The sequence below is a fragment of the Tamaricihabitans halophyticus genome, from assembly GCF_004340875.1.
Classification (GTDB): domain Bacteria; phylum Actinomycetota; class Actinomycetes; order Mycobacteriales; family Pseudonocardiaceae; genus Tamaricihabitans; species Tamaricihabitans halophyticus.
Genome location: NZ_SLXQ01000001.1, coordinates 1,144,107 through 1,371,621 on the forward strand (window position 1 = coordinate 1,144,107; position 227,515 = coordinate 1,371,621).

The following is a 227,515-nucleotide window of genomic DNA, read 5'->3' on the forward strand; positions in this document are numbered from 1 at the left end:
GTCGAACTTGGGCGGGATCGGCGGGATGGGCAAGGCCGTCGTTTCCCGCGCGGTTGTCGCTGGCTGGGTTGTCGTGGGATGGGTTGTCGTGGGATGGCCAGCGGCGACTGGTTGGGCCAGCAGCAACCCCGCCAGAACGAGCACGGCAAGCCGGATCGCGGTGCGCAGCATGGTGATCCTCCGACTCAGGACACTTGGTGACGTCCGGCAGCCTGCCAGCGCAATATGTCCATCACCCAGGGGAGGTATGGCCGATGAGTTAATCGCGCATGATCAACGGGCGGCGCCGACCGGCCGTTCCGTGCGGAGTTCTGGTTCCGGGGCACCGTGCACCGCGATGACCCGCAGTTGCTTCACCTTGCGCCCGGAAAGCGGCGTGAGCAGTTCGGTGAACCGGCGGATCACGACCAGGGTGAACACCGCCAGTGCGGCGGCCGCGAGGTAGGTGAGCGCGGTCAGCCAAACCCCGTCGGCCATGGCCTGTACTCCGTCGCGCTGCCGCCACAGCAGCGTGATTCCGGCCAGTAGGCCGCTCGCTGCCCAGGCCGCCCACCAGTAGTACACCATCCGGCTCGGGCGGGGTCGCTGCGTTGCCGGACGGCGCAGCGCGGCGTGCTCGATCTCGGCGATGATCGGCCCGGCGAGCACCAGGTTCACCCCGGGCACCAGCAGGCCGACCACGACCTGCCAGGTTGGTCGCGCGGGCTTGGTTTCGGCGTGCTCGGTTGCGGCCGCGCGCATCGCGAAAAGCCAGGTCATCCCGACCACCAGGACGAAAACCCAGATCGCGATGTTCAACAGCGCGGCAATCAGCACGGTCGTGTCGGAGGCAATCACCGTGGTGTTGGACAGCGCGCCGCCGCGACTCTGCACCAGCAGGATGTATCGCCAGATCTCCGCGGCGGCGCCGAACAGCGCAAGCAGCGCGTACAGCAGCAGCGCGGTGGTCGCGGGCGCAGCGAGCATCCTGGCGCGCGCTCGCGGCGATACGGTGCCGGTCGCGGTGCCCGGCACCGAGGTCGGCCAGCGCCAGGTCAGGTTCGGAAAGCCCCAGCGCGGGATGGCCGGATATGCCGGTGGTCCCTGGTACGGCTGGTGGTTCCGCGTGGACTCACTCTGCTGCCGGCGTGGCAACAGAGGCGGCGTGGCCACCCAGTGCACCCGTGACCGCACCGGTCCGGCCGGCTTGGGCGCGGTCCGGGCAGCTGGGTGTCCCGGACCGGCCGACCCGTTCGCTGGCCCACCGTTTGGCCACGGTGCCACCGGTTGGGGTGCCGCCGGTTGGGGTCCCGTCTGATGGGGTCCCGGTTGTGGAGGGCCCGGTTGATGAGGGCCGGGTTGTGGAGGACCGGGTTGATACGGGCCGGTGTGATGGGGGCCCGTCGGGTAAGGCCCGGTCGCGGGTACCTGCGCGGGTGGCCGCCCCGCCGGCCACGCCCATGGCCCGGGCGCGGAGCGTTGCTGCTGCGGCCACTGCGGGTGCACGGTCAGAGGACCTCGGCCGCACTTCCGGCACGTTCGCCGATGAGCTGCTTGCCCTCGGCATGCCAGGACCGCATCCCGCCGGAAACGTTGATCGCTTCCCAACCGTTCGCGTTCAGGAACGCGGCGGCCCGCGAGGAACGTCCACCGCTGCGGCACACCAGGTAGAGCGCATCGGCTTCGGGCAGATCACCGAGCCGGTCGGGTAGCTCGCCAAGCGGGATATGCACGGCGCCGGGGGCATGCCCAGCGTCCCATTCGTCCTGCTCACGGACATCAATCAGGGTTGCCTCGGGCGGGAGCTCGGCAACCGACACGTTTGGTACCTGCTGTGGATCCACACGACGATGCTGCCATGCCGGCCCGTTACCTCACCATGAAGCCAGCCGTAACCAGCCGCCACTAACCGCAAGAATCCGTAAGAACGCGGTCACGGAGCGGCGTCGTCGATGATGTCGGCGAGCGTGGCGGTTGCTCTGATCAGGGCGACGGCCCGTTTCCCGATCGCCGCCAACCGACGGTTGAGCACGACCAACGGCTCGTCGACGGCACCGAGCTCGCTGATCGCGGCGAGCGCGTTTCGGACGTCCGGAATCCGGTAACCAGCTGCGCGCAGGGCGACCGCGATCCGCGCCGCGCGGATGTCGTCGAGGTGGTATCGCCGGGCCGTGCCCGCACGGGTCGCGATCCGTTCCGGCCGCAGCAGCCCAGCGTCCTCCCAGAACCGGAGGGTGGACGGCCGCAGGCCGAGCGCGCCGGACAGCTCGGTGATCGTCATCGCGTCGGTTTCCCTCGGCCCGTCTTCGATACTCGCTTCCGTTTGGATGGCCTGTAAGGCTGCCCGTGCGGCAAGCGCCTGGGCACGCTCCTGGTTCAGCTGGGCTGGCAGATCGCAGACCAGGGCAGCGGCCTCCGCGAGGGCCAACCGCCGGATCGTGGTCATCGTGTCGCGGGCAGCGACTGGACCTACCGCGTAGCTGAGGTCGCGGTAGGCGTGCAGGTCACGGACATGTTCTTCAGCGAACTGGCGGTATCCGTTTGCCGCTCGGACCGCCCGCCCGAGGACACCGAGCCGTTCCAGGTCACGGATCTGCTGGGCCGAGTAGCCAGTTGCACTGGCCACCGCCGCGACGGTCATGCCGGGTGCCGCCGGCTCATCCATCGACAAACCCTCCACAAGCACTTCAACCGCACACTTGAACTATGAGTATGGACCAGATGCTGACAACGATCCGTGCCCTCGACGGTGTGTTCGAGCTCGCGCCCACCGAAGGAAGCGAGTTTCCCGAGGTCGCTTGGGGTGACCACTTCTTCTACTACGCCAAGGACAACCAGCTGCCGCAGCGCGAGCAGCCGTACGCCACGATCATCACGAAGAACTACCTCGACGACAGCGGAAGTGGCCTGGACCAGCCAGACCGTTGGCGACTCAACATCCACGTCGGGCGGACGGCCTACACCGAGCTGATCGGCACCGAACCGGCGGTACCGGCCGAGGGCACCGTCGACTACGCCGCGGTCGACACCGTGCTGCCCCATCCGCTCTACGCCAGGCAGGGCTGGATCGCGATCGTCAACCCTGGCGAGCGGACCTGGGAGCTAGCCGTAACCCAGGTCGGCGAAGCGCATGAGGCGGCCCGAAGGCGTGCGACCAAACGGCGGCCAACCGAGTAGCCACGACCAACCGAGTAGCTGGCGAGATCGGCGAGGAACGACTACCTCCGGTGCTTTCCACTGCCGAGCCGGAGGCGTTCCTCGCCCTTACCGAATTTGGCCACATCGCGGTCCTGGATGAAACCAAGCGGGTCCGGCGCGTGCATCCGCAGGATCACCCGGTTCACATCGTCCGGAATCCGGCGCGCGGTCGCCTTGCTGACCAGAACCGTCACCAGGAACGCCACCGGCACGGTGACCAGTGCCGGCTGCTCCACAAGTGGTGGCGCCCAGTTCCCGGTGTAACCGCTGACGATATCCGTCACGAAGGCGGCAAGCACCAGACCGCCACCGATGATCATCCCTGCCGCCGCGCCGATACCGGTCAGCTTCCGCCACCAAATCCCCAACACCAGCACCGGGCAGAACGTCGAGGCGGCAAGCGCGAACGTCATCCCCACGCTCAGCGAGATGTCGCCGGGTCGCAGCCAGATCGCCAGCACCAACGGCACGATCCCGGCGATCACCGTGGCGATCCGGAAATCACGCACCCTGCCGCGCAGCACGTCGGTGGACAGCACGCCGGACAAGCTGACCAGCAACCCCGATGAGGTGGACAGGAACGCGGCGAACGCACCAGCCGCGGTCACCGCGCCAAGGATCTGTCCACCTATCCCCGGCAGCATCGCATCCGGCAGCAACAACACGGCGGCGTCCGTCTCCCCGGTGACAAGCAGTTCCGGCGTGTACAACCGGGAAAGCGCACCGAGTAACACCGGGAACAGATAGAACAGGCCGAGTAGCAGCAGCACATGCATCGTGGTGCGGCGCGCGGACTTCCCACTCGGGTTGGTGTAGAACCGCACCAGCACATGCGGCAAACCCATGGTGCCGAGGAAAGTCGCCAGAATCAGCGAGTACGTCGTGAACATCTGCGGGGCACCGCCATCCCCCGCGCGCAACCATTCGGAGTTGTACACCGGCGAGCCGGCGACGACCGGTACCGGATCGCCCGCGTCGAACCGAATCGACGTACCTTCGGGGAAATCCTGCTCGCCCCGCAGATACATGTGCGTAGGGCCGTCCGCCGGTTCCGCATCGCTGACCGAACCGTCCACCCATACCCACGCCGGCTCGCCAAAGTCGAGGGTGACCGGGGTGGTGATATCGACCGTGGTGTCCTTGCTGAACGTGGGCGAGGTCGGCTGGCTCAACGAATCCCGTGGCACTGTCGAATCCCCGCCGCCAAGGAACACCGCGCAGAGCACGAAGGTCGGCACGGCGATCGCGAAGAGCTTGAGCCAGTACTGGAACGCCTGCACCACGGTGATCGCGCGCATTCCGCCACCGAAGACATTGATCACCACGACCAGCGTGACCAGCACCGCGCCGATCCACGCTGGCGCCGGCATGATCGCCATCAGCGCCAGGCCCGCACCCTGCAACTGCGGCAAGAGGTACAGCGTCCCGATAACCAGCACGAACCCGGTGGCAACCCGGCGCAGGCCCCGCGAGGAGAGTCGAGCCTCGACGAAATCCGGCAGCGAGTACGCGCCGGAGCGACGCAGCGGCGCGGCCACGAACAGCATCAGCGCCAGATAACCGGCGGTGAACCCGATCGGGTACCACAGGGCGTCCGCACCGTCTTTCAGGATCAGGCCGGTAACACCGAGAAACGACGCGCCGGAAAGATACTCGCCGGACACCGCGGCGGCATTGCGCCTTGACCGCACGGTCCGCCGCGCGACCAGGAAATCCTGGGTCGTACTCGCCAGCCGCGAGCTTCTATGTCCAATGTAGAACGTAGCGAGCCCGACAGCCAGAATGCCGCCAATCGCCCACGCGTTCAGTACCGGACCCACACCCTTAGTTCTCCACCATGTCCACGAAATCTCGTTCGTGCCGTTCCGCCCTGCGGTTGTACCAGAGCCCGACACTTACCAGCAGAGGAAAGGGTAGAACGCCGAGCAGCAGCCATGGCACGGGCACACCAACAACCTTCGCCTGGGTGATGGCCGGCGCCAGATAGAACACCAGGGGTAGCGCGCCAAGCAGCACGATCACCAGTGCGGCGAACGCGAGTGCGAGCCGCAACTGGATGCGCACCAGGTCCTTGATCAGCCATTCCCCGAAGGTGGTCTGCTGTTCGAGCTCGCTGACCGTGCGCAACGCGGTGACCGGGGCCCTCGGGTCGGCGAGCACCACCCGTTTGCGCCGGGGCGGTTTACGGGACTCGGCTTGCCCGTCCCGGTTGTCCTGCTCCGCGCGCACCCCCTTGCCCGCGGTATGCGCCCGCGAGCCAGATGTCTTGGCGCCCAGCTGATACGGATCAACCTGGTCCGGGTTGGCCTTGCGCCGGCCAGCCCTGCGCCGCCCCTTTCGCTTGTCCTGCCTGGCGGTATCGGTCGCCGGTTGGTTGGCTGGCGACTGTTGCGGGGTGTTGCCGAACTGATCAGCGTCGCTCGCCGGCCATCGTGGCTGCTTGCCCTGCTCGTCGCGGCGCCCCGGCTGGCCTCCGCTTGCCGAGCTCATCCGCCGTAGCCGTTCCTCGACGAGCCGGTGAGGCGATCCTTGAGTTCCCTGGTGTGCCGCCGGCTGACCGGCAGTTCCTTATGCTCCGGGCCGACGATCACGGTATAGCCGGAGGCACCCATCCGCAGCTCGCTGATCAGCTGCACGGCCACCAGGTAGGACCGGTGGATGCGCACGAACCCCGCCGGCGACCAGCGCTCCTCCAACTGTGCGAGCGGGATGCGAACCAGGTGACTGTTGCCGTCCGTGGTGAACAATCGCGCGTAATCGCCCTGGGCTTCTACCCACTGCACGTTTGCCCGCTGGATCAGCTTGGTGGTGCCGGCCAGCTCGACCGGGATCACTTCCTCCTCGCTCGCCTCGGCCGGCGATGGCCGTTCCGGGGCTGGCTGCGAGCTGTCCAGCCGCTCGATAACCCGCTCCACGGCCGTGTTCAGCCGCCGTTGTTCACAAGGCTTGAGCAGGTAATCCACCGCACCGAGCTCGAAGGCGTCGACCGCTTGGTCGTTGTGCCCGGTGACGAACACCAGCGCGGGCGCGGGCTGCATCGCGGCGATCACCCTGGCCATCTCGATCCCGGAGAGCCCCGGCATGCGCAGATCGGCGAACACCGCGTCCACCGGTGGCAGCCCACGCTCCTTGCGGTCCCGCAGGATCGGATCGCTGCCGCCGAGTACCCGCAGCGCTTCCGAGGCGTCGACCGCTTTGAAGATCGTGCGGACGTGCGGGTTGTTGTCCAGGCGCTCGTACAAAATCTCCATGCCTGGGAGCTCGTCGTCTACCGCGAGGACGACAAGCTGCCTGGTGTTGTCATGGGTACTCACTGTGACATGCATCCTGCCTATCGCCGGACCAACTGTCTAGTCACCCAGGCGGACGCAGCCCCGGTCACAGACCGAAACGGGACCAGGCGGCGCGCTGTTCAAGTGCCGTTATCGCCGCGCCCAACCGCTCACCGGCAAATGTACCCATACCGCCGCCCGGCGCGAAGCCGAGCTTGGCGAGCAGCGGTCGCTTGGGTTCGGCGGTAACCACTTCGGCCTCCGGGAAACGGGTGGCGACCACCTCGCGCAGCGTGCCGAGCCCATCGAGCAGACCAAGCTCGAGCGCCCTTGCGCCGGTCCACACTTCCCCGGTGAACAGCTGCTCGTCGGCGGCAAGCTGATCGCCCCGGCGCTCCCGCACCCAGTCCACGAACACCTCGTGCACCTGTGACTGCATCCCTTCCAGCCAGGCCACGTCCTCGGCCTTCTCCGGCTGGAACGGATCGAGCCGGTGCTTGTGCTCACCCGCGGTGTAGACCCTGCGCTCCACGCCGAGCCGGTCGATCAGCCCGCTCAGCCCGAAGCTCGAGCTGATCACCCCGATCGAACCGACCATCGAACTGCGATGCGCGTAGATCTCGTCGGCCGCACATGCCAGGTAGTACCCGCCGGAGGCGGCCAGGTCCTCGCAGAACGCGAGCACCGGCACCTGGCGTTTGCCGGCCAGCTGCCGGATGCGTTCGGCGATCATCGCGGACTGGGTTGCCGCCCCGCCCGGCGAGTTGATCGACAGCGCCACGGCAACCAGCCGGTCCCGGTCGAAGGCCGAGGTCAGCGCGGTTTCCACGGCGGCGAGGTTGACCACACCGCGCGCCAGTGGAGACTGCGTCGGGGTGATCATGCCGTGCAGTTTGACCACGGCGACCACCGGAGCGTTGCCGCCCCGGTCACCGATCTTCGGCAGGCGGGCGGTGAGCTTCTCGGTAACGTTCATGTTCGGTAACCCTAAATGCGCGGGACATGTCCGAGCGGGGACGGGCGTGCGCGGGCGCGCCAGTCGGCTGCTGGCCGTCCTGGCCGGCGGGCGGGGTTGCGCGCTGCGCGGTCGACACCGGCTGCCGCGCTCTCGGTGGTTGCGCGGGCTGGCCCGGTTGCCCTTGCGGAGTTGATTGCGCTGGCTGAGCCGATTGCGCTGGTTGTTCGGGGCTGGCCGGATCCACGTCCGCATCGGTTTTGGACTGCTCGTCCTCCACGTAGCCGGGCAGCTTTGGGCGCACCCCGCGCGCCCATTTCGGCACCCGCATGGTGACCTTCATGCCCGCGTCCGGCGCGGTTTCCACGGTCAGCGCGTACTCGTCGCCGAACACCGAGCGCATCCGCTGGTTGATATTGCCGATCCCGACATGCGCGCCGGTCTTGTGGGAATCCCGCAGATCGGCGAACAGCCGGTCCGGATCCATCCCGATCCCGTCGTCCTCCACGATGATCAGCGCCTCGTTGCCGTTGTCCTGCGCGATCACGCTGACCGTGCCGCCGTTCGGCCGGCCGGCGATCCCGTGCCTTACCGCGTTTTCCACCAACGGCTGAACCACAAGGAAGGGCACCACGACGGAGAGCACTTCCGGGGCGATCTTCAACCGCACCCCGAGTTTTCCGCTGAACCGCGCGGTTTCGATGGTCAGGTACCTGTCGATATTGCGCAGCTCGTCGGAGAGCGTGGTGAACATTCCGGAGCTGCGGAACGAGTACCTGGTGAAGTCGGCGAACTCCTGCAGCAGATCCCGTGCGTGCTCCGGATCGGTGCGGATCGTCCAGGAGATCGTGTTCAGCGCGTTGTACAGGAAGTGTGGGGAAATCTGCGCCCGCAGCGCCTTGATCTCGGCCTGGGCAAGCTGCTGTTTCGATTTGTCCAGCCTGGCCAGCTCGAGCTGGATGCAGACGAACCGTACCGCGCCGTCCACGATCTTGGTGATCTTGCGTTTCGCGTTCCCGCCGGCGACCACCACCAGCACGCCTTCGGTCAGCCCGTCCACGATCAGCGGCGTGATCACGGCGATCCGCATGGGGCAGGTCCCCCGGTGGTGGCAGGGCAGATCCTCGTGCTGCACCACTTCCCTGCGGTCGTTGTCGATCGCCTCGCTGATCGCGTCCTGCAGGTCCATGTAGTGCTCGTTGGCCTCGCCGTCCCAGGAAAGCAGCGTGCCCTGGGCGTCGGTGATCCCGACGGCCACGCATTTCAGCATGTCAAGCAGGTGCTGGCTGGCCCGATCGGCGCCGTCCAGGGTCAGCCCGTCCCGCAGGTCGGGCATGGCCATGGACATCCGCTGCAGCGCCTCGAGTACCGCTTCGTCGACACGGTTCGCCGAGCGCCGGGCGCGCTGCAACGCCCACACCAGTAGAACCACCACGACCAGCAGGATCGCGATGGCTCCGCCGAGGAGCACACGCTCGGTCACCACACCATGCTCCGTCCTCGCTACCCCAACCCGCAAGCGCGGGATGGCGATCATTTCACCCTGCGACCAGTATCCCGTACCCGGTTCACCGCCTGCGAAGATCCACTGTGGACCTAGCTGAGGCTATTTGATCAGCCGGGAAAGCCGCCGGTCAGCAAGGGGTTTACCACCGGTCTGGCAGGTCGCGCAGTACTGGAAGGCCTTATCCGCGAAGGAAACCTCACGCACCGTGTCAGCACATACCGGACAGGGCAGGCCGGTGCGCGCGTGCACCCGCAGCCCGGAGCGCTTCTCGCCCTTCAAGCGAGCCGCGTCCTGGCCAACCGATCGCCGCACCGCGTCGGTCAGGATCTCGTGCAGCGCCTCGTGCAGGCGATCCACCGCCTCCTCAGCCAGCTTGCCAGCGACCGCGAAGGGCGAGAGCCGGGCAAGGTGCAGCACCTCGTCGGAGTACGCATTGCCCACGCCGGCTAGCACCGACTGGTCGGTGAGCAGCCATTTCAGCCGTTCCGTGCGACCCTGCAGCAGTACGCCCAAGCCGGCCCTGTCCACCGTCAGCGCATCAGGGCCGAGCCTGGCGATGCTGGCCACCTCGGTTGGATCGTGCACCAGCCACACCGCGAGACCCTTCTTGGTGCCCGCCTCGGTGAGGTCGAAGCCAGGACCTTCCCCCGGTGGGCCGAGATGCATCCGCAGCGCGAGCGGACCGCGCCCCTGTTTGGGCGGCGCCGCCGCGAGGGTGTCCGACCAGCGCAGCCATCCTGCTCTGGCCAGATGCACGATGAAGTGCAGGTCCGCGCAAACCAGGTCCAGATGCTTGCCATGCCGCGAAACAGCGGTCACCTCACGACCGTGCAACTCTGTCCACTGCGGACTGTAGGTCTTCAGCACGCTGAGCGAGGCGATATCCACCCTGGCCACCGTCCGGCCGATCGCGTGCGTGCGCAGGTGATGCGCGAGCGCTTCGACTTCTGGGAGTTCCGGCACTCGTCCAGTGTGCCCCGTTCAGCCAGGTCAATCTACTGGTTGCAGCGGACCCTCGAAATCAGGCAGCGAATGCTTCTCGATACTGCGTGCGATCCGGCTCATCTCGCCACGCACGTAGAACAGCCCGCGCACGGTGCCGACCCAGCGCTCCGCCGGCAGTTCGCCGCTGTCCCCCTCGGTTTCCGCGACGACCGTCCACGGCCGCCGCCATGCCCAGCGCAGCGGGAAGAACAGCACCAGCAGTAACAGGCCCCAGAACACCCAGGCCGGCACTTGCACACCGCCGGGGGTCCACAGCAACAACACCACGCCAAGCAGCACGATCAGACAGAGCATGAACACGCCGGGCGTGTACCGCGCGGCGAGATCGTGCTCGAAATCGTTGGCGGTAACCGGCTCGGCCCACTCCATCTGGCCACGTACATTCCACTCACGACCGTCCGCACCCGTTACGGCCCGGTTCATCAACGCCTCCAGTCACCGCGTTTTCGCCTCACCGAGTGCACAACCCGCCTGCGCGGACGGCCACTGCGCGTGCCCCGCAACGGTACCGTGCCGGCCACGCCGCATGCGAGCGTGGATTTACCGTGGCAAGCAGTCAACCGGTGGATACCACTCCCATGGCTGGCCCGGGTACCACGGTGGAGGGAGACACGGCGGACGAGGCGGCGGGTTTATTACCGTCGGTGATGTTGGCGTCGTTGGCGTGGTCGTCGCTGGCGGCTCGCTGGTGCTCGGCGGCTCGCTACTGGGTGGCTCGATACTGGGAAAGTCAGTACTGGGCAGCTCACTGCTGGGTACCTCGGAGCTGGGTAGTTCTGAACTGGGTAGTTCCGGGCTCGGTTCGGACAATGTGCTGGACAACGTTGATCTGCTCGACTCGACCGAATCATCCAATGGCGTATCGAGTCGCGCATCCGGCCGCTCGCCCTGCCCATCGGGTTCGGCCGGCGCCTGCTGCGCACCCGAAGGCACTGGCGGCCGCGCCGATTCCGATTGCTCCCGCTCGGCCGACGACCCGGATGGCTCCGGCGGTTCGGCAGGCGGTGGCGAAATCGGCCGAGTCTCCGTCGGCGGCCGCACGGCGTCACCAGAAGGTGGCCCTGGCGTCGTGGTGACCACGGTGAGCCGATCGGTCGGACTGCCCGGTAGCTGAAACGCGGTGTTCGAGCCGTCGTCGGTAAACGGAACCGCGCTGAGCCCCACGGCACCAACCACCGCGCCCGAGGCCAGCGCCATCCCGACCTTCATCCTGGCGCCGGCGAACGCGCCATGCACGAGCGCACCAAAACCGGACGAAGCGCCCGCCTGCTGCACCGCGAGCGCACCCAACGCGGCCGGCACCAGCAGCGCGCCCGCATGCGCGCGCAGCGCGAAACACACATCGCGCAGCTCGTCATGGCTGCTCTGGCAGGTGACACAGCTCGCGAGATGCTCCCGCACCCTGCGTTCCTCCCCGCCACGCAACGTTCCCGCCGTATAAGCGCCCAGCTTGGCCACGGTGGACCGGCAGTCGTGCGGACCAGCGTGCCGCGAAAGGTGCGCCTGCAGGTACGCGGCCCGCAAACCCTGCCGCGCCCGCCTGGCCAACGCTGCCGTCGCATTCACCGAAAGGCCGAACCGGGAGGCGACCACGGCCGGGCGCTCGCCCTCCACCTCCACATGCCACAACACGCTGCGCCAACGTTCCGGCAAGCTGGTGAACGCGGTAGTGATCAGCTTCTGCTCGGCACTGCGACCGGACGTATCGCCGCCGACACCGACCCGTCTGCTCAACTCGTCATCGGTGACCGGCACATCCCTGCGCTGCAACCACCACTCCGCGGCCACCCGCCGCGCGACCGTCAACAGATAGGCGCGGACATGTTCCGTCGGACCCGAACCCCTGCGCAAGGCCTGTAGCACCCGAAAGAACGTTTCCGCGGTGAGATCCTCAGCCTCGGCCCGGTCCGTGGTCAGACTGCCCGCGAACCGCCGCACCGCGTCCGCGTGCTGCGCGAACAACTCGCCGTACGCGGCATCGTGACCAGCCCGGATCCTGCGCAATAAGGCGGTGTCGTCGCCGGCGGCACGCTGTCGACCGAGCAACCTGCGCCCAAGGTGGCCAGCACGTCCCCCATGGTCGTCCACCCCAGGCACCTCCACATTCGACCCGTAGTCCAGCCGAGCCACGCCGTCCCACCCTGCGTCAAGCGGATGAACTGCACGTTTCGCGCGGCTTGCGAGACCGAGTCACACCCTACGGAGCCCCGTGCCAGCTCGTCACCCCAACGGTATAGACTTCCCCGCAAGACGCCAATCCACGATTGGGTTGTGCGTGCGGACGTAGCGCAGCTGGTAGCGCATCACCTTGCCAAGGTGAGGGTCGCGGGTTCGAGTCCCGTCGTCCGCTCCGAGATCGATGACGTGTGCTCACGGGGTGCGTTCGCCCTATCTCTCCGCAATGAGATTGGGGGAGTGACTCCCCCAAACCCCCTACGGCGCGAATCGTCGCGTTCGCGACATGGTCACCTTACGTCATGTACCGGGCTCGCTCGCCGCTTCGCGGCTCGCATTGTGCGGAGGCGTGTTTGTTGCGTTGGCGATGTGGTCGCCTTGCGTCGTGTGCGGGGCTTGCTCGCCGCTTTGCGGCTTGCTTCGTGCAGGTGCGTGCGGGTTTGTGGCGGCGGGACTAGTTGGGGTTTAGGGCGGGGTAGATCTGCCAGGCGCTCAGGGGGGTGTCCTGGCTGATGCCGAAGCCGTTGCCGACCGCGCGCATGGGGACGGGAAGGTCCTCGCCCTGCTGCTCGCCGGTACCCAGGTCAAAGACCCGGCCGGCCCCGTCAGCCGCCGCGCCGTAGACGTGGGTATCGGTGGCACCGGTGACCGTGCCATCCGGGCCAAGGGCTTTGCGGACCTTGTCCAGCGGCACCTGAGCCCCCGTGCTCGGATCCAGACCAAACGGGGCGTACGGCTTACCGTCGCGCTCCGCGAGCCCGCAAACGGCCAGCCGATCGCCCTGGCCCACACAGCCGCCACCAACCGGGCGCACCTCGCGCACCTCGCCGGTCCCGATATCCACCACCACGCTGAACGACTCCGCCGAGGCGAACACCGCGGTCTGCTGGTTCGCATACACCAGGCGCGTTTCACTGGTCGACCAATCGTGGTTACCCACAGTGCGCGGGAGCGTCCAGCGCGGCTCCCCCGTCTCCGCGTCCAACGCCGCATACCGCGCGTTCGGTACCGCACGCTTGCCGAGCACCACCTCATCGGTTGCCCCGGCCGCGCCGAAATCGGGTTCCCGCCAGATCGTTTCGCCAGTCGTCGAATCCAGCATCACCGAGGCGTAGGAAACCTCCGCGACCGCGTCGTACACCCGAACCGCGACACCCGCCGAGCTCGCCGCCACCACCAGCGAGGCCGCGGCCGTGGCATCCTTCGGCACATTCCCGTCCAGCTCGCCCTGCCACCAGGGCTCGCCAGTCGAACCGCGCAGCGCGGCCACCCCGACCTTGTTCTTCGGATCCGACCAGCCGGTAAACACCACAGGCTCGTTGCGGCCAAGCAGCACCGGACTGGAACCAGGCACCGGTGGCGCGAAACCGTCCACCCCGCGCCGCTCCTCGAGTTCACTCGACCGCCACAAACCGCGGCCGTTACGGCCATCTACCGCGCGAACCCCGTCAATATCCGAGCTGAACACCACATCGCCGACCACATCGGCCCTGCCCGTACCGCGCAACGTGGGGTACTCGGTGAACCGCACCGGGTCCTGCGCGAGCGTCCACTGTGCACGAAAGTCTGTCTGCTGGGCCGCGACGGTGTCCTGCTCGGGCGCGGAACAACCGGCGACGATGAGCAACGAAGCCACCGCCGCGCACGTAGCTGCCGGTTTACCGAGCATCTTTCCCCCGTGGGAGCGACTTTCCATCCGTTTGCCGCACAGTACCCCTGGCGCCACTCGTGCCGAACGGCGACTAGTGGTAAGTAGAGGTATGGGCGAGGACCGGTTGCGCACGACCTGGGAAAAACTGGGCGAAACCGACCCGCTGTGGGCGGTGCTCTCACATCCGCAGCGTCGCGGTGGCCGGTGGCAGCCCGAAGAGTTCTTCGCGCACGGCCAAGACACGATAAAGCGGACGGTCGCCGCGCTGGCCGAACGCGGACTGCGGCTCGGCCAGCGCGTACTCGACTTCGGCTGCGGCGTCGGCCGGTTGAGCAACGCACTCACCGCCTACGCCGAGGAAGTCACCGGCGTGGACATCGCCGAATCCATGATCGAACTCGCGAAGGAGTACAACCAGCACGGTGACCGGATACGCTTCGTGCACTATCCCGGCGGCGCCCTCCCCTTCCCGGACGCCAGCTTCGACAGCGCGATCAGTTTGCTTGTGCTGCAACACGCACCACCGGAAACCCAGCTTGCCGCACTACTCGAACTACGCAGGGTTGTTCGACCAGGCGGCGTGATCCTCGTGCAGATCCCCGGCCTGCCAAGCTCACCAGCCGAACTATCCGAAGACGCCTATATCGCGCGGCTGAGTCCCAAGCTGGTGCCCGAACAACTCGAGACCGGGCAGTCCCAGCTGCTACGCATCGCGGTCACCAACGACGGCGAGCACTCGTGGCGGACCGGCCACCGGATCCGGCTGGGCAACCACTGGATGGCCAACGACCGGATGTTGATCGAGGACGATGGTCGAGCCGATCTGCCAACCGCACTGGCCGGCGGGACAACGGCGGAGGTGGAGCTGCTGGTGACCGCGCCAGTCGAACCAGGTGACTATCAACTCGAACTCGATCTGGTGCGCGAGGACGTCTGCTGGTTCGCGAACAAAGGCTCCCCAACGCTGCGCTTACCCGTTCGAGTGACGGAACAATCCGCTCGCTCGCCTGCACCGGCGCCACCACCGCCTGAGCCGGCCGTCGCGGATGAGTCCGGAATCGAGATGCACGGGCTGCGCACCGAGCTCGTCCGCGAACTGTTCAACCACTGTGACTGCCACGTCGTTGATGCCGTACCGGACCGGCTGGCCGGCGAAGAATGGGACAGCTACACCTACTACGTGCGGCGCGGACATGCCCGGCTGTAGTGACCGCCACCTCCATTTAGGACCGGAAGAGCACGGTTTTCAGTGCCCCGGCCAGATCGGTCGCCGTGCCATCGTCCACCGAACGCCATGCGACGAACCGGTCCGGCCGCACCAGCGTGGCACCCGCAGGCGACAGCCCGTAGGCGGTACGCCAATCACCGTCCGGCAACAGTACGGCAGTAAGCGGAACCCCGAGCTGTTCCGCCGCCGACTCGGCGGCGCGCTGCCACGCCGGATTAGCGGTCAGCAACACGAACCCCTTGCCGAAATGGTCCATTGTGGAGACATCTTCGGTCAACCAGACATGCGGCGCCCGCGAACCTGGCCGGCCGAACGACGTGGCCGGATCCTCGACCAGCGCGCCATCCTCAGTAGAATCCGGGACCACCGCACCCGCCGCGCAACGGTAACCGAACAGTGTCCACTCGGCAGGCAGGATCTCGTCCTCCGTGCCATCGGCCAGTTCCGGCTTCGAGCGAGCGATCATATTGGCGTACTGCTGACCGGCGATCAGCTCGCCATACGGCCGACGCTCGGTATCGTGACTGTCCAGTAATCCGGCGCCGGCCCAACCAGCGACCACCCCGGCAAGTTTCCACGCAAGATGGAAACCGTCCAGGATCGCGGTATTACCGCCCTGCCCACCGTGCGGCGGCATCGTTTGCGCGGCGTCGCCAACCAGGTGAACCCGCCCCTCGCTCAGCCGATCCGCGACCCGATGCGCCAACCCAGTGGAAGCTCTGGACAGAATCCGGACGGGAAGGTCCGGAATCCCTACCGCTAGCCGGATCTGCTCGACACAATCATCGTCCGAAAAGGACTCGAAGCGTTCGGCGGAGGCCACCTCGTGCCCGAACATCACCGCGTACCGCCCGGGGTCGTCGGTGGATACGAACGCCCCGCCGCCACCGTCCATCTCCGGGTTCTGCAGGTAGAACAGCGCGAACTCGCGCCCTTCAAGCAGGTCACCGAGCTCGGCTTCGAATACCACGCTGTGCGAATGGTTGAGCTCGCCACGGCCATGTGTGCCGATGCCCAGACTTTCCCTGATGGCGCCCCGCCAACCATCCGCGGCGACCAGGTAATCCGCCCGCACCGTGCGCTGGGCGCCATCCGCCTGGCGAAGCACCGCCGTCACCCCGTCGGCGTCCTGCGTCACCGACTCCACCAGCGTCTCGAATCGCACCTCCACACCCAGTTCGCGAGCCCGGCCAAGGAGGATCGGCTCGGCGCGTTCCTGGCTAGCCATGGCCATCCGCTCACGGGTGAGATGACTGAAATCCGGCCACTTCTCACCAAGAATCTCGTGGAAGCGACGGCCGGCGACGCTTTCCGCGATCACGATCGGCATACCGAGGTCAACGTCATAGCCGGCGTCCCGCACCTGGTCCGCAACACCCGCGATGCGTAGCGCCTCCATCGTGTGCCAGGACTGCCCACGCGCCTTCGGTTGGTTCGACGTCCCCGGATGCCGTTCCACCAGCAACGCCGGCACGCCGTGCAGGCCGAGAAACATCGCCGTGGCCGCCCCGGCCAACCCAGCGCCGACGATCAACACCGGCACTCGCTCATCGATTCGCATAACAACCCCTTAACCCAGGTAGATCCCGTTTCGAACACCGTTCTACTCGCGAACAGTGTTCGTGTCAAGAACAGTGTTCGTCATGAGGTACAGTGTTCGGGTGAGCTCGGAGCCGGTTCCGCCCCCGCCGTGGCGGCGCAGCGCAAACAAATCCGCTCGCCCGCACCTCAGCGTGGCCACGATCGTGGCTGCCGCGTTGCGCGTGATGGACGCGGAAGGGCTGGATGCGGTGAGCATGCGAAGGGTCGCGCAGGACCTGGGCACCGGCGCCGCCTCGCTATACGCGCATGTGCGGAACAAGCAGGAGCTGCACGAGTTGATCCTGGAGGAGGTGTTCCGCGGCCTGGAGGTGCCGACGCCCGATCCGCGGCGCTGGCAGGAACAGCTCAAGGAACTGATCGGCCAGACCACGCGAATCATGCTGGCGCGGCCGGGCACGGCACAGATCTCGTTGCAGACGATGATTCCGATGCGACCGGGCACGCTGGCCGCGATGGATGCGACGCTGGGCATCTTGCGCTGCGCGGGCATCCCAGATCAGATCGCCGACTACGCGGCCGATGCCCTCGCCCTCTACGGCACGGCCTACGCCTACGAAGCCAGCCTGTGGCCGAGCAGCGAAGCGGGGCAGGCCGAAGCTCGGCGACGGATCACTGAGATCGAGGAGTATCTGAGCACACTGCCCGCGGATCGCTTCCCGCATCTGCTGGCGATGATGCGGCGCCCGTTCCACGAGGAAAACGGGTCGGAACGCTTCGAGTTCGCGCTGGATATCTTCATCGCTGGGCTAGCGAAATACGCCGACCCCGGGCTGACCGAATAGCTACATATCGGCAATATGCACGGATCGCGGTTGCCCGATTACGCCTTATTACGATCTGAGCAAGCTATCTCACGTTTCGCCCATTTGCCGTAACGATCCACAAGATCGTTTCGAGATTCAGGCGTCCGCCGTTTCCCAACTCGCGACGAATCGGGAGTAGTGATGCCAGCTTCTGCGCGCGCTGAGCATCCGCACCGGGACCCTGCGGCGATCTTCACGGCATTCGCCTGGGCCGCGTTCGCCTGTGGAATGGTCGGCGCGGTAGGGGCACCACTGCTTTCCCTGTGGATCTGGCCGGTGATCGTCGCCGGGCTGGGGATCGTGCTGGGGATCATCGCCGCGTTCGGCGCCGAACGGGTCCTTGCGCTGCTCAGCGTGGGTCTGTGCGTGGTTGGCATCGTGTTCAGCATTCTGATCCGTAGCTCCGCACCGTTCAATGCGGTCACGATGAGTGCGGAACTGAACGAACGGCTCACCCAGGCCGCCGCCGACGAGGGTTTTACCGTGACCTATGAGTTGATCACTGACGTTCCGCGGATCACGGCGGTGAGTTACCGGGACGCGGACGGCGAGGTCCAGCAGCGCGACAATGTGTCCGCGCCGTGGTCCGTTTCGCTGCACACCAATGATTTCACGAACACCCAGTTCGGACTCATTGGTGATGTCCGGGAGAATGCGGAAATCACCTGCCGAGTGTTGCTTGAGGACAGGCTTATTACGGAGCGCACCGGTACCGGTTCTGCCCGCTGCGCGGCGTGAAGATCAGATATGGCCCATCGCCTGTAGCAAAGTGGACAGCATCGGCTCGACCGGGCTCGTTCGCCCTTCTTCGAACGCGATGACCTCGGTTTCGGGTACGCCAGCGGTTTCCGCGAGATGGGTGCGGGACCAGCCTTTCTCGGTGCGAGCCACCTCGATGAGCCGGCCACAGTCCTCGGCGTCGATCCGCGCCTGATCGGCATCGGCCGCGCTGTTCCCAGCGAACTCGTCCAGATTCTGCGACATCAGTTACCTTCTTTGGTCAGCGTCGTCGCCGCCACGCTACCAAGCGCGGCGGTCATATGGCCGTTCTCCGCCTAACCGCAATCTTGAGGAATCTTGCGGTCACGGGGACGTCACGCCTTCCGGTTTGCCAACCAAGTTGGCTGACATCCGCTGCTGCGGCGGCAGGATTCGGCAGCCCCATGGCATCGCGGGCAGTTCGGCGAAGGCGGGGTGAGTGGCGGCCAGCGGGCGCCCTTCGACAAGCGGCATATCGAGGTAGAGGCGGTCGACGGTGTAGCCGATGCCGTCAGATGTGGCGTCCAGCTCGGCGGTCGGCCAGGCCGGATCGCGCCGCAGCGCGCGGGCCGCGGCGGCGGTGGTCGGATCGGTGAGCAGCAGCGCCCAGAACTCGTCATCGGCCATGGCCGCGATCTCACCGCGCCGTGCCGCCGTGGCGTCGGCGAGCAGCATCGCAGCGAGGTGTCGCACCACACCGTTGGGCACGGCGTTGATCGTGGAGCACAGCCAGCGGGCCTCACCGGCGACAAGCTCGGCAAGGTACTGGCCGGTGTCCCGATCAGTGCTCACCGCGCCGTCGATCAGCTCGATGCGAGCCAGTGTGTGCGGCGGCGCCCGCCGGGTGCGGCCGTGGGCTCGACCGCTACGCACCAGCGATTCGAAGTGATCCAACTTGAGCGCACCCGGCCCGCCGCGCAGCACCGAGGCGCGTTCACCGGTTTCGAAGGCAATAACGTCCTCGTGGTCGAGGCCGTGGTCGGCCAGCAGCGCGGCAAAGTCGGCGATGCGTTGCGCGCCAAGCTGGTGATGGTCCAATCCGGACACGCCTTCGAAGGTGTGGCTCAGCGGTAGATGTCCGACGTCATGCAGCAGGGCCGCCGCCCTGGCGGTGTGGTCGTTCGGGGCGAAATGCGCGGTCAACGCCAGCAGGCCAAGCGAGTGTTCCAGCCGCGTGTAGGACTGGGTTGTGGCGATCGATGCCGCGCCAGCGTGGGCGATGAGCCCGAGCCGCCGCACCCACCACGACCGCAACAGCTCCTGTTCGAGACTGCTCAGCTCGACGTCCACTCGCCACAACGGATCTCGATACAGCCCGCCGGCGCCCAACACGTCGGCAACCGCCGGCGCAACGTCTTCCGATGGAGAAACCACGAGTCGGACAGTAACCCGCCCTTCGAGGCTCCGAAGAACGCCGGGATCAAACAGTGATCGGGCCGTCGTGAACCCCGGTGTTACTGCACGCCGAGACCGATTGGGCAGCTCACGCCGGTGCCGCCGATGCCGCAGTAGCCGTTCGGCACCTTGTGCAAGTACTGCTGGTGGTAGTCCTCGGCGTAGAAGAACTCGCCAAGTTCGGTGATCTCGGTGGTGATCTCGCCGTGCCCGGCGTCGCGCAGCCGCGCCGCGTAGGTATCCCGCGCCGACTCCGCGGCGGCACGCTGTGCCTCGTCGGTCACGTACACAGCGGACCGGTACTGCGAGCCAACATCGTTACCCTGCCGCATTCCCTGCGTCGGGTCGTGTCCTTCCCAGAACACCCGCAACAACTCCGCATAGGACACTTTCGCGGGGTCGAACACCACGAGCACCACCTCGGCGTGCCCGGTTCGCCCGGTGCATACTTCCTCGTACGTCGGATTCGGCGTGAACCCACCCGCGTAGCCGACCGCCGTGGAATAGACCTCGGGCAGCTGCCAGAACAACCGTTCGGCACCCCAGAAACAGCCCATGCCGAACACGGCGCGCGCGCTACCTTCCGGAAACGGCGGCACGATCCGCCGGTCGGAGTGCACCGCGTGCCACTGCGGCACCGCCACCGGTTCCGCACGCCCCGGCAGCGCCTGCTCGGCAGCAACCATCGTGGTCTTGTCTCGCCCGAACGCCGAAATAAACGCCATACCACCACTCTACGACCGCGCGCGCCCGCTGCCCACGATCCGAACGTCACCGAGGCACGAGCAACACCCATACCGGTCCAGGGGCGAGTGGCAACGCCTCGCCGGAGTCCGTCGTGAACCGGGTGGCATCCACCGGCCTCGCCCGCTCCCAGCGGGCCGGATAGCGCTTGCCGTCCCGCAGCACCACCGCCGCCCCGGACCCCACCGTGGTCGCCACCGGCGAAGTGCTCGCCGCCCCGTCCCGGCGAACCAGCCCGGTGCGCACCGGCACCCGTTGCACGATCACGTTCGCCGCGCGCGCCTGTGCCTGCCCGTTGCGGTTAATCGACCAGTGCCCCGCATCCGGCAACCAGCGAAACGCGTAGCGCGCCGCCGGATAGTCGACCGCATCCGTAGCCACCTCACGTCCCCCTTCCGGCGCGGAACCTCGCTGCCAAGCCGGCGAGTCACCCTTCCGTTCGGGTAACGAACCGGGGCGCAGGAACAAGTTATGCGGAGCTGGCCTGCCTGCCGCGCGGAAGTACGCGCCAGGTGACTGGCTCGGCCCGGCGAGCACCAACGACGAACTCCGGAGCAGCCCCGCGAGTTCCGGCGCTGCCCCGGAATAGGCGAACACCGGCCGGTCGTATCCGGCGAACAGCTGCACGTCGGTTTCCCGTGCGCTGCGCACCGGACCGACGACATTCGGCAGCTCGCCGGTGAACACCGCGGCAAGGCGGGTCAGCCCACCCTCGACCGGTTCCACATACACGGTGTCGGCGGCAGCCAGACCACGCTGCGGCATGGCTTCACCAACGTTGTCGATCTTGACGAGCAGCGCGCCGGTTAGTTCCGGCAAAACCGGCTCAGGTGCGGGCAGCTCACCACCGGGCGGCGACTCCTCATTCGAGGGCAGCAGCCATACCGCGAGCAACACGACGACCCCGGCGAGGACCGCCGCGACGACCGCGTCCCACTTGCGCAGCTGCACACCTTGCTAACGCCGTAGGCGATCCCCTGGTTGCGCCGCGACGCGCTCGGGAGGCAACTATCCGGTTACCATGCTGCGCTGCCAGGCGGTGAAGCCGCCGGCCAACGGTCGTGCCGAGTAGCCGAAGTCGCGAAGTAGCCGCACCGCTTTCGGGGAAACCACGCAGTACGGCCCCTGGCAGTAGGCGATCACCTTGCCGCCCGTCGGCAGTTCGGCTAGCCGATCCGCCAGCTGCTCGAACGGTACCGAGACCGCGCCGGGCACATGCCCGTCCGCGTAGTCCGCCGCGGAGCGCACATCCAGCAGCAGGGTCCCCGGATCGTCCAGCCGGCGCTTCAACTCGGCCACACTGACCGGCCAGAGTTCGGCCGGATCACCGAGGTGCGCGGCCACCGCATCGCGTAGGTCCGCCAGCCGCCCTTCGGCGAATTCCTCGAACACGCCAAGGAATCGCGAGATCTCCGGATCGGCCAACCGGTAGTACATCCGGGTGCCGTCCCTGCGCACCGCGACCAGATTCGCCGCGCGCAACTGCTGCAACTGCGCCGAGGTGTTCTTCAGCCCGACCCCAGCACGCCCTGCCAGCTCCTCCACGGTCTGTTCCCGCTGCTCGAGCAGATGAAGCAGGCGCAACCGGGCCGGGTTGCTCAACGCCTTGCCCATTCGCGCCAGCTGCGCGTAGATCGGCTGCTCGGTGAACGCACCCATCAGCCGAGCGCCACATCGCCGCGCAGGAACTGGATGTAGCGCTCCGCGCTGCGCTCAACCACGTGGTTGGCGCCCGACCGCAGCACCGGATCCCACCAGCCCGCATAGATCCGGTCGAACCGGTACGGCCGCAGCGCCCGCACGACCTGTCGCACCTCGCGTTCCGGCAACGGAAGTCGGTTCGGCGCGCTCCACATGAAGGTCACCCGATCCTCCCCGGGGGTGACCAGCAACGTATCGCCGACAAGCAGCACGCCTTGCCCGTCCGCGCCGTCCGCCCAGTGCAGTGCGGCGCTGCCGGGGAAATGCCCGCCGCACTGCACGAGCGTCACGCCGGGCACGACCTCGGCGACGCCGGACCAGGTACGTACCGAGGGGTCCGGCCGGTTCAACCAGTGCGCGTCCGCCTCGGGCAGCAGGATTGGCGCGTCGAAGGCGTGGCTGTAGTCCACGATGGCGCCATACATATGCGGGTGGCTGGCGCTGACCGTATGCACCCCACCGAGCGCGCGCAGTTCTTCGAGCACCTTGTCGTCGAGGTAGCCGGGCGGATCCCAGAGCACATTGCCCTGCGGGGTGCACACCAGCATGCCGCGCTGACCAACGCCGAGCGGCTCGGTCAGCCCGATGCCGAACAGGCCGGGCTCCACCTGCCGCACCTCGGTCCGATAGCCGGCTTCGGCCAGCTCCGCCATGGTGGTCCAGCGCTGCCCGGTTGGCGGCACCCACTGCCGCTCATCCGTACACAGCACACAGCTGGACGGCGGCGTTTCGGCCGCGGCGTAATGGTTGCCACAGGTCGGGCAGATCCATACCGGTGTGTCTTTGGATTGACCAGACATACGCCCCCTCCTTGAGCCTGGTTGACACCAATATTCCAATGGACTTTAGAACTTTAGTTTATGGCGGCGTGCGCGCTTTGTCACAGCAGATCGGTCGAGAATCCGAAAAATCTCCGGACCAAATGCCACAAGGTGATACGGCGCGGTTGGCGTATCAAGCACCATGGAGCGCGTGCGGGGAATGGGTCGAAGGGCAGCTGTGGCCGGCACGCTGCTCCTGCTGGTGGGTATCGCGGCGGGTGGCTATGCGGCCTGGGGTGATGGTTCGGACCCGATTCTGGCCGAGTACCACGTCACCGAACCTGATCTGGACCCGCGCCGCCCCGAGCCGATCACGCCACCAGATCCGCTGGTCACCCCGCAGGGGAAGGTCGTACAGGACGAAACCGGCCGGCCGCCGGTGTTTCTGGACGGCGGGGCGCTCACCGAAGCCGAACTTCGCCTGCTGGTGCGCGCCGGCACCGCCCAGATCCAGACGATCATCACCCGCGACCATGGCCTGACCAGAGCGGTCTGGCGATTCACGGTGCGCGACAGCAGCTCACCGGAGCGGGTCCGGGACCTGCTCGACGAGCATTACGACAAGGGCGGCTATCACCCGAGCTCGACCCAGGAAGGCGGAGTCCTGGTCCGGCATATCGCTGATCCCGCTGATCAGCGCGGTGTCTCCGCCTACCGCGCGCACTACGTACGCGGACGCGATGTGCTCAGGGTGGAGTCCTACGGCCGGCAGGGTTCCACCGTTGGCGAGGCCTTCTACCAGCTTCTGCGCGCCCAGACCAAGCAGTTCCCCGCGGATCGCTGATGGCCCCTCCGGCGACCGAAACGGTTCCCCGGCTTCGCCCGGTAGCGCAAGAACCCGCGGTGACGTTGCTGCGCGCGGCGGCCGCGGTGCTGCTCTGTTATGCATATCTGATCGGGCTGTGGATAACTGAGCACGATCGCTACCTCGGCCTGGTCGATGTCCTGCGGCGCTGGGTGAACCAGCCTTTCGGGTTGGGCGAGGATTTCGGCGGCTTCGCGAGCATGCTGCTGCTCGCCGTCTCGGGCTACCTCGCGGCGCACTCAACCGGCGCTCGGCTCGCCAGGTTGCTCGCCCCGGTACCGATCGCCGCGCTGCTGGCGGCTGGCCTGCTGGCGCTCGGCGCGCCGGTGTGGACCCAGCCGGACGCGGGCGCGAGCCCCGTTGCCGAACTGGTCGGCGCGGGCCTGCTGGTGGGGCCGCTGATCCCGGAACTGACCGCGCTGCTGCCGCTTGGCTCGCTGGTGCTGCTGGCCTGCGCCGGAACTCTCGCGGCCGCCGCGACGAACTGGTTGCCGCGCCGGTTGCGCTGGCTGTCTCCACTACTGCAACTGGCCATCGCCGCAGCCCTGGTCGTGGCCGGCGCGGCGGTCGATGCACTCAGCGCGGTCGCGCTACTCGCCTCCTGGTACCCCATGGTGATCGTCGGCCAGGTCATCTACCTGAACCGCGGCCGGGCGTTGCCGGCATGGCTTGCCGTGCTGTACGCCGGCGGCTGTTGGGCGCTGATCGCGGTCGCTGAACCACTGCTGCCACCGCTGACCGGCTGGTGGTACCCGGTTGCCGCGGCCTTCGCCGGACTACTTGTCGCCGTCACGGTGCTGATGCAGGGTCGCACCGTGGCAAGCTTCGCGGCCAATCCGGCTATCCGCTGGGCCAGCACCCGCGTATGGCAGCTGGCGCTGCTGATCGGACCGGTCGGCTGGCCACTGCTCAACGGGCTGGACGCGGCCGGGCTACCCCTTCCGCTGAATATCGCGCTTGCCACAGCTGGTCTCGTCATCGCGGCCGAGTTGCTGTACTGGTTGTTGTACTTCGCGTGGTTGACGGTTGGACGGCGGTGGGAGCCGGCATGAGCGAAGCTTGCGAGCGAATCGTGGATGTCGTGCGCCAAAGGGATTGGGCACTGTCTCGCGGGAGCGAGGCGATCGCATGAGTACCCGGTCTGAGCTGACCACCGACGCCGACCAAACAACGACCGCGCCGATACCGGTGATCCGCCCTTCGCCCGTCCCACGTGTGCAAACCGGTCCTGCGAAAGCTCCAACAAAACGCGGCCGAGCAGCGCGCGAGCGGGTGGAGCGCGGCAGTCACTATATGCACGGCCTGGACCTGATGCGGGTGATCTGCTCGATCGCCGTGGTCTACAACCACATCGCGAACTGGGCCCGGTTGAACGACGAGGGCTTCCTGGTCTCCGCCGCCGTGGAGGGCGGCATCATCGGACCGCTGCATCTGAACGCGCTGGCCGGCTTTGTCGGCGTCGGCGCGTTCCTACTGATCAGCGGCGTGGTGGTAACCCACGTGGCGTTCGCCGAAGGGCCAGGGCAGTTCCTCGCCCGACGTGGAGTGCGGCTGCTGCCCGCCCTCTGGGTGGCGGTGTTGTTCGCCTGGGTGCTGGTGACAACTGGACTGCTCAGCGCGGCGGGGGATCCGGACGCGAACGATCTGTGGAAAAACGCGCTGCTGCTGAACTTCAGCCTGGCGGATTCGGCATCGGTGCTCGGCGTGACCTGGACGCTGGTCATCCAGGTGGTGTTCTGGACGTTCCTCGCCCTGTGTATCCCGCTGCTACGCCGCTGGCCGTGGCTGCCGCCAGCGATCGCGGCTTGCGGTATCTCGCTGCTGCTCTCCTATACGCACACCATTACCGGCACCGGCATGCACCAGTTGCGCATGATCGCGACGTTCCTGCCCGTCGCCTTCATCGGGCTGCTGGTGTCACTGGTCCGCAAGCGCAAGCTCAGCCCACTCGCCGGCATCGCGCTCGGCGCCGTGTTTTTCTGGCTCGGCGTGCGCGCGGTGCTGACCTGGGAGGACACCCCGAACGGGGAAGGCTATGCGCGCACCCTGCTGCTGCTGGTGTTGGTGCTGCTGCTGTGCAGCAAGGCCAACGGTCGGATCGCCCGCGCGCGCTGGGTCAAGGTGTTCGCCAGCCGCACCTACGTGATTTACCTGCTACACGTGCCGCTGGCGTTTCCGGTGCTCACGCTGCTCACTCCGGTGCTCGGATTCGGCTTTGCGGTACTGGTGGCGCTATTGTCCATCGCGGTGGGTACGGAATTGACGTACCGCTTTGTGGAGAAGCCGGCCGCGGACGCCTATCGTCGCTGGGAACAGCGGCGAAAATTGGCGAAAAGCAAGCGTCGTGCCGGCATGGGCGGGCACAATGGGCCTACTGTGGCGCCATCGGCTGGGGACAGTCACCCACCCGGAACGCCAGGGCACCCGCCAACCGAACATCCTCCAAACGGAAAGCCTGGAGCATCGCGATGAGCTGGCAGGAGCAGCTGCGCCAGTTGGACACCGAACTGGCACACGGCCGGATCAGCGCGGATGATCACCGCAAGCAGCGGGATGAACTACTCGCGGAGGCCTCGGCGAGCGCGCCGGCCAAGAACCGGCCGGCGTCCGTGGATGAGCGGCTGCGCTGGCGCAGTTCGAATCCCGGCGCGCAACCCCGCGCCGACAGCACTACTGGCCACACACAGCCGGCGAGCGGCCAGCCTGGCGCACCGGACTGGCCGGCCGATGCCCCCACTGATTGGCCGGAAACCGCGGCTACTGACTGGCCAACGGAGTCCGCGCCGGCACGCACGTCGAAGGTTCCGCAGGCGCTGCTGCAGCCGCCGATCGCGGACCCGTACGCCGATCCGCCGACTCGCCCGCATGTCCCTACGCCGGGAGACAAGCTGGCGGAACCAGTCAGTCCCAGTCAGCCCAGTCCCGGTCAGCCCAGTCCCAGCCAACCCAGCCCAGGACCGCCAGCACAGCCGGGTGGTGGGCTGCCTCCGCTGGCCGGTCCGGCACCGGTTCCCATGCCATCGGCGGCCGGCAAGCCACTCGCCGACGATGCGGAGCTAACGCGCAAACCGCGCGTCGACCGGCGCGGTCGGCTGCTCTATGGCGGAGTGGCCGCCGGGCTGGTGCTCGCCCTGGTCGCGGTCGGGATCTGGCTTTCCGGCGACCCAGCGGAACCGACCGCCGCAAACGATCAAGTGGCGGCGAACCAGCAGCAGGCCCCCGGCCCGGCGAACGAGCTTGACAGTTTGATGCCGGCACTGCCTGGCGTGGCCAACGAGAACAACTCCTCCGTCACCGTCGAAAAAGGACGACAACTCGGGCTCTACACCAAAGAGGAAGCGACCATCCTCGAGGAGAACAACGTGTCCGGGGTGACCTATCGGGGGTCGGCGAACGAGGGGATCGGCTACGCGATCCTGGTCGCGGAGAACGAGGACGACGCGGGCGCCAAGCAGACCACGCAGGCCCTGCACGACGAGCTGGTCCGAACCGGGTTCGAGCCAGGACCGGAGGTTCCCCGGGAGCCCGACCTGCGGGTGCTGAAGCGGCTCAGCGAGCAGTCCAATACCTACCGGGTGGTCTACCAGTCCGGGGACTACACGGTCCGGATGGGTCTGGCCCAGATGCCCGCGGCGCAGGAATCGGCGCTCGCTACGGAGTTCGAGCAGATGATAGGCACGGTGCTGGAAAAGTTCCCGACCCGGCAATGACACTATGAGTGTCATGCACCTGGGTTGCACCATTACTCGCGAGGCCGAGCTCCCGCGTGCGCGGGTGCTCGCGGACAGCTACCTGCGCGCGCATCCGGATCACGAGTTCGTAATCGCCGTGCTGGACGCGCCACGGGGCACCCCCGAGCGCACTGCGGGCGGCGTGCGGATTCTCGGGCCCGGCGAGTTCGGCGTGGACACCGACACGTATCTGCGGCTGGCTACCGGCTACCGGCCGGCCGAGCTTACGTCCGCGGTAAAGCCGTTGTTGCTACGTCACCTGCGCGGCGAGGCTGAGCTGGTCTGCTACCTGGATCAGCGGATGTGGGTTGCCGCCGCCCTGCCCGAGTTGCCCGAGCTGACCGCCCGGCACGGGATCGTGGTCACCCCATACTTCACCCGGCGGCTTCCCGCCGACTACGCCGAGTTCGACGAGGCCGCGTTGGTTGGTTCGGGACAGTTGAGCCCGGCACTGGTCGCGGTCGGCGCGGGCGGTGACGAGTTGCTTGCCGCCTGGGCGCTGGCGGCAACGCGATTCACGTTGACCGCGCCGGATTCCCCACAGTGGCCGGAGCAAACCTGGTTTGACCGCTACCTGCCGAGTTACGGTGCGCATGTCTGGCTGGACGAGTCGGTGCATATCGCGTGCTGGAACGCCGCGCAGCGCGCGGAAAGCGAACCGCGACTGGTGAATTTCCTTGGCTACGACCCGGATTCGCCGTACCTGCTTTCCACCTACTGCCAGCGGCGACCGTCCGCGTTGCTCTCCGAGCTACCGGCGCTGCATGCGGTGGCCGATGCTTACGGCACGGCGCTGCGCGCTGCCGGCCGGCCGGTCGAGTCCGCTCCGTCCTGGTTGGATGAACTGCCCGATGGCACGCCGCTGGATCCGGTGTTGCGCAACCTGTTCCGGGTCACCTGGCAGCGCTACACCGAGACGATTGAGCGGGACCGGAACTGGCCGGATGTACCGCCACCGGCGCATGCTTTCGCCAATGGTGGCGCGGATTTCCGCGAATGGCTTGCCAGTCCCGCGGAGCATGCCCAGTCGCGTGCCGGGTTGAACCGCTGGGCGATGGTGCTCTACGAGTCCAGGGTGGACCTTCAACTGGCCTTCGCGTTGCCGACCACGAGGGACGCCGAGAGTTTCCGGGAGTGGTGCCGGAACAACGCCGTCGCCGATGGGCTGCTCGCCGAGTGGGCGGCGCCGAGTGAGCCCGAGGCGCCGCGTAGTCCGGATACCGCCTTCGGGGTCAACCTGCTCGGGCATCTCACCGCCGAACTCGGTGTCGGTGAGCTCGGCCGCACGCTGCATACCGCGATCACCCGCGCCGAGCTACCGAGCGCGAGCGTCGTGGAAGATCAGCTGATCGCCAACCGTGCTGGGCACCAGGTGCCGGCCGATGCGGGTGCGCCGCGCTTCGGGGTCACCGTGGTCGCGGTGAACGCTGATCTGACCGAGAAGGTCGCCGACCAGTACCCGGAGGCGCTGCGTGACAGGTACGTGATCGGCGTGTGGTCCTGGGAACTGGACGAGTTCCCCGAGTCCATGCACCACGCCTTCGATCTGGTCGACGAGGTCTGGACCATCAGCGAGTTCTGCCGGCAGGCGATCGCGAAACACACCGACAAGCCGGTGCGGGTGTTCCCCATCCCGGTTCGTGCGTCCACTGTCGACGATCAGCGGCGCGAGCCGGGAAAACCACCGCGATTCCTGTTCGCTTTCGACTACAACAGCATCGCCGAGCGCAAGAACCCATGGGCGGTCATCGAGGCGTTTCAGCGGGCGTTTCCCGAGGGCGAACCGGCCGAGCTGGTACTCAAGACGATCAACGCCGATCGGGCCGTCGCCGAGGCGGAACGGTTGCGGGCGCTGGCGCATGCGGACCCCAGGATCACTCTTTTGGAGCAGTACCTGGACACCGCCGAGTTGGCCGAGCTGTACGCGGGCGCGGATTGTTACATCTCACTGCACCGCAGTGAGGGTTTCGGGTTCACCGTGGCCGAGGCGATCGCGCACGGCCTGCCGGTGATCTGCACGGACTACTCGGGGACCAGCGAGTTCGTGCCGAGCGACGCCGCGTGGTTGATTGGCCACACGATGGTTGAGGTCGGCCCCGGGCTGGCGCCCTACCCCGCGCGGGCCAGGTGGGCCGAACCCGATGTGACCGCCGCGGCCGAGGCGCTGCGCGCGGTGGCGGCCGATCCTGCTGCCGCGGCGGATCGTGGTCGGATCGCCAGGGAAACGGTGCTGCGGGCGCGGTCCATGGACGCCGCGGCCGACTGGGTGGCTGAGCAGCTGACCAGGGCACATGCCGACTGGTTGGCCAACGGCGGGCCGGCGGCCGCTACCCAGGAGGAGGCCGAGGAGCCAGCGACTTCGGGCGAGTTGGATGAGCCACTTGCCCGGCTACGGGCGGCGCGGGAGGCACTGCGGTGGCGCGCCGAAGCGGACACTCCTTCGCGGATCCCCGGCGCACCGTTGTTGCGCAAAGCGGTACTACGTGCGCTCGATCACTATGACGCACACAATCGGCGCGTGCTCAATTCCGTGCTGGATGGCGTAGAAAGCGCGTTTACCCAGGTCGTTGCGCAGGTCGCGGAGTTGCAGGCACGATTGGATGAAAATGCGCCCGGGAGTCGTTCTGACACGCAACGCTAATCCGGGTGCCGCCGATAACCCGATCGTGGGGCGGGAATAAGTTACGACTTAGCACGCGATAACCACTATGGCCGTGATTGCGTGCAAAATGTGCATAACTCGCCCGATTGGTGCACAGCTCAGCGTGTTCCGGGCAGGACATAGCTCACCGGTATTGCGAAGATGGGTACGGCTACGGACCCGAAAGGGGGTGCCAGGGTGACCTGGCAGGAGGAACTGCGGAAGCTGGATGAAGAGCTAGCCGCAGGGCGAATCGCGGCGGACGACTACCGAGTCCGACGGGATCAGGTGCTCTCCTCCGCGGTGGCGCCCGGCGAGCAGGGGCAACAGCCCGCGGAGCCCGGCGGTCAACCGCACCCCAACCAGCCGCCCCAGGGACAACCACCCCAAGGACAACCACCCCAAGGACAACCACCCCAAGGACAACCACCGCAGGGACAGCCGCCACACGGCGGGCAGCCACCGTTCGGGCAGCAGGGCCAGCCGGCGCCTGGTCAGCCGGCCGCGCAGCCCCCGCAGGCCGGACAAGCTCCACAGGGAGGCGCAGCGCCGGATTCGACGCAGATCATCTCGGCGATCCCTGCCGCCGAGACGTCAGGACAACAACCACCTGGTCAGCAGCCACCGGCGGGTCCACCTCAGCAGGGCAATGACGCTGCCGAGCGGACCCAGGCGGTTCCACCGGGTTGGCAGCGCGGCGGGGCCGAACCGGAGCGCACCCAGGCGGTGCAGCCAGGTCAGCAGCCACTACCGCCGTACGGCCAGCAGCCGGGTTCCCCGCCGGCCGGATTCCCAGCGCCGGGCGCTCCTTCTGGTGGATTTCCCGCGCAGCAGGGGCATCCGGGGCCCGGCTCGCCACCGAGCGGCTTTCCCACGCAGGGACAACAGGGCTACGGCGGTCCGCAGGGTTACCCTGGGCAGGGGTACAGCCAGCCCGAACACCAGGCGCCGTGGCATACCGAGGACGATGATTCTCCGCCGTGGGGCGGCGATATCCCGCTGATGTCACCAGGGTCCACTTCAGATTGGGTGAAGCAGGGGCCCGAGGTTTTTGACGAGGATTCGCGGCCGAAAAAGGGCAAGACGATCTTCGCGATTTCCGGCGCCGTGGTACTGCTCGCGGTGGCGGGGCTGGCCGTGTGGTTCTTCGTGTTGCAGGGTGACGGCGGCGAAGGCGGCGGCGGTGGGGGCGGCGGGCAGGCTTCGCCGAGCCAGAGCCAGGAACAGCCGGTGCCGTTGAACGAGGTGCTGCCCGATCCACCCGGCCAGGCCGATTCGGATAACGGCACGCTGAAACCACAGGACGCGCGCCAGTCGGGCCGGATCAACCAGGAAGAGGTCGCGGCGCTCGAAGAGGCCGGGGTCAAGGAGATCCAGTTCAAGGGATCCACCGACGGCGACTTCACCTACCAGGCGATGGCGTTCGAAACCGCGGACAAGCAGGCTGCGGACAAGTTGGCGCAGTCGCTGTATGAGACGGCGAAGAAGTCCGGGATGGTCGATGGCTCCAAGGGTGAGCGGTTGCCGCAAGAGGTTGAGGTAACGCAGCAGAGCCAGTTCCCGAAGAGCGGCGCGTACCAGCTGGTCTACGCCGCGGACGACCGGGTGATCCGGGTGCTCGTTGAGCAGGAACCGATCGGCGATGACGACAAGGAACTGATCGGCAAGTTCCAGACCTACACGATTTCCGCAGCGGAGAACGTCGCGAAGTAACGCTGGCCGTCCGTGGGCCGCGCCGCACGCGGTCCACGGGTGGCAAGGCGCGCGGCGATCCGCGCGGCGGGATAATCTTGGGCGATGGATTACGCGGACGGTGCCGAAGCCGATGTGCTCCGGATCCTGGCCGAGCCGGGCGATTCGCGTGCTGGCGCCGCCCGGCTACACGAGGCCAGTTGGGACGGCCCGGCGTTGGCGTATCACTTCGCGCCGCAGCGCGCCGCGTTGCTCGCCCCGCTGAACATCACGGCCGGTCTACGGGTACTCGATGTCGGCTGCGGCAGCGGCCCGCTGACCAGGGCGCTCGGCGACCTTGGCGCGCAGGTCGTCGGCGTCGAGGGCGTCCCGGCGCGGGCCAAAGCGGCCGAGTTGCGCTGTCGCGGCTTGGACAACGTGCGCATCGAACAGGGCGCACTGCCGGAAGCGCTGCGTACGATCGCGCCACCCGTAGCGGCAAAGCCCGGCAAGTCCGCGAAACCTGTCGCCCCCACCCCGTACAGTAAAAAACAAGGGGACCCCCTTCGTACGAATGGCACGTTCGATCTGGCGCTGTTGTGCGGGGTGTTGGAGTACAGCGCGACTTACGGGGTTGGCCCGCGCGAGTTGCTGGCCGAGGTCGCGGCTTCCCTTACCGAGCACGGGGTTCTCGCGCTTGCCGTGGAAAACCAGCTTGGTCTTGGTTACCTGCTCGGCCGCCCGGAAGATCACCACGGCGGCCCGTGGCTTGGCCCGGTCGACTACCCGGGTCGCAGCACCCGAACCTGGACAAGGCACACACTGTCCACAATGCTCACTGATGCTGGGCTTGGCGCCCAGCGGTGGCTATTGCCTTACCCGGATTACAAGCTGCCGAGGGCAATCCTGGATGCTGCCCTGCTCGATTGGCCCGATGGGCCGGAAATCGCCGACAAGTTGGTTCGCGATCCGTTGCTCGGCGCCTTCGGGGATACGCACGCCACGGTGCCCACCCGCCAGGCGCATCGGCTCGCCCTAGCCGAGGGTTTCGGCGCCGCGATCGCCCCGGCGTTTCTGGTACTCGCCGCCCGCGACGAGGATGCGCTGCGCGCGGCCAGTTCCGCGGCACTCGGCTGGTTGGTCACGGACGCCCGGCGCGCCCGCTGGCGGCGCCGCCGCGAGCTACGAATCGATGCCGGCGAAGCCAACCTGCATACCGTACGCGGCGAGGAAAGCACCGATGGCTGGCTCAGCCAGCGGCATATCGCGCGGGAGCCGGTACTGCCCGGCGAGAGCCTGGACGCCGCCCTGCTGGCGGCACTACGCGAACCCGATCTGGACGCCGCGCGGGAACTGCTCAGCAGCTGGCGAACACACTGCACGGCCGACGCGCGGGAGCTACGCGGCAGCGACCTGCGCCACCCCTACCTGCCCGGCGACGCGCACGTGCCCGTGTTGCCAGCCGACTGCCTCGATGTGCACCCAGGCAACCTGATCCGGCAACCAGACGGCGGGCTGGTAAGGATCGACCGGGAGTGGCATGCCGGCACCGGCGTCGATGCCGAGCTGGTGCTGCTGCGCGGCCTCTGGGATTTCGCCCGAGAAATGCACGCTGCCGGCGAACCACACCCCTGGCACGCCGAACTCACTCCGCGCCAGCTGGTGCACGAGCTTGCCGGGCTTGCTGGGCTGTCCGACCAGCGCTGGCTGGAACTGGTGGACGCGGAAGCCGCGCTGCAGAAACTCGTGCTCGGCAAGCCACGCGCGCGAGCCGCCGCGCAACTGCGGGACAACGCTGCCCAAGCCGGTCGGCCACGGCAGTGGGATCTGCTCGGTGGCGTCGATGAGCTCGTCCACGCGGCCCGCGCGGCGGAGACCGAACTGCGGACCGAACGGGACCGGCAGCGCGAAACCATCGCCCAGTTGACCGAAGCGCTGACCAACGAGCGAGAACATGCCGAGCAGCTGAACGCCGAACTCGGCCGCCGTAACGCCGAGGCAACCAAACTGCTCGCTGAACGGGACACCGAGAACGAGCGGCTACGCGGTCGGATAGCCGAACTGGACACCCGGCTCGGCCTAGCGCTCGGCGAGTTGACGGATTTCCAGCAGGAACGTGCCGCCGAGGATGCCGAGCTCGAACGGGCGAGCAAGCAGCTGGACGACGCGGATAACCGGTTGCGGAACAGCAAGTCCGCGTTGCAGACCGCGCACCGGCAACTGGCGCTCGCCCGCCGGATTCCCGGTCTGCGCCGGCTGATCAACCGGCGCGCGGGCGATGAGCTCTTCTACGGAATCTCGCTACCAGACAAACCGATCCACTGTGGACGCGGCCAGCTGATCGAGCTTTCCGGTTGGGTCGTACACGCCACGGCCCGGGTCCGCGCGGTCACGATCCTGGTCGCCGGTAAGCGGAGTGCCGCGAACCTCGGTGGGCTCCGGCCGGATGTGGCCGCGAATCTCGCCGAAGACGGACTGCACGCGCAACAGGACTGCGGTGTCTACGCGATGGTCCCGCTGCCGGCGCGGAGCAGCCCGGGCAAGCTCGACCTCGGTCTTGAGGTGGAGCTGTACGGCGGGCGGCGGATCCGGCGCGAGCTGGGCTCGGTCGAAGTGCTGCCCGAGGCGGCGCTGCGCCCGCTCAGCGTGCGGTGGCCGGGCAGCGGCCAGCGGGTGGCGGTCTGCATGGCCACATACAACCCGGATCGGACCTATCTGGCCGAGCAGCTGGATTCGCTGCGCGGGCAAACCCACGACAACTGGGTGTGCATCCTCTGCGACGACGGTTCGAACCCGGCTGGCCGGCGCAACCTCGCCGAGCTGACCGCAGGCGACGACCGGTTCATCCTGGTGGAAAGCAACGAGAATGTCGGTTTCTACCGGAACTTCGAGCGCGCCCTGGAACGGGTACCCGCGGACGCCGACGCCATTGCACTGTCCGATCAGGACGACGTGTGGGATAGCGGGAAGCTGGCAAGGTTGCTCGAGGAGTTCGAGGACCCCGCCGTACAACTGGTCTATTCGGATATGCGGTTGATCAACGAGCACGGCACGGTGCTCAGCGAATCGGCCTGGCCACCGGAGCGCAACCAGTACCACGATCTGGTTTCGATGTTGCTGTTGAACACGGTGACCGGCGCGTCCAGCATGGTTCGACCAGGCCTGGTGCGCGAGCGGGTACTGCCGTTCCCGCCGGATAACGAGGCGACTTACCACGACCAGTGGATCGCCGCGACCGCGCTGGCCGCAGGAAAGATCGCGTTCGTCGCCCAGCCGCAGTACTCCTACCGCCAGCACGGGTCCAATGTGACCGGTTGGCAGTTGCCCCAGCTGGATCGCGGATTGCCCAGCATCCGAACGCTGTTGGCACTGGCCATCGGAGTTGGCGGGCAGCGCTGGCTACATGGGCTCAGCAAGGCCAAACGTGGCGAGCTGGACCATATCGCGGGATACGAACTGCGCCGGATCGTGCAGTTCGCCAGCCTGCTGCACGCCCGCAATTCCGACAAGCTGGCGCCAGAGCTGGCCAGCGAGCTACGCAAACTCCGCGTCGCGGACCGAAAACTCGCGCCGCTGGTTGAGTTGGCACTGCGCGCGAAACGAGCCGGGCGCGGCTACACGGCGGGCGCCGAGAAGCGCCTGCTCGCCTCGGTCATCCGCAACCGCGCCCGCTAACCTCGCAAGATCCCTAAAGAATGCGGTTATAGGAGCTCGCGGGCGAGTTCGCCGATGATGCGCACGCCGGGCTCGATCGCCGCGAACGGGGTCGCCGCGAACCCGATCCGAATAGGACTGCCCTGCGGCGGGTCGCCGAGGTAGCAGATATCCCCTCGCTCGATCAGCACATCCCGCTCGTCAGCCAGCTCGATCAGCCGCTGGGCGGACAACTCCGGCGGCCCCATCAGCCACAGGCTCACCCCGCCCGGCGGCAACGGTCCCGGCGTCCACGGCAGGTGTTCCCGCGCCGCGCTACAGGCCAAGGTCCACTTGCGCAGCAACCGGTTCCGGTACCGCCGCAGCGCCCGCCGGTACTCCCCCGAGGAGATCAACAACGCCAGCGCCCGCTGTAGCTGCCCCGCTGGATGCCGGTGCTCGTAGCGCCGTACCGTGCGCAGTTCCCGGATCAGCTCAGCCGGCCCCGCCAGATAGCCAAGCCGCAGCCCAGGCGAGAGGAACTTGGAGAAGGTCCCGGCGTAGACCACATCTCCCGCGGTATCCAATGCCTTCAACGCCGGGGTGGGACTGCCCTGATACCGGAACTCGCTGTCGTAATCGTCCTCAACCAGAATCGTGCCGGCCTCGGCCGCTAACCGCACCAACTCCCTGCGCCGGCCAATATGCAGCGTCGCGTTGGTTGGATGCTGGTGACTCGGCGTGAGATAGAGCAGATCCACGCCGCGCAGCGAATCCGGCGGCCGTAGCCCCGCCGAATCCACCGGGTAACCATGGACCCGCGCGCCGGCCCGCAGGAAGATATGCCGCGCGTCCAGATAGCCAGGGTCCTCCACCCCGACCAGCTGGCCAGGGCGCAGCAACGTGCGGGCGAGCAGATCCAGACCCTGCTGCGAACCGACGGTCACCAGCACTTCCTCCGGCGTGGCGGCGATGCCCCGCGCCGGCAACAGGTGCTTGCACACCATGTCCACCAGCATCGGGTCATCCGAGCCAACGCTGTCCTGCAGGCTGGCGTACCGATGTGGGTAGGTCAGCGCCTCGCTGAGACAGCGCGACCATGCCCGTACCGGAAAGGCCGCCACATCCACCTGACCTGCGGGAAACGGGTAACGGTAGCGGTGCCAGTCCGGTCGCTTGTCCAGATGCGGCAACCCGGCGTCCGGATAACTGCGAATCCGGCTCGTCCAGTCCACGCCCGGCGCGCTCGGCAGCGAGCTCCGCTGCCGGACGGTATGCGCGCGCATCTCCCGGTTCACGAACAGCCCGCTGCGCTGCTGGCTTTCCACGTAGCCCTCGGCGATCAGCTCCTGATACGCCAGGTTGATCGTGTTCCGCGAGACACCAAGTTCCTTGGCCAGCTCCCGCGAGCTGGGCAGGGGCTGCTCCGGTGGGTAGAACCCGACGGCGATGCCGTGCTCAACGGCATTACGCACCTGCCGGTAAAGCGGCTCCCCGGACTCCCGGTCGATCTCCACCAGCGTTCGTGGCATACCCACCTCCCTGGACCTGTCAATTTCACCAGAACTGGCACTACCCATGGGGCCAGATGCTTGCCATTGTCGAAAGCACAGCCCGTTTCCGAAGGAGGCGAAGCATGGACAGCGCGGCACTGCGGAGCAATGCGCGGAAGTACCTTGGACCGCATTTCACCACCAAGAACGCGTGGTGGTCGGATGATTTGCCGGTCTTCGTGCGCGGCTCGGGTTGCTACCTCTACGACAGTGACGGCAATCGACTGCTGGACGGGCTGGCCGGATTGTTCAGTGTGAACATCGGGCACGGCCGCACCGATATCGTCGCCGCCGCCAGCAAGCAGATGGAGCTGCTCCCGTATGCGACGAACTGGGGCACCGCGCATGCCCCCGCGATCGAGGCGGCAACGCTGCTCGCCGAGCTCACCCCCGGTGAGCTGAACACCACGTTCTTCGTCAACTCCGGTTCGGAAGCGATCGAGACCGCGGTCAAGTTCGCCAGGCAGTACCACCGCAGCCAGGGCCAGCCCGAGCGGTACAAGGTGATCAGCCGCGAGTCCGCCTACCACGGCACCACGTTCGGCGCGCTGTCCGTGAACGGCGTCGCCAAACTGCGCGAGCCATTCGAGCCACTGTTGCAGGGTTTCCGGCATGTGCAGAACACGCTTGGCTACACCGGCGACTGCGGGCCGGCCGCCGAGCTGGACTGTGTCCGGGCCATCGAGCAGGCCATCCTCGAGGAGGGGCCGGAACTGGTCGCCGCCGTGGTCGCGGAACCAGTGCAGAACGCCGGCGGGGTGCTCGTACCACCGGACGGTTACTGGCGCGAACTGCGCCGGATCTGCGACAAGTACGGGATCCTGCTCGTCGCCGATGAAGTGATCAACGGATTCGGGCGGCTGGGTCGTTGGTTCGGCAGCGAGCTGGTCGGCGGTGAACCGGACATGATGACCGTGGCCAAGGGCATCACCTCCAGCTACAGCCCGCTCGGTGGACTGGTCGTCCGGGAATCGCTGGTCGGAGAGCTGTTCGAGTCGCCGCAGGCCGGTACGTTCACCCACGGGGCAACCTGGGGTGGCCACCCGGTGTCCACCGCGACGGCGGTAGCCAACCTCACCGCGCTGCGCGACGAGAAGGTTGTGGACAACGCCGCGACCATGGGACGGCGGTTGCAGGAAGGCCTGGCCCAGCTGGCCCAGTCGCATCGTTGTGTCCTCGAAGTGCGCGGTACCGGGATGCTCTACGCGGTGGAGCTGACCGCGAACTCGGCCAGCGGCCGGGAGCTGACCGCCGACGAGTCCAAGCGGGTGCTGCAAGAGGTGCTGCCGGCCGCATACCGGCGGACCGGGGTAATGCTGCGCGCGGACGACCGGCGGGGCACGAACATCTCCATCTCGCCGCCGCTGGTGCTGGACGAGGAGGCGCTGACCCACCTGCTCGACGGGGTGGACGGGATGCTCGCCGATATCGAAGCGGCCATCCCCGCCTAGGATCCCGCTAACCTTAAAGAACGCTGTTACGGAGCGCGACCAGGAGTTATTCGTCGGTATAGACGCCGAACTCGTCCAGTAGCGCTTCGTCGGTGCGCAGGTTGTCCCTGCTCCGCGCGCCAGCGCGGACCGCGACCGCGTTCGCCAGCGCCTGTACCAGCGCGGTGAACGCGGTCAGCGAGCGCAGGATGCCGGTGCCGGCCGTCTCGACGCGCAAGGTCACTTCGGCGTGGCTGGAAAGCGGCGAGGCCGCGCTATCCGTCAGCGCCACCGTGTGCAGCCCCCTGCGCTGCGCGTGCGCGAGTACCCGCACGGTATCCGCGGTGTAGCGGTGGATCGAGGCGGCGACCAGCACATCGCCCTCGGCGAGATCACGCAGCTCGTCGACCAGCGCGGCGCGCTGCGTGCCGAGCTGGTACACCTTGGGCCGCACCAACCGCAGCAGATAACTCAGCAGGTAGGCCACCGAGTGGCATTTCCGCAGCCCGATCACGTGCACATTGGGCGCGTCGGCAAGCAACCCGACCACTCGTTCCCAGTCCTGCTCGGCCAGCCGACCAAAGGTTCGCGCGAGGTTACGCTGATCGCATTCCACGGTCTCGGCGAGTAGATCGGTGGAGTCGCCGTGCTGGCGCGCCTGCTCGAACCTGCGCACCAGCTGCGCCTGTTCGGCCAACTGTGCCCGGCACAACTCAACGAGCGCCGGATAACCGGAAAGGCCGACCGAGGTGGCAAAGCGCACCAGCGACGATTCGTGCACCTCCGCCAGCCGAGCCGTCTCCGCGATGCTGCGAAACGCGGTGCCCTCCGGATCCGTCAGGATCAGCTGGGCAATGCGCCGCCGACCGGCCGCGAGCTGCGGCAGCTTCTCCCTTAATCGCTCGCACAGCTCGTCGTAGTTCCGCGGCGCGGTTGGTTCCGCACCAGCCATTCTGGGCCCCTCTCCGCGCCAACCAGATCAGTCGCAGAGCGGCATTGTATGCGGCCGCGACAAGAACACCTGCCAAGAACTCGCTCTAACGGACCATCGACGCAACTAAACTTGCATTGATACGATTGACTGCAAATCAAAGTGCGTGAGAGGTGGGTAATGGTCCAACAGTCCGCGACACTGGCCATCAACGAACAGTTACGAGAACGCCGCGCGGCAGGCAAGCGCGTGCTCCACCTCGCCTTTGGCGAGGCTGGACTACCGGTGTTGCCGGAAGTCGCGGATGTGCTGGCCAGGTCGGTTGATCGGAACTCCTACGAGCCAGTCACCGGCGCGTTGGACGCCCGCAGGGCCGGCGCGGGCTACTTCACCCGCCGCGGCCTGCCCACCGAGGCGGATCAGCTGATCCTGGCGCCCGGTAGCAAGCCGCTGTTGTTCGCGCTGCTCGCGGCGCTGGACGGCGATCTGGTGCTGCCGAAGCCTGCGTGGGTGAGCTACGCGGCGCAGGCCGCGCTGGTCGGTAAGCGGGTGCACGGGGTACCGATCGCTGCGCAGGCCGGCGGTCTGCCCGATCCGGACGCGCTTGCCGAAACACTGCGCGCCGCGCAGGCGGAGGGGGCACGCCCCGGCGTGCTCTTGCTGACCACACCGGACAATCCAACCGGCACTATCGCGCCGCCGGAACTGGTGCGCCAGGTTTGCCAGATAGCTGAGCAGTACGGCCTGGCTGTTGTCTCCGATGAGATCTACCGCGATCTCGCGCACGAGGGACACGAGGTACACAGCCCGGCGCTGGAACTGCCCGAACGCACCATCGTGACCGCGGGGCTGAGCAAGGGGATGGCGCTCGGCGGCTACCGGATTGGCTTCGCCCGGCTGCCCGATTCGCCGTTTGGCCAAGCGTTGCGGGACAAACTGGTTGGTATCGCCAGTGAAGTATGGTCCTGCCTGCCCGGTCCAATGCAGACGGTCGCGGAGTACGTACTGTCCGAGCCGGAGCCGGTCCGGGCGCATATCGCGGCGAGCGTGCGGCTGCACCAGCAGGTGGTGCGGGCCTGCTACGCCGAGTTCGTCGCCGTCGGCGCGAGCTGCCGGCCGCCGCAGGGTGGGTTCTACCTGTATCCGGATCTGAGCGCTGGCCAGACGTCCGGGGCGGAGGCGCTGGCTGGGCGACTGCTGGACGAGCACGATATCGGTGTGCTCGCCGGTACCGCGTTCGGCGACGACCCGTCAGCGGCACGCTTCCGGGTAGCGACCAGCCTGTGCTATGGGGAAACCGAGGAGCAGCGCTGGACCGCGCTACGCAGCGACGATCCGGTTGCGCTGCCCTGGATTGCCGAGTCCATCGACCAACTGCGTACCGCGCTACGCAAGCTCTGACCAGAGAGGTCCACTGTGGTCGAGCTACTTCGCTGACCACAGTGGACCTCCCGGTGCGCCGGTTACCGATCAGGTCTTACCAACCGGTGACCACCCCGAGCAGGTAGACGTGCCCTCAATGCAGACCTTGACCTGGACGTCCTTGTTCTCCGAGAAGCTCAGATCGTAGGTCTCCGTGTAGTGGTTGGTGAAGGTGGACGTGCCACTACCCGCCACTTTCAGATACGCCTTGGCGCGCTTCTTGTCCGGGGTGCTGTCCTTGACGACCAGCTCCTCGCCTTTCGCGCGGAACAGCACTTCGTAGAAGTCCTGCTTATCGGATACGCGGTAGGTTCCCGCGCCCACGCTGATACCGCCCTTGTCGCCGTCGTTGGGGTTGTCCCACTTGTACGGTTCCCAAGCCGCGGCACCTTGCGCCACCCCGGAACCTGCGGCGAAGAACGCGGCGCTGACCCCCAGTGCCGACAGCGCCGCGGCCGTCCTCCGCATCCCCTTCCGGTTACCTGTCATGATCAACTAACCCCCTTTGCCTTCTTCGGCGTGCACTTGGCATTCGGCGAATCGGACGTGCAGGCTTGCAACATGACCCGCTGCCCCTCGTCGTGGGACAGGTCGATGTTCCGCCGCGTGCCGTCACCGTTGCCGTAGTAGACCGCGGGATCGCCGCCGCCGACCCACACCTTGACGATCGCGGACCGGTCATTGTCGTGATAGTCCCAGATCGACAGTTTCTCGCCGTAGGCAAGGAACTGCCCCATGATGTACTCGTCGGTGCCGTTCTTACGGGCGTGCTCGTAGATAGACACGCCCCCCTTGTCATTCGGGTCTTCCCAGGACGCGTAGGTCGAGTGCCAGCTGGCCTTAGCGGCCGGCTCGGCAACCGCCGTTCCACCAAACGCGCCAAGGCTCACGGCCGCGATCGCGGCGGCAAGCACGGACTTTCGGACACCAGAACGCACAACATCCCCCAAGAGCCGGACTGAAACCGAACGGTCAAGATCGGCCCGGCGATACGACCCCGACCAGTTGACGACCACGAGATTGCCGGGGACCGCTTTCATCTCACTTACGCAAGCCTGTCATCCTCGCGAACTTAAGATCTAAAGATCTTTAGAACTTTAGTTCTTTAGTTCTCTAGTCCACGAGTTCTTTAGACCATGGGTTCTTTAGGTCGCGCGAGCTGGCGGAAGTGCGCAGTCGACCAGCACCGAGTTCAGCACGTCCGGGTAGGCACGCGCGTTCGCGGTATACAGCGGCACCGATCCGACGATCTCCCGCGCCCAGCCCGCCTCGGTCTCACTCGCGCAGATCACGACGTCTGCCTCGCGCAGTGCCTGCACCCCGCGTCGCCGCAGCATGCCGGCCTGCGCGCCGATCTCCCGCCGGCGCTTCGGCTCTTCGCATTCCGCGAATCGACGTTCAAGTTCCTCATGCGCCAGATCGTCCACATCGAACACCCGAGCGGCCGTCGGCTGCCGGTTCGCCGCAAGAGCCAACTGGTCGTAGGCTTTCGCGCCAAATGTCACCACCACGTCGTAGCAGCCGGCGCGCTCTTTACCCCACGATTCCACGTCATCCACATGGGACACAACCTCGGTGCCCGAACCGCGCAGCGCGGCCGCACCGGCACCATCCACGGCAAGCAGGGTTACCGCCGCAGCCGGCTCAGCCGCGCGCCAAGCACTGATCGCGGCATGCAATCGGCCATCCCTCGGCGCTCGCTCGGCCAGCAGTAGCACCGAGTATGGCGCGGCGGCATCGCGCAACCAGTGCAGTCGATGCGGGTACTTCGGCGCGCCAACCGCCGGCGTCCGACGCGCGAGGTCATCAGCCCACCTCCGGCGAAACACCTTGCGGTTGATCGCGGACAACCGCTCCGCCGTGGAGGTCGAACTCGTGCCATGCCGCACGTGCACCACGCGCGAAGCCGGCTGTAGCCATACCTGCCAACCACGCTCGCGCAACGTGAACTGCAGATCAGCGTCCTCGTAATAGGCGATGTGGTAGTCCGCGCAGAACCCGCCGACCGCGTAGAAAGCACTGCGCCGCAGCAGCAAGCAGGCGGCAGACGCGTAGTCGACCACCCGTGGGTACAGCGCTTCGGCCGATCGCTCGCCATCACCCCAGCCCCGGCTGAACCCGTCGCCGCCGATCATGCTGCCGGCTTCCTGCAGCCGGCCGTCCGGAAAGGCCATCGCGGGCGCGACGGCCGCGGCCCTCGGGTTCGCCCGCAACAGCGCGAGCAGCGGTTCCAGCCAGCCCGGTGTTACCTCAACGTCGGCATTGAGCAGGCAGATGAACTCGCCCTTTGCCCGCTGGATGCCCAGCTCACAACCGGCACCGAAGCCGAGGTTGGAGCCCATTCGCAACACGGTCGCATCGGAAAGGTTGTTGGCCAACCATTCCCCGGAACCATCCGGTGATGCACTGTCCACAACGATCACTTCGTACGCGACCTTGGTGTGCTTGGCCACGATCGCCAAGCAGCTCGCCGCCAGTTCCCCTCGGCCATGTGTCACCAGTACGAAGCTGACGGTGCATGCGGTCATCAGCGACCGAGCCTTCCGTAGATGCCGCGCAGCGGCGTCGTCCAGCGATACAGCTTGGTGTTCCGCAACGCTTCCAGCTCCGCACGGCACTCCGCGAGTTCGGCAACGGTGGCGTTATGCCGATCGGCGAGCGCACCGTGCAGCTCGCGTTCCAGTTCGAGCTCCGCGCGCAGCTCCCGCGAGCCACCCCCGCCGGATTCCACCAGTTGCTCCACCAACGTCTGGCGCTCGGCATGCAACCGCTGCCGCAGCCGATCGTGCGCCGCACGCAGGGCCGCGTTCTCCGCCGCGAGTGCCGCGTTCCGGCGTTCGGTGCCGTTATCCCTCGATTCCGCATGCCCGGCGATCGCGTCGAACTCGGCGGCGAGCGAACCGACAGCCGAGGCCAGCCACACCGGTTCGGCGTGCCGGCTGAACACGGTTGGCAGTTCGGCAAGGCTCGCGGCGAACTGTTCCGGAGCGCCGAACTCCCGGACCGCGGCGGTCTGCGTACCCGTGACATCGCAGAAGGCCCAGTCCACGCCGAATGCGGTGGCCACTGCCGCACCGTGCTCGTCGGTGGGCAACGCGGCTCGGGCGCCCGCGATGATCGCGAGCCGGTCTTCGAGTACGAGTTCAGCGGGCGCCGGATACCAACCGGGCGGCGGTGCGGTAGTCCGGCCATCCGGCAACAGCACGATGTGCTCAACGCCGAGGCGCTTCGCCGTGTGGTTGGCCGCTGTCGCCATCCGGTCCAGGTCGGGCAACAACGCGCCGGCGAGCTGCACGACGAGATAGGCGCCCTCCTCGGGAAGCACACCCAGTTGCCGCAGCGCGGCCTGCCGCTGGGCCAGTACCGCGGAATCCACCAGGTGCTCAGCGAGCAAACCGGGATGTGGGACCACATTGGCCGATACGCCGTGCTCGGCGAGCAGTTCGGCCGACCGGGCATCCCTTGTGGACACTAACGGCTGGGTGCGCAACAGCCCGGCAAGCTCCGACGGGACTGGATCAGTGACCCGCACCGCAGGGGCGAGTAACGCGTGCTGCCGTAGGCCCGCCGAGTAAAACCGGCTGGCGCTGCTCGGCCCGTAGCTCAGCGCGCTACCAAGCGGGAAGGCCGGGTTGTACACGCTCAGTCGGTATTCCTGCCCGACCCGGGTCAGCCGCTGGTCGTGGTAGTCACCGAGTGGTTCCACCACCAAGCCACCATCGGTACACAGTGGACGATCCCAGCCGGCCGGCGCGAGATGGCCGATCCGCCAGCCGGGTAACCGGGCGGCGAGCTCGGTGTCGAATATCCGAGCGAACAGCTGGTCACCGAGTCCGGGCAGGTCTGCGCTGCCCCACAACGCGAGGGCGGGTTCGGCTGGCACGGCACCGAGCCTACCCAGGAAGCGGTGCACCGCGCGGCATGTATCCCCAACCGCTGGTCTGACCCACACGGGTGAAGCTCATCGACGCCCGGGCGCGGCGGCTCGTTTCGGTGTGCCAGTGCGCGCACGATCGGTCTCGCTACGAATGGAGGTAGCCATGTGGTTGCAGGTCAGCATCGTCGCTGTCCTCGCGGTGTTCTTCGTTGCGCGGCTGATAATCGTGCTAGGTGACCGCCCAACCATCCGCGAGCCGCAGCGCCAGAACGATCCGTCGCTGGTCCGCCCGCCGAGGGTTGATTCGCCTCCCCACCAGTAATTCAGGAGCGCACGGGCGCCTTGAGCCGGACGCGCGCCCCGGACAGCGCGCTGGTGCCGCTCAACCCGTCCACCCTGGTCTCCTCGACGAGGTCATTGATACTGACGCCGGGCTGGGTCGCCGCGACCCGCAGTCGGGTACCCGCGCGGCCGTGTCCCCAACCGTGCGGCAGGCTGACCACGCCCGGCATGATCGTCTCGGTTATCTCCACCGGGACCGATACGGTGCCCACCGTTGAGGACAGCTCAACGAGGTCACCGTCGGCAAGGCCGGGCGCATCAGCCGGGTTGATCAGCAGGGTGCAGCGCGGTTTGCCCTTCACCAGGCGTGGACTGTTGTGCAGCCAGGAATTGGCACTGCGCAGCTGCCGCCGCCCGATCAGCACCAGGTCCGGGGTCTGCGGTGTGGCCATCCGGGCACGCAGCCGGGCAAGGTCGGCCAGATACTCAGCGGGCGCGAGGTGCACCCGGCGGTCCGCCGTCGCCAGCCGATCGGGCAGCCGGGGTTGCAGTGGACCAAGGTCGATCCCGTGCGGCTGATCGCGCACTTCGCGTAGCGAGAGCCGGTATGGCCCGGTGCGCAAGCCCAGGTCAACCATGCGTTCCGGGGAAGCGAACCGCTCCATCGCGCCGCCGAGCGCGCGCCGGAACGCCGCGCTGCGTGGGCCGCGTAGCCGAAGCATCAGGCCGAGCAGGATCTGCCAGTCGTGGCGCTGGTCGGGCCCTGGCTGGAACACCGGCGCGTGGTACTTGGCGGTGTTCCGCACGTTGGTGTGACTGAGCGCCGCATTGAAATAGCTGCGTTCCAGCGGGCTCACCGGCGGCAGCAGCACATGGGCGAACCGGGTCGTCTCGTTGAGGTAACCGTCGATGGACACCATGAAGTCGAGCCCCGCGAGCGCCTTCTCCAGCCGCGGACCGTTCGGGCTGGACAACACCGGGTTGCCCGCGGAGGTGAGCAGTGCCCTGACCTGACCGGTACCCGGGGTGTCGATCTCCTCGGCGAGCGCGGCGACGGGACTTTCCCCGCCGAATTCCGGATAGCCGCTGACCCTGGTGTGCCAGCTGGCGAAGCTGCCGGCATGCCCAATCCGCTTGGTCAGCGGGATCGCGTCCAGTGCTGGGGTGGTGAACATTGCCCCGCCCGGCTCATCCAGATGTCCGGTCAGCACGTTCACCACGTTGACCAGCCAGGCGGCCAGCCCACCGAATTCCTGAGTGCAGATGCCGATCCGGCCATACAGCACGGCACGCGGGGTGTGGGCGAGTTGCCTGGCCAGCTCGCGGGTGACCGGGGCGGCTATGCCGGTGCTCGCGGCGGTGACCTCCGGTGGGAAATCCAGCGCGGCCGTGCGCAGCTCCGCGGTCCCGGTCAGGTGGTCGGCCAGCCGGCCGGGACGCACCAGATCCTCGGCGAACAGGGTGTGCACGATGGAAAGCAGGAGCAATGCATCGGTGCCTGGGCGGATGAAGTGGTGCTCGTCCGCCCGCTGGGCGGTCTCGGTACGGCGCGGGTCGACAACGACGACCTTGCCGCCCCTCGCCCGGATGGCTTTCAGCCGGGCGCGCATATTCGGCGCGGTCATCAGACTGCCGTTGGAGACCTCGGGGTTACCGCCGAGGCAGACGAACAGATCGGTGCGATCCACGTCCGGGATGGGAAACAGCAGCTGGTGGCCGAACATCAGCAGGCCGGCGAGCATATGCGGCAGCTGGTCCACCGAGGTTGCCGAGTACAGATTGCGGGTGCCCAAGCTGCGCAGGAACATCTGCCCGTAGATCAGCAGACCGAGGTTATGCACGGACGGGTTGCCCTGGTAGACACCGAGCGCGTCCTTACCGTGGTTCTTGCGGGCCGCACGCAAACCGCTTGCCGCGACGTTCAGCGCGGTGTCCCAGTCGGTTTCCCGCCAGTGCTCGCCTCGGCGAATCATCGGCCGACGAATCCGGTCCGGGTCGTGGTGCAGATCCGCGAGCGCGGTCCCTTTCGGGCACAGATAACCGCGGCTGAGCGGGTCGTGTTCATCACCGCGAATATCGGTGACCAAGTCTTCTTCAGTAGTCACCGTGAGACCACAGCTCGCTTCGCACAACACGCAGGTCTGGTTATGCACCGGCATGGTTGCCACCACCTTTGGTCGCGATCCATACCAACGGTATGTATCTAACGCGGCGAAGGCAAGGTGCTTGTGCCCCGGTCGTCGAGCGGTCAGGCCTCAGGCAACTGCGGCCAGACCTGTTCGGCCAGCGCGATCGCTACCTTGCACGGGTTCTGACCCGCGCCCGGCAATGCGGTGCGGACGATGGCAAGCTCCGACGTGTCCTCCTCGCCCAGCGTGAACTGACCACGCTCGGCGTACACCGCGCAGGTGCCCACCGTCGAGGCTTTGGTCTCCACCACGGTGCTGGGTAGGCCGGCGATCTCCCGGTTCGTGCCCTGCTGTGCGGCGCCAACGCTGAACTCGACGGTGGCCGTCGGGTTGTCCCCGCCAGGTTCGCCCCATCGGCAGCGGCGTTCGGCCGGATACACCTGGCTGGGTTCGGCCGAGACGTCGAGCTGGTCGGTCACCTGTTTGCCGGAAAGCATCGAGCAGGCGGACAGGGAAGCGAGCGAGCCGGGCGGTAGATCCCAGCTTTGCGCTTGATCCGCCTGCGTCGCATGGAAAATGCCGGTCGCGGCGGTATCGGCTACCCCGCACAGCTGGTCTTTGGCGATCTTGCCGCTTGGCGCGGTCGTCTCGACGTCGACCGTGATGTTGTCCGCGAACACCACGTGGTTCAGGCAGCTCGTATCACTGGTTTCGGTGCGCAGTACCTTGCTTCCCCTGCCGAGATCGCCGACTTCGGTTTGCTCGCCGGACAACGAATCCGCCCGCTGCAGTAACCCGAAGGCAACTTCGATGTTGGTGTCCTCGACCAGCACCGCGAGGGCGCACTCGTCGAAGGACGGCCTGGGCAGCTCTTGGGTTTCCCCGTGCGCGGCAAAGACATTGCCACCGAGCAGGCTGCACGGATCGAGGGCGCGGAACTGGCCGAAGGCCTCCGCGGCGTTGAGCGGCTCGGCTCGCGTCGTCTGCTCGCCGGCGGTGCCCTCGTCGGATTCGGTCGCGCAGGCGCCGAGCGCCAACAGTGCGATAGCGGCGAGCGCCGCGCCGGTCCGACGAAGCACCGTGGAATCCCTGCCCGCCATATCCACCCTCCTCGGGTTGCCTCGGGCAGGAGACTAGCGCACCTTCACCTGCGTTCAACGGCGCGCAAAAAGAGCGGGCACCTCATTCACGCATGAGGAAACCCGCTCTGTTTGGTAAGTCTTATCCGAGAAACGCAGGGTGCGAGGGGACCGCGCACCCTGCTACCAGGACCACTCGTCTGGTGGCACCCGCTACCTACCGGCTCGAACGACAGCTACGTCACTTGGACGCGTGCTGGCGCTCCCCCCGGTGCGGAGCGTACCCACGGCCGACGTCGTGAGCCCGGTTTAGATCGGACGTGAACAACGAAATCGACTTGATCAGCTTACGCACGATCCTCACCTCACTTCATCCGCACCTAACGAGAATCCCCATCCTGACAGGGGTCTCGCCCCGTACATCGCTACACGGCTTCGCGGTGTTCCAGCGTTACGCCAATGTGGACCGTGTTCTATGTCACGACCATTCGGGTGGCGGATAACGGAAGCAGCGGTGGCTAGCCACCGCCCTTCGGCAACTGCGACTCGAAGATCTTGGCGTACTGCTCGACGAGCTCGTCCTGCTGCTCGCCACTGTCAGCGCCGGTGACGATAACGTCGACCCGCGAGGAATCCGTAATCGTCAACGCAACCACCGAACTTGAGCCACCTATCGCCTGAAACTTCACACCCTCATGATTGCCCACCGTCGTCGGCACCGGCTCGTCATCAGCATTCGGGATCTCAGCAACACCCACGTCATCCCAGTAGGCCACACCAACGAGGTACCCGCCACCGGCCTGTTTCGTCCTCCAGCGACAGTTCGGCCGCTCCGACACATCACCATCCGCCGGCTGGCCTGCCTTCAAACCAAGTTGATCAAGCTCTCCCTCAGACAACAGTGAGCAATAATCAAGCTCCGCCAACTGATCACTACCGGAGTTGGACTCCGACGGCGCCGGCGTAGTCGACGAACCCGGCCCCTGCGTCGCCGTATCGCCCGCACTCGCCTGACCCGGCGTCTGCTCCGCACAACCAGCCAAGCCCAAAGCAGCGACCACCAACATCGGTAGCCACAGTCGGCTGCAACGAACCCTGCTCATCTGCGGCTAGACCTCCTGGTCACCAAGGCCCTGGGCGTTGTCACTATCCGAACTCTGATAGTTCTCCATCGCCTTCTTGATCGCCTCCCGCGCCTGCGGAATCACCTTCTCACGAAACTCCTGGATGTTCGGCAGGAACGACTGCTCCGTGCCGATCGCCGTCTCTTGCATAAACGGCTTGATCACCTTCGCCACCGGCGTATCCCCGATCGGCGGCTCCCCGGTGATCAAGTAGACATCCTGAAGCGCCTCATCCAACCCCGCTTCTATCCGGTCGAGGGCGTTGATCAGCGCCTGGCCGCCGGTCTCATTGACCGCGAACTTGCCCTCCGCAGCATCCCGAGCGAAGCTCTGCGTGCTCGAGACGATGTCGTTGATGTTCTGCATGGCCTCGGCCTTGTCTCCCGACTCGGCCGCGCCACCAGTGCCTGGCGTCGTCATCGCCCCTCCCCAGTCGGTCAACTCAGTGTATTCAGAACATCTCAATGAGTAATGTTCGCAGGCTGCTACACCCGGTCGTCGATGGGGAGCCTTTGACGGCACGGTCAACGCACGCTCACTCGCGTGGGCTAGACGCGGGAGCGGCAGACAATGTGAATGAGACACAAAAAAGCAGGGCGCGAATTCTCGCACCCTGCGCAATTTTTTGCTTTCGAATCGAAAGTTAACGCCTAATGGCTAGACGGGGAACTTCGTTCGAATCGTCGTCGGGAACCGGTCAGCAACGCGAGTTGCGAGCGCTAGCGCGCTCCGCACGATACGGAGCGAACCCGCGAGCCACATCGTGTGCCCGGTTCAAGTCGCGTGTGAACCCGTTGATGGCGCGAATCATCTTCCGCACGGCCAGTTCTCTCTTTCTCCCGCAGCTGGTCGAGATCCTCATTGTTTGGATCTCACTACCTATATCGCCGGGGCACCCCGGAATGTTCCAGGTCAGCGCGGTCATCCGCGTCACACTCGAATGCGCAGTTGATCTAGAAAAACGTGTGCGCGGTCACCAGGTTCCGGCGAGGAATGCCCGCCATTGCCCGACCGAAAAGGACAGTGCACCGCCGGCTGGGTTCTTTGCATCGCGTACCGCGATCGCCGCATCCGCACGGGCGACCTCGACGCAATTCCCGTTGTGCCCATCCCCGTCGCTGTAGCTGCTTCGCCGCCAGCAAAGACTCGGCTGGGGGACGGTGCGCATCGCGATTCGCCTCTTCCGGCTCGGCTCAGGTCTCGGCGATCACCCGCTCGATCAGCGTGATCGACTCCCGCTCACCCAGGGCGATACCGGCCAGGTGATCGAATAACAGCCTAGCAGTCGAAACCTCACTGGCGTCCTCTATCTCGGTGGAGCCGAAGCCGTACTCCACGTAGGCAATATCGGGTTCCTCCGGCTCGGTATAGCTCAGCAAGCTAAACGAACCCGCCCGGCCGGAATGTGCGCCACGGGATACCGGTAATACCTGTACCCGAACGGTGGGCAACCCGGCACAGGCAATGACATGGCGTAGCTGCGCGCGTTGCTCTTCAGGCGACAGCACCGGTCGCCAGAGCGCGGTTTCATCGATGATCGCGTGCATCCGGAGTACCGGCTCCTCGGTTAGCCGCCGCTGTCGACGCCTCCTGATCTCGACAGCTTTGTCGAGCTCGCTTCCGCGCATAGCCGTACTCGAATGCGCGAAGTTCGTTCGGATATATGACTCGGTCTGAAACAGCCCAGGGATATAGCCGAGCTGGAACTCGTGCAGCTCGCTTGCCTCGGCTTCCAGACTGACGAATCCCTTGTCGCTCACGCCATAAGCGCGCCACCAGCCCTTCGTCCTGGCTCGGTCGAACATCCGGGCGTATTCCGGCCAGTCGTTGGTGACCACGCCGTAGATATCGAGCAGGAGTTCGAACTCGGCGTAAACCGGCACCTGCCCCGCCTCGATCCGGCTGATCTTGGAGGTGGCGCAGCGCAGCCGCTCGGCCACCTCCCACTGGCCAAGGCCGGCCCTGTCCCGTAGCCGTCGCAACGTGCGCCCCAGTTGCCGCGCCCGGAAGTTCGGCTTCTTCATCTCGCCCACCCGGAAACACCCCTCGAAATTGCGCGCACACGGATCGTAGAGCGCAAACCCGACAGTCAGAAATTGCGACAGCCGGGCGTGCGACTCGCTCGAATCCGACTGGCGATTTCCGCGGCCACCCTCCGCCGATGCTGAAACCCCCGCTACACAAAGGCGTCTGGTGCACCGTCGCGCAGCACCGGCACGTGGTCATGGAGACCAGGCACGGCGAGCACGGCGAGACCTACTCGGTCACCGCCTGCGGCTGGCTGGTGCAAGCGAGCGCGATCGATTTCCGCCTTGCCGACCCACCGCTGTGCCTGCCCTGCCACGTGCTCGCGCAACGCGGATGGGTGAGTGACCCGTCGGAGTAAGACCGCGCCAAGCGACTATAGGAATGTGAGCGAACCACGGGTGCGGCCTGATCCGGCGTTCGCGCTGCTGGAGATCTACGCGGAGGCGTTGCCACAGGTGTACGGCTACCTGCGAGCCAGGTGCGGTAACACCGTGCTCGCCGAGGACCTGACCTCGGCGACGTTCCTCGGCGCGGTCGATACGGCGCGGCGCGGTGCGGTCGCGGTCAGCGTCAGCTGGCTGATCGGCATCGCGCGGCACAAACTCGCGGACCACTGGCGCTCGGTTGAACGCGAGGAGCGTGGCCTGCGGCTGGTGTACCAGGCACGGGAGGAAACAGCGGCCGCGCCGAGCGAGCAGCTGGAAGTGCTGGTGGCCCGGCAGGTGCTCGCCGAGCTGGGCGCGCATCACCGGGCCGCACTGACGCTGCGCTATCTGGACGGTCTGCCGGTACCCGAGGTCGCCGCGCATCTGGACCGGACCGTACATGCCACCGAGGCACTGCTGGTCCGGGCAAGGGCGGCGTTTCGCAAGGCATACCAACGACGAGGAGGGCAGGATGACTGATCCGTTCGACGCCCTCTACGCGGGCATTGAGCCGCGTGAGCCGAACCCGGAGTTCGCCGCCGAACTGCGTGCGCAACTGGAGCGCGCGATCCTGGCACCGGAAGGAGACACCATGACCACGACGCAGGGCACGATAGGAGCGCAGACTCACTCGATCTCGGCATACCTGGCCGTTACCGACGCACGCGCCGCGCTGGAGTTCTATACAGCCGTATTCGACGCCACCCGAAGGGGCGAGCCGATCGTGATGCCGGACGGGGTGGTTGGGCACGCGGAGGTCGCGATCGGCGATTCGGTACTGATGCTCGCCGAGGAGTTCGCGGAGATCGGACATACCGTGGCGCCATCGGGCGGCGCGATGCTTCGGGTTGAGGTATCCGATGTGGATGAAGCGTTGGCGCGGGCGGTGTCCCGAGGGGCGAGCGTGGACCGGCCAGCTGAGGACGGCGGGCATGGCCGGGTAGCCAACATCCGCGATCCGTTCGGACAGCGTTGGATGCTGGCGCAGGCAGCCGCACGCACCGATGTCTAGGAGCCACAATTCGGAGCGAATTCTCGGCATGATCTAACTTTTCGCAATAGCAGAAATATCCACTGAAATTATTGCGTCATACGAAATTAGCTCGTAACTTGCCAGCAACGCAGGTGCCCCCGAGCATCCAGCCGGCGCCGGCAAAGGAGCTGATCATGCGTTCGTCGGTATCGCCGGCACCCGCCAGATTTACCGATCTGGGCATCCGGATCGCGGGCGTGTGCACCGTGCTGGCGGTCTTCGAACTCACCGCGCGCACGGGTTTGCTGCCGCGCGCATGGTTTCCACCGATCAGCGAGATGTATCTGGAACTCGGCAAGCTGGCCTTCGGCTGGCCGCTGTGGGTGGAAATCGGGCGCACGCTCAGTGGCTGGGCCCTCGGCATCGGCCTGGCGGCGGTACTGGCCATTCCACTCGGGATCGCGCTCGGCACGAACAATCTCGCTTACCGGCTGAGCAAAGCCGTCATCGAGTTCCTGCGCCCGGTGCCATCCGTGGCACTCATTCCACTCGCCGTGCTGGTCTACGGCACCGGCCTGGAGATGAAGACCTTCCTGATTGCCTTCGCCACCTTCTGGCCGATCCTGCTGCAAACCATCTACGGCGTGCAGGGCGTCGACCCGGTGGCGATGGACACCGCTCGCTGCTACGGACTTCCGCAGTCGGCCAGGTTCACGCAGATCATCGCACCGAGCGCAGCACCGTTCATCGCCACGGGACTGCGGATCGCCTCGGCAATCGCACTGGTACTTGCCATCACCGCCGAGTTGGTGGTCGGCGCACCCGGTCTCGGGCAGGCGATCATCGTGGCCCAGTCCGGCGCAAATGCCACCAGGATGTATGCGCTGATCATCGTTGCCGGCCTGCTCGGCTGGGCGCTGAACTCCTGCTTCCAGTTCGTCGAACGGCGACTGCTGCGCTGGCATCCCGCGCAGCGTGGAGAGGAAGGCAGATGACCCGGCGGATCGGCTATCTACTGTTACCGGCGATCCTGCCGATCGCGGTGCTACTCGGCTACGGCATCTGGTCGATTCCGGCACAGAACTTCTACTTCCCCCCACTACCCGAGATCATTGGCTTCTTCCGGGACATCTGGCTGTTCGACCGGATCGGCAGCGATCTGGTGCCCAGTCTCGCGCGGATGCTCAGCGCCTATGCCATATCCATCGGGCTCGGCGTGCCGATTGGCCTCGCACTTGGCTTCTCCCGGCTGCTGCGAACCGCATGCGAGCCAGTCGTCGAGTTCCTGCGGGCGCTGCCGGCACCGGCGCTGATCCCGTTCGCACTGCTCATCTTCGGCGCGGGCAACGGGTCCAAGCTGTTCGTGATCGTGCTCGGCGCGATCTGGCCGATCCTGCTGAACTCATTGGACGGGGCGCGCGGTGTAGACCGCACCCAGCTCGACATGGCGCGGTCGTACCAGGTACCTCGGTTGGCCAGGCTACGTCACATCGTCCTGCCCGCCGCCAGCCCGCGCATCTTCGCCGGAATGCGCACCAGCCTGGCGATCGCGCTCATCCTGATGGTGGTTTCCGAGATGGTCGCGAGCAGTCACGGTCTCGGCTACTTCGTGCTTCAGGCACAGCGTTCCTTCGCGATCCCGGAGATGTGGACCGGCATCATCTTGCTTGGCATTCTTGGCTTCCTGCTGAACGCGATCTTCCTGCGAATCGAGAACCGGGTGCTTTTCTGGCACCGCGCCGTTACCCGCAAGCGCCCCACGAAAGCCCGCTCGGAGGCAACCGATGCTTGACGTGTCCCAACTTCGCAAGGTCTACGGGCCAGATCCGAACGCGCCGCCTGCCGTCGCCGATCTGAGCTTCACCGTTGCCGAACAAGAGTTCGTCTGCATTCTCGGCTCGTCCGGTTGCGGTAAATCCACGATGCTCCGTTGTCTGTCTGGGCTGGACTCGCCAACAGCGGGCGAGGTCCGGTTGCGCGACCGCCGAGTCACCAAACCGCCGGAAGAGATGGCTTTCGTATTCCAGGACTACAGCCGTTCCCTGCTCCCGTGGATGAAGGTCCGGCGGAATGTGTCATTTCCGCTGCGATACAAAGGAGTCGGTAACCGCGCGGCAGATGATGCTACCGAGGAAGCACTGGACGCCGTGGGCCTTGCTGGCAAAGGTGATCTCTATCCCTGGCAGCTCTCTGGCGGCATGCAACAACGGGTCGCGATCGCCCGCGCGCTGGCGTACAAGCCTCGCGTGCTACTGATGGATGAGCCGTTCGCCTCCGTGGACGCACAAACCCGTACTGGCTTAGAGGATCTGCTCCTCGATGTCTGGCAACGCTACGAGATAACCGTGCTGTTCGTGACCCACGACATCGATGAGGCCATCTACCTGGCGGATCGTGTGCTGGTGTTACGTGCCCCCGCACAGATCCGACACAGCACGACGGTGCCGCTGGCTCGGCCACGGGACCAGCTGACGACCAAACAGCAACCCGAGTTCGGCCAGCTGCGCGCTGAGCTGTTCAACGCGCTGGACGCACAACCGGCACCTGCCTAACGGGAGCATCGATGGGTTTACCGCACAGAATCGGTGCCGTGCTGTTCGCGCTGGCAATGTTGTGCGCTGGATGCACGGACTACGGTGGTGATCTTTCCGGTGGTGCCGCGCGCTCCGGCGGCGATGGGAATACCGTCACGGTTTCCGAGACGGCAGGCATGCCCTCGGCGTTCCTTGGCTACGGCGTGCGGCGCGGCTTCTTCGCCGATGAGGGAATCGATCTGCGGGTGGACGCCTCGACCGGCGGCGCCACGGTAGTTCCCGCGCTGCTCAGCGAGGATATCGATATCGCGGGTTCCAATGTGGTGAGTGCGATGATCGCGATGGGCCGCCGGATGCCGGTGCAGATGGTGGCTGCCGGAACGAGCGCCGCGCAGCGGTCCGAACAGGACTTCTCCACGCTGATGGTGCCCGCACACAGCCAGATCAACCGGGCGGAAGATCTCGCAGGCACGCGGATCGGGGTGAACTCACTGCAGAACATCAACGATGTAGTGGTCTACTCCGCGCTGCGCGACCGGGGAGTGAACATTGAGACCGTCGAGTTCGTGGAGATGCCACTGCCAGATCTGCCCGCCGCGATCGAGCGGGGCGATGTGGACGCCGGCCTGCTGATCGAACCGTTCGGCACCATCGGCCGCAACCAGGGGCTCCGTGAGGTGCTGCGCCCGTACACCGAGCTGCGACCGGGCTTGCAGATCGGGACGTACCTGATGACCAGTGATCGCGTGGCCGATGATCCCGAACTTGTACGTGCCTTTCAGCGGGGTGTGCAGCGCACCGCCGATGCGATCCGAGACGACCCCGACGCGTTCCGGGCCGAGCTACCGGAACTCAGTAGCCTGGACGCGGAGCTGGCCGAGCAGGCGCCGCTGCCGGAGTGGCGCGGGCGCACGGACCGCGCATCAATCGAGCTCATCCACCGCGCGATGCGTGAGTTCGGGCTCACCGAGGCGGAACTCGACTACCCGGAGGCAGTGCTTCGCTGACGGTCGTTGACCGCTGACTCACAGCTGAGCGCGGAGGGATTCCTGGATCTGCTCCTGGGCTCGCAGTAACGGCGGCACCAGTACGTCCGCGATCTCGTCGCCCGGCATCCGGCCGGTTGGCACCACCACCGCGATCGAAGCCAGGGGCGCATCGGTGAGATCCCGCAGGGCGGTCGCAACGGCACTGACTCCGGCCTCGCCCTCGCCACGGTTCACCGCGTAGCCACACTCCCTGATCTCGGCCAGCTCGGCTTCCAGTACCGCCCAGTCGGCCACCGACGAGTTGGTACGAGCTTCCAGTTCCCCATCCGCATATCGCCGCGCGAGCTCGCTGGATGGCAGTGCCGCGAGAATCGCCTTGCCCGCAGCCGTGCAGTTCGCGGGCAGCACCACGCCGGTCCGGTTACCCACCCGAACCGATCGGGGGCTTTCCACGCAATCGACGAACCGGACGTTGCGACCTTCCAGTAGCGATAGGCTCGCGGTCTCCTGCGTCCATTCGCGCAACTGTTCCAGCATCGGGTGCGCCACGCGGCGGATATCAATCCGGCCGATCGCCGCCAGCCCAATCTCGTTGAGTACCGGGCCGGGGCGATACGCCCCGTTGGGTTTGTCCTGCAAAACGAATCCCCTGGCGCGCAGGGAATGCAGCAGCCGATGCGCGGTGGACGGCGCTACCGCGAGTAGCTCTGCGGCGTCGGAGACGCGCAGCGCCTGTCGCTCGCCGATCAGCTCCAATAGGCGCAGCGCGTTGTCCACTGAGCTGGCGCCGCCTGGTCGTGGCCGGAAGTTCGGCATGATCGGATACTACGCGCCTAGACGACGTCCAGCCGTAACTCGCCGATCCTGCTGATCGTGGTGTGCAATCGGTCTCCGGAGTTGATCGGTCCCACTCCGGGCGGCGCCCCGGTGAAGATCAGATCGCCGGGCAGCAAGGTCATCATCCGCGAAGCATAGGAGATGATCTCCGGCACCGCCGTGATCAGCGTCGATGTGTGCACCCGCTGCCGCTGCTCGCCGTTGGCGGTCAGCTGGATATCGAGATCACCTGGGTCGGTCAGTTCGTCCGCGGTGACCAGCCACGGTCCGGTCGGCGAGAACGTGTCGTAGCTCTTTCGCCTGGAACGGTCAGCCGCGCCGCGCACCGTGATATCCAGCCCGATGGTGTAGCCGAACACATGCGAAAGCGCATCCTCGGTAGGAATATCCTTGCCGCCCTTGCCAAGCACGATGACCAGTTCGGACTCGTGATGAATCTCCTGACCGGCCGCTACCACTTCGGGCGGTAGTCGAATCGGTTCCGCCGGACCGGAGATCGAGGATGGGGCTTTGAGAAACACATCAAAGTTCATCATCCACGAGGTGACCTCGCCGAGCGTGCGCTCCTGCACCTCGTGCATCTCGTGCACATGCTCGGCATAGTTACTCGCGCAGGCGAGCACCTTGCTCGGGTTGAGCACCGGAGCCCGCAAGCGAGCGGTAGCTACCTGTTGTGGCGCACCTGCCGCACTTGCCGCTGCCAGTTCAGCACGCAGCTTCGGATACTCCTGGCAGAGCAACCGCCACCAGCCAGCCGTCAACGGGTCCGGATCGTGCGGCCACGGCAGCTGGTGGCTCAGCGGCACGATACCCGCCTCGGTCACCGCACCGAGCTGGTTGTCGTCGTACAGTGCCAGTCTCATTCGCGCTCCGTCCCAAAGACCCCGGTAACGTTCTGCGGTGCGGTAAGGGTTTCCTCGCGATACACGCCGAGCGCCCGGAGTACTGGCGCATCGCTGAGGCTGAACAGATCAGCTTCGCCGGTACCGTGATGCTCCACCGCGGACCAGGACGGCACGACGAACATATCGCCCGCTTCCCAGTCGAAGCGTTTACCGTCGATCACGCTGCTGCCCTTGCCGCCGAACACCACATACACGGTGTTCCCGGTACGCCGCACCGGAAGCGTCGATCCGACGCCCAGCCGATGTGCTCCACAAGCGAGGGTCGGCAGCACACTCGCGCCCGAGTCGGGATTGGTGAATTCCAGGCTGACCATCGGAGCGCCGGTCTCCGCACGGAGCCGAGCCAGTTCGGCACTGGTTTCCGACCACCGGTACACCAGTAGCGGAGAGGGCTCCTGATCCAGCGCCTCGTCTACCCGACCGGCGGTGAACTTTGTGGTACGGGCGGCATGCGCTATTTCGGACTTGTTTCGCGGCACGTCTACCGGCTGGTTCAGTTCGGGATGCGGCTCGAAGAAAATGGCATCCAGGGCCTGGATCATGGGCAGATCCAAACCGTCGAACCACAGCATATTGCCGTCCGTCGTACTGGTGTGATCATGCCAGCACCAGCCTGGGGTGAGGATGAGATCGCCTGGATACATATCGCAGGCATCGCCATCTACGGTGGTCCACACCCCGGAACCTTCGAGCACGAACCGGATCGCACCTGGCGTATGCCGGTGCGCTGGCGCGGATTCCCTTGGCCCCAAGCACTGCAGCGCACCCCACAGGGTTCCAGCCGCATAGGGCAGCCCCTGCAAGCCTGGGTTGGCTAACGAAAGCACCCTTCGCTCACCGCCACGCTCGACCGGAACCAGTTCAATCGCACGTTCCGCCAGCGGCCGCATCGCATCCGCCCGCCATAGCCAGGGGATCGCTTTCGGGCGCGGGGTTGGGGTGAGCAACTGCGAGGTAATCGTCCACAATGGCTGAAGATCAGCCGCGGCAATGTCCGCGTATAGTCTGTCCAGCTGCGGGGTTGCCTCTTCCACAGTCATAGCGGCGTGTTCTCCTATCCGGTTAGTGCGCGGTTAGCTCACCAGGTGGAATCCCGACACCGAATCTGCGTACGCTTTCCAGCAGCGAAACTCGTCGCATGTACTCCCGCGCCCGATCCGGGTCAGCCGCGATCGCGCGCATCTGCTCGTGGGTCGCCCTGCGACGCGTTTCGTCCCGTTCCTTGAGCCGCTGGGTGTTGCGCTCGGTGTCCGCCTGCACGTACTCGACGGCGACCTGGCGCCGGATCCTGGCAAAGGTATCGAGTTCCTCGTCCAGATCACCGTCGCCCGAACGGATACGTACGATCCGGCTTGCCACATCGACCGCATCGTGGATCCCGCTGTTGAGCCCGACTCCGCCGATCGGGCTATTGATATGCGCGGCGTCACCAACCAGTGCGACGTTACCGGCTCGGAAGGTGGCCGCGACTCGCTGGTGCACATTGTACAGCTGACTGTCTACAATAGAGTACTCACGAGGGTGCGGTGCCAGCCGCTGGAACTGTTCCTGCAACGTCGTCTCGGCCATCGCGTAGCTCGCCGAATGCTCAGCTGGCACTGGCCAGACCGCCCGCCAGGATTCCACGGTGCGCAGGATGAATACCCACTGCTCGGGGTCAGCCACATAGTTCACGTGAGCCAAGCCGGGAATCCGCTCTTGCAGGTCGACGTTCGTGCTCGCGATCAGGAAGCGCTCCGGATAGGTGTAACCGTCAAAGTCGATACCCAGTGCGCCACGCACCGTGCTCGCCGCACCATCCGCGGCAATCACCTGCGTACCGCGTAGTTCGGTGTCGCCTTCGACCGTGCGCAGCAGTACGGTGACGCCAGTCGCGTCCGGTCGCACGTCGCGTACTTCCGCACCGAACTCGAGCCGAGCGAGGCCGTCCCCAGTCAGGCGCGCGTACAGCATCCGCACCAGATGCTGTTGGTTGAGCTGCAACCGATACGGGTACGGCGTTTCATCGGCTAGCAGTGTGAAGTCGAACTCGGCGATCAGGCCGGCCGCGCGATCCCGGAAGTGATAGGTCGGCACGATCAGGCCCTCGGCCCGCATCTGCGCGATCAGATCCAGCTCTTCCAGCAGTTCCAGGGTGGCGGCGTGGAACGTCGAGGCGCGCCAGTCGGTTTTCGGCACCGGCTCGGCCTCTACCAAGATCACCGGGACACCGGCCTTGGCCAGCCAGGCCGTCGCGACCATGCCGACCGGACCGCCGCCAACCACGATCACCGGAGCGTCTCCGTTCGCACCAGCTGTCATAGCAATCAAGCTGCCACATATTCCACCAGCAAGAAACAGTGGTGATGATGTTTCCGCTATGCCGAAATTTGTGTCTGTTCAAAGATGCGGACTCATGCGGGCTTCACGTGTTAACTTCGGCAACCGGGACTGCTCGCTGGACAACTTCTGGGGTGACCGATGCGTAGGGTAAGTCGGCTAGGGACCGTTCTCGGCGTATGCACCGCGCTGCTCGGTGGCGCGGTCACCGCGGGAGCGAACGCACAGCCAGGCCAGGAGCAACCCGAACTACAACAGGCGCTGGACAAGGTCGTGGCCGGCGGTGTTCCCGGCAGTTACGCCACGGTCGACGGCATGGACGAGTGGTCCGGCGCCAGTGGAGTCGGGGATCTGCGCACGGGCACACAGCCAGACGCCGAGGGCCAGTTCCGGGTAGCCAGCGTGACCAAAACGGTGGTCGCGACGACCGTCCTGCAGCTGGCCGCCGAAGGCGAGTTCGACCTGGACGACAAGATCGCCAACTACCTGCCCGGCCTCCTGCCCTACGACGACCAGCCGATCACCATCCGGCAACTGCTCCAGCACACCAGTGGCGTGCCGCGTGACATCGTGCACTGGGAGGTACCTGCCGACCTCGACACCAAACGGTTCGAGCACTTCGAACCCGAAGAACTCGTCAAGCTGGCCACCGATGACCAGCCGCTGCTCTTTCCGCCCGGTGAAGGTTGGTCGTACTCCAACATCGGCTACACGACATTGGGCCTGCTGGTGGAAGAAGTCACCGGCCATCCACTTGCCGCCGAGCTGACCAAACGTATCTTCGCGCCACTCGGCCTGCGCGACACGTTCTTCGCTGACCAGTTCCCGTTCGTACCGCGCCCGGCGGCACGCGGTTATGAGCAGGTCTACGAGGGCAAGCCGCGAACCGACGTCACCACCTACCGCCATTCCCGGCTGTGGGCCTCCGGGAACATCGTCAGTACGGCCGATGATCTGAACACCTTCTTTGCCGCACTGCTCGGCGGAAAGCTGTTGCCGGAAGCACAGTTGACCGAGATGAAGGCGACCGTGCCGGTCAGCGATGATCCGGGCGCATTCGAGTACGGGCTCGGCCTGATGAAGCTGCCGAGTTCCTGCGAAGGTGACGGTTGGTGGGGCCACGCCGGTGACACCGCCGGGTACCACACCATGAGCATGCACACCGAGGACGCCAGCCGACAGGTCAGCACGGGCATGAACCAGGACATCAGTGCTCCGATGGAGGCTTCGCAAGCCATCCTGCAGGACGTGCTTCCCGCCGCGCTGTGCGAGAACCCGGCGCAGGCACGCGAGCAGGACGCGCCTTACTCGGTGCCCACGCTGCCGTACCTCGGCCCGAACCACTCGGTCAACTAACCGACCTACGGAAGGATCACGGCTCATCCTGTGGGGTGAGTCGAACTAGCCGCCAGTGCGATGTGCGCTTAACTGTGTAGTTAATAAACTGCCTCCCAGTCATTTCGACACTTGACTGGGAGACCTCAATGGCAGGCAGGTTGGCCAAAGCGGCCACCATAGCTGCGGCACTGACGTGCTCGCTCGCCCTCACGGCGTGCGATGCCTTCGCCGCATGGGAAGAAAACGCGGACCAGGACGGTCAGCGGTGGACAGCTCCGGCTGACGTTGCGCCGCCGGAGCTGTCCTGGACGGACTGCCAGGACGGCGTGCAGTGCACCACGATGACGGTGCCGGTGGACTGGCAGGAGCCGGACGGCCCGGACACGAAGGTGAATGTGGTTCGCCTACCAGCCAGCGCCCCGGAGCGGCGGGCGGGATCCGTGGTACTGCACTTTGGCGCGGGCCACGGTACGTCGAATGTGCTCGGTCAGCTGCCAGCGTCGATCGAATCGCTCACCAAGCGGTTCGATGTGGTTGTCTTCGACACCAGGGGGCTCGGGAAGGAGGACAACGGCACGCTGATCGAGTGCGCCGAACCGCCAGCCTCCGTATACGGGCTGGTTCCGGAACTCTCCGAGCAGAGCTGGCAGGACCAGATCGACCAGAACACGGCCTACAACGACAGTTGCCGGAAAGCCGCCGGCGAGGCCTTCGACGGGCTGACCTCCTGGCAGGTCGCGCACGACCTGGAGGCGCTGCGCGCCGGTCTCGGCGAGGAGAAGTTGCGGTATATCGGCAATTCCTACGGAACCGTGTTCGGTCAGGCTTACGCCGAGCTGTTTCCGGAGCAAATAGGACAGATGTATCTGGACGGGGTTGCCGACCATACCCAGCCGGATCTGGAGAAATGGCTGGGCAACTACGCGCGGACGCACGAGAACCAGCTGGCCAGGTTCGACGAATGGTGCGCCGAGAGCGAGAACTGCACACTGCGCGGCGACGAGATCGGCGAAGTGTGGCAGGAGCTGATGGCCGAAGCAGAACAGTCGCCGCTACCCGCACCCGGTGCGGGCGAAGGAAAAACGGTATCGCTCGGCCAGCTCTATGTTGGCGCACTGCGCGGGATGTCGTTGCCGCCCACATGGCCGCTACTGGCGCAGGCATTGGAGCAGGCACGATCCGGGGACGCGGGCGCGTTTCTGACTGATCCGCTTGCCGAGCCATCGCCGGAGCAGGTGAACGGGATTCAGCAATCGCTGCAGTGCCGCGAGTTCGTGCCCAACCAGCCAAGCTACGGCGAGTTCGAACAAATGGAGGAGCGGCTACGCGAGATCGCCCCACGGTTCGGCTGGCTGTCCGCGCGGATGGAAGTTGGTCGGTGCCTAGGGATCCCGGACGACCCGGCGTACCCGCCACACCCGCTGCAGGCCGAGGACGCACCGCCGGTGTTGGTTGGGATCGGGGAGACGGATAACAACACACCGAATCTGGGCGGGCAGCACGTGGCCGAGCAGCTGCCTGGCGCACGCGAACTCTGGCACGGCGACGGGCATGCGGCATACCTGCACGGCAACAGCTGCCTAGGCGAGCGGGTGGAAACCTACCTGCTGGATGGCACACTGCCGCCGGCCGGCACGACCTGCGAAGCCGAACTGCTTCCCTAGGAGCACACATAGAACGGCGCGAACCGGCAAGCAACCGGTTCGCGCCGTTTCCATCCGTATTCAGTTGGTCTATTCAGTTGGCCCCGCTAGCTCAGTCCAGCTGCTTACGCCGCTTCGTCAGGTATAGCGCCGCACCGCCGGCACCCAGTAGCGCGAGGCCGCCGCCGATAAAGCCGGCCGCGCCGAAACCGGTCTGTGCCAGTCCGGTCTCCTCCACGCCGCCTTGCGCGCAGACCACGCCGGCGTCCAGTGTCAGGTCCTTCGCGTTGTCCGCGTTCAGCTCGACGTCACCCGTCACCTGTGTGTACGGATCGGCGTCCGAGTCGTTCTCCCTGTTGTTGGTGGCAAGCGCCGTGGTGAACCCGCTGGGAGCACATTCCGTCTCGGCGTTGTCCAGGGTGAAGCCGACCCGGTAACAACCGGCGGCCAGCTCGTCGAACAGGTAGTAGCCGTCGCCATTCTGGCCGGCGGCGGTGGTCGTCTCGGCGAGCTTGTTGTCCGAGCAGTCGTAGAGCACCGCGGTGACGCCATTGATGCCCGGCTCGTCGGCGTCCTGCGTGCCGTCCCCGTTGCGGTCCAGCCAGACATAGTCACCGACCGCGTGATTGCTTCCGCCGTCGTCAGGCGCGGAAACGTAACCCGCGTCCACGGCGAGATCCTCCGGGTTGTCCGGGCCAAGCTGGACCTCCTCGGACAGTCCGCTGTCCACATTGGCGTCTGAGTCGGCGGCAACGTCGTCGCCGGCCGCCATCTCGGTCAACCCTTCGGTCGGGAACTCGACCTGATAGCAACCTTCGCCAAGCTCGTCGAAGAGGTAGTAGCCGTTACCATCCGAATTGGCCGGCTCCTGCCCTTCGGGTGCCTGACCAGTCACCGTGGTCGCCAGCTCCTGACCGTCGCAGTCGCGCAGCGTCACGGCAACGTCGTTGCGGCCTGCCTCGCCCTGGTCCTGGATGCCGTTCGAGTTCGCATCCGTCCACACGTAGTCACCGATCAGGTAGTCGCCTTCCGGCGCGGTTCCGGTGAACTGCGCGGTCGACTGACCGGAAACCGGTTCGGCCGCGGTCTCGGTGAAGTCCGCGAAGATCTGGCAGTTCTCGCCAGCCGAGTTCCACTGAATGGTGTCCCGCATAGGCGGGTTCCCGCTCGCGGTAACCGAGACCTCGCCTTCGGAGTCCCTTGTGGTGCACAGTTGCGCGGTCCCCTCACTGCTTGCTTCCGCGCCGGCGACGGTGAGCTTGTTTCCGTCCAGTGTGGAACCACTGTCGTCGCTAGGGCAGACCTCCAATGAGTCCTCGTCCGCGCCTTCGAGGCCAATGGTCAGCGGTGTGGCGATGTTCGTGGTGATCTCGAACGCGGCCTGCTCCCCTGCGCTGACCGTACCGTCTGGCCCCTGCACATCGACCGTGTACTCGTCCGCGCCGAGATACGGGTCCACGTCCTTCGCGAAGTCCGGGCATGTTCGCTGATCGCCGGACAGCTGGATCTCCCCATTTTCCAGGTATTCCACCACGCCGTTGGTCGGTTCCTCGCCCTCGACGAAGCCCTTCTCCTGGCCATCGGCGGCACACCAGACGTCCAGGTTGATCCCGGCGCGTCCTTCCGGCGTGCTGTCGTCCCCGTTCAGGATCACGAACGCGACCCGCTGCTCACCCTGCTCGTCGAGCTTGGGGTTGGTCTGCACGCCATCGAAGGTCTTCTGACCGCACTCGTTCACGCCCCAGTCGGTGCAGTACATCCACTCCGCGACCGGTTCCCCGTCATCGCCCTGCTGCACTCCGCAGAGCGGGACATGGCCCCAGTTTTCCGCATCCGGTCCATTGAATGGATTCACCTTGCCGGTATTGGTCGTGAGCATCACGGTCTTGCCAGCTTCGTAATCGGCCACGTAGTCGTACGCGCCCTCTTCCCCTGGAATCGTCTGCTCGTCACCGACGCAGTCGGTGACGGTAAGCGCTTCGGCAGCATCCGCCTCGGGCGCTGCCTGCGTTGCTCCAACCCCGACAACGGTCAACATCGCCATGGCGAACACCGCCACCAGCGACGCGACCGCCCGGGTGAACGGGCGATTTCTGGACGTCAAAACTGCACCTTATTTCGTATCCAGGCGGCCGCGAACCGAACAGCCAGAACACTGTCAAGGACGCAAGCCACACATACTTTCGGCAGCCCACGCTTAGTGCGTTCGGACCAACCGGGTACTCCGGGAGGCGTTATATCACGCAAAACCCGCCGAACTAGCCAATCCGCTATTCGCGCGCAAACCGAACAAGGAATCGACTATCACGAAAATGTTGATTTCTTTCGTATCCTTCCCCCGAACCGGGGATAGCACGACGAGAAACGACTACACCCAATCGAGTGCACGACTGTTCTCCCCACTGTGGGGGAGTGCCCGGCGGCAACTACGGCGGGCACGCTCCGCGCGGCGCGTTGACGGGCGAGTTCCCTGGCCAAAGCCACTCCGCGTATGCCTCGGCGCCAATCGAGGAGCGGTCGCTTACCCCGGCGAGTGAACGTCGCTAGCCATCGTTTCCATTTTTCGGAAACGATCAGAAAAATTGTCTTACCAGCTAACTCGATCGAGCCTTTAGAGAACCGCGATCTTTAGGGATCTTGCGGTTGCCAGGCAAGGTCGCGCAGTACCAGATCAGCATGGCGAGCGGTGACCGCGATTCGCTCCGCGTTCGCTTGATCCGAGCCGTAGGCCCGCTCTTCCGCCTGTGCGCGGGTCCGGCCGTACCGTTCGTGCCGCGCGATCAACCAGTCCATTCTGGTCTGCTCGTCCGGCTCGAGAAACCAGGTTTCGTCCAGCAGCCCGCGTACCTCGTGCCACGGTTCGTCGTCGAGTAGCAGGTAATTGCCTTCGGTGAGCACCAGCGGCACCTCGGGTGACACCGGAACGGCGCAGGCGACCGGTTCCTCGATCTCCCGGCGAAACTCCGGGGCATAGACGGTTTCGCCTGCGATCGGCTCGCGTAGCCGGCGCAGCAGCGCGAGGTAGCCATGCGCGTCGAAGGTGTCCGGTGCACCCTTGCGAGCAGCCCTGCCCAGCCGCTCCAGCTCGCGCTGTGCCAGGTGAAACCCGTCCATGCCAACGCAAATGGCCTTGTCGCCGAGCGCTTCGGTCAACCGGGTCGCCACGGTGGATTTCCCGGAAGCCGGCGCGCCGCAGATCCCGAGCAGCCGGCGCCTGCCCTGCGCGGCAAGCGTTTCCGCGCGGGCAAGGAGCTCATCGAAGTTCATTCCCGCACCTCGGTGAACCAGGACCTCGCTCCGCTGTGCCCAACCCGGATCGACGCGACCCGATTCGCCTCAACCAGCACCGCGGGCAACTCGCCAGCACCTGGCACCCGGCCGAGTTTGGCGATCGCGAAGGCGAGCGCGCCGTGCCATACATCGCCAGCACCCAGGGTGTCGCGCACCGGCACCACCGGTACCGGCACCTCGCCTTTGCGGCCGCCGGCCCACCACCGGACCGGTCGCGCACCGCTGGTGCGCAGTACGACCGGCACACCGTCCGTTTCGCCCGCGAAACTCGCCGAACAGGCGCAGACATCCACGAGGGGCAGCAGCTCCTCGAACACCGGCCGCCAGCTACCCGCATCCACGATCACCGGGATGCCCCGCGCGCGGGCCGCGCCCGCCACCGCGAGCGCCAGTTCCGGATGATGCCCATCGACAAGTACCGCCCTCGCCTCGCCCAACTCCGGCGCTGGCTCGTCGAGGTCGATACCCGCTGCGTTATGCGAGATCACCACCCGCTCGCCGTCCGATTCGCGCACCGCGACCGCACTGACCGGCGGCGGATCCACCCGCTCTGGCGTGAAATCGACCAACTCGACGCCGTGTGCGGTCAGGTCATCGCGAGCAAGGATGGCGAGCGGATGCGTGCCGAGCGCGGTCAGCAGCCGGGCCTCGCCGCCGAGCGCCGCGACCGTCACCGCGGCATTGCTCGCCGGGCCGCCCGCGGCCATTTCCACCGCACTGGACTGGGATTTCTCCCCAGCATCGGGTAACTCGGGCACTCGCTGGATCAGGTCCACAGTGCACAACCCGGCAAGTAGTACCGCCGTCATTGGTCCAGTCCGGCCGTTACCGCGTGCTGTGCCTCGGTGATCGCGCCATCCTCGCCCATCACCAGTGCACCGGTGAGCAGCCCAACCACCTGGTTCATCGAATGCTCCGCCGGCGCGGCAACGGCTACCCTGCGGCCAAGCCGATGCACGTGGATGCGGTCGGCGATCTCGAAGACATGCGGCATGTTGTGGCTGATCAGCACCACGGGCAGGCCACGGTCGCGGATCCGGCCGATCAGTTCGAGCACCTTCGCGGACTCGGCCACACCGAGCGCGGCGGTCGGCTCGTCCATGATCACGACCTTGGTGCCGAACGCCGCCGCCCTGGCCACCGCGACGCCCTGCCGCTGGCCGCCGGAGAGCGTTTCGACCCGTTGCTGGATCGAGGTGATGCCGATGCCCAGCTCGTCGAATACCCGCTGGGCCTCCGCCCGCATCCGCTTACTGTCCAGTTTGCGGAACAGGAATCCGCTGATTCCCGGATTCCGTCGTTCCCTGCCGAGGAACAGGTTGGTCGCGATGTCCTGTGCGGGCGCCAGCGCGAGATCCTGGTAGACGGTTTCGATACCGGCCTTGCGGGCATCCAGCGGACCGTGAAAGCGCACCCGCTTGCCGTCCAACCACACCTCGCCGGCATCCGGCAGGACCGCGCCGGAGAGCGTTTTGATCAGGGTGGACTTGCCTGCGCCGTTATCGCCGACGACCGCGAGGACCTCGCCGGGGTACAGATCGAAATCGGCGCCGTCCATTGCCGTGACACTGCCGTAGCGTTTCACCAACCCGCGTGCGCGCAGGATGGTGCCGTTCTGCTCGCTCACTGTTTCCTCCTGGACAGCCGATCGAGTGCGACCGCGGCGATGACCAGCGTGCCGGTGGCGACGTCCTGGTACAGGTCGTCGATACCGGCCTGGGTCAGCCCGGATCGCAGGGTTGCCACGATCAACGCTCCGATCATGGTGCCCAGCACGCTGCCGCGTCCACCAAACAGGCTTGTGCCGCCGAGCACTACCGCGGTGATGGCGTCCAGATTGCCGATCTGGTACGCGTTCGGGTCCGCGTTCGGCACCCTGCCGAGTGCCTGCCATGCCGCGATTCCATAGATCACCCCGGCGACGATGTACACCGAGAGCAGCGTGCGGCGCACCGAGATACCGGATAGCCGCGCGGCTTCCGGGTCGTTGCCGACCGCGTAGACATGCTTGCCCCAGGCGGTTTTGGCCAGCGCGTAGGCCAAGCCGAGCACCATGATCAGCGCGATCGTCATCCCGTTGGTGACCGGGATACCGCCGAACAGGTAGCGCTGGGTGGACAGCCAGCGCAACACCCCATCGGTGGTCGGGATGCTCTGTCCATCGGAGTAGATCCGCGCCACCGCGGTGACGATGGTGAACATGCCAAGGGTGACGATGAACGGAGGCAGCCGGATCGCGGTGATCAGCGCGCCGTTCAGCGCGGCGATCGCGGAGGTCAGCGCGATTCCGAGCAGCAGCGCCACCCAGCCAGGCATCCCGCCGACGGCAAGATCCGCCATCACCAGCGTGGCGAGCACCGCGATCGAGGCGCAGGAGAGGTCAATCCCCGCGGTCAGGATGATCAGCGTCTGACCGAGCGCGATCGTGCCGATCACCAGAGACTGCGCCACCACCAGGGACAGGTTGTCCAGCTCAAGGAAGGTGTCGGTAGTCAGCGAGAAGATCAGGATCGCGGCGAGCAGGGCGAGCGCAGGGCCAACCGCGGGCGTGCGCAGGATGTACTCACCGAGCTGTGCGCGCGTGTACTTCTTCGAGTTGTCCGCAGTATTCGTGGTCACGAGTCACCCCAACAGTTCCGCATTCCCCATTCGGTGTTCTGGCTCGGTACGCCGGGCACCGGGTTGTCGGTGATCACGACCGATCCGGTGTTCTCGAACCCGCTGATTTTCTTGCCGGAGCGGGCATGTTCGACGGCCGCGTCCACGCCGAGGCGGGCCATCTTGGCCGGGAACTGCATCACGGTCGCGTCCACATCGCCCTTTTGCACATCGCCGACGCCCTGGCAGCCACCATCGATCGAGCCGACAAGCGGGTCGAGGCCGCGCGGTCGCAACGCCGCGTTGGCGCCGCGCGCGGTCGGTTCGTTCATCGTGTAGACGGCGTTGACGTCGCTCGCCCGCTGTAACAGGTTCTCCGCCGACTCCTGCGCCATGTTCTGGTCGCCGTTCGCGGAATCCTCGCCGAGGATCTGGCTGTCGCCGGCCTTCAGGCCGATCCCCTCGAGGAATCCCTGCCGTCGCTGGGTGTCCACGCTGCTGCCCGGCGTGCCGTTGAGCAGCAGCACCTGCGGATCGGTTTCGCCAAGCGCCGCCTTGATGTACTGGCCCTGCTTGCGACCGGCCTCCACGTTGTCGGTCGCGATCGTGCCGTCCACGGCTTCTTCCGGTTCGGTGGCGGTGTCCAGCGCGAGCACCATGATGCCCTTGTTGCGTGCTTGCTCGATCGCACTGAGCACGCCGGTTGAACTGTTCGGCGTGATCAGGATCGTGGTCGCGCCCTGCTGCACCAGGTTCTCGATCGCGGTGACCTGGCCGGCGTTGTCGCCGTCGAACCGGCCAGCGAGCGCGGAGAACTCGACGTCCTGCTCGGCTGCTTGCTTTCGGGCCGCTTCACGCAGTTGTACGAAGTAGGGGTTGGTATCGGTCTTGGTGACCAGCCCGACCTTGGCCTTGCCCTCCTCGGCGACGTTCGTGCCACCCCAGTAGCGCTCGCTCGTACAGCCGGCCAGCAATAATGCGCCCGCCGCTGCGATGGCCAGCAATCGTAAGGGACCCCATCGTCCCATGGTGCCTCCCGCTCGCGATGAATACACGGTGTGTGAGCGGGAACGTACGACCGGGTAAAGTCTTTTGACAAGCGTTTGCGCAAACGCTTGCAGGAATGGCAGCGGTGAGCGAGGGAGATTCGATGGTCACGATGCAGGACGTCGCCAAACTTGCCGGCGTCTCCATCACGACCGTCTCGCACGTAGTGAACAGCACCCGACAGGTCGCGCCAGCGACACGGGAGCGGGTGCTCGCGGCGATTGAGGAAACAGGTTACACCGGGGACGCGATCGCAAGATCACTCGTCACCGGTGGCACTCGCTCGCTTGGGGTGGCGATCTCGGTGGTCACCAATCCGTACTTCGCCGAGCTGATGCAGGCGATCGAGCGTGAGGCCACGGCCTCGGGCTACACGCTGCTGTTGATGGACACGCACGATGAGGCCGAGGTCGAGCAGTCCGCGGTGCGCATGCTGCGCTCACGCCGAGTGGACGGGTTGTTGCTGACCCCGACGCCGACCGCGCCGCGCTCAGTGCTGCCGGAGTTGCGGCAGATCGGCGTGCCGACGGTGCTTGTGGATCGGTTGCCCGGGTTCCGCGGGGTGGACCAGGTTGGGCCGGAAAACGTGCAGGCGACTTCGACCTTGGTGCAGCATCTTGGCGAGCTCGGGCATGAGCGGATCGGGTTGATCAGCGGGCGGTCCGGGCTCACCACGTCGGAGGAGCGGGTGCTCGGCTACCGGCTCGGGGTCGGGCGGGTTGGTCTGCCATGGGATCCCGCGCTGGTGTCCTCCGGCGAGTCGTCCGCGGAGCCAGCCAGTACCGCGTTGCATCAGTTGCTCGCGCTCGACCGGCCGCCGACGGCGGTGATCGCGGGGAACAACGTGATGATGTCCGGGGTGCTGCGATCCGCTCGGGCGCACGGGCTGCGGATTCCGCAGGATCTCGCCGTGGCCGGCTACGACGAGGTCGACTGGGCGGATCTGGTGGACCCGCCGTTGACCACCATGGCCCAGCCCGTCGCGGAGATCGGCACAGAGGCGGTACGCATGCTGCTCAGCCGGATCGCCGAGCCCGGTCGCGAGGATCGCACCGTGCGCCTGCCGCCCCGGATGATTCACCGGCAATCCTGCGGCTGCGCGCCCGAGTGACCCCACCCCGCCAACCGCGCTCTTTAAGGTTAGCGAGGTCAGCGGCCGCCGCCGATGGTGAGCACGGCGCCGGTCACGTACGAGGCGGCGGGGGAGAGCAGCCAGCTGACGCCGGCGGCGATCTCCTCGGGCAATCCCGCCCGCCCCAACGGGATCAGCGGAGCGAGCCGGTCGACCCGGCCTGGCTCACCCGAGGCGGCGTGCAGCTCGGTCGCTACCGCGCCCGGCGCCACACAGTTCACCCGAATGCCCTCCGGGCCGGTCTCCTGCGCCAGCCCGACGGTCATCGCCTCCACCGCGGCCTTACTTCCCGCATAGTGCACCCACTCACCCGCTGAACCCCGTTGTGCCGCGGTGGACGAGATGTTCACGATCACCCCACCCGATCCACCGTTGCTTGTGGACATTCGGCGGACAGCTTCCTTGGCACACATAAAAGTTCCCAGCACGTTCACTTCGAGCGTGCGGCGGACGTCAGCCGCGGACCACTCGACGACCTTGCCGATCATGCCGCCGGTGATCCCCGCGTTGTTCACCAGACCGGCCAGTGGGCCCAGCTCCTCGGCCGCGGCGAACATCGCCAGCACCTCGTCCTCATTGGACACATCGGCGCGGAAGGGAGCGGCGCGACCACCCGCTGCCTCGATCTCCGCGACCACGTCCTGCGCGCGGTCCGCCGAACCCGAGTAGTTGACAAGTACCGCGAACTCGCCGGCGGCCGCCCGCGCGATCGCCGCGCCAATGCCCCGACTGCCGCCAGTCACAATCAGTGTTCCAGCCATCGGCCAATCATGCCCGATGGCTGTCCGGCGTCACGGTTGCAGATCAAGCTGGGCCAGATCGGAGCCATCCATCGCGAACGGCACCGAAGCGTGCTCGTGCACGATCAACCACTGATCGTCGACCCGGACGAAACCGAGCGTCAGCCGGAACCACAGACTGGTCTGCTTCCCGCGCTGCACCCCGTACATCCGATCAAGGCTGTACGCGAACCCGGTATCGGCGCCCGCGTGCACGGTCAGCCGGGTCACCTCGTAACCAACCTGGCCATCCCAGGTGTCCAGCCAGCCGGTCAATCCAGGCACATCCGCGCGACCGGTGGACAGCGGGGGAGCCAGTGCGTAGTTGACCATCTCCGGCGCTTCCATCGCGACCAGGGCGTGCGCATCCTTGTTCCGCAGGGCCGCCGCCCGCTCCTCGATCCGTGCGCTAATCGCTGCCGCCGCCTCGCTCACGCCGATTGCCATCGCGATCATCCCCTTCTGGTCATCAATTCAGTCAGTTCCGCATTCCGTTCCGACGCCTCGAACCGAGAAAAATCATCGGGGTTCGCGAGTATCGTGCAGACCGTGAGCACACCAACGATCGACGATTCGTTCATGGTGCGGGTCGAGCCGCTGCGCAAGGAGTTGACCGCGCACTGCTACCGGATGGTCGGCTCGGTGCACGAGGCGGAAGACCTCGTCCAGGAGACCTACCTGAACGCTTGGCGCGGGTTCGGCAAGTTCGAGAATCGCTCGTCCCTGCGCACCTGGCTGTACCAGATCGCGACCAACACCTGCCTGAGTGCACTGCGCGGCAAGCACCGGCGGCCACTACCGACCGGCCTCGGCCAACCGAGCAGCGATCCGCACGGGGAGCTACCCACCCGTGACGACCTGCACTGGCTGGAACCGCTGCCGGACAGCATGGTCTGGGGCAACGTGGATCCGGACCCCGCGGATGAAGCGATCATCAGAGACAGCGTCCGCCTCGCCTTCGTCGCCGCGCTGCAACACCTCACCCCGCAACAGCGGGCCGTGGTCCTGCTCTGCGATGTGCTTTCCTGGCGAGCCAAGGAAGCCGCGGCTGCCCTCGGTGTCTCCGTGGCGGCGGTGAACAGCAGCCTGCAGCGTGCCCGCGCGCAACTCAGCAAACAGCGCGCGGCCGAGGACACGGACCAGTCTGCGCAGCACGATCGGCAACTGCTCGACAAGTACGTCGCCGCTTTCGAAGATTACGATGTGGACAAGCTGGTCACGCTGTTGACCGACGAAACCATCTGGGAGATGCCGCCGTTCACCGGCTGGTTTCAAGGCGCCGAGGCGATCGGGGCGCTGGTCCGCGAGCAGTGCCCGGCCAAACGTGCCGGGGATATGCGCATCCTGCGGACGTCTGGCAACGGACAGCCAGTCCTCGCCGTCTACCTACGTGACGCCGATGACGAGTACCGACCGTTCCAGTTACACCAGTTGACCCTTGGTGCGGCCAAGGTCGCGCATGTGGTGTGCTATTTCGACACCAGCTTGTTCGCGACCTTCGGGCTACCCGAAACGCTGTAGGTGTTCACCAGGCACGGTCCACATCGGCGTGTTGCCGGATCCAGGTGTGCATCACGATCCCGGCAGCAACCCCGGCGTTGATCGACCGTGTGGAACCGAACTGCGCGATGGACACCACTTGCGTAGCTGCCTCGCTTGCCTCCGCGCTGAGCCCCGGTCCCTCCTGCCCGAAAAGCAGCACGCAGCGCTCCGGTAACCGTGCCGTTTCCACCCGCTGCGCTCCGGGGGTGTTGTCCACCGCCACGATCGGCAATTCTTCCGCCGCGGCGAACTCGACGAAATCCAGTACCGATGGGTGGTGCCGCAGATGCTGATAGCGATCGGTCACCATCGCGCCACGCCGGTTCCACCTCCGCCGGCCGACAATATGTACCGCGGCGGCCGCGAACGCGTTGGCTGTGCGCACCACGGTGCCGATGTTGTGGTCATGCTGGAAATTCTCGATCGCCACGTGGAATCCGTGCCGCCGGTTGTCCAGATCCGCGACTACCGCATCCCGCCGCCAGTAGCGGTAGTAGTCGACGACATTGCGCCGATCACCTTCGGCGAGTAGTTCCGGATCGTAACGCGGGTCATCCGGCCACGGTCCATCCCACGGGCCGACCCCGACCGCGCCATTGCTCACCCATTCGGTCGGACCGGACTCGCTGATACCGGGTTCGTCATCGGTGTGCACGGCACAAGACTGTCACCCGGCTGGGCGGAGCATGCCATCGCCCGGCTCGTTCGCGCCGGCCCTGCGCTGCCGCCACCGCAGATAGGCGCCGACATAGGAAAACGCGAGGATCGCGAAAGCAAGTACCGCCACCAGCGGAAGCAACCGATCGGGGAAGAGCACCCCGTAGATGTAGTACTCGTTGAACCCGCCGGGCAGATCGCCGAGCCCCTGCAGTTGCCGGAAGTAGTTCTCCACCGAGGTCAATGGGCACGGCAACGGAAAGGTAACGACAAGCACGCCCCAAAGCGCGAAGAACATATGCACGAAGATCGATTTCGGCCACCGCCAGGCGAGAAAACCGCCGAGGCCGATATAGGCGAGTGCAATAAAATGGATGGCAGCGGTCAGTGTGGCGAGCGTTTGTGCCATTGTCCGCACCTCCCGTTACACCACTCCCCAACGTCCACTTTACTTAACACAGCTAATCGCTGCCCAGCGATATTCCCCCGCACAGCAAAAAGCGCCGCACGCGAGGAGTACTCCTGACGTACGGCGCTTCGCGCTACCGCTGTTCAGCCCTGTGGCGGGAACTGCTGTCCCGGCTGCTGCGGCGGCTGGCCCTGGGGTGGCTGGCCCTGGGGTGGCTGGCCCTGCGGCGGCTGACCCTGGGGCGGCGGCGGGGCGTAACCGGGCTGCTGCGGTTGCTGCATGGGCTGTTGGGGTTGCTGCGGCTGCTGCATCGGCTGCTGCGGCTGGGCCGGCTGCTGGCCATACATCGGCTGCCCGGGTGCCTGCTGCGGCTGTGCCGGCGGCATCTGCGGCTGGGGCGGCTGCTGCGCGAACTGTTGTTGCGGCTGCTGGGCGAACTGCTGCGGCTGCTGGTTGTTCAGCGAGTCGAACGCGCCCTTCAGCGTCGGCGCCGCGCGTACCCGAGGATCGTCTACCTCGTAGTACTCCGCCTTCACGTAGCTGCCCTTGAACATGCTGGACGGGAAGGTGTCGAAGCGGGTGTTGAACGCCTTCACATTGCCGTTGTAGAAGCGCCGGCCGGCGGCGATCCGGTCTTCCGTCTCGGCCATCTGCTCCTGCAGGTAACGGAAATCCTGGTTCGCCTTCAGCTGCGGGTAGCTCTCCGCCACCGACATGAAGTTGGTCAGCGCGCCGTTCAGGTTCTGTTCGGCCTGACTCTGCGCGAGCGGTCCCGCGCCATGCCTGGCGACGGCGTTCGCCCGCGCCTGCACCACCTGATTCAGCGTGTTCTGTTCGAACTGCGCCGATGCCTTGACGACCTCGATCAGGTTGCCGATCAGATCGTGCCGACGCTGTAGTTCAACGTCGATCTGCCGCCAGGACTCCTGCACGGTGTTGTGCTGCGTTGCGAACTTGTTCTTCATCGAGATCGCGGCGATCACCAGAACGATGATCAGCGCGACGACGACGCCGAGCGCGATGAGTACTGCTTCCACGCGGGGAAGGCTACCCTGCCCGCGTAGCTCCCGCGTGAAATATGTCGAAACCGTGCCTCGACGGCACTAGGCCAACCCGAGATCGGCGAGGTTGAGCAACCCGCGGTAGGTGAGTCCGCGCTGCTCAATGGCCTCCCGCGCGCCGGTGTCCCGATCCACCACGGTGGCGACCCCGACCACCTCGGCCCCTGCCGCGCGGAGCGCATCCACCGCGGTCAACACGCTGCTCCCGGTGGTGGAGGTGTCCTCGACCGCGAGCACCCGCTGGCCGCTTACCTCACTGCCCTCGATCTGCCGCTGCATGCCGTGTTCCTTGGTGGACTTTCGCACCACGAAGGCGTCCAACACGACCCCGTCGGCGGCCGCGGAATGCAACATCGCGCAGGCAACCGGATCAGCACCGAGGGTTAGCCCGCCAGCCGCGACAAAGTCCCAGTCCGAGGTCAGCTGGCGCAGCAGCCGACCGATCAGCGGGGCTGCCGCATGGTGCAGGGTGGCCCGCCGCAGGTCCACGTAGTAGTCAGCGTCCACTCCCGACGCCAACCGCACCTTGCCGTGTACCACGGCGATTTCACTGATCAACCTGGCCAGTTCGGCACGGCCAGCCATATCCACGACTCCGCTTCGCACAGGTCAGGAGCATCGCATACGGCCGCGCGCGCGGACACCGCGGCACGCGCTACGGCAGCGGGACGTATCGCAGCGGTGTATGCGGCAGGCCGGCCGGCACCTGCCAGCCGTTGTTGTACACGAAGCTGGGTACCCGGTCGGCCAGCTCACAGAGGAAGTTCGCCATGGTGAGCACGTCGCCGGGCCCGGAGAGCCAGCCGTTGCGCCAACCGATCAGGTTCGGCCCGTCGAAGCGCCAGCCGATCTCGGCCGCTCGCGGGTCAGTGAGCAGCCACTCCATGGTGCGCGGATGCAGCACGTCGTAGGCGAACCGAGGGATATCGCAGCCGATCTGGAAGGTCTGGTTGAACTGCACGCTCTCCAGTTGCAGATCCCGCACGCCGAAGACTTCCGCCGCGCTGGAAAGCAGGCCCGCGCGGGCGACCTGTAAACGCGGCACCGCGGCGGGCAGCTGGACCACACCGGCCTGCACCGTGCCGCCGGGGTTGCCGCGCATGGACGTCCTGGTGCGCGGCCCCGAGCCGTACTGCACCACATCCGCCGGGTAGTAGTACCCGAGCTCGCTGACCAGCACCGGCCGGTCCTGGTAGGTCGCGGTCAGCACATGCCGCAGTTCGCGCATCGTGCCGCGGGTGAACGGGGTGCCGTCGAAGTAGTTGAGCAGCGTGTCCGGCACGTTGTCCCGGTAGCTCCAGCCGTTGCTCGCGCACCAGCTGCCCAGCTGGTGCCGGACGCGTGCGATCCGCCGGTTGCGGCGGCTTCGGGCGATCGCACCGCCGGCCGTGGCGGCAAGCCGGACCAGCTGGATGCCTAGGCGGATGAACGGTGCGGCCACGAATCAGTTCTTACCAGCGGGGCAGGCAAATCGGCTAATTCGGGTGCCGGGTATCAGTCCCTCGCGAAGGCGGAGGCGCCGGCGAGCCGGCGCAGCAGCGCACGGGGCAGCAGCCGGATTCCCGCCACGATCAGCCGGTACTGGGTGCTCGGCACCGAGATCACCTTGCCTCGACGCAGGTCAGCAAGGCCCTGGTCGACGACCTGGTTGACGTCCAACCAGAGGAACTTGGGGCCGGTCTTGCTGATACCCGCGCGCTGGTGGAATTCGGTATGGGTGAATCCGGGGCAGACCACGCAGGCGCGCACGCCGGTACCCGCGAGCTGCACGGCCAGCCCCTCGGTGAACGCGGTGACCCAGGCTTTGCCCGCGGTGTAGGTGGCACCCGCGTCCGGCAGGAACCCGGCGACGCTGGACACGTTCAGTACCGCGCCGCGATCACGTGCCCGCATGCCGGGCAGTGCCGCCCTGGTCAGTTGCAGCACGCTGGTGACGTTCACATCCAGCTGCGCCTGTAGCCGGGTGACGTCGTTTTCCAGCATTCCGCCGCCGAGCCCGATGCCGGCGTTGTTGATCAGCAGGTCGACCTCGGTATCCGCGAGCTGGGCAGCCAGCCGGTCCCGATCGGCTGGCACGGTGAGGTCGGCGGGGAGCACGTCAGCGCGCACGCCAAACCGGCCGCGCAGTTCCTCGGCTAGCTCGGCCAGCCGGTCAGCGGCGCGGGCAACGAGAATCAGGTCGTACTGCTCGGCCGCGAGCCGGCGAGCGAAAGCGGCACCGATCCCTGCGGTGGCACCCGTGATGAATGCGGTCGGCATGCTCGGCACATTACCGATGTGTCAGACGGCGCAGCCGCGCGGGAACGGCCGCGGACGCTGTACCGCAGCACGCTCCATGACCGCGTTCTTCAGGGCTAGCGCGGCTACTGGGCGTCGCTCTCCGGCACCGCGCGGGCGTGCCGGCCGCGCTCGACGAAGCCGCCCGTGTCCGGGTCCACCACGTCGGCCAGCTCGCCGAGATCGCGCAGCAGGCGCTCCAAACGGGACGGTCCAACGTTCGGCGGCACGCAGGCGAGCACCCACTCGCCTTCCAGCCAGGCCACGCTGACGTCGCCGCCGAGTTCGTCGGCCGCCTCCACGAGTTGCTGGCTGATCAGTGGCTGCGCATCGGCCACGTTGTCGGTGAACGCGTAGCGCTGACCGACCGGCCCAAGCAGCTCGGGCATCTCGTCCCGCTGGAACGGCACGCTGGCCAACCAGAGCTCAAGCAACGTGCGGTGCACGACCTTGCACCGCACCGCGGCTATTACCCCGTGTATCCGTCCATCGCTTTCGATATCGAAAACATAAAGCTGACGTCGCCCACTCGTGGTAAACGTTGAGCCGGCAACTACGTCGCGTGCAATCTGTGCGTCGTAGTACCCGATCGCGCCGCCATCCCATTGGGTGGCGAGCACTCGATCGATCTCGGTCAGCTGCCAGCCGCGCAGGTTCGCCCAGCGCGCCCGCTCCCGGTTCCGCGAGCCCTCCCGCGCCCGATCCACCGCGAGCAGCACTAATCCGGCGACCGCGGCAACGGCGGCGATGATGAACCAAACCCACGCAGGTATACCCACAAAGCGCAGCCTAGTAGGCCGGCTGCGATGATTTCTGCCCCCCAACGGGCGTTTCGCCACCCCTCTTTATTTCGATCTTCCGTTCGACGGAGCTTGTGTTCGTACCAAAGCTCCGTCGAACACCGATCGGGTAGGGTGGTCTCACCCGCCTGGGCGATCCCGGTTCTGCTCAGGCGCGATGCACGGTCAGCGCGGCTGTGGTGTCGCCAGCCACGTCGACCCGGACGGTGTCGCCATCGCGGACCCCACCAGACAGCAGCTCCTTGGCAAGCTGATCACCGATCGCCGACTGCACCAGCCTGCGCAGTGGCCGCGCACCGTATACCGGGTCGAAACCGTTCAGCGCCAACCATTCGCGCGCTCCTGGGGTGACGTCCAGGGTGAGCCTGCGCTCGCCAAGCCGTTCGGCAAGTTTGGCCACCTGAATATCCACAATGGATACCAGTTCGTTGGTGGAAAGGGCGTGGAATACCACCACATCGTCCAGCCGGTTCAGGAACTCCGGCTTGAAGTGCTGGCGAACCACGCGCAATACCGCGTCGTTGCGCTGCTGCTCATCCAGCGCGGCATCAGCGATCGACTGGGAACCGAGGTTCGAGGTAAGCACCAGGATGGTGTTCCGGAAATCGACGGTACGCCCCTGGCCATCGGTCAGCCGCCCGTCGTCGAGCACCTGCAACAGTACGTCGAATACGTCCGGGTGAGCCTTTTCCACCTCATCGAGCAGCACCACCGAATACGGCCGGCGGCGCACCGATTCGGTCAGCTGCCCGCCCTGGTCGTAGCCGACATATCCGGGCGGTGCCCCGACCAACCGGGCCACGCTGTGCTTTTCGCTGTACTCGGACATATCGATGCGGATCATCGCGCGCTCGTCGTCGAACAGGAACGCGGCAAGCGATTTGGCCAGCTCGGTCTTGCCGACCCCGGTCGGACCGAGGAACAGGAAGGAACCGGTTGGCCGATCCGGATCGGCTACCCCGGTCCGCGCCCGGCGTACCGCGTCGGAAACCACGCGAACGGCCTCTGCCTGGCCGATGACCCGTTCGCCAAGCTCCTCTTCCATCCGCAGCAGCTTGCCGGTCTCGCCCTCCAGCAGCCGGCCGGCGGGAATACCGGTCCATGCCGCGACCACATCGGCCACATCGTCCGCGCCGACTTCCTCTTTGAGCATTACCTGCTCGTGCTCGGTGGACTCGGTTGCCGACTCCAGTTCCTTTTCTAGCGCGGGAATCCGCCCGTAGCGCAGTTCTGCCGCGCGCCCGAGGTCGCCATCGCGTTCCGCTCGGTCGGACTCACCACGAACCTGTTCCAGTTGCTCCTTGAGGTCGCGGATCTTGTCGATCGAGCCCTTCTCGTTCTGCCAGCGCGCGGTGAGCGCGGAAAGTTCCTCGCGCTTCTCGGCGAGTTCGGCACGGAGCGCCGCACGCCGTTTCCTTGACTCATCGTCTTCTTCTTTGGACAGCGCCATCTCCTCGATCTCGAGGCGGCGCACGGCGCGCTCCACTTCGTCCACTTCGACCGGTCGGGAGTCAATCTCCATGCGCAGTCGGGATGCCGCTTCGTCGACAAGGTCGATCGCCTTGTCCGGCAGGAAACGCGCGCTGATGTACCTGTCGGACAGGCTGGCCGCGGCGACCAGTGCGGAGTCGGTGATCCGCACCCCGTGGTGCACCTCGTAGCGCTCCTTGAGTCCGCGCAGGATGCCGACGGTATCGCCGACCGAAGGTTCACCGACGAGCACCTGCTGGAAGCGCCGCTCCAGCGCGGGATCCTTCTCGATGCGCTGGCGATACTCGTCCAATGTGGTCGCACCGACCATGCGCAACTCGCCTCGGGCGAGCATCGGCTTGATCATGTTCCCGGCATCCATCGCGCCTTCGCCGGTAGCGCCGGCGCCAACGATGGTGTGTAGCTCGTCGATGAAGGTGATCACCTGACCGTCCGAATCGGTGATCTCCTTGAGGACGGCCTTGAGCCGTTCCTCGAACTCGCCGCGATACTTCGCGCCGGCGACCATCGAACCGAGGTCCAGCGAGACCACGCGTTTGTTGCGTAGTGACTCGGGCACGTCACCGGCAACGATGCGCTGCGCGAGGCCTTCGGCGATAGCGGTCTTGCCAACGCCCGGTTCGCCAATCAGCACCGGGTTGTTCTTGGTGCGCCGGGAAAGTACCTGCACGACCCGGCGGATCTCGCTGTCCCTGCCGATCACCGGGTCGAGTTCGCCGGACCGTGCCTGCTGCGTGAGATCGACGCCGTACTTCTCCAGCGCCTGGTAGGTGTCCTCCGGATCGGGGCTGCTCACCCGCGCGGAGCCACGCACCTTGACGAAGGCTTCGCGTAGCGCCTCCGCGGTGGCGCCGTGCTTACGCAACAGGTCGGCAACCGCGCCGCCCTCGGCGGCAAGCCCGACCAGCACGTGTTCGGCCGCGACGTACTCATCGCCCATCTCGGTGGCCAGCCGCTGCGCGTGGGTCAGCGAGCGCACCGCGTCGGCGGAGAACTGCGGGGCGGAGACGGTGGCGCCGGTGGCCGAGGGCAAGGTCTGGGCGAGTGGCTCGAGTTCGCCGCGCACCTTTTCCGGGTCGGCGCCGACGGCGGAGAGCAACGGCGCCGTGATGCCGTCACTTTGTGCGAGAAGCGCACCGAGCAGGTGGGCAGGAGCGACATCCGGGTTGCCGTTCATGGTTGCCGCCTGCAAGGCGGACGAGATTGCCTGCTGCGTCTTGGTTGTCGGGTTGAAAGCGTCCATTCCCATCCTCGCGTCGTACGTGCCTACAGCCTCTCGCACTGGCCGTCTGCATGTACAACGTCAGGAAAGTTGAGTTAGTTCCACTCAAGTTATCGAACACGTTCCGTGATCGCGTTCTTTAAGGATCTTGCCATCCCTTAGTGCAGTCACGGCGCGCCCGGAACAGTTTCCCAGGCTCACGCCGGCCCGTCAGAGCCTCGCCAACGAGCCGGCCGAGGAGAAACGACGCGAGGGGGCCGGGCCGGCTGCGCCTACCGAACCGCGTTCTTTAAGGATCTTGCGGTGACACTGCGTGACAGCATTCTTTAAGGTTAGCGCGATCCGGACACGCTCCGCGACCGCGTTCTTTAAGGTTAGCGAGGTTCAGGGATACTGCCGGGTGGTTTCGGGTTCCAGGTCCAGCGTGCTGCGTAGCGGGGTCTCCTTGATGAACAGCACCGAGACCAGTGTGACCACGGCGATGATCGCGGCGATCCCGAAGATCTTGCCGGTCGCGTCGCCGTAGGCCGCCCGCACGATCTCGCGGATCGGGCCAGGCACCGCGTCCAGGTTCATCGTGCCGCCACCACCGTTGAGCGCATTGCCAGCCGGCAGGCCGCGGTCGGCGAGCGTACTGGTGATGTACTCGCTGACCTTGGTCGCCAGCACCGCGCCGAGCACCGACACCCCTGCCGAACCACCGAGCGTGCGGAAGAACGTGACCACGGCCGTCGAGGAGCCCATATCCTGCATCGGGATGGTGTTCTGCACGACAAGCACGAGGTTCTGCATCAGTGCGCCAACGCCGATCCCCATCAGCGCCAGGTAGCAGCCCATCAGCGTCAGATTCGTGCCGGCATCCACCGTGCTGAGCAGCGTCAAGCCGATCACCAGCACGATCGAACCGCCGACCAGGAACGGCTTGGTCCTACCGGTACGCGAGATGATCTGCCCCGCGATGGTCGAGGACAGGAACAGACCAAGCACCATCGGGATGGTCATCAGACCCGCGTGCGTCGGTGAATACCCGCGCGCGATCTGGTAGTACTGCCCGAGGAACACCGCACCGCCGAACATCGCGGTGCCGACCGCCATGGTGCCAAGCACCGCCAGCGTGAAGGTCCGGTTGGTGAACAGCCGCAGCGGCACAACCGGCTCGCTGGCCCGCGACTCAACGAACAGCGCGAAGCCAAGCAGCACCACCGCGCCACCAACGAACAGCGCGCTCGGCAGGGACGCCCAAGCGAAGTCCTTGCCCGCCAGCGAGGTCCAGATCAACAGCAGCGCCACGCCCCCGACGATCAACGTCGCGCCCAGCCAGTCGATCTTCACCTTGCGCTTGAGCAGTGGCAACTTCAATGTCCGGCCAAGCACGATGAACGCGAGCACCGCGATCGGCGCGGTCACCCAGAAGCACCAGCGCCAGCCGAGCGGCGAGTCCACGATGAGACCACCGAGCAGCGGCCCGGACACCGTGGCGACCGCGAAGGTGGCGCCGATGTACCCGCTGTACTTACCCCGCTCCCTCGGGGAGATCATCGCGGCCAGCACGACCTGCACCAGCGCCTGCATACCGCCCATCCCCACGCCTTGCAGCGCACGACAGGCGATCAGCTCGGGCATCGAGCTGGCAAAGCCGCCGAGCACCGAACCGGCCACGAAGATGACGATGGCCAGCTGGTAGAGCAGTTTCTTGCTGAACAGGTCGGAAAGTTTGCCCCAGATTGGCGTCGTCGCCGTCGAGGTGAGTAGCATCGCCGTGACGACCCAGGTGAACTGGCTCTGCGTGCCGTCCAGATCCGCGAGGATCGTCGGCAGCGCGTTCGACACGATCGTCGAAGACAGGATCGCTACCAGCAGCGCGAGTAACAGGCCGGAGAATGCCTCCATGACCTGCCGATGGGTCATCGATTGCGGCTCGGCTCCCGCCTCGCTCGCATGCTTGGCACGACGCCGCGCGTCGCGCGTCTCAGTTACCGCGGACGTCACTGACCTCCATCCACTCCTGCGGTCACGGGGGAGCGCCCCGCATCGACCGCGGCCCGCAAATCCTTGTTCACCGCGCCGAGCTCACCGATCAGCTCCGTCACGCGCTCGTCGTCCCAGTCGGCCAGGGCGTGCTGTAGCAGCTCGGCGTGCAGCTCCTTCCAACGCATCAGCGCCTGCTCGCCGGCAGCCGAGGCGCGCACCAGCGCGGCCCTGCCGTCTTCCGGTGCGGGTCGGCGTTCCACCAGGCCAGCGTCGATCAGCTGACCCAACTGCCTGCTGATCACCGACAGGTCCACCATGCGCCGGTTGGCCAGCTCGGACGGCCGGCACTCGCCGCACCGATGCAACTCGCCGAGCAGGCTGATCGTGGCCGGATGCAGCTCACTTTCGCCCTGCCACCACTGCGCGAACCAGGCATGCTGCAACTGCGCGGCCAGCCGGAGCTGCCGAAACAGCTCCACACACGACTCGTAGCTTGGGCGCATGGCCCACACACCTTCCGCGGATCGCCCGCCAAATAGTTGATTGCTGACTACAACTATACGCCTTTAGTTGCCTACGGCAACCAAGTACCAGAGTTATCCACATCACTCGATCGGGTAGTTGCTAAGAAAGTTGCGTCCCCAGCACGCAGCCCGACCAGCCAGTAAACGAATGTGACAACTTTTTCGGGAAAGGCTTGCGCTCACCACCTACATACGCTGCACTTTTCAGCCATGTCAGCGCTGTTAGCCTCTGCCCCGACCGAGGCATCGTCGATCACGAACCTCGCCGCTTCGGGCGGCGTCCTCGCGCAAAGCGACGGCGCCGAGTCCGGCATCCTGAAATCCATCGAAGACGGCATCAACACCGTCTTCGACCCAATCACCACGGCGGTCTCGGAGTTCGTCTTCTACGAGATCAACATCTTTGGTGCGCAGTTCCCGTGGATCGTAGCCTGGCTGATCCTCGGCGCCACGGTGTTCACCATCTATTTCGGATTTATCCAGTTCCGGAACATCCGACTCGCACTCCAACTCGTTCGCGGCAAATACACCAAGGGCGATGAACCAGGCGAGATCAGCCATTTCCAGGCACTGAGTTCTGCCCTGTCCGGCACGGTCGGAATGGGCAACGTCGCCGGTGTCGGTGTCGCCGTCACGATCGGTGGCGCGGGCGCCACATTCTGGATGATCGTCGCCGGTCTGCTCGGTATGTGCACCAAGTTCGTGGAGTGCACGCTGGGTGTGAAGTACCGCGAGGTACACGAGGACGGCACCGTTTCCGGCGGCCCGATGCACTACCTGCGCAAGGGCGTCGCAGAACGTCTTGGTGGCAGCAAGGGGCGGATCATCGGAACGGGACTGGCGGTCGGCTCCGCACTGATGCTGCTGCTGTTCGCCTTCGCTGGCGGCAACATGCTCCAGGCGAACCAGACCTTCGCCCAGCTGCGGGATGTCACCGGCGGTGACGACGGTTTCCTCGGCAACGACGGCGCGGCACTGATCTTCGGAATCATCCTCGCGCTGGTCGTCGGCGCGGTGATTATCGGTGGCATCAAGTCGATCGGCAAGGTGACCAGCAGGCTGGTGCCCGCCATGACGATCATCTATGTCGCTGCCTCGCTGATCGTCATCCTGACGAACATCGTCGACGTACCGGCGGCCTTCGAGGCAATCGTGCGTGGCGCGTTCGCGCCGGAAAGCGTGGCTGGTGGGGCCATCGGTGCGATGATCGTCGGCTTCCAGCGCGCGGCTTTCTCCAACGAAGCTGGCCTCGGTTCCGCCCCGATCGCGCACTCCGCAGTAAAGACCAAGCATCCCGCGACCGAGGGCCTGGTTGCACTGCTCGAACCGTTCGTGGACACGGTGGTCATTTGCACGATGACCGCGCTGACCATCGTGATCGCCAACCCGGCGTTCTGGGTGGAGGCACAGGAAACGGTGCAGGCCGGCGGCGAGGTGCCGGATGGCGTAACGGTGACCTCGGAGGCTTACGGCACCGTACTGCCCGGCTTCCCGTATGTGCTGACGGTCGCCGTGGTGCTCTTCGCAGTGTCCACGATCATCACCTGGGGCTACTACGGGCAGAAGTCCTGGACGTTCCTATTCGGTAAGAGCAGGCGAGCGGAGCGCACCTACCAGGTCGTTTACGTGCTGCTCACGGTCTGCGGCACGGTGCTGACACTGGGCGCGGTGCTCGACTTCGCGGACGCGATGGTGTTCATGAGCGCGCTGTTCAATATCGCGGGGCTCTACATACTCGCACCGGTCGTCAAACGTGAGGTCAAAGCGTGGAAGGCCAAGGTACGCAGCGGCGAGATCAAGAAACTGAATAAAGCCGACAAAATAAGCAGATAGCAGACGAACTGTTCTGGTGTTCGGCCCCGTACTGGCCCAGTTCCGGTGCGGGGCCGAGCTGTTTCCAGGTCAGGCGATCACTTCACCCGGCTGCGCGCCGTCGTCCGGCCGCAACAGCCGGACCAGCTCATCGTCCGCACCGATCGCGCCGAGCAGCAGGAACTCGCTGGTGAACCCGGCGATCCGCTTCTTGCCCAGGTTCACCGCGCAGACCACCAGCCGGTCCAGCAGCTCCGCTTCGGTGTAGTTGGTGACCTGTGCGCTGGTCCAGCGCTTGCCGAACTCGCCGAAGTCGACGGCGATCTGCCACGCGGGCTTACGCGCCTTCGGGAAGGGCCGCACCTCTACGATCCGGCCGACCCGCAGATCAACCGCGAAGAACGCGTCGGGATTGTCTGGCTTCTGTTCCGGCTGCATCCGCGCATGTTAAACCGCAAGGCCCCTACGGAACGCGGTCACCGGGAGCGCGGCTCGAGGCCGGTGTTGAACTTGCCGAGCAGCCGGCCGAACTCGCTGGCATCCGCGGTGGACCAGCTGGTGAAGGTATCCCGCAGCCGTTGGCTACGGCGCGCGCGGACCGCGGTGAGCCGTTCCCTGCCGGCCTCGGTCAGTTGCACCAGGCGCGCCCTGCCGTCGGTAGGGTCGATCACCCGCTCGATAAGCGACAATTCCTCAAGTCGGGCGATCTGCCGGCTGACGGTGGATTTGTCCAGTCCGGACTTGTCCACAACCTCGGCCGCCCGCACCGGCTCGATATCGCTCAGCCGAACCAGCAGCGCGTAGGCGGCCGAATCCAGCTCGGGGTGCACTTCGGCGGCGATACTCAGGGAGAAGCTGCGCGCCCGTGCGAACAACACGGACAGCTCCCGCTCAATGGCGGTCGCGGCTTCCTCCCTTGCCGCGTGGTCAGCCTCGGCTTCCGGCTGCGGCTCGTCCTGCTCGACCACGACCGTCCTCTCGTCACCTAATGTAGTCGCACGCCACACTCTAGAGCCCAAACTCACCCATTTGTCGCATTCGGCCCTATTCAGGGTAGCGTTGCCCACCCAGTGCTGTTCCTGGGGCGGACAAGCGCCGATTTTATGGCTACTCTCAGGCTGTCGGGGGCCGGTGTCGCCCAGGACAGACCTACCGAAGAGCGGAAAGACCATGGAGTTCGTGCCCCGACCATGACTGCACCACACGCCATCAGCCCGTTCCCGCAGCCAGCCACGCACCGTGAGGCTCCGCCCGCGGTAGTCGCGATGGTTCGCACGATCCGTAACTCCTGGGCACAGGTCGAGCCACAAACCGAGGACGTCGCGCGGTTCTTCTACGGCATGCTGTTCAGCCTCGCGCCGGAGGCGCGCGAGCTCTTCCCGGCGAATATGCAGGTACAGCGCAGCCGGCTGATGCGGGCCATCGTGCACGTCGTGCAGATGGTCGACCGGCCGGACGATCTGGTGCCGTTCCTGCATCAGCTCGGCAGGGATCACCGCAAGTTCGGCGTGGTGGCCAGGCATTACGAGGCGGTGGGCACCTCGCTGCTCGCGGCGCTGAAGGCACACCTCGGCGAGGACTGGACGCCGAAGGTGGAACGCGCCTGGGCCGAGGCCTACACGATCATGGCGCGGACCATGCAGGAGGCGGCCGCGGCCGATGACGGTCCTGCCTGGTTCCCGGCCACCGTGCTAGAACACCACCGGCTGTCCTGGGACCTGGCAATCGTTCGCGTGCAGCCGGACTACCCGTTGCCGTATCAACCCGGGCAGTACATCAGTGTCGAGGTGCCCCAGCGCCCGCGTTTCTGGCGCTACCTTTCACCGGCCAATGCGCCACGCGAGGACGGCGCGCTCGAGTTCCACGTGCACGCGGTCGAGGGCGGTTGGGTCAGCCGCGCCATCGTCAGCCATACCCAGGAGGGCGATGAGTGGCGGCTCGGGTCACCCCTCGGTCGGCTTACCGCGAGCCGTACCGATGAGCAGAACGTGCTGATGATCGGCGGCGGCACCGGGATCGCACCGCTGCGCGCGATCCTGGATGACTGGTCGCACTGGGGAGAAAACCCGCATGTGCAGCTGTTCTACGGTGCGCGTAACGCGGATGATCTTTACGCGCTCGACGAATTGCGCCAGCTCGCCACGACCAATCCGTGGTTGACCGTGGTTCCGGTCGCCGAGGAAGGCGCCGATGCGGCTGGCGTGGAGCGTGGCACGCTCGCCGATGCGGTCACCCGGCACGGCGACTGGGCCGATCGCCGGGTGCTTGTTTGCGGCTCACCGACGATGATCCGCGCAACCGTGTCCAAGATGCTGGTCGCTGGCACCCCGCTGGACCGCATCTACTACGACCCGTTCACGTTGGACTAGAACCCGCGAGCGGCGGGAACGCGGTGCCTGGATCAGGGCCACCGCGGCGAGCACGATGGCGATGCCGAGGACTTCCGACCAGCCGAGTTTCGTGCCGAGGACCAGGTAATCGAGGATGGCCGCTACCGCGGGGACGCAGTAGAACAAACTGGCCACTTTGGTCACCGCGCCGCGCCGGACCAGCAGGTACAGCAGTGCGGTTGCGCCGACCGACACGATCACCACCATCCAGCCGAGTGCGAGATAGAAGCTGCCGTTTTCCGGCAGTTCCAGCTGCCCTGCACCGAGCAACCCGAACGCGACCGTGCTGACCGTGGTCTGCACGGCAAGCGAGGACCAGATCCCCACGCCCTTGTTGGTGCTCTGCACCAGCGTGCCCACGGTGATCAGCAGCAGCGCGCCGAAGGCGAAGGCTACGCCGAGCGCGGTGGCGTGTCCGTCCAGACTGGAACTCACCGCGAGCAACAGCCCGCCGAAGCCGAGCAGCAGCCCGAGCCACAACCGGGCATCCCGGCCCTGCCGGCTGAGTAGCGCGGTGAGAATCGGTTGGCTGCCAACAATGAGCACCGCGATCCCGGCCGGCAGCTCGGCCCAGATCGCGAGGAAGAACAAACCCTGATAGCCAACCTGGAGGAACAGCCCGGCAAGGAGCAGCCGAACCCATTGCCGGCGGCCGCGGGGGAGCGCATCGCGCACGGCCAGCCAGACCAGCCAGGAGATCAGGGCGGCACCAAGCGCGCGCAACCAGAGGAAGTTCGCGACGTTCGTGTGCCGCAACCCGAATTCGACGGCGAGCGCTCCGCTCGACCACATGACCACGAAGGTGTAAGGAACTGGCGAGAATCCGGGAGTACGCACGAGGTACATACAACCGCCGCATCCCAAAACGGAAAAATGCCGTTTCGCGATGGACTATGCTGCGCGGTTATGGGCGTGGAGATCCGCCACCTACGGACCTTTCTGGTCGCCGTCGAGGAGCGCAGCATCAGCCGCGCCGCGGAGCGGTTGCGGCTGGCCCAGCCGGCCGTGTCCAGAACGCTCGCCCAGCTCGAACGCGAGGTCGGTGCCGAGCTGCTGGTCCGCTCCGCGCAGGGTGTGGTGACCACGACGGCGGGCGCACGGTTCCGGGTCAAGGCGGCGGCCGCGGTGCTTTCCTTCGATGACGCGGTACACAGTCCGATGGCGCGGCTGCGGCCGTTGCGGGTCGGGCACCATTGGGCGGCGCTCGGCCAGCACACCACGCGGCTACTGCGCACCTGGCGGGAGCGGTTTCCCGACGTGCCGCTCGAACTGCGCCGGCTGGACGATGCGTTCGGCGCGCTGGCCACCGGCGAGGTGGATATCGTGGTGAGCAGGGGACAGCGGCCCGGACCGGCATACCACCACGAGCTGTTGTGGCACGAGCGAAGGATGGCGGCGTTGCCCGCGCACCACCAGTTGGCGGACCGAGACGAGTTGCGGATCACCGAGCTGGCCGAGGAAACCGTGCTGGTGAACACCGCTTACGGCACGACGAACCCGGAGTTGTGGCCGGCGGATACCGGACCACACGCGACGATCACCGTGGCCAATACCGACGACTGGCAGACCAATATCGCCGCCGGTTTGGGAATCGGCGTCACGCCGGAGTCAACGTCCTATATGTACTCGCACACGGAGATCACCTATATCCCGCTCACCGACGTGGCGCCGGTGGCCACCTACCTGGCCTGGGCACCGAACGCGCAGCACCCCGCACTCGCGGACTTCCGCCACACCGTGAACCACATTCTTTAGGGATCTTGCGGTTGTGTTGAAGCGGCGCTTGGCGCAGAAATAGATCCGCGCGACTTGACCTTGACACTGGTGTCAGTACTTACCGTGGCGGAGATGAACGGGGCAGTCGTGCACATAGGGGAGTTGTCCGAGCGCACCGGGGTCAGCCGGCGCTCGCTGCGCTACTACGAACAACGAGGTCTGCTGCGGGCCCAACGCACCGACGCGGGATGGCGAACCTACGACGCCGATGCCGTCACCAGGGTCCGCAATGTACGGAGCCTGCTGGATGCGGGGATGACCGTCGAGGACATCCAACAGCTGGCGCCCTGCCTCGCCGAGGATGACCACGCCACCTGTGTGGACACCGGCGCGGCGATCACGACGCACCAGGCGCGGCTACAGGTGCTCGACAGTCAGATCGCCCAGCTTCAGCTGTATCGGACCAAGTTGCTGGGGCGGATAGCGCGGCTGCGGGCGACCGCTGCCAAGCAGGAACAGTCAACGGAGGTACGGTGAAATTCGGGGTTTCCACATTCGTCACTGACGAGGGTATCCGGCCGGACGCGCTGGCAAAGGCGTTGGAGGAACGTGGGTTCGACTCGCTGTTCCTGGCTGAGCACTCGCATATCCCACTGGGTACAACAACTCCGGACGGGTCCACACTGGACCGCCAGTTCTACCGGACGCTGGACCCGTTCATCGCGTTGACCGCAGCCGCCTCGGCCACCGAGAACCTGCTACTCGGCACGGGGGTCACGCTGCTCGTGCAACGCGACGTCATCCATACCGCCAAAGAGGTAGCCAGCCTCGACCTGCTCTCGCACGGCCGGGCCGTCCTGACCGTGGGGGCCGGCTGGAACCGTACGGAAATGCGCAACCATGGGGTGGATCCGGCTACCCGTGGACGTAAGTTGGACGAGCAGCTCGCGGCGCTGAAAACGATCTGGACCAAGTCCGAGGCCACATTCACCGGCGAACACGTCAACTTCGGCCCGATGTTCCAATGGCCGAAACCAGTGCAACAACCACACCCGCCGATCTACATTGGCGGGCACAGCCCGGCTGCTCGGCGACGGGTTGCCGAGCATGGCGACGGCTGGTTCCCGGTGGTGGCAACCGTGGCGGATGTTCGGGAGATGCGCGCCGCGCTGATCGCTAGGGACCGCGCGGACGTCGTGCTCAACGTGCCGGCCGAGGAGAATCAGCCAGCGCTGCTGGCCGAGTTCGCCGAAGCTGGTGCCGATCGAGCCACGTTCGACATCCCCACCGAATCGGAATCAGCCACCCTCCGCCGGCTCGACGCCCTCGCCGCACTGGTGCACGCCCAGACTCGCTAACCTTAAAGAACGCGGTCACACGCAGTCACCGCAAGATCCATAAAGAACGCGGCTAGCGGGAGCGGCGTGGCGGTTTCCAGACGACCAGCGCGGTCTGCCGGCGCGCGGGTACCAGGTCATTGCGATACGAGGCGTGCACCGCCGCGGCTGCCTGCTCGGCAGCGGCATAGGCGGCGGCAAGCTCCTCGGTCAGCTCGGCAACCCGCCCGGACAGCGCCTCGACCTGGTTCTCCAACTCGATGATGCGCTTGATCCCCGCCAGGTTCACACCATCCTCTTGGGACAGTCGTTGTACTTCGCGGAGCAACGCGATATCCCGCATCGAATACCGTCGCCCGCCCCCCGCGGTCCGGCCGGGGGATACCAAGCCGAGCCGGTCGTAACTGCGCAGGGTCTGTGCGTGTAAGCCGGACAGCTCGGCGGCCACCGAGATCACGAACATCGGGGTGTCTTCATCCGCCCCATGCGGAAACGGCACTCCGCCAACCGGTTTGTTCATGATCTACCTCGGCCCTCCAGCATCGCGGTGAGATCCGGCCGCGGGTCGTGCTCGGCCGTAGCCTCCGCATACTTCTCCAGCGCCGACTTACCCGCGCCGTCCAGGTTCGCCGGTACGGCTACCTGCAGCGTCACGAGCAAATCACCAACCTTGCCGTCCCGCTTCTCGATGCCCTTACCGCGCACCCGAAGCACTCGCCCACTACTGGTCCCCGGCGCCACCCGCACGGACACCGCCGAATCCAGTGTCGGCACTCGTAGTGTGGTACCAAGTGCCAGCTCAGGGAAAGTCACCGGCACGGTGATCGTCAGATCATTACCCGACCGGCCGAATACCGCATGCGGGCTCACCTGCACCCGCACATACAGATCACCCGCGTGCGCCCCGCCGCGACCTGGCTCGCCCTGCTCGGCGAGCCGAATCCGCTGGTCGTCCTCCACCCCAGGCGGAATCCGCACGGTCAGGGTGCGCGTCCGGGTACTCGTCCCACTGCCGGAACACTCCGGGCAGGGATGCTCCACGATCTGACCGTTACCCCGGCAATCCCGGCACGGCTCGGAAAACGCGAAGGCACCCTGGCTGCGGCTCACCAGACCCGCGCCACCGCAGGTGCCACAGGTCTTCGGCGACGTTCCCGGTTTCGCCCCCGAACCGGCACACACATCGCAGCGCGTTGGGCTGGACAACCGCAGCGGCACGGTTGCCCCGCGCACCGCCTCGGTGAACTCGATCCGGACCTCGGTCTCCACATCCGCGCCACGCTGCCCTCGCTGCGCGGTGGCACCCGCGCCAGCGGCACCGCCGCGCCGACCGAACAAACCACCGAGGATATCCCCGAGACCGCCCATCCCGCCGCCACTTGCCTGGCCGGCGTTCTGGCCGAACAGATCACCGAAGTCAAACCCGCCGGTGCCGCCACCCGCGCCGCCAGCGCCACCGGGGAACCCGAAACCGCCGCCACCGCGCGGGAAGCCACCGCCGGCGAACATCCGGCGTGCCTCGTCGTACTGCTTGCGCTTTTCCGCGTCGGAGAGCACGCCGTAGGCCTCGGAGACGGCCTTGAACTTCTTCTCCGCACGCTCGTTACCCGGGTTGGCATCGGGATGGTTCTCCCTGGCCAACTTCCGGTAAGCCTTCTTGATATCCGAATCCGAGGCGTCGGAGGAGACGCCCAATTCACGGTAGAAGTCCTTCTCGATCCAGTCCCGCGCGCTCATCGGACGTCCCCTCCTTTCTGCCTCGTATTACTGGTTACTTTCCATGCCCGGCGTCGGTATCGGGCCCGTGGTGTCGTCGGCGAGAACCTCGACCGCCTCGGGAACCGGTTCCGGCTCGGCTGCCGGCTCGTGATCGGTGACCGCGACCATTGCGTTGCGCAATACCTTGTCACCGATCCGATACCCCTTGCGCAGCACCGTGGTCACCGTCGGACCATCCACTTCGGAGGAAGTGGCGTGCTGCACCGCTTCGTGCACCGCGGGGTCGAACTCATCGCCTTCGGCACCGTAGGAGGCCAAGCCCTCCTTTTCCAGCGCCGCAACAAGTTTGTCCGCGATTGCCTTGAACGGGCCGGTCAGATCGCCGTGCGCCTCGGCCCGCTCCAGATCGTCGAGCAGTGGCAACAGCTCGCCGGCCAGCGAGGCCTTGGCGCCCTCGATCACCGAATCCCGGTCGCGGTCAACCCGCTTGCGGTAGTTGGCGAACTCGGCCTGCACCCGCTTCACATCCGCGGTGCGCTCCGCCAGTTCCTGCTTCAGTGCGGTGAGTTCGGTGTCCGGCGAACCGGCCGTATCGGCGGCTTCGTCAACCGAACCAGCCGAACCAGCCGGACTGGCCGATTCGTCGGCGGCTGGCGCGCCCGGTTCACCAGGCGCGGCGGCCGGCGGCTCGACGGTCTCTTCCTTGACCTCTTCCCGCACCTGGCCCGACTCCGGGTCGATCCGGCGCCGATCCTTGACGACGATCGGCTCCTCGGGCTGGGTTTCGTCTTTCGGCTGCGGCGGCTGCGGCGTCACTTCTTGTCCTTGCCATCCTCGTCGACGATCTCCGCGTCCACCACGTCCTCGGCCTTGGCGTCCCCGCCGGCCGCGGAAGCGCCTTCAGCGTCCGGACCAGCAGCCCCGGCGCCTTCGGCGCCAGCAGCGGCGGCACCGGTGTTGGCGTAGAGCGCGGAGCCCATCTCCTGGGAGATCGTGGTGAGGTTCTCCATGGCGCTCTTGATCTTCTCGGTGTCGTCGCCCTTCAGCGCTTCCTTGGCCTCGTCGAGCGCCGAGTTCACCTTGGTCTTGGTCTCCTCGGGCACCTTCTCGTCGTTGTCCTTGACGAACTTCTCCGTCTGGTAGACGAGCGACTCGGCCTGGTTGCGAACCTCGGCCTCCTCGCGGCGCTGCTTGTCCTCTTCGGCGTGCGCCTCGGCGTCCTTGACCATCTGGTCGATGTCCTCCTTCGGCAGCGCGGAGCCACCGGTGATGGTCATCGACTGTTCCTTGTTGGTGCCAAGGTCCTTCGCGGTCACGTGCACGATGCCGTTGGCGTCGATGTCGAAGGTGACCTCAATCTGCGGGACGCCGCGCGGTGCCGGCGGGATATCGGTGAGGTCGAAAGTGCCGAGCTTCTTGTTGTACGCGGCGATTTCCCGCTCACCCTGGAAGACCTGGATGCCGACCGTGGTCTGGCCATCGCCCGCGGTGGAAAAGATCTCGCTGCGCTTGGTCGGGATCGTGGTGTTGCGCTCGATGAGCTTGGTGAACACGCCACCCTTGGTCTCGATACCGAGCGAGAGCGGGGTGACATCCAGCAGCAGGACGTCCTTGACCTCGCCCTTGAGCACACCGGCCTGCAGCGCCGCGCCGACCGCGACGACCTCGTCCGGGTTCACGCCCTTGTTCGGCTCCTTGCCCCCGGTCAGCTCCTTGACCAGCTCGGTGACCGCGGGCATCCGGGTGGATCCGCCGACGAGCACCACGTGGTCGATCTCGCTGACCGAGATGCTGGCGTCCCTGATCACGTTGTTGAACGGCTGCCTGGTGCGGTCGAGCAGATCCGAGGTGATCCGCTGGAACTCGGCACGCGAAAGCGTCTCGTCCAGGAACATCGGGTTCTTGTCCGCGTCCACCGTGATGTACGGCAGGTTGATGTTCGCGCTGGACGAGCTGGACAGCTCGATCTTGGCCTTCTCCGCGGCTTCCTTGATCCGCTGCAGGGCCATCTTGTCCTTGGTCAGGTCGATGCCGTTGGTGGACTTGAACTTGTCCACCAGCCACTGCACGATCCGCTCGTCCCAGTCATCACCGCCGAGGTGGTTGTCGCCGCTGGTGGCCCGTACCTCGACGACGCCCTCACCGATCTCGAGCAGCGAGACATCGAAGGTACCGCCACCGAGGTCGAAGACCAGGATGGTCTGCTCTTTCTCGCCCTTGTCCAGGCCGTAGGCCAGCGCGGCCGCGGTGGGCTCGTTGACGATGCGCAGCACGTTGAGGCCGGCGATCTGCCCGGCTTCCTTGGTGGCCTGCCGCTGGGCGTCCTCGAAGTAGGCGGGCACGGTGACAACCGCGTCGGCCACCTCTTCACCGAGGTAGGCCTCGGCATCGCGCTTGAGCTTCATCAGCACGCGGGCGCTGATCTCCTGCGCCGTGTACTTCTTGTCGTCGATCTCGGTGTTCCAGTCGGTGCCGATATGCCGTTTGACCGACCGGATGGTGCGGTCGACGTTGGTCACCGCCTGGTTCTTCGCTGGCTGCCCGGTCAGCACCTCACCGTTCTTCGCGAAGGCGACGACGGATGGGGTGGTGCGGGCACCCTCGGAGTTGGCGATCACCGTCGGCTCGCCACCTTCGAGTACGGAAACCACCGAGTTGGTGGTTCCTAGGTCGATACCGACCGCTCGCGCCATTGGATTTCCCTCCTGGATCTGTCAGTTCTCGTGCGCAACCCATAGGGTTGAGTAGAGCTCGCGCAAGTTCTAGTTTGGCGAACCCAGCCCCGTCAACCCGGGGTTGAGCATTACACACTCAAGCTTTCTGCCAGCATAACGCCTGTGCAGGCAAAATGGTTCCCGGTCTGCTCGTGCCTACCGGCCGAGAGTGCGCACCGTCACGTCTCCGCTGCTCGCCTCGAGGTCAAGCACGTGCGACGCGGAGTCATCGCTGGCGACGCCGATCTCCTGGGTGCCGTTCGTCTCGGTGGTGACCCGATAACGCCCATCGGGCACGCCGACCTCGACGTCGCCACTGCTCGCCGATGCGGTGACGGACTGCGGGCTGGCCAGGTTCAGCGTGATATCCCCCGAACTGGCCTGCACCTCGGCACGATTGCCCAGTTGGTCACCTCGGATATTGCCCGAGTTGGCCTCGGCAAACACCGGACCGGTGAGGTCGACCAGCGTGATATTCCCCGAACTGGCCTTCGTGCGCACCTCGCCGGCGGCTCGGCGGACCTCGATGTTCCCGGAGTTCGCCTGCACGTCCACCCCGCCGACCTCGGTCAGGGTGACATTGCCCGAGCTCGCCTTGCCGGTGACCAGCACATCGCGCGGGACCTCGACCTGGTAGCTGACGTCGCAGCCCCAGCCGCAGCCGTTCAGCACCAGGTTGTCGCCATCCAGCTCGTAGGCCTCGTCCGGCTCGCCCCAGCGATACCGGAAGGACTGGTGCACCTTCGTCTGCTGGGTATCGGTGGCCCGAATCGTCACGTCCCCAGACTGATTGTCGATCTCCACGCTGCGCACTCGCTCGGCGATGTTGTTCTCCGCCTCGGCGGTGTCCGTACCCACCCAGCCGAACGCCACCGCGGCGCCCACCCCGATCAGCGCCACGCCAGCCACTGCCATCAACGGTCGCACCATTGCTCAGTCCATTCTCCGCAAACCCGCTCGTCCGACCCCCGCTATGCCAGAAACGCTACGGCGTGCGCGGCGGAGCTACATCGGGGACAGCCCCCGGCTTTCTCCTCAGGGTTGCCCCAGGGGCGCGCAGGAAACCCACCGACCGCGCGTCAGGGGCGCGGGATGTTGCGCAGGTTGCTACGGGCCAGCTCGATCATCTTGCCGACACCGCCGTTGAGCACCGTCTTACTCGCGGCGAGCGCGAACCCGCGCACCATCTCGCCGGTGATCCTGGGCGGGATGGACAGCGCGTTCGGGTCGGTCACCAGCTCGACCAGGCCAGGCCCAGGCTGCTGGAAGGCGGCCGACAACGCGTCGGCCACCGCGGCCGGCTCGGTGACCCTGCTCGCCGGCACCCCGCAGGCCCGCGCGATCGCGGACAGGTCCACCTCGGCGTGGTCGGTGCCGTAGGCGGGCAAACCATCGACCAGCATCTCCAGCTTGACCATCCCGAGGCTGGCGTTGTTGAACACGACCACCTTCACCGGCAGCTTCAGCGCGGCCAGCGTCAGCAGGTCGCCGAGCAACATGGTCAGCCCGCCGTCGCCGGAGATGGAGACCACCTGCCGGTCCGGCGCGGCGAGCTGCGCACCGATCGCATGCGGCAACGCGTTCGCCATGCTGCCGTGCCGGAACGACCCGATAACCCGCCGGTTTCCGTTCGGTGTCAGGTAGCGCGCCGCCCAGACATTGCCCATCCCGGTGTCCACTGTGAACACAGCATCATCGGCGGCGACCTCGTCGAGAATGGCCGCGGCGTACTCCGGGTGGATCGGCCGGTGCTCGGTCACGTTGTCCCGGTAGGCGTCCACCACCCGCTCCAGCCTTCTGGCGTGCTCCTGCAGCATCCGGTCAAGGAACTGCCGGTCGCCGCGCGAGCGCAGTAGCGGAAGTACCGCGTTGATGGTCTCCCGGACGTCGCCATGTACCGCGAGATCCAGCGGGGTCCGCCGACCAAGATGCGCGGTGCTGTGGTCTACCTGGATGGTGTGTGCCTGGGGCAGGAAATTGTCGTAGGGGAAATCCGTACCGAGCAGCACCACACGGTCGGCGGCATGCATCGCGTCATGGCAGGCGCCGTACCCGAGCAGCCCGCTCATCCCCACGTCATACGGGTTGTCGTACTGGATCCACTCCTTGCCGCCGAGCGAATGCCCGACGGGCGCGGCCAACTTCTCGGCGAGCGCCATCACCTCGTCATGTGCGCCCGCACAGCCCGCGCCGGCGAACAGCATCACCCGTTCGCTCGAGTTCAGCAGCTCGGCGAGTTCGGCGATGGTCTGCTCGGTCGGCCGCACCGGCGCGGGAGATACCGGCCGACCCCAGCGCTGCGCACCCTGCGCGGCCTTACGTTCGGCGATATCACCCGGAATGGTCAGTACCGCGACCCCGCGCTGCCCCACCGCGGCCTGCATGGCGATCCGCGCGAGCCTTGGCAGTTGTTCCTCATCGGTGACCAGCTCGCTGTAGTGGCTGCATTCGCTGAACAGCTCGGCCGGATGGGTTTCCTGGAAGAAGCCGGTGCCAATCTGCGCGGAGGGGATATGCGAAGCGAGCGCGAGTACCGGGGCGCCGCTGCGGTGCGCGTCGTAAAGGCCGTTGATCAGGTGCAGGTTGCCGGGGCCGCAGCTTCCCGCGCAGACCGCGAGCCGGCCGGTCACCTGGGCTTCGGCCGCCGCGGCGAACGCGGCGGTCTCCTCGTGCCGTACGTGCACCCATTCGATATCCGCGCTGCGCCGCACCGCGTCCACGATCGGGTTGAGGCTGTCCCCAACGATCCCGTAGATCCGGCGCACGCCGGCCGCTGCCAGCATGCTCACCAGCTGTTCCGCCGCGGTAGCCATGGGTCGGTCCTCCCTCGACCGGCTTGGCTAACCGAGGACTGGGCTAGCCGATGAAGCGTCGGGCCGTTTTCACTACTGCCGCCACGATCCCCTGGTAGCGCGGACCCAGCAACCTGGGGAGCGCATCGATGACCCGCGCGTCCGCGCCGATCAGGATGCGTGCGCGGTTCCGGCGTACCCCGTCCAGAATGGTGCGTGCCGCGCGTTCCGGGGTGGTCCGCGCGATTCGCTGGAAACCCCGGTCGGCGGCGGCGCGGTCGGGCAGGTCGTCGCCGGCGATCCGCGCGTCCCTGGCGATGTTGGTGCGGATGCCGCCAGGGTGCACGCAGCTGACGCCCACCCGATGACCAGCGATCAACATCTCCTGGCGCAGCGCCTCGGTGAACCCGCGCACGCCGAATTTCGCCGCGTTGTAGGCGCTCTGCGTGGGCACCCCGATGAAGCCGAACACGCTGGAGATGTTCACCAGATGGGCGTCGCCGTTGGCGATCAGCTGGGGCAGGAAGGCCTTGGTGCCGTGCACCACGCCCCAGAAGTTGACGCCCATCAGCCAGTCCATATCGTCCATGGACATCTGGGTGACCTCGGCGCCCAACGCCACGCCGGCGTTGTTCACCACCAGCCGCACTCCGCCGAACTCCCGATCAACCTGCTCGGCATGGGCGAAAACCGCGTCCCGATCGGCAACATCGAGTTTATAACCAGTGGCCGCCGCACCGAGCTGCCGGCAGCGCTCGACGGTGCCCGCCACCCGCGATTCGTCCACATCAGACAATGCGAGGCGGGCGCCGTGGCTGGCCAGTCCGAGTGCCAAGGCCTGGCCAATGCCGGAGCCAGCGCCGGTGACAACCGCCGTCTTACCGGAAAAATCACGCATCAGCCGCAACTCCTGGGTGCCAGTTCTTGGTACTTGAAGTATCTGTTACTCGCGGTATCATTTCTACCCGCGACGGCAGGAAGGAACAACCCAATGGCCAAGTTGTCCCGCGCGTTCGGTCTACTGCTCGCCGGCACCGGTGCGGCGCATTTCGCCGCACCACAGGCGTTCGAGTCGATATCCAAAACGGCGTTCCCCGAAGACACCACTACCTGGGTGTACCGGAACGGGGCAACCGAGGTGGCACTCGGACTCGCGCTGACCTCGCGGCGAACCCGCAAGCTGGGCACGATCGGACTGCTCGGCTATACGGCGTGGCTGGGCGGCAGGTTCATGACCGCGCAGCGGTAGGTAAACCGATGCCAGTGGTTCGCGATTTCATCGACTCCGCGCGGATCAGCGCGGCAGCCCGGGACGTGGACGGCTATCTCGATGTGCTGCCGCCGGATGACGAACTTGCTCCGGCCGCGCGACAACCACGTACGCCCGCGCAGTTCGCCATGCGCAACCGCGTTGTCGCGGCCATCTACCAGCGCTGGTGGCGCCCTGCGGGTGGACTGTTGTGCGGCCTGCCCGCGCCGCGCGGCGAAGGGGAACAGCGGCTGGCCAACGAAATGCTCGGCCTGCCAGGCGAGCGGCTGGTGCTGGACGTCGCATGTGGACCTGGGAACTTCACCCGTGGCTTCGCCGAGGCGTTGACCGGGGATGGCTACGCGATTGGCGTGGACGCCTCCCGGCCGATGCTTTCCCGCGCGGTCCGCGACAACGACACCGAGCGCGCCGGTTACTTGCACGCGGATGCCCGCGATCTGCCGTTCGCGGACGGCACGTTCCCTTCGGTGTGCTGCTTCGCCGCGCTGTATCTGGTGCCGGAGCCGTTCACGGTGCTCGCCGAGCTCGTCCGGGTGCTCGCGCCGGATGGCCGGCTCGCGCTGATGACCAGTTGCCTTTCCGAGCAACCGGTGGTCAGCGAGATGCAACTGCTCGCGGGTAAGGCGATCGGCGTACGGATGTTCGGCCGAAACGAGATCAGCGCCGCGCTTCGCGAGCACGGGCTCGTCGACATCCGCCGCCGGTTCGCCGGCGCCGCGCAGTACGTCAGCGCCCGAAAACCCCCGCAAGATCCTTAAAGAACGCGGTCGCTAGTCGCGGTACACCGAGATCAGCGGGCTGTACTGCGGCAATGAACCGCTACGGCCGACGGCCAACAGACCGCCGCCGGGTTGCACGGTAGCCGAGCTCAGCGCACCGTTCGCGGGTGCACCCACGTCCTGCCAACCGCCGTCGGTCGACCGCCACACGCTGTCCCCGATCACCCATAGCTGCCGGTCGACCCAGCTGAGCTCCTCGATCCCGCCGGTCCGCGTCGGCGCGGACACGTGCTCCCAGGACGTTCCGTCCGAACGCAGCAGTACCGGTTTGACCGGCTGGCCGTCCTCATAGGACCGCACGGATCCGCCGATCCATGCCTCACCAGTGGTCAGCCCGACCACACTGTCCAGCTCGAGCCAGGACCCCGAGGGCACCTCGATCTCCGGCAGGCTCTGCCGCTGCCAGTCCTGACCGTTCCAGCGCAGCGCCACACCCTGGCCGCCCGCACCGGACTGGGTGCCGACCGCCCATGCGCTGTTCTCGTCGGTGCCGTCCACCGCGTCCAGCGACCAGCTACCCTCGACCTCCGGCAGCGGCGCGTCAGACCAGCTGGCGCCATCCCAGAACTGCGCCATCCCGGTTGCTTGTCCCTCGCCGTTCGGCGCATAGCCGCCGACCGCCCAGGCCGCGTCCGATTGGGTGGCGTTGATATCCGAGACGTGCAGCCGGTGATCAGCCGGTGCCGCCGCGAACTCGACCTCGTGCCATTGCGTACCGTCCCACCGCGCCGACTGCCCCTCGCCGTACTTGATCTTCTGGCCGACGGCCCATGCGTCTTCCCCGGAAACCACCGAGGAGCCGGCGATCTGGCCGATATCCGGCATCGCCACTTCGGTCCAGCCATCCGGTCCACGCTGATACGCCTGGCTCCGGAAGTCCGGCGATCCGGGAACCGGATGCCAGCTGCCGAACGCCCAGACGGCACCACTCCCATAATCCACCGACTCCAGCACGGAGTTGGTCTCCGGCCGAGGCGGAACCGGTTCGTCCTGCCAGCTGCCCTGTGCACCGGCCAGTCCGGCCGTGCTGATCAGTAGGCCCGCGGTCACCGCACTGGCAACGCTCAAACGCCGCACGAAATACCCCCAAGGTCTCGTTGGTTTCGCCATGCTCACGCGGCCGTCGCGGATCTGGTTGCCTCGGCGAATCAGCCGAGTTCGGCGAGACAATCCACCGCGATCGCGCCACCGGCACCAACCACCAGTGGGTTCACATCCAGCGAGACGAGGTCGTCGGCGAGATCGTGCGCCAGCCAGGAAAGCCGGGCCAGCGCATCCGCCACCGCGTCCAGATCGACCGGTTGGCCACCGCGCACCCCATCGAACAGGGCGGCACCGCGAAGGGAGCACAGCAGGTCGGTAGCGGTCCGCGCGTCGATCGGGGCGACCGCAACCTTGCTGTCCGCAAGCAGTTCGGCCAGCACCCCGCCAAAACCGGCGAGCACCACTGGTCCGAAGGCAGGATCGCGCTGGATCCCGAGAATCAGCTCGGTTCCCGGCTCGGCCATCCGCTGCACCAGCAGCTCACCCGAGGGCTCGGCCCGCAGCACCTGCTCGGCCGCCGCCCATACCTCCGCCGCCGTGGTCAAGCCGAGACGCACCCCGCCGATATCGCTCTTGTGCGGCACCTTGCTGGACCGCAGCTTCACCGCAACCGGACCGGCAAGCTCGGCCGCGGCGGCAACCGCCGCATCCGGGCCGGCAACCACGCGATACTCGGCACGGGGGATGCCGTACGCGGCGATCAGCTGGCTTGCCGTGTACTCATCAAGCACCCGCTGACCGGCCGCGCGCGCCGAGGCGACCACCGCCCGCGCCGCCGCACTGTCCACATCGGTGGGACGGCAGGGCGTACTCACCGGCGGCCGTCGCCCGTATTCCACCAGCGCACCGAGCGCGGCCGCAGCGCGGCCGGGGTCCGAATAGCACGGGATGCCACGCTCGGCGAGCAGTTCGGCCGGCCGGCCGTTGCCGCCGGTCCACACCACGACAAAGGGCCGGTCGGTAGCCTGATACGCCTCCTCGATCGCGTCCACGAGCTGTTCCGCGCCACGGTCGGCGTTGCCGAGCAGCACCGCGATCAGGTCGGTGTCCGGGTGCGTTACCGCGATCCGCAGGCTGCGCCGCAACATCGGCGGGTCGCTGATCAGCGTCGCGGTGAGATCGATCGGGTTGCGCGCGGAACCGAACGGCGGGATCACCTCGGCCATCGCCTGCTGCCACTGCTCGTCCCATACCGGCACGTCAATACCGTGCGCTGCTGCCGCATCCGCCATCAACACGCCTGCCCCACCGGATAGCGAAAGCGTGCTCAACCGGTTGCCGCGCGCCCTTCGCCCTGCCGCGAACAGCCGCGCGGCGTCCAACAGTGGATCCATTCCGGACAGCCGAACGATGCCGAACTGCCGCGCGGCGCCGTCGAAAACCGTATCCGCGCCAGCCAGCGAAGCGGTATGCGATTGGGCGGCCCGTGCGCCAGCGGCGGAGGAGCCAACCTTCACCGCGAGAATTGGTTTGTCCAGCTCGTTGGCCCTGCGGGCGACCTCGAGCAACCGCCGACCGTCCGTGACACCCTCCAAATAGGCCAGTAGCACCTTGGTGTCCGCTGTGTCCAGCAACGCGTCCAGTACCTCGGCAACGGAAAGGTCGGCTTCGTTACCGGTATTGAGGTAGTGCGTGAAACCGATACCGGTGCGCTGTGCCGCGCTGAAGATGAACGAACCGAAAGCCCCGCTCTGGCTGACAAAACCGATCGGTCCAGACCGTAGCCGCATGTCCTCGTCCAGCGCGGAGGTGAACGTCGGCACGGCCCGCTCGGCCACACTGATCGCGCCGAGACAGTTCGGTCCGAGTACCCGTACGCCGGTTTCCCGCACCACCGCTTGTAGTTCGGCCTGTAGCTCGGCGCCTTTCGCGCTCGCCTCGGCGAAGCCGGCTGCGGCCACGATCGCGACGGAAACGCCGTGACGCTGGCAGTCGCGCAGGCATTCGGCCACCTCGGCGGCCGGCAGCATCACCATCGCGAGGTCGATCTCGGCTGGCGCATCGGCCAAACTCGGGTAGGCGGGCAAACCCTGCACGGTCTCCCGCCCTCGATTGATCGGCAGAATCCGCCCGGTGTAACCGAACCGCCGCAGGTAATCCACCGGCCGACCGGATAGTTTGACCGGATCGTTCGAGGCACCGACGATCGCGATCGACTTCGGGTGCAGCAATTTCGCTACGAGATCTGCCCGCGAATGCTCGTCGCTCATCAGCACGGCCGCCCAGCGAGACCACCTGTCAGCACGGATCCTCCTGCGGATTCGGGAGCCTGACCGAAATCGACGGTACCGGCGGGTTCGGTGACGTGGCTAACACCAATCGGATAGCCAATTCATTCGACAAACCGACATAATCATCCGCAGCTACTACGGATGGAGATATGGAGCTACGACATCTGCGGGCTTTCGTGGCGGTGGCCGAGGAGCTGAGCTTCAGCCGGGCAGCAGCTCGGTTGAACATCTCCCAACCGCCGCTGTCCCAACAGATCAAGCGGCTGGAACGAGAAATCGGCGTGCCACTGCTCAGCCGCACTACCCGATCGGTCTCGCTCACCGCAGCCGGAGAAGTCTTCCTGCATGAGGTGCGCGCCGCGCTTGCCGGGCTACAGGACGCGACCAAGGCTGCGCACCGTGCGGCCGCCGGCCAGCTGGGCACGGTGCGCCTCGGCTTCTCCGGGCCAACCTCGTATCAGGCCCTGCTGACCATCGCCCGCACCTTCCGGGAACACCGGCCGGACGTTCGGCTGGAGATCGTCGGCCCGCTCTACGGCGGCGAGCTGGTTACCAAACTGATCGCGCGGGAGACCGATGCCGGGCTGCTCCGGCTGCCGGTGGCCGCGCCGGGAACGCGGGTTCGCGAACTTGCCCGGCATCCGCTCGTGGCGGCGCTGCCCGCGGAGCATCCACTGGCTGGCCGGAAGAGCATTGGCCTCAGCGAGCTACGCGACGAGGTGTGGATCAGCTATCCGGCTGGGCGCGGCTCAGTGGTCAACCAGACCGTGCGCGATGCCTGCCTCGCCGAGGGCTTCGCCTTTCAGCGCAAGCAGGAAGCGCCCGATACCCATACGATCCTGTCCCTGGTGGGCGCAGGGATGGGCGTGGGCATGGTGCCGAACTCGGCGGAACACCTCGAGGTGCCGAACGTGACGCTGGTGGCACTGGACGGCGGCCCCTACGTGCCACTTGGCCTGGCCTGGCGGGACGAACCACCCGCGCCGGCACTCGCCGCGCTGCTCGGGCTGCTGGATGAGGTCATCGAACGTATGCCGGCGGACAGCTAGATCTGCGCCGGGTCGGTGGCCCGTACTAGGTTCAGTGCCATGGATCTGCGTGAGCTTTACCGTCAATGGCTACCCGGCGCATGGAACGCCGACCCGGTCCAGATACCGGACCTCATCGCCGAGCTGTTCGCGCCGGATGCGCTGGGACACTGGCCGAGCAGGGAGATCAACGGCGCCGACGGCATCGCCGAGGCCGTCGTGCAGGCGGTGACCATGTTCGACGACGTGCACGTCGAGCTGGTGATGGGACCGATCGCGGACGGCGACCTGGTCGCCGCGCAGTGGTACTTCAACGCGACGTATCGCGGCGATTTCCCCGGGGCGACGGCTGCGGCCGGCACCAGGATCAGCTACCGCGGTGCGGATATCCTCCGCGCGGAGGGGGACCGGTTCGTGGAGTACTGGCCACACGGCGATGACCTGTCCTTCATGAAGCAGCTCGGGGTCACCGAACTGGGCACGTCGTGACGCCGCGAACTGAAGCTCGCTCGGGACACTAGGGTGGGGCCTGCCCAGCAGCACCCGGACGAGTAGAGCCGGACGAGTAGAGGGAGTGCCCATGCCGCAGCCACCGAACCCGTACGACTTCCTGCCCGCCCTGCCGAGCTTCCAGGTGACCAGCGCCGACCTGACCGACGGTCAGCAGCTCGGCAACGCCCAGGTCTCCGGGATCATGGGCGCCGGCGGCTCGGATGTGTCGCCGCAGTTGAGCTGGTCCGGGTTCCCCGCGGAGACGAAGAGCTTCGCCGTCACCTGTTTCGACCCGGACGCGCCGACCGCGAGCGGTTTCTGGCACTGGGCGGTACTGGACATCCCGGCGAGCGTCACCGAGCTGGCCGCCGACGCGGGCGGCGAGGACGGCGCGAAGTTGCCGGCCGGCGCGATCACCCTGCCGAACGACGCGGGCGCGCGCAGGTACATCGGCGCCGCGCCGCCGGCTGGGCACGGCCCGCACCGCTACATGTTCGTGGTGCACGCGGTCGATGTGGAGCAGCTCGGCATCACCGACGGCACGCCGGCCTTCCTCGGCTTCAACCTGTTCAGCCACGGGATCGCACGCGCCACGATCACCGGCCTTTACCAGCAGTAAACCGCCAGCCGGGCCGTATCGGGCGGCTCACACGAATCATCGGGAACGCCACGATGCTTCGGCACGTCGGAGCATCGTGCGCTTTTCGAACAAAACAGCCAAAATGGTCATGGTCTCCGGTGCCGTTATCGCCCTCGCCGGCTGCGGCACGGACACCGCATCCTCGTCGTCCTCGTCCGGTCCGCCGAGCATCCCGGATGAATGGGTGCAGATCATGGACGACCAGCTCAACGCGGCGGATCGAGTCGGGAGTGTCCCGGTAATCGACCGCGACGCCGGCTGCGAGCTGTTCGACCCGCCGGAAGTTGGCGACGGAACCCCGGAGCCCCGCGGTTCCGGGGTCAGCACCTTCGGCAGCGACGGCGAGCGCTACATCTGCCAGTTCGGCAGCCCGCCAATCACCTTTGTCATCGGCCGTACCGAGTCGGCGGAAAGCCTCGCGGACACCACGCTCAGCGTGGATGACGAGGACGTGACCGAACACGAGGTGGCCGGTACGCGGTTCGTGGTGCTTGACCACACCTACCCGAACGGCCGGGTCGAGCAGACCGCGCAGCTGGTCGACGAGCAACGCAATGTGTTCGTCTCCGCGGAGATCGAGACCAAACCGGGCAACCAGCTGCCGGACGACTGGGACACCGCGGATACCGCAGGGGTGCTCGCGGACATCCTGCGCAGCTGAACCGGATCGGGAACTTGCCCCTGCGATGTAGCGTCAAAGCACCATGCGCTTTTCGAACATGGCAACCAGAGTCGTCGCGACGACCTTCGTCGTCGTGGGCCTTGCCGCCTGCGGTTCGGAGCCAACAACCGGGCCACCACATATCCCGGACGAGTGGGTGCAGATCCTGGATGAGCAACTGGCCGAAGCCGATCAGGTGGGCGAGATTCCGATGATCGACGGCTATGCCGGTTGCGAGCTGTTCGACCCGCCCGAAGTCGGCAGCGGTACGCCGAAGCCGTCCGGCGCCGGGGTCAGCACCTTTGGCGAGGACGGCGAGCGCTATATCTGCGAGTTCAGTGAGCCGCCGATCACCTTCGTCATCGGCCGCACCGCATCCGCGGAAGGTTTCACCGAGACCACGTTGAGCTCGGACAACCCCCAGGTGGAGATGCACGAGGTTGCCGGGGTGTCGATCCCGGTACATGTCGAGACTTACCCGAACGGTCGCCAGGAACAGATGGCGCAGATCATCGACAAACAGCGCAAGGTATTCGTATCCGCGGACATGGAAACCAAGCCGAGCGACGTGCTACCGAAGGGCTGGGACACCGCGGACACCGCGCGGATGCTTGCCGATTTTGTCCGTAGTGGGGATTGACCGCCAACCGTTTCTGCGCCAAGTTACTTGCTATGCGCACATCCCGGTCTGCGATCGCGCCCCGACTACTGAGTGCCGTCGCCGCACTGGCCCTGACCGTTGGGCTGGCCGGCACGGCGACCGCCGATGAGTCCACTGTGGAGCCGCCGCGGACGGGCTTCGAGGAATCCGGCGGTGAACGCTGGACCAGCCTGGACGAGGAGGCGGCCTTCCTCGCGGAGATTGCCGCCGATCGGCCGAACGTCGCGGTTGACCAGGTCGGCGCGAGCGTACAGGGTCGCCCGCTACAGCTAGTACGCATCAACGAGGCCAAGAAGCCACGCAACACCGTGCTGCTTGTCTGTTCGCAGCACGGTGATGAGCCAGCCGGCCGCGAAGCCTGCCTGTCCACCATCCGGAACCTCGCCTACCCGCAGGACGGGCCAACTTTCCCGCGCGGCACCGAAGTGCTGGTGCTGCCAAACGCGAACCCGGACGGACACGCCGCGAACACCAGGGAAAATGCCGACGGCACGGATATCAACCGGGACCACCTCGCGCTGGGGACCCCGGAGGCCCGCGCGATTGCCGAAGTGATTCGCGACGATCGCCCGGATATCGTGCAAGACCTGCACGAATTCGGTCCACGACCGCCGTACTACGTCAAGGATTTCCTCTCCCTGTGGCCGCGTAATCTGAACACCCATGATGCGGTGTACGAGGAGTCCGTGCGGCTGAACGACGACTACGTCCGCCCAGCTGTGGAAGCGGCCGGCTTCAGCACCGGGATCTACGGCATCACCACCGACCCGGAAACCGGTGAGCCGATCGAGCAGATCGCCGGCGATGGCCAGGAACGAATCCTGCGGAACACCACGGGAATCAAGAACTCGGTCGGTCTGCTCAGCGAAACCCGAACGGATTCGGTTACCGGCGAACCGCCAGCACAGAACAACCAGAACCGGGTCAACGCGCACCTCGCGGAGCTCACCGGCACCATGCGGCTGGTCGAGGAACGCGGTATGCAGCTGGCCAAGGCAACGATGACCGCGCGGACAGCCGGCTACGGCAGCAAGGCGCCGATCTACCTCGGCGGTGCGGACAACGAGGAGCCCACACCGGAACAGATCATTGACCCTGCGCCCTGCGGCTACCGGTTGACCGGCGAGCAGTACGACTCGGTCACGGAGAAGCTAGCGTTGCACGGCGTGCGTAGTTGGCCGATCGGGCAGGACCGCTACGTACCGCTGCGCCAGGAGATGCGCGCCCTGGTCCCGCTACTGCTTGACGAGCGCGCGGCGGAACACCTCACCACCGGCACCCCGGTCGCCTGCCGCTAGTCCGGAACGCCAAGTCCGTTCAGGACGATCGCTAGGCCGCGCCGGAACTCGGTGTCCGGCGTGAGCCTACTGGCGATCCGCGCGGTTTCGCGTAACTGTGGGAACTCGTCGCGGGGCAGCGCGGCAAGCGCGGCCGTGCCCGCCCCATCGAGGGCGCTGAGGTGTTCGGACTGGATCGCGCCGACGAGGTAGTTCACGATGGTGCGCTGGGCGATCACCCGCGCGTTGCCGCTGAACCCCGCATCGGCGAGCACGCCGAGCATTGTCTCGATCCACGCCACCGACCGCGCGGAAGCCTGCCGGTGTCGCAGCAGCAGCGGCACCGCCTCGGGATGCGCCTTGGCCGCGGTGCGCACCCGGCCAACCAGTAGGGCGATCTGCTCGTCCCAGGAACGATTCGCGGGCACTTTGACGTCGACTGGCGCCCACACATAGTCCACGATGAGCCGTTCCAGATCATCGCGGTCGGCGAGGTACCGGTAGAGCGCCATGGTGCTCATGTTCAGTTCGCGTGCGACGGTGCGCATCGACAGCGCGGTATAGCCATCCCGGTCAAGGACGGCGATCGCGGCGGCGGCGATGGTGTCCGTAGTCAGCGAACGTGGTCGAGGCATCGAGATAAGTGTACGGTGTAATTCTAACGTCGTAGGTGTACGGCGCACGCTTATATCGCCGAGCAGACCAGGTGGTGGCCACCATGCCAGAGGACCGTCTTGCCGACTGGATTCGCGCCAATGGGCATTCGATCGCGGCACTCGAGCTGGCCGCGCCGCTGGACGATCTGGCCCCGCTGGCGGAGCTGATCGGATCGGCCAGGGTGGTCGGCCTCGGCGAGAGCGCACACCACGTGCGGGAGTTCTACCAGCTGCGGCACCGGATACTGCGGTTTCTCGTGGAACGATGCGGGTTCACCGTGCTCGCGATGGAAGCACCGTTCACCGAAAGCGGGTTGCTGGACGACTGGCTCGACGGCGGCAGCGGGGACGTCGCGGCTCTCGCCTCGGCCGCAGTGCCCGCCTTCAGTCTCGGCGAGGTACCCGAGCTACACGAGGCGCTGCGCTGGTTGCGAGAACACAACAAGCGCCCCGACAGCACGCGGATTCGTTATCTCGGGGCCGATCTGCCTGGCTCGGTTGGCTCCCCGCTGCCGGCGCTGACGGCCATCCAGCCAGTACTGGCAGTCATCGATCCGGAAGCGCTACCCATCCTGGCGCGCGCCACCGAGATCGTGTCGCGGTTCCACGATCCCGCGCCGATGAAGGTCCTCTTTGGCTACTCGACCATCGACCAGGCCGAGCGCGATGCGTTGACCGCCGCGCTTGCCGAACTGGTGGCCCGGCTGCACCGGCTGCGGAATCGGGAGTATGCCAAGGGCCGAGCGGACGAACATATGCTCGCCACCTATCAGCTGCGCGGTGCCTGGCTGATCGATCAGCTACACCGCGAGATGGCGGTAACCGGCATCGAGACCGCCTCGACCTTCCGCGATATCTATATCGCCGAGTCGATCCGGCGCCTACTTGACCGGGACCCCAGCACGCGAATCGTGTTGACCGCGCACAACTGGCATCTGATGAAAGCGCCGGAACCCTTCGAGGCCGACGAGTTGTACCCCGCCGGCTATCATCTCGCGGCCGAGCTCGGCGCCGACTACCGCGCCATCGGGCTGACCGCACGCCAGGGACGCACCGGGATCGTGGCCGACGATATCACCGGGGAGACCGGTTTCCCGTTCAAGGAAGCACCACTTCCGCCGCCGGAGAGTGGGGCTACGGCGGCGGGCAAAGCCATCGAGTCGGCGTTTCCCGATTCCGGGCTGGCGAGGATCGTTGACCTGCACGCGGCTGCCGAGGTCGGCGATGCCAAGGAGTACAGCCGGATGCGGACGGCGAACTACTTCTTCGATCAGTCCGCCTTCGCCTGCTTCGACGCGCTCTGCTGCGTTACCGAGACCACGGGCACCGAGCCGACGCGGTCGAGCTAGTTCGCCGCCCGACTCATGATGTCCGCGACGACTTCGTCCTTCGCGTCCGCGTACAGCTGAGTGTACTGCCAGGTCCTGGCCGCCAGCTCGCGTTTCGTTGCCGCATACCGCTCCCGGTCGGCACTGTTGGCCCGTAGGTGATCCCGAAAGGCCAGCATCCGCGCGGGTTCTGGCGAATCGGCCGAGAAGATGTGCAGGTTGACGTCGGTATCCGGTCCCTTGCAGAGCCGGTGCTCGTACCAGTCCGGTTCGCGGATCGTGAGCCGGTAGCCGGCGGCCTGCAACGCGGGGACGTAGTCCTGCTCGGCCGCGGAGTCGGGGACCGTGAGCAGGATGTCGAGAATCGGTTTGGCGCACAGCCCTGGCACCGAGGTCGATCCCACGTGTTCCAGCCGCACGACCTGGTCACCGAGTGCTGCTCTGATCCGCGCGGCCTCGCGGTCGTAGCTGGCCGGCCATGCCGGATCGTAGTCGACAAGGTTGATCGTCGAGTTCAGTTCGGGCGGCTCGCCGATGTAGATCTCGCGCAACTGGTCCCCGCGTTCGGACACGCCGTCTCCTTTCCTGTTGGACACTCAGGTAACCGCAAGATCCTTAAAGAACGCGGTTCTCGGGGGCGCCTCAGCAGCCCGACCCTGCAAGACAGCAGTCCAACGTAACACGTCAGCGAACCGTGATCTGGCCGCTCCCGGCGGCGAGCTCGAGCGACCGCCGCGCCCGTTCACTCGTATCGACCTCGATCGACGTGGCACCAGAGTCCACAGTGGCCTCCACTTGGTACGGGCCGCGCGGTACGTCGAGGTCGATATCTCCGCTCTGCACGTTCGCCCGCACCTGCCGCGGATCGGTTAACGCCAACCGCACCGAGCCGCTGGTCGTGCTGGCCGTGAACGCCGCACCGGCCAAGCGTTCTCCGCGTACATCACCGGATTCGGTTTGCGCGTCGATATCGCCGACGACGTCGGTGAGCCGGATCGAGCCCGCGGTAGCCCGGACGGAAACCGGACCGTCCGCACCGTCCACGGTGACATCCCCCGCCGCGGACTCGACCCGTACCGGGCCGTCAACCCGCTCCGCCCGCACGCTGCCCGCCTCCGTCGTGAGCCGCACTTCGCCCGGTTCGGTGAGCGAGATATCGCCGGAGTGCACCGAACCGGTCACCGCGGTCCCCTTCGGCACCGTGACCTCATAGCTCAGCCAGCAATCGGAAAGTGGGCAGCGGCCAAGCGTGAGCGTGCCGCCCCGCACGGCATGCGTCACGCCCGGCCGCTGCTCGTCATAGCGCACAACCCGCTCGACCCGTGCGGTATCCCCGATGCGCACCGTGACATCCCCCGCTACCCCGTCCAGCCGTAGCGTGCTGATCGGCTCCTCGATCGTCGTCTCATCGTTGAACGAGGAGAGCACGCCGGCCCCTGCGCAGCCGCTGAGCAGCAGCTCCAACGCGCCGAGGCCGAGTACGCCAATCGCAACCAGCCGCATAGCGAAACCCTAGAACGTCCGCGATCCGCGAGACACCGGAGCCAGCCCCCGCAATCACGGTAGGGCTAACCCCACCTGTCGGGTTCGCCGAGACCGCGATCTTTAGGCATCTTGCGGTCGGGCGGCGGCTACGGGCGAGTATTGCCGATCGGTGAAATCTGCGCCGTTGACCAGCTCGCCAGCCGCATTCGACGATCGGAGGCAAGATGCAGTCGTCAATGCGGACGGGGAGTGATCGCGGTGAAGGCCGTCCGGCTAGCCGGTTACGACAGCCGCCCAACGGTCGAGGATGTACCAGAGCCGGGGATCGGCGCTCCGCTGGATGTGCTCGTGGAGATCGGTGGCGCCGGGCTGTGTCGCACCGACCTGCACATCGTGGAGGGCCAGTGGGCGGAGAAATCCGGGGTATCGCTGCCTTACACGATCGGCCACGAGAACGCGGGCTGGGTGCGCGCGGTCGGCTCGGCGGTCAGCAATGTCGCCCCCGGCGACCCGGTGATCCTGCATCCACTGGTGACCTGCGGGCTGTGCCGCGCCTGCCGCGCGGGGGATGACGTGCACTGCGCGAACTCGGCGTTTCCCGGTATCGATACCGACGGTGGGATGGCCGAACTGCTGCGCACCAACGCGCGTTCGGTGGTGCGGCTGGACGATGGGCTACACCCCGCGGATGTCGCCGCGCTCGCCGATGCCGGGCTGACCGCCTATCACGCGGTCCGCAAGGCGGTGCCGCTGCTCTACCCCGGCACTCAGGTCGTGGTGATCGGCGCGGGCGGGCTCGGGCATATCGGGGTGCAGTGTCTCGCCGCGCTGGTGCCCGCCGAGATCATCGTGGTCGATCGCGCGCCCGAAGCACTCGAACTGGCCAGGAGCTACGGCGCCACACATACCGTGGTCGCGGACGGCACGCAGGTAGCCGCGGTGCGGGAGCTGACCCACGGCGCGGGTGCGCATGTCGTACTCGACTTCGTCGGCGAGCACGGTACCGAGGCCGAAGGTGTGGCGATGTTGCGGCGCGCCGGTTCGTACTTCGTAATCGGCTACGGCGGCGCGGTCAATATTCCCACGATCGACATCATCTCCAGTGAGATCAACGTGATCGGCAACCTGGTCGGCAGCTACAACGACCTCGCCGAGCTGATGACCCTTGCCGCGCAGGACAAGGTTTCCCTGCACACCAAGACCTATCCACTGACCTCGGTCAACGAGGCAATGGACGATTTGGACTCCGGTCGGCTACGTGGTCGCGGCATTCTCGTGCCGTAGTTCCCGCTCCCACCACATATTGCGAGGTTCCCGATGTACGAATCCGACGGCGTGCAGTACTTCATCGTCGATGACCATATCCACTTCTGGGACGGCACTCCGGCGAATCAGGCAAACCGGTACGGCGAGGGGTTCATCAACTGCTTCTACGACTATCACCGCAATCTGAGCCCGGAGTCCGAGCGCTGGACGCTCGAGCAGTTCTGGAAGCAGAGCGAGCAACAGATCCTGCACGACCTGTTCGAGGTCGGCTACGTGGACAAGGCGATCTTCCAGCCCACCTACCTCACCGACTTCTTCGTCAACGGTTTCAACACCACCGAACAGGACGGGGTGCTCGCCGAGAAGTACCCGGACAAGTTCATCGTGAACGGGTCGTGGGATCCGCGTGATGGCGAAGCCGGGCTGGAAAACCTCGAAGCGCTTGCCGAACGCTGGGACCTGCGCGGCGTGAAGCTCTACACCGCGGAATGGAAGGGACAGTCGAAAGGCTGGAAGCTCACCGACGACTGGTCCTACCGGTACCTGCAGAAATGCCAGGACCTTGGCATCCGGAACATCCATGTACACAAGGGCCCGACGATCTATCCGCTGAACAAGGACGCCTTCGACGTAGCCGATGTGGACGATGTGGCCAGCGCCTTCCCTGACCTTTGCTTCATCGTCGAACACTGTGGACTGCCCCGACTCGAGGACTTCTGCTGGATCGCCACGCAGGAACCGAACGTCTACGGTGGACTCGCCGTAGCGTTGCCGTTCATCCACACCCGACCACGGTATTTCGCGCAGGTGATCGGCGAGTTGCTGTACTGGTTGGACGACAGCCGCATCCTGTTCGCCAGCGATTACGCCATCTGGACGCCGCGCTGGTTGATCGAACGGTTCGTCGACTTCCAGATCCCGGAAGACATGCAATCCGAGTACGGCACGATCAGTACCGACGCGAAGCGCAATATTCTCGGGCTGAACGCGGCGCGGCTCTACGATATCGAGGTTCCGGCCGAATGCCGGGCGCCGAGGGCGGCGGCGCTGGCATGACAACGACGACCGCACCTTCCCTGCACAAGTCCGTGCTCAGTGCACTGGACACGGTTCGCGACCCGGAACTGGACGAACCGATCACCGAACTTGGCTTCGTGCAGACGATCCGGCTGCATACCAGGGGTGTCGAGGTGACCCTGCGGTTGCCCACCTATTTCTGTGCGCCGAATTTTGCGTACCTGATGGTCGCCGATGCCTACGACGCGGTTGCCGCGCTACCTGGCGTCGCCGAGGCCAGCATTCAGCTGGTTGATCACTTCGCCTCGGCCGAGATCAACGCAGGGGTGGCGCAGCAGGCCGGCTTCGGCGGGACGTTTCCCGCGCAGACCGACGCTGAGCTCACCGAGCTGCGACAGATCTTCCGGCGTAAGGCCTATCTGGCCGCACTGGATCGGTTGTGCACCGCGCTGCGCGGCCGCGGCTATGAGATTTCCGAGATCGCCGAACTACGGCTGGGTGAGTTACCGGGTGGCACGCAACGGGACAGCCTGCTGCGGCGCAGAAGGGAGCTGGGAATGTCGGCGCTGGCGCATGATTGGCTGCTGCTTGACGAGGAAGGCACCCGGATAACCAGTACCGAGGCGCCGCTGCGACTGCGGTTCGCGCGAGCGGTACGGGTGAGTATCGAGGGTAATGCCGGATTCTGCCGGGGCCTGCTGCACACCCGGTATCCCAACGGGGAGTATTCGAAAGTCGAACCTTCGGCACGGTGAGTGTTTCCCCGGCAATGTCGGTTCTCCACGGGCACGAGCGCACGTATTGTGGAAGGCGCATGTGACTGGGGACACTTGCCGGGAGGTGCGTCGTGACGGAGGAGCCGAGTGGGTTGATCGGTTCGGCACAGCGCGCCCTGCAGGTGCTCGAGGTAGTCGCCTCGGCGGGGGACGGGATCGCCGCGAAAGCGGTGGCGCGGCGCGCTGGATTCAAGCTGTCCACCACGTATCACCTGCTGAACACCTTGGTGCACGAGGGTTACCTGATCCGGCTTGGGCACGGTAGGGGTTTCGGGCTCGGGTACAAGGTCGGCGGGCTTTACCAGCAGCTGTGCGCCGAGCTGGACGTGGCTCCCAGATTGCAGAGCGAACTGGCCGCGCTGCACCGCAGGGCCGGCGCCGCCGCTTACTACACGGTGTTCCGGGATACCGAGATTGTGGTGGCCGCGGTCGCCGATTCCCCGGAGCATCCGCGCGCCGAGCCGCTGAACTTCGGCTTTCATGAGGCGGCGCACGCGACGGCCTTCGGCAAGGTGATGCTCGCCGCGCTGCCGCCGCGAGCGCGTAAGGACTATCTGGTTGGCGCCGGTCTGCCCAGGCTGACCGGGCGCACGACCGTACGCGCGCCCGAACTTGACGACGAGCTGGAGCACGTGACGAAGGCGGGCGTGGCGCTGGAAATCGAGGAGTTCCAGCGCGAACTGGCCTGCGTCAGCGCGCCGGTGTTGGACGCGAACGACGAGGTGGCCGGCGCCGTGGCCTTCTCCGTGCCAGTGCAGGACTTCGCCAGCCAGCGGTGGCGGCTGGAGCAGACGGCGAGGGCGGGCGCCGCGCGCTTCTCCCGGCTACTGCGGACCCCCGCCACCCCCGGTGACTGCGTGTGACCACGTTCCTTAAGGTACCGCGGTTCGCTAGAGCATCTTGATGGCCTGCATCGGGCAGCCGTCGATGGCCTGTTCCACCGCGTCCCGCTCGGACTCCGGTGGCTCGGGTACGAACTGCGTGTAGCCGTCGTCGTCGATCCAGAACACTTCCGGCGCGGTCAATGCGCACAGACCGTGGCTTTCACAACGGTCGAAGTCGATGTCGATCTTCATCGGCGCCTCCTCAAGGTCAGTTCGGGGTACCCGTACGGTATGCCCAAACACGCCCGCCGCGCGAGGCGTTCAGCGCGGCTTCAGCAGGTACTCCACCACCGGCCGCAGCTCCGCGGCAGTCGGCGGCTCGTCATCGATCAACCCCTGCATCAGCAGCCCGTCGATGCCCGCGAGAAACACCCGGAAGGCCACCTCGTCGTCATGCCGGACCATCGAGGTGAGCACGTCCAACCAGCGGCGCGCGGCCGGTCGCAGCTCCGGCCGGCGAGCGGCCAGCAGGTACAGCTCGTACTCGGCCATCGTGCGACCACGTTGTGGCCCGAGCGCTTCGGCGAGCAGCCCGGACACCTCGTCGGCCGCGCTCGGCCCGCCCTCGCCGGCACGCCGCAGCCCCTCCCTGGAGCGGGCGCGGTCGATCATCCAGTAGACCTCGGTCGCCATGTCCTGCGCGCAGCTGATCAGCGTGGCGATCAGCAGGTCGTCCAGGTTGGCGAAGTGATACGTGGTGGAGGCGGTGGGAATATCCGCCTCCTGGGCCACCGTGCGGTGCGATACGCCGGCCACACCATCGCGTTCCACCACCCGCAACGTGGCGTTGATGATCTCGGTACGGCGGCGCTCGCCGCGCGCCTTGCGCCCGTCAACCCGTTTCAGCGCAGCCTCCCTAGCCTGTTTCGGTTCGCCGCTCAGTGCGCCGTACGGCCCATCTCCAGTAGTACGACACCGGCGATCACCAGCACCAGCCCGGCGATCATGGCCAGGTTGATGCCCTCACCGAAGAACACCACACCGATGATCGCCACCAGCGCGACGCCCGCGGCCGCCCAGATCGCATAGGCCACGCCCATCGGAATACCCATCGTCAGCACCCTGGCCAGCGTGGTGAACGCGATGCCGTAACCGACGATGACGAACACCGTTGGCCACAGCTTGGAGAAGTTCTCCGAAAGCTTCAGTGAGGTGGTCCCGAGCACCTCACCGCAGATGGCCACCGCCAGTAACAAGTACGCGCCCATTGAACCCCACCAATCGACAACCCAGCCCAGCGCAACGCAAAACTACCTGGACGATCGTCCCATAAAATGGCGAGGTATGCACCACATCCGGGGGACTTAGGGCGTGCTTATGGACTACTGATCGGTAAGCACAAGTACGCTCCCGGACACCGTTCCCGGATTGCACGCCTGAGACCGAAGGGCCCGAGCATGGTCGCTCTGCAGCTAACCCTTGGCGTACTGAGCCTCGCGCTCACCGCCGTCGCCGTCGCAATGGTGACGCGGACTGTCCAGCGGATGGTGCGCTCGATCAAACTCGGGCAGCCAGACACCAGCCGAGGTAAGCCGCCAGGCGCTCGGCTGGCCAATATGTTCCGGGAGATCTTCGGGCACACCAAGATGCTCAAGCTCACCCATGTGGGCATCGCGCACTGGCTGGTGATGATCGGTTTCCTCGGCCTCGCGCTGAGCGTGCTCGAGGCCTACTTCGAGGTCTTCTCGCCGACCTTCCACCTGCCGCTGATCGGCACCTGGTCGCTGTACAACCTGCTGGTCGAGTTCCTCGGGTGGGCCACCATCATCGCCGGCCTGGTGCTGATCGTGATCCGGCAGCTGAACCATCCACGCCGGGCCGACCGCCAGTCCCGGTTCGCTGGTTCGAACTTCTGGCAGGCCTACTTCGTCGAAGCGGTCGTGGTACTGGAAGGCGTCGGCATCGTCGGATTGCGTGCCTTCAAGCAGTCCACCGACCTGCTCGATGTGCCGGTCTGGGCCGCTCCGGTGACGCACCTGCTCGGCGGCGCGCTGCCGGCCAGCGAGGCGGGCATCGTGATCTTCGCCTTCTTCAAGGTGCTCAGCGCGATGGTCTGGGTGATCGTGCTGGCGCGGAACATCAATATGGGTGTCGCCTGGCACCGATTCACCGCGTTCCCGAACATCTTCTTCAAGCGCGAGGTCGGCGCGGCCCCCGCACTCGGCGCGGTGCCGCCGATGATGAGCGGCGGCAAGGAGCTGGACTTCGAGGAGGCCGATCCGGACAAGGACGTCTTCGGCGTTGGCCAGGTGGAGGACTTCAGCTGGAAGGGCTGGCTGGATTTCACCACCTGCACCGAATGCGGTCGCTGCCAGTCGCAGTGTCCCGCGTGGAACACCGGTAAGCCACTCTCCCCGAAGCTGCTCATCACCCAGCTGCGCGAGCATGCCTACACCAAGGCGCCGTACCTGCTCGCCGGCGGGAAACGGGATATGGCCGGCGATGAGGTCGGCCTGACCGCCGCCGAGGGCGGCGACCCGCACGCGAACATCGATGTGCTCGCGCTTGCCGAGTCCGAGCGCCCGCTGATCGGCGATGCCGAATCGGGTGGGGTTATTGATCCCGAAGTGCTCTGGTCCTGCACCAGCTGCGGTGCCTGCGTCGAACAGTGCCCCGTGGACATCGAGCATGTGGACCATATCGTCAACATGCGCCGCTACCAGGTGCTCATCGAGTCGAACTTCCCAACCGAGCTTGGCGGGATGTTCAAGAACCTGGAGAACAAGGGCAATCCGTGGGGCCAGAACGCGAAGGACCGTCTGCAGTGGACTGAGGAGCTGGACTTCGAGGTTCCGGTTTTCGACGGCGAACTCGGCGAGGACGTGGAGTACCTGTTCTGGGTTGGCTGCGCGGGCGCCTTCGAGGACCGCGCGAAGAAGACCACCAAGGCCGTCGCGGAACTGCTGCAGATCGCCGGCGTCAAGTACACGGTGCTGGGCCCGGAGGAAACCTGCACCGGCGATCCGGCACGGCGTGCCGGCAACGAGTTCATCTTCCAGATGCTCGCGCAGCAGAACGTCGAGGTACTGAACAGCGTCTTCGAGGGACGCGAGCCAAACAAGCGCAAGATCGTGGCGACCTGTGCGCATTGCTTCAACTCGCTGGCCAACGAGTACCCGCAGCTGGGCGGGCAGTACGAGGTGGTGCACCACACCCAGTTGCTGAACCGGCTGGTGCGGGAGAAGCTGCTGGTCCCGGTGGCCCCGATTGCCGAGGACGTCACCTATCACGACCCGTGCTACCTGGGTCGGCACAACCAGGTATACGAACCGCCGCGCGAGCTGATCGGCGCGACCGGGGCGAGTTTCCGGGAGATGCCCCGGCATGCGGATCGCTCGATGTGCTGTGGCGCGGGTGGCGCGCGGATGTGGATGGAAGAGCGCATCGGTAAGCGGATCAATGTGGATCGGGTGGACGAGGCGCTGGGCACCGCGCCGTCCAAGATCGCCACCGGTTGCCCGTTCTGCCGGGTGATGCTCACCGACGGGGTAACGCAGCGGGAGAACGAGGGCCAGGCGGACGGTGTTGGCGTGGTCGACGTGTCCCAGTTGCTGCTGGATGCGGTCAAGCGCGGCAAGTCCTGATCGGCGTGCGGGTGGTCCAGGTACCAGTCGGCGCGACGGTGTTTCGCTGGCTTGGGTTGGCCGGCGTACTGCTGGTCACCCTGTCCACTTTGGCCGATGGGGCGGACCAGTTCGGGGTGCGCACGGACGCCGTGCTGGGCTGGTTGACCGAAGGCGCTGCGGCGCCGCTGGCCGTCGCGGTCTCCGGGATGGGCTTGGTCGTGCTCGCCTGGCTGCGGCTGGCCCGTTTTCTCGCTGAGCTGTCCGCGGGCTGGCTGCGCGGGACGCTTGCCTTGTGGGGCGCGCCGTTACTGGTCGCGCCGCCGCTGTTCAGCGGGGACGTACACAGCTATCTGGCACAGGGCGAGGTTGCCGCGCGCGGGTTGAACCCGGCCACGGTCAGCCCGCTGGACGGGCTCGGCGCGGCGCACGAGCTGACCGGCAACGTGAGCTCGTACTGGCAGGACACCGCTTCGCCGTATGGCCCGGTGTTCGGCACGATCCAGCGGCTGATCGCGGAGCTCACCGATGGCTCGGTGCTCAGCGGGGTGCTCGCGCATCGCGTGGTCGCGGTCGCCGGACTGGTGTTGATCGTATGGGCAGTGCCGAAACTTGCCGCGCGCGCCGGGGTTTCGGTTCCCGGCGCGCTCTGGCTCGGCGTGCTGAACCCGTTGGTGCTGTGGCATTTCATCGCCGGTATCCACAATGACGCGTTGATGCTTGGCCTGGCGCTGGCCGGGGTCGCGCTGGCGCTTTCCGGAATTGGCGAGCGAATCGCGCCGCTGCCGCTGTGCGGGGGAGTGGTGCTGATCGCGCTGGCGGTGAACGTGAAGCTGCCGGCCGCGGTTGGCCTCGCGGTGGTCGGGGTGGCGCTTGCCCGGCACTTCGGCGCGACATTCGGACGGTTCGTGTTGGCGGGGCTGGCGATGTGTGCCAGCCTGGCGCTGATCACGCTGGCCGTCGCGTTCAGCAGCGGGCTGGGCTTCCACCTGTTCACCCAACTTTCCGTCTCCGGCGAGGTGAACAGCTGGATGGCGCCGACGAACTGGGTGGGTTTCCTTGTCGGCGCGATCGGCATGCTGTTCGGCGCGAACATCACCCAGCCGGCGATCGAGGTTGGCAAGCTGATCGGGATGGTTGTCGCCGTGGCGGGGATCGGCAAGGTGCTTGTCGACCAGCTACGCGGGCGGTACGCATCGGTCACGTCGTTGGGCGCGCTGCTGGCGGTCGTCGTGGTGTTCGGTCCGGTGGTGCAACCCTGGTACATCCTGTGGGCGGCCGTGCCGCTCGCCGCCTGCCTTGCTCCTGGCAAATGGCGGAACACGGTGATCGGTGTAGTCGCGGTGTTCTCGGTGATCCTGCCGCCGCTTGGCGGTAACTTCGCCGACAAGATCGGCGAGTTGGTGCTGGGGTATGCGGTGGCGATTGCCGTGCTGGCCGTCGCCACCGTCCTTTCCCGGCCGCGCAAGGTGGCTGTCTAGTCGACCGTCTCGAAGGCACTCATCATCGCCATGTCCTCATGCTCCAGGTTGTGGCAGTGCATCATGTACTTTCCGGTAAATCCGGAAAAGCGGATCGCCACTTCCACGTAGTCGGTTGGCGGGATGTCCACTGTGTCCTTCCAGCCCGCGTCGTAGGGCCCCGGTGCCCGGCCATTCCGGCTGATCACCTGGAACGGCGACAGGTGGATGTGCACGGGATGGTGTAGGTCGCTGTAGAAGCGCCACACCTCCAGCTCACCGAGTTTGGGCTCGGCGTCGATCCGGTTCGGGTCGAAGGCTTTCCCGTTGATCGTCCAGCCAGCGTGATTGCCCACCCGCCCCCGCGTAAAGGACCACTCCCGATGCACCTTCGCGGCCGCCGCGTCGTACGGTTCGATCTCGACAAGCCGCTCTGGAATCGTGGAGTCGTCCGCGGCCTTGCGGGCTACCACGAAGCGCATTACCTCGGCCGTCGAACCGTTGCCCAGTTCGTTACGCAGCACGATCTCGGTACCGACCGGGTATCTGGAGAAGTCCACAATGACTTCGCTGCGCTCGGCCGGCGCGAGGTCGATCCGGTCGTGCCGCAGCGGCTGCGCAAGGAATCCCACGTCTGAAGCGATCTGCACGAAACCGTCCCCGCCGGACGGATTCGGATCCAGGGACAGCCGGTAACGACGGGCATTTGACGCGTTCAGCAAGCGGAAGCGGTACCGGGCGGCGTCGACTTCCAGCTCCGGCCATGGCGCGCCGTTGACCACCACCACATCGCCGGCGACTCCTTCCATGTACTCCTCGCGCACGCCGGGAACATGCCGCAGGGTTGGATCGACCGCGGGGTAGCGAAACGCGCCGTCGGCTTCGAACGCGCGATCGCAGATCATCAGCGGGATATCCCTGTCCCCGTGTGGCAGCGACAATCCAGCCTCGACGTCGTCGTGGATCAGATGAAATCCGGCTAGCCCGCGCCACACCTGCGGACCGGTGAAGTCCATCCGGTGGTCGTGGTACCAGAGCGTGGCCGCGGCTTGGCGCATCGGATACTCGTAGGTCCGGCTGCCGCGCGTAATATCGCCGAGCATGCCGTCGCCGTGCCCAGCGAAATCGCCGGGGTTTCCGTCCTTGGGGAACACCAGATCGGTCGGATAACCGTCGTGTTCGGCAGGGGTGTGTCCGCCGTGCAGATGCACCACGGTCGGCACTGGCAGCTCGTTTCGGTGCGTGACCACGGTTTTCCGGCCCGAGGTGGACCGGATCGTCGGGCCGGGAAACTCACCGTCGTAGCCAAAGACCGGCGTTTTGTATCCGGGCACGATCTCCACATCGGCCACTCGCTGGGTGATCTCGTAATAATCCGTAGTGGCGTCCGACCGTGCCGGTTTGGCTACCCTCGGGATCGGCAACGGCACACGAAATCTTTGGGGTAGCTGAAGTTCGCTGGCTAACAGGTCCGCGGTCTGCCCGGACCCCGCGCCACGACCACAGCCCGCTAGCGCGAAAGCCGCCCCGGCACCCGCGGCGGCCCCGAGAAAACGGCGGCGAGACATAGTCATCGACGTGCCTCCCGTCGGCCACGGGCAGCCGCCGGACGGCAAACCCACCAGACGAGAAAGCAGCTCAGCAACGCGATGAAGACGCCGAGCGGAATATGCACCGCCAGCTGCCGGCTGTAGCCCATGCCAAGCTGCATTGCGATCGAAAACCACTGCACGATGCTGGCCAGCAAGGGGAACACGCTGCCACCACCGGGAAACCAGTAGGCGATCGCGATGATCCCTTGCACGAACATGACACTGATCACGGCATGCGCAACCGATTCGTGCACCCGCAGATAGTTGAAGTTGCCAGAAAGGTAACCGCCGGCGAGCACCGGCTGCGCCAGGACGGCGACACTGTTCGCCACCACGACAACGCGCAGCGACCACAGCGAAACACGCGGCCGCCGCACCGGTTTGGCGACGGGTTCGGTACTCGTCATGATCGAGACTTTATATGCAGACTGTCTACATATACATAAGGGAGAACCCTGAGATAACCCTTGTCCAGTCCGGTAAGAGACCAGGAGCCGCGAGAGCAGGAGTAGCCTGTCTAGGCATGAACACCGACGCGATCCGAGGCCATCTGGATGGCCTGCTGCTCGCGGTACTGGAAAGCGGTCCCCTGCACGGCTACGGGATCATCGAGGCGCTGCAGGTACGTAGCGGCGGAGCCCTGGATCTGCCGACGGGCACGGTGTATCCAGCACTGCGCCGGCTGGAGCGCGCTGGCTGGATCGCCGGCCACTGGGACACCGTGCGCGGGCGACGCAGGCGCAGCTACATGCTGACCAAGGCGGGCAACCGTGCACTGGAAACCGAACGCGCGGAGTGGATCCGCTTCAGCGGGGTTGTGGGCAGCGTTCTTGGCGGCACATCATGACGGCGCAGCGGACGGTAGCGACGATCCAGGCACGGTTGACCGGGCCGCGCCGGTTGCGCACCGAGCTGCTTCAAGAAGTCGCGGATGGGCTCGAGGACGCGACCGAGGCGTACCAGGAGGCTGGGTTGAACGCGGCGGATGCCGAGCGTCGCGCGGTCGCTGAGTTCGGCGATCCCCGGAAGGTTGCCGACCAGTTGCAGGAGGAGATCGCGGCCCGGCATGGCCGGCGCAGCGCGCTGTTCATCGCGCTGTGTTTTCCGGTGTTGATCCTGGCGTGGGACCTGCTCTGGATGACCGGCCTTGTTCCGCCGACACCACAACCGGCGCCGGCTGTACTGCTCAACAATCTGCTGACCTGGATCGCGGTCACGACTACCTGCGGCGCGCTGGTCGGGTTCTTACTGCTCTACTTCGGCCCGCGAGTCGGCGTCGCCGGCATTCCGGTGACCAGGGCAATCGGAGTACTCGGTTGGCTGGGTACCGGCTCCACGGTGCTCGCGTGTTGCGCGATGCAGTTCACCCAGCCCAATTACGCGGATCGGATGTTGAACGTGCCGGTCCTTTCCGTGATGGTATTGAGTCTGGTGCTCGTCGTCGGGGTGGCGACCGCCGCGCAGCGTTGCTGTGCCCTGGCCACCGCCCCCTAGCGCGCCGCGAGGTCAGCTCGCCCGGCTGGAGCGGATCAATGGTGCCAGGCTGTGCCACCGACATTGTGGATCATTCGCTGGAGAACCTTCAGCGTGGTCAGATACTCCTCATCGGAGATGCCCGCATGACGCTCGGCCCACAACCGATCTTGCAACCTGGCCGCCTCGTCGTAAAGCTGACTGCCGTCAACCGTGCCGCGAAGGCGGCCCTGCGAGTCTTCAATGAGCCAGCCACGCCGCACGGTCGTATCGATCTCTGGCTCGATTTCCGCACCGATGTCTAGGTAGCCGCGCAGCACCGCGGCCACTTCCTTGCGGGTCTTGCCCTGCGCGCTTGGCACGACCTGGTGGAGTACCCACCACTGCGGTTGCGTGAGGCCGAACTCTTCTTGTAATGCGGCGCGAATGCGGGTCACGACCGCATCGCTTGCCGCCCAGCTCCAGTAGCCGATCGGCTGATTGATCAGTTCAGTGTCGCTGTGCGAGTACTCCATTGCCGTGCCCTCACTGTCGATTCGTCGATGTGCGAGCACGAACTTAGAACCTAGATCTTACTTGAGGTCAACGGTTCGCCGGAACGGTTGACCCGCATCACACGCCAGCAGCCCGCGGGTGGTCAGCGGCGTGTGTCGGCGCGCCAGAAGTTCTGGTACGCGCGGGATGGGGTCGGGCCACGCTGGCCCTGGTAGCGCGAACCGGCTTGGGCCGAGCCGTATGGGTGCTCGGCCGCGCTGGTCAGCCGGAAGAGGCAGAGCTGGCCGATCTTCATGCCCGGCCACAGGGTTATCGGCAGGTTCGCGACGTTGGACAGTTCGAGGGTGATGTGCCCGGTGAAGCCCGGGTCGATGAACCCTGCGGTGGAATGGGTGAGCAGGCCGAGCCGGCCGAGCGAGGACTTGCCTTCCAGGCGGCCGGCGAGGTCGTCGGGTAGCCGGACGAGTTCGAAGGTGGACCCGAGCACGAATTCGCCGGGGTGCAGTACGAAGGGATCGTCCCCGGTCTGCTCGACCAGTGAGGTCAGCTCGTCCTGCTGCTGCGCAGGGTCGATATGGGTGTACTTGGTGTTGTCGAACACGCGGAAGTAGCGGTCCAGCCGGACGTCGATACTCGATGGTTGGAGCAGCGCGGGCTCGAAGGGGTCGAGTTCCAGCCGGCCGGCATCGAGTTCCTTGCGCAGGTCACGGTCACTGAGCAGCACCGGTTCAGCCTAGCTGGCCGGGGTGGGTGCGCTATGCGGCACGGTCGGCCGATTGCACCCGCGCGGTGTAGGTGCGGTCCGGATTGAACCGATTGCCCAGCTGTTCGACGTACTGGCGCCTGGTGAGGCTGCCGAACCGTTCCTGGAGGCGGGTGGCGCCGGGCAACCAGCGGCGGGTGGTCTCGGTGACGAAGGTGGTGGCGGCGAGGCCGAGCACGGTCGCCTGGACGAGCGGGTCGTTCGGGAGGCCAAGGAAGTCGGCGTGCCGTTTACCGAGGGTGAGCCGGCTGATCGCGCCGTGCAGCCGGACCGAGGCCTGGCCAACCACGCCAGCGAGTGGGCCAAAGCGGCTACCGGCGGCTTCGTGGGTTTTCAGGAGCGCGGTGGCCAACCGCCGGGAATCCTCGTCCGGGCTGAACTCGGTGGCGTCGAGTAGCCACAGCAGTCGCCAGCAGTCCTTTTCGGTGACGGGCAGGAGTTCGTCGGTGACGCCCATCAGCCAGCCGACGTAGCGCCAGAGGTGCAGGATCGCGGCGCGCTCCTTGGCGGTGTAGCGGATGCCGAGCGCGCGGGTGCCGAGCAGGAAGACCTTGGAGAACAGCAGCAGGGTGCCGACGGTTTGGACTTGGTTGATCGGCTGATCCCAGGATTCGTAGTCCCAGTCGTCCCGCTTGTGCATGGCCGCGCGGACGTAGGCGTGTACCAGGCGGACGCGTAGCGCGGAGACGTAGCCGAGCGCGTGTGGTTCCAGCGCGCCGGGCGTGGTGACGTCGATCCACCAGGTCGCGGTCTCCACCAGCCGGCGGTTGGCCATGTACTCGATCTCGCCGGTGCCCACCAGGGTTTTCGTGGCGCGCGATGCGAGGTAACCGCCCATCAGCGACATATCGCCGAGCGGGAACAGGCCCCAGAGGCCGGTGCGGGTGATCGCCCGTGCGCCCGCCTCGAGTTGGCCCCGGTCGAGCCAGTACGGGGTGGCTTCGACGGAGCGGAAGAAGTCGTGAAACGCGGGTGGCGCTTCGGGGATCGCGTCGATGCCGTCGGTGAGCGCGCGTTCGAACATGGCGTGCCCGGTTTTGGGCGGAAGTTCGCGGATGGCGGCGACTACGGCGTCGGCGAGCGGGTCGGTGGTTTGGGCTAGTTCGCGGAGGCGGGCGACCTGGGCGTGATCGGGGCGGGCGTTGCCGTCCATCAGCAGCATGCTGGCCAGCCGCAGTGGGCCGTCCCGGAACATCTGCGGTTCGGGCAGTTCAGCAGTGGTTGCCGGCTCCGCGCTGGCTTCGGTCATCCGCGTTCACCCCATCAGCCTATCTACTTGCCAGTATTGTCACCCCGCCAACAGGCGTCAAGGCTGGCGTTCGATGGGGGTCGCGGCGCGCTCGAGCAGGCTGTGTATGCTTACGGGCACCTTGCGGATGTAGTTCAATGGTAGAACATCAGCTTCCCAAGCTGAGAACGCGGGTTCGATTCCCGTCATCCGCTCCAACTAGAAAGCCCCAGGTCAGTGGACATCCACAATAGACCCGGGCTTTTTGTTTCATGATCGACACGGCCCGCGTGCCGTTAGCCGGCCGGAACCGGTCGACCGGCTCCACGATCGCCGGACTCATCCTTCTGGCGAAGTCCCATCAGGTTCAGTTACGCGACAACCCGTTTCCATCAAACCTGGTTTCGCCGCAACGCCTACTCGGCAGCCTTGGTCAGCGCATCGACCAACTCCTCAACCTGCTTCTTGGTCAGTACCGCTGTGGTGTCAAGCACCGCGTGAAAGAGCAACTGCACATCCCCGCCCACCCGACGCACCAACACCGTGCACGCGCCGCCACCCGACTGAAACGGAAGCTGCGCCACCAACGCATGCCGAAACGTCTCCTCGTTGCCCATCAGACGCACCCTCTACGTGTCGCGTGAGGACGGTTGGCCCTGGTCCATGAACCTAGCCAGCTCATCCGCGCCATCCCGGATTTCCCGCATCAACCGCACGAAAGCCGGCCACTGGGCCGGATCAGCAGGCGGAGTAATCGCCAAACTGTCCGGATGCAGATAGATCACCAACCCAGCCGAATCCGAAGCCATCCCCAGTACCCGCATGCCGGCCACCGCATCCGGACCCGGACTCCAAGTAGCGTTAGAACTCATCAGCTCTTTCCTTGTCTACTGACGGATCGCGTCTGCTCGAAGGCGCTCGACATGCGCACGTAGGTGGAATTCCTCCGCCGCGACCGAGGCGGCATGTCGCGCCCACAGCGGCGCGGCCAAATCGGCGGAAAGGACCCGCCATGCTTCAGCGAGAGAGTGGTAAGACCCAGCCAGGCGCCGAACCGCCGCAACATCACCGGACGCGGCACGCATCGCAGCAAACAGAGCGGCAGTCTGCTCGGCATAGGCCTCGTTCCACCGGGCGACCGCCTCCCGTGACGGCCGCGCCACCATCACGCAGCCTTCTGCTCACTCGCGCCCTGGCCGCTGGTAGTCGACTTGCCACCTGAAGACTTCGGCGGTGTCGAACTGGCAGGCTCGCGCATTCCGGTAGCCCGAAGGGTCCACGCGAGGTACTTAAACTCGCCCTGGCCGGACACCCGAGGCTCGGCCGTCAACCCGTCGAAAACCACTGATCGGAAGTCGAAACCCGGAATCGCCGCCGGTGGAGGCACTGGCTGCACCTTGTCCAGAATGGTCACCGACTTGTCGCGATCCTTATCCGCAGAGGGATCGGACACCGTAACTTTCCACTGCGGTAGGCCCGTCTGGTCGTCTACCTTCTGTTTCGGCTGCTTACCGCGCGCCCGCTCTTGCCCCGAGATGTATTCCATGTCGGGCGTCACCTGCCCGACCACTGCCGCACCTTCCGGAAACACCACGTCGTGCGGCATTTCGATTCGCGTTCCCCGTGGGACTGCCATCGTTTGGTCCTTCCTCTTGGGCCTGCTGAACCATGACTATCGTGTCTGACATAGCTATGTTACATAGCCTGACTAGACATGTCAACCAAGTTGGAAACGACCTAGATGGATAGCTCGCCTAGACAGCGCGCGAACCCCTGCGGGAAGATTGCGGAGTAATCCCTCAATGAAGGGCCACTATGCGAGTGAGTCAGTTTCTGTTGTCGAGCAACTGACTCGGCTGCTGACCAGCCAGAAGGGGCGACAATGGCACTGGATCCAGATGATCCGCGTCCGCCATATGTACAGGTAGCAAGCGCCCTTCGCGCGGCGATTCTGACCAGGAAGTTCACGCCGGGTGACAAGCTGCCGTCCCGCGCCGAGCTGGCCAAAACCTACGGCGTGGCCTCCATGACCGTGCAAAACGCGCTCCGCGAACTACGCGACGAGGGTCTGATTGTCTCTCGGCAGGGCAGCGGAGTGTTCGTCCGCGAGCGCACGGAACGCCCCGTAGGGCTTCGTCCGCACATCGAGCAGGCCTTTGAAGCCGAAGAAGTCACGATCGACTTCGCGGGATTCTCCGGCGAAACCCTGCATGGCGCGATCAGCGAACCGCTCGACAAGATCCGCATTGGTCGACTACGACCGAAATCCATCAGCGTGCGGCTACTCGTACCAGATCCATCGATGCCCTGGAACCTGCCGTGCACGGTCGAAGACCGCGCCGACAGCCCCGAGTTTCGCCAGCGGGCCGAAGACATCATGCGCCGCCACACCCTTGCCGTCGTTGATGCGGTCACCGAGCTGGGCAACCTAGGGCTAGTCGAGAAAGCATCCGCAGAGATCCGCGTTCACCCCGCAGCGCCGCTGTTCAAGCTCTACCTGATCAACAACGAGGAATCCTTCTTCGGCTACTACCCGGTTCGTGAACACGTCGTGTCCTATACCAGCGGCAATACTCAGGCCATCTATGACCTGATGGGCAAAGACACCATCCTGTTCCACCACTCCATCAACGATGACGACACCTCGACCGGATCGCAGTACGTCGAGCAATCGCGCATGTGGTTTGACAGCATGTGGACCAACGTCGCCCACGAATACCAACGATGAACGGCAGCACAGCTCAAGAACTTCTTGCCCGCACACACGCGCTCCTGCTCGACTTTGACGGCCCCGTATGCAGCGTGTTCGCCGGTATCCCCGCCAATACTGTCGCTGAACAGCTTCGCGTGGTGCTCGCCGACGAAGGACATGCCCAACTACCCGCAGCCGTGCGGGCCACCAGTGACCCCTTCGACGTGTTCCGCTACGCCGCCACGCTCGGCCAGGCCGAAGCCCGCTACGTCGAAGCCGCCTTCACCGCACACGAGCTCGAAGCCATCACCACCGCCGAACCCACACCCGGGGCACATGACCTCATCCATAGTTGGCACCAGTCCGGCCGACCGCTGGCCATCGTGAGCAACAACAGCACCCAAGCCGTTCGCACCTATCTCGACCTGCACGCCCTGGCCCACCAGATCAACTACGTCTCCGCCCGCACCAGCTCCGATGTGGCGCTGCTCAAGCCCGACCCGCACCTAATCAACCAAGCTGTCACAGCCCTGGATGTTGAGCCGGAAGCATGCACCCTCATCGGAGACTCACTCACCGATATTGAAGCCGCCCACGCAGCGCGAACCGCGATCCTTGGCTATGCCAACAAGCCACACAAGACCGGCCCGATGGGCGACGCAGGCGCCCAAGCGGTAATCACCACGCTCGGATGAGGTGCAACCCGCACCGAGCGATATCGCCTACGTCGCCCGGCACAACATCGGCGGTCGAGTCATTATGCATATCGCCGGAGTGCACTCGATCGGTTCTCTCGGTGCTGTGCACTACCTGGCCGACATTTACCGTGAGGTGAAGAAGAGCTCGTTCTCCCTGGCGGTCCGGGCATGTTACGAAGGGCAGACGATCACCGAAAGCGAGCTAGCCGCCGGTCCGTACGTCTGGTGAGGTGCATGCAGGTCACGTCCGCACAGCTCCCCGCAATCGAGGACAGCGACGACAAGATCTTCACGACTCCCAACGCCGTGATCATGCTGGACGGCGCTTCAGCCTTTCTGCCCGTGCCCACGGCCGCGAACCTGTACGCCGACCACCTCGGCCGGACCATGCGCGAGCATCTAGCCGCCGAACCTGCCGCACCACTGCGAACAGTGCTGGCTGAAGCCATCGGCACGACCGCGGCACATTTCGACCTCGCCGCGGGTACATCCCCATCCAGCGCGGTCACCATAGCCCGGATAGCCAACGGCGAGCTAGAGCTTCTGCTGCTGGGCGACAACATGGCCATCCTGCCTGGCGAGTTCAGGACCGACGACCGGATGGACCACCTCAACCTCGCACCACGCCGCCGCTACCGCGAACGCCTCGCCGCAGGAACCGGCTACGACACCACACACAAGGAACTACTGCGCGAGTTACAACAGCAACAAGCCGCACTGCGCAATGTGGACGGCGGCTACTGGATCGCCGAAACCAACCCATATGCCGCCAGACAAGCACTGATCAGCACACATCCGCTCGATCACGTGCCCTGGCTGATCCTCGCCACCGACGGCGCCTACAACACCATGACCCATCTCGGCCTCACCGACTGGCCACGCTACGCCCGCGCCGACCACAGCCAGCTCGCCAGCCTGCTACACCACTGCCAGCAATGGGAGAGCCACCACGACCCCCAGGCACAAGCCCTACCCCGAGCCAAACGCCACGACGACAAAAGCATCGCCGCAATAGCCACACCGTGACACACTTTGGAAGATCGCAGCTTGACCTTTCTGCCGATGAACCAGTCATGATCATGCCCGTCGTAACTGATGCAGTGCTTGCCGATGCCCAGGTGTTGTGGGATTTCCACCGCATCGACGACCCGCTGCAGCCGGTGGATATCGCGATCGGACTCGGCAGTCACGATCCCGGCGTGCCTGTCTACGCTGCCGAGCTCTACCACCAGGGCCTGTTCCCCCTGATCGTGTTCACCGGCGCCAACGCACCCACCACCATCGACACTTTCCCGCGCGGCGAAGCCGTGCACTACCGCGAGATCGCCATCGAGCACGGCGTGCCGGCCAGCGCCATCCTGCTGGAAACCCGCGCCACCCACACCGGCGAGAACATCGACTTCACCTGCGCCCTACTTGACGAACACGGCATCACAGTCCACTCGGCACTGCTACTCAGCCGCCCTTACCAGCAACGGCGAGCCCGCTCGACCGCTATCGCCCGCTGGCCCGACATCGACCTCTCCTGCTCGGCCGCACACACCCCGATGACCGAATACCTCGCGAAGATAGGCACCGAACGGGTCATCAACATGCTCGTCGGCGACACCCAACGCCTCACCCACTACGCCCACACCGACGAACACATCCCCACCCACGTACAACGCGCCTACCAACGACTCATCACAGCCGGCTACACCACGCGCCTACTCCGTTCGTCGTAAGTCACTTGCGTGCCCGGCAACCAGCGGCACGATCGTGTCGATAATCGCCGTCCACGGCAGCTCGCGACCAGGTGCAGAACGCGGTGTGTGCAACGGCCAGACATCGTCACCCATGACGATATGCACGCCAGCATCGCGCAACGCGGCGATATGGCCGTCCCAGGCAGGCTGATTCGCATGCGCTGCATTAACCCGGGGAAAGACCACAATGGGCAGTGCACCGAACCCAATAGCCTCACACACTTGAGTGAGCGCCTGATTATCCGCAATCCCCAAGGCAAGTTTCGCGACCGTATTGGACGTCGCTGGCACAACAGCGTAGCAATCCACCGGCGGATGAGGGCTGTCATCATTGGGCAGCCGAGGCTGGTACCGGACAGGTAACCCGGTCGCCTGCTCAATCCTAGCGATATCGCCCGACTCCCGAAGCCACGTCGCCGCCGTAGGGGTAAGTGTCACTGCCACCCGCCAGCCCTTTTCCTGCATCGGCTCAACGAACTTCGAGCAGATCTGCTCAAGGCCACCGGCCGCACATCCGATCAATCCCAGCACAGGCACTGCCATCAGCCCTCACTTGCGCCCTAGTTCTGGGCGCTGTCGGGCTCGAGGAGCTGCTGGACGAGCATGTCGGCCAGCCAGTTCACATACGAAGCCGGCGGCCAACCGCATCCACTAGTGGCATTGAGATACGTATCCAGACCGGTGAGGATCCACGCGCGATCCACTGCCTCGACTTCGGACAGACCACGCCGGATCGCTCCGGTTGTCGCGATCCGCTGGATCAGTGCAGTCAGCCCCGCACGACGGCGGGCATTGCCCTCAGCCGCCATCTCTTCCATCTCCGCAGCGACCTCGCGGGCCATGAGCAGCTGCGGCATGCTCGCGGAGAAGAACGCTCCGGTCCACTCGGCAAACGCTCGCAGGATCCTCTGCGGATCGTCCTCAGCCGCGATCCGCTCTCGCCACAGCGCGGCGTCGGCGGATTCCTCCATCTGCTCGACGATGGCGCGGGCAACCTTGGCTTTCGAACCGAATGCTGCGTACACGGTCTGGGTCGCCACCCCGGCATGCTTCGCGATCTGGGCGATAGTCGTTCCAGCGAACCCGCTCGTCTCGAACAGTTCGCGCGCAGCCCCGGTGATCGCCGCCCGGGTTCGACTCGCCTGTGCCGCACGCAAGCTCGAGCGGTACTGCCGCCGCGACGTCGATTGATCCGACATCCCGCCGTCCCTCCCAGCGCTCGCCTGCACAGCCCGGTCTGGACTTTATTGGATAGAGTGAACTACAGTCAAATTTATGAATCAGCGGCAGGCGACCGCATCGGTTCGCGGTCGGGAGGTCGGCGCTCAGATCGCCGGCGTGTTCGGGTTGGTATTCGTCGCGATTAACTCGACGGCCTTGGCCGGTGCACTTCGGGCGACACTGTTGGTCATCGCGGGCCTCGCGCTCGCGGCGATCCTCGCGCTGAGCTTCCGCAGCTATCGGCAACCGCGCACGGATGGTGCGGAGCGTTCGGCAAGCGGCTCGCCCTTCGGATGGAAGTACTGGCTGATCGTTGCTATCGAGGCCGTCGCACTGTTCGGCGGCAGTCGACTGATCAGCGAGATGGGTTATCCCGAACTCGGCATCGCCTGGGTCGCGTTCATCGTTGGAACCCACTTCTTCGCCCTGGCCGTGATCTTCCGACTCGCCCGGTTCCACCTGCTCGGGGCAATCGTGACCGTGCTCGGGCTCGCCGGGTTCGCCATCCGCGCGCTCGGCCACGTCGAGCCGATCGCCCTGGTCAGTGGCGTGCTCAGCGGGTTCACGCTACTCGCGTTCGGGCTATGGGCATTCGCACCAAGCGCTTCAGTACATCGGTAAGCCGCAACATCGGTGAAACATCGCCGTGCCAGTCTGTTCAGATGCAGTCCATGACCGTCCACATCGAGCAGGACGACCTTACTCGCCCCGAGGTCCAGGCATTACTCCTCGAACACTTGCGGGACATGCGGGCCACCTCGCCCAAGGAAAGCGTGCACGCGCTCGACATCGACGGCCTACGCGAGGACCACAGCACGTTCTGGACCGCCTGGAGTAACGGCACACTATTGGGCTGCGGCGCCCTATTACACCTCGAGGTCAGCCACGGCGAGATGAAGTCGATGCGCACCACACCCAGCGCGCGGGGCCTCGGTGTCGCTACGCGAATGCTCCGCCACATCATCGCCGAAGCACGACGGCGCGGCTATGTCCGGTTAAGCCTGGAAACCGGAGCCCAGGACTTCTTCGCGCCCGCCCGCAAGCTCTACCGCAAACACGGTTTCACCGAATGCGCACCGTTCGCCGACTACCAGCCGGACCCCAACAGCGTGTTTCTCAGCGCCACCATCTAATCGAACGCCTGGCGGGGCACAATGACAGCGTGCTGCGCTTCTCCAGTTCCACCACTTTCGACGCCTGGCTCGACGAACGGTACGGCTTCGCGGATGGACACCTTGCGCGACTCGAACGCACCGCCACCGACACGGTCACCGTTGTCCTTGAGGAATACCGCCAACGCGGCTGGCGCCCCGGTGATATCGCCATCGTGGACAGTTACGAGCTCATCGCCGAGCAAGCCGAACTCGACGCACCAACCAGCCACAACCCAACAGACGTACTGGAGAGTGTCGAAACCGACGAATCCGGTGAGCGTATCGTCATCGAGTTCACTCTTGGCGCACAACTGATCCGGCTACGCACCACCGGGCTGAACATCCGACTCGCCGGCACCGAGCGGCGTAGGACCACGCCCTGGGTGGCCAACGAGTTCACCGTGCACACCGACCGGACCCATGACGATCAGTTCTGGGCCAGCAGGGTAAGCACGATACTCGACATGCCAGCCGTCTGGCGCACACTCGGCGGCCGCGAAGCGCGTGCTCCCGGGCTTGACCCGGACGGCTGCTTCCTACAGAAGGCCGCTTTGCTGTCCACAACAGACCAAGGGGTGTTCTACACGCGCTTCCGCGAGCACCGGAGCACATGGCGAGCCTGGCACCGCGACATCGAGCCCGACCTCTGGCACGCCGTACGTCTGGTAGCAACCGAGTTCGCGCAGATTCACACCGGCAACTGCGTGTTCAACTCAGCCGACTGGGCCACCTTTGTCGCCACCAACACCTTTCCACCGGACGAACGGCTGACCGGCCGGCCAACGAGCACCGGCTAGCGAACGATCGCGACAAGTTCACAGAGCGCGCCGATGATCGAAGAATCACCGGAGGCCCTGGCCCGTTCCCTGGTCGTCGCCGGCTCGATCGCCCTGGTCGCCATCCGCCATGCGGTATCCGCGTCGAACTGAACCTCGGCCACCACCTGCCCGGCAACACCTGGCACCAGCGACCAACCTGCATCGGTCGCGGTCACCGTCCACTCCGCGGCCGGGATATCCGCGACGGTCACCCGAACCCGCGATCCCCGCACCGCCCGTTGCTTGGCCAAGGTGATCGGCAGCGCCCGGAAGAACGTATCCAGCACCGGGCCGAGCAGCGTCGGATCGGTATCCACCTGCGCGCCGGTTGCTTCCCTGACCTGCTGCCGGTGCACCCAGTACTCTGTCAGCTCCCGCGCGCAGTCCAGCCACCTGGGGGCGGGGTCAACGCCTGCCCAGGACACCCCGAGGCTCGGCGCGAACTGGTCACTTTCCAAGAACAGTTGGGAAATCCACGCACCGGAGAGCTCCAGGGTGTCCACGAGGGCACGCGCGCTGATGCGCTGGGTGGCATCCACCCAGTCCTGGTTCTGCCGATGAATGAAGCTCGCCAGGTCCTCGCCAGTCTGCGGCCCACCACCGCCGAAATGGCCGTCCCGGTCCCTGGCGATCCGCCCGTAGTCATCTCCGAGCACATGCGCGACCACATCCCGCACTGTCCACCTCGAGGTGACGGGTCGCTGCCAGTCCGCATCGTCGAGGGTGCGCAGGTAATCAACCAACCGCGCGCGCTCCGTGGCAAACAGTCCACGTGCGTCGATGGGCTCACCAAGCCAGCTGAGATCGTCCACCGCCGCACGGTAACGCCGAACAAACCCGACGCGCAGCGGGATTTACCGTGGTTTACTCCCCATCAAATGCTTTGCGAAGCTTGGCCGGCGCCTTGATTCGCCAGGATTCCTCGATTAGCTCGGTTAACTGCTGAGTGTCCACCTTGTCCAGATCAACCAGGATCGCCCCGTATCCGTCGTAATGCGACGTGGTGTAGAAGGCCGGCTCCCCGGAGGCAAGCAGCGCCTCCTTCTCTTCCAGGCTGCACATCAGCACCAGACCGCCCTCGGCCTCGCTACGCAACCTGGCGAATCCCTTCCCGCGTACCTTCAGCGCGGGCGTCCGGTACGAGGTCGACTCGGTGACCTCCGGCAAGCGGCCGGCGATCGAGACCACATCAGCCCAGTTCGGCATCGCTCGGGACCTCTCCTTAGCATCTTGCGGGAGCAAACCACACGCCGAAGGTACGCCGCCGTCCGTAGCGTGGGAACCGTCAGCCGAACACGCGCCAAGGAGACCCGGTTAGATGACCGCGATTCGACAGGCATACCTGCTCGCCGCAAGGTCTGCTGTCACGCTGCTTCGCGAACCGGCACTGGCCGAACGCTGGACACAGCCGAGCGTCTTGCCTGAGTTCAGTGTGCACGGCCTTGCCGGGCACCTTGCTTCGCAAGTACTCAACGTACCGCGCGCTCTTGCCCAGGACATCCCGGACGAGCCACCCATCCGGTTACTCACGCACTACGCGCGGTCAACGTGGCGCGGCGCCGAACCCGACGCGGAGATCAATGTGATGATCCGGCGCGCCGGTGAAGACATCGCCACGGATGGCGCGGCCGCGCTGGCCAGCCGGACCGAAACGGTCACCGAGGAACTGGCCACCCGGTTCGAGACCGAACCGGCGAATCGTGTGGTGCACTTCCGGCCCGGCCCCTGGCCGCTGTACCTGGACGACTTCCTGCGCACCAGAATGCTGGAGATCGCGGTGCACTCGGACGATCTGGCCAGCAGCATGGGCATCGACACCCCGGACCTACCCGACAAAGTGCTCGCGCCGGTACTGAACGTGCTCACCAAACTGGCTGTGCGCCAGCACGGACAGGCTGCGGTGCTGCGCACCCTCAGTCGCGCGGAGCGCGCGCCGGACAGCATTGCCGCGCTCTGACAGCCACGACACGGTCAGTACAGGTACCCACCGAAGGCCGCGTGCTCGGTTGCACCGAACCGGTCCGCCGCGGATTTGATCTGGTGCCACATCGGGTAAATCAGCCAGGGCCGGCTGATGCGATCGAGTTCGTCGAACTCTGCGGTGGTGAGCTCGATCTCGGCCGCGGCCAGGTTGTCCCGCAGCTGCTCATCCCTGCGCGCGCCAACCACCAGCGTGGTTACGCCCGGTTTGGCGAGCAGATAGGCGAGCGCGATCTGTGCCGGCTTCGCGCCGCGATCTTCGGCTATCCGCACCAGCGCATCGATCGTGTCGTACAGCTTTTCCTTGTCCCGTACCGGTGGGTCGTCCCAGACGCCGACGCTGCGCCCCTCGGTGGTTTCGGTTCCCCTGCGGTACTTCCCGGAAAGCAGGCCGCCGGCGAGCGGGCTCCACACCATGATGCCGAGGCCCTGATCCAGCGATGCGGGCACCAGCTCGTACTCGACGTCCCTGCTTTCCAGCGAGTAGTAGATCTGGTTGCTGACGAATCGCTGGTAGCCATGCTTGTCCGCGACCGCGAGCGCCTTCATCAGTTGCCAGCCGGCATAGTTGGACGCACCGAGATACCGCACTTTTCCGGACCGCACCAAGGAATCCAGCGCCTCCATGGTCTCCTCGAGCGGGGTTTGCCCATCCCAACCATGGGTGTGATACACGTCAATGTAGTCGGTGCGCAGCCGGCGCAGGCTGGCCTCGGCTTCCCGAATGATGTGATGCCGGGACAGGCCCGCGTCGTTCTGCCCTTCACCCATCGCCAGCCGAACCTTGGTGGACAGCAACAGGCTGTCTCGCTTTCCCGCGACTGCTTGGCCGACGATCTCCTCGGCCAACCCAGCCGAGTACATATTCGCGGTGTCCACAAAGTTCACCCCGGCTGCCACGCACATATCTATCTGCCTGCGCGCGGCTGCCAGATCGGTGCTGCCTACCTTGGCGAACCCACCTCGTCCGCCGAAAGTCATCGTGCCCATGGTCAACGTCGACACCCTGAGCCCGGAACGGCCGAGCTGGCGGTACTGCATGCGATCTGTTCTCCTCGCTGGATGCGCTGCGGTTTCCCGCGCGCGACTTTACTGACTCGGCCGACGATTCAGCCGAGGACGAACGGGATTCGGGCAGCCAGCTCGCCCAGTTGCGCGCCCTCTGCCTCGGTCGGCGCGCGTCGACCGGTACCGATCCGCAGCACGTCCGTCGCGGAGAACGTAGCGGGAAAGGTGCTGCCGACGATCTGCTCGAGCATCTCGCGGGCTCTGCTCAGACACTCCGCTAGCGGCTCCGCGGCCCCTGGCAAGTTCGCGATCAGGTCCAGATGGTGCAGTGTCCATTCCAGAACATACGCGGACAGGTAGTCCCCGACGGTAAGGATCATGTCCTGGGTGCTGACGATGGCCGCGGGGTCGGCGAGCTCGGCCGCGCGACCAGCTGCCGAGCCCACGTCGTCCAGGTGAAACTTCAGCAGTTCCGGCTGCTCGTAGGCAGCGGCCAGCCGGACGGTCAGCGCATCAAGCGGATCGGTGCCGCTTGGCAACTCGGTACCTACGGCCCAGTAGCCGAGCGCATCCACGGTCGGCTCCGCCTCAGCCGGAGTTACCAGCGTGATCAGCACATCCTGCGCATCGATGATCAGGTGGCAAGCCAGGTCCCGGACCAACCAGCCAGTGCAGCCGGAAGGGCTCGCGAAATCCGCGTCCGCAAGTTCGGCCACCGCTGTGCGCAGCGCCGTCCACGACTGGGCGAACAGGGCCGAGCCGGCCGAAGGTGCCTTGGTCAATCCTTGTCCACCTCAACCGTCGAAGGTCTGGCCGGCGATCGGCTCGGCAACACGCAAAACTCGTTGCCTTCCGGATCAACAAGTACCACCCAGGGCAACTGCTTATCCGCCAGCACGACCCGCGCCCCCAGCGCGACGAGTCGCTCCACCTCGACCGTCTGCTCGCCAATGGGCGGCCGGAGATCAAGGTGCAGGCGATTCTTATCGCGTTTGTCATCCGGAACTGGCTGAAAAAGCATTACCGGTTGTTTGGGCTCGACCTCCACGCCATCAAGATCTTCGGGACCGATTTCCAGATATTGCCGGTCATACTGATCTTTCCAGCGAGCGACTATCTGGTAACCCAGCGCACTACACCAGAATGCCGCGAGCAAATCCTGATCATGGCAATCCACCGCGATTGCCGCTATCGAGCTTGGCACTCTCCGTGCCTACCACTGTCCGCGGCACAATTCGCTCAAAATCTTCGTTTCCCCCCGGTACGGAGTAGATCGATCGGGACATTCGAGCCCGATAAACGCGAATTGACCGCTACTTCACTCCGAGCCGAACGCGATATGTCCACCACCAGGATTTCGGTTTGGCCAAACGGTCCGCGGCGACCTCGCCGAGCTTCGTCAGCCCGATCTCGTCCTCGCTCGCGCCCGCGCCAAGCACCGCTACCGTGCTACTCATACTCCGCACGACGTCCATCAGGCGTTGTGCATCGCCCTGCTCCCGGGAGTGCACGCACAGCTCGGTCACGGCACGAAAGACCCCGCTGTCCCGCATCCGACTCAGGTGCTGCCCAGGGTCGGCATACCGCGGCCGCAGCCCCGCTGCCTGCTCATACTCGCCCCGCTGGCTGAGAAATGCCCGGAATGCCGCATCTACCTCCCAGTCCACCGTCGGCGGCCAGTCGCAGTCGTAGGCAGCGAACACCCCGCCAGTCCGGAGCAGTCGACCGGCCTCGGGCAACGCACGCGGCACGTCAAACCAGTGCATTGCCTGGCTGGCGGTCACCACATCGGCGGACTCGTCCGGCTGCCCGGTGGCCTCCGCGGTGCCTTCGGCGACGGTGAACGCCCAGGCATCCGGCAGTCTGGCCAATTTCTCGGCGGCAACCGCACGCATCTCGGGAGACGGCTCGATCGCCACGACCCTGGCGGCCGCGCCAGCCCACAACGAGGTGGACAGCCCGGTGCCCGCGCCGAGATCAACCACGGCTGGCGCGTCGTTGCGCGCCCATTGCCGGAGCACCGCGACCAGCTCGGGCGGCGGGCTCGGCCGGGTCCGGTCGTAACTGGCACCAAGTCCGGCGTAGCGTGAAATCGAGTCGACCATGACCGCCACGCTAGCCGGCGATCAGCAGCGCACCACAGCGGTACCGATCAGGTGCGATCACTCACCCAGGCAGCCGAACTTCCCAACCAGCGGTGACACCAGCGCAGGTGACGCCCAACAGCACGGGTGATACCCCAAAGGGCAGCGCCCGCGAAGTTTCCCAGTGCACGGCATAACGCCGGCCCAGCTAATTGCCAAAGTATGCCCAGCTCGGGGCACGACATCTGAAATGTGGCGGCCACCCTCCGCCCGACCACACTGTGTTTTAGATAGCTAGATCCATCAAAAGAAAATCCCCCGCAAGGGTGGAATAGCGTGTCACCTCCCCCCAATCCGCACTCATTACGTCACGGAGTTGCGAAATCGGGGTCCCCATCCTGGGTGAGCCCGCGGCCGATGGGAGGACACACATGAATCGCACTAGTGGGCGCGATGGTGCCGCTAGCCAGAACGCGCACAACGCTGGACTAGGCGTGGTGCTTGTTGACCCACTGCCGCTGTACCGGGAAGGCGTCAGCGCACTGCTGCAGCGCGCTCCTGGCATGCGGCTGCTCGGGCACGCATCGACCCATCACGCCGCGCTGCAGCTGTGCGATCGCGCGCGGCCGGATATCGTCGTGCTCGACTCCACTCTCGACCCGCGCTGCCATCTCGCCCACCTGCTCACCAGCAACGATCCGGCGCTTGTCCTGGTCGCCCTGGTCGGCGAGGCGAATCGGAACACTCGTTATCTGGCGAATGCCATTTCCGCGGGCATCCACGGCGCGATTCCACGGTCGGTCGACCCACTGCAGCTGATCGAAGCGATCCGCCGGGCGCACAGCGACCGCCGCTACCTGGACCCCTCGCTGGCCGCGCTTGCCACCCGGGGCAGGGGGCATATTCCAACCCAGGGCGGGCAAGCCGGCAAACCGCAGCAACCGCTGTCCCGCCGCGAGTACCAAGTGCTGCAACTGATCGCGGATGGCCTGGAGAACCAGGCGATCGCCAAGATCCTCTACGTGTCGGTGGAGACCGTGCGCACGCACGTAAAGAGCATCCTGCGCAAGCTAGGCGCACGAGACCGCACGCATGCCGTGGCGACCGCTTTCCGGACCGGGGTACTGGTCATCAACCAGGACGCAGCCGTGCCGGCAATACCGGCAGGGGAACCGCACGTCCCGCGGGCAACCCGGTCGTCCTGACGAGGACGCCAAGACAGCCAGCACGCCAAGACACAGGCCGATCCGTCGATCACACCATCGTGCAGGCGGTTGCCGTTGATTACTCGCAGGTAATATCCTGTTGTTACCGGCGAGTAAGGGGTTACGTGATGGGCCACTACAAGAGCAATGTGCGAGACCTCGAGTTCAACCTGTTCGAGGTGCTCGAAGTGCAGCGACGACTGGGGCAGGGCGTGCTTGCGGACTCCGACGAGGAGACCGCGCGCGGTGTGCTCAGCGAGCTGAACAACCTGGCGACGGGCCCGCTCGCTGAGTCGTTCGCGGAGGCGGACCGCAACCCGCCGGTGTATGACCCGAAGACCTTCTCGGTGACGTTGCCGGATGCGTTCAAGCGCTCGTACCAGCAGCTCTGGGACGGCGAGTGGTGGCGCCTCGGGCTCACCAACGAGCTGGGCGGTTTCGGGCTGCCGCCAACCGTGCAGTGGGCGGCCTCCGAGCTGATCCTTGGCGCGAACCCGGCGCTGTTCATGTACCTGGCCGGCCCCAACTTCGCGATGGTCATGGACCGCAATGGCACCGAAGAGCAGCGGCACTGGGCGCAGCTGATGATCGACAGGGCCTGGGGCGCGACCATGGTGCTGACCGAACCGGACGCCGGTTCGGATGTCGGCGCCGGGCGCACCAAGGCCGTGTTGCAGGAAGACGGCTCCTGGCATCTGGATGGCGTGAAGCGTTTCATCACCTCGGGTGATCAGGACATGACCGAGAACATCATGCATCTCGTGCTGGCCCGCCCGGAGGGCCCCGGAATCGAGCCGAAGGCGGGCACCAAGGGGCTGTCGCTGTTCCTGGTACCCAAATACCTGTTCGACTCGCAGACCGGCGAGCTGGGGGAGCGCAACGGCGCTTTTGTCACCAACGTCGAGCACAAGATGGGCATCAAGGTGTCCACCACCTGTGAGTTGAGCTTCGGGCAGCACGGCACGCCCGCGCGCGGCTGGCTCCTTGGCGAGGTGCACGACGGGATCGCGCAGATGTTCCAGGTGATCGAGTACGCCAGGATGATGGTCGGCACCAAGGCCATCGCCACGCTGTCCACCGGATACCTGAACGCGCTCGAGTACGCGCGGGAGCGGGTGCAGGGCGCTGACCTGACGCAGATGCTGGACAAGTCGGCGCCGCGGGTCACGATCATGAAGCACCCCGATGTGCGGCGCTCGTTGATGCTGCAGAAGGCGTATGCCGAAGGTCTGCGGGCGGTGTACCTGTACACGGCCGACTACCAGGACCAGCTGTGGACTGGCGAGGGCGATGAGCAGGCAAGGAAGCTCGCCGAGAAGGTGAACGACCTGCTGCTGCCGATCGTGAAGGGCGTCGGCTCGGAGCGTGCGACCGAACAGCTGATCCAGTCGCTGCAAACGCTCGGCGGATCGGGCTTCCTGCAGGACTACCCGATCGAGCAGTACATCCGCGACGCGAAGATCGACTCGCTGTACGAGGGAACCACGGCGATCCAGTCGATGGACTTCTTCTTCCGCAAGATCGTGCGGGACAAGGGCGCCGCGCTCACCCATATCGCGGGCGAGATCACCAAGTTCCTCGAGGCCGAGCGCGGCAACGGCCGGCTGAAGCAGGAGCGGGAGCTGCTCAAGCAGGCCCTTGAGGACGTGCAGGGGATGCTCGGCGCGCTGATCGGGTACCTGTCCGCATCCCAGGAGGACGCGGAAAGTGTGTACAAGGTCGGCCAGCACACCGTCCGGCTGTTGATGTCCGCGGGGGACCTGCTTGTCGGGTGGCAGCTGCTGCGGCAGGCCGAGGTGGCGATCAGCAAGCTGGACGCGGCTCCGGGCGCGAAGGACAAGGCGTTCTACGAGGGCAAGCTGGCGGTTGCCACGTTCTTCGCGAACCAGGTGCTGCCGGAGCTGTCCGCGCGCCGGCGGATCGTGGAAACGGCGGACAACGCGCTGATGGCGGTCGACGAAGCCGCCTTCTGACCAGTCGGGGTCCGGGCCGCGCTGCACCCCGGCGCGGCCCACCCACCCCGTAGTTCCCCGCGCGGGCCGTCAGCCCTGGGCGATGTAGGACTCCAGCTGCTCGCGGTCCTGTTCCAGCTGGGCAACCCGGCTCTTCACGACATCGCCGATACTCACGATGCCGGCCAGCCGCCCGTCCACCATCACCGGTAGATGCCGCACCCGCCGTTCCGTCATGATCGCCGTGAGGCTGTCCACCGAATCCTCCGGCGCACAGGTCACCACCAGCTCGGTCATGATCGCCGAGACCGGACCGGCGAGGATATCCACACCCCCGCTCTGTAACCGGCGCACGATGTCGCGTTCGGACACGATCCCGGCGACGGCATCGCCGTCCCGCACCACGACCGCACCAATGTTGTGTTCAGCGAGCAGCGCAAGCAATTGCCAAACCGAAGTATCTCGCTCGACGGAAACTACCTCGGTGCCTTTGCCACGCAGCACATCCGCGATCCGCATAACACTCCCGTCCAACCGCCCGACTCAGTCACGGGGTTGTGACCCAGGCTACTTCGCGATCGCGAAAGAGGACAATCGTGCGTACGCGCTACCTCACCCGCTCAGTCACACACGATCTTTGGCTGGGGGTTGTACTTCACCGTGCGCGTCTGCTGGTCGACCACTTCGCCGCTACCCACCGCACGCAGCGTGCGGGTATCCGTCGCGGTGAACCCCGGCGAACCCGCGCTCGGCTGGCACTCGTCCTCAGAGACCCGCTTCGTCGGCGGCGGCACCTTGCCACTGCGCTCCCCGGTGTCCGAGGAAACGTCATACTTCTTGGTGCCCCACAGCTTCACGGTGATCGACGAGGACGTCCACTCGGTCTGGATCGCCACTCCGGTGGACGCGGTGTTCTCGAACTTCAGGTCGATCAGGCTGGCGCCACCCTCACCCTGGTACACCGTTGCCTCCCTGGCTTCCGGGTACCGGCTGATGTAGTAGCTGTGCTCCTTGTGCTCGACGTCCTTCATACCGGCGAAGTACGAAGCGTTGTACAGCGTCGTGGCGAACTGGGAAATACCGCCGCCGACCGCCCTGCCCGGCGCGCCGTCCTCGATGATCCCGGCCTCCACGTAACCCTGGCCAAGCCCACGCGGGCCGGTGTGCCCATTGAGGCTGAAGGTCTCGCCGGGCTGCACGATCGCGCCGTTGACCTGTTCGGCGACCCGCTTGATGTTCTGCCCCGAGTCCGAGGCGAAGTCACCGGTACTGAACTCGCCGATGACCTCCTTGATCCCGAGCTTTTCCGCCTGCTCGGTGGTCACCTTCGGCTTCTCGTCCTTATAGGTGAGCTCGATCTCCCGGCTGTCACTCGCGGCGAGCACCTTGTCCAGTGGCTTCAGGCTGGCCTTCCAGTCGATCACCCTGCCGTCCTTGGACGGCTCCACCGTCGGCTTGCCCCCGGCGAAGACGATCTCGGCGTCCTTGCCCTCTTCCTCAGTGTCGGCCAGCTGCGGCGCCAGGTTCTCCTTGATCTTCTCCTGGTTGACCTTGACGTCCAGTCCGCCGCCTTCTTCGGCCGGCTTGAACTCCATCGCGGCCGCGATGGCTGCTGGGTGCAGCGGCACATCGGTGCCCTCGCCGCGCATCTGCACCGCGCTGGATACCGCCGGTTTCACGTCCTCTTCGAGCGTCTTCTGGACGCCTTCCTCAGTGGTCTTTACCGGCGTGGTGTCCACCGGCAGCCGCACGCGCTCATCGTCCAACCACTTGGCTACCAACAGGTTCTTCGCCTCTTCGACGTGCAGCTGTTGGCCCTGCTTCGGCGCCACGGCGACGGGCCGCGCGCTCTGGCCGTCTTCAGTGCCTTCGAACTTGATCGTGCCCTCGGTGGGCTTGCGGTCGATCTCCTGCTGCAGCCCGGCAACGGCCTCGTCCACGGCGGCGGGGTCGGCATTGCTGACGATGCCGACATCACGATGGGTGAAAAACGAGGTGACGCGGGTAATCGGATTCCATGGCTGACTGCCGGCCTGGTCCAAGGTCTTGTCCCAGTCCAGGTCCAGACCGGCGGCGCTCGGCTCAAGCTCGGTGCGCACATCCCCACCACTGATCTGAATGGGGGTGTTCATGCGCTCGCCAAGTTCGGAGCGCAACTTGTCCGCGGCGGCGTCGTGGTCCATCCCGCCGACGCTCACCCCGGCAACGACGACGCCACGCGGCACATCGCCCGCGTTCACCGCCATATCAATGCCGTAAAGCGCGGCGAGTACACCGACCGCGGCGCCAACGCCGACCAGCAGCCGTTTGCGGCGGCTCCGCCCGTCCCCGCCATTCTCCGGTTCGTCCTCGAGCGGATGGATCACCGTCGTGTTGTCCCCGCCAGGCGGGCCGTGTTCCGCATGGTCCTGATACCCAGCGGTCGGGTACGCGGCGGTTGGGTAAGCCGCCGTCGGGTAATCGCCGTCCGCCAGATCACCCTGCCGCGAGCCACCCTGTGCTGGACCACCCTGTGGGCTTCCCTGGGTTGGGCCGCCGGGCACGGCCGGCAGTACGTCGGTCTGCTCGGAGTGCGACTCCGGCCAGTCAGCCTCGCCTCGCAACGTCATCTACCCGTTCTAGAGGTAAAGGCCGGTGCCGTGTTCGGTGCGGTCGCTAGCGAGCGCGTGAACATCCCGCTCACGCAACACGACATAGGTCTGGCCATGCACCTCGACCTCCAACTGATCCTCCGGATTGAACAAAACCCGGTCAGAAACCTTCACATTTCGCACGTGATTGCCAATGCCGAGAACGTCACCCCAGGCGAGTCGCTTCGCCATCTGCGCCGTCGCCGGAATGACGATGCCACCACCGCTCTTGCGCTCCCCGTCGTCGCTGGCATGTTTCACCAGCAACCGGTCGTAAAGCATCTGGATCTCGAACTTGACGGAATCACTTTCGGACACTATGGCATCGTACTGGTGCCGCCCGACGGGCCATTCGGTCGCTACCACTTAATTGCGTAACTCACGGACCCCTAGTCCATGTGGGTTACGCATCCGAGCGATTCGGCAGCTCTGCGCGAACTTTCAACCGCGCCAGTGTTGTTTCCATATTGCGCCGGCTGTGCGCGGCGCGGTCGGTTACGCCTGACGCCACGTCACCGGCAAAGCGGATTACGGTATTGCGTCGATCCCAGGTGCTCTCCGTGACCTGACAGCCGGACTCGCCCGGCTCGATGTCGTACTGCCACCGCGCCACGGGGAATCCAAGTGCGCTGACCTCAAAGGCAAACCGGCGGCCGGGCACCGCATCGGTGACCGTGGCCAAGGTGCTCCATTTGCGGAGGCCCTTCCGGTTCCGCCCGCGAAACCGGGCGCCGATCTTCGCGCACTGTGCCCCGTCCAGCCAGGCGTATCCGCTGTACTCCTCGGCCAGCTCGGCGAGGATGCCCGGATCGCTGACCAGCTCGTACACCTCGTCAGCCGTGGCGCTGACCTCGATCCGCGCACTGGCGTTCGGCTCCGCCGTCATTCGTTCACCGCCTTTCGTCGACGACAGTTAAGCAGCAGCCGCACATAGATGAAATCCGCGTCAGGCACCCACTCGCCGCGACCGCGCAACCGTTATGCAACCGCAGGAAAACAACTACCAAGCCGTTGCAAAGCTACCCAGCGGTTCACCTACGAGTTCCTGCGCAGCATTCGGGTGAGGCCGGCGGCCACGGTGGTCGCCAGCACCCAACCGGCAGCAATCAACGCGGTGGCAATCCACTGGTTCTCACCTTCGGCCAGCCATCTGTTCTTGTTCCCGAAGTCCACAATGGGTACCAGAAGATCCACTGTGTACAACACGGGGTTCCACACCAACGTGTCGTCCGCGTTGACCTCGGTTAACGGCCCCTTCCACCAGAACCAGAAACTACCGCCGGCAAGGCAGGCGAGTAACCACAACAGTGCTCGGGTGGGGCGGAAACCGTAACCGACCATGTACCGCTGCAGGAAGCTCCACAGCTGAACACCGGGGCCAAGGAACCGGTACCCCTTCGCCAGCGCCGTGTAGCGCCGTTCCTGCTTGCGCATCAGGACCGCGGTGGCATGCTCCTCGTTACCGCTTACCCGCAGCATTGCGGCGAACTGATCGTAGGGCCCCGGCCGGTATCTGCCGTGCATGGCTTTTTCTAACCAGCCCAGCCGCTCGTTGAAGGTTTTGTCGTCCTTCAGTCCAACGGGCGTATCCAACGAGTCGTACTGGAAATCGTCGAGCTCTATCCCGCCGGTGGCGGACCAGAAGTTCTTGTTGTCAGCCAACGAAACACAACTCGACTGCCGGAGGATCACCCTGCCTCGTGGCGGCTTACCGGTCGTCATGATCAGTTCCTGGGCGCGTACGTCCGGCGCGCGCAACGCGATGATCACCAACGCCGAACCGAGCTCGGCGCCACCAAAGTTCAACCTGCGCTTGATCACGGCGCCATCCATGTGTACACCACTCTGCGCGTAGAACGGCGTACGCCGGTTGTTCGCACAGGTGAAGTCCCTGCCGACGGTCGCACCCCGGGCATCCACCGAACAGCTCCGCGCCCTGCTGCGGCGCGCGCTGGTCAGCCGGCAGCCGCGCAGTTCGATATTGCCGGCCACCTGCACACCCTGTAGTTGCAAGGTGCCCTGTAGTTCCGAACCGACAAGGCTCAGGTTGCCGCCGATGATGCTTCGCCGTGCGGTGAACATATCCCGCATAGGATGGCTCAGCGTGCCGTCGGTGAGGACGAAACTGCCGTGTACGTGCATATCCGCGAGGCGCGCCTGGCCGCTCAGCCACAGCGATCGCGCATCCACATCGCCAAGTACCTCGGTACCGTCGAAATGCAGCGCCCGGTCATGCCACGGCGACTCAACGCCGCGTTGCACGGTGACCGTAGCTTCCGCCAGCCGCAACGAACCACCGATCGACGCGCTGAGCATCCGCAGGGTGCCGTTGCTGTGCATGCTCTTGCTCAACTCGACATTGCCGGCGACGCGGATGCGGTCCGCGATCAGCGAGGCGGATGGATCGAAATGCGGATCGGCCTCATCATTGGCATCGAAGAACACCTTGCCGCCCGAATCCAGCTGCGCCCCACGGAGCACCAGATCGCTTTCGATCCGCGAACTTGGCAGGAAAAGGCGCCCGTTCGAGCTGAACACCCTACCGGTCACATCGGTGCGGAACAGCAGGTTACCGCCGACGTGCAAACCGTTGCCGTTGAAGGCATACCCGCCTGGGTTGCTGAACCGCGCACCGGCGAAGTTCACGTTGCCCCCGGTACGCAAACCGGGCATGCGCACCTCGCCGGTCGCTTCCAGCCGATAGGCGAGCAGGGCACCATGGATGCTCAACCGATCCGCCCGGATCGCTTTGCCCTGTGGGTTTTCCAGCCTGCTACCGGTCAACACCAGGGAACCGGAGATCTCCGCATCGGCGAGGTTGACCCCGGCTTCCAAGCTCCCCGCGTCGTTGTCCGCGAAGCGGTTGCTGTCACGGCGAACCGGGCTGGCGTCGTCAACCCGCACGGTGCTGTTCACCAACCGCAAGTCGTTGCTGCTCTTCAGGTTGCGCGCGAGCAGACCGGGTAGCCAGCAGTTCTCGAAGAACAACCCGAGAATGGTGGCTTGGCGAAGGTCTGGCGGGTACTCGAACCGGCAGCGCTCGAAGCGCAGCAGATAGGGCAGTTCCGCGGCGCGCAACGGCAACTGACCGGTAATGTAGCGATCAGTGACCTCGAAGACCGGCGAACTGGCCGGACGTTTCCGCCATTTCCGCAACCCGCCGGTGTCCGGTTCGGTCAGGCGGCGAAGTAACTCCTCCGCCGAAAGATGTGCCCACAGCGGTTGATCCGACTGATGCGGATCCAACCGCCCCATACTCGACCCGTCATCCACCAGTTCGGACCACGCCGAGCCATCGCGACCAGCTGGCATGTCGCTGCTCCCTCGCGTCCGTGCGCATACCCGCGCGCCGCTGTGCTGCGGATCAACTCAACCTGATCACCTAACGCTCTGACAAGGTCCATGCGGAGTACCCCGCGTGCAGTGCTCGTCACACCACGAGACGAGTCGAAGCCCCTACTCCTCGACCTGCACCGGGTTCAGCACCCTGGACAGGAAGGTTCTGGTGCGCTCGTGTTGCGGGTCGCCGATGACCTGTGCCGGGGCGCCCTGCTCGACGACAACACCGCCGTCCATGAACAGCACCACGTCCGCGACTTCCTTCGCGAACTGCATCTCGTGGGTGACCACCAGCATGGTCATCCCCTCATCAGCCAGTTGCCGCATCACGCCGAGCACATCGCCAACCAGCTCGGGATCCAGCGCCGAGGTCGGCTCGTCGAACAGCATCACGTCTGGATCCATGGAAAGCGCACGGGCGATTGCCGCACGCTGCTGCTGTCCACCGGAGAGCTGCGTCGGCATCGAGTGCACCTTGTCGCCAAGGCCCACCTTGTTCAGGTTCGTGTTCGCGATATTCCACGACTCTGCCTTGCTCCGGCCGAGCACCTTCCGCTGCGCGATCGTCAGATTGTCCACTACGGACAGATGGCTGAACAGGTTGAAGGATTGGAACACCATGCCAATGCCTCTGCGGGCCTTGTCGATGTCCACGTCGGGATCGGTCAGATCGGTACCGTGTACGACGATCTGGCCGGAATCCGGCACCTCAAGCAGATTGACACAGCGCAGCAAGGTCGATTTGCCCGATCCGGACGCGCCGATAATGCACACCACGTCGCCCCGGCGCACCTCGAGGTCGATCCCGCGCAGTACCTGCAGGGAACCGAACGATTTGTGCAGACCGGTAATCCGCACCACCGGGTCTTCGGCTGCCGGCGTGCTCGGAGTTTCGCTCATCCCTTGACCTCCAGTGCGGCGGCGGTGTCGGCTGCTGCCTTCTTCCTACCCGTGCGCCGTTCGAGATAGCGAGAGAGGTAGGAAAGCGGAATGGTAATGATCAGGTAGCACAGCCCAGCGAGCAGGATCGGGGTCAGCGAGGACGTCTCGTTCAACCCTTCCCTGCCGAACTTGGTCAGATCGTATTCCTCGCGGGCGAGGCCAAGCACGTAGATCAGCGAGGAGTCCTTGGTCAGCAGGATCAGCTCGTTGGTCAACGGCGGCAGGATGATACGGAACGCTTGCGGGATAACGATTGTTATCATCGCGCGGCCGTGCGACATACCGAGCGAGCGGGCCGCCTCCAACTGTCCTTTCGGGACGGCTTGGATACCAGCGCGGATGGTTTCCGCCATGTAGGCCGCGCCAACCAGCCCGAGCGCGAGCATCACCGTGGTATACAGACCGAACTTGATCTGGAAGGCGATTGGCACACCGAACCCGAGGGTGATGAACACCAGCAGCGCTGGAACCCCACGGAAAAATTCAATGTAGATTGTCGCGAGCCATCGATACGGCGGCACCGACGACAGCTTCATCAGGGCCAGCACCAGCCCGAGCGCTAGGCCAAATGCGAACCCGAGCAAGGTGTAAAGGGCGGTATTTACCAGCGCGCTGGTAAATATCTGCGGGACCTGTGTGCCGGCCGCGTCCAGATTGAAGAACGCATCCCGGATGGCACCCCAGTCGGCGAACAGGATCACCAGAATTACGACCGCGACCAGGATCCCGTACTGAACTCCGCGAACCACCCGGGCGCGTTTACGCTTTGAGACTGCCACGTAATGCTCCTCGATGCCGTACTTGAATATGCGCCGTACGAAACTCAGCGTTCGCGTTCGTCGCTGCTATCGGGCTTTCTACCAAACCACTTCAGGTAAAGCTGGTCGTAAGTACCATCTGCTTCGATCTGCGCCAATACCTCGTTTATCTTGGCAAGCAGGGCACCGTTTCCCTTGCGAACGGCGATACCGTACCGGTCTCCGGTGTCAAATTCCGCGGACACGGTGGTCTTTGGATTGTCCTTGGCGTAGTCGTAGAGCACGCCGTTGTCGTTGATACCGGCTTCGACACGGCCGGTCAGTACGGCCGTTTGCAGTAACGCCAGGTCCTCGAACTGGATAGTCCGATAACCGTTCTTCTGCTGCTCTCGGGTGGCGTACTCCTCGCCAGTGGTTCCCTGCTGAACGCCGAGGGTCTTCCCGCGCAGGTCGGCCAGGCTGCTGATGTCGGAACCGGTGCGCACCAGCAAAGATTGCAGTGCGTCGAAATAGGGATCGGAGAAGTCCATTACCCGTTCCCGCTCCGGGGTAATCGTCATTCCCGCGGCCGCGACATCGCAGTCACCGATCTCGAACGACTGGCCGGTCTCGATACCTTCGAATGAGGTGTCGAAGATGACTTGGTTGGCCCCGATTCTTTTCGCGACCTCGTCGACGACGTCCACGTCGAAGCCAACGATTTCATCGTTCTCGGTCGACTGGAACGGCGGATACGGCAAGTGGGTACAGGTCTTGAGCTGACCTGCTTCCAGCAGCTCGATCGGATCGCCCGGTTGGGAGACCGCGCCGGGTTCGAGCCGCTGGAAACAACCGCTCACGGCAAGCAGCAAGGCAAGCACGGGCACCAGGACCAGCCGTTTACGTCTTGATTGACGGATCACGGCCTCCCCCCTCGTTGCTGGGACAGTTCGGGTGCCTGCATCTTGCCACCCGAACGGGTTCGTTCCCAGCTTTTCGAGGTTACGAAGTGAGTTCGTGGCTGGCCTCCGGCGAACCGGGTTAGCCCATGAAACGAATCGTTGTTTCAGACCTTGTTTTTGGCTCGTTCCATCAACAGCAACCAGGCCAGATAAATACCGCCGAGCGCACCGGTAACCACGCCAACCGGCAACAACGAGGAGCTGAGCAGCCGTTGGCCGAGGAAATCGGCGAGCACCACGAGGAGCGCGCCAGTCACCGCGGCGGGAAACAGGTTCGGGCCCGGGCTTGCGGTCATACGCCTGGCGAGTTGGGGCGCGGCCAGCGCGACGAAGGCAATGGGCCCTGCCGCCGCGACGGCGACCGCTACCAGCGCGACCGAGCTCAGCACCAGCACCAGCCGCACCCGGGTAACGGCCACCCCGAGCCCGGCCGCGACCTGTTCACCGGATTCGAGCAGCCGTAACCCTGGGCTGTGCACCAGGAAAACCGGGGTAAGTAGCACCAGCACCACGGCCAGCGGGCCAACCGATTCCCAGCCCCTGCCGGCCAGGTTGCCAACCAGCCAGGTGACGGCCTGCGCCGCGTCTTCCACCATCACCCTGGTGAGCAGGTAGGAGTTCAGCCCGGTGAGCACCACGCCAAGGCCGACGCCGAGCAGCACCATGCGGTACCCACCGAGGCCGTCCTTACCGCACAACAGGTAGATCGCGACGGCGGTGAGCGCGCCACTGATCACCGAGCCAAGCGCGGTGGGCAGCTGGCCGCCGCCGAAGACCAGGATGACCACGATCCCGCCGGTCGCCGAGCCCGCGGTGAACCCGATGATGTCCGGGCTGCCGAGTGGATTGCGGGTCAGACTCTGAAACACCGCGCCGCTGATCCCGAGCGCGGCGCCGACCATGGTGGCAACCAGCAGCCTCGGCAGCCGCTGCTCGACCACGATCAGATACTCGGCCCTGCTTCCGTCGCCGGCCAGCGTGCGCAGCACGCCGCCGGGGGAGAGCTGGAAATCACCGGTGCCGATGGCGAACACCGCCAATACCAGCCAGGCGACCAGCATGCCAAGTACGACCAGCACCGCCCGGTTACGCACGCCGAGGGCGACCGCGCCTGCTCGCAGCTTCATCGCCGCACCCCCCACAACCGCCGAACCAGAAACAGAAACACCAGCCCGCCGAGGATTTCGGTCATAATGCCCACCTGTAGTTCGCCGGGGGAGCCGAGCACGCGCCCGAGTACATCGCAGCCGAGCACCAGCACCGGTCCGAGTAGCGCGGACAGCGGGAGCACCCAGCGGTGATCCTGGCCGACGAGCATCCGGACCAGATGCGGGATCATCAGTCCAACGAAGGCGATCGGCCCCGCGGCCGCCGTCGCCGTGCCGCACAACAGGCCGACCGCGAGTAGCGCGCGCAGCCGAGTGGCTCCTGGGGTCGCGCCGAGACCGCGCGCCGTGTCATCACCGAGCGCGATCGCGTTCAGCCCGCGCGCGGCGGTTATCGCGAGCACTACACCGATGATCAGGAAGGGCAGCAGTGGCGCTAGGGCGGGAACGTCCCGGTTGGCCAGCGAGCCGACCAGCCAGTAGCGCATCTTGTCCAGCGAGTTCGTATCGATCACCTGCATGGCCTGGTTCAACCCGACGAAGGTGGCCTGTACCGCGACGCCGGCGAGGATGAGGCGCACTGGGCTCGCGCTGCCGCCGAGCAGGTAGACCAGCACCGTGCCGCCGAGTGCACCGCAGAAGGAGAACCAGATCAGCGCGGTTGGCGCCTGGACACCGAAGAGCACGCCGGCGAACACGATGGCCACCGCGGCGCCGTAGTTCACGCCGAGCAGGCCGGGGTCGGCGACCGGATTGCGGGTTGCACCCTGTAGTAGCGCCCCGGCCAGGCCGAGTGCCAGTCCGACGCAGATGCCGAGGATCGTGCGGGGTAGCCGGGCATCGCGCACGACCGCGTCGGTGTAGCTGCCGTCGTAGTGGAACAACGCATGCCACACCGCATCGAGCGGCAGTTGGTTGGAACCGACTACAATGGACATTAGTGCGACTACGCACAGCGAGATCAGGGCGCCGAGAACGACTACCGAGTTGCTGCGAACGCGAGTTGGCTCACGTACGGCCGTCTCAACCATGGCGCCCAGACTAAGGCAAGGCTAACCTTGTGCGCCGTCCCCGGTTTCACTTGTAAGGACGGTCACCAGATGCGCGCGCTCGATCGACGGAGTTTCCTAGCCGGCACCCTCGCCGCTGGCGCCACGGCCACCCTCGCCGCCTGTGGTTATCGCGGCGACGATACTGGGGAAGGTACCGCCTGGCGCTATACCGATGACCGCGACAAGCAGATCAACCTGCCGAAGCGACCGGAACGAGTGGTCGCCCAGATCACCCCGGCCGCCGCGCTGTGGGATTTCGGCATCGAGCCGGTCGGGATCTTCGGCCCTTCCCGACTGCCTGGCGGCAAGCAGGATCCGCAGTCCGGTTCGATCGAACTGGACAAGACCACGTCGCTTGGCAATGTCTGGGGCGAGTTCAACTACGACAAGTTCGTCTCACTCAACCCGGACCTGCTGGTCAGCGTCACCTACGTCGACAACGAGCTGTGGTACGTACCCACCGAGCAAACGGCGGATGTGGCCAAGGCAGCGCCCACGCTCGCGGTCGATCTCGCCGAGCGAGACATGAAACAAGCGACTCAGGAGTTCGAGAAACTGGCCGGGCGGCTGGGCGCTGATCTCGAGGCGGAACGGGTTACCTCGGCGAAACGCCGGTTCACCAAGGCCGAGGAAGAGTTCACCAAGGTGGCCAAGGAGACCTCGAACCTGCGCGTGCTGGCCATGTCCGCGCAGCAGGACCTGCTCCATGTGGGCACACCAGCGGCGTTTCCCACCACGCGGTACTACGCGGAGCGCGGGATGAACTTCGTGAAACCGGATAACGTGGCGCCCAAGGACTACTTCGCGGAACTCAGCTGGGAGAACGCGGACCGGTACGAGGCTGACGTGTTGTTCTACGACGACCGGTTCAGCTCGCTGAAACCGAAGGATCTCACGGACAATCCAACCTGGTCCCGGCTGCCAGCGGTGCGCGCGGGCCGGCTGATCCCGTGGACCTCCGAACCGCCACTGAGCTACGCCGCGCTGGCCGAGGTACTGGAAACACTCACCGAGAACCTGAAAGAAGCTGCCGCCCGCTCCTAACCGCGCTAACCTTAAAGAACGCGGTCACACAGAGTCACCGCAAGATCCCTAAAGATTGCGGGTGGCGTGCGCGTGCAGGATGTGCGCGACCGCTTCGGTCACCCGCTGGGCCTGGTCAAGGTGCAGCCACTCGTCCGGCACGTGCGCGTTCGAGTCCTGCCCGAGCGCTCCGGTGATCACGAACTGCGCCTCCGGGTAGGTGCTGGCGAGCAGCCCCATGAACGGGATCGACCCGCCCAGCCCGATGGTTCCGCACGGCGCACCAAATACCCGATCGCCCACGGTGTCCAAAGTGGCCTCGAGCCAGGGCGCGAGGTCCGGGGCGTTCCAGCCGCCCTGAGCCTCCACTCTGGACAGCGTCACTTCGGCGCCATAGGGCACATCGGTCGTCAGTGCCCGCTGCACGGCGGCGAGCGCCGCCGATGCGTCCGCGGTCGGCGGCAGCCGAAAGCTCAGGGTCAGCGTGCTGTACGGGCGAAGCACATTCCCCGCGTCCAGCGGTTCCGGGAACCCGGCCGCGCCGATCACCGAAAGCGTCGGGCGCCAACTGTTGTTCAGCACCAGCTCCGCCTCGTCCGCAACGACCGGACGCCCACCGGCGACCAGCGGGAACGCGCCGCGAATAGCACCGGGCGCGGCGTCAGCCGAACTCCGCGCCTCGGCCACCCGGTTCTCCGGCACGCGCACGTTCAGTTCCGGCAGCAGGATCTCCCCGGTGGTCGAATCCTCCACGCGGTCAAGCAGCTGCCGCATGACCCGGAACGAGCTCGGCACCACCCCGCTGGCCAACCCGGAATGCTGACCGGATTCCAGCACCCGCACCGTCACATCCAGCGAAACAAGGCCACGCAACGACGTGGTCAGCCACAGCCGCTCGTAGTCGTTACCACCCGAATCCAGGCAAACCACCAGGTTCACCGCACCGAGCTGGTCCCGCAGCTGTTCGAGGTAAGCCGGCAGATCGGGACTCCCGGACTCCTCGCCGGTTTCCAGCAGCACGACGCACCTGCTGTGCGTACCGCCAGCGGCTCGCACCGCCTCGATCGCGGTGGTCGCCGCGTAACCAGCGTACCCGTCGTCGGCGGCCCCCCTGCCGAACAGCTTGCCGTCCCTGACCACCGGCTCCCACGGGTCGAGCCCCGCTGACCAGCCGCCCATCGGTGGTTGCTTGTCCAGATGCCCGTAGAGCAACACCGTTCCGGCATCCGCCGTGCCCGGTACGTCGAGCAACAGCAGCGGGCTACGGCCGTCCAGCTGCACGATCTCCACCCGCGCGCCCGGCAGCTTGCGCGCGTTGAGCCAATCGCGCACATGTGCCACCGCGGCATGCAACTGACCGTGCTCGGCCCATTCCGGGTCGAAGTTCTGCGAAACGGCCGGGATGCGGACCAGCTCGCTCAGGCTGGGCAGCACACTGCTCGACCACGCGTCCTGAATGCTGGTGCGTACGGTTGTCTGCTCCACGCCACCGATCCTGCCAGTTGCGGACGCTAGGGATCTTCCAGGATCTCCTCGGCAAACACGTCGTCCTCCCGCGCGACCGGAAGTCGCGATTCGTGCACGGCCTGTGCCGGCTGCGCCGTGGGTCCGGTCAGCGGTTCGAAGACCGCGGCCATCTCGGGATCGGCAAAGGCCTTGCCCTCGGCGATCTCCCGCCAGCTGAAACGCCCCTCATCCACCTGCGCGACGAGCAGTTTCAGCGCGGCGGGCGCGTCCGGATCCCGCGCGGCCTGCTCGAACTTGGCCAGTTCGGCATCGGTGAACTCGACCGCCTCGGTATCGGCCGGCATGCCCGTCCCCGCGGCAGCGCCGGCAACGCCGAACTCCTCGGCGATGGGCTCCGCGTTCACCTCGTACTCGACCATCTCGTCCTTTCTTGCCAACCCCTATCAACACAGCCGCCGCTTCGATGCGCACCGTCACGCACCGGTTCCGCAGCGGCAGGCCAGCTCGAACACGTGACACAGATCACTAAACCAGCATGCTGATCGTCGCATACCGGACCGGCCTCCAGCGCCCGCGCGGACCGTCCCCGACAGCAAGCCGATGAGCAGCCGTTACCACGTCTCGCGAGAAACCGTGACGTCCGTCCATCTGAGGCCCCACGATTTGCTCTCCTATCATTTTCGCAGTTCAGAAGCATATTTTCGGCAACCAAATCGAATCAGGCACTCAACCTGAAGGCGCACTCGTGCCAAGATGGGCACCATCGAACCGTCAGCGTCGATGGGTCGCGGTCATCCACACCCCTGGCTGGCAGTGTCCCGACCGACGCGGTCTACGTGGTCGTCACAAGCGACCACGCGGCACCGTGAATAAGGAGATAGACGTATGTCGTCCCCAGAACAGTGGACGCACCCGCAACCCGGGGATTCCTCGGCCGCGACCGCGGCTAAACCGACCCCAGAACAGGTGATCGCGGGCTTGCGTGCAACCAGCGAGGGCGGGGCCGATCTGGTCCAGCTACTTACCCCCGAAGGCGAGCGGGTTGACTCGCCGGAATTCGATCGCTACGTCACCGATATCGACGGCGCTCGGCTGCGTTCCCTGTTTCGGGACATGACGCTGGTCCGCCGGTTCGACCGGGAAGCGAACGCCTTGCAACGGCAGGGCCAGCTCGGCATCTGGGTTCCGCTACTCGGCCAGGAAGCCGCGCAGATCGGCGCGGGTCGCGCCCTGCGCCCGATGGACATGGCCTTCCCCAGCTACCGCGAACACGGCGTCGCCTGGTGCCGGAACGTGTCGCCGCAGGACCTGCTCGGCATCTTCCGCTGTTCCGATCACAGCGGCTGGGATCCCGTCGCGGCCCGATTCCACCCTTACACCATCGTGATCGGCAACCAGGTGCTCAATGCCGCCGGTTACGCGATGGGGCAGCGCTTCGACGGCCACGTCGGTGACGATGACGGCGAGGCCACGATCTGCTTCTTTGGCGACGGCGCCACCAGCCAGGGTGACGTGCATGAAGGTTTCGTCTGGGCAGCGGTCTACGACGCGCCGCTGGTGTTCTTCTGCCAGAACAACCAGTGGGCCATCTCCGAGCCGACCGAACGACAGTCCCGGCTGCCGCTTTACCAGCGCGCCCAGGGTTACGGCTTTCCCGGTATCCGGGTAGACGGCAACGATGTGCTCGCCTGCCTCGCGGTGACCCGCTGGGCACTGGACGAATGCCGCACCGGCAACGGCCCGATGCTGATCGAGGCCTTCACCTACCGGATGGACGCGCACACCACCACCGACGACCCGACCAGGTACCGGCTCTCCGACGAGCTCGAGGCGTGGAAGCTGAAGGATCCGATCGAGCGGGTCCGCGCCTACCTGTCCAGGAACGGCTTGGCGGACAACGACTTTTTCGAGGAGATCGCCGCGGAGGCGGATAATTTCGCCGCCGAGATACGGGATTTCTGCGTGAATATGCCGGATCCACCGCCGGACCGGATCTTCAGCGAAGTGTATGCCGAACCGTCGCCGGTGCTCGAGGCACAGCGCGCCGAGTATCTGTCCTATCTCGACGGATTTGTTGGGGCAGGTGAGCGATGATGGCGGCACCAGCGAAGGCACCGGAGCGGAGCGCCACGACCGCCGCCCCGCAGCTGACCATCGGCAAGGCGCTCAACCACGCGCTGCGCGCCGCGATGGAAGCCGATCCGAAGGTCCTGATCATGGGCGAGGACGTCGGCAAGCTGGGTGGGGTTTTCCGGATCACCGACGGCCTGCAGAAGGACTTCGGTGAGCACCGCGTACTGGACACCCCGCTCGCCGAGTCCGGCATCATCGGTACCGCGATTGGCCTTGCCGTGCGCGGTTTCCGCCCGGTCTGCGAGATCCAGTTCGACGGCTTCGTATTCCCCGGCTTCGACCAGATCGTCAGCCAGCTGGCCAAGCTGCACTTCCGCAGCCAGGGCAAGGTCAAGGTGCCGATCGTGGTCCGGATTCCGTTCGGCGGCGGGATCGGCGCGGTAGAGCACCATTCGGAATCGCCCGAATCGCTGTTCAGCCACACCGCCGGACTACGGTTGGTTTCCTGCTCGAACCCGGTTGACGCGTACTGGATGCTCCAGCAGGCGATTCGCTGTGATGATCCGGTGTTGTTCTTCGAACCGAAAAAGCTGTACCATACTGGCAGTCTGAAAGAGACGGTCGATCCCACCGCGAGCCCAGATCCACTGTTCGCCTCACGGGTACTGCGTTCCGGTACGGCCGCGACGCTGGTGACCTACGGCCCCTCGGTTCGGGTCTGCCTGGACGCCGCGATCGCCGCGGCCGAGGAAGGTACCTCGCTGGAAGTCATCGACCTGCGCACACTTTCCCCGCTCGACCTCGAGCCGGTATTCGAGTCGGTGCGCAAGACCGGTCGGCTGATCGCGGTGAGCGAAGCACCGTCCGAATCCTCGCTGACCTCCGAGATCGCCGCCAGGGTGCAACAGGAGTGCTTCTATTCGCTGGAAGCCCCCGTACTGCGGGTGACCGGATTCGACACGCCGTACCCGCCCACCAAGCTCGAGGAGTACTACCTCCCCGATCTTGATCGGGTACTGCATACCGTCGACCGCGCACTCACCTGGTAAAGGGGTAGTTCAGCGATGCCTGACTTCAAGCAATTTCCCCTGCCCGATACCGCGGAGGGGCTGACCGAGGCGGAAATCCTCAACTGGCATATCCAGCCGGGCGATACGGTCGCGGTCAACCAGATCGTCATCGAGATCGAGACGGCGAAAGCGGCCGTGGAACTGCCCTGCCCGTGGGCGGGTGTGGTTACCGAACTGCTGGTCGAACCGGGCCAGACGGTGGACGTCGGTACGCCGATCATGACCGTGGACGTGGACCCGAACGGTGCCCCGGTGGACAACGGTGCCCCGCCGGCAGCGACGACCACTGTGCACGAACCGGCGGACGACGAGATGAAACCGCTGGTCGGCTACGGCGCGAAACCGAGCGCGGCGAAACGGCGCCCGCGCAAGGGAGCCGTGCCAGCCGCCGCGCCCGAGCCGGCACCAGCCCCGGTACCAGAACCAGCGTTGCAGGTAGCGGTAGCAACCGAGGTCATCCCGCTGGCGAAACCGCCGGTGCGCAAACTGGCCAAGGAGCTGGGGATCGACCTGCGCGGGCTCACCGGCTCCGGCGAGGGCGGCGTGATCACCAGGGATGACGTGCAGCATGCGGCGAACGGCGTCGCCCCGAGCCCAGCCGGAGCGCAGCAACCGACCGGCGGGGAAACCCGGGTACCCATTCGCGGGGTACGCAAGGCGACCGCGCAGGCGATGGTCAGCAGCGCGTTTTCCGCGCCGCACGTCACCGAGTTCCTCACTGTGGACGTCACGCCGATGATGGAGTTCCGGGCGAAGTTGAAGAACAGCCCGGCGTTTGCCGGGGTTCGACTCACCCCGCTCGCCTTCGCGGCAAAGGCGATGTGTCTCGCTGTCCAGCGCACCCCGGACGTGAACGCGGTATGGGACGAACCGGCCGGCGAGATCGTGTACAAGGACTACGTACATCTCGGGGTCGCCGCCGCCACACCGCGCGGGCTGGTGGTCCCCAAGGTGCGGGACGCGCACACCATGTCGCTCAGCCAGCTGGCCGGTGCGCTCGATGAGCTCACCAGTACCGCGCGGGATGGCAAAACCCCGCCCGCGGACATGCTCGGCGGCACGATCACCATCACCAATGTCGGTGTGTTCGGTGTGGACACTGGCACGCCGATCATCAATCCCGGTGAGTCGGCGATCCTCGCCTTCGGCGCGATCCGGGATATGCCGTGGGTTGTGGACGGGCAGATCGTGCCGCGCAAGGTCTGTCAGCTCTCGCTGAGCTTCGATCATCGGGTGGTGGACGGCGAGCAAGGCTCGCGGTTCCTCGCCGACGTCGGCGCGCTACTCAGCGATCCCGCGGTGGCGATGACCTACTAGACCGCGATCGGGCCCGGTCAGCCGAACTGGCCGCGTGCTGCGATCACCCGCTCGGGGCCCAGCTCACCCGGGTCCCACGGGCGCAGCCGCGGCCACCAGGCCCGCACCGCCTTGCGGTATGCGGTGTAGTCGGCGCCAAATCGACGCGCCAGTGCCGGCTCCTCGCGCCAGCGCACGAACGCCGCCACGCCACACCACGTAATCGCCGCGTAGAGCGCCAGGCCCCATTGGCCGAACAGCAACGCCTGGCCAAGAATCGCGGCAAGCACGGTGACATACATCGGATTGCGCACGAAGCGGTAGAGCCCGCCGACCACCAGCCGGTTCGGCGGCGCGCTCGGCGACGGCGTACCGAAACCCTCCACCACGAACTTGCCGAACGCATGCACTAATCCGGCCGCGCCGATCGCGATCAACAACCCGCCGATCACCTGGACCCAGACCGGCGTCCACCAGGGCTGTGGGTCACGAAACTGCCAGCCGGACAGCAGCCATGGAATCAGCACGGCCACGGTTCCGGGCGCGGCCACCAGAAACACCGCACTACCGAGAGTCGCCTTGGCTCGACGCATCGCACTCGCCTCCTAGAATTAACCGTCTGGTTAATTCTACGGGTGTTGAGTTTCACGTCAAGCCTTGCCCCCAATTGGGTGGCCACGGGAGTACTCGCCGTCGTTCACGCGTTAGTCAGGTATGGCTGTTGTGCTCTTGCTGTACTTGATCGTCGAGATCGCCGCCGTGGTGGCGGTGACCTCCGCGGTTGGGCTGCTCTGGACGCTGGTGCTGCTCTTTGGCGGCGCCGTCCTCGGCTCCTCGCTCGCCCGCAGGGAAGGCGGCAAGGCGATGCGCGCGCTGATGCAGACCGCCAACGCCGGTCGCGCGCCACACAGCGAGATCACCGACAGCATGCTGATCGGACTCGGCGGGATGCTCATCCTGCTTCCCGGGTTCGTCAGCGACCTGTTCGGCTTCCTGATGCTGCTGCCGCCCTCCCGGGCGCTGATCCGCAAGCGCTGGGTGAAATCGCTCGAGCGGCGCGTCCACGCACGGCAGGGCGGGTCGATGCGCGCCACGGTCGTGGTGGACGGCGAAGTGGTCACCGAAGAGCCCCGCTCGAACGAACCAGACGAATCACGGAAACCGGGAGACAACGGCCGCGGCCTGGTGATCGACGGCAGCGTAGTGGACGACGATTCCCGAAAAAGCTGAGCTATTCGGAAATAAGATCTCCATTTCAATATTCCTTTGCGAGCCGTACTCTAAATACGTAATTTCCTGATGCAAGTTTTATACTTGTTGATAGCGCACGAGCGCGCAGCGCGACCACTTTATATTCCTGTGCCTAATCCGTGACGGATTCTATTCTGACGCGCTCACGAGAAACGATCTTATGTTGCGGTTATCCATTTTCCGGATATATAACTGAGTGCACATAGTTCAAATAAGGGCTAGCCGCGAACTGTAGGCGCCGCCAGGCCCGAGTTGGCCTGCGACGACTGGATGCGCGCCAGCGACAGACGGCATCCGACTAGTTTCGCGTTTTGATCACTGGAGGAGCCGTGGCAACGGTTCGGGCGCAGAACGTATACAAACTATTCGGCCGAAACACCAAGAATGCGGTCCGCGACCTACAAAACGGAACCGCCAGGGACGAACTACGCGATCGGGGCATAACGCCCGCGGTTATCGATGTGTCATTCGAGGCGCGCCCGGGGGAAACCTTCGTCGTGATGGGCCTGTCCGGCTCGGGGAAATCGACGCTCATCCGCACGCTGAACGGCCTGCTGACACCCACCTCCGGTTCGGTGTTCGTGAACGACGAGGACATCACGCGAATGTCCGCCAAACAGATCCGGCATATGCGACAGAACACCATGAGCATGGTGTTCCAGCACTTCGCGCTCTTCCCGCATCGCACCATCCGGCAAAACGTGGCCTATGGCCTGCGTATCCGCGGTGTTCCCGAGGACACCCTGCTCGACAGGGCGAACGAATCGTTGGCGCTGGTAGGACTTGCCGGCTGGGAGAACCACTACCCACGACAGCTCTCCGGCGGCATGCAGCAACGGGTCGGGCTGGCCCGCGCCCTCGCTACCGAAACCGACGTGCTGCTGATGGACGAGGCGTTCAGCGCGCTCGATCCGCTGATCCGCAGGGATATGCAGGACCAGCTGATCTCGCTACAGCGCGAGCTGGCGAAAACGATCGTGTTCATCACGCACGACCTGAACGAGGCGATGCGCCTCGGCGACCGGATCGCGATCATGCGCGCGGGGGAGATCGTCCAACTCGGTACTACGAAAGAGATTCTGGATGCGCCAGCGGACAGCTACGTGGCCGAGTTCGTCCAGGACGTGGACCGCAGTCGGGTACTCACCGCGGGCGCGGTTGCCGAGCAGGCACACACCGTGCGGCTGGATGAACCGCCGCAGCAGGCGCTGAAAGTGATGCGTGGCAACGAACTCACCGAAGTGTTCGTTGTGGACTTCGACGACCGGCTGGTCGGTTCGGTGGCCTACGCCGAGGCAACCCTCGCCGCCGAGCGGGACCAGGGACAGGTCGGGGCGTCGGTGAACCGAGGAGCGCCGACCGCGCAGCGCTCCACCCCGATCGTTGAATTGTTCGAGGTCGCGGCCGATTCCGGCGCACCGGTCGCGGTGCTCGACGCGGACCACCGATTACTCGGCGCCATCTCTCGCGCCGCATTGCTCCGCGCGCTTGGCAAGGCGCATGTGGACGCGACCGCGGGCGGCGCAGCCAAGCGGACCGGGGAGGCAACGGATGCCTGACATATTCAACGCGGCGCTCGAGTTACCGCGCATCCCCATCGGCCAGTGGGCCGAAGGATTCGTCGACTGGTTGGAGAACAACCTCGGGCCGCTGCTCGACTTCGCGACGAACGCAACCACCTGGGCATTCGACGAGCTCAGCGGGTTGCTCACCTGGCCCGCACCGGTCGTGGTGACCGCGTTGTGCGCCGTACTCGCCTTCGTCGTGCGCGGCTGGGGATTCGCGCTGTTCACGCTGCTCGGCCTGGCACTGGTGGCAAGCCTCGGCTACTTCGAACCGATGATGCAGACAACCGCCCTGGTGCTGATCGCCAGCTTGGTCGCGATCGTCGTTGCGGTGCCGATCGGCATACTGGCCGCACGCAACCGTGCGGTCAGCCAGGTCGTTCGCCCGGTACTGGATCTGATGCAGACCCTGCCGCCGTTCGTCTACCTGATCCCCGCGGTGATCCTGTTCAGCATCGGTGCGACACCTGGCCTACTGTCCACGGTGGTATTCGCGCTACCGCCGGCGGTTCGACTGACCGAACTGGGTATCCGGCAGGTCGACCCGGAGATGGTGGAGGCGGGCCAAGCATTTGGCGCGCCACCACGGCAGGTGCTCACCGGAATCCAGCTGCCCCTCGCCATGCCGTCCATTATGGCCGGCGTCAACCAGGTGATCATGCTTTCGCTTTCCATGGTGGTAATCGCCGGGATGGTCGGCATGCCCGGCCTTGGCCAGTCCATCTACGAGGCAGTCACCAGAAACCAGATCGGTCCAGGAGCGGAGAGCGGCCTCTCGGTCGTCATCCTCGCCATCTTCCTCGACCGGCTCACCTCCTCGTTCGGTGCCGGCAAGGGGCTGCTTTCCCGGCTACGTAAGCCGTTGAGCGCAACCAGCCGATGAAACCCGGACACACCAAAGAAAGGTGGGAAGGCAAGTGCGAAGAAATCCAAGATATCGCTGGCTACTTGCACTGACGGCCAGCCTCGCCGCACTGGCGTTGGTGGTCGCATCCTGTGGCAGCAGGGAAGAATCCAGCTCAGACACCGGGCAGGGCAGCAAGACGTTGAAGATCGCCTACATCAACTGGGCCGAAGACGTCGCACTGAGCAACCTCTTCAAGACGGTGCTGGAGGGCAAGGGGTACCAGGTCGAACTGCAGCAGCTGGAGGTCGGCCCGCTCTACGCCGGGCTGGCGCGCGGCAACGCGGATCTGTTCCTGGACGCCTGGCTGCCCACCACACACGCCGACTACTGGAGCCAGTACAAGAACGATCTGGAAGACCTTGGGGTCTGGTACGACTCGGCGACGCTGAACATCGCGGTGCCCAGCTACGTGCAGGACGTCAATTCGATCGAGGACCTCAAGGGTAAGGGCGCCGAGTTCAACGGCGCGATCACCGGGATCGACCCCGGCGCGGGCCTGATGCGGCTCACCAAGGACGCGGTCATCCCGGACTACGGGCTCGGCTCGGAGTACGAGCTGAAGTCCTCCTCCGAGGCCGCGATGATCGCCGCGCTACAGGGTGCGATCAACAAGAAGGAACCGATCGTGGTGACCAGCTGGCATCCGCACTGGTTGTACAACCGGTTCGACGTCAAGGACCTGAAGGATCCCAAGGGCTCGCTTGGTGAGGCGGAGCAGCTACACAGTCTCGGCCGGAAGGGGTTCAGCAAGGACTTCCCCGAGCTGGCCCAGATGATCAAGAAGTTCAAGATGGATGACGAGAAGTTGTCCTCGTTGACCGATGCGATCAACAAGGCTGGCGAGGGGAACGAACTGCAGGCCACCAAGCAGTGGGCAAAGGACAACCAGGACTGGGTTGATCAGTTCAGCAGCGCGGTAACTGGTTGAACAGAAGGCTGGGTACGCACCGGCGTGCCCAGCCAGCCCCGCTACGCCTTCGGAATATCGAAGTAGCTGGTCAGCCTGGTGACAAGAGGGATATCGCCGTTGACCTTGATCCGGCCGCGCAGGAACATGACCGGTATCGACACGCTGCCGGTGGCGAGCTTGAGCAGGTCGGCGGCGGGCAGCGTGACGGTGGCCGCCGGTAGCCGATCCAGTTCCCTGCCGGTCAGGCAACTGCCGTTTTCGATCACTGTCTGGTAGCGCTCGTAAGCACCCTCGCCGATGGGAAACCGCCAGCACACGACGATCTCGGCGGCGCTGGCCCTGGCTGGGTTCACATGCATCGCCATCCGGCGAAACAACTCGTCGAGCATCAGCTCGCGCAGTTCCGGCACAGCCATCAGCTGATCGAGCTGGGCGCGGGATGCCCTGTCGATAATCGATACGACGGTTTCGGTGCGTAGCGCGCCGATCTCGATGCCGGTACCCGCCGTTCCGAGCATCCGCAGTACTTCGATCAACCGGACGAACTGCTCGGCGTCCAGCTTGTCCAGATCAATCGCATCGGCAAAAGCATCCAACGGGCTTTCGCGGCGCCCCGCTTGATTCGGGGCTTGATTCGGGCGCCCTCGTCGGCGCGGCAGTCGCGGCCGCGTCCTTGACCACCATGAGCGGCTCGGCATCGCAACCGTGACGGTACCAAGAGTACGGCGATCTGCGGGTATCGCCACGATCACGCATCGCGCGCCCGCTACCTCAGCTAGCCTACGAACCAGTAGATTACTTCTGTTTGGCCGGACCGGAGCGACAAGCGAGAGTTGATGGACGAGCAGGTGCAGCAAACCCGGAACCGTCGGTTGCCGAGGGAGGTACGGGAGCGCGAAATTCTCGCCGCCGCGATCCGCGTCTTCTCCGCGAATGGCTATCACAACGCGTCGATGGACGAGATTTCCAGCCTCGCTGGCGTCTCCAAGCCGATGATCTACTCCTACCTCGGCGCGAAAGAGGACCTCTTCACTATCTGTATCCGCCGCGAAGCGCACAAGCTGGTGGCCTCGATTGGCCGGGAGATCCCTACCGAAGCCGCGCCGGATATCCAGCTGTGGCACGGATTGCTCGGTGCGCTGCGGTTCATCGGGGAACACCGGGATTCCTGGCGGGTGCTGCACCGGCAGGCGCAGAGCCAGGGCCAGCCGTTCGTTGGCGAGATCGCGCAACTGCGTGAGCAGGCGATCGGACTGGTGGCCGGCCTGCTCACCGCGGCCGCCGAGCATCGGCAGCTGGACGGGGACGCCACCGAGGCCCTGCAAGCGCTGGCCGCGGCGCTGGTCGGGGCGACCGAGTCGATCGCCGACTGGTGGCTTGATCACCCGGAGACCAGCGCGCGCAAGCTCGCGTCCTGGCTGATGAACATGGTCTGGATGGGCTTCGGCGATCTGGTGCAGGGTTCGGTGTGGACCCCACCGCCGGCCAGTGACACCGCGTGACCGCGTTCTTCAAGGTCAGCGCGTGGCTAGGTGTCGAGCTTTTCGCGTAGTTCCGCGGTTCGGGCGCCGTCCAGGTCACCGAACCCGTTCAACGCCTGCCACCAGTAGTCCCGCGCGGTCGCGTTGTCCCCAACTGCCGCATGCGCGTCACCCAGCCGGGCGAGCATGCTCGCCGAGCGGAACCGTTCGCCCAGTTCAAGGCTGATCTCAAGGGCCCGCTGATACCAGTTGATGGCCTGTGTCGGCCGTCCCGAATCAAGGTGCAGATCCCCAAGGGTGCGGCAGGTGAACCGCTGGGCATCGCCAGTTCCTTCGGCGCGCTGCAGTTCGAGCGCCTGCCGCAGATGTTTGGCCGACTCATCGAAGCTGCGCAGGATCCGGTAGACATCACCGAGGTTGTTCAGACTGATGCTGGCCCCGGACGGATCGTTTGCCTCCTGGAACAACCCGAGCGCCCTGCGATAACACCGGATCGCCTCGGCGTAGCGGCCAAGGGTGTCATAGACGACGCCAAGGTTGTTGGCGTTCCACGCGGCACCGTGCTCATGGCCGATCTCGTCGAAGAGCTCCGCGGCGCGTTCGTGGCAGGCCACGGATTCCTCGTACTCGCGCAGTTCGTCGTAGGCGTTGCCGAGCCCACCAAGCAGGTAAGCCTGCCCGGCCCGGTCATCGGCGCGCTCGGCGAGTTCGAGCGCCGCGCGGTGCGTGCTCACCCAGCCGTCCCAGTAGTTGTCCAGGTAGAAGAACCCGACGAGCATCGTGCAGAGCTGCCAGGCCGGCGCATGCTGACCGTGCTGCACGGCCGCGCGCACGGCGGCGACCAGACTGTCGCGTTCGGCCGCATACCAGTTGAGCGCGCCGGTGCGGTCGGCGATCGTCGGCAGTTCCAGCCGAGTTGTCGCCGGCGTACAGGGCACCGCGAGCGAGTGCGGGTTGAAGGCGAGCCGGGCGGCGGCGAGGCTGTGCAGGTAATACTCGAGCAACCGCGTGATCGCCGCGGTGCGCTCCTCGGCGCTGTCGGTTTCGGCTACGAGTTCCGCGGCGTAGGCGCGGAGCAGATCGTGTGGCTGGTAGCGCCCCTGTGCGGTGCGGTCGAGCAGGTTCGCCGCCTGCAGCGAGCGCAGCGCCTGCCGAGTGGCCCGTACCGTACTGCCCGCAAGGGCGGCCAGGTCGAACACGTCGAAATCCTGGCCCGGGTGCAGCCCGCAGAGCCGGAAGATCCGCGCCGCCGCGGGCGCCAGCTGGTGATACGACCAGGAGAACACCGCGCGCACCGCGGTCTGTGGGTCACCGTCGACGTCCAGCATGTCCAGGCTGGTCTGTTCATCGGCGAGTTCGGCGACCAGTTCGGCAAGCTGGTTCGCCGGCTGGATATTGATCAGCTCGGCGGCGATCCGCAGCGCGAGGGGCAGCCGCGCGCAGCGTTGCACCACGACGCCGAGTATCGAACTGTCCTCGGTTAGCCGGTCCTCGGCCAACCGCCGCACCAGCCGCTCGGATTCCACTGTGGACAGTCGGGCTAGTTCGATCCGGCGCGCGCCGTCCCTCGCCACCAGACCGGTCATCGCGTCCCTGCTGGTTACCAGCACCACGCAGGCGGCAACCCCGGGCAGCAGCGGGCGCACCTGCTCGACGGTGCGCGCGTTGTCGAGCACCAACAGGATGCGCCGACCGGCGAGCGCGGTGCGCAATCGGCCAGCGAGCTCGGCGGCGTCCTGCGGGATGCTGCCGGTATCCACTCCGAGGCCGCGCAGGAATCCGGCAAGCACCTCGGTTGGCGGCACCGGTTGTTCCGGGCCATAGCCGCGCAGATCGACATAGAGCTGGCCATCCGGAAACCGTTCGCGCACCCGGTGCGCCCAGTGCACGGCGAGCGCCGTTTTGCCAACTCCCGCCGTACCGGTGAGTACCGCGATACCCGCACCATCCGTCTCGACCAGCTCGTCGAGTTCGACCAGTGCGGTATCCCTGCCAATGAAGCTCCGCACGTTATGCGGCAGCTGGGCGGGGCGCACCGGACGTGGCTCGGGTTCGGCCAGCTCGATCGGCTCGCCAGTGAGTACCTGCTGCTCGATCGCGCGCAGTTCCGGGCCAGGTTCGAGGCCCAACTCGTCGATGAGGTGGCGTCGCACGTCCCGGTAGACCCGTAGTGCTTCGGCTTGCCGGCCGCTGCCGTACAGCGCGGTCATCAGCTGCGCGTGCAGTTGTTCGCGCAGCGGGTTCTCCTTGGCGAGCTCGATGAGTTCGCCGATGATCGCGGTATGCCGGCCGCGCGAGAGTTCGACACGGTAGAGGTCTTCGCAGGCGGTCAGCCTGCGATTGGTCAGCCGTTCGGCCTCGTCGGCGAGCAGCGGGATATCGAGTCCTTCATACGGCCTGCCGTGCCATAACTCCAATGCCTTGCGGGAAAGCCGCGCGCACTCCTCGGGGGCTTGCCCGGCAAGCTCGGCGGCCTCATCGAGCAACGTTTCGAAGCGTTCGGCGTCCAACTCGCCCGGCCAGAGGCGAAGCTGGTAGCCCTGCGGTTCATGGTCGATCCGCGAAGCGGAGCCGAGCGCCTTACGTAGCCGGTGCACATGTACCTGGAGACGTTGGCTGGCCCGAGCACCGCTGCTTTCCCCCCAGATCGCCTCGACAAGCACGTCCACCGGCACCGGAGTGTTCGCCCTGGCCAGCAGTAGGCCGAGCAGGGTGCGCTGAATGCGGCCGTCCACCGTGGCGTGGGACGAGCCGTTTCGGATGCGCATGGTCCCGAGAACCTCGAACTCCACCGGCGTCACCCCCAAAGTCTTCGGTTAGGACCGGCGCTGCGCTTCCTTGGTTCCACCACTGGGCTGCCAGCCAGCGGTGAGCGTCCCGCTACAACGGAACACCGTGCACGCCACTGATGAAAGTGACACGAAAGTGCGGCGTGCCAACGTGTGGCTTCGGTTGGGGCAATTTTGGGGGAAATCATGGGTACCCGGGGCGGATATCAACAATTCAGTGACATATCAATGAAAAACGCCACAGCGGGCCGCGAGCCCGGGAACTTGGTGGCTGGGACGTTGTGCGCGCTGTTCGGGGGTGCGCTACTGCTCTGGGCAGCGCGCGGACCGGGCAACGACACATCAGGCGTGGCGCACCGGCTGTCCACGCAGCTACGGCTGCCGTCGGACGTATCCGGGCTTCCGCTCAGCCCGTTCGAGATGGCTTTCGCGCTGGCCGCGATCGTTGTCGGGTTGCTCGCCGTGCTCGGGCGACCAGCGGCTCGCGCCGGCGTACTGTTGCTGGCTTCGTTCCTACTGTTCACGAGCGGCCGGCTACTGATTGACCTGCTGCCCGAGGCGCGCCGGGCGAGCCTCGGCGACCTCACCGGTCTCGCGCTCGCCGTCGACCTCATCGGTCTGCTCGTGGCGGTGTTGCTGTTCGCCTTGCTGCTGCGGAGCGAGGAGAGCGGCGAGTCACGGTTGGCTAAGTCGTCCACCGCGGTGATCGTGACCGGCGCGATCGTGCTCGCCACCGGTTCGGCGCGCCTGCTGTGGTACCTGCTGCTCGCGGGCATACCTGGTCCGTCGGATGCCAATGTGCACCGCTTCGCCTTGCTTGTCGCGGTTCCGGTCGTTGGCCTGCTCGCGGTGCTGCGCCGCAGGGCAGCGCGCGGCACGGCCTACACCCTGACCGGGATGGTGCTGATCGTTGAGGTCGGTTCGGTGTTCAACCTGCCCGCACTGTTGAGCACACCGCTGGCCGTGACGCTGCTCATGCTACCCATACTGCCGTTGTTGGCACTGGTCATCGCGCTTGCGCGGGCGCGATGACCGAACTGGCGAAGGAATCCCAGGGAAGGGAATCGATGTCCCACAAAGTTCGCATCTGCTTTCGCGTCATCGCCGGTCTGCTACTCGGCTGGGCGCTGTATCTGTTCATGTCGCCGACCACGTTGACCTACTGGGACAGCGGTATCGAGATCTCCTGTCACTCGATCGCGCGCGCGGGCCTCGGCAGCGAGCGCTACCTGGATGAGCCGGACAGCCGGCACTACAGCTACAGCGAGGAAGCCGGCGAAGCCGAGCTCGACGAGGCAAGGCAGGCAAGCGGCGGCCCTGCGACGCAACCGTTCTGGGAGGTCACCGACCGGTTGGAGAATGACTGCAACCAGAAGCGCACGACCACGACGGCGCTGATGTCGCTCGCGCTCGCCCCTGCCGTGACGCTTGGCATCCTCGGATTCAGCGGCCGTTCCCGAGAACCGCAAGAACCCTGAAGAACGCGGTTACGAGCTGGTGATGGTGCCGGAAAGGTGCGGTTTGGGCTTACCCGCCGCCCATAGCTCGAAAGCCCAGCCCTCCGGCTGTCGCCAGGAGGTGAACGCCGCCTTGGCCGGCAACAGCACCGGCGCCTTGAACCGCACGTCCACGGTGTAGGCCTCGGGTAGCCGTCCTTCGAAAGCCGCAAGGCACCGCGCCTTTGTCCACATCCCGTGCGCGATCGCGCGTGGGAAACCGAACGCCCGCGCGGTCAGCGCATGCAGGTGGATCGGGTTGTGGTCGCCGGACACCCTCGCGTACTGCCTGCCGACATCCGCCGGAACCCGCCACATCGCACGCGCGGCCGGCGGCGCCAGCTGCTCCCTTGCCTCCTGCTCGCCGCTACCGCCACCCTTGCGCAAGTACGTGCTCACATCTGTCCACACCAGAGTATCCGCGACAAAAACCTGGCTGACCACATCGAATTGCGTGCCTTTGGCATGTGGGCGCGCGTGCTCCGCGTGCACGCGGATATCCAGCGGCTCGTCCGCACGCAGCTGCCGCGTCTGGGTTGTCCGGTTCGCCAGATGTACCGAACCTACGAGCGGGAACGGGAAATCATCGGCGGTCATCAGCTTGACCTGAAGCGGAAACGCCAGGATATGCGGATAGGTAGCCGGCAGCGCATCGCGCACGCCGAACCCGCACACCCGGTTATAGCCGGCCAGTCGCGCGTAGTCCACCCGCACACCGCGCTGAGAGTACACAGTGGACGGTAGTTCGCCCGTGCCGCGCTTGCGCAGCCCGGCCAACGCGGCCTTGCCGAACAGTGGCGCAAGGCTGGGCGTCGCGGTCAACTCGTGCACCGATGCCACCGACATAGTCACGCTCCCAAGAAAGCCTGGCCGCATACCCGCACGATATTGCCGTTCACCCCGGCCGAAGCCGGATTCGCGTACCAGGCGACGGCCTCGGCCACATCTACCGGCAGCCCGCCCTGGGCAAGGCTGCTCAGCCGCCGACCGACCTCGCGCGTCAACACCGGGATCTTCGCGGTCATTCTGGTCTCGATGAACCCGGGCGCGACCGCGTTGATCGTGCCACCCCGCTCGGCGAGTACCGGCGCGGCGGTGCGCACCATCCCGATCACGCCGGCCTTGCTCGTGCCGTAGTTGGTTTGCCCGAAGTTACCCGCGATCCCGGCGATCGAGGACACCCCGATAATCCGGCCGTTGTCGCGTAACACGCTCTCGGTCAACAGTTCCGCGTTGATCGCCAGCTGGCTGCGCAGGTTCACCCCGAGCACCGCGTCCCAGCGATCCGCGGACATCTTCGCCAGCGTCTTGTCCTTGGTGATCCCGGCGTTGTGCACCAGGATGTCCACGCCGCCGTACCGCTCGGTCAGGTACTCGCGCAACCGGGCGGGCGCGGCAGGATCGGTGATATCCAGCTGTAGCGTCGAACCGCCCACCTCGTTGGCGACCTTGACCAACCCGGCGCCCTGCGCGGGGATGTCCAGCGCGACAACCTGCGCCCCGTCCCTCCCGAGCACCCGCGCCATGGCCGCCCCGATGCCCTGCGAAGCACCGGTCACCACGGCGACCTTGCCGCCCAGTGGACGTGCCCAGTCGCTCGGCTCGACGGCGTTCCCGGCACCGATCCGGATCACCTGGCCAGCCACGAAAGCCGATTTCGCGGAAAGCAGGAAGCGCAGCGTCGAAGCCATATTGCCCTCTGCGCCAGGCGCCACGTACACCAGTTGTGCCGTGCCGCCGCGCCGGAGTTCCTTGCCAACCGACCGGGTGAATCCTTCGAGGGCGCGCTGCGCGATCGATTCCTCCGCCGTCGCACCGGACTCCGGCGGGCTACCGAGCACGAGCACCCGCCCGCACGGACCGAGCGAGCGGATCACCGGTTGGAAGAACTCACGCAGCTCGCCAAGTTCATCCGGACTGGTGATACCCGAGGCATCGAAAACCAGCGCGCCGTAGCGCTCCTCGGCAGCCGCGCTGTCCAGCACCGAGATCTCGGCCGCCCGCAGTACCTCGATCGCCGGAGCGCTCAGCCGGCCACCGGGCGCGGCGCCGACGAGTGCGGGACCATCGAGCGCGGGCTGTCCGGGTTGATATCGACGCAGGGTGGCCGGGTTCGGCAGGCCGAGCTTGTTGATCACGAACCGCCCCGGCCCGGAGGCCGCGAACGTCTGATACCGGTCGGTCATTGCGGGACCTTCCTTGTCGACACCAACCAGACAGCAATCCTACTCACGGGTAGGTTACTATGGCCAGCGTACCCAGTGAGCCTGCTCAGAAAGGGACAACCATGGCTGCGACCAGGCTGCGCCGAGTGGCCATCATCGGCGGCAATCGCATCCCGTTCGCCCGCTCCAACGGCGCCTACGCCACCGCGTCCAATCAGGACATGCTGACCGCCGCCCTGGACGGACTGGTAAGCAGGTTCAACCTGCAGGGCACCCGGATCGGCGAGGTATCCGCGGGGGCGGTGCTCAAACACAGCAGGGATTTCAACCTCGCCCGCGAGGCGGTACTGGGTAGCGCACTCGCGCCGGAAACGCCCGCCTTCGATATCCAGATGGCCTGTGGCACCGGACTTCAGGCGATCCTCGGCGTGGCAAACAAGATCGCGATCGGGCAGCTGGACTCCGCGATCGCCGGCGGGGTGGACACCACGAGCGATGCGCCGCTCGAGGTCAACGACCGGCTGCGCCGCTTGCTGATCAAACTGAACAGTGCACGCGGCATCGGGGAGCGGCTCAAGCTCGTGAGCAAGCTCCGTCCAGGGCACATCGTGCCGAACATCCCGCGTAATGCCGAACCGCGCACCGGCCTTTCGATGGGTGAGCATGCCGCGCTTACCGCCAAGCAGTGGGATATCGGCCGAACGGAGCAGGATGAGCTGGCCGCGGACAGCCATCGGAACCTGGCCGAGGCCTACCGGCAGAACTTCTTCGACGACCTGGTCACGCCGTTTCTCGGGCTGAGCAAGGACGACAACCTGCGCGCGGATTCCACCGCGGAGAAGCTTGCCAAGCTCAAGCCGGTTTTCGGCGGCGCACAGGGCACCATGACCGCGGGCAATTCGACCACGCTCACCGACGGTGCCGCCGTCGTACTGCTCGCTTCCGAGCAATGGGCGAAACGCCGCAAGCTGCCAGTACTGGCTTATCTGAGCATCGCCGAAACCGCCGCGGTGGATTACGTGCACGGCGAGGATGGCCTGTTGATGGCGCCGGTTTACGCGGTGCCCCGGCTACTCGAACGGGCCGGCCTCGGACTCGCCGATTTCGATTTCTACGAGATCCACGAAGCCTTCGCCTCGCAGGTGTTGTGCACCCTGCGCGCCTGGGCGGATCCGGACTTCGGCAAGGAGCGGCTCGGGCTGGATGGCGCGCTCGGCACTATCGAAAGGGACAAGCTCAACGTGCACGGTTCCTCGCTGGCTACCGGCCACCCCTTCGCCGCAACCGGTGGACGGATCGTCGCAACGCTGGCGAAACTCTTGCACCAGAAGGGATCCGGCCGGGGGCTGATTTCCATCTGCGCCGCCGGCGGGCAAGGAGTCACCGCGATCATCGAGCGCTGAATCTGTTCGTAATCGACCAGATACCCCGCGTCGCGCGGCGTTCTGCCCTGAGAAAACTGGGCGCTTCCTGTCGGCTCTTCGGAATATAGTTCCTTTCGGGACAACCGACAGGGGAGACGATATGCCTAAACCCGCTACGGACGTGGCGGTGCGCACCGAGGGATTAGTCAAGACCTACGGGACGACCCGCGCCCTGGACGGCGTTGATCTGGAAATACCCGCCGGCCAGGTGCTCGGCCTGCTCGGCCCGAACGGCGCGGGCAAGACCACAACCGTGCGCATCCTGACGACCCTGCTCCGCCCGGACTCCGGATCGGCATGGGTGGCAGGGCACGATGTGCTCGCCGAACCGGACGCGGTACGCAAATCGATCGGCCTTTCCGGACAGTACGCCGCGGTGGACGAGAACCTGACCGGTTTCGAGAACCTCTATATGGTTGGCCGGCTCTACGGCCTCAAGCGCCGGCCGCGCGCACCCGGTCCAAGGAACTCATCTCGCGGTTCCAACTGGACGATGCCGCCAACCGTCCGTCCAAAGGCTACTCGGGCGGGATGCGGCGCAGGCTGGACCTCGCCGGCGCACTCGTCGCGAAACCCGCCGTTGTCGTGCTGGACGAACCGACGACCGGGCTGGACCCGCGCGGCCGGTTGGACACCTGGCAGGTCATCGGCGATCTGGTCGCGGACGGCACGACCGTACTGCTCACCACGCAGTACCTGGAGGAAGCCGATCAGCTGGCGAACAACATCATGGTGATCGACAAGGGCAAGGTGATCGCCGAGGGCACGGCAGACCGGCTCAAATCCCAGGTCGGCGGGGAACGTCTGGAACTCGTGGTTTCCGAACCGGCCGAACTTGCCACGGCAAGCAGGGTGCTGTCTTATGTGGGCAGTGCGGAACCCACGGTGGACGAGCACACCAGGCGCGTCGAAGTGCTTGTGGACACCGGTCCGAAGGCGTTGATCGAGGCGCTGCGCATGCTGGATACCGAGAGCGTGACGGTGACCGACGTCGGTCTGCACCGACCAACCCTTGACGATGTGTTCCTCGCGCTGACCGGGCACATGGCCGAGGAATCGGATGCGGCCGGCGCGGACAAGCAGGGGACGAAGCAATGACCACGATTACCAAGGGCCTGTCCGACGGCGGGGTCGTCGCTTGGCGCAATCTGATGAACGTCCGGCGGAATCCGGACTGGCTGTTCTCCGCGACCGTGCAGCCGATCATGTTCGTGCTGCTGTTCGCCTATGTGTTCGGCAACGCGATCGGGGGCCCGGATGGCGGCCTGGAGTACCGCGAGTTCCTGATCGGCGGCATTTTCGCGCAGACCGTGGCGTTCAACTCCGCGTTCACGGTGATCGGGTTCGCCAACGACCTGCAGAAGGGCATCATCGACCGGTTCCGCTCGCTGCCGATGTCCCGGATGGCGGTGATCCTCGGGCGCACCACCTCGGATCTGCTGGTGAGCGTCATCGCGCTGCTGGTCATGACGATCTGCGGGCTCCTTGTTGGCTGGCGGATTCGCGGCAGCGTGCTGGACGCGGTGCTGGCTTACCTGGTGCTGCTGCTGTTCGCCTTCGCCATGTCCTGGATCGGCGCGCTGATTGGCCTTGTCGCGCGCAGCGTCGAGGTGGCGCAGAGCGCGGGGCTGATCTGGATGTTCCCGGTGAGCTTCGTGTCCTCGGCGTTCGTACCGCTCGAGTCGCTGCCCGGCTTCCTGCAAACGCTGGCGACCTGGAATCCGTTCACCGCGGTGGTGAACGCGGTGCGAGATCTGTTCGGCAACCAGTTCACCGGACGTGCCGGGGTTCCGGTGCAGTCCGGTTGGCCAGTGGACAACGCGACGCTGTACGCGATCCTGTGCTGTATCGCGATCATCGTCATCTTCGCGCCGCTGGCGGCAGCCCGCTACAAGAAGGTCGCCACCAAGTAGGTGACACGTCGCTCGCTGTTCGGTCGGGATGAAACCGCCGGGTAAGCGGTCCGAAAGCTCGGGCACCTAACTTTGCCACGCCACCGGATCGACCGAACAAGGAGCGACCATGCGCGGCAAAACCCGCAAAGTAGGTACCGCGGCAGTTCTCGCGGCTGGACTCATGCTGGCATTCGCGCCGGCGGCTGCTGCTGACGGGCCGACGCACAAATGCCACTACCACCCTTCGGAAGACGTCCGCGGCTGGGGATGTTTCCAGCCGCACGGCGATCACATCTTCGTCGAGGACACCGCATGGGAGGGATACGGCGTTCAGGTGTACTGGGAAACCAACTACGGCAGGTCCGATGTTTGTCGCGACGTGAACGGCACGTCAGACGGCATCAAGGACTGCAACTACAACATGAAAGAGGGCAAGAAACTCAAGTTCAAGGTGCAACTGACCAACAACGGTTCGGTATGGACCGAATCAGGCTGGTCACCCTGGTACACCATCTAGAACCCCGACGGCCTCGCTAACCTTGAAGAGCGCGGTTACACGCAGTCACCGCAAGATGCCTAAAGATTGCGGTCTGGCCGCGGTTACGGGGTTCAGGTTCGTGCCGCGCGGCGGGCTTTCCGGGAGGTCTTCTGTACCTTCTTGCTCGCCTTGTCCGTCGCGCGGCGAGCTCGCCAGCCAACCGACGGCTTGCCTTCGGTGTCCGCCGCGGCCAGCAGCAAACCACCGCACATACTGGCGTTCTTGAAGAAGTGCACGAGCTGCGTGCTGCGTTCCGACTCGTCCGAGTACTCCCAGAAGGCGTGCGTCGCAAGCGTGGTCGGCACCAGGTTCGCGGCCAGCACCAGCGCGGACAGCCGAGGAAACTTCCCGGCAGCCAACGCCGACCCGGCGACGACCTTGACCGCTGCGTCCAGCCGCACCAGGGTCTGCGCATCGGTGGGGACCTGCGCCGGCAGGCTGTCCGCGCGGCTGCCGATGGTCTTGTCCAGGAACGGCTTCGCCGCCTGCGTCGGGCCAGAAGGATCACGAAGCGTCTGAACCCCGCTGGCCACGAAGATCGCGGCCATCAACGGGCGGGCCAACCTGCGCAGCAACACCTTCGCCGCCTTCCTCCTGCACGATGCGAACGTTTCCCCACCCACCCTACGACGCTCCGCGCAATACCGCCGGCGAGCCAACCGGCCCACTCGCGACGACACGCGCTAGGCAAGTATGGGCGAATATCGGATCAACACTAGATTGCCCGATACTCTGCGAGACGTGGACCCGGTGCGCAATCCGTTCGCCCCCGGAGCTGGCCAGCGGCCACCCGAACTCGCCGGGCGGGAACGCGAGCTACAGGCCTTCGAAGTAGTGCTGGAACGCGTCGCGCGCGGCCGGCCGGAACGCAGCCTGGTACTCACCGGCCTGCGTGGCGTCGGCAAAACCGTGCTGCTCGGCGAGCTGCGCTCGATGGCCATCCGGCGCGGCTGGGGCACCGGCAAGATCGAAGCCCGGCCGGACGCGGACCTGCGCCGCCCGCTGTCCGCCGCGCTGCATCGCGCGGTGCGCGATCTCGCGGTCCGACACCGCGCGCCGGATCAGGTGGAACAGGTCCTCGGCGTGCTCAAGGCCTTCGCGCTGCGCGCCAACGCGGACAACGCTCGGCTGCGCGACCGCTGGCAGCCCGGTATCGATGCGCCTGCCGCACAGGGCCGAGCCGATTCCGGCGATATCGAGATCGACCTCGTCGAACTGTTCACCGACGTCGCCGAACTCGCCAAGGACGTCGGCACCGGGGTGGCCCTGCTGATCGACGAGATGCAGGACGTCGAGCCGGACGACATATCCGCGCTCTGCGCGGCCTGCCACGAGCTCTCCCAGTCGGGCGCACCGCTGGTCGTGGTCGGCGCCGGGTTGCCGCACCTGCCAGCCGTGCTTTCCGCAAGCAAGTCGTACTCCGAGCGACTGTTCCGCTACGCCCGGATCGACCGGCTGGACCGCACGGACGCGGACCTGGCGGTAGGCGCGCCGGTCGGCCGCGAGGAAGTCGGCATCACCGAAGCGGCGATGGACGCGCTGTACGAGCAGTCCGGCGGCTATCCGTATTTCATCCAGGCCTACGGCAAGGCCGCATGGGACGCCGCGCCCAAGGATCCGATCACCGACGAGGACGTCCGGGTAGCCGCCCCGGAGGCCGAAGCGGAGCTGGCAGTCGGTTTCTTCGGTGCCCGCTACGAACGTGCGACGCCCGCGGAGCGCGAATATCTCCGCTCGATGGCCGAGCTCACCGCCGGCAGGGACGACGGGGTACAAACCGCGGATGTCGCCGTGTACCTGAGCCGCAAACCGTCCTCGCTGTCCCCGGCCCGGGACAGCTTGATCAAGAAAGGCCTGGTGTACTCCGGCGAGCGCGGCCAGATCGCCTTCACCGTGCCGCATTTCGGACATTTCCTCCGCACTCGCGGCGAATAGGCACCGCTAGCGCTCTATTTCCTTCTATAGAAGTTTCGCTATAGAAGGCTAGGCGGTCGCATACTTCGCAAGAAGTGCCATCTGCCGAAGATTGTCCTGCGAGTGTCCACCATCACCGGATAATCGAGTGAAGTACGCCCTCGTGCCAGGCATAATGAATGTGTAGCCACACAGAGCGCACGAAACGAACCCGAAAGGACACCAGAGCTCACATGAACCTCACCGCAAAGCTCCGCGCCCGCCGTGCCGAGGCCCGTACGCGCAAGGCGGTGACGCACGCGATCGAGACCGCCGGCTCCGCGACCATGCGCCAGGAACTCAGCGCGATCGCGCAGGCCAGGAACATCACCATCCGCTAGATCACACCAGCTGGGCCGCGGTGAAGACCCGCCCGCGGCCCGCCGTCATCCCCCATCCGAGATGTGACCCAAGACACATTTCGACGACGTGTAACGCATGACGGAGCGGTGTCGATACTCCAGATGACTCCGTGATGCTGGCGGACCCCCGACCTGGCAGCATCACGGAGTTTCCAATGTTCTGAGCATGAACATCCTGAGTTTGAAAGATCATGGGGCAGTTGTTCCCCCGACGAGACTGCCCTTCAAGCCGGCCCGAACACGGGCCGGCTTTTTTATGTGCGTGCGCCCGCCCACATGAGCTATTCTTTGACTAAGTCAACGAAACAGTTGGGATAGTCAATGAACCAGCTGGATGAGCGAGTGGCCGTGCTTCGCGCCTTCAACCGGCGATACACCCGCACCATTGGCCTACTGGATGACCAGGTCTACGTCGGGTACCCGCTGCCCGAAGCCAGGGTGTTGTTCGAACTGGGCCAACAACAAGACACCGAGGTCAGCGCCCTGCGCACCGAGCTGAACATGGACGCCGGACAGCTCAGCCGACTACTCGGCAAGCTGGCCGACCGCGGGCTACTGACCAAACGGCCCTGCCCGCAGGACGCCCGTAAGCAGTGGGTTCGGCTCACCGAGCAGGGCAAGCAAGCGTTTGCCGAACTGGACCATCGTGCCGCTGAACAGCTCGGTGTCTTTCTCGGCCAGCTCACCGAACCAGCACAACATCGGCTGGTGGCGGCGCTCGGCGTGGTCGACGAGGTGTTGCACGAACCACCCAATGGACCGGTCGTCATCCGGGCACCCCGACCTGGCGATCTTGGCTGGGTGGTGCAGCGGCACGGGCAACGCTATGCCGCCGAGTACGGCTGGAACGCCGAGTTCGAGGCGCTGGTCGCCCGGATCGTGGCCGACTACGCGAACGGGCGTGACCAGAGCGGGGAAGCCGCTTGGATCGCCGAACTGGCCGGTGAGCCGGTTGGCTGCGTGTTCTGCGCACGTGAATCGGCGGATACCGCGAAACTGCGGCTACTGCTGGTCGAGCCGGCCGCACGGGGGCACGGGATCGGCGGGCTACTCGTCAACGAGTGCATCGAGTTCGCCAGGTCCGCCGGGTATCAGACCCTGGAGTTGTGGACGAACGATGTGCTCGGGGCGGCGCGGCGGATCTACCAGCGCGCCGGCTTCGAGCTGGTCTCCAGCGAGCCGCACCACAGCTTCGGCCACGACCTGGTCGGCGAGTACTGGCGCCGCACCCTCAGGTAGACAACACTACGTTGACCCTGCGCCGCCGGTGCGGCCGAGCAGGTAGAACTCTGGGTTTGGCCGCAGTCCGGCGAAGTGCGCCAGCCTGTTGGACATCGCGAACAGTGCGGTGATCGCGCCGACGTCCCAGATCTCCTCCTCGGTCAGCTCGGCCTGACGTGCCGCTGCCAGGTCAGCTTCGCCGAACAACTCCGGCTTGCGGGTCAACGCGAGCGCGAGATCCACGATCGCGCGCTGCCGTGTGTCCAGTTCCGCACCCCACGGATTGCTGGCTACGTTGTCCGCCAGCTCGCTGTCCTTCGACCGGATCCGCAGGATCGCGCCATGTGCAACGAAGCAATACGTGCAGTGATTGGCGCCCGAGGTGGCCACCACGACGAGTTCGCGTTCCGCTTTGGACAGGCCAGTCGGTCGTTCCAGCAACGCATCGTGGTAGTCCAGGAAGGCGCGTAGCTCGGCTGGACGGTGCCCAAGCGCGCGGAAGACATTCGGCACGAACCCGGATTTCTCCGCTATCGCACCGACTCGCTCGCGCAGATCCGCGGGGAGTTCGTCCAGCTCAACCGTGTCGAATCGGCTCACATCATCGGCCATACCTCGGACATTAGCGCGCGGCTATCCTGGTTGTCCTGCATGATCCTGCGGAAGAGGTGGCCCCGGTGACCAGTGAACCGACGCTGATCAGCTCGGTCCGGCGCGCGTTGCGCCTGCTGGAAACGGTTGGGGCGCAGGAGCGTCCGGTCTCGGCGAAACAGCTCGCCAGGCAGACTGGGCTACGCCTGCCAACCACGTATCACCTGCTGCGCACCCTGGTACACGAAGGCTATCTGCGCAAATTGGACGATGGTTATGTACTGGGTGATTCCGTGGATCTGCTCGGCCACCCGCCGCGCAACCAGCTGCTGCTGAACCGCATCCGGCCAATCCTCACCGCGCTGCGCGATGAACTGGGCGCGGCCGCCTATGTGTCGATATTCGACGATGGCGAGATCCGGATTCTGGATATCGTAGACAGCGCAAGCGCACCACGAGTCGACCTGTGGGTTGGTTGCACGGAGGCCGGCCACGCCACCGCGCTCGGCAAATGCGTGCTCAGGGAACTGCCGGATCACCAGTTGCGCGATTACCTTGCCCGCCATCCGCTGGTTGATCTCACCCCGCGTACCGCGACCAAACCACAGGAGCTGCGCCGCCGGCTCGCGGCCGGCCCGATCATGCTGGACCGGGAGGAGTACTCGCTGGGCACGGCCTGTGCCGCGGTGCCGATCTACGATGGCGCCCGGCCGGGATCGCTCAGCGTTTCGGTACCGGTCGGCAAGTTGGACCGGCTAGAGCGGGGCGGGCAGCGATTGCTCGCGGCGAGCGAGCAGATCAATCGCGCGATGTCACTCACCATCTGAAAAAACCTGAATTGCCTTCGCGCGGCAGAGCGAGAACGCTGGGGGCGGAGCATACCGGGAGGGGATGTCCGCAGTGTTCAGCGTCGTGGCGGCCCAAGACGATTCGGCCCGGCACGACTCGGCGTGGCGCAACCTCGCCTTCGACGAAGCACTGCTGCGAGCCAAACCGCAATCGCCGGTGTTGTGGCTATGGCGCAATCCCCAGTGCGTCGTACTCGGCAGGGGACAACGAGCCGAGCGCGAGGTGGATTTCTCGGCATGTTCGGCAGATGGTGTCCCCGTGCTGCGCAGGGGCAGTGGCGGCGGCACCGTCTACCACGACCGGGGCAATCTGAACATCACGCTGGTGCAGCCAGGCGCCGTCGAACCACTGGAACTGCTCGGCACGGCCCTTTCCACCCTGGTCAGCGAGCTCGGGCTGAGCCCACGGTTGACCAAAAGGGGACTGTTCATCGGTGCGGACAAGCTCTGCGGGTTCGCCGCGCTGCGCACCAAGGAGGGCGTACTCGCGCATTCCACGCTGCTCGTGTCGAGTAATCCCGAGCTGGTCACCCGTTACCTGACGCCGACTCCCGAACAGGCACATCCGCTCGACTCCGAACGCAGCCCGGTGACCACGCTCGCCGCGCACGGGATCGGTGGCTATCCGGACAACCTGGTCATCGATGCGATGAGCAGGGAGCTGGGCACGGCGATCCACCGCGGACCGAACGAGGCCGAGCTCGCGCAGGAACAGCTACTGATGCACAGCCGCTACGGCTTCAGCCCATGGCATCTTTCCGGCCGGGCGCGGCAGCTGACCGCCGCACCCAGCTGACCTGGCAAAACCCGCGCTATGCGAGACGGCGCGAAAAATTTCTGGATCGAGTGTCGATTCGCCGATGCGCCGTTCGTCTAGGCAGCGATGAACAGACCAACCAACAAGGGAGGACCAATGGCTAACTATGTGGGCTTCCTCCGTGGCGGGGACGCGGCTTACGCGAAGATCAGCCCCACGGAGGCGCAACGCGCACTGGAACGTTATCTGGCATGGGACGCCGAGCTGGCCGCCGCGGGCAACCCGGTTGGCGGCGGCGGGCTGTCCCGCAGCGCCGGCCGGGTGCTGGGCACCAGGGTCTCCGGCAGTGCGGGCGCGATCACCGATGGGCCGTACACCGAGGGCTCGGAGGTCGTCGGTGGCGTCCTGACGATCGAGGCGGCCGACCTGGACGAAGCGGAGAAGATCTTCAGCACGCATCCGCATCTTGACTTTGGGATCATCGAGGTGCGCAAGCTCGGCGAGCAGGGGTGTGAAGACTGATGGCGAAGTACATGGGCCTGGCAAGGGACGCCCACGACTGGTCCGCGATGAGCGAGGACGAGCTGGGCGAGGTGATGCAGCAGTACGTCAAGTGGAGCGAAGAGCTGCAGGCCACCGGCAAGGCCATCGCGGGTGGCCAGCTGGGCGACGAGGTCAAAGTGCTCCGGGGCGGGATGGCTGCCACGGACGGCCCCTACGCGGAGTCCTCCGAGCTGCTCGGCGGGGTCGCGATTATCGAAGCGGACAGCCTCGCCGAGGCGGTCGAGGTGTTCAGCACGCACCCGAATCTGGCCTTCGGCAGCATCGAAGTTCGTGAGTACATCGAGCTCTGAACCAGACGCGGACCGCGTGGTGGCGAATCTGTTCCGGCACAGTGCCGGGCAGATCACCGCCACGCTGGTCCGCGTGCTCGGCCCGGATCGCCTCGAGCTGGCCGAAGAAGCGGTCTCCGAGGCCATGCTGCGGGCCCTCCGGGTCTGGCCGGATGAAGGCGTCCCGGACAATCCGCGCGGCTGGCTGTTTCGCACCGCACGGAACAGGGCGATCGACGAGTTGCGGCGCGAGGAGTCGCTCCGCGGCAAACTCGTCCTGCTCGACGAACCGGGCACGACCGAGCAGACTGGGGACGACGCCGAGCTGGCGCTGATCTTCCTGTGCTGCCACCCCGGTCTGCCGCAGGTATCCCAGGTCGCGCTGACGCTCAAAACCGTTGGCGGCCTCGGCGTCGAGGAGATCGCCGCGGCGTTGCTCAGCAATCCGTCCACAGTGGCGCAACGACTGGTACGCGCGAAACGCTGGCTGCGCGCGGATGCGGTACGGATCGAAGTCCCGCCGCCGGACGAACTTCCGGCCAGAGTGGACAGTGTGCTTGCGGTGCTCTACCTGCTGTTCAACGCCGGCTATGACGCCACTACCGGGGAGAACGCGATCCGGCACGAGCTGTGCGGCGAGGCGATCCGGTTGTGTTCGCTGGTGCTCGCCGATCGGCGCACCGACCTGCCTCGGGCGCGGGCGCTGCTTGCGTTGATGCAGCTGCAGGCGAGCAGGCTGCCGGCGCGGCTGAACGGCTCGGGCGATCCGTTGCTGCTCGCCGAGCAGGATCGGTCCAAATGGGATCAAGCGCTGATCGCCTCGGGCGCGCGGAATCTGGCCGGCGCCGCGCAGGGCTCCGAACTCTCGCCGTACCACGTGGAGGCGGCCATCGCGGTCTGCCATGCCAGCGCGCGAGATGAGCAGAGCACCGACTGGCTGCGGATCGTCTCGCTCTACGATCAGCTGCTCGCGCTGCGCCCGTCCCCGGTCGTCGAGCTGAACCGGGGTATCGCGCTGGCCATGGCGGACGGGCCGCAGGCAGGCATCGCAATACTCGAAGGCCTGGCGAACCGCGGCGAGCTAGCCAACTACGTGCTGCTGCCTTCCGCACTCGGCGCACTGCGGCTACGCGCGGATGATCCAGCTCGCGCCGCCGTGCACTACCGCGAAGCGCTCGAGCTGCCGTGCTCGGAGCCCACGCGCAGGTTCCTGGCCAACCAGCTCGCCAAGTGCACCCGGTAACCGATCTTTCGGTCAGTGCTTGGCGGCGATCGCGCGGAGGTCCTCGTCGCCCTCGTCCGCGTGGTAGTCGGAACCGGTGGTCACGTCCTGGCCAGCCGGCACCTTCATCGCCCGCACGATCAGCGTGACGATGACCGCGATCAGCAGGTTCGCCACCAGTGCGACGAATCCCGGGTAGACCATCGTTTCCTCACCAGCGAATGGCCGCCAGCCGAAAATGGACAGCTGGTCGAGGGCGAGCGCGGAACCACCGAAATGCTCCTTGCCGGTCGCCGGGTTCGGGATGCTGTACAGCATCGCGATACCCCAGAAGATGCCGACCGCCCAGCCGGCGATCAGCCCGATCCGGTGGAACCACCTGGTGTAAAGCGAAAGCGCGACGGCGGGCAGGGTCTGCAGGATCAGCACTCCACCGATCAGTTGCAGGTCAATGGAGAACTGCGGATCGATGAACAGGATGAACGCCACCGCGCCGAACTTCACCACGAGCGAGGCCAGTTTCGCCTGTTTCGCTTCCTGTGCCGGGGTGGCATCCCGTTTCAGGTACTCCTTGTACACATTGCGCGTCCACAGGTTCGCCGCCGCGATGGACATCACCGCGGCCGGCACCAGCGCGCCGATGCCGATCGCGGCGAAGGCGATACCGGCAAACCAGGAGGGGAACTCCTGGCCGAACAGCACCGGCACCACGGTATTCGAGTCCGGCCGGCCAGTCGCCGCGTTGGTGATCGGCTCGATTCCCGCGGACAGCGCGACGAAACCAAGCAGCGCGAGCAGTCCAAGTAGGAAGGAATATGCCGGCAGCGCCGCCATATTGCGCTTGATCACCTTGCGCCCGCGCGCCGCGAAGATCGCGGTGAGCGCGTGCGGGTAGAGGAACAGCGCGAGCGCGGAGCCAAGTGCCAGCGTGGCGTACTGCAGCTGGCTGGGTTCGGCGAGCACCAGCGAACCAGAAGGCTTACCCGTTGCCGGGTTGGTCTGGCTGAGCGCTTCCGCGGCGTCGCCGAAGATCGCTTCCCAGCCGCCGAGTTTGCTCGGCAGGTAGAACACCGCGGCGAAGATCACGATGTAGATGAGCACGTCCTTGACGAACGCGATCAGCGCCGGCGCGCGTAGCCCGGACTGGTAGGTGTAGAGCGCCAGGATCACGAAGGCCACCAGCAGCGGCAGATGTCCGAGGATCCCGGAACCGTTCAGCCCCATGGTGCGCAGCACGGCTTCCAGCCCGACCAGCTGCAACGCGATGTACGGCATGGTGGCGACCAACCCGGTGATCGCGATCGCCAGTGCGAGGGTGGGCGAGCCGAACCGACCGCGAACGTAATCCGCCGAGGTGACAAACCCGTGCATGCGGGAAACCGACCAGAGGCGCAGCGCCGGCAGCAGCACGATTGGGTAGGCGATCACCGCATACGGCATCGCGAAGAAGCCCATCGCGCCAGCACCGAAGATCAGCGCGGGCACCGCCACGAAGGTATAGGCGGTGTAGAGGTCGCCGCCAAGCAGGAACCAGGTGATCCAGGCGCCGAACTTGCGCCCGCCGAGCCCCCACTCGTCGAGGTGATCAAGGGTGTGCCCGGCCTTCCATCGCGCAGCGACAAAGCCGAGCACGGTGACCAGCAGGAACAGCGCCGTGAAGATGGCCAGCTCGGTCCACTGTAGTCCCGAGGTCATGCATCACGCTCCGATTCCGTACTACCGCGCCGGTTGCCGGCACGATCATCCCTGGTCATCCGGTAAACGATCACTACACAGGTCACGCCGACGAACACCCAGGCAAGCTGGGCCCAGTAGAAGAACGGGATACCGAACAGCTTCGGTTCGATCCGGTTGAACAGTGGTGGGTACAGGGTCAGCAGTGGAACAAGCAGGAGCAGGTTCCACGCGTTCCACCGCAGCCCCGTCGGCCGGTTCGAACTAGATGGCGAAGCCATATCCGTTGCCTCTCGCGAGCTGTCCAGCAGGGTGCGCGCACCGCGCCTGGCGAATGTTAGAGCGACACGGCCCGGATCACCAGCTCCGGTACGTACCAGGTCGACATCGGCCCGTTGCCTGGCGAGTTAACCCGATCATCGGCATTGCATCCGTTCGCCGGGTATGCGCATAGTCACTCGCGGTACAGACTCGGGTGATCCACTCGGCCTACGGATGAGAGATGTACATGACAAGGATTCGAACCCTGGTCGGGGTTCCGCTGATGGCAAGTGCGCTGCTGCTAGCTGGTCAGCCGGTGCTGGCCGAACCAGCGGTACAACCGACCCAGCCCAGCGTGCCGGACCGCTACCTGGATCAGCAGCTCAACTGGAAACCGTGTTTCCCGGACGGCCCACCGCCCGACCTGCCGCCAGCCGCGCAGGAGTTGCAGTGCGCCAGTTTCACCGCGCCACGCGACTGGTTCCGACCGGATGACAAGCAGGATGTGACGGTGGCGGTCAGCAGGCTGCCCGCGACCGGCGAAGCGACCGCGAGCGTGCTGACCAACCCTGGCGGCCCTGGCGCGCCCGGTCGGACCACCCCACTGAACTTCGGTGAACGGGATCGGCTGCGCGCCAGCCAGGAGATCATCGGCATCGATCCGCGCGGCACCGGCGACAGCACGAACATCACCTGCGGGGACAAGGCCCAGCTGGATGCCGAGCTCGATCCGCGCGACCGTGGCCAGGGAAACCTCGACCTCATCCTGAATTCGAACGAGCTCATCGCCCAGTTCTGCCAGGAGAAATCCGGCGAGCTGGGTCAGTACGTGAACACCGAGCAGACCGTGCGGGACTATGACCTGCTGCGCCAGCTGCTCGACAGGGAAACCGTGAACTGGGTCGGCTATTCCGGCGGGACCTGGCTCGGCGCGCACTACGCGACCGCTTTCCCGGACAGCGTGGGCAGATTCGTGCTCGACTCCAATGTCGAATTCACCACGACGTTCCAGGATTCCTTCGACTGGCAGCCGCTCGGGTTCGAACGCAGATTCCGGGAGGACTTCCTGCCGTGGGTGGCCAAATACGACTCGACGTACCAACTCGGTGCCACCGGGGAAGAAGTACGCCAGGCCTACGAGGACATCCGGGCCGCCCTCACCAAGCAACTGCTCGAAGTGGACGGTACGGAGATCACCGCGCCTGGCCTGGACGAGGCGATCGCCGGTTCGCTGTACAGCAAGGATGCCTTCCCCGCGCTGGCCGAGAATCTGGCTGGCCTTGCCGAGCTGACCGGCGTGCGACCAGCACCGGCCAGTAGGGCGGCCTCGACTGAGCAGATCGCGGCGCGATACCAGACGGCGACCGAAGGCGGACCGCAACTGCGTGCCCCACAAAGCTACGACGACGCCTACGACGCCAGCTTCATCACGATCACCTGCAATGACACCCCGTGGACCGATGACAGGGACAGTCTGCTGCGCAAGTCCGCGGAGTTCGGCGAGAAGTGGCCGCTGCTCGGTTGGGGTTGGGTTGCTCAGCCCTGCATCAGTTGGGATCGCCCGGCGGTTTCGCTGCCGACCCCGACCGGCGCCGGGGTGCCACCGGTGCTCATGGTGCAGTCCACCAACGACCCGGCCACGCCACTGGAGGGCGCGCGCAGGGCACATGAGCGCTTCGCTGGATCGCGCATGATCACCGTCGCTGACGAGGGTGATCACGGGATCTACGCGTTCACCGGGAACGAGTGCGTGGACGAACAGGTGGAGCGCTACCTGGTCGATGGCGAAGTTCCGGCAGGCGACACCACCTGCCCCGGTATGCCACTGCCGAATGCGGAGGAGCCGGAGGCGAACTCCGACGAACCGCGGGGTTTGGACCAGGACGCGGCCTACCGCGAGGCAGCCGGCAGTATGCCGCGCTGAGGCTTTGTCAAACCACTGTCCGTACCTGTTGACAACCGCGGTGTGCGGTCGGCTGCTTGTTGACAGGCTGGGCATCTGTTGACAACTACCCGGCGATCGGAACCCGGTCGGCGCAGCGTCCCGACGCAGCGTTCCGCAGATCAGCGGGCATTTCACACGTACGGCCGATTGGCATTAACAGGTCCACAGGTTGTGCACAGAGTTATCCACAACCTGTGGGCAACTGTTATCCACAGGCTTGCCGGGTGTCCACGGGGATAACTGGTGCAACACCGGGACACCCGGCTGTCAGCCAGGTATCGGCCGTTCGGCCGCTTGCACCGCGTCCGGTCGGCGATCTTCGCCTGCGCCTGTTTGATCAGCCGCAGCACGCCGGCGGAAAGCTCGGCGGCACTGCCATCGGTTGCCTGCTCGGAGATGCGGATATCGGTGACGGCGCCACTGGTGGAAACGGTGACGGCAAGCGAGCCGTCCGGGGTCCGCTCGGTGACCGTCGTGTCCGCCATCCGCTGGTGGACCTGGCCATACTGCTCGGCGAGGCGCTGTGAGTCGCTCACGAGCTGTTTCATCCGCGTGATCGCGGAGTCAGGTCGGTAACTGCCCCCGCTCATTCGTTCAAAGCTGTCACGACCTGCTGTTGGTCAATTACCCCAACAGCGTAGAGCGCGCGTGATTGCATCTGGGGTTTTCCTGTGAATTGAACCTCGGAACCAATGCGCCCGAAAACACATCGGATATCCGAGTTGCATTAGCTAAGCAGGGGAGAGGTGGAATTACGTGCGCCAGTCTCATGCCCGCTGGCCAGCGCTGGTTACCGCGCTGGGGGTCAGCCTCGGGCTCGCACTGTTCAGCGCCACACCGGTCAGCGCTCAGGAGGAGACGGAAAAGACCGCGCCGGTCATGGTGACCATGGACGCGTCCGGCTCGATGGCCGATGAGCTCGACGGCACGACGAAGATGGATGCCGCCAAGGACGCGCTGAACACGCTGGTTGACGGGCTCGACTCGGACGCCGAGATGGGCCTGCAGGTCTACGGCTCGAAGGGTGCCGGATCCGGTTCAGGGAACCCGACCTGCGAGGACATCAGCACCGAAGTACCGGTCGGCCCGGTAGATGCGGCGCAGATCAAGAGCAAGGTCGCCGCGCTGGAGCCCGCGGGAGAAACGCCGATCGGTGACTCGTTGAAGCAGGCCGCGCAGGAGCTGCCGGACGAGGGACCGCGCGCGATCGTGTTGATCTCCGACGGCATCGACACCTGTGCCCCGCCGGACCCGTGTGAGGTCGCCAAGGATCTGGCCGAGGACGGCGTGGACCTCGCGGTACACACGGTCGGTTTCCAGATCGACGAGAAGGCCAAGGAGCAGCTGTCCTGCATCGCGGAAAGCACCGGCGGCAGCTACACCGACGCGCCGGACGCGAAGACGCTGGACGAGCAGCTGCCGAAGGTCGTGGAGCGGGCACAACGGCAGTACGAGGCCGAGGGCATCCCGATCACGGGGACCGAGGACTACCCGGACGCGCCGGAGATCGAGGCCGGCCAGTACGTCGACGAGATCGACTCCGGTCAGCGCAAGCACTACAAGATCGAGATTCCGGACGGCTACTCGGTGCACTTCGCGGCCACCGCGATCATGCCGAAGGACGAGACCGGCGGCTGGGCGAAGTTGAATACCAGCGTGATGGACCCGCAGGGCCAGGCATGCGCCGGTAACGATGAGAGCTTCGCCGTTCGATCCGGAAACAGTTGGCAAGCCCACGGCACCTCGGCGTTCGGCTGGGACAGCAGCACCGAGGGCGATTGCAACGCAGATGGCGAGTACTACCTGACCGTCGAGCGGGACGGGCCGAGCGAATCCAAGTACTGGACCTGGGAAACCGAGCTGATCGTGGTGCTCGAGCCACCGCTCGCCGGTTCCGCTGGTCCCGCCGAGAACACCTCGGAGGTGCCATTCGACAACCCCGGCGGTTCGGATAAACCGGTCACCGGTGGCGGCAGCTTCAATGACGCGACCGAACTCCCGGACAGCGGCACCTACACGGACACCGTGCGGGGCCAGGAGATGGCCACCTACAAGATCAAGCTCGACTGGGGCGAGTCGCTTGCCGTTCAGGTCAACGGCAAGAACCCGACCAAGGAGTGGGCACGTCTCACTTCGACGGTCTACGACCCGACCCGCAAGAGTGGCAGCGACTGGGACGACTTCAGCAGCGTCAAGGACGACACCGAAACGCTGGATGACATCGCCACTCCTCGGGTGCTGTACAACAACCGGGGCGAGCGGGACGAGCTCCGGCCGGGTATCGCCGGCTGGTACTACATCACGGTGCAGGTCGGCGAATCCCCGAACAGCAAGGTCGAGATGCCGATCCGGATGTTCGTGAGCAAGGGTGGGGAGAAGGTCGCCCCGCCGGAGTACGCGCAGGTCGATGGGAACCCGGCGGGTCCGATAACCGAGCCGCAGGCGCCCGAGTCCGAGGAGCAGGGACAGCAGGCGCAGAGCGTCGATCAGACCGCCGGTGAGCAGGACGGCGGCATCCCCGTCTGGGTCTGGTTCACCATCGGTGGCGCGGTGGTCCTCGGTATCGGCATTGCCTCCGGCCTCACCGCGGCGGCCAAGAAGAAGCGCAAGGCAGCGGCCGCGCAGCAGTACTACGGCGGCGGCTACTGGCAGTAGCTACAAGTACGCCCCGTGACCGTGTTCTTAACGCGGTCACGGGGCGTCGCTCGTGCTAAGGACCGTAAAGCTGGCTAGCCGAGGCGCTGCTTCAGTGCCTCGAGTTCGTCGCGCATCCCGCTCGGCAGCTTGTCGCCGATCTGCTCGAACCACGCTTCGATGCCGGGGATCTCCGCCCGCCATTCGTCCACATTGACCTTCAGGCAGGCTTCGATATCCGCCGGGTCATCGTCCAACCCGGACAGATCGAGGTGTTCGGCAGCGGGCACGTGGCCGATCGGCGTCTCCACCGCGGCAGCCTTACCCTCGATCCGCTGGATCGCCCACTTGAGCACGCGGGAGTTCTCCCCGAATCCGGGCCACAGGATCCGCCGGTTCTCATCCCTGCGGAACCAGTTCACGTAGAAGATCTTCGGCAGCTTCCCGGCATCCGCCCGCTTACCGGTGTCGATCCAGTGCTGGAAGTAGTCACCCGCGTGGTAACCGATGAACGGCAGCATCGCCATCGGGTCCCTGCGCACCTCGCCGACCTTGCCCGCGGCGGCCGCGGTCTTCTCCGAAGACAGCGTGGCGCCCATGAAGACACCGTGCTGCCAGTCGCGCGATTCGGTGACCAGCGGGATGGTGTCCGCCCGACGCCCACCGAACAGGATCGCGGAGATCGGCACGCCCTTCGGATCGTCCCACTCCGGGGCCAGGATCGGGCACTGCGACATCGGCGTGCAGTACCGCGAGTTGGGGTGCGCGGCCTTCTCGTCCGAATCCGGCGTCCAGTCCCGCTTCTTCCAGGACGTGGCATGCGCCGGCTCGTTTTCCATCTCCTCCCACCAGACGTCGCCGTCATCGGTCAGCGCGACGTTGGTGAACACCGAATTGCCCTGCGCGATCGTGCGCATCGCGTTCGGGTTGGTCTTCCAGTTGGTGCCCGGCGCGACGCCGAAGAAGCCCGCCTCCGGGTTCACCGCGTACAGCCGGCCATCGTCGCCGAAGTGCATCCAGGCGATATCGTCGCCGAGCGTTTCCACCTTCCAGCCGGGGATGGTCGGCTCGAGCATGGCCAGGTTGGTCTTCCCGCAGGCGCTGGGGAACGCGGCTGCGACGTAGTAGACCTGTTTCTCCGGCGAAGTGAGTTTCAGGATCAGCATGTGCTCCGCGAGCCAGCCCTCCTCGCGCGCCATCGACGAAGCGATCCGCAGCGAGTAGCACTTCTTGCCGAGCAGTGCGTTGCCGCCATAGCCGGAGCCGAAGCTCCAGATCATCCGCTCCTCGGGAAAGTGCGTGATGTACTTGGTCTCGTTGCACGGCCAGGGAACATCCTGCTGGCCCGGCTCGAGCGGGGCTCCGATGGAGTGCAGGCAGGGCACGAACTCGCGCTCGGTGCCGTCCTCGGCGACGAACCGGTCAAGCGCCTTGGTGCCCATCCTGGTCATCACCCGCATCGAGACCACGACGTACTCGGAATCGGTGATCTCCACGCCGAGCATCGGCCGCTGCGCGCTGAGCGGTCCCATGCAGAACGGGATCACGTACATCGTACGACCACGCATGCAGCCCCGGTAGAGCTCCGTCATGATCGCTTTCATCTCGTCCGGGTTCATCCAGTTGTTCGTCGGACCGCAGTCCTCCTGCTCCCGCGAACAGATGTAGGTGCGCTCCTCGACCCTGGCCACGTCATCCGGGTCAGAGGCGGCCCAGTAGGAGTTCGGCTGCTTCTGCAGCGGAACGAACGTGCCGGCCGCAACCAGCTGAGCGGTCATCCGCTCCCACTCCGCGTCGGATCCGTCTACCCAGACCACCCGGTCAGGCGTGGTCAGTTCGGCAACTTCATGTACCCAAGACACCAGTCGCTCATGCGTCGTGGGTGCGCTTTCCAGACCTGGAATGGTCACTGACGTCATCTGACCTCGTCTCCTGACTCCGACACCGTGCCGTCACCGCCGACCTCCGGTGCGGCCGAACGGCCGCCGCCGACGGAGCGACGAATCGACAATGCGACGCACGAACCAACACTGGCTCGGCGCCGCGCTGAAAAAGGGGATGGAACGAGGTTAGCCCCGGGACCGCCGGGTTACCGAGGGATGGCCTGTCGGCTCTCTCACAAGAACGATAACGTGAACGATTCAGAGCCGTTCGGCCTCACCCAAATGAACCGCGAATGGCTTGCCGCGCACCGGCTTCATAACTTGATCTTTACATCTATCGCGGAGATTTCACACAAATCGGGTAGCCCGCCGGGAAGTACTTCTGTTCATTGGATAAACCGAAGGCCGCCTTCCGTGTGCTCGACGCACAGAAGGCGGCCTTCGGCTGGCTGGTTACCGGTCAGTTGTTGCTGATCCACTGTCCCGTGGCGCTGTCGATCCTGGCCACACCCTCTTCGAGGTTGCCACCGCCGCCCGCGCCCCAGAGCTCGTCACTGTCCCCGGTGACCCCGCTGGCGGTATCCGGCCGGTACGTGCCCTGCCCGTCGATCCGGCCGCGCTCGACCTCGGTCCACTCACCGTTGCCCTGGTGCTCGGAGATGACCACGTTGCCCTGCGCGTCGACCTTCGTCTCCACGTCCGCGGCGCCGTCGCCGTCGGAGTCGGTGTACATCGTGGTGCCACCGTTCGCGTCCTGCACTACCGCCGTGTCGTTCTGGCCGTCGCCACTGGTGTCCACGGTGGCCTCACCGGCGTTGGTCTCGCCGCTCGAGGTCTGCACGGTGATGTCGCCGCCGCCAGAGGTGTCCCCCTGGTTCGCGTCGGTGTCCTCCCCGCCAGGTTCCCCGGTGTTCGGGTCGACGGCGTACCACTTGCCGCTCGCCTCATCGAACTGCGCGGCCGATACGACGTTGCCCTGCGCATCGCGCTCGATGTACAGGTCGGCCTTGCCGTCGCCGTCGGTATCGCTGAACTGGTCGTACCCGCTGTCGGTTTCCTGCAGGATCGTGTCGTTCGTGCCGTCTTCGTTACCGTCGAAGTTGGTCTCGGCGGAGTACTCGTCGCCACCTACGGTGACGGTTAGCTCGCCGGTCGCCTCCGTGTCGGTTGTGTCCGTGGTGTCGGCGCCACCGGTCTCATCGACGTACACCTTTATGCCCCCTAACGGAGTCCATCTACTTCGACTAATTATGCGTTTGGTACTTCAGACTCACGTTATGCCCGTCTGGTTCCCGAGCCAACCGGGAAGGTCCGGTTTCAACCCGACCGGGCTTCGCGTGTCAGGTCGGCATCCCGCCGGCACCGATGGAAACGCACCAGCCGTCACCGTCCGCGGTGACCAGTAGACTCGCCTTCTCCGTTGCCGCTTCGCCGGCGGTCTCGTTCGGATTTCCCCTGGTCACTTCGAGCCAGTAGCGCGCGTTGCGGTCATCCGAGCTGCCCTCGCCGAGTACCCGCATCGTCACGTCCTGGCCATGAAACTCGGAGATCGCGTACTCGCCATCCGACTCGCTCAGCGAGCAACTGACGGCGACCAGCACGCCCGCGTCCCGCTCATTCACCGCGTGTAGGTAGGAGTCCACGGTCGGCCGGGCATCCGCGCTGGAATCCGCATCGTCGCCGAGCAGCAACATCACTGCCAGCACTCCACCAGTAATCAGCACGACAATGCCGATCGTGACACCGACGATCAACCCGATATTGCGCCGCCGTGGCGGTTGATAGCCGTACGGCGGTGGCGGGTAACCCCTTGGGTGGCCACCGGGGTTCACTGCCCGCCCCTGGCCTTGTGCATCCGGTCGAGCAGGTTCTCCGCCCGTTCCTGCGCCGAATCCACATCCTTGATCCGTTTGCCCACATCGCCGAGCTGTTTGGAGCGTTCCTGCGCGCCCATCTTCAGTGTCTTGTCCACCTCACGCAGCTCGTCTTCGATCGCGTTGATCCGCCGGCCGAGCGCGTCATCCAAGGCAAGCGCCAGTTGCTGTTCCGCCTCGATCAACTGCTCCGCGACCAACTGATCCAATGTGGATCTCGCATCGGCGATGGATTCGGTCAACCACTGCTTCATATGCTGCTTGTTCGCCGCGTGCTTGCGAGTGCGGGCCATCCACCAGCCAGCGCCGAGACCGAGCACGATGGTCGGCACCAGCAGCAGTGGATTCAGCACGGATACGCCAAGCGCGGGGGCGAGTGGCATAGCCGCGAGCCGGCCGGCGCCGATCCCGCCGGACAGCCCCATGAACACCAGCAGTTTGTCCTCGGCGGTTGGCGCGCGCTTGTCCGGCGGGCGCAGCTGCACCAGTGGGCCACCGGCCCGTGCCAGCTGCCCGCGAATCACACCCAGTTCCTCGGCGGAGAACAGATCTGCGAGCACCGTGTCGGCGACCTGGTTCAACCGCACGGTCAGGCCACCACTGATCCGCCCGGAAATGGTCTGTAGCGCGGCATCCACCTGCTGCGGCAGCCCGGTCAGCGTCTCCCGGTCCGCGGCGTCGATCGACTGCCGCGCCCAGGACTGCGCATCGCGCATCTGCCTGCCGACCTCGTGGGTCACCTCAACCCTGGTGCGGTTGACCTCCGAGCGGAGTTTGACCTGCCAGCCCCGAGTGGAAGATTTGCGTTGGCTGGTCAGTTCATCCCGGCGGGCACGTAGCGCTTCCGCCTCGTCCTCACCGGTGGACAGCGCCCGCCGTTCGGCGTGCAGCCGGGCGCTCACCTCGCCGAACGCGCTGTGCAGCGCGCGCATCGTGTTCGCCTCACCGAGCATCGCGGACCGGCCGACAAGCAACTCCTGCACGGCGGTCTGTAGCTCGATCACCCCGGAGCGCTCGCGCAGCATCGCGGCCGCCTGCTCGTTCGGCGCGTTGCCAGCCATCTCGAACATGCGCGCGGACACCGGGTGGAACACGGCGTCCGCGAATCTCGGTGCGTACTCGGCAAGCAACTGCTTATCCGCTTCGAGTACTTCCCGCCAACCCCGAAACTGATCCACTTTGGACAGTGCGAAGATGACGGTGTCCACCCGGTCACCCATCTTGCGCAGAAATTCCAGTTCCGTACTGGTGAACGGGGACGACGCGTCCACAACGAACAGCAGCGCGGTGGCCGCTGCCGCCGCTTCCATCGCCAGCTCGCCGTGCATCGAGTCCAGCCCGCCAACCCCTGGGGTGTCCACGATGTTCAGCTTGTTCAGCAGCGGCACCGGCCCGCAGACCTCGACATAGCGTGGCGGGATCTGACCTTCGGGGAGTTCCTGCCCAGCACCGACCCAGCGCACCAGCTCGTCCAACTCGATCGGCACCGAGGCGAGCTGCCCCGGATAGCAGGCCTGCGCCTGCCATTCCTCGGCATGCCCGAAGAGCAGGTACGTTCCTGTCGCCACCTCGGCGTCCACAGGGGACAGACCTGGCTGTGCGAGCATCGCGTTCACCAGCGAGCTCTTACCCCGTTTGGTCTCGCCGACCACGACGACGCTCGGTGTTTTCGGGCGGCGAGCGCGGATGCCGTCCACCCATTTCGCGCCCTCCGGGTCGACCTCCCGCAACAGGGTGAGCAGCTTGTCCCTGCCATCCCGAACTTGTTGCGGCAGACCAATATTCGCCGGCAGCGCGGTCATCGTGGACCGTTTCGGGTGTAGACGGTGACGATTGGCGGGCGCAGCATCCGGTCCCGGTCGGCGAAGCCGACGACCTCGGTTTCCGCTACGAAACCGTCCAACGTGACGTCCTCGGTGGCCACCGTGGCACCTGCCTCATGGACGGCAGGGTCGAACCGCTCGCCGTCCGGGCGCAGCGCGCGCACCCCTACGTCGGCAAGGCCGTGTTCGATCCGCTCGGCCACCCCAGAACTACGCGCGCGATCCAGCGCGTACAAGCACAGTTGAATCAACGCTTGCCGGTCGGTCGATACCTGATCGGGCTCCACGCCATGTTCTGACGTGCCCGCTTCCGGTTCGGTTCCACCCGGATCCAGATCCGTGCCGGCATCGTATGCGGCCAGCTCCGCGGCGGTGGGCAACCTGGTCGGCGAGGTTGGCGGGTCACTGCGCTCGCCCTCGGTCAGTTCCTCGGCCGTGACCGCGCCGTCGTCGACATCAACACCGTCAACACTGTCAACGCCATCGGCCGTGGCGGTGCCGGATCGTTTCGATCGGCGGAACCAGGACGCCATCAAGTCACCTCGCAGGTCCGCGGAGCTGCTGCCAGATCAGGAAGTACGCGCGGTGCACGACATGTGCGACCCTGCTCTGCGCTGGGGTGGCGCCGAACGAGGCGAACGAGCGCCACCAACCGGCCCGCTCCAGCGCGTAGCCGGTCAACTCCTCCTGTGGTCGTCCGGGCAGCCCGAGCTGTTCGGGTATTTCCGCGTTGCTACCCACCCGAAGCACTTCTTCGGCCAGGTCTTCGGGCATGTTCACCGCTCCGGAGGCGACCAGGGTCAGCGCCTCGAGCAGCCGCAGTTGATGTGCCTCCGGTTTCGCGAGCAGCACTTCGATCGCGTCGTGCACGCGCTGGCGTTCGCCGGAATCACCGGTTGCGTAGGCGAGCGCGGTGATCGAGGCGAGTGCGGCAGCCGCCTTGATGCCGTCCGCCCTTGCCCGGAACACCCGGTCCAGCCGGGCCCGCACATCGGCGAGCCCGGAACTGTCCAGCAGCCTGCGGCGCAGCGCGCCCGCGGTGATCTCCGGTTCAGCGCGGACGGCATCGATGCCTGCCCGGATCCCGTAGAGATCGAGCTGTTCGAGCAACCGCACCCTGGTGCCGGAGGGCACCTCGCAGTCCCAGGTCGCGAAGATGTCCGCGGACACCAGCATGGTTTCCAGCGTGACGTCATCCAGCTCGGCGAGTTTGTGCAGCGCATCGGAATCGGCCGAGGTGAACCCGCCAGCCTCGGCCGATTCGGCGAGCAGACCGATCACCGGCAGCACATCGGCAACCCTGGGTTTGAGCATGGTGGCCTGGCGCTCGGCGAGCTTGGCCGCCGCGGTCCACACGTCCCCGTTCGCGCCCTCCATCGACTCAGGGGCGATGGTGTCCGCCTTGTTCAGTACCGCGATGGCGTTCACCGGGCCGGCCTCGCGGCTCGCGGTGGCCGCGGTGAACGCGGCGAGCGCCTGCTGGTCATCCGCGCGCACGCTCTGGGTCACCACGTACAGCACGGCTTCGGCCCCAGCGACCGCGCTGCGCGAAGTGTCGTCCAGTTCGTCCGCATGCTCGGAGTCGGAGTCGGGTTCGGGGTCGGCTGGCGGCGGGGCGGAACCAAGCAGCTGCTCCGTCCGAGCTACCGAGGCGGCATCCAGCGAGCCGAGACCGGGCGTGTCGATCACCGTGAGGTCCCGCAACACCGCGTTGGTCAGGTAGGCCTCCAGATGCGAGACCTCGTCGATGTCCACGCCGAGTTCGGCGGGGATCATGCCGTGCGAGTCGAAGGGCACGACCTGCTTACGACCGCTGTTGAAGACCACCTCGACCCGGTCCACGGTGCCGTACTGGAACCTGGTGACCAGCCGGGTGCACTCGCCGATGTCGGTTGGCGCCACCCGGCGCCCGATCAAGGCGTTGACCAGCGTGGATTTACCCGACTTGATGCGCCCGGCGACCGCGACCTGTAGTGGCGCGGACAATCTGCGCAGCACTTCCTGGAAGCCGGCCGCGGTGCGTTCGGACACCTGCGGCTGTAGGCGTTGGCATAGCTGCGCGACCGCGGCGGAAAGCGGCCCGGCGAGTGAGCCAGGCTGCTGCTGTGCCGGCGCCGTAGTCACCCGGCGAACCCCCGTTTCGCGTTATCTGCTCCTGCCCTGGGTTGCATCGTGCCATGCGTGCGGTCGGCGCGGGGACACAGTCGGACGAAGTGACGTTTAGCTGGCCAGCCTTCCGGAAACCCGCATGGTTGCAACCCATCGCGAAGGGAGCCAGCGTGCATCCCGACAGCTATTTGCTTTTCCTGCTGATCAGCGCGGTGCTGGTAGTCGCCGACGGCCAGCTGATCTACCGCAGCGGTAGAGAGTACCTGGACCAATCCGGCGAGCATGCCGCATCAGCCCGCTCGGCGACCCAGCTGGTCACCGTGCTGTTTCACCTCATCATGCTCGGCCTGCTGGCGCTGATGGCGAGCATCCCGTTCAGCACCGGCAACCCGGTCCGTGATCTCGTGGTACGGCTGGGAATCGCGTTGCTGATGCTGGCCGCCGCGCACGCCGGCACGATCGCGATCCTCGGGCAGATCCGGCAGAACCAGTATGCCTCGGCGCGCAGTGCCAGCCGACGTAAGCCGCCACGCGAATGGGGGAGCCATCCCACGGTGAACCCGGTCAGCGACGGCCCGAGCGACCGATCCGCGGTGAGCCCCGCCATTGACAGCAGGGGCCCCTACACCACACCGGACTAGTGGTCAGTCGATCCGGGCGTGCGTCGGTGTGCCGAAGCGCTGCGCGACGAGTGCCTTGAGGCCGTGTGGGAAGTTGCCCTTCGCGGCCAGGTGCGCTTCGGTCAGCTCGCGCTGGGCGGCGAAGTCGCCGTCGAACGCGCGCACGCATAGTTCTGGTTGCGCGTTGCCGAGCGCGACGATCGCGCCCGCGCAGCCGAGTGGGCCGGCGTAGCCGAGTACGGCCGCGGAGCCGGTGTAGATATCGCCGTCGAAGGAGGCGAGCTCGGTGAGGAGGCGGTCCGGGTCGCCGGTGGAGTCCTTCACGCCGACCACGGGCAGGTCCGGTAGCAGGTCGGTACGGATACCGGGTTCGGCCGCGGCGGGGAAGTGGTAGGCGAGCAGCGGGAGGTCCGGGACCGCTTCGGCGACCTTGGCGTAGTACGGGCGCGGGTCGGGCACGCGGTGCGGGGTAAGGACGAGCGCGGCGCTCGCGCCCGCATCGGCGGCTTGCCGGGTGTACTCGATGGCCTGCCTGCTGGACGGGGCGCCGGTGCCGGCGACGACCGGGATGTCGGCGGGTATCGCATCGCGTACCGCGCGGATGAGCTCGGCCCGTTCGGTCCCGCTGAGCGTGGCGGCCTCGGCGGTGGAGCCGCCGACGATCACCCCGCGCATACCGAGTTCGACCAGCGTATTGGCCAGTTCCGCGGTGGCTTTGACCTCGACCGCGCCGGTTTCGTCGAACAGCGTTAGCAGTGCTACCCCGACGCCGCGGAACACACTCGACGTGCCATCCGAGCCCATGGATTTACCCTCCCGCGTTGTCGCCGACCACGTTCTTCAGGGATCTTGCGGTTACGTGAGCGTGGACAGCCAGGAATTGAGCGCGGTGCGCGGGAAGAACAACACGCCGCCGGCCGGGTTCTTACTGTCCCGCACGGCAACCATCGCCTCATCCAGTGCGGCCGTCTCCACACATTCGCCGCCACCGTTGCTGTAGCTGGACTTGCGCCACGTGGCGCCATCGAGCGCAGCGGTCTCCACGCAGTTGCCGCCACCGTTGCTGTAACTCGACTTACGCCACGCGAGCGTGGACAGATCAAGCATGATGCAGACTGCCTTTCTAGCGGTACTCCGCCAGTATGGCAGAAAGCAGACTCAGCGAATCCGCCTCGTTCAGCGCTGGTGCGCCCAGGTCCGCGAACATTTTGATCATCGCAGCGACGTCGCCCTCGTCGCTGATCAGATAGCCACCCAGCGGCCCGTCGAAATAGCCGAGCGGCGGATCAACACCGGGATCAGCGAAGTGCAGCACGGTGAAGTTGCTTGCCACGCCGGCGAGTTCGCCACGCGTGCTCGGCAGCACCTGAATGGTCACATTCGCGGTTTCCGCCGCTTCGCACAGCCGAGCCAGCTGGGCTGCCATGACCTCGGGACCGCCAACCCGAAGCCGCAGGGCGGCCTCCGCGATCACCGCATGCAGGCGCAACGGATTGACTTCGTCCAGTCGCCGCTGACGCTGCTGACGAGCGGCAACCCAGCGATCCACATCCTGTGGCGCGACCACATGCGGCGCGGTCAAATGAGTGGCCCGCGCGTATTCCTCGGTTTGCAGCAGACCAGGAATGATCACTGGTTCGAAGGTCGACAGGGCTATCGCGTCTTCCTCGAAGCTGACCAGCGGGCGCAGCCAGTCCGGTAGGCCATAGACCGCCCACTGGCTCTTCCCCTGGTTGGAGTCCTGGCGCAGCTGTTCCAGCCCCTTACGGACTTCAGTTGGCGCGCGCAGCTCGGCGAGCAGGCAGACCAGATCGGATTTGCTGATCTTGGTCTTACCGAGTTCCCAGTTCACCAGCGTGGCATGCGTGCGGCCGATCTCCGCCCCAACATCGGTCTGGGTGCGTCCGGTTGCCTCGCGCAGCCTGCGCAACTCGGCGCCCAGCCGGCGCAACGGTGCCGACGAACCAGCCATGCCACTCCTCTTCGCAGCCTCGGGGACGCCTAGAGGTGAACCCTACACGTGAATGGCTTACATAAAAGATCGCTACCCAAATGGGCTATGTTGATCTTTTATGTAAACTTCTATCGTTCTTCCACAACATCGTAGGGAGGACCAATGGCCGAGGAAGCACCCGAACCGCCGTGTGACAAGGACGAGTTCGCTGAATTGGTACGGGAGATGGTCACCGAAGACGCGCCAAAACTCTTCGCCGTCGTGCAGGAAAAAGGCGACGGGGTTGACGCTTGGGTCGCCGCATGGGGGATGGCATTCAAGGACCACGCGGAGCTCGTCGCCGTCGACCGGCGAGTGCGGATGACCTTGCAAAGGCCCGAGAACGCCTGCCGGCTCTTCCGCAGGGGCGGGCGGCTGAACGTCCACCTGGTATGGACGGACGACGCGTAATCACCTCCACCGAGATCGCAATCTTTAGGGATCTTGCGGTCACTGGGCACCGCGCCCAGTAATCGCGTTCTTTGGGGTTCTTGCTGTTGGTCGCGGGGCGGGTCAGACCTGGGGATTAGTGGGATCGTTCCGCGGGGCGACGCGCGCCGCGTGGGCTACGACCTAGCCTGACTGGGTGCGGCGGCTCAGTTTGTGGATGCGCAAGCATCCGATGGTTGGCGACAGCCTGGTGATGCTGCTGGTGCTACTGCTCGGACTACCGATCTACCCCCGGGTGCTCACCGGCCAGCTGGACGTGACCGGCTGGCTGTTCGCGCTGTCCACCCTGCTGCTGCTCGCACCGTTGATCATCCGCCGGCGCCATCCGGTACTCGCCGCCTATCTCATTCTGCTCGGTGCGCTGGTGCATCTCGCCGACGTACCCGCGCGCGCGGCGCCCGATCTCGATCCGCTGATGCTGCGCGCCGAGGACATCGGGCTGACCATGCTGCTCTACACCCTGGTCGCCTACGTCGGCCGGCGCAGAGCGGCCGAATACGCCGCCTGTCTAGTCGTGCTGTGCATACTCTGGATCTTCTTCCGGTTCGACGAGGCAGCCGTCGGCCCACTGGTTTTCATCGCCATCATCCTCGCGTTCTCCTGGGTGCTCGGCGAGTTCGTCGGCGCCCGCCGCGCCTACCAGTCCGAAGTAGAACAGCGGTTGCGGATGGCGGAGACCGAGCGCGACCAGCACGCCCGGATCGCGCTCGTCGAGGAACGCTCCCGGATCGCCCGCGAACTGCACGATGTGGTCGCACACTCGGTCAGCGTGATGGTGGTGCACGCGGACGGCGCTGGCTACGCGGTACGCGGCAAACCCGAACTCGCCGAGGACGCCCTGCGCACGATCTCCGGCACCGGCCGGGAAGCACTCGCCGAGCTGCGCCGACTACTCGAGGTGCTCCGCTCGGATGATCCGGAAACCGATCGGGACCTCGCCCCGCAGCCAACCGCACGGTCACTGGCCGAGCTGGCGGAAAAGGTGCGCTCGGTCGGCCTTCCCGTACAGCTGGACCTGCACGGCGCGGTCGCCGACCTGCCGACCGGTCTCGGCCTGGCGATCTACCGGATCACCCAGGAAGCACTGACGAACACCGTGAAACACGCCGGCCACGGCGCCGCCGCACGCGTCCGGGTAGCCAGAACAAACAACGAGGTCACCCTGGAGATCACCGATAACGGCACCGGTACCGCACGGGTCACCGTGCCGGGTGGCAATGGGCTCATCGGGATGCGCGAGCGGGCCACCGTGTTCGGCGGAACGCTGGAAGCCGGGCCAGGGTCAACCGGTGGTTGGCGAGTGCACGCAACGATCCCGATACCGAGCGAATAGGCTGGCCAACCGTGATACGCGTGCTCGTTGTCGACGACCAGGAACTGATGCGCGTCGGGTTCCGGATGGTGCTCGGGGCGCAGGACGACGTGGAAATCGCCGGTGAAGCCGCGGACGGTGCCGCCGCGGTCCGGATGGCCAGTGAGCTGCGCCCAGATGTGGTGCTGATGGATATCCGGATGCCGGTACTGGACGGCGTCGAGGCGACGAGACAGATCGCCGCCGGCGGCAAGGACAGCGCCCGGATACTGGTGATGACCACCTTCGACCTTGACGAGTACGTGCTTTCCGCGTTGCGCGCGGGGGCGAGCGGTTTCCTGCTGAAGGACACCCCACCGGATGACCTGGTCTCCGCGTTGCGCTCGGTCGCGGCCGGAGACTCGGTGGTTTCGCCGAGCGTGACGCGGCGGCTGCTGGACCGCTTCATCGGCGAGACCGGCAGCGAACTCGCCGATGCCAGCGTGCTCGACGTACTCACCGAGCGGGAACGCGAAGTACTCACCCTGATCGCGGGTGGACACTCGAACACCGAGATCGCGGGCCAGCTCTTTCTTTCCGAAGCGACTGTGAAAACCCATGTCGGCCGCGTACTGTCCAAACTAGAGCTGCGCGATCGGGTGCAGGCGGTGGTCCTCGCCTACGAGACCGGCCTGGTCCGCCCCGGCTCGGCGAGCTGATCACTTTCCCACTTTCGGGTGCCCTCAGGGACCGGTTCAGGGTCAGCTCGGGGTAGATCACTGATCCGTGTCCTCCTTCCGAAGGGCAGAGTGCTACCTAAGTCGATCGCAGTCGGTACCTCAGCATGACGCGCGAAGCGACCGATCTAGGCAATGATCGAGGTAATGGCATGGGGGCGACCACAGGGTGATCGCGTCAATACCGCGAGTCGTAAGCGACCAGGAGGGCACATGATCGAGGCAGTAGGCCTCACCAAGCAGTACGGCAACACGATGGCGGTCAAGGACCTCTCGTTCTCCGTCGAGCCGGGCAAGGTGACGGGTTTCCTCGGTCCAAACGGGGCAGGAAAATCCACCACGATGCGCATGATCCTCGGTTTGGACAATCCGACCGCCGGCGATGTGCGGATCAAGGGCAAGCACTACCGTGATCTGCACCATCCACTTCGTACGGTTGGCGCGCTGCTCGAAGCGCGCTGGGTGCATCCGAACCGATCGGCACGATCCCATCTGCGCTGGATGGCCAAGTCGAACAAGCTGCCAGCGAGCAGGGTGGACGAGGTCCTGGACATCGTCGGGTTGACCGCGGTCGCGAACAAGAACGCGGGCGGGTTCTCGCTCGGCATGTCGCAACGGCTCGGCATCGCGGCCGCGCTGCTCGGCGACCCCGAGGTACTGCTCTTCGACGAACCGGTGAACGGGCTGGACCCGGAGGGCATCCTGTGGATCCGCAACTTCATGCACCGGCTCGCGGACGAGGGCCGCACCGTGTTCGTCTCCAGCCATCTGCTTTCCGAGATGGCGCTGACCGCCTCCGAGCTGGTGGTGATCGGCAAGGGCGAGCTGATCGCGCAGAGCAGCACCGAAGAGTTCGTCGCGCGGGCTTCGGAGAACACCGTGAAGGTGCGTAGCCCCCGGATTGGACCGCTGCGGGACGAACTGCTCCGGCTCGGCGTTTCCGCGCGAGACGAGGGCGAAGGACTACTGGTGTCCGGATTGGACAGCGAGAAGATTGGCGAGGTTGCCTTCGAGATAGGCGTTCCGCTGCATGAACTGAGCCCGCAGCAAGGCTCGCTCGAGCAGGCGTTCATGCAGATCACCGGCGACGCGGTGGAGTATCACACCGGACTGGACGACGCCGCCAAGCAGCCGGCAGCCAACTGAGCACCCCTAGAACGAGAAGGCAATTATCATGACTCTGCTCGCAGTCGAACGCATCAAGCTGTTCAGCACTCGCTCACCATGGGCCTGCATCGCGATCGCCTTGGTCACTGCGCTCGGCTTTTCCGCGCTGGTGGTCGGCACGGTCCCGGAAGACTTCGAATTCGGCATCGGGATGACCCAGGTCGGCATCGAATTCGGGCTCGCCATCATCATGGTGCTCGGCGCGCTGGCGATCACCACGGAATACCGGTTCAACACGATCCGTACCAGTTTCCAGGCGGTACCGAACCGAAGCTCGCTACTACTGGCCAAAACGGCGGTGGTCTCGCTGGTCGCCGCCGTTGTCGGCCTGGTCGCCGCCTTCGGCGCATGGGGACTTGGCTACCTGATCGACCCCGGTCCGCACCTGGCACTGAACACCGCCGCCGACTGGCGCAATGTCGCCGGCGCCAGTTTGATCTTCGGGCTGGCCGCGGCGATCGCGGTAAGCGTGGGTGTACTGATCCGGCACACCGCCGGGGCAACCGCACTCGTGCTGCTCTACTCGCAGGTGCTGGAACCGATGGTGCAGCTGATTCCGAACATCGGAGCGGACATCCACCAGTGGATGCCCTTCAATGTGGCGAGGAACTTCCTCGCCGGTGGAGCCGAAAGGCCAGCGGCCGCTGCGGGCGGACCGCCCGAGCCGATCGCGGCGCTCAGCCCGTGGTGGTCGCTCGCCTACTTCGCCGCATTCGCCGCCGTGATCCTCACCGCGGCGCTGGTCACCGCGAAGCGCAGGGACGCCTAACGCGTACACAGGAGCCGATCCACAACTCGGGGTCGTTGGGTCGGATACGGGGAAACCGGGCCGGGTCGCCATTCGGGGGGCGACCCGGCCCGGCTATTTGCGCGCATTGCGTAACTGGATTACCACGCCATCGCCCAAATGCCCCACTACTGGAAACATCCTGTTAAGGACAAGTAAAGGTCGCCGTGATGGCCAGCACATTTGGCGGACAAGCGTAACGATCATCCGGTGATATCGGATATAGCCAACGGATAACGCTTGCGGAGGTGAGCCATGACGGTCGTCAAACCAAGCGTGCCAACCGATTCCTTGGTGACGGACAGTGCGCTGGACGAATACCCGCCCACGCCACGAGTCGAAGCGACAAGTGCGCTCGACTGGCACGCTGCGGTCGAGTTGCCCGATTCTCTTTCCGCGCCAATCAGTCCGGCCCAGCGAAGGCGAGCCTGGATTCACCGCGCGCCGGAAGGCCGTGTGGTTGATCGCTACCGGGAATCCGGTGGATCGCGTGGCCAGCTACCCGCGCCATGGTGGCTACGGGCGCTCGCGACCGGCACGCTGCATTCCAGGGCTGCTGGTTTCGCGATCGAGGACGCGGTAAGCGAACTGCTCGACGCGCGGCAGGGTTGGGAGTACGTTCCCTGGGTCGCCGACGCGGAAAGCGGGTACTGGGAGTACCTGCCTTCGGAAAGCGGAGCCGGCCTCGGCACGGTGCCCACCACGGTGTTGCTCACGCACCGGCACACCGGCTGGATCGACGTGGTCGCCGCATATACCGGAACCGCATCGACCGCCATCCCGTTCACCCTCGCCGAGCTGCGCAATCGCATCGGCGAAGTGGAGTCGTTGGCCGCCAACTAACCACGACTTTCCCCGACTGGGTACGGTTTGAGTATCCGGACGGAGGGAGGTTGCGGCGTGCGCGAGCTCGCCATTGACTTCGGCACGTCCAACACCGTCGCCGCGGTACGCACTGCGCCGGGGGCCGCGCCCCAACTACTGCAAGTGGATGGCCTGCCGACCCTGTCATCCGCGGTGTTCCTGGCGAAGAACGGCACCGAGCTGATCGCCGGTCGTGAGGCCGAACGCCAGTCCCGGCTCGATCCGGCGCGCTACGAGCCGAACCCGAAGCGCCGGATCGACGACGTGGAAGTGCTGCTCGGTCCGACCGTCATCCCGGTGGTCGACCTGATCGCCGCCGTGCTGCGCAAGGTTGCCACCGAAACCACTCGCCAGCTGGGCGGCCCGCCAGACCGGGTGGTGCTCACGCATCCGGCCGATTGGCGCCGCATCCGGCAGAACACCCTGCTCGCGGCTGCCCGCGCGGCCGGCTGGGGTGGTCGGATCCAGCTACTCGCCGAACCGGTCTCGGCAGCCGCCCATTTCGCCAACCTCGACGAGGGTGGCGCGGTCCAGCCGGGTACCGCGATCGCGATCTATGACATGGGTGGCGGCACCACCGATACGGCCGTCGTGCTGCGTACCGAAGAGGGCTGGCAGGTACTTGCCGAGGACGGCCTTTCCGACGTCGGCGGCAGGGATATCGACCAGCTGTTGCTCGACAGGGTGCGCCAGTCGGTCGGCGCGGACCGACCGGAGTGGGCCGAACTGCTGCGGCCAAGCACGCCGGTGGCCAGGCGCGCGGCCCGCGCCATGCTGGACGATATCGCCGCGGGCAAGGAGGCGTTGTCCAGCTACCCGCAGACCGATATCCCGCTGCCGCACGGTATGCCCGATGTGCACCTGACTCGAGCCGAGCTGGAAGAACTCGTCCGGCCCTCGGTCGAGCGCGCGACCGCGTTGCTGGCAAGCACGATCGCCACCACCGGGCTGCCGTTGTCGGCCCTTGCCGGGATCTACCTGGTCGGTGGGGCGAGCAGAATGCCACTGGTCGGCCAGCTGATCGCGGAACGCACCGGGATCGTGCCGGTTGCCGTGCAGGCGCCGGAGAGCAGCGTGGCGCTCGGTGCACTGAACGCGCCGGTCGGCAGGGACGACACCGACCCGAGGGAACCACCGGCCTGCCTGGCAGCCGCGGCGAGCACGCCCGAACCAGCGACCGCGTGGCAGCATCCCGGGCAGCACGCCACCCAACCGATGACCCAACCGCAACCGGTTGCTACTCCACAGTGGACGAATCAGCCGAAGCGCAAGCGCTGGCCGTGGGTAGCGGCAGCGGCGGGCGCGGCCGTGCTTGCCGCCGGCATCCTGGTGCCGGTGTTGCTAAGTGGCGACGACCCGACGGCAAACGGACAGCGCGGGATCGCCGAGCGCACCAGCACCAACGAGCCGGAGCCAGCCCCGCCCGATCCGAACAATCCGCTGGACAGTGATCCGCAGGTGCGCTCGTTCGCCGGCGACGCGCGGGCCGTGGTGCAGGACTGCACGGACAAGAAGGGCAGCGCGGCTGATGTCCTCGAAGCGCGTACCCAGGTGGAATGCTGGCTACCGCAGGAGCAGGGCGAGCCGTATGCGGTCACCTACTACGCCGGGGACGATAGCTGCGGGCAGCTGCTCCGGATGGTGAGCCAGCTCGGCGCCAAACCGGAGGGGACCGGCGACTGGTCGTCCGGCGAGCATGGCGGTCGGTGGATGAATCTCGCCACGAGCATCGGCCCCTCGAGTGCGGTGACCTACTGGGCGACCGAGGACCAGACACTGTGTGGTCTGGTCGAACCCCCGACCGGGACGGATGCGTCCACGCAGGACGTGCACGACGTATGGGAATCGAGTGTCAAGCAAGGAAATTGAGCAGCAGCCGATCCGCCGGCTGCGCAGTGTGGTCAGTTATGTGCAGCGCGGCGGCCGGATGACCGTCGGCCAGGAACGCGCCTGGCAGCGCAGCTGGCCGTCGCTTGGCAGGGAGATCAGCGAGCTGCCGGCCGGTGAGCTGGATATCGCTGGTTGGTTCGGTCGTGGCGCGCCGGTCCAGTTGGAGATCGGTTCCGGGATGGGGGAGACCACCGCCGCGCTTGCCGCGGCCGAACCGGAGGTGAACTATCTCGCGGTCGAGGTCTACCCGCCCGGCCTTGCCCAGTTGTTGCTCCGGGCGGAATCCCTTGGCGTGACGAATCTTCGCCTGTTGCGTGGGGATGCGGTAGTGCTGCTCACCGAGCACCTCGCGCCGGGCTCGCTCGCCGGGGTACGGGTGTTCTTCCCCGACCCGTGGCCGAAGAAGCGGCATCACAAGCGGCGGCTGATCCAGCCGGAGTTCGTCGCGCTGCTCGCCTCGCGGATCGCACCTGGCGGCCGGCTGCATCTGGCCACTGACTGGGCCGACTACGCCGAGCAGATGCTCGACGTATGCACGGCGGAGCCAACCCTGGTGAACGAGTATCCGGATGGTTGGGCTCCTCGGCCGGATTGGCGACCGGTGACCAAGTTCGAGGCACGCGCGCGCGCCGAAGGCAGGCAGAGTAGGGATCTGATCTTCCGACGTAGCCAGGGGGCAAGTGCATGACCGCGGTGAAACGGCTACGGGCGCCGGTGGTGTTACCGGCCGACAAGGACTGCTCGGTACTGCGCAACGCCGTGGTGGATATCGACGCGACCGGCCGGATCAGCTACTGCGGACCGGTGGCAACCGCACCCGAGGCCCCGGAGTCAGTGGTCAGTTACCCCGGAATCCTGCTGCCCGGGTTGATCAACGCGCATGCGCACAGCCCGATGACCATGCTGCGTGGCACGGGCGGCGAACTGCCGCTGCTGCGTTGGCTGCATGAGGTGGTCTGGCCGGCGGAGGCGCGGCTGCGTCCTGCCGATATCCGCACCGGAATGCTGCTCGGCTCGATCGAGATGCTGCGCAGGGGTGTGACGACCAGTGTGGAGATGTACTTCCACGGTGAGCAACTGGCCGAGGCGGTACTTGCCACGGGTGCCAGGGTGGTGCTCACCTCGGCGATCCTGCAGACGCCGAAGCTCGACTGGCGCGCACTGTTGCGCGCGGCGAGCGCGTGGATCGACGCGGATGGCCTGCGCTTCGGACCTGGCGAGCGGGTCGAGCTCGGCTATGGCCCGCATTCCGCGTACACCCTGCCGCCCGAGGCGCTGACCGAGATCGCCGAGCAGTCGCGGGCAAGGTCGGCGCTGTTCACCACGCACGTCGCGGAATCCGCGCGGGAGGACGAGCAGCAGCGCGCCGAGCATGGCAGCGTGCCCCAGTTGCTCGCGAAGCAGCAGGTCTACGGTGGGCGGGTGCTGTTCGCGCACGCCGTGCATCTGTCCGATTCGGACATTGAGCTGCTCGCGAGGCACAACGTGGCCGTGGCGCACTGTCCCGGTTCGAACGCCAAGCTGGCCTCCGGTATCGCCAGGGTTCCCGAGCTACGCGCGGCCGGGGTGCCAATCGGGCTTGGTACCGACGGGCCGGCCAGCAACGACGACCTCGACCTGTGGGAAGAGGTGCAGCTCTCCGCGATGCTCGCCCGGCTTTCCGCCGCCGATGCGACCGCACTTACCGCGGCCGACGCGCTGCTGATGGCCACCAGCGGTTCGGCAGAAGCGCTCGGGCGCAGCGATATCGGCGCGCTGGAAGCCAACCGCTGGGCGGATATCGTGCACATCGGGACGGATGGCCCCGCGTTCGCCACCGGGCTTGGCGTGCCGGATGAGCAGTTGCTGACCAACCTGGTGTGGGCAGCGGGCTCCCGGGGGGTCACCGACGTGTGGGTGGCGGGGGATCAGGTCGTGCGGGACGGCGAGGCGGTGCGGGTGGACCGCGCCAAGGCGCAGGCCGACGTCGCGCTGGTGGCTGCCCGGCTGCGCGTCTGAATCAGGGTGCCGGGCGGATGACCAGCTCGGTCTGGTGCGCATCCGGGGTGGCGAGTACCGCGCCGCGTACGGCCTCGGCAACCGATTCCGGGCGCAGCAGCCCCTTGGCCTCGTACTCGCGACCCTCCGCGGCGAAGACTTCGCGCTGCATCGCGGTATCGGTGCGTCCGGGATAGACGGTCGTCACCCGCAGCCCGTTCGCTGCCTCCTCCATACGCAGTACGTCGGCGTAGGCGCGCAGGGCGAACTTGCTGGCCGCGTACGCGCCCCAGCCTCCGCTCACGTTGATGCCCTGACCGGAATTGATCAGCACCACCTGCCCGCGCCGGACGCGCAGCGCCGGCAGCAGCAACCTGGTCAGTTCGGCGACCGCAACCACATTCAGCTCGAGCATCTGCCGCCACTGCTCGGCCGAGGTGGCATCGAGGTCGGCAAGCAGCACCGTGCCGGCCGAGTGCACCAGAACGTCTAGTTCGGACAGTTCGGCGGTTGCCTCGGCGAGCGCGGCCGGGTCGGTCAGTTCGACCGGCCACGGCCGCGCCGCCGGCAGCTCGCTGGCCAGCGCGTCCAGTGCGGCCGCATCCCTGCCGCCAAGCAGTAGCTCATGCGTGGGCGCGAGTACGCGGGCGGTGGCGGCACCTATTCCTCTGGTGGCACCGGTGATCAGCGCGACTGGTCTGCTCGTCATACCCCCACGATAACGACGCTACTCAGCTTGGCCAGACCGCGACCACCGATGGGCGAGGCTGGCTGTCCCCGCCATCCGGCCAGTGCGAGGTGGGAGCGGCCGCGCTTTCCGCGTTCTCCCCGGGGTGCTGCACGGAAACCAGCACGAAGTCGTCGCCGATCACCGGCCCGCAGGTTTCCGCGCCGACCGGCACGGTGAGGAACTGCCGCACTCTTCCGCGTTCCGGGCCGTCTACCGGAACCTGGAACAATCCGTCGTTCGAGCCGAGCTCGTTGCCGTCGGTGGATATCCACAGGTTGCCGGCCTTGTCGAAGGCGACGTTGTCCGGGCAGGAGATCGGGCTCACCTGGCTCTTGTCGTACCCGCCGAAGTAGCTGTCCTCGGCGTTCGGATCGCCGCAGACCAGCAGCAGTCGCCAGGCGAAACTCGTCGCGGTGTGGTCGCCGCCGTCCTCGTCCCACTCCAGGATATGCCCGTGCTTGTTACCGTTGCGCGGGTTTGGCTCATCGGCGGCCGCGGCGCCACTCGGGCCCCTGTCACTGTTGTTGGTGAGCGCGGCGTATATCCGGCCGTTCACCGGGTTCGGCTCGATGTCCTCCGGCCGATCCATCTTGGTGGCGCCCGCCTTGTCCGCGGCCAGCCTGGCGAACACGAAAACCTCTTCCACGCTGAAACCGTCTACAAAGGATTCTTCGGTGGAGGCGAGCGGCAGCCATTCGCCGGTGCCGTCGAACTGCCCGTCGGCAGGCAGCCGGCCGCTGCCGTCGATCTCGGCTTGCGGGCTGTTCCCGGTGAACCTCGCGACGTACAGGGTGCCCTCACTGAGCAGCTTCTTGTTCCGCTCGCGCGCGGCCTTACCCTCGCTATCGACAAAGGTGTTCTTCGAGACGAACTTGTAGATGTAGTCGAACCGTTCGTCGTCACCCATATACGCGACGGCCCTGCCGTCCTTGGCGATCTGGATGGTCGCGCCCTCGTGCTTGAACCGGCCGAGTGCGGTGTGTTTGACGGGAGTGGAGCGGGGCTCGCGCGGGTCGATCTCCACGATCCAGCCGAACCGGTTGAACTCGTTCGGTTCCTTGGCCAGGTCGAACCGGTCGTCGAAGCGTTCCCACTTCCGCGTGCTGGCAGCATCCGGCGTACCGTAGCGGGCTACCCGCTCGGCTTCGGTTGGATCGGTGATCGCGTCGCCGCCGGCGAAGTAGCCGTTGAAGTTCTCCTCGGCGGTGAGGATCGTGCCCCATGGGGTTACGCCGCCCGCGCAGTTGCCGATCGTGCCGAGGATCGTCGTTCCACTCGGATCGGCCGAGGTCCGCAGCAGGTCACTGCCGGCGGCCGGCCCGTCCACGGTGAACTCGCTGCGCGCGGTGAGCCGCCGGTTGAAGTACGGGTGCGGGACCGCGAGGAACTTGCCGCTGCGCTTGTCCCTGCGGACGAGTACCACCGAGAACCCATGCGCCGCCCAGGCAATCTTCACCTGCTCCTCGGTCGGGTTCTCCTCGTCGTAGTCGAGATGCATCTGCACCTCGGTGGTGTACTCGTGGTTCGAGCCCATCAACCAGCGGTCCCCGCCGACTGGTACCAGCCCGCAGAAGTCATTGTTGTAGCCGAACTGCTTTGCTTGTGCCGCGGCGGTTTGCCGGGTGAAATCGAACCTGGGCGCGCCGGGGAGCACCGGGTCGCCCCAGCGGATCAGCACCGACTGTTCGTAACCATCCGGGATCACCACCGCGTCTTCGGTGTTCGGCGCGACTGGCGTGAAGTTCAGCGCACCGGCCGGGTCAGCTGGATTAGCCGGATTAGCTGTGCTCGCCGGATTCGCTGGCGTGCGCGGCTGGGTTTGCGCGGCCGCGGTGCCGCCGAAGGCGGCGAGGCCGGCGCCGGCCGCGGCGATCACCGCGCCGGCCTTGAGTGCACCTCGACGGTCCACAATGGAGCGAACGACGTCGCCGAAGTACGCGTTGTCCGAAGTGTTCGGCGCTTCGTGTAGACAAGCGTCCGCGCAGCGGTACCGGCAGGTCACCGGGGAACGACCACCGGCGTGGTTGCCGGCGAACAACGGCAGCAGGCGACGCCGCGCGGGTTCGGGTGTGGTGGGCACGCAGACCTCCAGATCAGCCATTCGGGGGATAAGGCGAACCTAGAACGCGGAAGCGAAGCCCAGCCGGTCTACCGGTAAACACTGGACGAACAGGTCAGGTGGGTTCACCCGGAGGCGCGGGTGTTCAGGGCTCGAGCAGCTCGGCCGGGTCAAAGTCCAGGCTCAGTGGCTCGTCGACGCGGAAGCGCCCACCCGCACTAGCAGCGGTGTGCCGTACGTACCGGCCATCGTCCAGCCGATACAGCCGCAGATCCGCGGATCTACTCGGATAGTCCAGCTCAACGAGCAGGTACCAGGAAATCCCGGCGCTGGCGCACAGCTCCGGTTTGGACACCCGATCCCTGCGCACACTCACCGGGGAGACGAACTCGACCGATAGCAGCACATCGGCCGGGTCGACCCAGGTCACGCCGCATGCCGGGGCGCGAAGCAGCACAAGATCCGGCTGAATCCAGGTGTCCGGCGTGAACCGTAGATTGACTTGCAGATACGGATAGCAGCCGGCGGCGAGCGCTCCGGCGCGCAACCGCACGAACAGCTCGCCCTCGCCGTGTGAATTGGTGGTCCCCTCGGCGGGACTCATGATCAGATTTCCCCCCACGCACTCGTATTTTCGCGCGTGCGTATGAGGGATTGGTAGGTATCGCTCGGCCAGCTCGGTGTTCCACATCCCGTAGAACTCGACGAGCGGGTCGAAGCCGGACGGTGTGGTCACCGGATCGACCGCCATACTCCCCCTTGATTCCGCCGACCGATGTCGTGGGATCCCGTTTGTCTCGAGTATGCCGGGACGCCACGACATCGGCTAGGCGTTGAACTGGGCGGATGGCGCTTTCGTACTACTAATTCACGCTCAGCGCTCGACCTCGCCGGCGATGAACTGCTCGACGGCCTGGTATGCGACGGAGTCGGTGTACTGCTCGGGCGGCGACTTCATGAAATAGGCGGCCGCGGACAGGATCGGGCCACCGATCCCGCGGTCCTTGGCGATCTTCGCGGCGCGCACCGCGTCGATGATGATGCCGGCCGAGTTCGGCGAGTCCCAGACCTCGAGCTTGTATTCCAGGTTCAGCGGCACATCGCCGAAGGCGCGCCCTTCCAGCCGAACGTAGGCCCATTTGCGGTCATCCAGCCACTGCACGTAGTCCGATGGCCCCACGTGCACGTTGCCCTTGCCGAGATCGCGGTCGATCTGCGAGGTCACGGCCTGCGTTTTGGAGACCTTCTTGGACTCGAGGCGCTCGAGCTCTTTCATGTTCAGGAAGTCCATGTTGCCGCCGACGTTCAGCTGCATGGTGCGATCCAGCTGTACCCCGCGGTCCTCGAACAGTTTGGCCAGCACCCGGTGCGTGATGGTCGCGCCGACCTGGGACTTGATGTCATCACCAATGATCGGTACCCCGGCGGACTCGAACTTCGCGGCCCATTCCGGGTCGGAGGCGATGAACACCGGCAGCGCGTTGACGAAGGCCACGCCAGCCTCGAGCGCGCACTGCGCGTAGAACTCGACGGCCTGCTGCGAGCCCACCGGAAGGTAGGTGACCAGCACATCCGCCTCGGCTGCGCGCAGCGCCTCGACGACGTCCACCGGCGCCTCATCGGCTTCCTCGATGGTCTCGCGGTAGAACCGGCCAAGCCCGTCGTAGGTGTGCCCACGCTGCACGCTCACCCCGAGCGGCGGTACATCGCAGATCTTGATCGTGTTGTTCTCGCTGGCCACGATCGCCTCGGAGAGGTCCCGGCCGACCTTCTTGGCATCCACGTCGAACGCGGCGACGAACTCCACGTCCCGCACGTGGTAGTCGCCGAACTGCACATGCATCAAGCCAGGGACGCGGGTCTCCTTGTCGGCCTCGCGGTAGTAATGCACGCCCTGCACCAGGGACGCGGCACAGTTACCGACGCCAACGATGGCCACCCGAACCCTGCTGTGCTGCTCGCCCATGCCGGATTCTCCTCACTCGTTCTACTTGTCTGTGGGTGTTCCCGACCGCACTGTCGGTTACTGATCACTCATCTCGATCACGTTGTTCGGCCTGCTCATGCGCGATCAGCTCGTTCAGCCAGCGAACCTCGCGCTCACTGCTTTCCAGGCCCATCCGATGCAGTTCCCTGGTGTAGCGGTCGATCTGTTCGCTGCGCCGGGAGAGCGAGGCGCGCAAGCCCTCCCTGCGTTCCTCCACCCGCCGCCGGCGGCCTTCCAGAATGCGCATCCGTACATCGGCTGGCGTGCGGGAGAAGAACGCCAGGTGCACGCCGAAGCCCTCGTCCTCCCACGCCTGCGGACCGGAATCGGCGATCAGCTCAGCGAACCGCTCCTTGCCGTCCGCGGTGAGCTTGTACACCCGCTTACCACGCCGCGCCCAGGTGCCTTTCTGTGTCCGAGCGGTCGCACCGCGCGCCCGCTCGTCGACGTCCGGCTGTTCGGCGGCCTCTTCCGCGATCAGCCCAGCCCGCAGCAACCGGCGTAGCGTCGGGTACAGCGAGCCGTAGGAAAACGTGCGCAGGGTGCCCAGCGTCTCGTGCAGCCGCTTACGCAGCACATATCCGTGCATCGGCGCCTCGTGGAGCAGGCCGAGGATGGCGAACTCGAGCATCGCTATCCCCTCAAATCGTGCGACTGATATGTCTGAGCAACCTACCGGGCCACTATATCGCACCGATACATCGCGCGCATGAACGTTCGCCTGATTCCATCGTTATGCCCGGTTTATCCCCGCTGCTGCGCCAAACGGCCCCGCACGGGGGTGGCGCGAACACGTACCCTGATGGCGTGCGGACTCAGCGGCAGATCGTGGACTACGCGTTGCGGCGCAAAGCGCTGCTCAGGCGATTCCACGCGGGCCTCGTCGAGACCGAGGAGGTCTGTGACGCCGGGCCCTACCTGCGCCGCGCGGCGAAGTTTCACGGGCAGCCGACCGAAACCACCTGCCCGGTTTGCCGGAAAGAACTCCTGACCGAAGTGTCCTGGATATATGGGGATGAGCTAAAACACGCTGCCGGTTCGGCGCGTACGCCAGATGAATTGGCCAAGATGGCCAACCTTTTCGAGGAGTTCAACGTCCATGTAGTCGAGGTGTGCCGTAGCTGCGGCTGGAACCACCTCGTACAGTCATACGTCTTGGGAACGCATGGCGTGCGGCCGCACCGATCGCGCTCCCGGTCCCGGAGGACAGCGGCAGAGTGATCGTGCGGAGTCGTGTACTACATCGACCGAACACGGCCTGGCGGCGGGGCGCCGGTCCGAGTGAGCCCTTCTCGTGGATAGGCATAGGCACAGCGTGAACGACTATGGACGTCGGCGGCGTCACGGGCGCCCCGAATCGGACGACGACCTGGCGGCACGGCAGCCACAATGGCCGGGGGAGCAGGAACAGCCCGAGCCACAGGAGAGCACCGGCCATTGGAGCCCGGTGTTCGACGACGATGACGAGGTGCCCCCGGCGCCGCGTGCCAACCAGCCGAACCGACCGCCCGGCCAGCAGGGCGGGCTGAGCAGCCGACTGGAAGGCGGCGGCCCGCCTGGGCCACCGCCCCCACCCCAGGGTCGTCCACCACAGGGCCGTCCGCCCCAGGGTCAGTCACCACAGGGCCAGTCACCCCAGAGCCAGTCGCCCCAGGGCCCCCCGCCAGGTATGGGCACACCACCAGGAATGGGTACCCCGCCAGGCGGGCCATCCCGTCCAGGGCCGCACATGGTCGACCGGCCGACCGAGCTACTTCCGCCGATTCAGTCGGAGTTCGGTGCCGCACCCGAATCATCCGGTTTGGGCAGGGAACCCGAGCTACTCACGCATTCGTTCAGCCGCGCCGAGTCCAACCGCGAGCAGCCGACCGAATGGGATGACGAGTGGGATGACGAGGACGACGATCCGGACGATGATCCCGAGGTGACCGACGAGGAACGCGCCAAGCGCAAGAAGAAGGTGTGGCGGCGCGTCCGGCGCACCATTTACGTGCTCGCGGCGCTGTTCATCCTCGGCCCGCTCGCTGCTTTCGGAATCGCTTACATGCTGGTTGACGTGCCGACTCCGGAGGAGGTCGCGGCGCAGCAGAGCCAGGCGGTGACGCTGCAGTATTCCGACGGTTCGGAGATGAGCAAGATCATCCCGGATGAGGGCAACCGGACGATCGTGCAACCGGACGATATTCCGGAGCACGTGAAGCAGGCCGCCTACGCGGCCGAGGACGCGAGCTTCGAAACCAACGCGGGTTTCGACATCAAGGCGATCTTCCGTGCGGCGTGGAACCAGGTGAGCGGCGGGGTCGGCGGTGGCTCCACGATCACCCAGCAGTACATCAAGAAGGCCACCGAAAACGAGGAGTACTCGTACCAGCGCAAGGCGCTGGAGGTGGTGAAGGCCTTCAAGATGAACAACGAGCAGAGCAAAGAGGAGATCATCACCGCGTACCTGAACACCATCTATTTCGGCCGGGGGGCCAATGGTGTGCAGGCCGCGGCGAAGGCGTGGTTCAACAAGGACATCGGCGATGTGAACCCGTCCGAGGCCGCGCTGCTCGCCGGGATGATCCAGTCGCCTGGCCGGGCCGATGACGAGGAGTACCAGCAGCAGCGCTGGAAGTACGTCATTGGCCAGATGGTCGACAAGGGCTGGCTGACCCCGCAGGAGGGCAAGGCGGAGTTCCCGAAGATCATTCCCGCGGAACAGGCGCGGCAGAACCTGAACCGTGCGCAGGGCCCGGAAGGGTTGATCGAGCGGCAGGTGCTCAGGGAACTCGAAACCAAGGCTGGCATGGATGAGTCGCAGGTGCAGACCGCTGGGCTGACCATCAAGACGACCATCGATCCGAAGGCACAGCGCGCCGCGACCGAAGCGGTGAACGAGGTGATGGCGGATCAGCCGGAGAACCTGAAGGAAGCGCTGGTCGCGGTCAATCCGAAGACCGGCGGGGTGATGGCCTACTACGGCGGGGAAAGTGCCACCGGGCTCGACTACGCACAGTCGATGCAGGAACCCGGATCGTCGTTCAAGCCCTTCGACCTTGCCGCCGCGCTGAAGATGGGCCACGGGTTGGGGGAAACCTACGACGGTTCCTCGCCGCGCACCATCGCCGGCACCGAGGTCAGTAACTCGGAAGGCGTGGACTGCGGGGAATGTTCGGTGGCCACCGCGATGGAGCGGTCGATCAACACGGTGTTCGTCGATATGGCGGTGAACACCACGGGTACCCGCGCGGTCGCCGATGCCGCGCACGAGGCTGGCATTCCGAAGGAGATCAACGGCAAGAAGACGCTGGAAGGCGCGAACGGTGGCGCGCCGGACGCGAACATCGCCATCGGCGGTGGGCTGACCCAGGTGCGCACGATTGATATGGCCTCGGCCTATGCGACCTTCGCCGCGGCCGGCGAGTACCGCACGCCGCATCTGATCGATGAGGCGAAGAACTCGGAGGGTCAGGTCGTGCACGTCGGCGAGTCCGACGCGAAGCCGGCCTTCGACCAGAACGCGGAGAAGAGCAAGCAGATCGCGGGCAACGTGACCAACTCGCTCGAGCCGGTGGTGCCCTACTCGAGTTTGGCCTGCCCTGGCGACTGGGACTGTGCGGGTAAGACCGGTACCCACCAGTACGTCTCGCCGGACGGGGAGAAGACGAGCCAGAACGCGAAGGCGTGGATGGTCGGCTACACGCCGTCGATTTCCTCGGCGGTATGGGTTGGCGCGGATCAGAACGAACCGATCGTCGACGCGGCCGGCGCGAATATCTACGGGTCCGGGCTGCCCGGGTCGATCTGGCAGTCGTTCATGGAGACGTACCTTGCCGATAAGCCGGGCGAGCAGTTCGAGGACGTCGAACCGATCGGCACGTATGCCGAGGCCGGCGCGGAGTACACCCCGGAGAGCACGGAGCCGAGCCTGCCGCCGAGCACCAGTTCGGCCCCGCCCCCGACGACGTCCTCCGAAGCGCGGCCCAGCCGCGACGTGGCGCCGACCTCGGAGGCGGAGCCGCCGCCGTCCGGTGAGCCGCCGCCGAGCGACGACGAACCGCCGACCGGTGGTGGTGACGACAGTCCGCCGATCATCGGCCCGGATCGAGGCGGCTCGGATCGAGGCGCGGAGCCGTAGTCGGGCTGACTCCCTTTGGGGCTTGGGGTCCCGTTCCGGACGCGGTAAATGTTCGGAATGGGACATACCGGGTCGCGAGCGGTGTTACGGTGCTGACCGTCCGTAACAGCCCAGCGACCAGTCAGGTTTATCGATGCCGTCGATGCGTGAGTGGATCCTGCCGGTAGTGCTCGCCGTTGGCGTGGTTGCCGGCTGCACCGAAGCCGAATCCGGCGAAGCCGCGCCCGCGCCGGAGAGCTCTTCCGCCGATGGCTCCACGGAAGACGGCGCGCCCAAGGTGGAGAACCCGCTGGATACCAGCGCCTACCAGCAGGACCCGTGTAGCTCGCTGAGCTCGGCACAACTACAGGAACTCGCCCTCGATCAGGGCAAACCCAGCGAGAACGACTCCGCCGGCCCGAACTGCTTCTGGCGCAACAACGAAGCGCGGTCCATGGCGTCCATTGCCTTCGTAACAGCTGGCAATAATGGGATCAGCGATGTTTATGCCAACCGGGAAAACAACGCTGTTTTTGAAGAGCTCCCCGCCATTGAGGGCCACCCGGTAGTGGCCTACGGCTCAGTTAAGGGTGAAATCGAAAGGGGTTACTGCACCCTTGCCGTCGGCGCTACCGACGAGCTCTTCTTAAGTATTAGCGTGAGAGTGTCCCGTGCAAATATCGGCCAAGACGATCCATGCGAATCGGCACAACGAGTCGCCGAGATGATGATCGAGACTATGCGCAGCGGTCAGTAACGCTCCGCCACGGAGCGGAGTTACCGCTCGACCGATCGGCAGATACGTGACGCTCGATACGCCGGTCAATCCGAGGGAACCTAGACAGGCGCCCGGGCCGTCCGATATACGAAAAGGGACGAGTCACTCACCCGTAGCGGTTTCCGCGGAATCCTCGGAAACCGAGCACACCGGATCGCGCCCGGTGTTACGGTCGTGACCGCACGTGCCCGATACGTGCAACTCATGTCGCGAGGAGGGGAACATGAGCCAGCCAGGCCCGAACCCGGAGACTGCCGCGCTGGGCGCCGCCGCGGGTGCCGCGCCCACGGTAGGCGCCGCTGTCGGCGCAGGGGCGATCGGCGTGGGTGCGATGAACGCACTCGGCGCGGTCGTGAACCAGGGGAGCGGCGGTGGCGAAGGCGGCGGCCGCTTCGAATACACCGAAGAACAACTCCGCTCCATCAAAAAACGCTGGGAAGACCTCGCAGAGGACTATGACGCGGACGTCCTACGTGCAGGACCGCTCACGCAGATCGAAGGACCTGGCGACGAGTACGTCAGTGCCCGTTATGCCCTGGCGGCCAATGCAGCTGGACAGAAGGTCATCGACTCGCTGATCGAACGCCGGAACTATTGCCGAGCGCAAGCACGTAAATGCGCGGAGGCCCTCGGCGAGTACGTCGAGACCGAGGACGAGGCAGCCCGTGAGATGCGCGGCCAGGACGATAAGGGCGGCCCGCTGTAACCATGCGCACGTGGACACTGCTACCCGCACTCCTGGCCGCCAGCGCGCTGCTCGTCGGCTGTTCCGACACTGAAACCGGCGAGGCCACTCCGGCCGCGACCGAAAGCTCGCCAACCAATAGCTCTCCCAGCGAGAACGGGACAGCGCCCGGCGGTGCCCCCAAGGTGGAGAACCCACTGGACACCACCAAGTTCCAGCAGGACCCGTGCAACACGCTGACCTCAGCACAGCTACAGGAACTCGTTCTCGATGAGCCAGGCGAACCAGATGATGCCGAAGCCGGACCGAATTGCATCTGGCGAAATAGCGAAGCGCAGTCCAGAGCATCCATTGTGTTTGTGACAGCCGGCAACCACGGAATCAGCGACGTCTACGCGAACAGGGACACCAACCCCGTATTCGAAGAGCTCCCCGCCATCGAAGGGCATCCGGTGGTCGCCTACGACGCCGTTGAGGGCGAACACGAAAAGGGCTACTGCACCCTCGCTGTCGGCGCCACCGACCAACTCTGGCTCAGCATCGGCGTGAAGATATCCGATGCAACCGTAGGCCAGCGCGATCCTTGTGTTGCTGCACAGGGAGTCGCCGAAATGATGATCAACACGATGCAGGGGGGATCCTGATGTCATCGCCAGTCTCGAATTCGCCGAAGGACGTTTTCAACGCTACTATCGGCCCAATTTTCAGTATGACACCGAGCCAGATCTACGATCGCGTACATAACGGCCCAGGCGCCGGCTCACTCGGTGAAGCTGAGGGCATGGGTAGTGAGATCGCCAGCAGCGAGGGTGAGCGGGTTGGCAAGATTCAGCAGCTGAAGGCCGAAATCGAGTCTGGTTGGCAGGGCAAGGCTGGTGCGGGCGCGGCAGGGGCCGCGGCGCCACTGGCGGAATCGGCACAGCAAGGCGCTAACCAGCTCGGCAAAGCGCAGAGTATTCATACGATGCAGCGGGATGTATTCGACAACACCAAGAACTCAGTGATTCAGATCCCGGAGAACCCGCCGGAACCGAATTTCATCGATCAGGTATTCCCGTTCGCCACCGACCACGCACAAAAGGCGGCGGATTACCAAGCCAAGGCCGAATACAATATGCAGGTCTTCGAGAAATACGAAGGCACCAGCAGTTCCAGCCAGGACACCCTGCCAACGGAATACGGTCAGCTACGCGATCCCGGCGGCGAGATCTCAATGGTGGACAGGGACGGCGGTAGCGGCTACCCCGATCAAGGCCGCAGCAACACCCCGCCGCCGGGTATGGGCAACCCCGGCTCGAACCCGGGCACCGGCAACCCCGGCACGGGCAACCCGGGCACCGGCAACTCGCCCGGCTACAGCGGCTTCAGCGGGAACACCCCAGGCAGCTCACCAGGTAACCCCGGCATCGGCACCACACCGGGCAGCGACAGCCCCGGCAGCACGGTGCCGGGCAGCACCACCCCAGCCGGCTACGCCCCGCCCGGCAGCCCTAGCTACAACCCGGCCGCGAGCGCAAATCCCGGCGCGGGCAGCGGGCCAGGCGGTATGGGCTTCGGGCCGGTTGGCGGCGGGACCGGCTTCGGCGGCGGAGCCGGCGGTAGCAGCACCGGAAGTGGTATCGGCACAGGCGCGGGCAGCGGACTCGGCGGCGGCCGACTTGGCGGCGGCACCGGCGCTGGTGCCGGTGCGGGTGCGGGTGGTTCAGCCGGCAGTGGCGCGGGTGCCGGACAGCCCGGCGCGGGCGCACGCACCGGTGCAGGCCCGCTCGGTGCAGGTGGTGCCGGCGCGGCCGGCGGCGGTGGCCTCGCAGCCGGTGGCCTCGCAGCCGGTGGACCAGCTGGCGGACGCGCCGGCGGCATGCCGATGGCCGGCGGCATGGGCGGCGGCCGCGGCCAGGGCGGCGAGGATGAGGAGCACCAACGCGCGTCCTTCCTGGTCGAGCCGGACGCCGAAGGCGTATTCGGCACCGACCAGCTGACCGCGCCGCCGGTCATCGGCGAGTGACCGGCGAGGTCCCGCGGATCGGGGCGCACAATTTCCAGCACAGTCCGACGGGGGCGGGATGGCGCACGGGGAGCTAACGCTCGACCTGCTCACCTTTCTCATGGTGTATCGCAGGGAAACCAGGCAACGGCCGCACCTCGTTTTCGCCGGCGGGGACCGGTACTTCCCGCTGGAGAACCGCGCGGGCGCGATGCAGGCACTGGACGACGAGCTGCACCAGCTCGGCCTGCTGGACGGGACTCGGTTACAGCCAGACTTCCAGGACACCCTCGGCCTGCTCGCCAACGCACGCGTGGAGTTCTTCGGCTGGGTACAACACGAGCAGTCGAACTTCGCGGTGCTCGCCGCATCGGTCGGCAAGGAGGCGCTGCTGGCCACCCGGACCGGTGAACAGGTCTGGCTGAAGCCCGGCAAGGTGGAAAACCCCGGCGAGCTCGCCGGGCAGCTGGTCACCCTGCTGCCCAAGGTGAACCCCGCGGATATCCGGCCGTTCGCCGTGAACGAGGCCGATCTCGCCTCCGTGGGCGCCACCGCCAACCAAGGCTCGCTGCTGGACCGCCCCCGATCCGCCCAGGCCATCGAACTGCGCCAGCTGGAAGACCTGTTCAAACTCCGCCGCTCCGGCGGCGGCGCGCTGTATGCCGCCATCCGCGACCAGCAGGGAAACCGCCACCAGGTCGAGGACAAACTGGACTACATCGACACCGTGAACGGCAGGGTGCTCAGCTTCTTCACCGGGGACGGACAGGCTCGCGCACGCAAGACGCGCACCCTGAACATCGCGCCGGGCTCACCCAAATGGCTCAGCGACAAGCTCGCCACGCTGCCAAGCGGCCGGTAACCGCCGGCTAACCCACGCCCGCGTAGCATCCCCGCCGTGTCCAGCGAGCAACCAACCGAGGCGGCAGAACCGGCGGTTTCGCTGGACGAGCAGGATCGCGTGCTACCGAGCAAACAGGAGCCGCTGGTCCGTGCGGCAAGCGCGCCAATCGGCGGACCGGTCGGCGAGCACGCCACCATCGGCAGGCAGTGGTTCTGGACACCGCTGCGCGTCGGCCTACTGCTGTGCATGCTCACCCTGATGCTCAGCTGGTTCGGCAAAGCCAGCTGCATCCAGGAGTTCACCAACGCGCAGGGCCAGGCCGAGCTGGATTGGCGCTCCGAACGGCAGTACGTCGCGATGTGCTACTCCGATGTGATCCCGCTGTACAGTGCGGAGAAACTGGACCAGGGCGCCTTCCCGTACAAGACGAAATGGGTGGAGACGCACGACGGCGTCAGCCAGGACCGGTACATGGAGTACCCGGTACTCACCGGCCTTTTCCAGTGGGTCAACGCGAAACTCACCGATGCCTGGCTCTCCGGCGCGCAGGCCGGCTGGTTGCCCGGCGCCCTGCCGGTCGCCATCTACTTCAACATCACCGCGTTCTGGCTCGGCCTTGCGTGGCTGGCCACGGTATGGGCGGTAGCCCGCAGCAACCCTCGACGACCATGGGATGCCGCGCTGGTCGCGCTCTCCCCGCTGGTCCTGGTGCACGCCTTCACCAACTTCGACACTATTGCCTGCGCGCTTGCCGCCGCGGCGGTACTCGCCTGGTCGCGAAAACGCAGCTATACCGCCGGTTTGCTGCTCGGACTCGGCGCGGCGGCCAAACTGTATCCACTGTTCCTGCTCGGCCCATTACTGATCCTGTGTCTGCGCGCGGGGAAACTACGCGAGTTCGGCCGCACCGCGGGCACCGCGCTGGCCACCTGGATCGTGGTGAACCTGCCAATTGCCCTGCTGTACCCGGCCGGCTGGCGAGAGTTCTTCCGGCTGAACGCCGAGCGACCAGCCGACCCCGACTCGATCTACAACGTGATCTCCGGGCTCACCGGCTGGGCCGGTTTCGACGGGGAGCTAGGCACCGGGGAAAGCCCGGTACTGCTGAACACGATCAGCGCCGTACTTTTCCTCGCCTGCTGCGCGGCCATCGGATTCATCGGCCTTTCCGCACCCACCCGGCCCCGGCTTGCCCAACTCGGCTTCCTGGTACTTGCCGCCTTCCTGCTGACGAACAAGGTATGGAGCCCGCAGTACTCGCTGTGGTTGGTACCGCTCGCGGTACTTGCCTTGCCCCGCTGGCGCATCCTGCTCGGCTGGATGCTGCTGGACGCGCTGGTCTGGGTACCGCGCATGATGATGTACCTCGGCGTGGACAACAAGGGCCTGCCCGCGGAATGGTTCCTGAGCACCGTGCTGGTCCGCGACCTCGCGGTAGTTGGACTCTGCGCGCTGATCGTCTACGAGATCTACCGGCCGACCGAGGATCTGCTGCGCGCGAGGACCGAGGACCGCTGGATCGGCAGGCACAGCCGCGCCGCCGCGGCGCCGAGCGACCCGACAGGTGGGGTACTCGACGGCGCGCCGGATGCCTTCCGGCTCGACCTCCGGCGCGTCAGATCAACCGGTTAGGTCAGGCGCTCGAGGTTGATCGCGTCGGCCATCGCTCGATAACCGGCGTCGTTGCAGTGCATATGGTCGCCGAAGTCGAATTCCGGCCGCATGGCGAGTGGGTCATTCGGATCCAGAATCGCCTTGTCGAAATCGGCGACCGCGTCGAACACCCCGCCGTGTAGCACGAATTCGTTGATTTCCTGACGTTCCCGCTCGGTTTCCGGGTTGTGCGTACCCCAGTACTTGAACGGGGTGATCGTGGTGCCAACTACCCGGATGTCGTTGTCGTGACAGCGCGACACGATCCGGGTGAACTGCTCGATCACGCGCTGAGCGGTATTCGGCACCTTGGGCGGCTGCTGCAGGTCGTTCAACCCGTGCGCGACGATCAGCGTGCGCACTCCCGCACGGTCGATCACATCGCGCTGTAGCCGCTCGAGGCCGACCTTCCCCGCCCCCTCATGCCCGTAGTTGTTCGAGTCGACCAGCAGCCGGTTCGCGCTCACTCCCGCGTTGTACACGCCCATCTGCTGCTTCGGCGCCATGTCGATCAGCCGCCGGCCGAGGTAGTCCGGCCAACGAGCGTTGCCGCCCATGGTCGAACCGGCGCCATCGGTGCTCGACCCGCCGAAGGTGGCGACCGCGCCAGCGGCCTGCGGCGCGTACACCGCGACCTCGGTGACGTAGCGCCACCAGGAGTTCTGCTCGGTGAACCGATCGGCGCGCGGATCATCCGCGAAATCCTTGCCCTCGGCCATGTAGTTGAACTGGACGGCCATCGGGTGGTAGCTGACCGGTCCGGAACCACCGGTGGCATAGGTGGTGACCAGCAGGTTCGCGTTATGCGGCAGCTCGAGGTCGACCTTGTCGCTCCACACCTCGGTGCCCGGCTGGATCACCACCGCCTGGGCACCATCGAAAGTCGCCGTGCGCATGGATTCCGGCCGCGCTTCCGGGGAGTTCGGCTCCGCCTGGATGGCGACGGTCACATGTTTGAGCTCGAGCGGATCTTTACCGTACAAATTGGACATCCGGACCCGTACCGCGCTGCCGCCGAGGCTGATCTGCAACAGGTTACGGATCGACTTGAACGGGTACCCCTTGCTGGTGTCCGGCTCCGGCCCGCCGGCAGGTGCGCCCCAGCTCGCCACCCAACCATCCGGCAAACCCCCCGGGCGTTCCTCGCCCTCAGCCGCCTTTTCCCATGGTGTGCACGAGGTGACCACCGCACCCGCCGTGACCGCCATGCCCGCGGCGAACAAGCCACGCCGAGAGATCATCACCGCATCCAAACCTGTAGCAAAGCCGGAAACCCCACAGGCATGTTAATGGGCCGGCTCCGACCCACCGCGCCCGCCAGTCTTGGACCCGGCAATATGCCTGGGTAGCGGCGGTTGCTCGGCGAAAGTGGGTTGCGCGCGCAGAAACACCAGGAACAGCGCCACCAGCAAAGCCGCCCGCCCCCATACGCCGATCATCACGGCCTGCGCGGCAAACCCGTCCGAAATGCCGAAGCCGGTGCCGTCCTGCAACAGATAAAACCAGCGGAACACACCGATCCCCATCGCGAGATCCGCGACGAGATAGCTCGCTATCCAGCCCCAGTGCACCCGCAACAGCACGAACATGGGCAGCAGCCAGAGCGCGTACTGCGGCGAATGCACCTTGTGCAGCAGCAGGAACGCACAGAGCATCGCCGCGAACACCGGCAGCCACGGGTAACTACCGGTGGCCAGCGATCGGCGCCAGCCAAGCAGGCAGGCCAGCGCGAACGCGGCCACCATCAGCACGGGCGAGAGCACTCCGACCAACGTCGGATAGAACTCGTTCGTGGCTTCCGAATCCGGCCG

Annotated in this window: 225 protein-coding genes, 2 tRNA genes and 2 pseudogenes (2 of these 229 only partly in view); 103 read left to right on the forward strand and 126 right to left on the reverse strand. The window is 65.9% G+C overall.

The window, feature by feature from the left end:
• The 4 genes from EV191_RS05490 to EV191_RS05505 all read right to left on the reverse strand — a co-directional run.
• Positions 1-171, reverse strand: the start of a protein-coding gene (locus EV191_RS05490) for a glycerophosphodiester phosphodiesterase family protein (protein WP_132875666.1). Its footprint begins 942 nt before the window's first position; the window shows 171 of its 1,113 coding nt (coding positions 1-171); its start codon is at positions 169-171; its stop codon lies off the left edge, out of view.
• 102 nt (positions 172-273) lie between these two features.
• Positions 274-1,152 (reverse strand): DUF4328 domain-containing protein, encoded by an 879-nt coding sequence (locus EV191_RS05495; RefSeq protein WP_243658757.1) that lies wholly within the window; start codon positions 1,150-1,152, stop codon positions 274-276.
• Between the two features lie 335 nt (positions 1,153-1,487).
• Positions 1,488-1,823 (reverse strand): rhodanese-like domain-containing protein, encoded by a 336-nt coding sequence (locus tag EV191_RS05500; protein ID WP_132875668.1) that lies wholly within the window; start codon positions 1,821-1,823, stop codon positions 1,488-1,490.
• Positions 1,824-1,912: 89 nt separating this feature from the next.
• A complete protein-coding gene (locus tag EV191_RS05505) occupies positions 1,913-2,644 on the reverse strand; it encodes a MerR family transcriptional regulator (protein ID WP_243658758.1) in 732 nt (243 codons plus the stop codon).
• A gap of 41 nt (positions 2,645-2,685) precedes the next feature.
• On the opposite strand from EV191_RS05505, the gene EV191_RS05510 reads away from it, so the two are divergent.
• Positions 2,686-3,156, forward strand: coding sequence for a DUF6194 family protein (locus EV191_RS05510; protein ID WP_132875669.1), 471 nt, complete (start codon positions 2,686-2,688; stop codon positions 3,154-3,156).
• Positions 3,157-3,197: 41 nt separating this feature from the next.
• On the opposite strand, the gene EV191_RS05515 is transcribed toward EV191_RS05510, so the two are convergent.
• The 8 genes and pseudogenes from EV191_RS05515 to EV191_RS30320 all read right to left on the reverse strand — a co-directional run bounded on the left by EV191_RS05515 (position 3,198) and on the right by EV191_RS30320 (position 12,046).
• Positions 3,198-4,997, reverse strand: a complete 1,800-nt coding sequence (locus EV191_RS05515) for a sodium/solute symporter (protein ID WP_243658759.1) — start codon at positions 4,995-4,997, stop codon at positions 3,198-3,200.
• 4 nt (positions 4,998-5,001) lie between these two features.
• Positions 5,002-5,667, reverse strand: a complete 666-nt coding sequence (locus EV191_RS05520) for a hypothetical protein (RefSeq protein ID WP_132875670.1) — start codon at positions 5,665-5,667, stop codon at positions 5,002-5,004.
• On the reverse strand, positions 5,664-6,503 hold the full coding sequence (locus tag EV191_RS05525) for a LytR/AlgR family response regulator transcription factor (protein ID WP_132875671.1): 840 nt from the start codon (positions 6,501-6,503) through the stop codon (positions 5,664-5,666). Before EV191_RS05525 ends, EV191_RS05520 begins: the two co-directional genes overlap by 4 nt.
• A 52-nt stretch (positions 6,504-6,555) precedes the next feature.
• Positions 6,556-7,425, reverse strand: coding sequence for a S49 family peptidase (locus EV191_RS05530; protein WP_132875672.1), 870 nt, complete (start codon positions 7,423-7,425; stop codon positions 6,556-6,558).
• Positions 7,426-7,675: 250 nt separating this feature from the next.
• A pseudogene (locus EV191_RS05535) lies at positions 7,676-8,941 on the reverse strand (sensor histidine kinase); the annotation flags it as partial.
• A 69-nt stretch (positions 8,942-9,010) separates the two neighbouring features.
• Complete coding sequence (locus EV191_RS05540) at positions 9,011-9,874, reverse strand: DNA-formamidopyrimidine glycosylase family protein (RefSeq protein WP_132875674.1); 864 nt, start codon at positions 9,872-9,874, stop codon at positions 9,011-9,013.
• Positions 9,875-9,901: 27 nt separating this feature from the next.
• Positions 9,902-10,339 carry a DUF983 domain-containing protein gene (locus EV191_RS05545; protein WP_132875675.1) on the reverse strand — a complete coding sequence of 146 codons (438 nt, stop codon included), beginning with the start codon at positions 10,337-10,339 and terminating at the stop codon, positions 9,902-9,904.
• Positions 10,340-10,456: 117 nt separating this feature from the next.
• Entirely contained in the window at positions 10,457-12,046 is a 1,590-nt protein-coding gene (locus EV191_RS30320; RefSeq protein WP_243658761.1) for a sigma-70 family RNA polymerase sigma factor, read from the reverse strand.
• Positions 12,047-12,193: 147 nt separating this feature from the next.
• Here EV191_RS30320 and EV191_RS05555 point away from each other — a divergent pair.
• Positions 12,194-12,266 (forward strand) — tRNA-Gly (locus tag EV191_RS05555).
• A gap of 279 nt (positions 12,267-12,545) precedes the next feature.
• Here the strand turns inward: EV191_RS05555 and EV191_RS05560 are convergent.
• Complete coding sequence (locus EV191_RS05560; protein ID WP_165912826.1) at positions 12,546-13,727, reverse strand: outer membrane protein assembly factor BamB family protein; 1,182 nt, start codon at positions 13,725-13,727, stop codon at positions 12,546-12,548.
• Between the two features lie 124 nt (positions 13,728-13,851).
• Here EV191_RS05560 and EV191_RS05565 point away from each other — a divergent pair, with 124 nt between their 5' ends.
• Positions 13,852-14,949: a class I SAM-dependent methyltransferase gene (locus tag EV191_RS05565; protein WP_165912827.1), complete on the forward strand. Its 1,098-nt coding sequence runs from the start codon at positions 13,852-13,854 to the stop codon at positions 14,947-14,949.
• Positions 14,950-14,965: 16 nt separating this feature from the next.
• Here the strand turns inward: EV191_RS05565 and EV191_RS05570 are convergent, their stop codons facing one another.
• On the reverse strand, positions 14,966-16,531 hold the full coding sequence (locus EV191_RS05570; RefSeq protein WP_132875678.1) for an FAD-dependent monooxygenase: 1,566 nt from the start codon (positions 16,529-16,531) through the stop codon (positions 14,966-14,968).
• Positions 16,532-16,631: 100 nt separating this feature from the next.
• Between EV191_RS05570 and EV191_RS05575 the strand changes: the two genes are divergently transcribed.
• Both EV191_RS05575 and EV191_RS05580 read left to right on the forward strand, forming a co-directional pair.
• On the forward strand, positions 16,632-17,354 hold the full coding sequence (locus EV191_RS05575; RefSeq protein ID WP_243658762.1) for a TetR/AcrR family transcriptional regulator: 723 nt from the start codon (positions 16,632-16,634) through the stop codon (positions 17,352-17,354).
• Between the two features lie 162 nt (positions 17,355-17,516).
• A complete protein-coding gene (locus tag EV191_RS05580) occupies positions 17,517-18,113 on the forward strand; it encodes an MmpS family transport accessory protein (RefSeq protein ID WP_132875680.1) in 597 nt (198 codons plus the stop codon).
• Between the two features lie 3 nt (positions 18,114-18,116).
• Here the strand turns inward: EV191_RS05580 and EV191_RS05585 are convergent, their stop codons facing one another.
• From EV191_RS05585 to EV191_RS05610, 6 genes are all read right to left on the reverse strand, one after another.
• Positions 18,117-18,359, reverse strand: coding sequence for a helix-turn-helix domain-containing protein (locus EV191_RS05585; RefSeq protein ID WP_132875681.1), 243 nt, complete (start codon positions 18,357-18,359; stop codon positions 18,117-18,119).
• 99 nt (positions 18,360-18,458) lie between these two features.
• Complete coding sequence (locus tag EV191_RS05590; protein WP_165912828.1) at positions 18,459-19,508, reverse strand: HD domain-containing protein; 1,050 nt, start codon at positions 19,506-19,508, stop codon at positions 18,459-18,461.
• 80 nt (positions 19,509-19,588) lie between these two features.
• A complete protein-coding gene (msrA, locus tag EV191_RS05595; protein ID WP_132876169.1) occupies positions 19,589-20,245 on the reverse strand; it encodes a peptide-methionine (S)-S-oxide reductase MsrA in 657 nt (218 codons plus the stop codon).
• A gap of 55 nt (positions 20,246-20,300) precedes the next feature.
• Entirely contained in the window at positions 20,301-21,224 is a 924-nt protein-coding gene (locus tag EV191_RS05600; protein ID WP_132875683.1) for a DUF3048 domain-containing protein, read from the reverse strand.
• A gap of 57 nt (positions 21,225-21,281) precedes the next feature.
• On the reverse strand, positions 21,282-21,932 hold the full coding sequence (locus EV191_RS05605; RefSeq protein ID WP_132875684.1) for an ArsR/SmtB family transcription factor: 651 nt from the start codon (positions 21,930-21,932) through the stop codon (positions 21,282-21,284).
• Positions 21,932-22,774, reverse strand: a complete 843-nt coding sequence (locus EV191_RS05610; RefSeq protein WP_132875685.1) for an MBL fold metallo-hydrolase — start codon at positions 22,772-22,774, stop codon at positions 21,932-21,934. The genes EV191_RS05605 and EV191_RS05610 overlap by 1 nt, the downstream gene beginning before the upstream one ends.
• A 181-nt stretch (positions 22,775-22,955) precedes the next feature.
• Between EV191_RS05610 and EV191_RS05615 the strand changes: the two genes are divergently transcribed.
• From EV191_RS05615 to EV191_RS05645, 7 genes are all read left to right on the forward strand, one after another.
• Positions 22,956-23,579: a hypothetical protein gene (locus EV191_RS05615; protein WP_132875686.1), complete on the forward strand. Its 624-nt coding sequence runs from the start codon at positions 22,956-22,958 to the stop codon at positions 23,577-23,579.
• A complete protein-coding gene (locus EV191_RS05620) occupies positions 23,579-24,652 on the forward strand; it encodes a hypothetical protein (RefSeq protein WP_132875687.1) in 1,074 nt (357 codons plus the stop codon). The genes EV191_RS05615 and EV191_RS05620 overlap by 1 nt, the downstream gene beginning before the upstream one ends.
• 220 nt (positions 24,653-24,872) lie before the next feature.
• A complete protein-coding gene (locus EV191_RS05625; RefSeq protein ID WP_165912829.1) occupies positions 24,873-26,072 on the forward strand; it encodes an acyltransferase family protein in 1,200 nt (399 codons plus the stop codon).
• Positions 26,069-27,310: a hypothetical protein gene (locus EV191_RS05630; RefSeq protein ID WP_132875689.1), complete on the forward strand. Its 1,242-nt coding sequence runs from the start codon at positions 26,069-26,071 to the stop codon at positions 27,308-27,310. Before EV191_RS05625 ends, EV191_RS05630 begins: the two co-directional genes overlap by 4 nt.
• A gap of 13 nt (positions 27,311-27,323) precedes the next feature.
• Positions 27,324-29,972: a glycosyltransferase gene (locus EV191_RS05635; RefSeq protein ID WP_165912830.1), complete on the forward strand. Its 2,649-nt coding sequence runs from the start codon at positions 27,324-27,326 to the stop codon at positions 29,970-29,972.
• A gap of 198 nt (positions 29,973-30,170) precedes the next feature.
• On the forward strand, positions 30,171-31,685 hold the full coding sequence (locus EV191_RS05640; RefSeq protein WP_132875691.1) for a hypothetical protein: 1,515 nt from the start codon (positions 30,171-30,173) through the stop codon (positions 31,683-31,685).
• Between the two features lie 84 nt (positions 31,686-31,769).
• On the forward strand, positions 31,770-35,318 hold the full coding sequence (locus tag EV191_RS05645) for a glycosyltransferase (protein WP_132875692.1): 3,549 nt from the start codon (positions 31,770-31,772) through the stop codon (positions 35,316-35,318).
• A 26-nt stretch (positions 35,319-35,344) separates the two neighbouring features.
• Here the strand turns inward: EV191_RS05645 and pdxR are convergent, their stop codons facing one another.
• Entirely contained in the window at positions 35,345-36,808 is a 1,464-nt protein-coding gene (pdxR, locus tag EV191_RS05650) for a MocR-like pyridoxine biosynthesis transcription factor PdxR (protein ID WP_132875693.1), read from the reverse strand.
• Positions 36,809-36,912: 104 nt separating this feature from the next.
• Between pdxR and EV191_RS05655 the strand changes: the two genes are divergently transcribed.
• Positions 36,913-38,280, forward strand: a complete 1,368-nt coding sequence (locus EV191_RS05655; protein ID WP_132875694.1) for an aminotransferase class III-fold pyridoxal phosphate-dependent enzyme — start codon at positions 36,913-36,915, stop codon at positions 38,278-38,280.
• Positions 38,281-38,326: 46 nt separating this feature from the next.
• Here EV191_RS05655 and EV191_RS05660 read toward each other — a convergent pair whose 3' ends face one another.
• Positions 38,327-39,211: a MurR/RpiR family transcriptional regulator gene (locus EV191_RS05660; RefSeq protein ID WP_132875695.1), complete on the reverse strand. Its 885-nt coding sequence runs from the start codon at positions 39,209-39,211 to the stop codon at positions 38,327-38,329.
• Positions 39,212-39,370: 159 nt separating this feature from the next.
• On the opposite strand from EV191_RS05660, the gene EV191_RS05665 reads away from it, so the two are divergent.
• A complete protein-coding gene (locus EV191_RS05665; protein WP_132875696.1) occupies positions 39,371-40,591 on the forward strand; it encodes a pyridoxal phosphate-dependent aminotransferase in 1,221 nt (406 codons plus the stop codon).
• A 69-nt stretch (positions 40,592-40,660) separates the two neighbouring features.
• Here EV191_RS05665 and EV191_RS05670 read toward each other — a convergent pair whose 3' ends face one another.
• The 4 genes from EV191_RS05670 to EV191_RS05685 all read right to left on the reverse strand — a co-directional run bounded on the left by EV191_RS05670 (position 40,661) and on the right by EV191_RS05685 (position 44,495).
• On the reverse strand, positions 40,661-41,101 hold the full coding sequence (locus EV191_RS05670) for a hypothetical protein (protein ID WP_132875697.1): 441 nt from the start codon (positions 41,099-41,101) through the stop codon (positions 40,661-40,663).
• A 2-nt stretch (positions 41,102-41,103) separates the two neighbouring features.
• The gene (locus EV191_RS05675; protein ID WP_132875698.1) at positions 41,104-41,550 is read right to left on the reverse strand and encodes a hypothetical protein; all 447 of its coding nucleotides are present in this window, start codon (positions 41,548-41,550) and stop codon (positions 41,104-41,106) included.
• A 207-nt stretch (positions 41,551-41,757) separates the two neighbouring features.
• The gene (locus EV191_RS05680; RefSeq protein ID WP_132875699.1) at positions 41,758-43,140 is read right to left on the reverse strand and encodes a glycosyltransferase family 2 protein; all 1,383 of its coding nucleotides are present in this window, start codon (positions 43,138-43,140) and stop codon (positions 41,758-41,760) included.
• The gene (locus EV191_RS05685) at positions 43,140-44,495 is read right to left on the reverse strand and encodes a hypothetical protein (protein ID WP_132875700.1); all 1,356 of its coding nucleotides are present in this window, start codon (positions 44,493-44,495) and stop codon (positions 43,140-43,142) included. The genes EV191_RS05680 and EV191_RS05685 overlap by 1 nt, the downstream gene beginning before the upstream one ends.
• A 157-nt stretch (positions 44,496-44,652) precedes the next feature.
• Here EV191_RS05685 and EV191_RS30015 point away from each other — a divergent pair, with 157 nt between their 5' ends.
• Positions 44,653-44,811: a hypothetical protein gene (locus EV191_RS30015; protein ID WP_165912831.1), complete on the forward strand. Its 159-nt coding sequence runs from the start codon at positions 44,653-44,655 to the stop codon at positions 44,809-44,811.
• A 1-nt stretch (position 44,812) separates the two neighbouring features.
• Here the strand turns inward: EV191_RS30015 and EV191_RS05690 are convergent, their stop codons facing one another.
• The 6 genes from EV191_RS05690 to EV191_RS05720 form a co-directional block, all read right to left on the reverse strand.
• A complete protein-coding gene (locus EV191_RS05690) occupies positions 44,813-46,930 on the reverse strand; it encodes a molybdopterin-dependent oxidoreductase (protein WP_132875701.1) in 2,118 nt (705 codons plus the stop codon).
• A gap of 89 nt (positions 46,931-47,019) precedes the next feature.
• Positions 47,020-48,000 carry a hypothetical protein gene (locus tag EV191_RS05695; protein ID WP_132875702.1) on the reverse strand — a complete coding sequence of 327 codons (981 nt, stop codon included), beginning with the start codon at positions 47,998-48,000 and terminating at the stop codon, positions 47,020-47,022.
• Between the two features lie 497 nt (positions 48,001-48,497).
• Positions 48,498-49,046: a DUF3558 family protein gene (locus EV191_RS05700; protein WP_165912832.1), complete on the reverse strand. Its 549-nt coding sequence runs from the start codon at positions 49,044-49,046 to the stop codon at positions 48,498-48,500.
• Between the two features lie 42 nt (positions 49,047-49,088).
• Entirely contained in the window at positions 49,089-49,523 is a 435-nt protein-coding gene (locus EV191_RS05705; RefSeq protein ID WP_132875704.1) for a hypothetical protein, read from the reverse strand.
• Positions 49,524-50,076: 553 nt separating this feature from the next.
• Positions 50,077-50,271: a DUF397 domain-containing protein gene (locus EV191_RS05715; RefSeq protein ID WP_132875706.1), complete on the reverse strand. Its 195-nt coding sequence runs from the start codon at positions 50,269-50,271 to the stop codon at positions 50,077-50,079.
• 25 nt (positions 50,272-50,296) lie between these two features.
• A complete protein-coding gene (locus EV191_RS05720; protein ID WP_132875707.1) occupies positions 50,297-51,127 on the reverse strand; it encodes a helix-turn-helix domain-containing protein in 831 nt (276 codons plus the stop codon).
• 137 nt (positions 51,128-51,264) lie between these two features.
• Here EV191_RS05720 and EV191_RS05725 point away from each other — a divergent pair, with 137 nt between their 5' ends.
• The 7 genes from EV191_RS05725 to EV191_RS05755 all read left to right on the forward strand — a co-directional run bounded on the left by EV191_RS05725 (position 51,265) and on the right by EV191_RS05755 (position 56,070).
• A complete protein-coding gene (locus EV191_RS05725; protein ID WP_132875708.1) occupies positions 51,265-51,489 on the forward strand; it encodes a hypothetical protein in 225 nt (74 codons plus the stop codon).
• A 25-nt stretch (positions 51,490-51,514) separates the two neighbouring features.
• The gene (locus EV191_RS05730; RefSeq protein WP_132875709.1) at positions 51,515-52,036 is read left to right on the forward strand and encodes an RNA polymerase sigma factor; all 522 of its coding nucleotides are present in this window, start codon (positions 51,515-51,517) and stop codon (positions 52,034-52,036) included.
• Positions 52,029-52,568 (forward strand): VOC family protein, encoded by a 540-nt coding sequence (locus EV191_RS05735; RefSeq protein WP_132875710.1) that lies wholly within the window; start codon positions 52,029-52,031, stop codon positions 52,566-52,568. The genes EV191_RS05730 and EV191_RS05735 overlap by 8 nt, the downstream gene beginning before the upstream one ends.
• Before the next feature lie 155 nt (positions 52,569-52,723).
• Complete coding sequence (locus EV191_RS05740; protein ID WP_132875711.1) at positions 52,724-53,524, forward strand: ABC transporter permease; 801 nt, start codon at positions 52,724-52,726, stop codon at positions 53,522-53,524.
• Positions 53,521-54,321, forward strand: coding sequence for an ABC transporter permease (locus EV191_RS05745; protein ID WP_132875712.1), 801 nt, complete (start codon positions 53,521-53,523; stop codon positions 54,319-54,321). The genes EV191_RS05740 and EV191_RS05745 overlap by 4 nt, the downstream gene beginning before the upstream one ends.
• Entirely contained in the window at positions 54,314-55,081 is a 768-nt protein-coding gene (locus EV191_RS05750) for an ABC transporter ATP-binding protein (protein WP_132875713.1), read from the forward strand. The genes EV191_RS05745 and EV191_RS05750 overlap by 8 nt, the downstream gene beginning before the upstream one ends.
• Positions 55,082-55,092: 11 nt before the next feature.
• Positions 55,093-56,070 carry an ABC transporter substrate-binding protein gene (locus EV191_RS05755; RefSeq protein WP_132875714.1) on the forward strand — a complete coding sequence of 326 codons (978 nt, stop codon included), beginning with the start codon at positions 55,093-55,095 and terminating at the stop codon, positions 56,068-56,070.
• Between the two features lie 18 nt (positions 56,071-56,088).
• On the opposite strand, the gene EV191_RS05760 is transcribed toward EV191_RS05755, so the two are convergent.
• From EV191_RS05760 to EV191_RS05775, 4 genes are read right to left on the reverse strand one after another with little or no spacing between them, the layout of a single operon-like run.
• The gene (locus tag EV191_RS05760; RefSeq protein ID WP_132875715.1) at positions 56,089-56,868 is read right to left on the reverse strand and encodes an IclR family transcriptional regulator; all 780 of its coding nucleotides are present in this window, start codon (positions 56,866-56,868) and stop codon (positions 56,089-56,091) included.
• Positions 56,869-56,885: 17 nt separating this feature from the next.
• Positions 56,886-57,752, reverse strand: coding sequence for a fumarylacetoacetate hydrolase family protein (locus tag EV191_RS05765; RefSeq protein WP_132875716.1), 867 nt, complete (start codon positions 57,750-57,752; stop codon positions 56,886-56,888).
• Positions 57,749-58,834: a cupin domain-containing protein gene (locus tag EV191_RS05770; protein ID WP_132875717.1), complete on the reverse strand. Its 1,086-nt coding sequence runs from the start codon at positions 58,832-58,834 to the stop codon at positions 57,749-57,751. The genes EV191_RS05765 and EV191_RS05770 overlap by 4 nt, the downstream gene beginning before the upstream one ends.
• 22 nt (positions 58,835-58,856) lie before the next feature.
• Positions 58,857-60,095 (reverse strand): FAD-dependent oxidoreductase, encoded by a 1,239-nt coding sequence (locus EV191_RS05775; protein ID WP_132875718.1) that lies wholly within the window; start codon positions 60,093-60,095, stop codon positions 58,857-58,859.
• A gap of 159 nt (positions 60,096-60,254) precedes the next feature.
• On the opposite strand from EV191_RS05775, the gene EV191_RS05780 reads away from it, so the two are divergent.
• Both EV191_RS05780 and EV191_RS05785 read left to right on the forward strand, forming a co-directional pair.
• Positions 60,255-61,469, forward strand: a complete 1,215-nt coding sequence (locus tag EV191_RS05780; protein WP_132875719.1) for a serine hydrolase domain-containing protein — start codon at positions 60,255-60,257, stop codon at positions 61,467-61,469.
• Between the two features lie 128 nt (positions 61,470-61,597).
• Positions 61,598-63,115 carry an alpha/beta hydrolase gene (locus tag EV191_RS05785; protein ID WP_132875720.1) on the forward strand — a complete coding sequence of 506 codons (1,518 nt, stop codon included), beginning with the start codon at positions 61,598-61,600 and terminating at the stop codon, positions 63,113-63,115.
• A 91-nt stretch (positions 63,116-63,206) separates the two neighbouring features.
• On the opposite strand, the gene EV191_RS05790 is transcribed toward EV191_RS05785, so the two are convergent.
• From EV191_RS05790 to EV191_RS05815, 6 genes are all read right to left on the reverse strand, one after another.
• A complete protein-coding gene (locus tag EV191_RS05790; RefSeq protein ID WP_132875721.1) occupies positions 63,207-65,198 on the reverse strand; it encodes an SdrD B-like domain-containing protein in 1,992 nt (663 codons plus the stop codon).
• Between the two features lie 524 nt (positions 65,199-65,722).
• Positions 65,723-66,361, reverse strand: coding sequence for a nucleoside/nucleotide kinase family protein (locus tag EV191_RS05795; protein WP_132875722.1), 639 nt, complete (start codon positions 66,359-66,361; stop codon positions 65,723-65,725).
• Positions 66,358-67,194 carry a PfkB family carbohydrate kinase gene (locus EV191_RS05800; protein WP_132875723.1) on the reverse strand — a complete coding sequence of 279 codons (837 nt, stop codon included), beginning with the start codon at positions 67,192-67,194 and terminating at the stop codon, positions 66,358-66,360. The genes EV191_RS05795 and EV191_RS05800 overlap by 4 nt, the downstream gene beginning before the upstream one ends.
• The gene (locus EV191_RS05805) at positions 67,191-67,943 is read right to left on the reverse strand and encodes an ATP-binding cassette domain-containing protein (RefSeq protein WP_132876170.1); all 753 of its coding nucleotides are present in this window, start codon (positions 67,941-67,943) and stop codon (positions 67,191-67,193) included. Before EV191_RS05805 ends, EV191_RS05800 begins: the two co-directional genes overlap by 4 nt.
• A gap of 65 nt (positions 67,944-68,008) precedes the next feature.
• Positions 68,009-69,004, reverse strand: coding sequence for an ABC transporter permease (locus EV191_RS05810; RefSeq protein WP_132875724.1), 996 nt, complete (start codon positions 69,002-69,004; stop codon positions 68,009-68,011).
• On the reverse strand, positions 69,001-70,011 hold the full coding sequence (locus EV191_RS05815) for a substrate-binding domain-containing protein (protein ID WP_132875725.1): 1,011 nt from the start codon (positions 70,009-70,011) through the stop codon (positions 69,001-69,003). The genes EV191_RS05810 and EV191_RS05815 overlap by 4 nt, the downstream gene beginning before the upstream one ends.
• A 122-nt stretch (positions 70,012-70,133) precedes the next feature.
• Here EV191_RS05815 and EV191_RS05820 point away from each other — a divergent pair, with 122 nt between their 5' ends.
• Entirely contained in the window at positions 70,134-71,141 is a 1,008-nt protein-coding gene (locus EV191_RS05820) for a LacI family DNA-binding transcriptional regulator (protein ID WP_132875726.1), read from the forward strand.
• A gap of 38 nt (positions 71,142-71,179) precedes the next feature.
• Here the strand turns inward: EV191_RS05820 and EV191_RS05825 are convergent, their stop codons facing one another.
• On the reverse strand, positions 71,180-71,923 hold the full coding sequence (locus EV191_RS05825; RefSeq protein ID WP_132875727.1) for an SDR family oxidoreductase: 744 nt from the start codon (positions 71,921-71,923) through the stop codon (positions 71,180-71,182).
• A gap of 30 nt (positions 71,924-71,953) precedes the next feature.
• On the reverse strand, positions 71,954-72,388 hold the full coding sequence (locus EV191_RS05830; protein WP_165912833.1) for a YybH family protein: 435 nt from the start codon (positions 72,386-72,388) through the stop codon (positions 71,954-71,956).
• Between the two features lie 102 nt (positions 72,389-72,490).
• Between EV191_RS05830 and EV191_RS05835 the strand changes: the two genes are divergently transcribed.
• Positions 72,491-73,462, forward strand: a complete 972-nt coding sequence (locus tag EV191_RS05835; RefSeq protein ID WP_132875729.1) for a sigma-70 family RNA polymerase sigma factor — start codon at positions 72,491-72,493, stop codon at positions 73,460-73,462.
• A 4-nt stretch (positions 73,463-73,466) separates the two neighbouring features.
• Here the strand turns inward: EV191_RS05835 and EV191_RS05840 are convergent, their stop codons facing one another.
• The 10 genes from EV191_RS05840 to EV191_RS05885 all read right to left on the reverse strand — a co-directional run bounded on the left by EV191_RS05840 (position 73,467) and on the right by EV191_RS05885 (position 83,874).
• Positions 73,467-74,138, reverse strand: coding sequence for a TrmH family RNA methyltransferase (locus EV191_RS05840; RefSeq protein WP_207894393.1), 672 nt, complete (start codon positions 74,136-74,138; stop codon positions 73,467-73,469).
• 12 nt (positions 74,139-74,150) lie between these two features.
• Positions 74,151-74,549, reverse strand: a complete 399-nt coding sequence (locus EV191_RS05845; protein WP_132875730.1) for a DUF2784 domain-containing protein — start codon at positions 74,547-74,549, stop codon at positions 74,151-74,153.
• A gap of 143 nt (positions 74,550-74,692) precedes the next feature.
• A complete protein-coding gene (locus EV191_RS05850; protein ID WP_207894394.1) occupies positions 74,693-75,586 on the reverse strand; it encodes a LemA family protein in 894 nt (297 codons plus the stop codon).
• 66 nt (positions 75,587-75,652) lie between these two features.
• Positions 75,653-76,195 carry an orotate phosphoribosyltransferase gene (pyrE, locus tag EV191_RS05855; protein WP_132876173.1) on the reverse strand — a complete coding sequence of 181 codons (543 nt, stop codon included), beginning with the start codon at positions 76,193-76,195 and terminating at the stop codon, positions 75,653-75,655.
• A gap of 70 nt (positions 76,196-76,265) precedes the next feature.
• On the reverse strand, positions 76,266-77,051 hold the full coding sequence (locus EV191_RS05860; RefSeq protein WP_132875731.1) for a hypothetical protein: 786 nt from the start codon (positions 77,049-77,051) through the stop codon (positions 76,266-76,268).
• Between the two features lie 53 nt (positions 77,052-77,104).
• A complete protein-coding gene (locus EV191_RS05865) occupies positions 77,105-77,869 on the reverse strand; it encodes an SDR family NAD(P)-dependent oxidoreductase (protein ID WP_132875732.1) in 765 nt (254 codons plus the stop codon).
• Positions 77,870-77,973: 104 nt separating this feature from the next.
• Complete coding sequence (locus tag EV191_RS05870) at positions 77,974-78,666, reverse strand: type III secretion system chaperone family protein (RefSeq protein WP_243658763.1); 693 nt, start codon at positions 78,664-78,666, stop codon at positions 77,974-77,976.
• Positions 78,667-78,835: 169 nt separating this feature from the next.
• Complete coding sequence (clpB, locus tag EV191_RS05875) at positions 78,836-81,421, reverse strand: ATP-dependent chaperone ClpB (RefSeq protein WP_132876174.1); 2,586 nt, start codon at positions 81,419-81,421, stop codon at positions 78,836-78,838.
• Between the two features lie 363 nt (positions 81,422-81,784).
• Positions 81,785-83,389: an MDR family MFS transporter gene (locus EV191_RS05880; protein ID WP_132875733.1), complete on the reverse strand. Its 1,605-nt coding sequence runs from the start codon at positions 83,387-83,389 to the stop codon at positions 81,785-81,787.
• The gene (locus EV191_RS05885) at positions 83,386-83,874 is read right to left on the reverse strand and encodes a MarR family winged helix-turn-helix transcriptional regulator (RefSeq protein WP_132875734.1); all 489 of its coding nucleotides are present in this window, start codon (positions 83,872-83,874) and stop codon (positions 83,386-83,388) included. The genes EV191_RS05880 and EV191_RS05885 overlap by 4 nt, the downstream gene beginning before the upstream one ends.
• A 231-nt stretch (positions 83,875-84,105) precedes the next feature.
• Between EV191_RS05885 and EV191_RS05890 the strand changes: the two genes are divergently transcribed.
• Positions 84,106-85,728 carry an alanine/glycine:cation symporter family protein gene (locus EV191_RS05890; RefSeq protein ID WP_132875735.1) on the forward strand — a complete coding sequence of 541 codons (1,623 nt, stop codon included), beginning with the start codon at positions 84,106-84,108 and terminating at the stop codon, positions 85,726-85,728.
• 69 nt (positions 85,729-85,797) lie between these two features.
• On the opposite strand, the gene EV191_RS05895 is transcribed toward EV191_RS05890, so the two are convergent.
• On the reverse strand, positions 85,798-86,145 hold the full coding sequence (locus EV191_RS05895; RefSeq protein WP_132875736.1) for a tRNA-binding protein: 348 nt from the start codon (positions 86,143-86,145) through the stop codon (positions 85,798-85,800).
• A gap of 38 nt (positions 86,146-86,183) precedes the next feature.
• The gene (locus EV191_RS05900) at positions 86,184-86,675 is read right to left on the reverse strand and encodes a MarR family winged helix-turn-helix transcriptional regulator (protein ID WP_243658764.1); all 492 of its coding nucleotides are present in this window, start codon (positions 86,673-86,675) and stop codon (positions 86,184-86,186) included.
• Positions 86,676-86,897: 222 nt separating this feature from the next.
• Here EV191_RS05900 and EV191_RS05905 point away from each other — a divergent pair, with 222 nt between their 5' ends.
• Positions 86,898-88,076, forward strand: coding sequence for a globin domain-containing protein (locus EV191_RS05905; RefSeq protein WP_424565425.1), 1,179 nt, complete (start codon positions 86,898-86,900; stop codon positions 88,074-88,076).
• Here the strand turns inward: EV191_RS05905 and EV191_RS05910 are convergent.
• Complete coding sequence (locus EV191_RS05910) at positions 87,984-88,889, reverse strand: DMT family transporter (RefSeq protein ID WP_243658765.1); 906 nt, start codon at positions 88,887-88,889, stop codon at positions 87,984-87,986. The genes EV191_RS05905 and EV191_RS05910 overlap by 93 nt on opposite strands.
• A gap of 114 nt (positions 88,890-89,003) precedes the next feature.
• Here EV191_RS05910 and EV191_RS05915 point away from each other — a divergent pair, with 114 nt between their 5' ends.
• The 3 genes from EV191_RS05915 to EV191_RS05925 all read left to right on the forward strand — a co-directional run bounded on the left by EV191_RS05915 (position 89,004) and on the right by EV191_RS05925 (position 91,171).
• Entirely contained in the window at positions 89,004-89,852 is an 849-nt protein-coding gene (locus EV191_RS05915) for a LysR family transcriptional regulator (protein WP_132875739.1), read from the forward strand.
• A gap of 93 nt (positions 89,853-89,945) precedes the next feature.
• Positions 89,946-90,350, forward strand: a complete 405-nt coding sequence (locus EV191_RS05920) for a MerR family transcriptional regulator (RefSeq protein ID WP_207894395.1) — start codon at positions 89,946-89,948, stop codon at positions 90,348-90,350.
• Positions 90,347-91,171 carry an LLM class F420-dependent oxidoreductase gene (locus tag EV191_RS05925; protein WP_132875740.1) on the forward strand — a complete coding sequence of 275 codons (825 nt, stop codon included), beginning with the start codon at positions 90,347-90,349 and terminating at the stop codon, positions 91,169-91,171. Before EV191_RS05920 ends, EV191_RS05925 begins: the two co-directional genes overlap by 4 nt.
• A gap of 52 nt (positions 91,172-91,223) precedes the next feature.
• Here EV191_RS05925 and EV191_RS05930 read toward each other — a convergent pair whose 3' ends face one another.
• From EV191_RS05930 to EV191_RS05960, 7 genes are all read right to left on the reverse strand, one after another.
• Positions 91,224-91,670: a heat shock protein transcriptional repressor HspR gene (locus EV191_RS05930; RefSeq protein ID WP_132875741.1), complete on the reverse strand. Its 447-nt coding sequence runs from the start codon at positions 91,668-91,670 to the stop codon at positions 91,224-91,226.
• Positions 91,667-92,887, reverse strand: a complete 1,221-nt coding sequence (dnaJ, locus tag EV191_RS05935; RefSeq protein ID WP_132875742.1) for a molecular chaperone DnaJ — start codon at positions 92,885-92,887, stop codon at positions 91,667-91,669. The genes EV191_RS05930 and dnaJ overlap by 4 nt, the downstream gene beginning before the upstream one ends.
• 27 nt (positions 92,888-92,914) lie before the next feature.
• Positions 92,915-93,685, reverse strand: coding sequence for a nucleotide exchange factor GrpE (gene grpE, locus EV191_RS05940; RefSeq protein WP_132875743.1), 771 nt, complete (start codon positions 93,683-93,685; stop codon positions 92,915-92,917).
• On the reverse strand, positions 93,682-95,562 hold the full coding sequence (gene dnaK / locus EV191_RS05945; RefSeq protein ID WP_132875744.1) for a molecular chaperone DnaK: 1,881 nt from the start codon (positions 95,560-95,562) through the stop codon (positions 93,682-93,684). Before dnaK ends, grpE (EV191_RS05940) begins: the two co-directional genes overlap by 4 nt.
• A 177-nt stretch (positions 95,563-95,739) precedes the next feature.
• The gene (locus EV191_RS05950; RefSeq protein WP_243658766.1) at positions 95,740-96,498 is read right to left on the reverse strand and encodes a DUF4097 family beta strand repeat-containing protein; all 759 of its coding nucleotides are present in this window, start codon (positions 96,496-96,498) and stop codon (positions 95,740-95,742) included.
• A gap of 164 nt (positions 96,499-96,662) precedes the next feature.
• Positions 96,663-98,396 (reverse strand): pyruvate dehydrogenase, encoded by a 1,734-nt coding sequence (locus tag EV191_RS05955; protein WP_132875746.1) that lies wholly within the window; start codon positions 98,394-98,396, stop codon positions 96,663-96,665.
• A 43-nt stretch (positions 98,397-98,439) separates the two neighbouring features.
• On the reverse strand, positions 98,440-99,273 hold the full coding sequence (locus EV191_RS05960) for an SDR family NAD(P)-dependent oxidoreductase (RefSeq protein ID WP_132875747.1): 834 nt from the start codon (positions 99,271-99,273) through the stop codon (positions 98,440-98,442).
• A 93-nt stretch (positions 99,274-99,366) separates the two neighbouring features.
• Between EV191_RS05960 and EV191_RS05965 the strand changes: the two genes are divergently transcribed.
• Positions 99,367-99,624, forward strand: a complete 258-nt coding sequence (locus EV191_RS05965) for a DoxX family protein (protein ID WP_132875748.1) — start codon at positions 99,367-99,369, stop codon at positions 99,622-99,624.
• 8 nt (positions 99,625-99,632) lie between these two features.
• On the forward strand, positions 99,633-100,403 hold the full coding sequence (locus EV191_RS05970) for a class I SAM-dependent methyltransferase (RefSeq protein ID WP_207894396.1): 771 nt from the start codon (positions 99,633-99,635) through the stop codon (positions 100,401-100,403).
• Between the two features lie 12 nt (positions 100,404-100,415).
• Here EV191_RS05970 and EV191_RS05975 read toward each other — a convergent pair whose 3' ends face one another.
• Together EV191_RS05975 and EV191_RS05980 are read right to left on the reverse strand one after the other, a co-directional pair.
• Complete coding sequence (locus EV191_RS05975; protein WP_132875749.1) at positions 100,416-101,492, reverse strand: WD40/YVTN/BNR-like repeat-containing protein; 1,077 nt, start codon at positions 101,490-101,492, stop codon at positions 100,416-100,418.
• A gap of 80 nt (positions 101,493-101,572) precedes the next feature.
• Positions 101,573-103,678: an acetate--CoA ligase family protein gene (locus EV191_RS05980; protein ID WP_132875750.1), complete on the reverse strand. Its 2,106-nt coding sequence runs from the start codon at positions 103,676-103,678 to the stop codon at positions 101,573-101,575.
• 170 nt (positions 103,679-103,848) lie between these two features.
• On the opposite strand from EV191_RS05980, the gene EV191_RS05985 reads away from it, so the two are divergent.
• The 6 genes from EV191_RS05985 (at position 103,849) to EV191_RS06010 (ending at position 108,479) form a co-directional block, all read left to right on the forward strand.
• Positions 103,849-104,748 carry a LysR family transcriptional regulator gene (locus EV191_RS05985; protein ID WP_132875751.1) on the forward strand — a complete coding sequence of 300 codons (900 nt, stop codon included), beginning with the start codon at positions 103,849-103,851 and terminating at the stop codon, positions 104,746-104,748.
• A gap of 39 nt (positions 104,749-104,787) precedes the next feature.
• Positions 104,788-105,216 carry an ester cyclase gene (locus EV191_RS05990; protein ID WP_132875752.1) on the forward strand — a complete coding sequence of 143 codons (429 nt, stop codon included), beginning with the start codon at positions 104,788-104,790 and terminating at the stop codon, positions 105,214-105,216.
• A gap of 91 nt (positions 105,217-105,307) precedes the next feature.
• Positions 105,308-105,838, forward strand: coding sequence for a YbhB/YbcL family Raf kinase inhibitor-like protein (locus tag EV191_RS05995; RefSeq protein ID WP_132875753.1), 531 nt, complete (start codon positions 105,308-105,310; stop codon positions 105,836-105,838).
• A gap of 76 nt (positions 105,839-105,914) precedes the next feature.
• Positions 105,915-106,520: a hypothetical protein gene (locus EV191_RS06000; protein ID WP_132875754.1), complete on the forward strand. Its 606-nt coding sequence runs from the start codon at positions 105,915-105,917 to the stop codon at positions 106,518-106,520.
• A 58-nt stretch (positions 106,521-106,578) separates the two neighbouring features.
• A complete protein-coding gene (locus tag EV191_RS06005) occupies positions 106,579-107,160 on the forward strand; it encodes a hypothetical protein (RefSeq protein ID WP_132875755.1) in 582 nt (193 codons plus the stop codon).
• Positions 107,161-107,192: 32 nt separating this feature from the next.
• A complete protein-coding gene (locus tag EV191_RS06010; protein WP_132875756.1) occupies positions 107,193-108,479 on the forward strand; it encodes a M14 family metallopeptidase in 1,287 nt (428 codons plus the stop codon).
• Here EV191_RS06010 and EV191_RS06015 read toward each other — a convergent pair.
• Positions 108,476-109,093 (reverse strand): TetR/AcrR family transcriptional regulator, encoded by a 618-nt coding sequence (locus EV191_RS06015; protein ID WP_132875757.1) that lies wholly within the window; start codon positions 109,091-109,093, stop codon positions 108,476-108,478. The two genes, EV191_RS06010 and EV191_RS06015, sit on opposite strands and share 4 nt — an antisense overlap.
• Before the next feature lie 83 nt (positions 109,094-109,176).
• On the opposite strand from EV191_RS06015, the gene EV191_RS06020 reads away from it, so the two are divergent.
• Positions 109,177-110,463, forward strand: coding sequence for an erythromycin esterase family protein (locus EV191_RS06020; RefSeq protein WP_132875758.1), 1,287 nt, complete (start codon positions 109,177-109,179; stop codon positions 110,461-110,463).
• On the opposite strand, the gene EV191_RS06025 is transcribed toward EV191_RS06020, so the two are convergent.
• Entirely contained in the window at positions 110,460-111,014 is a 555-nt protein-coding gene (locus tag EV191_RS06025; RefSeq protein WP_207894397.1) for a GrpB family protein, read from the reverse strand. The two genes, EV191_RS06020 and EV191_RS06025, sit on opposite strands and share 4 nt — an antisense overlap.
• A gap of 112 nt (positions 111,015-111,126) precedes the next feature.
• Positions 111,127-111,945 (reverse strand): DUF4097 family beta strand repeat-containing protein, encoded by an 819-nt coding sequence (locus tag EV191_RS06030; protein ID WP_132875760.1) that lies wholly within the window; start codon positions 111,943-111,945, stop codon positions 111,127-111,129.
• A gap of 240 nt (positions 111,946-112,185) precedes the next feature.
• On the opposite strand from EV191_RS06030, the gene EV191_RS06035 reads away from it, so the two are divergent.
• The 4 genes from EV191_RS06035 (at position 112,186) to EV191_RS06050 (ending at position 115,849) form a co-directional block, all read left to right on the forward strand.
• Positions 112,186-113,211, forward strand: a complete 1,026-nt coding sequence (locus EV191_RS06035; RefSeq protein WP_132876178.1) for an NAD(P)-dependent alcohol dehydrogenase — start codon at positions 112,186-112,188, stop codon at positions 113,209-113,211.
• A gap of 33 nt (positions 113,212-113,244) precedes the next feature.
• Entirely contained in the window at positions 113,245-114,249 is a 1,005-nt protein-coding gene (locus tag EV191_RS06040) for an amidohydrolase family protein (RefSeq protein WP_132875761.1), read from the forward strand.
• Positions 114,246-114,965 carry an iron-sulfur cluster assembly protein gene (locus tag EV191_RS06045; RefSeq protein WP_132875762.1) on the forward strand — a complete coding sequence of 240 codons (720 nt, stop codon included), beginning with the start codon at positions 114,246-114,248 and terminating at the stop codon, positions 114,963-114,965. Before EV191_RS06040 ends, EV191_RS06045 begins: the two co-directional genes overlap by 4 nt.
• A gap of 92 nt (positions 114,966-115,057) precedes the next feature.
• Positions 115,058-115,849 (forward strand): IclR family transcriptional regulator, encoded by a 792-nt coding sequence (locus EV191_RS06050; protein ID WP_132875763.1) that lies wholly within the window; start codon positions 115,058-115,060, stop codon positions 115,847-115,849.
• Positions 115,850-115,876: 27 nt separating this feature from the next.
• Here EV191_RS06050 and EV191_RS06055 read toward each other — a convergent pair whose 3' ends face one another.
• From EV191_RS06055 to EV191_RS06065, 3 genes are all read right to left on the reverse strand, one after another.
• Positions 115,877-116,062 (reverse strand): ferredoxin, encoded by a 186-nt coding sequence (locus EV191_RS06055; protein ID WP_132875764.1) that lies wholly within the window; start codon positions 116,060-116,062, stop codon positions 115,877-115,879.
• A 69-nt stretch (positions 116,063-116,131) separates the two neighbouring features.
• Entirely contained in the window at positions 116,132-116,716 is a 585-nt protein-coding gene (locus tag EV191_RS06060; protein WP_132875765.1) for a TetR/AcrR family transcriptional regulator, read from the reverse strand.
• 32 nt (positions 116,717-116,748) lie between these two features.
• The gene (locus EV191_RS06065; protein WP_132875766.1) at positions 116,749-117,078 is read right to left on the reverse strand and encodes a DMT family transporter; all 330 of its coding nucleotides are present in this window, start codon (positions 117,076-117,078) and stop codon (positions 116,749-116,751) included.
• A 189-nt stretch (positions 117,079-117,267) separates the two neighbouring features.
• Here EV191_RS06065 and EV191_RS06070 point away from each other — a divergent pair, with 189 nt between their 5' ends.
• Positions 117,268-119,454: a (Fe-S)-binding protein gene (locus tag EV191_RS06070; RefSeq protein WP_132875767.1), complete on the forward strand. Its 2,187-nt coding sequence runs from the start codon at positions 117,268-117,270 to the stop codon at positions 119,452-119,454.
• An 11-nt stretch (positions 119,455-119,465) separates the two neighbouring features.
• A complete protein-coding gene (mptB, locus tag EV191_RS06075; RefSeq protein ID WP_243658767.1) occupies positions 119,466-120,914 on the forward strand; it encodes a polyprenol phosphomannose-dependent alpha 1,6 mannosyltransferase MptB in 1,449 nt (482 codons plus the stop codon).
• Here the strand turns inward: mptB and EV191_RS06080 are convergent.
• Positions 120,911-122,467, reverse strand: a complete 1,557-nt coding sequence (locus tag EV191_RS06080; RefSeq protein ID WP_132875768.1) for a multicopper oxidase family protein — start codon at positions 122,465-122,467, stop codon at positions 120,911-120,913. The genes mptB and EV191_RS06080 overlap by 4 nt on opposite strands.
• Complete coding sequence (locus EV191_RS06085) at positions 122,464-122,892, reverse strand: hypothetical protein (protein WP_132875769.1); 429 nt, start codon at positions 122,890-122,892, stop codon at positions 122,464-122,466. Before EV191_RS06085 ends, EV191_RS06080 begins: the two co-directional genes overlap by 4 nt.
• A gap of 116 nt (positions 122,893-123,008) precedes the next feature.
• On the opposite strand from EV191_RS06085, the gene EV191_RS06090 reads away from it, so the two are divergent.
• Positions 123,009-123,332, forward strand: coding sequence for a helix-turn-helix transcriptional regulator (locus EV191_RS06090; protein ID WP_132875770.1), 324 nt, complete (start codon positions 123,009-123,011; stop codon positions 123,330-123,332).
• Positions 123,329-123,979, forward strand: a complete 651-nt coding sequence (locus EV191_RS30325) for a permease prefix domain 1-containing protein (protein ID WP_207894398.1) — start codon at positions 123,329-123,331, stop codon at positions 123,977-123,979. Before EV191_RS06090 ends, EV191_RS30325 begins: the two co-directional genes overlap by 4 nt.
• Positions 123,980-124,014: 35 nt before the next feature.
• Here EV191_RS30325 and EV191_RS06100 read toward each other — a convergent pair whose 3' ends face one another.
• The 3 genes from EV191_RS06100 to EV191_RS06110 form a co-directional block, all read right to left on the reverse strand.
• Positions 124,015-124,512: a MarR family transcriptional regulator gene (locus EV191_RS06100; RefSeq protein ID WP_243658768.1), complete on the reverse strand. Its 498-nt coding sequence runs from the start codon at positions 124,510-124,512 to the stop codon at positions 124,015-124,017.
• Positions 124,513-124,595: 83 nt separating this feature from the next.
• Positions 124,596-125,177, reverse strand: a complete 582-nt coding sequence (gene dcd, locus EV191_RS06105; protein WP_132875771.1) for a dCTP deaminase — start codon at positions 125,175-125,177, stop codon at positions 124,596-124,598.
• 31 nt (positions 125,178-125,208) lie between these two features.
• A complete protein-coding gene (locus EV191_RS06110; protein ID WP_132875772.1) occupies positions 125,209-126,465 on the reverse strand; it encodes an oxygenase MpaB family protein in 1,257 nt (418 codons plus the stop codon).
• Between the two features lie 123 nt (positions 126,466-126,588).
• Here EV191_RS06110 and EV191_RS06115 point away from each other — a divergent pair.
• Positions 126,589-126,662: transfer RNA gene (locus tag EV191_RS06115), tRNA-Gly, on the forward strand.
• Between the two features lie 198 nt (positions 126,663-126,860).
• Here the strand turns inward: EV191_RS06115 and EV191_RS06120 are convergent.
• The 3 genes from EV191_RS06120 to EV191_RS06135 all read right to left on the reverse strand — a co-directional run bounded on the left by EV191_RS06120 (position 126,861) and on the right by EV191_RS06135 (position 128,050).
• Positions 126,861-127,061 carry a hypothetical protein gene (locus tag EV191_RS06120; protein WP_132875773.1) on the reverse strand — a complete coding sequence of 67 codons (201 nt, stop codon included), beginning with the start codon at positions 127,059-127,061 and terminating at the stop codon, positions 126,861-126,863.
• A gap of 12 nt (positions 127,062-127,073) precedes the next feature.
• Positions 127,074-127,316, reverse strand: a complete 243-nt coding sequence (locus EV191_RS06125; RefSeq protein WP_132875774.1) for a hypothetical protein — start codon at positions 127,314-127,316, stop codon at positions 127,074-127,076.
• Between the two features lie 293 nt (positions 127,317-127,609).
• Positions 127,610-128,050 carry a hypothetical protein gene (locus EV191_RS06135; RefSeq protein WP_243658769.1) on the reverse strand — a complete coding sequence of 147 codons (441 nt, stop codon included), beginning with the start codon at positions 128,048-128,050 and terminating at the stop codon, positions 127,610-127,612.
• 276 nt (positions 128,051-128,326) lie between these two features.
• Between EV191_RS06135 and EV191_RS06140 the strand changes: the two genes are divergently transcribed.
• The 5 genes from EV191_RS06140 to EV191_RS06160 are packed head-to-tail and all read left to right on the forward strand — an operon-like array spanning position 128,327 to position 131,558.
• On the forward strand, positions 128,327-129,172 hold the full coding sequence (locus EV191_RS06140) for a GntR family transcriptional regulator (RefSeq protein ID WP_132875776.1): 846 nt from the start codon (positions 128,327-128,329) through the stop codon (positions 129,170-129,172).
• The gene (locus EV191_RS06145; RefSeq protein ID WP_132875777.1) at positions 129,169-129,831 is read left to right on the forward strand and encodes an HAD family hydrolase; all 663 of its coding nucleotides are present in this window, start codon (positions 129,169-129,171) and stop codon (positions 129,829-129,831) included. The genes EV191_RS06140 and EV191_RS06145 overlap by 4 nt, the downstream gene beginning before the upstream one ends.
• Position 129,832: 1 nt before the next feature.
• Complete coding sequence (locus EV191_RS06150) at positions 129,833-130,063, forward strand: hypothetical protein (RefSeq protein ID WP_132875778.1); 231 nt, start codon at positions 129,833-129,835, stop codon at positions 130,061-130,063.
• 5 nt (positions 130,064-130,068) lie between these two features.
• Entirely contained in the window at positions 130,069-130,860 is a 792-nt protein-coding gene (locus EV191_RS06155) for a hypothetical protein (protein ID WP_132875779.1), read from the forward strand.
• A gap of 53 nt (positions 130,861-130,913) precedes the next feature.
• Positions 130,914-131,558 (forward strand): YdcF family protein, encoded by a 645-nt coding sequence (locus tag EV191_RS06160; protein WP_424565426.1) that lies wholly within the window; start codon positions 130,914-130,916, stop codon positions 131,556-131,558.
• Here the strand turns inward: EV191_RS06160 and EV191_RS06165 are convergent.
• Both EV191_RS06165 and EV191_RS06170 read right to left on the reverse strand, forming a co-directional pair.
• On the reverse strand, positions 131,541-132,122 hold the full coding sequence (locus EV191_RS06165) for a flavoprotein (RefSeq protein WP_132875781.1): 582 nt from the start codon (positions 132,120-132,122) through the stop codon (positions 131,541-131,543). The genes EV191_RS06160 and EV191_RS06165 overlap by 18 nt on opposite strands.
• 17 nt (positions 132,123-132,139) lie before the next feature.
• Positions 132,140-132,778 carry a TetR/AcrR family transcriptional regulator gene (locus EV191_RS06170; protein ID WP_132875782.1) on the reverse strand — a complete coding sequence of 213 codons (639 nt, stop codon included), beginning with the start codon at positions 132,776-132,778 and terminating at the stop codon, positions 132,140-132,142.
• 76 nt (positions 132,779-132,854) lie between these two features.
• On the opposite strand from EV191_RS06170, the gene EV191_RS06175 reads away from it, so the two are divergent.
• Genes EV191_RS06175 through EV191_RS06185 form a run of 3 tightly spaced genes read left to right on the forward strand, consistent with a single transcriptional unit; the run spans position 132,855 to position 134,751 of the window.
• Positions 132,855-133,421, forward strand: coding sequence for a hypothetical protein (locus EV191_RS06175; protein ID WP_132875783.1), 567 nt, complete (start codon positions 132,855-132,857; stop codon positions 133,419-133,421).
• A 41-nt stretch (positions 133,422-133,462) separates the two neighbouring features.
• Positions 133,463-133,933: a GNAT family N-acetyltransferase gene (locus EV191_RS06180; protein ID WP_207894399.1), complete on the forward strand. Its 471-nt coding sequence runs from the start codon at positions 133,463-133,465 to the stop codon at positions 133,931-133,933.
• A 29-nt stretch (positions 133,934-133,962) separates the two neighbouring features.
• Positions 133,963-134,751, forward strand: a complete 789-nt coding sequence (locus tag EV191_RS06185) for a hypothetical protein (RefSeq protein ID WP_132875784.1) — start codon at positions 133,963-133,965, stop codon at positions 134,749-134,751.
• Here EV191_RS06185 and EV191_RS06190 read toward each other — a convergent pair.
• Together EV191_RS06190 and EV191_RS06195 are read right to left on the reverse strand one after the other, a co-directional pair.
• Positions 134,748-135,584, reverse strand: coding sequence for a maleylpyruvate isomerase family mycothiol-dependent enzyme (locus EV191_RS06190; protein ID WP_132875785.1), 837 nt, complete (start codon positions 135,582-135,584; stop codon positions 134,748-134,750). The genes EV191_RS06185 and EV191_RS06190 overlap by 4 nt on opposite strands.
• A gap of 52 nt (positions 135,585-135,636) precedes the next feature.
• Positions 135,637-135,978 carry an MmcQ/YjbR family DNA-binding protein gene (locus EV191_RS06195; protein WP_132875786.1) on the reverse strand — a complete coding sequence of 114 codons (342 nt, stop codon included), beginning with the start codon at positions 135,976-135,978 and terminating at the stop codon, positions 135,637-135,639.
• Positions 135,979-136,090: 112 nt separating this feature from the next.
• Here EV191_RS06195 and EV191_RS06200 point away from each other — a divergent pair, with 112 nt between their 5' ends.
• On the forward strand, positions 136,091-136,729 hold the full coding sequence (locus EV191_RS06200; protein WP_132875787.1) for a maleylpyruvate isomerase N-terminal domain-containing protein: 639 nt from the start codon (positions 136,091-136,093) through the stop codon (positions 136,727-136,729).
• A gap of 14 nt (positions 136,730-136,743) precedes the next feature.
• Here the strand turns inward: EV191_RS06200 and EV191_RS06205 are convergent, their stop codons facing one another.
• The 4 genes from EV191_RS06205 to EV191_RS06220 form a co-directional block, all read right to left on the reverse strand.
• Entirely contained in the window at positions 136,744-137,793 is a 1,050-nt protein-coding gene (locus EV191_RS06205) for an aldo/keto reductase (protein ID WP_132875788.1), read from the reverse strand.
• A gap of 68 nt (positions 137,794-137,861) precedes the next feature.
• Entirely contained in the window at positions 137,862-138,542 is a 681-nt protein-coding gene (locus tag EV191_RS06210) for a maleylpyruvate isomerase N-terminal domain-containing protein (protein ID WP_279388409.1), read from the reverse strand.
• The gene (locus tag EV191_RS06215; protein WP_132875789.1) at positions 138,539-138,964 is read right to left on the reverse strand and encodes a VOC family protein; all 426 of its coding nucleotides are present in this window, start codon (positions 138,962-138,964) and stop codon (positions 138,539-138,541) included. Before EV191_RS06215 ends, EV191_RS06210 begins: the two co-directional genes overlap by 4 nt.
• 109 nt (positions 138,965-139,073) lie before the next feature.
• A complete protein-coding gene (locus EV191_RS06220; protein ID WP_132875790.1) occupies positions 139,074-139,865 on the reverse strand; it encodes a class I SAM-dependent methyltransferase in 792 nt (263 codons plus the stop codon).
• 410 nt (positions 139,866-140,275) lie between these two features.
• Between EV191_RS06220 and EV191_RS06225 the strand changes: the two genes are divergently transcribed.
• On the forward strand, positions 140,276-141,049 hold the full coding sequence (locus EV191_RS06225; protein ID WP_132875791.1) for a response regulator transcription factor: 774 nt from the start codon (positions 140,276-140,278) through the stop codon (positions 141,047-141,049).
• 128 nt (positions 141,050-141,177) lie between these two features.
• Positions 141,178-143,022, forward strand: coding sequence for an acyl-CoA dehydrogenase (locus EV191_RS06230; RefSeq protein WP_132875792.1), 1,845 nt, complete (start codon positions 141,178-141,180; stop codon positions 143,020-143,022).
• A 69-nt stretch (positions 143,023-143,091) separates the two neighbouring features.
• Here EV191_RS06230 and EV191_RS06235 read toward each other — a convergent pair whose 3' ends face one another.
• The 10 genes from EV191_RS06235 to EV191_RS06280 all read right to left on the reverse strand — a co-directional run bounded on the left by EV191_RS06235 (position 143,092) and on the right by EV191_RS06280 (position 153,748).
• On the reverse strand, positions 143,092-143,520 hold the full coding sequence (locus tag EV191_RS06235; protein ID WP_132875793.1) for a CBS domain-containing protein: 429 nt from the start codon (positions 143,518-143,520) through the stop codon (positions 143,092-143,094).
• 101 nt (positions 143,521-143,621) lie between these two features.
• Positions 143,622-145,610 (reverse strand): VanW family protein, encoded by a 1,989-nt coding sequence (locus EV191_RS06240; protein ID WP_132875794.1) that lies wholly within the window; start codon positions 145,608-145,610, stop codon positions 143,622-143,624.
• A gap of 9 nt (positions 145,611-145,619) precedes the next feature.
• Positions 145,620-145,913, reverse strand: a complete 294-nt coding sequence (locus tag EV191_RS06245; protein ID WP_132876184.1) for a GroES family chaperonin — start codon at positions 145,911-145,913, stop codon at positions 145,620-145,622.
• Between the two features lie 121 nt (positions 145,914-146,034).
• The gene (locus EV191_RS06250) at positions 146,035-146,517 is read right to left on the reverse strand and encodes an SRPBCC family protein (protein ID WP_132875795.1); all 483 of its coding nucleotides are present in this window, start codon (positions 146,515-146,517) and stop codon (positions 146,035-146,037) included.
• 149 nt (positions 146,518-146,666) lie between these two features.
• Positions 146,667-148,943, reverse strand: a complete 2,277-nt coding sequence (locus EV191_RS06255; protein WP_132875796.1) for an oxidoreductase — start codon at positions 148,941-148,943, stop codon at positions 146,667-146,669.
• A gap of 144 nt (positions 148,944-149,087) precedes the next feature.
• Positions 149,088-149,870, reverse strand: a complete 783-nt coding sequence (locus tag EV191_RS06260; RefSeq protein ID WP_132875797.1) for an amino acid ABC transporter ATP-binding protein — start codon at positions 149,868-149,870, stop codon at positions 149,088-149,090.
• Positions 149,867-150,691 (reverse strand): amino acid ABC transporter permease, encoded by an 825-nt coding sequence (locus EV191_RS06265; RefSeq protein ID WP_132875798.1) that lies wholly within the window; start codon positions 150,689-150,691, stop codon positions 149,867-149,869. The genes EV191_RS06260 and EV191_RS06265 overlap by 4 nt, the downstream gene beginning before the upstream one ends.
• 44 nt (positions 150,692-150,735) lie before the next feature.
• Complete coding sequence (locus tag EV191_RS06270) at positions 150,736-151,572, reverse strand: basic amino acid ABC transporter substrate-binding protein (protein ID WP_132875799.1); 837 nt, start codon at positions 151,570-151,572, stop codon at positions 150,736-150,738.
• A 143-nt stretch (positions 151,573-151,715) separates the two neighbouring features.
• Positions 151,716-152,738, reverse strand: coding sequence for a FecCD family ABC transporter permease (locus tag EV191_RS06275; protein WP_132875800.1), 1,023 nt, complete (start codon positions 152,736-152,738; stop codon positions 151,716-151,718).
• Complete coding sequence (locus EV191_RS06280) at positions 152,735-153,748, reverse strand: FecCD family ABC transporter permease (protein ID WP_132875801.1); 1,014 nt, start codon at positions 153,746-153,748, stop codon at positions 152,735-152,737. Before EV191_RS06280 ends, EV191_RS06275 begins: the two co-directional genes overlap by 4 nt.
• A 69-nt stretch (positions 153,749-153,817) precedes the next feature.
• Between EV191_RS06280 and EV191_RS06285 the strand changes: the two genes are divergently transcribed.
• A complete protein-coding gene (locus EV191_RS06285) occupies positions 153,818-154,813 on the forward strand; it encodes an ABC transporter substrate-binding protein (protein ID WP_132875802.1) in 996 nt (331 codons plus the stop codon).
• Positions 154,814-154,861: 48 nt separating this feature from the next.
• Here EV191_RS06285 and EV191_RS06290 read toward each other — a convergent pair whose 3' ends face one another.
• Positions 154,862-156,286, reverse strand: a complete 1,425-nt coding sequence (locus EV191_RS06290) for a M20/M25/M40 family metallo-hydrolase (RefSeq protein ID WP_132875803.1) — start codon at positions 156,284-156,286, stop codon at positions 154,862-154,864.
• A gap of 17 nt (positions 156,287-156,303) precedes the next feature.
• Positions 156,304-156,678 carry a hypothetical protein gene (locus EV191_RS06295; RefSeq protein WP_132875804.1) on the reverse strand — a complete coding sequence of 125 codons (375 nt, stop codon included), beginning with the start codon at positions 156,676-156,678 and terminating at the stop codon, positions 156,304-156,306.
• A gap of 466 nt (positions 156,679-157,144) precedes the next feature.
• On the opposite strand from EV191_RS06295, the gene pdhA reads away from it, so the two are divergent.
• Genes pdhA through EV191_RS06310 form a run of 3 tightly spaced genes read left to right on the forward strand, consistent with a single transcriptional unit; the run spans position 157,145 to position 160,719 of the window.
• Positions 157,145-158,353, forward strand: a complete 1,209-nt coding sequence (pdhA, locus tag EV191_RS06300) for a pyruvate dehydrogenase (acetyl-transferring) E1 component subunit alpha (RefSeq protein ID WP_132875805.1) — start codon at positions 157,145-157,147, stop codon at positions 158,351-158,353.
• Positions 158,353-159,381, forward strand: a complete 1,029-nt coding sequence (locus tag EV191_RS06305) for an alpha-ketoacid dehydrogenase subunit beta (RefSeq protein WP_132875806.1) — start codon at positions 158,353-158,355, stop codon at positions 159,379-159,381. Before pdhA ends, EV191_RS06305 begins: the two co-directional genes overlap by 1 nt.
• A gap of 15 nt (positions 159,382-159,396) precedes the next feature.
• The gene (locus EV191_RS06310) at positions 159,397-160,719 is read left to right on the forward strand and encodes a dihydrolipoamide acetyltransferase family protein (RefSeq protein ID WP_132875807.1); all 1,323 of its coding nucleotides are present in this window, start codon (positions 159,397-159,399) and stop codon (positions 160,717-160,719) included.
• 17 nt (positions 160,720-160,736) lie between these two features.
• Here EV191_RS06310 and EV191_RS06315 read toward each other — a convergent pair whose 3' ends face one another.
• Entirely contained in the window at positions 160,737-161,291 is a 555-nt protein-coding gene (locus EV191_RS06315) for a methyltransferase family protein (RefSeq protein ID WP_132875808.1), read from the reverse strand.
• A 121-nt stretch (positions 161,292-161,412) separates the two neighbouring features.
• On the opposite strand from EV191_RS06315, the gene EV191_RS06320 reads away from it, so the two are divergent.
• The 4 genes from EV191_RS06320 (at position 161,413) to EV191_RS06335 (ending at position 165,349) form a co-directional block, all read left to right on the forward strand.
• Positions 161,413-161,928: an FxsA family protein gene (locus tag EV191_RS06320; RefSeq protein WP_132875809.1), complete on the forward strand. Its 516-nt coding sequence runs from the start codon at positions 161,413-161,415 to the stop codon at positions 161,926-161,928.
• Between the two features lie 350 nt (positions 161,929-162,278).
• The gene (locus EV191_RS06325) at positions 162,279-163,508 is read left to right on the forward strand and encodes a quaternary amine ABC transporter ATP-binding protein (RefSeq protein WP_132875810.1); all 1,230 of its coding nucleotides are present in this window, start codon (positions 162,279-162,281) and stop codon (positions 163,506-163,508) included.
• On the forward strand, positions 163,501-164,397 hold the full coding sequence (locus tag EV191_RS06330; RefSeq protein WP_132875811.1) for an ABC transporter permease: 897 nt from the start codon (positions 163,501-163,503) through the stop codon (positions 164,395-164,397). Before EV191_RS06325 ends, EV191_RS06330 begins: the two co-directional genes overlap by 8 nt.
• 34 nt (positions 164,398-164,431) lie before the next feature.
• Positions 164,432-165,349, forward strand: coding sequence for a glycine betaine ABC transporter substrate-binding protein (locus tag EV191_RS06335; RefSeq protein ID WP_132875812.1), 918 nt, complete (start codon positions 164,432-164,434; stop codon positions 165,347-165,349).
• Between the two features lie 41 nt (positions 165,350-165,390).
• Here the strand turns inward: EV191_RS06335 and EV191_RS06340 are convergent, their stop codons facing one another.
• Positions 165,391-165,927, reverse strand: coding sequence for an SCP2 sterol-binding domain-containing protein (locus tag EV191_RS06340; RefSeq protein ID WP_165912834.1), 537 nt, complete (start codon positions 165,925-165,927; stop codon positions 165,391-165,393).
• Positions 165,928-166,167: 240 nt separating this feature from the next.
• Here EV191_RS06340 and EV191_RS06345 point away from each other — a divergent pair, with 240 nt between their 5' ends.
• A complete protein-coding gene (locus EV191_RS06345; protein ID WP_132875814.1) occupies positions 166,168-166,833 on the forward strand; it encodes a TetR/AcrR family transcriptional regulator in 666 nt (221 codons plus the stop codon).
• Between the two features lie 26 nt (positions 166,834-166,859).
• Here EV191_RS06345 and EV191_RS06350 read toward each other — a convergent pair whose 3' ends face one another.
• On the reverse strand, positions 166,860-169,613 hold the full coding sequence (locus EV191_RS06350) for an AfsR/SARP family transcriptional regulator (protein WP_165912835.1): 2,754 nt from the start codon (positions 169,611-169,613) through the stop codon (positions 166,860-166,862).
• Positions 169,614-169,868: 255 nt separating this feature from the next.
• On the opposite strand from EV191_RS06350, the gene EV191_RS06355 reads away from it, so the two are divergent.
• The gene (locus EV191_RS06355) at positions 169,869-170,633 is read left to right on the forward strand and encodes a hypothetical protein (protein WP_132875816.1); all 765 of its coding nucleotides are present in this window, start codon (positions 169,869-169,871) and stop codon (positions 170,631-170,633) included.
• Positions 170,634-170,668: 35 nt separating this feature from the next.
• A complete protein-coding gene (locus EV191_RS06360) occupies positions 170,669-171,079 on the forward strand; it encodes a hypothetical protein (RefSeq protein WP_132875817.1) in 411 nt (136 codons plus the stop codon).
• A 9-nt stretch (positions 171,080-171,088) separates the two neighbouring features.
• On the opposite strand, the gene EV191_RS06365 is transcribed toward EV191_RS06360, so the two are convergent.
• The gene (locus EV191_RS06365) at positions 171,089-171,943 is read right to left on the reverse strand and encodes a MaoC family dehydratase (protein ID WP_132875818.1); all 855 of its coding nucleotides are present in this window, start codon (positions 171,941-171,943) and stop codon (positions 171,089-171,091) included.
• Between the two features lie 2 nt (positions 171,944-171,945).
• Positions 171,946-173,283 carry a 3-oxoacyl-ACP reductase gene (locus tag EV191_RS06370; protein ID WP_132875819.1) on the reverse strand — a complete coding sequence of 446 codons (1,338 nt, stop codon included), beginning with the start codon at positions 173,281-173,283 and terminating at the stop codon, positions 171,946-171,948.
• A gap of 101 nt (positions 173,284-173,384) precedes the next feature.
• On the opposite strand from EV191_RS06370, the gene EV191_RS06375 reads away from it, so the two are divergent.
• The 4 genes and pseudogenes from EV191_RS06375 (at position 173,385) to EV191_RS06390 (ending at position 177,098) form a co-directional block, all read left to right on the forward strand.
• Positions 173,385-174,665 carry an acetyl-CoA C-acetyltransferase gene (locus EV191_RS06375; protein WP_132875820.1) on the forward strand — a complete coding sequence of 427 codons (1,281 nt, stop codon included), beginning with the start codon at positions 173,385-173,387 and terminating at the stop codon, positions 174,663-174,665.
• 121 nt (positions 174,666-174,786) lie between these two features.
• A pseudogene (locus tag EV191_RS06380) lies at positions 174,787-175,784 on the forward strand (ATP-binding cassette domain-containing protein).
• Positions 175,781-176,599, forward strand: a complete 819-nt coding sequence (locus tag EV191_RS06385; protein WP_132875821.1) for an ABC transporter permease — start codon at positions 175,781-175,783, stop codon at positions 176,597-176,599. The pseudogene EV191_RS06380 and the gene EV191_RS06385 overlap by 4 nt, the downstream one beginning before the upstream one ends.
• Before the next feature lie 109 nt (positions 176,600-176,708).
• Entirely contained in the window at positions 176,709-177,098 is a 390-nt protein-coding gene (locus EV191_RS06390; RefSeq protein WP_132875822.1) for a hypothetical protein, read from the forward strand.
• A 92-nt stretch (positions 177,099-177,190) separates the two neighbouring features.
• Here the strand turns inward: EV191_RS06390 and EV191_RS06395 are convergent, their stop codons facing one another.
• Positions 177,191-177,697 (reverse strand): DoxX family protein, encoded by a 507-nt coding sequence (locus tag EV191_RS06395; protein ID WP_132875823.1) that lies wholly within the window; start codon positions 177,695-177,697, stop codon positions 177,191-177,193.
• Positions 177,698-177,860: 163 nt separating this feature from the next.
• Here EV191_RS06395 and EV191_RS06400 point away from each other — a divergent pair, with 163 nt between their 5' ends.
• From EV191_RS06400 to EV191_RS06405, 3 genes are all read left to right on the forward strand, one after another.
• On the forward strand, positions 177,861-179,054 hold the full coding sequence (locus EV191_RS06400) for an ATP-binding protein (protein WP_132875824.1): 1,194 nt from the start codon (positions 177,861-177,863) through the stop codon (positions 179,052-179,054).
• Positions 179,055-179,266: 212 nt separating this feature from the next.
• The gene (locus EV191_RS30020) at positions 179,267-179,413 is read left to right on the forward strand and encodes a hypothetical protein (RefSeq protein WP_165912836.1); all 147 of its coding nucleotides are present in this window, start codon (positions 179,267-179,269) and stop codon (positions 179,411-179,413) included.
• 342 nt (positions 179,414-179,755) lie between these two features.
• Entirely contained in the window at positions 179,756-180,673 is a 918-nt protein-coding gene (locus EV191_RS06405) for a bifunctional helix-turn-helix transcriptional regulator/GNAT family N-acetyltransferase (protein ID WP_132875825.1), read from the forward strand.
• Between the two features lie 6 nt (positions 180,674-180,679).
• Here the strand turns inward: EV191_RS06405 and EV191_RS06410 are convergent, their stop codons facing one another.
• On the reverse strand, positions 180,680-181,267 hold the full coding sequence (locus EV191_RS06410; protein WP_132875826.1) for a peroxidase-related enzyme: 588 nt from the start codon (positions 181,265-181,267) through the stop codon (positions 180,680-180,682).
• Between the two features lie 65 nt (positions 181,268-181,332).
• Here EV191_RS06410 and EV191_RS06415 point away from each other — a divergent pair, with 65 nt between their 5' ends.
• The 5 genes from EV191_RS06415 to EV191_RS06435 all read left to right on the forward strand — a co-directional run bounded on the left by EV191_RS06415 (position 181,333) and on the right by EV191_RS06435 (position 184,927).
• Complete coding sequence (locus EV191_RS06415) at positions 181,333-182,073, forward strand: IclR family transcriptional regulator (protein WP_132875827.1); 741 nt, start codon at positions 181,333-181,335, stop codon at positions 182,071-182,073.
• 64 nt (positions 182,074-182,137) lie between these two features.
• Positions 182,138-182,890, forward strand: a complete 753-nt coding sequence (locus tag EV191_RS06420; protein WP_243658771.1) for a lipoate--protein ligase family protein — start codon at positions 182,138-182,140, stop codon at positions 182,888-182,890.
• 117 nt (positions 182,891-183,007) lie between these two features.
• Positions 183,008-183,373, forward strand: coding sequence for a YciI family protein (locus EV191_RS06425; RefSeq protein WP_132875828.1), 366 nt, complete (start codon positions 183,008-183,010; stop codon positions 183,371-183,373).
• On the forward strand, positions 183,373-183,705 hold the full coding sequence (locus EV191_RS06430; RefSeq protein WP_132875829.1) for a YciI family protein: 333 nt from the start codon (positions 183,373-183,375) through the stop codon (positions 183,703-183,705). Before EV191_RS06425 ends, EV191_RS06430 begins: the two co-directional genes overlap by 1 nt.
• On the forward strand, positions 183,686-184,927 hold the full coding sequence (locus tag EV191_RS06435; RefSeq protein WP_243658772.1) for an RNA polymerase sigma factor: 1,242 nt from the start codon (positions 183,686-183,688) through the stop codon (positions 184,925-184,927). Before EV191_RS06430 ends, EV191_RS06435 begins: the two co-directional genes overlap by 20 nt.
• Before the next feature lie 12 nt (positions 184,928-184,939).
• On the opposite strand, the gene mctP is transcribed toward EV191_RS06435, so the two are convergent.
• The gene (gene mctP, locus EV191_RS06440) at positions 184,940-186,601 is read right to left on the reverse strand and encodes a monocarboxylate uptake permease MctP (protein WP_132875830.1); all 1,662 of its coding nucleotides are present in this window, start codon (positions 186,599-186,601) and stop codon (positions 184,940-184,942) included.
• The gene (locus EV191_RS06445) at positions 186,598-186,861 is read right to left on the reverse strand and encodes a DUF3311 domain-containing protein (protein ID WP_132875831.1); all 264 of its coding nucleotides are present in this window, start codon (positions 186,859-186,861) and stop codon (positions 186,598-186,600) included. The genes mctP and EV191_RS06445 overlap by 4 nt, the downstream gene beginning before the upstream one ends.
• 227 nt (positions 186,862-187,088) lie before the next feature.
• Here EV191_RS06445 and EV191_RS06450 point away from each other — a divergent pair, with 227 nt between their 5' ends.
• A complete protein-coding gene (locus EV191_RS06450; RefSeq protein WP_132875832.1) occupies positions 187,089-188,765 on the forward strand; it encodes an alpha/beta hydrolase in 1,677 nt (558 codons plus the stop codon).
• Positions 188,766-188,917: 152 nt separating this feature from the next.
• On the opposite strand, the gene EV191_RS06455 is transcribed toward EV191_RS06450, so the two are convergent.
• Positions 188,918-189,322, reverse strand: coding sequence for a YbaB/EbfC family nucleoid-associated protein (locus EV191_RS06455; RefSeq protein ID WP_165912837.1), 405 nt, complete (start codon positions 189,320-189,322; stop codon positions 188,918-188,920).
• A 220-nt stretch (positions 189,323-189,542) separates the two neighbouring features.
• On the opposite strand from EV191_RS06455, the gene EV191_RS06460 reads away from it, so the two are divergent.
• Positions 189,543-191,441 (forward strand): vWA domain-containing protein, encoded by a 1,899-nt coding sequence (locus EV191_RS06460; protein ID WP_132875834.1) that lies wholly within the window; start codon positions 189,543-189,545, stop codon positions 191,439-191,441.
• Positions 191,442-191,515: 74 nt separating this feature from the next.
• Here EV191_RS06460 and EV191_RS06465 read toward each other — a convergent pair whose 3' ends face one another.
• The 6 genes from EV191_RS06465 to EV191_RS06490 form a co-directional block, all read right to left on the reverse strand.
• On the reverse strand, positions 191,516-193,339 hold the full coding sequence (locus tag EV191_RS06465; protein WP_132875835.1) for a phosphoenolpyruvate carboxykinase (GTP): 1,824 nt from the start codon (positions 193,337-193,339) through the stop codon (positions 191,516-191,518).
• A gap of 424 nt (positions 193,340-193,763) precedes the next feature.
• Complete coding sequence (locus EV191_RS06470; RefSeq protein WP_132875836.1) at positions 193,764-194,513, reverse strand: hypothetical protein; 750 nt, start codon at positions 194,511-194,513, stop codon at positions 193,764-193,766.
• Positions 194,514-194,643: 130 nt separating this feature from the next.
• Complete coding sequence (locus EV191_RS06475) at positions 194,644-195,135, reverse strand: hypothetical protein (RefSeq protein ID WP_132875837.1); 492 nt, start codon at positions 195,133-195,135, stop codon at positions 194,644-194,646.
• Complete coding sequence (locus EV191_RS06480) at positions 195,132-196,979, reverse strand: dynamin family protein (protein WP_132875838.1); 1,848 nt, start codon at positions 196,977-196,979, stop codon at positions 195,132-195,134. The genes EV191_RS06475 and EV191_RS06480 overlap by 4 nt, the downstream gene beginning before the upstream one ends.
• Complete coding sequence (gene grpE / locus EV191_RS06485; protein WP_243658773.1) at positions 196,976-197,533, reverse strand: nucleotide exchange factor GrpE; 558 nt, start codon at positions 197,531-197,533, stop codon at positions 196,976-196,978. The genes EV191_RS06480 and grpE (EV191_RS06485) overlap by 4 nt, the downstream gene beginning before the upstream one ends.
• Before the next feature lie 4 nt (positions 197,534-197,537).
• A complete protein-coding gene (locus EV191_RS06490; RefSeq protein WP_132875839.1) occupies positions 197,538-199,124 on the reverse strand; it encodes a dynamin family protein in 1,587 nt (528 codons plus the stop codon).
• A gap of 155 nt (positions 199,125-199,279) precedes the next feature.
• Here EV191_RS06490 and EV191_RS06495 point away from each other — a divergent pair, with 155 nt between their 5' ends.
• Positions 199,280-199,750, forward strand: coding sequence for a hypothetical protein (locus EV191_RS06495; RefSeq protein ID WP_132875840.1), 471 nt, complete (start codon positions 199,280-199,282; stop codon positions 199,748-199,750).
• Between the two features lie 3 nt (positions 199,751-199,753).
• Here the strand turns inward: EV191_RS06495 and EV191_RS06500 are convergent, their stop codons facing one another.
• The 3 genes from EV191_RS06500 to EV191_RS06510 are packed head-to-tail and all read right to left on the reverse strand — an operon-like array spanning position 199,754 to position 201,701.
• A complete protein-coding gene (locus EV191_RS06500; protein ID WP_132875841.1) occupies positions 199,754-200,533 on the reverse strand; it encodes a dihydrodipicolinate synthase family protein in 780 nt (259 codons plus the stop codon).
• Between the two features lie 51 nt (positions 200,534-200,584).
• A complete protein-coding gene (locus EV191_RS06505; protein ID WP_132875842.1) occupies positions 200,585-200,836 on the reverse strand; it encodes a DUF397 domain-containing protein in 252 nt (83 codons plus the stop codon).
• A 16-nt stretch (positions 200,837-200,852) separates the two neighbouring features.
• Positions 200,853-201,701, reverse strand: coding sequence for a helix-turn-helix domain-containing protein (locus tag EV191_RS06510; RefSeq protein ID WP_132875843.1), 849 nt, complete (start codon positions 201,699-201,701; stop codon positions 200,853-200,855).
• A gap of 144 nt (positions 201,702-201,845) precedes the next feature.
• Here EV191_RS06510 and EV191_RS06515 point away from each other — a divergent pair, with 144 nt between their 5' ends.
• The 9 genes from EV191_RS06515 (at position 201,846) to EV191_RS06555 (ending at position 210,906) form a co-directional block, all read left to right on the forward strand.
• Positions 201,846-202,133 carry a hypothetical protein gene (locus tag EV191_RS06515; RefSeq protein WP_132875844.1) on the forward strand — a complete coding sequence of 96 codons (288 nt, stop codon included), beginning with the start codon at positions 201,846-201,848 and terminating at the stop codon, positions 202,131-202,133.
• A 175-nt stretch (positions 202,134-202,308) separates the two neighbouring features.
• The gene (locus EV191_RS06520) at positions 202,309-203,505 is read left to right on the forward strand and encodes a sensor histidine kinase (RefSeq protein WP_341539593.1); all 1,197 of its coding nucleotides are present in this window, start codon (positions 202,309-202,311) and stop codon (positions 203,503-203,505) included.
• 11 nt (positions 203,506-203,516) lie between these two features.
• On the forward strand, positions 203,517-204,182 hold the full coding sequence (locus EV191_RS06525; protein ID WP_132875845.1) for a response regulator: 666 nt from the start codon (positions 203,517-203,519) through the stop codon (positions 204,180-204,182).
• A gap of 231 nt (positions 204,183-204,413) precedes the next feature.
• Positions 204,414-205,346 carry an ABC transporter ATP-binding protein gene (locus tag EV191_RS06530; RefSeq protein ID WP_132875846.1) on the forward strand — a complete coding sequence of 311 codons (933 nt, stop codon included), beginning with the start codon at positions 204,414-204,416 and terminating at the stop codon, positions 205,344-205,346.
• A gap of 28 nt (positions 205,347-205,374) precedes the next feature.
• Entirely contained in the window at positions 205,375-206,136 is a 762-nt protein-coding gene (locus tag EV191_RS06535; protein WP_132875847.1) for a hypothetical protein, read from the forward strand.
• A gap of 273 nt (positions 206,137-206,409) precedes the next feature.
• Positions 206,410-206,997: a hypothetical protein gene (locus tag EV191_RS06540; RefSeq protein ID WP_243658774.1), complete on the forward strand. Its 588-nt coding sequence runs from the start codon at positions 206,410-206,412 to the stop codon at positions 206,995-206,997.
• 57 nt (positions 206,998-207,054) lie between these two features.
• Positions 207,055-208,887 (forward strand): Hsp70 family protein, encoded by a 1,833-nt coding sequence (locus tag EV191_RS06545; RefSeq protein WP_165912838.1) that lies wholly within the window; start codon positions 207,055-207,057, stop codon positions 208,885-208,887.
• Positions 208,868-209,596 carry a tRNA (guanosine(46)-N7)-methyltransferase TrmB gene (trmB, locus tag EV191_RS06550; protein ID WP_243658775.1) on the forward strand — a complete coding sequence of 243 codons (729 nt, stop codon included), beginning with the start codon at positions 208,868-208,870 and terminating at the stop codon, positions 209,594-209,596. Before EV191_RS06545 ends, trmB begins: the two co-directional genes overlap by 20 nt.
• Complete coding sequence (locus EV191_RS06555; RefSeq protein WP_132875850.1) at positions 209,593-210,906, forward strand: amidohydrolase family protein; 1,314 nt, start codon at positions 209,593-209,595, stop codon at positions 210,904-210,906. The genes trmB and EV191_RS06555 overlap by 4 nt, the downstream gene beginning before the upstream one ends.
• A gap of 1 nt (position 210,907) precedes the next feature.
• Here EV191_RS06555 and EV191_RS06560 read toward each other — a convergent pair whose 3' ends face one another.
• From EV191_RS06560 to EV191_RS06580, 5 genes are all read right to left on the reverse strand, one after another.
• The gene (locus EV191_RS06560; protein ID WP_132875851.1) at positions 210,908-211,594 is read right to left on the reverse strand and encodes an SDR family oxidoreductase; all 687 of its coding nucleotides are present in this window, start codon (positions 211,592-211,594) and stop codon (positions 210,908-210,910) included.
• Between the two features lie 22 nt (positions 211,595-211,616).
• On the reverse strand, positions 211,617-213,716 hold the full coding sequence (locus EV191_RS06565) for a PhoX family protein (protein ID WP_132875852.1): 2,100 nt from the start codon (positions 213,714-213,716) through the stop codon (positions 211,617-211,619).
• 103 nt (positions 213,717-213,819) lie between these two features.
• On the reverse strand, positions 213,820-214,425 hold the full coding sequence (locus EV191_RS06570) for a Uma2 family endonuclease (RefSeq protein WP_165912839.1): 606 nt from the start codon (positions 214,423-214,425) through the stop codon (positions 213,820-213,822).
• Positions 214,426-214,548: 123 nt separating this feature from the next.
• The gene (locus tag EV191_RS06575) at positions 214,549-215,640 is read right to left on the reverse strand and encodes an inositol-3-phosphate synthase (protein WP_132875854.1); all 1,092 of its coding nucleotides are present in this window, start codon (positions 215,638-215,640) and stop codon (positions 214,549-214,551) included.
• A 64-nt stretch (positions 215,641-215,704) separates the two neighbouring features.
• Complete coding sequence (locus EV191_RS06580) at positions 215,705-216,292, reverse strand: PadR family transcriptional regulator (RefSeq protein ID WP_132875855.1); 588 nt, start codon at positions 216,290-216,292, stop codon at positions 215,705-215,707.
• Positions 216,293-216,468: 176 nt separating this feature from the next.
• Here EV191_RS06580 and EV191_RS06585 point away from each other — a divergent pair, with 176 nt between their 5' ends.
• The 8 genes from EV191_RS06585 to EV191_RS06620 all read left to right on the forward strand — a co-directional run bounded on the left by EV191_RS06585 (position 216,469) and on the right by EV191_RS06620 (position 225,683).
• A complete protein-coding gene (locus EV191_RS06585) occupies positions 216,469-216,882 on the forward strand; it encodes a DUF5318 family protein (protein ID WP_207894401.1) in 414 nt (137 codons plus the stop codon).
• A 94-nt stretch (positions 216,883-216,976) separates the two neighbouring features.
• Complete coding sequence (locus tag EV191_RS06590) at positions 216,977-219,781, forward strand: transglycosylase domain-containing protein (protein ID WP_132875856.1); 2,805 nt, start codon at positions 216,977-216,979, stop codon at positions 219,779-219,781.
• A gap of 142 nt (positions 219,782-219,923) precedes the next feature.
• Complete coding sequence (locus EV191_RS06595) at positions 219,924-220,517, forward strand: DUF3558 domain-containing protein (protein ID WP_165912841.1); 594 nt, start codon at positions 219,924-219,926, stop codon at positions 220,515-220,517.
• A gap of 244 nt (positions 220,518-220,761) precedes the next feature.
• Entirely contained in the window at positions 220,762-221,244 is a 483-nt protein-coding gene (locus EV191_RS06600; RefSeq protein ID WP_132875858.1) for a hypothetical protein, read from the forward strand.
• A 2-nt stretch (positions 221,245-221,246) separates the two neighbouring features.
• The gene (locus EV191_RS06605) at positions 221,247-221,867 is read left to right on the forward strand and encodes a DUF3558 domain-containing protein (protein WP_132875859.1); all 621 of its coding nucleotides are present in this window, start codon (positions 221,247-221,249) and stop codon (positions 221,865-221,867) included.
• 65 nt (positions 221,868-221,932) lie between these two features.
• Positions 221,933-223,228, forward strand: a complete 1,296-nt coding sequence (locus EV191_RS30810) for a hypothetical protein (protein ID WP_165912842.1) — start codon at positions 221,933-221,935, stop codon at positions 223,226-223,228.
• Positions 223,229-223,286: 58 nt separating this feature from the next.
• Positions 223,287-224,069 carry an ESX secretion-associated protein EspG gene (locus EV191_RS06615; RefSeq protein WP_132875861.1) on the forward strand — a complete coding sequence of 261 codons (783 nt, stop codon included), beginning with the start codon at positions 223,287-223,289 and terminating at the stop codon, positions 224,067-224,069.
• A 36-nt stretch (positions 224,070-224,105) separates the two neighbouring features.
• Entirely contained in the window at positions 224,106-225,683 is a 1,578-nt protein-coding gene (locus tag EV191_RS06620; RefSeq protein ID WP_132875862.1) for a glycosyltransferase family 87 protein, read from the forward strand.
• Here EV191_RS06620 and EV191_RS06625 read toward each other — a convergent pair.
• Complete coding sequence (locus tag EV191_RS06625; RefSeq protein ID WP_132875863.1) at positions 225,680-226,945, reverse strand: SGNH/GDSL hydrolase family protein; 1,266 nt, start codon at positions 226,943-226,945, stop codon at positions 225,680-225,682. The genes EV191_RS06620 and EV191_RS06625 overlap by 4 nt on opposite strands.
• Before the next feature lie 45 nt (positions 226,946-226,990).
• A protein-coding gene (locus tag EV191_RS06630; RefSeq protein ID WP_243658776.1) for a glycosyltransferase family 87 protein crosses the window boundary here: on the reverse strand, positions 226,991-227,515 show its final stretch. The gene runs 879 nt beyond the window's last position; the window shows 525 of its 1,404 coding nt (coding positions 880-1,404); the start codon falls outside the window, past its right edge; the stop codon is at positions 226,991-226,993.

What these genes read in the sequence shown, in the direction of transcription:
- EV191_RS05505 (WP_243658758.1), bottom strand. Translation starts at nt 2,644, where the DNA reads ATGGATGAGCCGGCGGCACCCGGCATGACCGTCGCGGCGGTGGCCAGT.
- EV191_RS05510 (WP_132875669.1), top strand. Translation starts at nt 2,686, where the DNA reads ATGAGTATGGACCAGATGCTGACAACGATCCGTGCCCTCGACGGTGTG.
- EV191_RS05520 (WP_132875670.1), bottom strand. Translation starts at nt 5,667, where the DNA reads ATGAGCTCGGCAAGCGGAGGCCAGCCGGGGCGCCGCGACGAGCAGGGC.
- EV191_RS05525 (WP_132875671.1), bottom strand. Translation starts at nt 6,503, where the DNA reads ATGCATGTCACAGTGAGTACCCATGACAACACCAGGCAGCTTGTCGTC.
- EV191_RS05530 (WP_132875672.1), bottom strand. Translation starts at nt 7,425, where the DNA reads ATGAACGTTACCGAGAAGCTCACCGCCCGCCTGCCGAAGATCGGTGAC.
- EV191_RS05545 (WP_132875675.1), bottom strand. Translation starts at nt 10,339, where the DNA reads ATGAACCGGGCCGTAACGGGTGCGGACGGTCGTGAGTGGAATGTACGT.
- EV191_RS05565 (WP_165912827.1), top strand. Translation starts at nt 13,852, where the DNA reads ATGGGCGAGGACCGGTTGCGCACGACCTGGGAAAAACTGGGCGAAACC.
- EV191_RS05570 (WP_132875678.1), bottom strand. Translation starts at nt 16,531, where the DNA reads ATGCGAATCGATGAGCGAGTGCCGGTGTTGATCGTCGGCGCTGGGTTG.
- EV191_RS05580 (WP_132875680.1), top strand. Translation starts at nt 17,517, where the DNA reads ATGCCAGCTTCTGCGCGCGCTGAGCATCCGCACCGGGACCCTGCGGCG.
- EV191_RS05585 (WP_132875681.1), bottom strand. Translation starts at nt 18,359, where the DNA reads ATGTCGCAGAATCTGGACGAGTTCGCTGGGAACAGCGCGGCCGATGCC.
- EV191_RS05605 (WP_132875684.1), bottom strand. Translation starts at nt 21,932, where the DNA reads ATGGGTGCGTTCACCGAGCAGCCGATCTACGCGCAGCTGGCGCGAATG.
- EV191_RS05610 (WP_132875685.1), bottom strand. Translation starts at nt 22,774, where the DNA reads ATGTCTGGTCAATCCAAAGACACACCGGTATGGATCTGCCCGACCTGT.
- EV191_RS05615 (WP_132875686.1), top strand. Translation starts at nt 22,956, where the DNA reads ATGGGTCGAAGGGCAGCTGTGGCCGGCACGCTGCTCCTGCTGGTGGGT.
- EV191_RS05620 (WP_132875687.1), top strand. Translation starts at nt 23,579, where the DNA reads ATGGCCCCTCCGGCGACCGAAACGGTTCCCCGGCTTCGCCCGGTAGCG.
- EV191_RS05630 (WP_132875689.1), top strand. Translation starts at nt 26,069, where the DNA reads ATGAGCTGGCAGGAGCAGCTGCGCCAGTTGGACACCGAACTGGCACAC.
- EV191_RS05635 (WP_165912830.1), top strand. Translation starts at nt 27,324, where the DNA reads ATGCACCTGGGTTGCACCATTACTCGCGAGGCCGAGCTCCCGCGTGCG.
- EV191_RS05645 (WP_132875692.1), top strand. Translation starts at nt 31,770, where the DNA reads ATGGATTACGCGGACGGTGCCGAAGCCGATGTGCTCCGGATCCTGGCC.
- pdxR (WP_132875693.1), bottom strand. Translation starts at nt 36,808, where the DNA reads ATGCCACGAACGCTGGTGGAGATCGACCGGGAGTCCGGGGAGCCGCTT.
- EV191_RS05655 (WP_132875694.1), top strand. Translation starts at nt 36,913, where the DNA reads ATGGACAGCGCGGCACTGCGGAGCAATGCGCGGAAGTACCTTGGACCG.
- EV191_RS05660 (WP_132875695.1), bottom strand. Translation starts at nt 39,211, where the DNA reads ATGGCTGGTGCGGAACCAACCGCGCCGCGGAACTACGACGAGCTGTGC.
- EV191_RS05665 (WP_132875696.1), top strand. Translation starts at nt 39,371, where the DNA reads ATGGTCCAACAGTCCGCGACACTGGCCATCAACGAACAGTTACGAGAA.
- EV191_RS05670 (WP_132875697.1), bottom strand. Translation starts at nt 41,101, where the DNA reads ATGACAGGTAACCGGAAGGGGATGCGGAGGACGGCCGCGGCGCTGTCG.
- EV191_RS05680 (WP_132875699.1), bottom strand. Translation starts at nt 43,140, where the DNA reads ATGACCGCATGCACCGTCAGCTTCGTACTGGTGACACATGGCCGAGGG.
- EV191_RS30015 (WP_165912831.1), top strand. Translation starts at nt 44,653, where the DNA reads ATGTGGTTGCAGGTCAGCATCGTCGCTGTCCTCGCGGTGTTCTTCGTT.
- EV191_RS05690 (WP_132875701.1), bottom strand. Translation starts at nt 46,930, where the DNA reads ATGCCGGTGCATAACCAGACCTGCGTGTTGTGCGAAGCGAGCTGTGGT.
- EV191_RS05695 (WP_132875702.1), bottom strand. Translation starts at nt 48,000, where the DNA reads ATGGCGGGCAGGGATTCCACGGTGCTTCGTCGGACCGGCGCGGCGCTC.
- EV191_RS05700 (WP_165912832.1), bottom strand. Translation starts at nt 49,046, where the DNA reads ATGTTGGTGGTCGCTGCTTTGGGCTTGGCTGGTTGTGCGGAGCAGACG.
- EV191_RS05705 (WP_132875704.1), bottom strand. Translation starts at nt 49,523, where the DNA reads ATGACGACGCCAGGCACTGGTGGCGCGGCCGAGTCGGGAGACAAGGCC.
- EV191_RS05715 (WP_132875706.1), bottom strand. Translation starts at nt 50,271, where the DNA reads ATGCGCACCGTCCCCCAGCCGAGTCTTTGCTGGCGGCGAAGCAGCTAC.
- EV191_RS05720 (WP_132875707.1), bottom strand. Translation starts at nt 51,127, where the DNA reads ATGAAGAAGCCGAACTTCCGGGCGCGGCAACTGGGGCGCACGTTGCGA.
- EV191_RS05725 (WP_132875708.1), top strand. Translation starts at nt 51,265, where the DNA reads ATGCTGAAACCCCCGCTACACAAAGGCGTCTGGTGCACCGTCGCGCAG.
- EV191_RS05735 (WP_132875710.1), top strand. Translation starts at nt 52,029, where the DNA reads ATGACTGATCCGTTCGACGCCCTCTACGCGGGCATTGAGCCGCGTGAG.
- EV191_RS05740 (WP_132875711.1), top strand. Translation starts at nt 52,724, where the DNA reads ATGCGTTCGTCGGTATCGCCGGCACCCGCCAGATTTACCGATCTGGGC.
- EV191_RS05745 (WP_132875712.1), top strand. Translation starts at nt 53,521, where the DNA reads ATGACCCGGCGGATCGGCTATCTACTGTTACCGGCGATCCTGCCGATC.
- EV191_RS05750 (WP_132875713.1), top strand. Translation starts at nt 54,314, where the DNA reads ATGCTTGACGTGTCCCAACTTCGCAAGGTCTACGGGCCAGATCCGAAC.
- EV191_RS05755 (WP_132875714.1), top strand. Translation starts at nt 55,093, where the DNA reads ATGGGTTTACCGCACAGAATCGGTGCCGTGCTGTTCGCGCTGGCAATG.
- EV191_RS05760 (WP_132875715.1), bottom strand. Translation starts at nt 56,868, where the DNA reads ATGCCGAACTTCCGGCCACGACCAGGCGGCGCCAGCTCAGTGGACAAC.
- EV191_RS05765 (WP_132875716.1), bottom strand. Translation starts at nt 57,752, where the DNA reads ATGAGACTGGCACTGTACGACGACAACCAGCTCGGTGCGGTGACCGAG.
- EV191_RS05770 (WP_132875717.1), bottom strand. Translation starts at nt 58,834, where the DNA reads ATGACTGTGGAAGAGGCAACCCCGCAGCTGGACAGACTATACGCGGAC.
- EV191_RS05775 (WP_132875718.1), bottom strand. Translation starts at nt 60,095, where the DNA reads ATGACAGCTGGTGCGAACGGAGACGCTCCGGTGATCGTGGTTGGCGGC.
- EV191_RS05780 (WP_132875719.1), top strand. Translation starts at nt 60,255, where the DNA reads ATGCGTAGGGTAAGTCGGCTAGGGACCGTTCTCGGCGTATGCACCGCG.
- EV191_RS05785 (WP_132875720.1), top strand. Translation starts at nt 61,598, where the DNA reads ATGGCAGGCAGGTTGGCCAAAGCGGCCACCATAGCTGCGGCACTGACG.
- EV191_RS05795 (WP_132875722.1), bottom strand. Translation starts at nt 66,361, where the DNA reads ATGAACTTCGATGAGCTCCTTGCCCGCGCGGAAACGCTTGCCGCGCAG.
- EV191_RS05800 (WP_132875723.1), bottom strand. Translation starts at nt 67,194, where the DNA reads ATGACGGCGGTACTACTTGCCGGGTTGTGCACTGTGGACCTGATCCAG.
- EV191_RS05805 (WP_132876170.1), bottom strand. Translation starts at nt 67,943, where the DNA reads ATGGACGGCGCCGATTTCGATCTGTACCCCGGCGAGGTCCTCGCGGTC.
- EV191_RS05815 (WP_132875725.1), bottom strand. Translation starts at nt 70,011, where the DNA reads ATGGGACGATGGGGTCCCTTACGATTGCTGGCCATCGCAGCGGCGGGC.
- EV191_RS05820 (WP_132875726.1), top strand. Translation starts at nt 70,134, where the DNA reads ATGGTCACGATGCAGGACGTCGCCAAACTTGCCGGCGTCTCCATCACG.
- EV191_RS05825 (WP_132875727.1), bottom strand. Translation starts at nt 71,923, where the DNA reads ATGGCTGGAACACTGATTGTGACTGGCGGCAGTCGGGGCATTGGCGCG.
- EV191_RS05830 (WP_165912833.1), bottom strand. Translation starts at nt 72,388, where the DNA reads ATGGCAATCGGCGTGAGCGAGGCGGCGGCAGCGATTAGCGCACGGATC.
- EV191_RS05845 (WP_132875730.1), bottom strand. Translation starts at nt 74,549, where the DNA reads ATGGCACAAACGCTCGCCACACTGACCGCTGCCATCCATTTTATTGCA.
- pyrE (WP_132876173.1), bottom strand. Translation starts at nt 76,195, where the DNA reads ATGGCTGGCCGTGCCGAACTGGCCAGGTTGATCAGTGAAATCGCCGTG.
- EV191_RS05865 (WP_132875732.1), bottom strand. Translation starts at nt 77,869, where the DNA reads ATGCCGACCGCATTCATCACGGGTGCCACCGCAGGGATCGGTGCCGCT.
- clpB (WP_132876174.1), bottom strand. Translation starts at nt 81,421, where the DNA reads ATGGACGCTTTCAACCCGACAACCAAGACGCAGCAGGCAATCTCGTCC.
- EV191_RS05885 (WP_132875734.1), bottom strand. Translation starts at nt 83,874, where the DNA reads ATGCGCCCAAGCTACGAGTCGTGTGTGGAGCTGTTTCGGCAGCTCCGG.
- EV191_RS05890 (WP_132875735.1), top strand. Translation starts at nt 84,106, where the DNA reads ATGTCAGCGCTGTTAGCCTCTGCCCCGACCGAGGCATCGTCGATCACG.
- EV191_RS05895 (WP_132875736.1), bottom strand. Translation starts at nt 86,145, where the DNA reads ATGCAGCCGGAACAGAAGCCAGACAATCCCGACGCGTTCTTCGCGGTT.
- EV191_RS05905 (WP_424565425.1), top strand. Translation starts at nt 86,898, where the DNA reads ATGACTGCACCACACGCCATCAGCCCGTTCCCGCAGCCAGCCACGCAC.
- EV191_RS05910 (WP_243658765.1), bottom strand. Translation starts at nt 88,889, where the DNA reads ATGTGGTCGAGCGGAGCGCTCGCCGTCGAATTCGGGTTGCGGCACACG.
- EV191_RS05915 (WP_132875739.1), top strand. Translation starts at nt 89,004, where the DNA reads ATGGGCGTGGAGATCCGCCACCTACGGACCTTTCTGGTCGCCGTCGAG.
- EV191_RS05920 (WP_207894395.1), top strand. Translation starts at nt 89,946, where the DNA reads ATGAACGGGGCAGTCGTGCACATAGGGGAGTTGTCCGAGCGCACCGGG.
- EV191_RS05930 (WP_132875741.1), bottom strand. Translation starts at nt 91,670, where the DNA reads ATGAACAAACCGGTTGGCGGAGTGCCGTTTCCGCATGGGGCGGATGAA.
- dnaJ (WP_132875742.1), bottom strand. Translation starts at nt 92,887, where the DNA reads ATGAGCGCGCGGGACTGGATCGAGAAGGACTTCTACCGTGAATTGGGC.
- dnaK (WP_132875744.1), bottom strand. Translation starts at nt 95,562, where the DNA reads ATGGCGCGAGCGGTCGGTATCGACCTAGGAACCACCAACTCGGTGGTT.
- EV191_RS05950 (WP_243658766.1), bottom strand. Translation starts at nt 96,498, where the DNA reads ATGGCAGTGGCTGGCGTGGCGCTGATCGGGGTGGGCGCCGCGGTGGCG.
- EV191_RS05955 (WP_132875746.1), bottom strand. Translation starts at nt 98,396, where the DNA reads ATGGCTACCGCGGCGGAACAGCTGGTGAGCATGCTGGCAGCGGCCGGC.
- EV191_RS05960 (WP_132875747.1), bottom strand. Translation starts at nt 99,273, where the DNA reads ATGCGTGATTTTTCCGGTAAGACGGCGGTTGTCACCGGCGCTGGCTCC.
- EV191_RS05965 (WP_132875748.1), top strand. Translation starts at nt 99,367, where the DNA reads ATGGCCAAGTTGTCCCGCGCGTTCGGTCTACTGCTCGCCGGCACCGGT.
- EV191_RS05970 (WP_207894396.1), top strand. Translation starts at nt 99,633, where the DNA reads ATGCCAGTGGTTCGCGATTTCATCGACTCCGCGCGGATCAGCGCGGCA.
- EV191_RS05980 (WP_132875750.1), bottom strand. Translation starts at nt 103,678, where the DNA reads ATGAGCGACGAGCATTCGCGGGCAGATCTCGTAGCGAAATTGCTGCAC.
- EV191_RS05985 (WP_132875751.1), top strand. Translation starts at nt 103,849, where the DNA reads ATGGAGCTACGACATCTGCGGGCTTTCGTGGCGGTGGCCGAGGAGCTG.
- EV191_RS05990 (WP_132875752.1), top strand. Translation starts at nt 104,788, where the DNA reads ATGGATCTGCGTGAGCTTTACCGTCAATGGCTACCCGGCGCATGGAAC.
- EV191_RS05995 (WP_132875753.1), top strand. Translation starts at nt 105,308, where the DNA reads ATGCCGCAGCCACCGAACCCGTACGACTTCCTGCCCGCCCTGCCGAGC.
- EV191_RS06005 (WP_132875755.1), top strand. Translation starts at nt 106,579, where the DNA reads ATGGCAACCAGAGTCGTCGCGACGACCTTCGTCGTCGTGGGCCTTGCC.
- EV191_RS06010 (WP_132875756.1), top strand. Translation starts at nt 107,193, where the DNA reads ATGCGCACATCCCGGTCTGCGATCGCGCCCCGACTACTGAGTGCCGTC.
- EV191_RS06015 (WP_132875757.1), bottom strand. Translation starts at nt 109,093, where the DNA reads ATGCCTCGACCACGTTCGCTGACTACGGACACCATCGCCGCCGCCGCG.
- EV191_RS06020 (WP_132875758.1), top strand. Translation starts at nt 109,177, where the DNA reads ATGCCAGAGGACCGTCTTGCCGACTGGATTCGCGCCAATGGGCATTCG.
- EV191_RS06030 (WP_132875760.1), bottom strand. Translation starts at nt 111,945, where the DNA reads ATGCGGCTGGTTGCGATTGGCGTACTCGGCCTCGGCGCGTTGGAGCTG.
- EV191_RS06040 (WP_132875761.1), top strand. Translation starts at nt 113,245, where the DNA reads ATGTACGAATCCGACGGCGTGCAGTACTTCATCGTCGATGACCATATC.
- EV191_RS06045 (WP_132875762.1), top strand. Translation starts at nt 114,246, where the DNA reads ATGACAACGACGACCGCACCTTCCCTGCACAAGTCCGTGCTCAGTGCA.
- EV191_RS06055 (WP_132875764.1), bottom strand. Translation starts at nt 116,062, where the DNA reads ATGAAGATCGACATCGACTTCGACCGTTGTGAAAGCCACGGTCTGTGC.
- EV191_RS06065 (WP_132875766.1), bottom strand. Translation starts at nt 117,078, where the DNA reads ATGGGCGCGTACTTGTTACTGGCGGTGGCCATCTGCGGTGAGGTGCTC.
- EV191_RS06070 (WP_132875767.1), top strand. Translation starts at nt 117,268, where the DNA reads ATGGTCGCTCTGCAGCTAACCCTTGGCGTACTGAGCCTCGCGCTCACC.
- EV191_RS06080 (WP_132875768.1), bottom strand. Translation starts at nt 122,467, where the DNA reads ATGACTATGTCTCGCCGCCGTTTTCTCGGGGCCGCCGCGGGTGCCGGG.
- EV191_RS06085 (WP_132875769.1), bottom strand. Translation starts at nt 122,892, where the DNA reads ATGACGAGTACCGAACCCGTCGCCAAACCGGTGCGGCGGCCGCGTGTT.
- EV191_RS06090 (WP_132875770.1), top strand. Translation starts at nt 123,009, where the DNA reads ATGAACACCGACGCGATCCGAGGCCATCTGGATGGCCTGCTGCTCGCG.
- EV191_RS30325 (WP_207894398.1), top strand. Translation starts at nt 123,329, where the DNA reads ATGACGGCGCAGCGGACGGTAGCGACGATCCAGGCACGGTTGACCGGG.
- EV191_RS06110 (WP_132875772.1), bottom strand. Translation starts at nt 126,465, where the DNA reads ATGACCGAAGCCAGCGCGGAGCCGGCAACCACTGCTGAACTGCCCGAA.
- EV191_RS06120 (WP_132875773.1), bottom strand. Translation starts at nt 127,061, where the DNA reads ATGGGCAACGAGGAGACGTTTCGGCATGCGTTGGTGGCGCAGCTTCCG.
- EV191_RS06125 (WP_132875774.1), bottom strand. Translation starts at nt 127,316, where the DNA reads ATGAGTTCTAACGCTACTTGGAGTCCGGGTCCGGATGCGGTGGCCGGC.
- EV191_RS06135 (WP_243658769.1), bottom strand. Translation starts at nt 128,050, where the DNA reads ATGCCGCACGACGTGGTGTTTCCGGAAGGTGCGGCAGTGGTCGGGCAG.
- EV191_RS06140 (WP_132875776.1), top strand. Translation starts at nt 128,327, where the DNA reads ATGGCACTGGATCCAGATGATCCGCGTCCGCCATATGTACAGGTAGCA.
- EV191_RS06145 (WP_132875777.1), top strand. Translation starts at nt 129,169, where the DNA reads ATGAACGGCAGCACAGCTCAAGAACTTCTTGCCCGCACACACGCGCTC.
- EV191_RS06155 (WP_132875779.1), top strand. Translation starts at nt 130,069, where the DNA reads ATGCAGGTCACGTCCGCACAGCTCCCCGCAATCGAGGACAGCGACGAC.
- EV191_RS06160 (WP_424565426.1), top strand. Translation starts at nt 130,914, where the DNA reads ATGCCCGTCGTAACTGATGCAGTGCTTGCCGATGCCCAGGTGTTGTGG.
- EV191_RS06165 (WP_132875781.1), bottom strand. Translation starts at nt 132,122, where the DNA reads ATGGCAGTGCCTGTGCTGGGATTGATCGGATGTGCGGCCGGTGGCCTT.
- EV191_RS06170 (WP_132875782.1), bottom strand. Translation starts at nt 132,778, where the DNA reads ATGTCGGATCAATCGACGTCGCGGCGGCAGTACCGCTCGAGCTTGCGT.
- EV191_RS06175 (WP_132875783.1), top strand. Translation starts at nt 132,855, where the DNA reads ATGAATCAGCGGCAGGCGACCGCATCGGTTCGCGGTCGGGAGGTCGGC.
- EV191_RS06180 (WP_207894399.1), top strand. Translation starts at nt 133,463, where the DNA reads ATGCAGTCCATGACCGTCCACATCGAGCAGGACGACCTTACTCGCCCC.
- EV191_RS06195 (WP_132875786.1), bottom strand. Translation starts at nt 135,978, where the DNA reads ATGCCGAACTGGGCTGATGTGGTCTCGATCGCCGGCCGCTTGCCGGAG.
- EV191_RS06200 (WP_132875787.1), top strand. Translation starts at nt 136,091, where the DNA reads ATGACCGCGATTCGACAGGCATACCTGCTCGCCGCAAGGTCTGCTGTC.
- EV191_RS06205 (WP_132875788.1), bottom strand. Translation starts at nt 137,793, where the DNA reads ATGCAGTACCGCCAGCTCGGCCGTTCCGGGCTCAGGGTGTCGACGTTG.
- EV191_RS06220 (WP_132875790.1), bottom strand. Translation starts at nt 139,865, where the DNA reads ATGGTCGACTCGATTTCACGCTACGCCGGACTTGGTGCCAGTTACGAC.
- EV191_RS06225 (WP_132875791.1), top strand. Translation starts at nt 140,276, where the DNA reads ATGAATCGCACTAGTGGGCGCGATGGTGCCGCTAGCCAGAACGCGCAC.
- EV191_RS06230 (WP_132875792.1), top strand. Translation starts at nt 141,178, where the DNA reads ATGGGCCACTACAAGAGCAATGTGCGAGACCTCGAGTTCAACCTGTTC.
- EV191_RS06235 (WP_132875793.1), bottom strand. Translation starts at nt 143,520, where the DNA reads ATGCGGATCGCGGATGTGCTGCGTGGCAAAGGCACCGAGGTAGTTTCC.
- EV191_RS06240 (WP_132875794.1), bottom strand. Translation starts at nt 145,610, where the DNA reads ATGACGTTGCGAGGCGAGGCTGACTGGCCGGAGTCGCACTCCGAGCAG.
- EV191_RS06245 (WP_132876184.1), bottom strand. Translation starts at nt 145,913, where the DNA reads ATGCTTTACGACCGGTTGCTGGTGAAACATGCCAGCGACGACGGGGAG.
- EV191_RS06250 (WP_132875795.1), bottom strand. Translation starts at nt 146,517, where the DNA reads ATGACGGCGGAGCCGAACGCCAGTGCGCGGATCGAGGTCAGCGCCACG.
- EV191_RS06255 (WP_132875796.1), bottom strand. Translation starts at nt 148,943, where the DNA reads ATGCCAGCTGGTCGCGATGGCTCGGCGTGGTCCGAACTGGTGGATGAC.
- EV191_RS06260 (WP_132875797.1), bottom strand. Translation starts at nt 149,870, where the DNA reads ATGAGCGAAACTCCGAGCACGCCGGCAGCCGAAGACCCGGTGGTGCGG.
- EV191_RS06275 (WP_132875800.1), bottom strand. Translation starts at nt 152,738, where the DNA reads ATGAAGCTGCGAGCAGGCGCGGTCGCCCTCGGCGTGCGTAACCGGGCG.
- EV191_RS06280 (WP_132875801.1), bottom strand. Translation starts at nt 153,748, where the DNA reads ATGGTTGAGACGGCCGTACGTGAGCCAACTCGCGTTCGCAGCAACTCG.
- EV191_RS06285 (WP_132875802.1), top strand. Translation starts at nt 153,818, where the DNA reads ATGCGCGCGCTCGATCGACGGAGTTTCCTAGCCGGCACCCTCGCCGCT.
- EV191_RS06295 (WP_132875804.1), bottom strand. Translation starts at nt 156,678, where the DNA reads ATGGTCGAGTACGAGGTGAACGCGGAGCCCATCGCCGAGGAGTTCGGC.
- pdhA (WP_132875805.1), top strand. Translation starts at nt 157,145, where the DNA reads ATGTCGTCCCCAGAACAGTGGACGCACCCGCAACCCGGGGATTCCTCG.
- EV191_RS06305 (WP_132875806.1), top strand. Translation starts at nt 158,353, where the DNA reads ATGGCGGCACCAGCGAAGGCACCGGAGCGGAGCGCCACGACCGCCGCC.
- EV191_RS06310 (WP_132875807.1), top strand. Translation starts at nt 159,397, where the DNA reads ATGCCTGACTTCAAGCAATTTCCCCTGCCCGATACCGCGGAGGGGCTG.
- EV191_RS06315 (WP_132875808.1), bottom strand. Translation starts at nt 161,291, where the DNA reads ATGCGTCGAGCCAAGGCGACTCTCGGTAGTGCGGTGTTTCTGGTGGCC.
- EV191_RS06320 (WP_132875809.1), top strand. Translation starts at nt 161,413, where the DNA reads ATGGCTGTTGTGCTCTTGCTGTACTTGATCGTCGAGATCGCCGCCGTG.
- EV191_RS06330 (WP_132875811.1), top strand. Translation starts at nt 163,501, where the DNA reads ATGCCTGACATATTCAACGCGGCGCTCGAGTTACCGCGCATCCCCATC.
- EV191_RS06345 (WP_132875814.1), top strand. Translation starts at nt 166,168, where the DNA reads ATGGACGAGCAGGTGCAGCAAACCCGGAACCGTCGGTTGCCGAGGGAG.
- EV191_RS06360 (WP_132875817.1), top strand. Translation starts at nt 170,669, where the DNA reads ATGTCCCACAAAGTTCGCATCTGCTTTCGCGTCATCGCCGGTCTGCTA.
- EV191_RS06365 (WP_132875818.1), bottom strand. Translation starts at nt 171,943, where the DNA reads ATGTCGGTGGCATCGGTGCACGAGTTGACCGCGACGCCCAGCCTTGCG.
- EV191_RS06370 (WP_132875819.1), bottom strand. Translation starts at nt 173,283, where the DNA reads ATGACCGACCGGTATCAGACGTTCGCGGCCTCCGGGCCGGGGCGGTTC.
- EV191_RS06375 (WP_132875820.1), top strand. Translation starts at nt 173,385, where the DNA reads ATGGCTGCGACCAGGCTGCGCCGAGTGGCCATCATCGGCGGCAATCGC.
- EV191_RS06385 (WP_132875821.1), top strand. Translation starts at nt 175,781, where the DNA reads ATGACCACGATTACCAAGGGCCTGTCCGACGGCGGGGTCGTCGCTTGG.
- EV191_RS06390 (WP_132875822.1), top strand. Translation starts at nt 176,709, where the DNA reads ATGCGCGGCAAAACCCGCAAAGTAGGTACCGCGGCAGTTCTCGCGGCT.
- EV191_RS30020 (WP_165912836.1), top strand. Translation starts at nt 179,267, where the DNA reads ATGAACCTCACCGCAAAGCTCCGCGCCCGCCGTGCCGAGGCCCGTACG.
- EV191_RS06405 (WP_132875825.1), top strand. Translation starts at nt 179,756, where the DNA reads ATGAACCAGCTGGATGAGCGAGTGGCCGTGCTTCGCGCCTTCAACCGG.
- EV191_RS06410 (WP_132875826.1), bottom strand. Translation starts at nt 181,267, where the DNA reads ATGGCCGATGATGTGAGCCGATTCGACACGGTTGAGCTGGACGAACTC.
- EV191_RS06420 (WP_243658771.1), top strand. Translation starts at nt 182,138, where the DNA reads ATGTCCGCAGTGTTCAGCGTCGTGGCGGCCCAAGACGATTCGGCCCGG.
- EV191_RS06425 (WP_132875828.1), top strand. Translation starts at nt 183,008, where the DNA reads ATGGCTAACTATGTGGGCTTCCTCCGTGGCGGGGACGCGGCTTACGCG.
- EV191_RS06430 (WP_132875829.1), top strand. Translation starts at nt 183,373, where the DNA reads ATGGCGAAGTACATGGGCCTGGCAAGGGACGCCCACGACTGGTCCGCG.
- mctP (WP_132875830.1), bottom strand. Translation starts at nt 186,601, where the DNA reads ATGACCTCGGGACTACAGTGGACCGAGCTGGCCATCTTCACGGCGCTG.
- EV191_RS06445 (WP_132875831.1), bottom strand. Translation starts at nt 186,861, where the DNA reads ATGGCTTCGCCATCTAGTTCGAACCGGCCGACGGGGCTGCGGTGGAAC.
- EV191_RS06450 (WP_132875832.1), top strand. Translation starts at nt 187,089, where the DNA reads ATGACAAGGATTCGAACCCTGGTCGGGGTTCCGCTGATGGCAAGTGCG.
- EV191_RS06465 (WP_132875835.1), bottom strand. Translation starts at nt 193,339, where the DNA reads ATGACGTCAGTGACCATTCCAGGTCTGGAAAGCGCACCCACGACGCAT.
- EV191_RS06480 (WP_132875838.1), bottom strand. Translation starts at nt 196,979, where the DNA reads ATGACCGCGCTGCCGGCGAATATTGGTCTGCCGCAACAAGTTCGGGAT.
- grpE (WP_243658773.1), bottom strand. Translation starts at nt 197,533, where the DNA reads ATGGCGTCCTGGTTCCGCCGATCGAAACGATCCGGCACCGCCACGGCC.
- EV191_RS06500 (WP_132875841.1), bottom strand. Translation starts at nt 200,533, where the DNA reads ATGGGCTCGGATGGCACGTCGAGTGTGTTCCGCGGCGTCGGGGTAGCA.
- EV191_RS06505 (WP_132875842.1), bottom strand. Translation starts at nt 200,836, where the DNA reads ATGCTTGATCTGTCCACGCTCGCGTGGCGTAAGTCGAGTTACAGCAAC.
- EV191_RS06510 (WP_132875843.1), bottom strand. Translation starts at nt 201,701, where the DNA reads ATGGCTGGTTCGTCGGCACCGTTGCGCCGGCTGGGCGCCGAGTTGCGC.
- EV191_RS06515 (WP_132875844.1), top strand. Translation starts at nt 201,846, where the DNA reads ATGGCCGAGGAAGCACCCGAACCGCCGTGTGACAAGGACGAGTTCGCT.
- EV191_RS06530 (WP_132875846.1), top strand. Translation starts at nt 204,414, where the DNA reads ATGATCGAGGCAGTAGGCCTCACCAAGCAGTACGGCAACACGATGGCG.
- EV191_RS06535 (WP_132875847.1), top strand. Translation starts at nt 205,375, where the DNA reads ATGACTCTGCTCGCAGTCGAACGCATCAAGCTGTTCAGCACTCGCTCA.
- EV191_RS06540 (WP_243658774.1), top strand. Translation starts at nt 206,410, where the DNA reads ATGACGGTCGTCAAACCAAGCGTGCCAACCGATTCCTTGGTGACGGAC.
- EV191_RS06555 (WP_132875850.1), top strand. Translation starts at nt 209,593, where the DNA reads ATGACCGCGGTGAAACGGCTACGGGCGCCGGTGGTGTTACCGGCCGAC.
- EV191_RS06560 (WP_132875851.1), bottom strand. Translation starts at nt 211,594, where the DNA reads ATGACGAGCAGACCAGTCGCGCTGATCACCGGTGCCACCAGAGGAATA.
- EV191_RS06565 (WP_132875852.1), bottom strand. Translation starts at nt 213,716, where the DNA reads ATGGCTGATCTGGAGGTCTGCGTGCCCACCACACCCGAACCCGCGCGG.
- EV191_RS06570 (WP_165912839.1), bottom strand. Translation starts at nt 214,425, where the DNA reads ATGGCGGTCGATCCGGTGACCACACCGTCCGGCTTCGACCCGCTCGTC.
- EV191_RS06575 (WP_132875854.1), bottom strand. Translation starts at nt 215,640, where the DNA reads ATGGGCGAGCAGCACAGCAGGGTTCGGGTGGCCATCGTTGGCGTCGGT.
- EV191_RS06580 (WP_132875855.1), bottom strand. Translation starts at nt 216,292, where the DNA reads ATGCTCGAGTTCGCCATCCTCGGCCTGCTCCACGAGGCGCCGATGCAC.
- EV191_RS06595 (WP_165912841.1), top strand. Translation starts at nt 219,924, where the DNA reads ATGCGTGAGTGGATCCTGCCGGTAGTGCTCGCCGTTGGCGTGGTTGCC.
- EV191_RS06600 (WP_132875858.1), top strand. Translation starts at nt 220,762, where the DNA reads ATGAGCCAGCCAGGCCCGAACCCGGAGACTGCCGCGCTGGGCGCCGCC.
- EV191_RS06605 (WP_132875859.1), top strand. Translation starts at nt 221,247, where the DNA reads ATGCGCACGTGGACACTGCTACCCGCACTCCTGGCCGCCAGCGCGCTG.
- EV191_RS30810 (WP_165912842.1), top strand. Translation starts at nt 221,933, where the DNA reads ATGACACCGAGCCAGATCTACGATCGCGTACATAACGGCCCAGGCGCC.
- EV191_RS06615 (WP_132875861.1), top strand. Translation starts at nt 223,287, where the DNA reads ATGGCGCACGGGGAGCTAACGCTCGACCTGCTCACCTTTCTCATGGTG.
- EV191_RS06625 (WP_132875863.1), bottom strand. Translation starts at nt 226,945, where the DNA reads ATGATCTCTCGGCGTGGCTTGTTCGCCGCGGGCATGGCGGTCACGGCG.